This is a genomic window from Chelativorans sp. Marseille-P2723, assembly GCF_902809845.1.
GTDB lineage: Bacteria > Pseudomonadota > Alphaproteobacteria > Rhizobiales > Rhizobiaceae > Chelativorans.
The window spans coordinates 163,904-388,113 of sequence record NZ_CADDWI010000008.1 but is presented as its reverse complement, the minus strand read 5'-3'; the positions used below and the strand labels follow the sequence as shown (position 1 = coordinate 388,113).

Below are 224,210 nucleotides of genomic sequence, written 5' to 3'. Positions count from 1 at the left end.
TCTGGGAGCAATCATATTCAAAGCTGACTTTTGGAGGTTAGCTTTGGAAGGTCTCTTCGTGACGATCAATGGGAAACGATCGAGCCGTTGGTGCCGCGCGGATGCTCTGGCGCAAATGATTAAATCGACACTCCAGCCCAGAATCACGCTTGAAGTAACAGAAGCATTTTCTGGTACATCAACGTAAAATGGCAAGGCTCGCCTGCTCAACGATGAGCGGCATTGCCGATCCATGACGGTGCAGAACCGACAGTGGCCTTTCTTCAAGGACCGCATAAGCTTCAACAGCTTACATTCTCATTTCTTGTACCCTATGTTAGGTATGTACGAGGTTGAAGCGGAAAAACGTTGCAAGGCGGCAAAGACGGGTTGCCCGAGCCGACGAAGCTCTCTATAAGGCCCTCGTCATCGATTGCGCCCATCGTCTAGCGGTCTAGGACGCCGCCCTTTCACGGCGGAAACACGGGTTCGAGTCCCGTTGGGCGTACCACCTCCCCTTTAGAGCACTTCCTACTGCCCTGATTAGCTGGCACTTTGCGCCAGTCCGTCCCGACTATGGAAAAACCGAAAATCCCGCCTAATCGCGCAGGATGACCGCTGTCCTAACCTCCGGTGATATTTCGGTGACGTACTCGTCTTTCTGCCAGACAGGAGAAAAGCCCATTTTTTGATAGAGCGGAAGCGCTGCCGGATGATCCAGCGTGCAGGTTTCCACGGATACGACCTCAGGCTCATGCTTCCAGGCCGTTCGAATTGCCTCACCCAGGAACCAGCGGCTGATTCCGCGGCCGATAGCATGTCTCATGAGGCCGAAATGCACGAGCCTGCAGTCCTGCTCGTTCAACAGCCGCAATTCAAAGAAACCGGCCGGACAGGCATCGAGATAAAGCACATTGATGTCAGTGCGCGGGCTTTCAAGCCTTTCCTCAAGTTGTTTGTCGGAAAGGGTGAGCGCAGCCGTCCAATGCCAATCGCGACCGACGCGATCATAAAGATAGCGGTAGAAATGCAGCGGGATCGAGCGGCATCTTGACACTGACAAGGGCATTCCAATAGGCGGATGCGGGTAATGTCGTGGCGGGGTGGCCATGCGTAGATGCGTGACGGTGGCACGCAGCATGCGCCGGCGCGTCGCAGAAATCCGGCCGATCATTGTGGCCCCGCCGCTACTGGCATGTCATCGCGGGCGCCCCACTCGCTCCAGGAGCCGTCATAGAGCCTGTGGTCGTTATGGCCGAGAGATTCCAGCGCAAGATTTAACACGGCTGCCGTTATGCCCGACCCGCAGGTGGTAACTACCGGGCGGGAAAGGTCAATGCCGGCGTCTTCCAGCCGCCTGCGCAGTTGGTCAAGTGGCAAGAGGCTTCCGTTCTCCGACAAAGTTCCCGCCGGGAAATTGCGCGCGCCGGGCATATGGCCGGAACGTACCCCGGGGCGAGGCTCCGGTTCCGTGCCAGCGAAGCGGCCGGGCGAACGGGCGTCCGCAACTTGTGCCGAACGCGTTTCTACAATTTCCCGCATCTCGGCCAGCGAGGTGACGTGGCTGCCATCGAATCTCGCCTTGAACGCTGAAGGCGCGATCTTGGTTGCCTCGCTAGTCACTGGCCGCCCTTCTGCGCGCCAACGGTCAAAGCCCCCATCCAACAGGAACACCTTCTGCGCGCCCATCACTCGGAACATCCACCACACGCGTGGCGCGGAGAACATGCCCGGCCCGTCATAGACGACGATGGTGTCGTCCTCCGTTACTCCCATCGAGCTTGCATGACGCTGGAAGGTTGCCGGACTTGGCAGCGCATGCGGCAAGTCCGTATCGGGATCGACCACGAGGTCCTGGTCAAAGAAGATGGCGCCAGGAATGTGGGCCGCTTCATAGTCCGCGCGTGCGTTGCGGCCTGGAAGGTACCAGGAGCCGTCAATGATCGACAGCCCAGGCGTGGAAAGCCTCTCCTCCAACCAGTCTGCGGAGACCACGAACGCACTTTTCTCACTCATGCGAACCATCCCTGGAATACGGTTCTCATCTGTCCAACGGTTCACAAATAGATAGGAGCGGAGCAAAGAGAGCAAGACAGAAGGCTTTTCGGCTGCACCTATCTAGATCACATCCTGGCATCCACCTGCGCCAAAGTGGGCTCTGCATCTCGCGCGAACGCACAACTAGTTGGCGGGCAACGGCCCGAAGCGGATGCGAAAGCGGCGGTTCTCCCGCCCCTTCTTTTCGATCTTGCCAATATGGATCTTGCCCACCTCAGCGGTGGTGGCCACATGGGTGCCGCCGCATGGCTGACTGTCTACCGATGCATTCTCGCCTATGCATACAAGCCGGATTCGCCCCGCGCCCTTTGGCGGGCGCACATTCTTCGATTTGACGAGCAAGGGATTGGCGTCCAGTTCCTCTTCACTGATCCAACGCGTGAAGACCGGATGATCGGCCTCAACCAGTTCCGACAGCCGTTGGCTTACCTCCTCCTTTGTCCAGCCGGAGTCTGGCAGGTCAAAGTCGACTCGTGAATCTGCCTCGTCCACGGCCGCTCCCGTGATCGGAAACGGGCAGATCACCGAAAGCAGATGACAGGCCGTGTGCATGCGCATAAGCCGGTAACGGCGGCCCCAATCAATGGCTGCCGTCACCGTCTCGCCAATCTCCGGCAGTTCGCTTCCCGCAGATGGCACGTGGATGATGTGATCCTTTGACTCTCCCGTAACTGTCGTGGCGATCGGAACGGGCGAACCATCGGCCCGCAGCAACATGCCGGTGTCGCCCGGCTGTCCTCCCGAAGTGGCATAGAAAACGGTCCGATTGAGCACGATGCCCCCGTGATCATTGATATGTAGGACCAAAGCTTCGGCTTGCTCCAGATAGGGCTGGTCGCGAAAGAGCGCTTCGGTGTGCATCGGCTTACTCCACGGCGCCCACCGGCTGAAGGAGTCGGACGGGAACTCTACGTTCATAACCGGGTCTCTCACAGATGGGAACAGAATGCCTTGGCATTTTGCGTTAAGCCGATGGAAAGCTACGACCGGGAAGCTGGCCGGCGGAATTCAGGAAGAGGATCATGGCAAAATACAAAAAGCGGTCAAATGTTGGCTGGATGCTACCGGCTTTGGCCATTACCGCAGCGTTTTTGGCAGGCGGTTGGACGGAGCCTTCCGAACCTGGAGCCTTCTATCAAGTAGAGGCAGAGGAGATCACCGGCTCGCCGGGAGACATTCTGCGGATTGAACCCTTTAACGATGCGCCGCAGGGTGCCCAGGCATGGCGGGTGCTCTATGTCTCCACAGACATGACGGGAAAGGCTATTCCCGTTTCCGGCGTGATTATCGCCCCTGGCGGCGCCGCTCCTGCAGGCGGGCGGCCCGTCGTGTGGCATGGGCGCATGGCACCACCGGCGTGGCGAGCCGCTGCGCGCCTTCCTTGAGCGCCAGTTTCTCCACGCAGATTCCGGGCCTCGAACTGCTTCTTGCACGCGGCTACATCGTTGCCGCGACGGACTATCCCGGACTCGGAACCGCCTCACCCCATCCCTATCTGGTAGGCGTAAGCGAAGGGCGGGCAGTGCTTGATTCGGTCCGTGCTGCAAACCGCATCCCGGAAGCCGCCGCGGCCGCCAGATTCGCTGTCTGGGGACATTCACAGGGCGGACATGCCGCGCTTTTCGCGGGCCAGCTTGCCCCCTCTTACGCGCCGGAGCTTTCGCTGGCCGGGATAGCAGCGGCCGCACCGGCAACAAACCTGGCAGTGCTCCTAAGCGATGACCTTGACAGCAAGGCCGGCAAGGTGATGACCGCCTTTGCCATGTGGTCATGGAACAGGGTTTATGATGCGCCGCTATCACCTTTGCTGGATAGGCATGCCGCTTCTGCCATCGACAGGATCGCCGCCGACTGCCTGGAAGGTCCTTTGGAAGGCCTGGTGATGCTCGCACGAGAATGGCTCATCGACCATGATTTCCTTCATGGCGATCTCACCACGACAGAACCTTGGAAGACGCTCCTTGCGCAGAACACCCCTGATGCCACCAGCCTAGGCAAACCGCTCTTCATTGCACAAGGCTCAGCGGACTCGCTTGTTCTACCGCAAGTAACCGCTTCATTCGCCGAATCCGCCTGCAGCAGCGGAATTCCCGTGACTTTCCACCTTGGCAAAGGCCTGGATCACCTCAAGATCGCGACCGAAAGCGCTCCGCAAGCCACGGAGTGGATTTCCGCGCGGCTGTCGGGTGCCAGTCCTGGTGACGATTGCGACAAGCTTCCGGAGCTGCGGCCCGATGGAACCGAGTAGGCGGTTCCCCAACCCGCCTATCCGGCCTCGTAAGGAATGGCGATCTGCGGTTCTTGCTCCATCCATTCCGGGACCGGAAGGTCCCTCTCCCGCAGGAAGGCCGGATTGAAGAGCTTGGACTGGTAGCGCGTGCCATAGTCGCAAAGCACGGTAACGATCGTATGCCCTGGCCCCATCTCCCTGGCAAGGCGAATGGCGCCTGCAATATTGATGCCCGTGGAACCACCGAGGCATAGCCCTTCCTCCTGTACCAGACGGAAGATGATCGGCAGCGCCTCCTCGTCCGGGATCTGGTAGGAAAAATCTGGCTGGAAGCCTTCAAGATTCGCGGTCACCCGCCCCTGCCCGATTCCTTCCGTAATGGAGTTGCCTTCGGACTTCAGCTCGCCCGTCGTGTAGTAGCTGTAGAGCGCCGCACCAAGCGGGTCGGCCAGCGCCACCTTGACTGCCGGATTTCTGGCCTTCAGCCCTTCACTGACGCCGGCGAGCGTCCCGCCCGTGCCGACGGCCGAGACAAAGCCGTCCACCTTGCCAGCGCTCTGCCTCCAGATCTCCTCGGCCGTCGTGCGTACATGGCCTTCCCGATTGGCGATATTGTCGAACTGGTTCGCCCAGATTGCGCCATTGGGTTCCTCGCGCGCAAGCTGCTCGGCAAGCCGGCCGGAAAGCTTCACGTAATTGTTGGGATTTCGGTAGGGCACCGCCGGTACCTCGATCAGTTCGGCGCCCAGAACGCGCAGCGCGTCCTTCTTCTCCTGGCTCTGCGTCTCGGGGATAACAATAACGGTGCGGTAGCCCAGGGCCTTGGCAACCACGGTCAGCCCAATTCCCGTATTGCCCGCAGTTCCTTCCACGATCACACCGCCGGGCTTCAGGAGGCCCTTCTTCTCCGCATCACGGACGATGAACAGCCCCGCCCTGTCCTTCACCGACTGGCCCGGATTCATGAATTCGGCCTTGCCATAAATTTCGCAGCCGGTTTCCTCGGATGCCCGCCTGAGGCGGATAAGAGGCGTGTTTCCGATAGTATCGATCACCGATTGGTGCATAATGCGAATCCTTGCTTGAGCTCCACGCCCGGACAAGACGGGCATGTTCGGGGCAATTTGATAGAACCTAGAAATCGGCGCGCCGCCTGACAAGCTCATGTTTTTCCCTGCTTGTGCTTGAAAGGACAAATGCTTTGCCTCCCCGTGGGAGGAATGGGACCTAAGTTCTGCCCTCGCCTTGCGCCACCTGCTGCATAGCCGGATCCCTGGAGAGAAGATAGACGAGCAGGCCAATGGAAAGCAGCGCCGCGTAAAAGGCAAAGAGAAGGCTGTAGACCGCAACAGAATCGCCAAGACCCGCTGCGGCGGCGACAATACCGCCGGTTGCAAACTGCATCACCCCGGTTCCGCCAATGGAGAAAAAGTTGAGCAGCGTTACGCCACGTCCCGTAAGATGCGGCGGCAGGAACGTGGTTCCATGCGCTATCAGGAGGCTGAAGGTCATGCCGCAAAGACCGATGGCCACAAGCAAAAAACTGGCTGCTGCTAACCCCGCCGAGGGAGAAGCGGACAGCCAGAGAATGGCTATGAGAGTAATCCCGTTTCCGGCCACCACCAGCCATTTGAGCGTACCCAGAAACGTGCTCACAGGGCCATAGATAAAGGAGCCCACAGCCATCGCAATCGCCATGAGGAGCGTAACCTGGCCAATTAGAATCACATCCGCCCCGTAAATGTCCGCCAGGTAGGGTCCAGCCCACAAGCCGCGAATGCCCGCCGCTGCGGAATACGAAATGGCGGTGAGCGGCAGGATCGGCCAAAGATGGCGCACTTTCAGCAGTTGCAGATAGCCGCCAAGACCAGCATTGGAATCGCCTCCTCCCTCCAGCCGGTCCGGGTCGCGCGTAAAGATGACGATGGCCGCCGCGACCAGCAGCGTGAACGCGCCAAGGCCTGCCATCACCCCGCGCCACCCCCAAATTTCAGCAGCGGCGGCAAGCGGCGAGGCGCTTACGATATTGCCCAATGTACCGACGCCGACCAGCCATGAAGCCAGCATCGCAAACCGCGATGGCGCAAATGATTTGGCGAAGATGAACATGGCAGCCATCAGTACCGGCGAGCAACCGGCACCGATAAGAGCCATCGCAACGATCACCATTGCCGGCGTGGTAGCGGTTGCGAAGAGAAAGGCACCGCCCCCGCCGCCAAGTGCAAGCAGCATTGAGCTGGTGCGGCGTGGACCATGGCGGTCCAGCCAGACGCCGACGGCAAACTGCATCAGCGCGAATGAAGCGAACCAGACGCCAAACGCCGTCGACAGATCAGCCCTTGTAGCGCCGAGATCTTCCGTCAGCGTCGGGGCAAGCACCGCCAAAAAGGAACGGTAGAACTGCGATAGAACATAGCCAATTGCAAGCGCACCGATCCCGGCCATGTGCCCCCCTCACCTTTCGCGGATCTGCCTTTGCTAGCGCAGAGCCTTGCGACAGACAATCGTGCCGCGCAGAGGAAAGGGAGCGCCGGCTTGCTGCAACCATGCGAGGACGCCTGCGCCAGGCAAGCGTCCAGTTCGCATCAGGCCGCCCGTGAAGCCATACGGCCGGGACGGGAAGCTACTCCGTTGCGGCCACCGCGCTTGCGCCAACGCTGTTTGGAACTGCTCCGCTCCTTCTCGTCGCTTTTCTTCTTGCCACGGACTTCCACAGCTTGCGGACGTTCCATTGCATCATGCGCGGTACCCGGCTGAGGAGAGCGAACCGGATCCGGCTCGCCCGTCACGTCTTTCAAAATGGCAAGGCGGCAGCGGATCACCCGTTCCACCTGCCGCAGCTTGCTTCGTTCGTCCGGATCGCAAAGCGTGATCGCCTCGCCCGTAGCACCGTTGCGGCCCGTGCGGCCGATCCGGTGCACGTAGCTTTCCGCTTCGTCCGGAAGATCGTAATTCACCACATGGGTAATGCCCGGCACGTCGATCCCGCGAGCCGCGATGTCGGTCGCCACCAGCACGCGTGCTTTGCCAACGCGAAAGGCTTCAAGCGCCCTCTGACGCGCATTCTGGGACTTATTTCCATGAATGGCTGCTGCCTCAAAGCCGTCTCGTTCAAGGTCACGGGTCACCCTGTCGGCGCCATGTTTGGTACGCGCAAAAACAATGACCTGACGCATGGATTCGTCCGCCAGCATGTCCGACAGAACCTTGCGCTTCTGCCTGGTGCGAGCCATCACAACATACTGGCGAATTTCCGCAGCCGTAGTGCCTTGCGGCGCAACCTCGATGTGCAGAGGGTCCCTCAGCAGACCTGCCGCGAGCTTTTGAATCTCGGGCGGCATGGTCGCCGAAAAGAGAGCCGTCTGGCGTGCCGGATGCGTAGCCTTGGCGATGCGCCGCACATCGTTGATGAAGCCCATGTCGAGCATGCGGTCCGCCTCGTCGAGGACCAGCCATGTGGTTTCTGACAAGACCACTTCTTTCTCGCGCACAAGGTCGGTGAGTCGTCCAGGTGTGGCAATCAAGATGTCGACGCCCTGCGCCATGCGCTTCACCTGGCTATGACGGGAAACCCCTCCAAGCACCAGAGCTGTCGAAATATGCGCGCCCTTGCCAAGCTCGCGCACGACCTTCTCGATCTGCACAGCCAATTCGCGTGTCGGGACGAGCACCAATGCGCGGGCGGTTCGAGGTCGGCGCTTTGTGCCGAGGCCAATGATGCGGGACAGTATGGGGATTGTAAAAGCCGCTGTCTTTCCTGAACCGGTCTGCGCCACGCCCAGAATATCGCGCCCTGCCAGAAACGGCGGAATCGCCTGTTCCTGAATTGGCTTGGGCTGGGTCATGCCGGCGGCGGTCACCGCGTTCAAAAGGGTGCCCGCAACACCAAGGCGGGCAAAGCCCTCCGACTTTCTATCAAGTTCTTTATTCAATTCTTCTCTCATGTGCTGCCTAGGGAAGGCGCATTCAGATCGACAGGGCGCAACCTGCCTGACTATTGATTTGATGAAACGACAAGGCGGCGGGATATTCCGCACGGCTGCGCTGTCGCGCCCGAAACATTCCGCCTCGGGGCTTTTCCCGCCTGCAATCCTGAAGGATGTTAGGGAGACAGACGCAACCAGTCTCGGTGGAGAAAGCCGGACGCCCGGCCCATGCGCCTATGGGGCTCATATGGCCCATGGAAGGCGAAATAGCAAACAGATAATTGTGCGGTGCAAGATCGCGTCACCGTAGCTGCCATCTCATCTGCAGTGGGCCGGCTCTGTCCGTTCGCCCGGAAGCAGGCATTGTTCTTTGTGTTCAGATGATGAAATTCGCGATGGTTTCATTGTCAGTGATGTCCTGATAGGCCCACCCCGCCTCGTCGAAATGGCGTAAAAGCACCGCGAAGTTGCGCGGATCCCTGGTCTCAAGGCCGATCAGAACCGAACCGAAGTTGCGTGCCGACTTCTTCAGATACTCAAACCGGGTGATATCATCCTCGGGGCCGAGAAGCTCGAGGAAATCGCGCAGCGCGCCGGGGCGCTGCGGAAAACGGAAGATGAAGTACTTCTTTAGCCCCTTATACCGTAGCGACCTTTCCTTCACTTCTGGAAGCCGCTCGAAATCAAAGTTTCCGCCGGAAATGATGGCTACCACCGTGCGGCCGTGCAACTCCTTGGCTTGAAAATCCTTGAACGCATCTATGGCAAGCGCTCCTGCCGGCTCGAGCACGATACCTTCGACATTCAGCATCTCGGTTATGGTCGAGCAAAGGCGGTTTTCCGGAACCAAATAAATGCTTTCTGACGAAAATTTCCTAAGTTGCTTGAAGGGTTCGCGACCAATCTCCGCTACCGCCGCCCCATCGACGAAATTATCGACCTGCGGGAGTTTCACGCGGCGGCCGGCAGCAAGACTTTGCGCAAAGCTCGGTGCGCCGGCCGGCTCGGCGAAGGCGAACCGCGCTTCCGCCTCGATTCCCTGCAAGAAGCGAGTGACTCCTGCTGCAAGCCCCCCGCCCCCCACGGGCAGGACGACAAGCGCTCCTTCCAGGGAGTTGCCCATCTCCTCTGCAATCTCATGGGCAACTGTCGCCTGTCCCTCGATGATGTCCGGGTGGTCGAAGGGAGGCACCATCAGCGCCCCGCGCGCCGATGAATAATCGAGAGCCGCTTGATAGCATTCGTCGAAGAAATCGCCGTGAAGTTGCACCTCGATCCAGCTGCCGCCGAAATGCTTCGTTTTTTCGATCTTCTGCTGCGGCGTGGTCGTGGGCATGAAAACGGTGCCCCTGACTGAAAAATGACGGCAGGCGAAGGCCATGCCTTGCGCATGATTGCCGGCGGAGGCGCAGACGAAGCCTTCCTTTCCGGCGCCTTCCGCAATCGCCTTGCGCATGAAGTTGAAGGCTCCACGAAGCTTGTAGGAACGAACGGGCGAAAGGTCCTCGCGCTTCAAGAAGACGCGCGCACCGGTCTTGCGGGAGAGATAGTCATTTTCCTGCAATGGCGTCGCCGGGAAAAGTTCGCGCAGAGCTTCCGCAGCCTGGTCAACGCGCTGGACAAACGCGTTCATCTCATTCTCCCTAAAAAAAGATCTGTTGGCCGCGGGTCCTGACGTTGTCGCGTTTGGCGTCCGCTATTGCATACTGCCCCGGCTAAATCCACTTTGGCTTGGCTTGCCGCGAGGAAGGATGAGGACAAGGTTCCTATGCAATATGTGGCTCTTCGGGCGGCGATACACATAGCTTCCGTTTTCGCGCTTTACCTTTCGGTGGCCATGCTCATCCCGGCCTTGGTCGATCTGTATTATGGCAATGACGACTGGCGCGTCTTTGTCATCTCGGCTTTTTTCACCGGCGGCCTGGCATTGGCTGTTGCAATGGCCACCAACGGGCGCGCACCCGCCGCCTCGCCGCGCCTTGGCTTTCTCGTGGTCAACCTCCTATGGCTGACCGCCTGCCTTGTGGGTGCCGTTCCGCTCTTTGCCTCCTCGCTGGACCTAAGCCTTGCCGATACTGTCTTCGAGGCAACCTCCGCGGTCACAGCCACCGGCGCGACCGTGATACAGGGGCTTGATGGTCTGCCACCCGGACTGCTTCTATGGCGCTCGATTCTGCAATGGATCGGCGGTCTTGGTGTGATTGCGCTGGGGCTCTTCATCCTGCCTTTCCTGAGAATCGGTGGCATCTCCTATTTCAGGATCGAGTCATCGGATATAGGGGACAAGCCTTTCGATCGCTTCTCCACCTTCTCGATCGGCCTGATCAGCATCTATGCTATCCTCACGATCGCTTGCGGTATTGCCTATTCAATGGCAGGCATGCCTGGCTTTGACGCTGCAAATCATGCGCTGACGACGCTTTCCACCGCGGGTTTTTCCACTCACGACAGCTCCATGGGCTTCTACGGTGAAAACCCCGCAATCCTCTGGGTCAGTACCGTTTTTATGTTCATCGGTGCGATGCCCTTCTCGATTCTTCTCCTGTTTGTGGTGCGGGGGAGGCTCGATGCGCTTAGAGATCCACAGATCCGGCTTTTCACTGCTTATCTGGTGGCATTTGTGCTGGTCGTCACGCTCTACTTGCGAATTTCCACCGAGCGGCCCCTCCTCGACGCACTCACCCACACGGCCTTCAATTTCGTTTCTCTCATCACGACCACCGGCTTTGCGACGGAAGATTACGGCGATTGGGGGCCGTTCGCGATCGCAGCCGCCTTTTTTGCGATGTTTCTGGGCGGCTGCTCCGGTTCGACGACCGGCGGGATCAAGGCGTATCGTTTCCTGATCCTTTTTGAGCTTCTGGCCAATGGCCTCAGGCGGCTTGTCTACCCCAACATGGTACTGCCGGTGCGCTATGGCGACAGGCCGGTGGATGATGCCATGCAGCGAGCGGTGGTACTTTACATTTCCGCCTTCCTGGTAATCTGGGCGGGAATAACCCTGCTTCTGGCGGCCACCGGCCTTGATTTTGTTTCGGCGGTAACCTCGGCTCTTACAGCGCTCACCAATGTCGGCCCGGGTCTGGGCCCCGTCGTGGGGCCGGTCGGAAATTTTGCTTCGCTGGCTGACTTCGCCAAATGGGTAATGGCGCTGGCCATGCTGCTCGGCCGGCTTGAACTTCTTGCAGTTCTCGTAATTTTCACGCCCATTTTCTGGCGCAGATAGGTGGTTGATACTACAGCCGCATGGGATACGATACCGACGCCAGGCAGGGCTGTTCTGTCCGATCTATCGTTTCCATGGTCAATATTAGCGATTTCGCACACTTGCGCGTTCTTCTGCTGGTTTCTCTTGCCCTGCTTGCTGGATGCATGCATCCGCATCAGCACCGCCTTCTCGCCGAGACGATTGCCCCGGCACGCCCCGCGCAAGTTGCCGCCGTCCACCGCATCTATGTGGCGACCTCGCGCGCAAGCACCGAGGAGCCAGGCGTGGTATTCTCAGGCGAGCGGGCGCATGAACCATCCTACGCACTCGTGGACGTAAGCGTTCCCGCTATTCACGAGACCGGAAAGCTGGAACTCGCCCCTTCGCCCCAGGTCGCCGATCCGGCGCGTTATTTCGCGGCTCTTCGTGCCGGCCTTTACAAGAGCGAAACCGGCTTCCGTAACGCGCTTGCCCGCAACATTGCTGCCCATGACGGGCGGCTGCTTGTCTTCGTTCATGGCTACAACACCAGTTTCGATGCCGCCGTCTATCGCATGACGCAGATCGTGCATGATTCGGGTTATCGTGGACTGCCCCTGCTTTTCACCTGGCCTTCCGCCGGGCGGGCTATCGACTACATCTACGACAATAACAGCGCAACCGTCGCGCGCGATGCGCTGGAGCATACGTTACGCCTTGTCGCCCGCTCCGGCGCGCAACGCATCGATATTGTCGCCCATTCCATGGGAAGCTGGGTCACAATGGAGGCATTGCGCCAGCTTGCGATCACCGGAGACCGAAATCTGGGCGGCAAACTCGCGGATGTCGTCCTGGCGTCGCCCGATATCGACGTCGACGTCTTCAAGGCCCAGATGCGCCGCTACGGGGACCCCGACCGCAGCTTCTTCATTCTCAACTCCAGAGGCGACAAGGCACTGGACCTGTCCGGCTTCATCGCCGGGAACCGACCGCGCCTCGGCGGCGCCATCAATGCTGAGGAGCTCGCGGAATTCGGCGTAATCGTCATCGATGTCACGCAAGTCTCTTCACCGGACTTCCTGGGGCACACAAAGTTTGCGGAAAACCCGCTTCTGATCCGCCTGTTGGGCGAAGGCCTTGCAGAAACGGGAGCCCAGCCTTTGGCAGATCAGGCGATCACTCGCCGCCTTGCCAATCTCGCAAGAGGCATTGGCCAGACAGTAGGTTCGGCCGCCGAACTTGTGGTTACCACACCCTTTGAAGTGCTGGACATCGCCGTAGGCAATTAAGATCATTTAAGGGTTCACTGAAACTTGAAATGATCTAAACCTTTGTTTTCTGAAATCGCGCTAGCGCCTGCTGGGGTCATGACGGCAGGAACAAATCCACTTTCTTAAACGCCGTCACGTCGATGATGCCAAGGTCGGAAATCCGCAGTTCGGGTATGACCACCAGCGCAAGCAGGGAATGCTGCATGTAAGCATTGTTCAGTGTGCAGCCCATCTCCCGCATGGCAGCCGACAATGCTGCCGCCTTCTCCGCCACTACTTCGGCGCGAGCGTCAGACATAAGCCCGGCAATGGGCAGCTCGACAAGAGCAAGTTCGCGTCCACTTGATACCATCACAATGCCGCCCCCCACCACCCCCAAGCGGTTTGCGGCCTGTGCCATATCCTCCTTGTTGGTGCCCACGACGATCATATGATGCGAGTCATGCGCCACGGTAGAGGCGAGCGCGCAATCCTGCTTGTAGCCAAAGCCCGAAACGAAGCCATTGATCACGCTTCCCGTGCCCTGATGGCGCTCGATCAGGGAGATCTGGCAAATGTCGTTGTCGCGGTCCATCGCGACGATGCCGCCGTCAACGGGAAGCACGGCTGCAAGTGCGCGCGTGGGAGCCTGGTTTTCGACGACGCCGATGACACGAGCCTTTACGCTTGCTGTACCCTCCGGCGCCTGGATGTCAAAGTCGGCCGCAGTTATGCGCTTCCCCAGCCGTACTGTATTTTTGGCGCGCTCAGGATAATCATAGGCTGGAATATCGGCCTCCAGTCTGCCACCCTGCGCCAGCCGCACACCGCGAGCGTAAACCTCATCGATGGCGAGGCTCGGAAGGTCGGAAACGATGAGCAGATCGGCGAGCCGTCCGGGCGTGATGGAGCCCAGTTCCCGTTCCAGTCCGAAATGTTGGGCCGTGTTGAGAGTTGCCATCTGGATCGCCGTGATGGGATTGAGGCCCTGGGCGATTGCATGGCGGACCACCCTATTCATATGGCCTTCTTCCACGATCGTGGCGGAATGGCTGTCATCTGTGCAGAGGATGAAATTGCGCGGGTCGAGCCCGTTTTCCGTTACGGCCTTGATCTGGCTTGCAACATCGTACCATGCCGAGCCGAGCCGTAGCATCGCGCGCATACCCTGGCGCACACGGGCGATTGCATCCTCGGCCCGCGTGCCTTCGTGATCGTCTGCCGGTCCCCCCGCCACATAGCCATGGAACGGGCGGCCCAGATCCGGTGAAGCATAGTGACCGCCGACAGTCTTACCCGCTCGCATGGTGGCGGAAATCTCGCCTGCCATGGTTTCGTCGTTGAGAATGACGCCGGGGAAATTCATCACTTCGCCGAGCCCGATGATGTTTGGCCAACCCAGCGCCTCCTCCACTTCTTCAGGGCCCAGCTCCGCACCGGCATTCTCCAACCCGGGTGCCGAAGGAACGCAGGAAGGCACCTGCACGAAAACGTTGATGGGTTGGGCCATCGCCTCGTCATGCATGAGGCGAACGCCCTCCAGCCCAAGAACGTTGGCGATCTCATGGGGATCGATGAACATGGTGGTCGTCCCATGCGGAATCACTGCACGGCAGAACTCCGTCACGGTGACCATGCCGCTTTCCACATGCATGTGCCCGTCGCACAAGCCAGGCACCAGATAGCGGCCCTGCGCATCCACCAACTGCGTCTTCTCGCCGATAGCGTGGCCCGCGTCCGGACCGCAATAGGCGACCCTACCGGCCACGATGGCCACATCCGTGCCGGCGATGACCTCGCCCGAATGAACGTTGACCCAGCGCCCGTTCCGCACAACCAGATCGGCCGGCCGGCGTCCCATCGCCACGTCGACTAGCAGCGGGGCGACTGTGCTCCAAGGTTTCGGTTTTTCAAAAGATGTTGTGGTTGCATGCATGGCGTTCTCCTTGGCCGCCAGTCTGGCAAAGCTCCGGTCCGCGTGCCAGCAAAATAAACGCATCTGGACCGGCGCCAGCCGACGCCCTACCTTCACGCCATGGCGAACGGTTTTGACAAACGGCAGGACAAGGAGGGCCGGTGGGAAGTTTTCGATACCGGCACCGACCGGGTAGTTCGGCTTGACGGACTGCCTCTTTCCGGCCTGGACGAGGCGGAGGCGGACGAGGCGATCGAGCGGCTTCAGGCGCGTGAGATCACGCCGGACGACAGCCGGAGGTAGGCTGATTGGCCAAAGCGTACGGCGCGCTTTGCGACCTCAGTCGTCCCGGTAGACCCTCTCGCGCCGTTCATGGCGCTCCTGCGCCTCTATGGAAAGCGTTGCGATGGGCCTTGCGTCGAGACGCTTCAGCGAAATCGGCTCGCCGGTTTCCTCGCAGTAGCCGTATGTTCCCTCTTCGATGCGCTGGAGTGCTGCGTCAATCTTTGCGATGAGCTTGCGCTGACGGTCGCGCGCGCGAAGCTCTATGGCCCGATCCGTTTCCGACGATGCTCGGTCGGCTAGATCCGGATGATTGGCATTCTCACGCTGCAGCGCCTCCAGCGTCTCCCGCGCTTCACGCAGAATTTCATTCTTCCAGTTGATCAGCTTGCTCTTGAAATAGGCTCGCTGCCGATCATTCATGAAAGGCTCGTCTTCGGAGGGTACATATTCAGCATCAACGAGATCGGACATGGAAATACCCCACAGCTTGCCAGCGGCGCCTATATATTCGGGGAAGAAGCCCCCGACAAGCAGAAACGGCAGTCCGATAACGCATTTGTCAAAAGGTTCGAGTCAATCGAACAAATAAACGGGCGATTGCACAAACCGTCTTTCTTTCCTCTGCATGAACGCAAAGCAGCCTTTGCACCCTGCAACTACGCCCTTATGATTCATCGCGCGATGCCAATGATCCTGTCACTTGGAGGAGGCTCCTTTGCATAGGCTCTTTCTGCTGCGCCATGCCGAGGCTTTGCAGGGAAAGCCCGGCGGGAGCGACAAGGAACGTCCGCTTTCGGAACGGGGAAAAGACGACGCGATAGCTCTTGGAAGGCGGATGAACGCGCAGGCCTACCGTCCCTCAATGGTTTTTTGCTCCGATGCACGAAGAACGCGTGACACCTGGGCGGCCATATCCTCCGGGCTGCCCCCTCCTGCGCCCGAAACTATATACATACCTGAGCTTTATCGCGGCGGCACCGGCGACTACCGCATCCTTGCAGCGTCGAGCCCCGCCGAAGGGCCGCTGCTGATTATCGGGCACAATCCGATGATCTCGCAACTGGCTTTGTCACTTGTCCGCAACGGTGACGAATCCGGCCGCGCAGCATTGGCTTCGGGTTTTCCGCCGGGTGCTCTGGCGGTGCTGGAGTTCCCTCAGCCCCTCTCCCAGATTGCACCTCGTACCGCAAGCCTTGTCGCATTTCTTCGGCCAGGCTCCTGAACTCGGCCATTTCATCGTCGCCCGGGATCGCCTATATGGCGGAAGGCCGTTTGAACCGAAGGACAGCCCTTGCCATCGCTCACCACGATCGCTGACGAAGCCCTCATTGCACTCGATACAATCTCCGACAGGACCGCCCGCCTATTGTCGCCATCAATCCGGCTTGGCGTGACGGGCCTGTCGCGCGCCGGCAAAACGGTTTTCATCTCTGCCCTCGTCCACAATCTCGTGCATGGCGGGCGCCTGCCGCTGTTCGAGGCACAAGCTTCGGGTCGAATCGCAAAAGCCTATCTGGAGCATCAACCAGACGATGCGGTGCCGCGTTTCCAGTACGAAGACCATATCGCCGATCTTGTGGAGCGACGCATCTGGCCGGAATCGACGCGGGCGATATCGGAGCTGCGCCTGACCGTAGAATATGAATCAGCCTCCGCCTGGGGCAGGATGTTCTCGCGCGGCAAGCTTTCCCTCGACATCGTGGACTATCCTGGCGAATGGCTCCTCGACTTGCCACTGCTTGGCAAGGATTTTGCGACCTTCAGCCGCGAAGCGTTGGAAATGGCCCAGCTTCCGGCCCGGCAGGAAATCGCCCGCTCCTGGCTTGCACTCGCCCGCGAGATCGATCCTGACGGTGATGCCGATGAAATGCTGGCACGGCGCCTTTTCGAGACCTTCACGGCCTATCTGAAAGCCTGCAAGGAAGACGGCCGCGCTCTTTCCACATTGCCGCCGGGGCGCTTTCTCATGCCCGGCGACCTTGAAGGCTCGCCGGCGCTTACCTTCGCTCCCCTCGCGCCGAACGACGACAGGAAGGCGCGCACCGGCTCCATGCGCGCCATGATGGAGCGGCGCTACGAGGCTTACAAGACGCACGTCATCAAGCCCTTCTTCCGCGAGCACATCGCCCGGCTCGACCGCCAGATCGTGCTTATCGACGTAATGCAGGCCATCAATGCGGGCGCCGATGCCGTTGCCGATCTTGAAAACGCGCTGACCGAGATCCTCTCCTGCTTCCGCCCGGGCGGGGCCAGCCTGCTGACTGGCCTCATCTCGCGCCGCATCGACCGTATTCTGATCGCAGCCACCAAGGCGGATCAAATCCACCATGAAAGCCACGACCGGCTTCAGGCAATCGTGCGCAGGCTGGCGGAACGCGCCATCTCCCGGGCGAGTTTCTCCGGCGCGGAAGTGGATGTCGTGGCCATGGCGGCCGTGCGGGCTACCCGTGAAGGTACCGTATCGCGCGGCAGGCAGAGCCTTCCCGTCATTATCGGCACTCCGCTTGCAGGCGAGACGATTGGCGAGGATGTTTTCGATGGCGAAACGGAGACAGCCGTTTTTCCCGGCGATCTGCCGGAAAGCCCCGCCGCTCTCTTTCGTAAGGACAAGCAACCTCCCGAGATCCGCTTCGTACGCTTCAGGCCGCCCCGGCTCGAACGCACGGCCGAGGGCGTCACGCTATCACTACCCCACATACGGCTTGACCGTGCGCTGCAATTTCTCCTGGGAGACAGGCTCCAATGAGTGACCCCCGGCGCCCCGCTGCATTCCGCCTTGATCCGGCCCCAAGCGATCCCGCGAAATCGCGACGGGAAGCGGAGCCGAGAAAGCCGCAAGCCATCAGCGTGGATGACCAGGTGACAGTAACGCCGGCCGAGTTTGACGTATTCGATTCGCCCGAGCCCACTGCTGCGCCCCCACCGGCCACTGTCGGCCGGAAGCGCTCGCGGCTTGGAACGGTCTTTCTTACCGCCTTCGGGCTCGTGATCTCGCTGGCGGTGGGGCTATGGGCTGACCGGCTTGTCCGAGACCTTTTTGCCCGCGCCGACTTATTGGGTTGGTTGGCCCTTTTCCTCGTCGCTGTCGCAGCGCTCTCGCTTTTAACGATCATCGCGCGGGAGTTGTTTGCACTCACCCGGCTGGCCTCGGTTGAAAAGATCCGCGGCCGTGCAGATGACGCCTATGAGCGCGACGATGCAAGAGCGGCGCGGGCCGTTGTCGCCGACCTTGTCCGTCTCCTGTCGGATCATCCCGATACTGCAGCAGGACGCCGGACCCTGAAAGAGATCGAAGACGACATCATCGATGGCCGTGACCTTCTGCGAATCGCAGAAGTCCAGCTTCTCGCGCCGCTCGATGCAAAGGCGCAAAAATTGGTGCTCGACGCCGCAAAGCGGGTTTCGGTAGTGACGGCGGTAAGCCCTCGTGCCCTCATCGACGTCACCTATGTACTCTTCGAGGCGGCGCGGCTCCTTCGCCGTCTCTCACAGCTTTACTGTGGCCGGCCAGGCTTCCTCGGATTCGTACGCTTGTCGCGCAGCGCGCTTGCTCATCTCGCGGTGACAGGCTCCATGGCCATGGGCGATACGCTGGTGCACCAACTCGTAGGCCAGGGTCTTGCGGCACGGCTTTCGGCACGGCTCGGCGAAGGTGTCGTTAATGGCATGATGACGGCTAGAATAGGAATGGCAGCCATCTCGGTCATCCGTCCGCTTGCCTACCGCGGTGTGGAGCGGCCTGGAATGGGCCATTTTCTGAAGGCGCTTACCCAGTTCGCGGCAAAAACGGGTGAAGAAGGCCGCAAGTAGCTTCGGATCCCCATATTCCAGCGCGCGACGTTTTTGGATAAAGTCCTTTGGCGCGGTGACGAAGCCTTAACCAAACTTCTTCATCCTCTGGTAAAACGTCGCTATCAGCCTGTGCGGGTCCCATGTCTGCAGCTTCGCGTTCTCTTGCTCTTCTGTCCTTAGCCGCGCTTATGTCCGCATACCCTTGGTCCGTTGCCACCGCTTCGGAAACCGGGCGGCAATTTTTCGAGCGCGTGGCGGGAAAATGGTCCGGCTCGGGAGAGATCGTCGCGGGCAAGTACAAGGGCACGAAATTCGTGTGCAGTTTTGCGGGCTCCACTCCCGCAGGCAAGACCGGCATGACCCTCGACGGCGATTGCCGCGTCGGCGTCTTCAATCAGCAGATGTCGGCCACGGTCGAGCATGGCCATGCAGGCTTCCGCGGCACATTCCTCGACGGCGCAAAGGGCAAGGGGCTTGATGTCGTCGGGGGCGCGATTGAGAGGGAAACGGCCGTTTTTGCCATCCACCGCAACGCCCTCACCGGCGCAATGCGGGCGCAGCTTTCCGGGCAGGACAAGATGAACATCACCATCTCGGTCCATGTCGATGAAGAGCTGGTGCCGGTCATTGGCGTTGCGCTGAAGCGCGTCGATCAGGGGACCGTCAGCGCCATCGCAGATTGAGGCCTCCGTTCAGCCTCGCCACCAGTTGCCATCAGCGCTTAACCGTTCCACTCCGGAACTATCGAGAGCGGAAAGATGCGCCTCGATCGGCCGTCCTCCAAGGATCAGCCGTGGCGCAATCTCCGCAAGCGGCAGAAGCACAAAAGCCCGCGCCAACATCCGCGGATGCGGAATTTCAAGACCGCTCCCGTCAATACGCCGGTCGCCATAGGTTAGGATGTCGATATCGATGTTCCTCGGTCCCCAACGCTCCACCCGCTCCCGCTTCAGCGCTCGCTCGGTATCCAGGCACAGGGCCAGCAGTTCCTGAGGCTTAAGTCCGGTTGCGATCTCAGCCGCCGCATTCAGGAAATCCGGCTGGTCGAGCTTGCCCCAAGGAGGGGTCCGGTAGAGCGAGGAGGCTTGCACCACGCGTACGCGGTCATGGGAATCAAGCGCGCGCAATGCGGCCGCCATGGTTTTTTCCGGTTCGCCGACATTGCCGCCAAGCCCAAGAAAGGCGCGCACTTCACTGCGGCCAAGCAACCGTCACCTCCACATAATCAAGCACGCCGCGCACCGGCGCGCCGGGCTTGCGCACCGTGACGCGGGCGCATGTGATCTGCGGGAATCTCTCGCAGAGGGTCTTGGCGACCTCAAGCGCCAGCGCCTCTATCAGGAGCCTTCGTCTGCCGGTAACGATCTCCTCAATTACCAGGAAGGCTTCACCGTAGTCGACGGTTGCCGCAATGGCGTCCTGCGCCAGAGCATCCGTTACCTGAACATCGAGTTCGGCATCCAGATAAAAGCGCTGACCAAGCTTCTCCTCTTCGTCAAGCACACCATGCCGTGCGAAGAAGCTGCAATTCTTCAGCCTGATCGTGTACACCATCATCTCCCGACCCGGCGTTCCGCAGCTAGCATAGCATCGGCTATGCGCAGTGCATCCCTGTTTTCGGCGACATCGTGAACGCGGAACACCGATGCACCCTTGATACGAAGAAGTGCGCTGGACGCCGCCGTGCCCACCGCGCGCCGGCCCACGTCACGGCCGGTAAAATGGCCGATGAACCGCTTTCGCGAGGTGCCGGCTACGAGTGGAAAGCCCAGGCTGGCAAGCTCATCGAATCGCGCCATGATCTCCATGTTCTCGCCAGCGTCCTTGGCAAAGCCGAAGCCCGGATCGATGAGGATCTGTTCGTCGGCAACGCCCGCCTCCCGTGCAATTTCGAGCGAACGGCGCAGGAAGGCGAACTGGTCTGCAATCACGTCCGGCAGCTTCTGCCTCTCCCGGCCCGTATGCATCAACACGAGTCCTGCTCCAGTTTTCGCAGCAACCTCGGCAATGGCCCTTTCCTTCTGCGCACCCCAGACATCGTTGATGATGTGGGCCCCAGCATCGACCGCAAGGCTGGCGGTCTCGGCCCGGTAGGTATCGACCGACAGGATGATGGACCTTTCCTTCGCCAGCACCTCGATGACCGGAAGTATGCGCTCCTGCTCCTCTGCCGGGCTGATGGGCGCGCCGCCGGGACGAGTTGATTCGCCACCGATGTCGATAATCGCCGCACCCTCCCGGGCCATGGCCAGCGCTGCGTTCACCGCGCCTTCGACCGAGAGGTGCCTTCCGCCGTCGGAGAAGCTGTCAGGAGTCATATTGAGGACGCCCATGATCACCGCTTCCGAACCCAACTCCAGCGTCCGGCCCTGAGCCAGTCTCCAGCGCCACCTCTGCATCGTCATCCGTGTCATCCTTGTAGCCTTCGGCGGCGCTTGTTCATGTGACCGCAGCCGGTCAAAATCAACCGGTTTCGTTAAGGCCTGTTCGTTACTGCTGGAAATGGCCTGCTGTTTTTTTCCGGCCGCCCGCTTTTTCATTGCCTGGCATCGACGGCTGTCGCAATCTCGCAGCACTGGAGTATTTGATGAGACACGCTTTCCTTTCCATCCTTGCTCTTGCTTTTGGGGCTGTTTCCGCCCACGGAGCCACGCTTTCAAAAACCTACACCTATTTTCCCATCCGCGGTCTCACCCTGGCGGAATTGGAAAGGCAGTTGGAAAGGAACGGACCGCGCCTTGACAGTACGGGCCAGCGGCACCCAGGCGCGACCAATATGGAGATCACCACCCATGTGGATTATGCCGAGGCTCGCGGACGCTGCCGGGTGGCTGACGCACGGGTGACCGTGAAGGCGAAAGTGACGTTGCCCAAATGGCGGGACCGGCACCGGGCGGACGAGGAGGTACGTCTCATATGGGATACGCTTGCGCGTGACATCCGGCGCCATGAGGAAAGCCACATGAGTATCGCCAAGTCCCACGCCCATCAGCTTGAGGATGCGCTCAGGAAGCTGCCGTGGCGGCGGAATTGTCAGGCACTGGTCAAGGATGTGGAACAGACGACCCAGCGCGTTCTGGCCAAGCACGACGCCGCTCAGTACCGCTTCGACCGGGTCGAGAACATCAATTTCGAAAAGCGCATCATGCGCCTTCTGCAATATCGGCTGGAACAGATCGAGACCGGGCGCATAAACAGGTAGTCGCTAACGTCGCGGCCAGTCAGCCGCCTTTCGCTCACCCCTGCCTTTCCGGCACCCGTACAACCAGACCGTCAAGTTCGTCCGTCACCTGAATCTGGCATGACAGGCGTGAATTCGGCCTCGGATCATAGGCGAAATCGAGCATGTCCTCCTCCATCGCTCCGGGCGGCCCAACGATATCGGCCCATTCTTCTTCCACATAGACGTGGCAGGTTGCACAGGCGCAGGCGCCGCCACATTCCGCCTCTATACCCGGCACGCCGTTGCGAATGGCGTTCTCCATCACGGTCGAGCCATTTTCGGCCTCCACATCGAAGGTCGCGCCGTCGAAAGCGATGAACGTCAGCTTGGTCATTACGGATCCTGCGGGAAAGCAGCGCGGGGGCTGCGGATGGGTGTCGCAGCGGAGATAATCACTGCAGGCGGCGTGTCAACCGCGCGTCTCTGGTGCCGGCTGTGCAAGAAGCTCAGCAACGGCTTCCACCAGGCGGCAAAGCTCGGAAACGACCGAGGCGGACGCAACCGGCGAATCGGGCGAAGCCTCCAGTTCAGCCGCTGTAGCGGCCAGGGAGAAGGCGCCCACTGCGCTTGCCGAACCCACCAGCCTGTGGGCGAGATCGCGCTTCTCCCTCACATCCGTATTTTTATTAGCAAGGGCGGCGCGTGCCTCAGTCATCTCCTTAGTGAAAAGCGTGAGGACGTCCCGTTCGAGCCTGGGATCCCCGGATGTCTGGCTGGCCAGATGCGCCAGATCGATCACCGGCGCACCCTTCGCCTCACGCCGCCTTTTCCAATGCTCGGTCATTTGCCCTGTCCCGCAATGGCACTACCCCAAGAAGCTGTGGGATACGCGTTAAAATCCGATTTACCCGTATGCACAAGGCGTTAATACGCGCTATTCAATGTGCGCGGAAAGCCCAGCCTTGCATTAACCTTATGTTTAAACTTCTGGGCATTGGCATTAAAACGTATTTTATTAGTGTTGTTGTCCCACTACGATACGACCTAGAGCATGGGCATAATTGGGCCAACATGGACCCGTTTTTTTGATAGCCCCAACAACAGGTGGCGGCGGAATGGCGCGCGGAACAACAAAGACGGCTGCAAAGGCCAAAACGGCTACGGACGATTTCGCGAAGGAGCTGGAAGAGGCATTGAGGCTTGAAGCCGCCTCCTTCTCCATCGACGACGACGATCTGGAAATCTCCGCCTCCATGGAAGATCTCGAGGCGCAGATAACAAAGGCGGCTGAGGAACTCGCCCGCGAGGAGAAAGAGCGGCCGGCAATTGCCTCGCTGACGCCAGCGGGCAAGGAGCCCCTGGAAGCCAGAAAAGGCCCGGAAGGCAAAAAAGGTCCGGATGGCGAAAAGCCGCTCAAATTCGAGCCGCTGCCGGACGAGCCTGCGAAGCCGAAAGAGAAGCTGCGCCCTGCCGAGACTGTTCCTTCCAGCACCTCCGCCGTGCCACTTCCGGCTAATGACGACAAGCAGAGCGAATATCACCAGTTCGCCCGCAAGCTGTCGCAGAAGCCTCCGCACACCATCTACTGGGTAACCGGGGCTCTTTCTGCTGCCTGGATTCTGGCAGGGCTGGCCGTTTCCTATCTGCTATACGGCCCGGCATTATGGCAGGTCGGCACGGTGGATGGGCTGCTTACCGCGCCCTTCGCCGCCAGCATCGTTGCCGCGGTCTTCCTGCCGGTGGTGCTGTTCTGGGGCTTTGCGGTGATGATCCGCCGCGCCCAAGAAATGCGCATTGCCGCGCAGCAGATGGCCGAAATGGCCTTCCGCCTCTCCGAGCCGGAAAACTTCGCCCAGGAACGGGTGATGATGGTCGGGCAAGCCATCCGCCGCGAGGTCCAGGCCATGGGAGACGGCATTGAGCGCACGCTTGCGCGCGCCGTCGAGCTTGAGACTCTCGTCCACACGGAAGTCAACGAGCTTGAGCGCGCCTACTCTGAGAACGAGGCCCGGATACGCCTCCTCGTTGACAGTCTTGGTTCCGAGCGCGAGGGAATTGTCGGCCATGCCGAGCGCGTGAGGGCCTCCATTACCGGCGCGCACGAGATCATCAAGGAAGAGCTGGAGGCGGCCGGCGAACAGATCCGCCTCAACGTCGACAGCGCTTCCGAACACCTCATAGCGAAGCTCAACCAGGCGGGTGAAGCGCTGACAGAGCGCATCAGCAAGGTTGGCGAAACGGCCAGCGAAGCCGTTGGTGAGCGCGCAGATACGCTTTCCCGGCAACTGGCCACGTCGGGTGAAACCGTAGCCCAGCTTCTAGACGAACGCATTGCCGCACTTGGTACCTCGGGCGACACCTTCATCGAACGCATCGGCGACACCACAAACATCCTTACTTCGACGCTCGACGAGCGTGCCGAAACGCTGCAGCAACATCTTGCAACCTCCGGCGAGAACTTCACGCAGCTCATGGATGAGCGCATTGCCGCGCTCAGCACTTCCAGCGATACCTTTATCGAGCGCGTAAGCAGCACGACAAGCGCACTCACCTCCTCGCTGGACGAGCGTTCTGAACTGCTGGGCCAGCGCCTCGCCTCTTCCGGCGAGAACTTCACGCAGCTCATGGATGAGCGCATTGCAGCACTCAGCGCTTCAAGCGATGCCTTCATCGAGCGCGTGGGGGCTACCAGCGGAGCACTCACTCAGACGCTGGATGAGCGCTCCGAGACGCTTGCGCAACGCATCACCAGCACCACCGAAGGCATTGCGGGCATACTGGACCAGCGGATCTCCGCGTTTGGTTCTTCGGGTGATATTCTCCTTGAAAAAGTCGACCAGAAGACCCATGCGCTTACAAGCGCACTGGAGGAGCGTACCACGACGCTTGCCGAACGCATCAGCACCTCGGGTGCTGGAATTGCCGACCTGCTCGATACGCGAATTGCATCGCTGGACGCACATACGGCCAGTGCTGCCCAGTCGCTCGGCCAGATGTTCGATGAGCGGGTTGCTCACTTCCTAAGTTCGGCCGGCAATGCCTCCGATCAGCTCGACGAACTCTTCACCAGCCGTCTGGGTGAGCTTGAGCGGACGCTTTCCGAACGCGGCCAGGTACTCATTTCGGAATTCTCCACACGGGCGCAGGCGCTCGATGCCGGAATCGAGAAGCTGGAGGCGGCGCTCGAGGCGCGCGCGCGCAACATTAACGAGTCGCTTGTGGAGCGCACGCGCGAGATTGCTGAAACCTTCATGCGCGGAAAGCAGGAGGTCTCGTCTAGCATCGACGCCGGCAAGGCCGCCATCGACAGCGAGCTTTCCGAGCTCGTGGCCTCCACGACCATCATGCTGGAAAGCCGCGCGGAGGATTTCGCCGGGCGGCTGCGTGAGGGGCATGCTGAGATCAATGCTGAGCTCGACCGCAGCCTCGGCAAACTGGAAACGGTGCAGGCTCGCATCGAGTCGGCGATCGAAGGGCAGATTGGCGCAGTCGAGCAGAACCACGAACGAATCGCCGCCACCATCGAAAGCGGCCTGCGTAGCCTGGACGAGAACCAGAGCCGCTTCGAGGAGCGCGTTCAGGGTCAGATTGAGCATCTCGTTGAGACACGCAAGGGCTTCTCGGCAACGCTGGAGGAAGATATCGCCAAGATTACCGAGCGGCGCGATGATCTGACTGCAGCCATTCGCGCTGACATCGACAAGGTGACCGAGTCGTTCACCGCCCACACGGGCGTAATTGAGGAACGTACCCGCACCATGGAACATGCGCTGTCACTCGGCGTCGACAATGTGCGCAAGACGCTGGAGAACAGCGCGGCAGTCGTTGCCGGCGCCCTGCGTGACAAGGTGGTGGAGGCCACTAACGTCCTCGGCAGCGAAACGGCGAAGGTGCTCGAAAGCGTCGAGGAACGCATCGCCGGCCGGGCGCAGGATGTATCGAAACTGATCAACGAGCAGGTCGACGGCATCGACCGTACGCTCGACGGTGTCGAGGAACGCATTGCCGTTCGCGCGCGCGACCTTTCGCAGGCGCTTGGCGAGCAGGTTGACAATCTCGGCCACGCCCTCGAAGGAGTCGAGGACCGCATGGCCGGCCGTGCGCAAGCGGTCTCCGAAGCGATCGCCCAGCAGGTCGACAGCCTCGGCAACACGATGGGCGGTGTCGAGGAGCGCATCGTGCTCAGGACGCAGGATGTGTCGAGGATGATCGGCGAGCAGGTCGAAGGAATCGACCAGGCGCTCGAAGGCGCTGCTGAGCGGGTCGTGCAGCGTGCCCAAAATGTGCGTCAGGAATTTGGCGAGATGGACGAGCGTGTCGCACAGCGTCTGGCGGAAGCTTCCGGCATCCTGTCCGACCGCGTCGAGGATTTCGCGCGTGCCTTCGACGACATGGACAAGCGTCTCATCTCACGCACGCAGCAGACAGCAGTCGAGCTCGATGCGCATGCTACGGCCATGACCGATCAGGTCGCTGAGATCGAGAACCGCCTCAAGGCCGCCGCAGGATCTTCCGCATCCGCCATCATGAGCCAGATGCTGGAGGTCGAACGACGCCTCGGCAGCAGCGTTGAGCAAACACGGAGCACCCTGCAGGAAGGCATAGGCGATGCCGAGGAGCGCATGCGGCAGGGCGCTGAGCAGGCAGCGCTGCATGTCAGCCAGCAGCTTTCTCGCACTCAGGCGGATCTCGTCTCGACCGCCGACACGATCGGGCAAACATTCGCCGCCATCAACGAGCATATCAGGAAGCGTACTGCCGAGACCGTGAGCACTCTGGACGAGCGCACCCGCGCCTTCAATGCAATGCTGGCCGGGCGCTCGACCGAGATTGCGCGCATTCTCGACGAAACGGCGCGACCGTTGGTCGAACGTTTCGAAGCCAGCGGCGGCGAGCTGCAGAAGAATATCGAGACCCTTACGCAGCAGACGACGGAGCGTCTGCGGCAGGAGAACGCCGCCCTCGTCAATGCGCTCGCCAGCCGGACGGCTGACACGCTCAACGCCATGGAGCGTGCCCGCACCGGTCTTCTTGGGGATGTCAAGCAGCTTCTCGGTCAACTCGATTCCTCGGGCGACAGACTTTCCCATTTGGTTGAGTCGGCTGCTCTAAACCTGTCGCAGGTGGACGAGAAGCTGTCCGTTACTGCCCAGGAGTTTACCCAGAGCACGGAGCGGGCGGCGGAGAATCTCGCCAATTCCGCCAGCCTCATCAACGCCAATTCGGGCAGGCTTGCAGATTTCTCAGAGCGTACGCTCACCGAGATATCTTCCATCGCCAGCCGCTTCGAGGACCATAGCCGGCTGCTCGAAAGCGCATCCCAATTGCTTGAGCGCGCACAGTCGGGCCTCACAAGTACTTTGGAAAGCAGGCAGAAGGCGCTCAACGAGCTCGCCGACGGTCTTGTCGCAAAGTCGGAGCAAATGGGCCGCGCGATGCAGTCCTTCGAGCAGCTCCTCCAAGAGGCCCTGGAGACGGCAGAGGGTCGCACCCGTCAATCTATCGAATCGATCCGCAGCGCCATCGGTCAGGTGGTAGATGCCGCCACATCGCGCTTCGCTGGTGCGACCGACGATCTGCGACGCAGTGCAGAGGAAATCCGCAGCGAACTCGAAGAGACCCGTGCCGACATGAAACGTGGCATCGTAGAGTTGCCTGAGGAGGCAAGGCAATCGACCAATGCCATGCGTCGAGCCATCACTGAGCAGATCAATGCGCTGAAGGAGCTATCGGAAATCGTGGCCAAGTCCGGCCGGCTGCACGATGTCGGCATCAGCCAGCGCAGCCCGGAATATGCTGGCGCGTCCCTCCAGGCAACCGCTCCGCAGCCAGCCGCCGTGACGATGCCTTCTCTGCCGCAGAATGCGGACAGGCCGCGTTCCGACGCCCCGGCCTCTCCCATGCGCCCGGCCCGAAACGAGATGCCGCAGCCTGCGCCTTCCCGGCCCGGCGGGCTTGCCCATAGCGAGGAACGCCATCAGCAGCCAGGCAATGGCGGCTGGATACGCGATCTTCTGCGTAGCGCCTCGCAACGTGAAGAGCAGGAGGCTAAGCAGAACGCTCCGCAGAGCGAAGAAAGGTCCTCCCTGAATGTGGTGGACTCGCTTAATACACTGTCCGTCGATATTGCCCGTGCCATCGATCACGATGCATCGATGGAGCTGTGGGAGCGCTATCGCAAGGGTGAGCGGAACATCTTCACACGCAGGCTCTATACCCTCAAGGGACAGCAGATCTTTGACGAGATTCAGCGCAAATACGGCGCCGATCCCGAGTTCCGCAGTGCTGTCGATCAATACTGCCGTGATTTCGAGCGCCTACTTGGCAATGTCTCGCGCTCTGATCGGGACAATGTGATGACCCAGACATATCTGGCCTCGGATACAGGTAAGGTCTACACCATGCTGGCCCATGCCAGCGGACGGCTGCGATAGCCTTCGTGTGAACATACCATTGACCAAAACCCGGCCTTCCAGCCGGGTTTTTTCTTGTGCGTAGCTTCTGGGAAAGGCGCTTTGCTTGCATTGCCCATCCGCCGCACATTCTCATGTGGAAGTTTCAGAAACCTATGCAGTCTGGCCGCGACAGTTAAGTCCATTCGTCATCAAGGCTTGTGAGAATTGTCCGTAGGGCGTCGAACGCCGAGAATGCAGTGTTCCTCCAGCGCGACTGTCTCGCGATCATGCACATTACCTTCCTTCTAGAGCATCTTTGATGAACGCAGGTCGGGGTTTGGGATTCGCGCGGGGGCGGCGCCTGATTCACTACTGTTGGTGTTTTTGCCAGAAGGTGGTGATGACGAGGAGCTTGAGTGCCGACCTTCGGGGGCGCGTAATTGCGGCTATTGAAGAGGGCGTTCGACATGGGAGCCGGCACGGCGCTTTCGCTGCATCGGGATCTCTATTGCCGGAATGTGGTATCGCCGCTATCGCGAGACCGGCGATACGGAGGTACGCAAGCAGGGCCAGCCGTCGCATTCGAAGCTCGACGCGCATGAGGCCTTCATGCGTCGGGATGGATCGCGGAGCGCAAGGACATCACGCTAAACGAAATGGTGCAGCGCCTTGAGGCGAAGTGTTCAATGCGCGCAGCCGGAGCGCCTTAAGGGATTGGCTGTGCGGTTGCGGCTGGACTTATAAAACGTCCGCCCACGCACTGGAAAGGAGCATCCCCACATCCATGACTACAACTGATCTACAGCGGCGTCCGAAATTCGGAACTGCACGGATCGTACGCCGTTCCAGTGGTTGGCGGCAAGCTGCCCCGCAACATGTATAGTGCCCCCGCGGCGGTCAAGAAGAAACTTTCCCAGATCCGTTTCCGCCGCACGAAAAGCTATCGCCTGCAGCCTCGCGCCTGAATGGGCACGCAGATCCACGCGCACATGGCCATTGCCGACAACGCGTGCATCCGCCAGACGGTGGCGGGGCAATGCAAGAACCGGAGCCGGGTGGCCGGCCCCATAGGGCCCTGCGGCTTCAAGCGTTTGCAGAAGGTCGAGCGTGGCACCCTCGGCCGAAAGGGCCGCGTCGATCCTCAAGCATTCCGCCTCACGCAAGGCGGCAACCGCCAGGCGCGCCCTTTCCTCGAAGAATGCGCGCAAATCGCCAAGCCTTCTGCGCTCAAGCGTAATGCCAGCAGCCATGGCATGGCCGCCACCCTTGAGAATCAGCCCTTCAGACACCGCTTCCCGTACAAGGCGACCAAGATCGAAACCGGGAATGGAACGGCCCGAGCCGGTACCCTTGCCGTTAGGATCGAAGGCAATGGCGAAGGCGGGACGACGGGCATAATCTTTCAGTCGCGAGGCAAGCAGCCCGACAATCCCTGGATGCCATTCTTCACTCGCGGTCACCAGGATCGCGGGCCCCTCTCCGCTCGAAAGCTCCGCGTCCGCTTCTGCGCGCGCTTCGGCAAGCATCGCTGCCTCCATCGCCTGACGCTCCTGGTTGAGCCGATCAAGCGTTGCCGCAATCGTTTCCGCTTCGCCCGGGTCCAGCGTGGCCAACAGATTGCTGCCAAGCGCAGCGTCTCCAATCCGCCCGCCCGCATTGATGCGAGGGCCGAGAAGAAAGCCCAAATGATAGGAATTAAGAGGTTCGCCAATACGCGACACTCGCGTAAGCGCGGAAATGCCCGGGGTTTTCATCTGGCGCGCTGCAAGAAGGCCCTTGGCAATAAAGGCCCGGTTGACGCCGATGAGCGGAACGACGTCGCAGACTGTCGCAAGCGCCACCAGATCAAGCATGGACAGAAGGTCGGGCGCCGGGATGGAGGGCAGCCTGCTTCGCAGGATGCGGCTGGTCTGTACCAGCGCCAGGAATACAACGCCTGCCGCGCATAGATGCCCCTGCCCCGAAAGGTCGTCCTCGCGATTGGGATTGACCACGGCCAGCGCGTCCGGCAGTTCGCCCCCTACTTGGTGATGGTCGAGCACCACCACGTCGGCCCCGGCTTCCCTTGCAGCAGCGATCGCAGGTCCGCTATTGGTGCCGCAATCCACGGTGACGATAAGCTGTGCACCGCGCCGCACAAGTTCACGCATGGCTTCGGGATTGGGTCCATAACCTTCGAAGATCCGGTCCGGAATGTAGATTTCCACGGGCACCCCGTAATGCCCCAGGAAGCGCTTTAGAAGTGCGGAGGAGACGGCACCATCCACATCATAGTCGCCGAAGATCGCCACGCGGTGCTTCGTCAATATGGCGTCGGCGATTCGCCCGGCCGCTTTCTCCATATCCGTCAAGGTGGTGGGATCGGGCAGCAGGTCGCGGATGGTAGGGACGAGAAAGCGCGCCGCCTCTTCGTGTGCAATCCCCCGCCCGGCAAGTACGCGAGCGACAATTTCCGGGACACCATGGCTCTGGGCAATCCCCAGCGCCATATTCTCGCCGCGCGCGTCAAGCCGGTGCTCCCACGCCACACCGCGAGCCGACTTCCGGACGTTCAGGAAATATCGTCTTCCGCCGTTCACATTATCCACCCTAGCCAGCAGGATAGAGGTTCAACGGCATGAATGGGATCAATTTCAGAACTTATCCAGATCCTGATGTTTAGCCTTGATCTCGCGTACGGTGCCGGAAGAGGATCGCATGACGATGGTGTGTGTCTGGATTGAATCGCGGCCGAACTTGACACCCGCAAGCAGGTTGCCGTCCGTCACGCCCGTAGCAGCGAAGAGAACATCTCCGCGCGCCATTTCCTCCATCTGGTAAACTTTGTTCGGATCTGCGATGCCCATCCTGCTGGCGCGGGCAATCTTCTCTTCGGTATTGAGCTGAAGCCGCCCCTGCATCTGGCCACCAATGCAGCGAAGCGCAGCCGCCGCCAGCACACCCTCGGGCGCCCCGCCAATCCCCATATAGATATCGATCCCCGTCTCATCGGCATCGGTCGTATGAATCACGCCGGCCACATCGCCATCGCCGATGAGGCGTATTGCAGCGCCCGTGGCGCGCACCTCCTCGATCAGGCGCGCGTGCCGCGGACGGTCAAGAATGCAAGCCGTGATCTCGCGCGTTGGGACGCCTTTGGCCTTGGCAAGGTTCTCGATGTTCTCCACGACCGGCGCGTCCAGATTGACAATGCCGGCCGGATAGCCCGGACCAATCGCGATCTTCTCCATATATACATCCGGCGCGTAGAGCAGGCTGCCCCGCTCCGCAATAGCGATCACCGCAAGTGAGTTGGGCAGGTTTTTGGCACAGATTGTGGTGCCTTCCAGCGGATCCAGCGCGATATCGACCAATGGCCCTTCCTTCACGCCCACTTCCTCGCCGATATAGAGCATCGGCGCCTCGTCGCGCTCGCCTTCTCCGATCACCACCGTACCTTGTATTGGCAGGCGGTTGAGTTCGGAGCGCATGGCATCTACGGCAGCCTGGTCGGCCGATTTCTCGTCTCCGCGGCCGCGCAGCCTGGCGGCGGCCACTGCGGCCCGTTCGGTGACGCGGACAAGCTCGAGTGTCAGGATCCGGTCGAGGCCGGATTGGGGGCGCTTCGGCATGAAGGTCATCCTGCTATCCTCTTGAGGCAATCACCGCACCGCATTATTCGGCGCGCCGTTCCCAATGTCTTTGGCAAAGAGCCGGGATGACAGCAAGACCCCTGCGTCCTCTACCATCAACCTCAATCGATTGAATTATTTCTTGGGATGGCCATGAGCCGGCAAAAGCGCCGTCTCAAATAGCGACGTGCTTCGGCAGGCTCAGCGGCGGTCAGCGCCACGGCGATACCACCAAACCTCGATGCGTCGGCGCATGCGTCTCACCAGGGGGATATCGTAGGACAGGAAAAGCAGTCCGAGCGGCACCATCCAGAAACCGAGAATCGGTAGAAAGCCGAGGACTCCGCCCAGGACCAGCAGCAAACCGCTGGCGATGCGCAGGGTGCGGGACCGTGGCAGCGGCACGCGGCGGCCGGCGATGGAAACTCGGGGGCGCAGCGGATCAGGGGGCAGCGGATCAGGGGACAGCGGATTGGGGCGCAGTTCCCTACCCTCCTGTTCGCAAGATGAAAGCTCACGGCCCATCAATTTACGTCCTTCCTATGGTCTATCCGGGCGCGCCTTCTGCAAAAGGCACAGTGCCGTAACGTTCCCCAAAATCCAATCATTACATGGCAATTATGAACGCCTTGCAGCCTGCTGCGCCTGGTTCCATATGTGTGCTTGTAGGCGCAAATGCGAGCCCGAAAGCGATTTCGCTGAAAAAAGGCAAATGGAGCTTGGCAAAAGCGGAATCCGTTTGTTATAGAACCGCTCGCAAGAGCTTTCCCCGGTAGCTCAGCGGTAGAGCAACCGGCTGTTAACCGGTTGGTCGCTGGTTCGAATCCGGCCCGGGGAGCCACTCTCTTTTTTTCTTACTTCATTGAAAGCGTAAGGCTTTCTCCTGAGCGTCCCCGCTCCTGCATAACTTCTTTCATAACCTGGCAATAGATAAAGCCGCCGCCGTGCCGGAACGGCTGCGAGAGGTTGCGCCGAATCACGCGGCGAGCAATTCCATGAACTGGGGCAGCTCGTGCTCGCTGAGTGGGCCTTCGCCTCCTCCAAACCGGCGAAGGTTTAACTGCGCTCCTATGCGATCCTCCTCTGTTGATAACAGAATCTCACTATGCACATAAATGACAACTGTGTGCGGGCAAGGAGGGAGAATGAAGGTATCGCTTGCACCTGCAGTAACGTTTCTGGCGTTGTCGTCATGAGCGTCTACAGACGATGCAGCCCCTCAGATGACACGTGAAGAAACCTTTGCGTACCTGAGCGAGTCTGCTGAGCTTCAAGCATATGCATTGGCCGCTGATCGGACCGCTGCACAGCGTATAGATGAGACCTAGAAAAGAGCCGACAGTCTACGCGACACCTTGGCGAACAATCCGTATGTTCAAATAATCGGGTTCTCGGTCGCGATTCCGTAGGGGATCACCTTCGATTTCAGCTTTCCCACGTCAGAGGCCGTCAGTTAGCCTCGGGCTATGCGGCCTTGCGCTGCTTTCTTGCGCTACGTAATGCGCACGACCGCAGCAACAAGCTCCGACCTTGCTTCACGGCGTTAAGGATATCTTTCAGGAACGGTGCCCAACCTTTAATTACCATGCGGGATTGCCGGTTGGGCTTCCTTGCGTGTGAAGCGCCGTGCCGTCACAATTGCACGGCGCTGGAGTTAAAGCTCAGAACGGGCTGTCGGGGAAGTAGAAGGTTTCCGCGTTTTCCGGCGTGATGAGCTGTGAGCCGATGATGAAGCGGCCAGAGACAGGCGTACTGGATACCAGCCCCAGAGCCGTCAGCTCGATCGCTGTGGAAATTTGCGCCGGCGGATAGGTGACGTTAACTGGCAATTGCGGATCGCCTTCCATGATGCGCTTGACGATCTCCTTCATTCCGGCACCGCCGACCACCCACATCTGGTCTTCGCGGCCTGCCTGGGCGATCGCCTCCAGAACGCCGATGGCCATGTCATCGTCGGCTGCCCAGACGGCGTCGATGTCGTCATATTTTGACAGGAAGTCCTGCATCACGTTGAAGGCATCGTCGCGATTCCAGTTGCCATGCTGCATATCCAGCACATTAATGCCCGAACCTTCTATTGCAGCCTGGAAAGCTTCCACCCGCTCATTGTCGAGCGTTGTAGGGATGCCACGCAGGATGACGATATTATCGCCCTCATTCAGATTCTGGGCGAAATACTCACCCGCCATGCGGCCAAAGCCGGGATTGTCGCCGGCGACATAAAGATCCTCGATGCCGTCGACCGAAAGACCGCGGTCGACCACCGTCACCCAGATACCCTGTTCCTTCACCGACTGAACCGGCGAGGTGAGCGGCTCGCTTTCAAAGGGCAGCACCACCAGCGCATCGATGTTACGCGTTGCAACCATATCCTCGATATCGTTGACCATCTTGCTGGCGTCGCCCGCCGTCGACAGAACGAAGGTGAGTTGCGGATAAACCTCTTGCAAACGCTGGATCGTTGCGCGGGCGTGATAGTTCAGGCCGCCCATGAACCCGTGAGTCGCCGAAGGTATGGCAACGCCGATCGTGTAGCTCTCCTCCTGCGCTACAGCCATGCTGGAAGTGGCGAGCGCCCCTGCCAGCGCGGCGCCTTTCAGAAAATTTCTGCGTTTCATATTCTCTCTCCCTTGGTTGAAATCATCATTGTTCGGAAGGTTTCTTCTCTCGCTGCAGCACGACCGCCAAGATGACAACCACGCCCTGGATCGCGCCGTTCAGGTAGGGGCTGACGATCGAAGCCAGATTGAGAATGTTGTCGATCAGGCTGAGGATCAGGACGCCTACCACCGTGCCCCAGATGCGGCCGAAGCCGCCTTTCAGCACCGTCCCGCCGATAATGACAGCGGCGATGGCCTCCAGCTCCCACAAAACGCCCGTCGAGCCGGATGCCGAGCCGAGCCGCGGCACATACATAATCGTTGCAAGCCCCACGAGTGTTCCGAGAAGAACATAGGTGGCGGTGCGGGCACGATCGACATTGACGGCTGAATAGCGGGCCACCTGCTCGTTGGCGCCAATGGCGGCGCAATGCCGGCCGAACGCGGTGTGCCGCATCAGCAGCTCACCCGCGAACGCCACCAGCGCGAAGACGATGATCGGCCAGGCGACGCCGAAAAGCCCGCCATAATAGACGGGGCGATAAAGCGCGCGCAGATCGAAGTCGAGCGACAGCGTACCGCCATCGGCAAGCCACGTCACTAGACTGCGATAGATCCCCATGGAGCCGAGCGTGACGATGAAAGCCTCGATCCTCACCTTGCTGATCAGAACGCCGTTGATCATGCCCGCGGCAAATCCGGTTAGCAGCGCCAGCGCCATGCCTACAAGAATGAGCGGAATGCCAACGCCCATGAGCGGGATAAGGGAGTTCATGGCAAGGATCATCACGCCGGCGACGAAGGCCGCCATGGACCCGACCGAAAGGTCGATCCCGCCCGCCGTTATAACGAATGTCATACCCACGGCGATGATGCCTATGAAGGCAGAGCGCGCCAGCACATTCGTCACATTGCCATAGCTCAGAAAGTTGGAATTGAGCATGGCACCGAGGATGATGAGAGCAATCAGCGCGAATAACGGCCCCAGAACATGCAGATTGTAGCGGCGCAGGTTCAGTCTTGCGAGCGTGTTGATTGCAGCTTCCGTCATTCCACTTTCGCCTTCCGTTCGGCAATCCCCATGGCGAGCCGCAGAATTGCATCTTCGGTGATCCGCTTTCCTTCCAATTCTCCCGCAATGCGGCCGCTGGCCATGACCACCACGCGGTTGGCCAGGCCGATGACTTCCGGCAGTTCAGATGAGATAACGATCACGCTTTTTCCCCGCGCAGCTAGCTGGCTGATGAAGCCATAGATCTGCTGCTTGGTGCCGATGTCGATGCCGCGCGTGGGCTCGTCGATAATCACGATGTCCGGCTCGGCCAGCATGGTCTTGGCAAGAAGCAGCTTCTGCTGGTTCCCGCCGGAAAGATTGCCCGCCAGCATTTCGCGATCGCCGGCCCGTATGTCGAATTCCTCGATTGCGCGGGACAAAGCGCGTTCTTCAGCCTGCCGGTCTATGGTGACGCGGGTGAAGCGGTCGAGCGCCAGCAGCGTCAGATTCTCGCGCAGATTTTTGCCGAGAAGCAGGCCCTTTTCCTTGCGGTCTTCGGTTAGATAGACAAGCCCTGCCTCGCGCGCAGCAAGAACAGAGCCTGGCTTTACGGAGACGCCATTGATGCGGATCTGGCCTGTAGCGCTACGCAGACCGACAATGCCCTCCATCAGTTCAGTGCGCCCGGAGCCCACAAGCCCAGCAAAGCCTAGGACCTCGCCCCGCCGCAGGGCGAATGAAGCGTCATCCACGTGGCCCGGAACGGAAAGATCGCGCACCTCCAGCACGGTTTCATCCGCGGGCATGGCCTTATCGGGAAAGAGGGTGCTTAGCGACCGCCCCACCATAGCCTCTGCCATGCGCTGTTCGTCCAGCTCACGTGAAGGCGCCTCCAACACCTTGTGGCCATCGCGCAACACGGTCACGCGGTCAGCGATCCTGGAAACTTCGTTGAGTTTATGGGAGGTATAAAGGATTGCGGTTCCTGCCGTCTTGAGCCTGTCGATCTGCTCCAGAAGCGTATCGGTTTCCCGGTTGGTCAGCACCGCCGTTGGTTCATCCATGATGAGAACGCGCGCATTCCGCCCAAGCGCCTTGGCGATTTCGACCATCTGCCTGTTGGGCACCGAAAGGTCGGAAATCCTCTGCCGTGGATCAACCGGGCAATTGAGCCTTCCCAGAAGTGCTCGGCTCTGGGCTTGCATGGCCTTTTGATCGAGGAAGAAGCCGCGCTGTTCTTCGCGACCGAGAAAGATATTCTCCTCTACCGTAAGCTGCAGCGCCAGGTTAAACTCCTGATGGATCATGATGATCCCCGCCGCTTCGGCGTCGCGTAGCGTTTCAAAACGGACCGCATTTCCGTCGAGCAGCAACTCGCCTTCAGTGGGTTGAAGATAACCGCTCATGATCTTCATCAGGGTTGACTTGCCGGCCCCATTTTCCCCGATCAAGGCATGCACCTCCCCTTGGCGCAGCTCCAGATTCACATCGAAGAGCACCTGAATGGGCCCGAAACGATGCGAGATTCCCTTGAGTCCGAGTACGGCGGCCATCGCGATATCCTTTAATCGAGGCACAGACGCCAGAACCGGGTGGAAAAGGGGCCGGCCTGCACCGACGCCGCCCGCGTACATGGAACCTCTTGGGCTAGCGCCCCCGTGCCCTCGTTCTGCGTCATCCTGCTGCGAAAAGGGCTACGGGTCCGGAGCCGGAGGATGCTTGCCTTCTTGAGCTTGGCCGGCTTCGTTCAACAATGCTCCTCCCCCGCCTGAGCCTCCCCCTTAGCGGCTATGTAATCGATTGCAGTCTATGCGAAACGGAGCGGTTTTCAATACGGATTGTAACAGCGCAACCCTCATCCCGGCGGCGGTACGTGCACAGCCCGGTGCAAGCATCAATTGCGCTGGGCCGGATGACGGTAAAGCGCCCCGGACCGGTGTCATGCCAGACGGTCCAGGCTAATACTGGATCCGCCAGATTGAAGCGCCCTTGCTGCGCGTATCGCCTCCCGGTCGGCCAAGCTCCTGATCCTTGAATGTGCGGGCGACTTCCATTTCGATTTTCAGATAAGGAGCAGCGCCTTTTGACGGTTGGAACACAGCCACATCTTCGGCACCCTCCTGCTTCTCGAAGGAAAAATCGACCGGCTGACCGTTGACCCGCAGTCGGAAGCTTTCCCGGACGGCGTCATCTATCCAGCCACGAATGAAAATGCGCAGCCGATTGCCCGTAAACGGTAGGTAGATGACCGAACGGGTCCCGGGCCCTGTCCAGCGGCAGCATTCTTCGGTACCCGCGCTATCCCGCCCTGAAAAGCCGGTTCCGATGAGAGGATGGTTCATGGTGTACAGGCCGGTGTTGCCCACAATTTTGGCAAGCGCCGTCACCCGCGCGTGTGCATAGTGGCTTTCAAAATCTTCTTCATCATAGCTTTCGGCTGCGGCGAGACTGGCCTGACTCCGCTCAGTAGCGAAATCATAGAGCATTTGATCCGCCTGGTTCATCTCGGCAAGAATGGCATTGGCCACTGCCTCATCCTCGCCGGCCTTCGTCCTCCGCTCAACCACATTGAGGTGGCGCACCTGCTGCGCTGGGCAGGCACCAAGGGCGGCTGCAAGCGCTCTCATGGAGCGGGGAACATCCTCCTGGATGCCTGCAAAGTCGATTTTGTCAGTAAGCGCCTCAGCCGCTTCCTCGAAGCGCTGCCGCGGCGATAATTCATGGAATGCGTCCAGCGAATACTTCCATGAAACAAGTGCGCGACATTGGCGATCTTCATAAATTTCCCGAAGGACTGGCTCGTTGCGAAGCGTCTTCAGCGATTGAGAAAAGGAGTGCGCCCTAACCGCGCGATGATAGCGCTGGAAGGCTTTTGAAAGATGGGCATAATCGTGTTCCTGTAACCGCGAATGATCGAAATATTGAGACCACGCACGCTGGATGGGATCGCGAAGAAAGGTGAAAAGAAACGCTCCCTCGGGAGCCGCCCGGATCAGGTCCCTGTGCCCATGAACTATGTCATATGCTTTCCACGAAAGCTCTGAACAAAGTTCATTCGCCACATCCACGGGAACATTGTGGTCCCGCATGAACTCGGCAAAACGCGTTGGAAATACAGCTGGCCTTGCCCGCTCGAAAGACACGAGATCATCGAGCCACGAGTTAACGGAAGTACCCGCCGTTTTCGGGATGTGCACATGCCCGATTTTTGTTGGAATAGCCCGTAAATGTGCCACCATCATTTCTCCTGCTTGCCAGGCGCAAGGGCGAGAATGAAAACTAGATGGGCTCTCCGTCCATCCTCAATCATCGATGCGGCATTGGCGCCAGAAAGATCTTGTCGAAACACCCTTCCCTTTCCCGCTTATGGATAAGGGTAATCGTCGATCCTTCGCGCTCTGTAATCCTCCCACTCTCTCGTCCGCTCCCGGAACAGGTTCTTGATATCCGCAACCATCTGCGACAGGCGGCGCTGTGCTTCTTCGTGACGCTTCTTCGTTTCGTCAGAGACGGTAACATCGCCGCTTTCAATCAGGCGCGCGGCCTCTTCGCAGGATACGAAAGGGATCGCGAACTCTTCTGCCATGTACCGCATCTTGCCGAAGCGGCCGACCTTTAGATCCGGTTCGAGAGGGGGAATGACCTGAACTGTTGGAGTGTTGTTGGCTATTGCAAACACCATTGCATGGAGGCGCCCTACGCTGACGACCATTGCGCTGGCTGCAACTTCGGCAACCATCTTGCTCGTGTCCGACCAGAGGCTCCTCGACGGGAGCATGCCTGCAATGCCGAGCTTCTCCAGAAAAAGCTCATCCTCGGGTGCAAGGGGCAGAAAGACCGGCTGCAAACCTGCCTGGCGAACAGTGTCCACCAAGCGGCGAATCTCGGCCACGTAATAATCCGGCTGGACGATGTCCATTGGCCATTCGCGCAATGTGATCAGTGCTGTACTCGAACGCTCTTTTGGCCGAGGAGCAACCAAGCGCAGTGCCCAATCCGCACCGTAATTCACTTCGCGCCCGTCGGCCTGAGCGGCAGCGACACTTGGCGCCGATCTGAGAAACACGCGGTCGAAAATGCTGAGATACAACGCGGCCGCTCGCGAGCGGTATCCTGGCAGGTTTTTTGTTATATGTACGTGATCGGTTCCGGCGAGCACCACCGGCGTTCCGCCAAACTTACACACCAAGGCCTGACTGCCGCCGTAGCCTATCCCCAGCCCCCCTCCTCCGACGATTAGACCCGCCATGCGCTTTGCGAAGTAGTGAATATTTCCGACATGTACGCGCTCGATCTCATTGTACGGATACCATCCGTCAAATCCCCGATATGCCCCATGCTCATCGACAACGACTACAACGTCGAACTCGTCTCGGAACGATTCGTAGATGCCGCAAAGGATCGCTTCATCCCCGCTATTCCCTCGCCCGTAGAAACCTAAAACTCCAATCAAGGGCTTGCCTGTCCGGCTATTGAGCATTCGCTGCCGTCCTTTCAAAAGGTTCCAGATCGCCGGGTGTTTCTGAGACAGATGTATGGCAAGGGGAAGGCCGATCCGTCGAAAGCTCAAGGTCTTCAAGGCAGCGAATTTTCGTGCAAGCCGCAATATTTTCTGCTCCTGCTGCATCGTTGTTCTTGAAAGCGTTGTGGTCGATTTTTGCTAAGCCGCATCTGGTAGAAGAGCGCGCCCTATTGCCGGCCTGGAGAATGTCAATCGCGCCAGCCAGGCTTCTTGCTATGCAGCCCGGGCAACGGCCGAAAGCGAACGCTCAAGCCTCCTCCTTTGGCCGCATCATCATCAGTGCCTGGCGCTCGCAGATGCCACAGACAATGTCGTCCTGATTAAGCGCTTCGTGGCGGAAGGTGACGATGCCTTCGCCGGGGCGCGAACGGCTTTCCCGCTTGGCGATCACGGTCGTGCGAACCCTGATCGTATCGCCCTCAAAGAGCGGATGCGGGAAGCGCACCTCGCTCATGCCGAGATTGCCCACGGTCGTGCCGAGTGTCGTATCGTGCACCGACATCCCCACCATGAGCCCGAGTGTAAGCAGGCTGTTGACAAGGGGGCGGCCCCACACGCTGCGCGTTGCAGCGTGGGAATCGATATGAAGAGGCTGGGGGTTCATCGTCAGGAGCGAAAACCACTTATTGTCGGTCTCGGTGATGGTCCTTGTCCATTCATGCTCGAAAACCATCCCTTCCTCGAAATCTTCAAACCAGAGACCCGCCATTCCTGCTCCTCCCCGTACCGGATTCGGATTAATATGATGCTGCGTCCAGCGCTGCACGCACCTTGTGCTTCTTCTCCGCCCTCATCATTTCCTGATAGGCGGCAATCAGATCCTCGATATTATCGAAATACCAGATGCCTTGACGTGAAACCAGCAGCCCGCAGTCGCAATATTCCCGGATCTGCGCCATTGCGTGGGAGACCATAATGATGCGTGCCCTCGGCAGCTTCTCCCGGAATACGGCTTTCGACTTCCTTTTGAAGACGCCATCGCCCACAGCGGTTATCTCGTCGATCAGGTAGCAGTCGAAGTCGATGGCCATGCTCATGCCAAAGGCAAGGCGCGCCTTCATGCCGCTCGAATAAGTCTTGATCGGGGTAGCCAAAGATGCGCCAAGCTCGGAGAATTCCTTTACGTACTCAATAACGGCGTCCGTGTCGGCCCCATATATCCGCGCAACGAAGCGGATGTTCTCCAGCCCTGTCATCGAACCGTTGAAGCCGCCTGAAAAGGCAAGGGGCCAGGAAATCTTGCCGTGGCGGATGATCCTGCCCTCATCAGGCTGCTCGGCGCCTGAAATGAGACGCATGAGCGTCGACTTTCCCGCGCCGTTTGGACCGACGATGGCCACGTTGCGATCGTGAGGAAAGGTGAAAGTCAGCCGATTGAAGATGCGCTTCTTCATGCCCTTCAACCGATAAGTCTTGGAAACTGCCTTCAATTCAATCATCCGCCGCTCCTTCTCCTGCGCGTGAGGCGTTCGCCTTGAAGGCCGATGAAGATCAGGCAGACGGCAACAGAAAGGACATAGAACTTGTCGAGAACCCTGCTGTCATAGTTGGCATAATATCCGTTGCGCATCCATTCCACCGTGTGGAGTACGGGGTTCCATTTAAGCCAATCGATCACCTGCGGGGGAAGGTAGCTGGGCACATAGAAGATAGCCGACACGATGAAGAGCGGGCGCGTTGCAATCTTTTCCACCTGGCGCCAGCTCTCCCACATGGAGAAAATGACGGCATTGGTGGCGCCCATGCCAAAACCTAATAGGAAGGTCGTGCCGATAGCCTCCATAAGCTCCAGCGGATGCGCCGGCAGGCCGGCAAGACCGAGCGCCACGAGCCCGGAAAAGAAGATCCCCATGATGAGGATATAGGTGAAGGCCACGAGGATGGCGCGGGCGAATAGTACGTCCGTCTCCTTGATGGGCGGATAGGACAGAAGCGCCCTGTTGGCATCGAACGCGGTCATGAGCGTCCGGCTCAGCCGGTTGAAGAACTCAAGCGTCAGGATTCCTGTGGCGAAGAAAAGGGCAAGACTTGCTCCGAACGGCGCGTGCCGCCCGATTGCCGTGAAGATGATGACCAGGAGTACCGTGCTGGCCGCCGGCGTGATGATGGCCCACAGATAACCGATCTGCGATGAGCCGAAGGTTGCCCGGGTCTCGCGCAGCACAAGTGCTGCCAGAACGCGGAACTGAAGGGCGAGAACGGCAGGCATGGCTCCTTCACGCGATATGGTCGCGGACAGCATATGCGATGAGTATGCCGATTGCCCACAAGAGGCTCAGACCAGAGAAAATGAGGAAGCTGTTCAATAGGCGCCTTGGATAAAGCGGATATTGAGGCGTTGATGGCGCTGAATAGACCGCCAGGTAGCGCTGCTGCCTGTCTGCCTCCAGACGCGCCTTCTCCAGCGAGGAGAGCGCAGACGCGTAGTACTGCTGGGCAAAGTCGCGCTCGACCTCCAGCGATTCAAAGGTAGCGAGTTGCCCCGTAAGCGAGGCCCCGGGCGCTCCCAGCTCACGGGAACTGATCTCGCTGCGTTGCGCGGCAATCTGCTGCTCGATTGCCTCCGCCTGCCGCATGAGGCTGCGCATGGAAGGCGCATCCGCATCCACGGACCCGCTCAAAGCGGCAATGCGCGCACGAATTTCTGCAAGCTGCCTCTCTAAGCCGCCAATCAGTTCGAGTTGAAGGCGCGCGGCGCCGGCCGGATCAATTGCGCTCTCTGCCTCCCGAAATTGACGCAAGGCATCAAGCGCCGCTTTTAACCGTTGTTCTGACCGCTCCACCTCGCCTTCAGCATAGGCGACGGCATCCTGCCGGGCGCGGCTGGACAGTTCGTTGACGAGTTCCTTGCTGTAGGTCAGCACCAGTGAGGCAAGCTCGAGGGCATCCTGCGGATCGAAAGCCTCCACCTCGAAAGTAAGAATGCCCGACATATTGTCGAAGCTCGTGTGGATGCGCCGCTTCCAATAGTCCACTACCTGCTCGATTTCCATCTCAGGGCCCAGCCGGGAAAGGAAGTCCACCTGCGGATTGCTGTAAGCTTGCCGCAGGTGAAAATCCTGCTTCAGCCTTTCCACGATATCGCGACTTTCCAGATATTTGAGCAGGATGTAGGAATCCGACGTTGTCGAGCCGGTGCTCGCAAGGCCGGTAACCGCGCCCAGAAGATCGCCGCTTCCCGTGTCCATTCCACGCACGGCGAAACCGGCGCCGGCCACATAGCGGTCAGAGGCTATGAATGCATAATAGAAGATACCAAGAAGCGTTGGCAGTAGGACGAACAGGACGTAGGAAGCAGCCAACAGCTTGCCGCGTTGTGACCGGGTGCCTGTTTCTTCCCCGGTTGACAGCAGGATCCCATTGCCCGGTTCGGGCAGAGGAACGAGTTTAGGCTTCTTGCTTTTCTCCATCGACGGTTTGGCGGTAATTCCGCTCATCCGCTCCCCCTCATTCCCGGGCCGGCACGAAGCTGCTTCGACAGGCGCAGCAGAGGACGCAGGGTTCTGCGCCAGGAAAACCCTTCTGTCTCCGTGTCACGCCAGTTAACCAGCTGTTCGACGGCACGTTCAGGTGTGGTAAAGCGGCCGGTCCGTCGGCAGACATAGGTTGGATAAAGTATGAGGCTGGCAGCAATGAGCTGGTCAAGCGTGAGGCGGCGGGTGCGGCGCGGAACAGGCGCCATATCCCGCGTAAGGCCCCAGCCGGCATAGAAGGGCTGACCGTAGCAGACGACATTGCGTCCCCTCAGAAGTGCCTCGAAGCCGGCAAGAGAGGTCATCGTGTGAACCTCATCGACCTCATGGAGGAGACAGGCCATATCGGCGTGATGAACGACTTCGTCGCAGAAAGACATCGAATCCGATTCCCCCGCGCCGCGTCGCCGCAGCCGGGCGGTCACATCGGGATGAGGCTTGTAGACGATATAGGCGTCCGGATTGGTTTCTCGGACAGTTCTCAGCAACTGGAGATTCGTCCTGATCAATGGAGCGCCCTGACGGATGGCAGCATCATCCTCGACCTGTCCAGGTACAAGGATGACACGAGGGCTGCGGTCCGGCCTCTGCCATGAAAAGATGCGCAGATTATATTTCGTTATCCCTGCGTCCACGATGCGCCTGCGCAGTGCCTCGGCACGCGTCAGGAGCGCCGCATCAAACTCGGTTTCGGCAAGGAGCTGTTCCAGACGCGACAAGCGGGTAGAATCGTAATAAAGGCCGACCGGATCGCAAACCCATGAAAGCGGCCGGGTGAGATCAGCCCCAAGACCAACGGACCTTAAAAATCCATCCTCGATATGGATGATCCTGACTCCGTCAGGCAGGCCCTCCGGAATGGCACAGCCCCAGACAGCAACCGTCGAGTCTTCCGCAACATCGCTGGCGCGCCGCCGGAATCGTACCTGTGAACCTGATAGAAACCGGCGCAGGATGGGCCGTTTCCATCGGGAGAAACCCAGCGCCTCCACCTTGCGTGGAAAACGGGAGCGAAGCCGCCTTTGAAGAGCGATATGGGATAGGACGTCCTCTACCTCGCATCGCGTGCCAGTCTCGTGATCCACATAGCGCGGGTAGACAACCAGCGCGGCATGCACCAGGGCCTCCAGGCTCGCACCGTTCTGCCGCCGGGCTGGCGCCGGCAGAGCATCATCCGTAAGTCCCCAACCTGCATAAAAGGGCATGCCGAAGGTTCGCACGCGCTTGCCCCAGATCAGGGCCTCGAAACCGATCTGCGACGTCACCGTGTAAACTGCTTCCGCCTCCTCGATCAGCCTTGCCGGGTGGCAATCATCGGCTATGACGGTGACCCGCGGGTCTTCAACTGCTTGGCGCGAGAGATAACCTTTCTTGCCGCGTGCCAGGACATCCGGATGAACCTTGACAACAACCGCGCAATCTGGATTCTCAGAAAGAGCTGCTTCCAGCATGCGGGCGAAACTCGCCGCATCGGCTTCTCCATAAATGACCGACGCATCTCCGCAAATCTGATCGACGACCATCACGTAGCGCGGGGGAAGAGCACCTTCGAAGTCGCGGGAATGGTTGTACTTGGACACCCTTCCTTCCCGCCACATCCGGATGAGCGCCTTTGCCCGCTGCTCTTCATCGGCGCGGATCGGCCTAGAAATCAGTGCTTCCAGCCGGGAAGGCGCGGAACAGTCAAAATAGATGCCCACATCGTCGACCACGAGGGACAAGGGAGGGTCATCCCGTTCGACAGACCGCAAGAAGCCGTCTTCCACGGTCAGAAAGGCAAGCCCCTCACGTGCTGCAAGAATCCACGCAGCGCGCGCCCTCTTTCGCCGTCCCCAGCCGGCGATCATGTCCACCCCGTCGCTCACTCCCCCCGCAAGATAGCGCGGCTCGGCCTCTAACAAAGCGGCGAGGTTGGGCACGCGTGTTGCGCGCAAGGAGAGGAACCCGACCTGTCTGCGACCGAGATCCATTGCCTCTCAGCCCCCCTCGTCCACCGATTCCCGGGACAACAACCTGTTATTCCTCCATGGCGGCGGTTGAGCGTGCCACTCCAAGCAGCGGCGACACGATCGTGGAGAGAAACTTGCTGAGTTCGGCGGTCGGATGGTTGGCGACGTAAAGGACATCCTTGTCGCGCATCCTGAAGGTTTGGGCGAGAAAGAAGGAATCCGGACTCTTGAAATCGAGGCGGTAGATGACGGGAACACGTTCGGTGGTCATCGCGGACAGCGTTCCGCCGCCAGATCCCACATCGACCAGCCAGCGAGCCAACTCTCTACTTTCAAAGCGAAAGAGAAAGACGCCACCCGCATCGGCGCGCGCATCAAGCAGCCCGCCGGCTTGGGCGACAGCCTCTACCAATGTGAGGGTCTCGGATTTGAACGGCGTAAGGCCGCTCCTTTTGACGGCACCAAAAGCGGAGTAGGTGCGCGGCTGGTGCAGAACGAGAACATTATCGCCCGGCGCGAGCCAGATGTTGTTCTGGGCAGATGCCGCCACATCGTCCAGCCTCACAGTGCCGCTGCGCTTTCCGCGCGTAACGGTCGCAACGGATTCGTAAGTGGGCGCGCGCGTGCCACCTGCCTGAGCCACCGCTTCCATGAGGCGTACTCCACGTAAAGGCACAGGAAGCAGACCTGGGCTTGCCACGTCGCCCACGACGACAATGGTGTTGGCCGTGTTTTCTTCAAGGAGGACCTGCACCTGCGGCTCGACGGCCTTGCCCTTGAGACCGTCCTGAATGGCCTGACGCAGGCTCTCCACCCGACGGCCAGCGGCCCTGATGCGACCTGCATAGGGAATATAGATCATTCCCTCTTCATCCACGATCGCCTTCAGCGCCGTCTGCTTGTTCTCTGCGGTTGCAAAGATCCCATCCTGGGATGGCTCCCAGATATTGATCAAGAGCTTATCGCCTACTCCAATCGTCATGGCATGGCTGCCGCCGAGCGATGTCTTGAACTCGCTCGGAAAGGAGATCGGCTCGAAGAAATTGATCTTGCTAACGGTTACCGCCGTCAGCGGGACCATAAGGTAGGAGTTTAGCTTCTCCGACCTGGCCGCCTCGGCCAGCGAGATATCAAGCCCGCTGGGTCCCTCTCCCGGTAGAAACGCGCAGGCACTGAGTGCAAGCAGCGCTCCAAGCGCGGCTGCTTGCAGGACACGGCTTATCAGCATGCAAACCTCGGTGCATCATACCGGGAATTCGCCTGATCCTGCCCATCCTGAAGTTTCTCTAATACGCCCTGGCAGGCAAGAGGGATACCTGCCCTGGCATAAAAATCCCCCGGCCTCAGACACATCTTGCGCAGCCAAGCAAGGTAGCGGTGGCGCAATGCCTTCTCGGCGACAGGTCCGTTGTGCCAGAAGAATTCAAAATCCGGCTTGCCTCGCGCGCAAGTTGCCAGAGCCGGATTTGCATAAATAGCATCCCCGATGACAAGGAGTGGCACGCCATGGTGGATGGCTGACAAGCCCGAGGTTGAGTTGATGGTAATCATCCCCGCCGCGTGGCGCGTCAGAAGGCCAAGGGAACCCGTTTCTATGACATCGACACGTTCGGCAATACCCAGAACGAGCGCGGTGCGCCGGATCAGGCGCCGATGAATGTCATGTCCACGCTCCAGCGGATGGATTTTGAAGACAAGCCGCTGCTCCCCTTTTGCGGTCCGGGCAAAGGCGTTGAGCGTCTCGGCGATCAGCCTCGTATTGGTCCAGCCGCGCGCCCAACTCATCTGGCTGTCGGCTGCAACCTGAAGAGGAACGAGGAAATATTTCCTGTCGCAGTGCTCGAGAAGGCGCTCGATAATCGAGAAATCACTCGTCCGGTGAGCCACCCGCCGCCAGTAATTGCGGCCCCACAAGAAAGGCTCACGCAGCGCATCGAAGCGCCGGTGAAACAGAGCTCGTTCCCGGGCACTGCTCAGAAGAGAACGCGCGCCGTAATATGCGGCACCATACAGGCACATCGACGCGAATGAGTTGAAGTCCCGGCCGGCTAGCTGGCTCTCAGCAGGGAACGTTTCTCCCGAGGGCGGCAGTTTTCCGGCCACGGGAGAAGCTGCGTTGTTGCCACCCTCCTCTATCGTCACGAAACCTGGCCGGATATAGCCCTCTTCGAGGGAGAGGACGCGAACTCCCATTTCGGCAGCAAGTTGCCCGGCAACGATATGCGCCGGCCGCGCACATCCGAACAGCACGATCCGGTCAACGTCGGCGCCAGCCAGAAAGGGACGGAACCAGCTTTCCCATTCCTTTGCTGTGCCGGCAAAATCGATCTTCTTGAAATCTCGCGCAAAGAGGCGGTCTCCCCCATTGAAGGTAATCCGCCAGGCATCAAAACCGCAGTTTTCAAGAGTTTCCTGCAGTCGGGTGAAAAAGGGCCCGACAGGACCTTGCAGCAGAACGACCCGTGGACGCGTCTTGGCTGGCAGTGCTGCAGGAGGCATCCGCACCAGCCGGAGGTAAGGGCGTTTCAAAGAATGAACGGCTTCCGAGGGCAGAGATGATCCTGTACTCTCCTGCCCTGTTCCTTCCACGTCCCCGCCTGAATGCTCTTCCGCCTTCAGCGTAGGCACCGGAAACTCCACAGCAAATCTGGAAAACAGGCGCAATCGGGCCCGCAACGTCCGCATACGTAAGCCTGCGGCCGCGCACCTGGCGACTGTGACATCTCAACCCCTTACTAACAGCCCACCCCTCGCACTATCGGCTCGATGTCTCTAGGCGACAAACAAACCGGAGGTCAATAACTTTGATCGCGAATAACGATTATGGCTGTTGTAAACGGGGACCAGCTACTCGGCGTATACCTCCAGCATAATCCCGCGGAAAAAATTTTTCAAATTATTCCAAGTACATACGAGCGCCGCTCCTCCGCATCGGGTGAGAACGCTCGTGCATTGATGGATAATATACAACGCGAAACTGCGACTCTATCTTTTCTCAGCCAGCACCGGACTCGGGAGGCGGAACATCGGAGTCCTGCTTGCAGTCTTTCAGCCAAACATCGTAAACGGCATGTTCAAGCGCGTTAAGGCCGGGGCTTTCAGCAAACATCCAGCCGGTGAAGATGCGGCGAATCTTTCGATCGAGCGTTATCTCATCTACCTCGACGAACGCATCCGTCTTGGGCTCCTCCGTCTCCGGCGACGAGTAGCAGACGCGGGGCGTGATCTGGAGAGTTCCAAACTGCACCGTCTCGTCCATATAGACGTCAAAATTGACCGTCCGCCCCGTAATCTTGTCGATGCCGCTAAATTCGGCAACCGGGTTCATTATACGTTCGGCAGCCGCCGGGCTCGCCGCAAAAAGCAACAGTATCGCAGCAGAAAATGCCCAAAGGCTGCGGTGGGCGAATTCCGGGCTTGGCATGATGCTGTTGTTCCCTTGATTCGCTAGGAGGTCATTGCCACGAAGGAAGTTATTGCCACCCCACGCTTTCATTTATCGTGCAATTGTGGCGACAAAAAAAGCCGCTCAATCGCCTGGTGTCCACGCATCATAGTCGCCCGTCACGCGCGGCCGCTTTTCGTTCGTCAGGACAGAGCCGCGGGGCCGATAGGCCGCAGGAGTGCCTGTCAGATTAGGCAGGTGTGGCTTCTGCCATTCATACGGCTTGTAGTCTTCCTGCGTGGGGGGAATATCCACCTTGTGATGCAGCCAGCCGTGCCAGCCGGGCGGCACCCGTGAAGCCTCCGACTGACCGTTATAGATCACCCATCGGCGTATCCGACCCTCCGTGTCGACGCCGCCTTGATAGTAGAGATTGCCGAACTCGTCTTCTCCTACGCGCTCACCTTTGCGCCAGGTATGGAAGCGGGTGTTCAGCGTCTGGCCATTCCACCAGGTGAAAAACTGAAGCAGGAACTTTTTCATTACACTCCTCGCGGGGGCGGATGCCCTAGCCTGGATGCCCGCGTTATGGCGATGATAGCGGCAGAAGGCAAGGCCTTGCAATGCGCGGCCTTACTCAAGCCGCATCTTGAAACCGAGATGGCTTTTGGTGAAGCCGAGCCGCTGGTAAAAACGGTGCGCATCGAGGCGCGACTCGTTGGACATCAGTTGCACCTGCCGTGCGCCGGCCTCTTTTGCCCGCTCGATGGCGAAGCGCATCATGGCTTCACCAATGCCGCGCCCTCGCATCTCTGGGCAGGTCTGCACCGCCTCGATAATCATTCTGAGCGCTCCTCGCCCCGGCAAACTCCGGGTCAGCATGGTCTGGAACGTTCCGACAACCCTCCCGTCGATCTCGGCGACATAGAGCTTGCTGCAGGCGCAGGCAGATATCGCTTCGAATGCGGCTTCATACTCTGCAGCGGCAGCCGCGTCGGTGGTATCTCCGTGACCTCCCAGCGCATCGGCCGCGAAAATGGCGACCAGCGAAACGATGTCCTCGCGCCGAGCTGCCCGAATGAGGAGCTTTCCATCCCAAGCCACGGTGGCTGTCCACTTCCTTACCGCATCAAGATCTGCCTTGACCCCTGCATCGCCGGGCCGGCACATTCCTCAGCAGATGGGACCATTCGCCAGCAGATCGGGCCGTAAAGGAACACCCCGAGCTGGAAACATCGCTAGTCCTCGATCTCAAGCTTCTGCTTCACCAGAGCGTTGACTGTCTGCGGGTTGGCCTTGCCCTGTGTGGCCTTCATCACCTGGCCGACGAACCAGCCGGCAAGGGATGGCTTGGCCTTCGCCTGCTCCACCTTATCCGGGTTAGCAGCGATCACTTCGTCCACCGCCTTCTCGATGGCGCCGGTATCCGTGACCTGCTTCATCCCGCGCGATTCAACAATCTCGTTCGGATTGCCCCCCTCGTTCCAGACGATCTCGAACAGGTCCTTGGCAATCTTACCGGAGATGGTTCCGTCCTTGATGAGATCGATGATGGCACCTAGCTGAGCCGGGGATATTGGCGTTTCCTCGATCACGGCGCCAGCTTTGTTGAGGGCGCCAAGAAGATCGTTGATCACCCAGTTGGCCGCCGTCTTGCCATCGCGCCCATCCGCCACCTGCTCAAAGAAATCAGCAATCGCCTTTTCTGCAACGAGCACAGAAGCATCATATTCCGACAGGCCGAAATCGCTCATGAAGCGCGCCTTCTTCTCGTCGGGAAGTTCAGGCAGCTCGGCAGCCAGAGCGTCCACATAGGCCTGATCGAAGACCAGCGGCACCAGATCCGGATCGGGGAAGTAGCGGTAATCATGCGCCTCTTCCTTGGTTCGCATGGAGCGGGTCTCGCCCCTGGCAGGATCGAAGAGCCGCGTCTCCTGCTCAATGGTGCCGCCATCCTCGAGAATGGCAATCTGGCGCCGTGCTTCCGATTCTATTGCCTGGCCGACGAAGCGGATCGAATTGACGTTCTTGATCTCGCAGCGCGTGCCGAAGGACTCTCCCGGCCGACGAACCGATACATTCACGTCGGCACGCATGGAGCCTTCATCCATGTTTCCGTCGCAGGTGCCGAGATAACGCAGGATCGTGCGAAGCTTGGTCAGGAATGCCTTCGCCTCTTCCGACGAACGCATGTCAGGCTTTGAGACGATCTCCATAAGCGCTACGCCCGAACGGTTCAGATCCACGTAGGACATGGTGGGGTGCTGGTCGTGCAGTGACTTGCCAGCATCCTGCTCCAGATGGAGACGCTCGATACCGACCTCTATTTCCTCGAAACTGCCGTCTTTGGTAGGCCCGACGGAAACCATCACGGTTCCCTCCCCCACGATGGGGTGCTTGTACTGGGAGATCTGATAACCTTGTGGCAGGTCGGGATAGAAGTAATTCTTGCGGTCAAAGACTGATCGGTGGTTGATCTTCGCCTTGAGGCCGAGACCGGTGCGAATGGCCTGCTTTACGCATTCCTCGTTGATGACGGGAAGCATGCCCGGCATGGCGGCGTCGATGAGGCTGACATTGGCGTTGGGCTCGGCCCCAAATTCAGTGGACGCACCGGAAAAGAGCTTTGCACGCGACGTAACCTGCGCGTGAATTTCCATGCCGACAATGACTTCCCAATCGCCGGTGGCACCGGGAATAAGCCGCTTTGGGTCTGGCGTGCGCGTGTCGATGATCGTCATGGGCTGTAAGCAAATCCGCGTTGAAACTACAGCCTTCGCCTAGACCAATCGCCCACAGGTGGCAAGCGCAAGTCTCCAACGTGCCACCCCGCATGCGATGCGGCGCCCGGCCGGCTAACGCTTAGGCCGTGGCAATATAGGTCCTTATCTCCTCCGCCTCTCGCTCGGCTTCCTGTATCCGGCGCTTGACGACGTCGCCAATGGATACGATGCCGGCGATCTTTCCGTCTTTTTCTACCGGCAGATGACGAAAGCGGCCTTCGGTTATGATCTCCATGACCTCGATGACCGTATGCTCCTCCCGGCATACTTGAACGCGCGCCGTCATGAAGGCCAAAACTTTACGGTCGAGCGCTGCAGCCCCCTCACTTCCTATGGCGCGCACGATGTCCCGTTCTGATAGTATGCCGGCGAGACTGCCATCCTCACGGGTTACGACGACAGCACCGATGCCATGGCTGGCAAGCAGAGCCGCTGCCTCTTTCAAGGTGGCATCGGGAGCGATGGTGACGACATCGCGTCCCTTCGCATCGAGAATGGCCTTGACCGTCATGGCAAACTCCTGACCGTAATGCCCCCGCCTCCACAATAATGTTGCGACGAGCTGCCGCAGTTTGCAAGTAGCAGTCAGGAACGCGCCTGGCGCTGCGGCGCGTCAAAGGCCCGGATTGCGAGGAAACCTACCAGAAAGCCTCCAATATGCGCCTCCCATGCGATGCGGGGCGTCCCGCCGGTGCCCGAGGCAAGCCCTACCGCCAGGTTGACGACGAACCAGACTGACAGAAAAGTCACAGCCATGCGTGAACGGAAGACCTGGGAAAGTGGCAGAGCCTCGCCGCCAAAAGCGGGCCGGTCGTGGCTGCGGTCGATCTTGAAGCCAAATCGAGCCGCTGCGCCCATCATGCCAGATACCGCGCCCGAGGCGCCTACGAGCGGAGCTGCATCGAAGGGATGGAGCAAAAAATGAAGAAAAGCCGCCGCCAGCGACGTGGCAACCCAGAAAAGCAGGAAGCGCAAAATGCCGATGCGCATGGCCAGCGGAGAGCCAAAGGCGGCAAGCCAGATCATGTTTACCGCCAGATGCGCGACGCTGCCGTGCAGGAATGAATAGGTAATCGGGCTGATGCAGGCGAAGATGTCGATTGCATAGCCACCCGTGTAGCGCAGGGGAAGGAAGGCGAAATAAAGAAGAAACTGCAGGCCTGCCTCGGGCGTCAGGATATAGGCCCGGAACAGGTGGAGACCGACGCAGAAGGCGATGATGGATGCCACCACGCCCGACAGATTAAAGATGGGTTCACGGCCCGGGGGGTCCCGCTCCTCGTCGCGCTCTTGCATCGCGTGTTCGTTATCAGTCATGGAGCTCTAATTTCTGCAAAGTGGAGGGTGCGGTAGCAGAGATAGAGGAAAAACAGAAGCCGCCCAGCACTTTGGCTGGACGGCTTCCCTCGGTCGAGCCCCCCGGGACCTATGCTGCACGAAGCAAGCAGCGTGCCACACAGCGCTTCGAGCCGCCCCGGTAAAACCCTTGAATATCGTTTAGGGCTTATCGCACATCGTAAACCGTTTGTTAACCCTCCCTAACCGCCGTTTTGAACACGATTTATGTCGAGCTGGCACGCAAACTGCATCCTCCTCCAGCAGGTGGCGGAGTTGCGGCTCCTGTCCACCATTGGCACAGGAGCAAGGAGATTTCGGCACATGTACAAGGAAGGTTCTATCTTCCTGTTCCATTATTGGAACCGGCTGCGGGGTAGCCGCCTCGCCCCCCGGCGGACGGAGATCGAGCCGGCGGATATAAAGACGCTCCTGGCTGACACCTTCATTCTAGAACAGGATGGACGCGGTGAAGCTGTGTTCCGCCTTGCGGGCACGCGGCTGTGCGCGACCTATGGCCAAGAGTTGAAGGGCTTTGCTTTTTCATCCCTTTGGGCTGAAAAGGATCAGCCGACCATCCGTCGCTTGACCCGCCATCTTATGCGCGAGAAGGCAGTGATCGTGGTTGTGTTCGAAGGATTCAGCAGCCAAGGGCGGCTCAACGGGTTCGAGCTTCTAATGCTGCCTCTCCAGGACAGCAAGGAAGGCGCACGCGCATTGGGCACCGTCCAATCCTTCACGAAACCTTTCTGGCTGGGTTCTGATCCGATACAGGAGAATCGCATCGGCAGTTTCCGCCTGCTTGACCCGGATCGCGAGTACGTCCTGCCGGAACACCGGCCGGCCGTACCCGAGCCGCTGTTGGCAAGCAGCGGCGCATTCGCGCTGCAAACAAGCGGGCGCCGCATTGGCCATCTCCTGGTGTATGAGGGCGGCCGCAGCGGTTAGCATCCCGCAGCTTCCTGTCCATGATTGCCAACTTACGTGTTCTTAACGTTTGCCGGCATATCTTCACCATCCATCTTCGGACCGCTTCCACGGACCGGGAACGATGACAATGGCAGTGCTCATGGCAGTAGATCCAATGCCCATGCGCGCCGAGAGGCGGCGCTTTCAGCGCGTCAAGGTCACCCTTTATGGTCGGTACATGCTGCAGGACCGTTCCGAGCATCAGTGCCGCGTAACGGACATGTCGCCGGGCGATGCTGCCTTCCAGGCGGAACGTGCAGGAAGCCCTGGCGAGCGGGTCGTCGCTTATCTGGACCATATCGGACGGATAGAAGGTCAAATCTCACGAGTGCTGGATGGCGGCTTTGCCATGACGATCAATGCGTCCGAACGGAAGCGCGACAAGCTTGCGGCGCAGCTTACCTGGATTGTCAACAGGCATGAACTCGACCTTCCGCAGGAGCGCCGTCACGAACGCATCATTCCACGCAATCCGATCAGCACCATTCACTTGCCGGCCGGCGGTCATTACCCCTGCCGTATTGTGGATCTGTCCGTTTCGGGCGCCGCCCTGGAAACTGAGGTGAAACCGCCCGTCGGCTCGCAGATATTCCTGGCCTCGTTGCGCTGTGAGGTCGTGCGCCACTTCGACGACGGAATCGCGATTGAATTCACGGTGCCCCAGGAGCAGTCATTGCTCCTCAGCGAATTTTTGGATTGATGCGGGTCGAAAGCCCGAGCGGCAGGACCCGCCGCTCGGAGGCACGGTCGGCTATAGGCCTAGCCCGCCTATGCAGACATATTTTGTATCGAGATAATCCTCTATGCCCTGACGTCCGCCCTCCTTGCCGAGGCCTGATTCCTTGAGGCCGCCAAACGGCGCTTCGACGGTCGTTATGATTCCTTCGTTGACGCCGACCAGCCCATATTTCAGGCCCTCCATTACCCGGAAGGCGCGGCCAAGATCGTTCGTATAGAAATAGCAGGCCAGCCCGAAGGACGTTGCGTTCGCAAGCTCTACGGCTTCCTCCTCTTCCCTGAACTTGAAAATGGGGGAAACGGGCCCGAATATCTCCTCTTCCATGATGCGCATCTGCGGATTTGCCCCCGTGATCACGGTAGGCTCGAAGAACGTTCCACCAAGAGCGTGCCGCTTTCCGCCAGTGGCGATCGTACCACCTTTGGAAGTAGCATCGGCGATCAGTTCCTCCACCTTTCGCACAGCGCCGTCATCTATAAGCGGCCCTTGATGGACACCCTCTTCCAGTCCCGGACCGACGTTCAGCTTTTGGGTGGCATCCACGAGTTTTTCGACAAAGCGGTCGTAAATCTTCTCTTGAACGAAGAAGCGGTTCGTGCATACGCATGTCTGCCCGGCATTGCGGTACTTGGCGATCATCGCACCCTCAACGGCACGATCCACATCCGCATCGTCAAAGACGAGGAAAGGCGCGTTGCCGCCAAGCTCCATCGAAACCTTCTTCACCGTGCTGGACGCCTTCTGCATCAGGAGTTTGCCGATCTCGGTCGATCCGGTGAAGGTTATCTTGCGCACCAGGTGGTTTTCCGTAAGCTCGTCGCCGATTTCGGAAGCCGAGCCGGTGACGATGTTCACCACACCTTCCGGGAATCCCGCTTCCTCGACCAGGACACCCCAGGCAAGGCCGGAAAAAGGTGTTTGAGAAGCAGGTTTGGCTACCGCCGTGCAACCTGCCGCAAGGGCAGGGCCCAGCTTGCGCGCGAGCATGGAAGAGGGGAAGTTCCAGGGTGTGATCGCCCCGATCACTCCGACCGGCTCCTTGGTGACGAGGATCCGTCGATCCGCCCAGGGAGACGGTACAATATCTCCATAGACGCGACGCCCCTCCTCCGCATACCAGAGTACGTAGGCGGCCGACATGCCGACCTCGCCCTTGGCCTCCGCCAGCGGCTTTCCTTGCTCCAGTGTGAGAAGCTCGGCAAGCGCGTCCTGATTGTCCATGATGACGTCGTGCAATCTGCGAAGAAGCTTAGCACGATGGTCGGCGGAGGTTCGCTTCCAGGAATGAAACGCTTCCTCTGCCGCCTGGATGGCGCGACGGGTCTCAACCCTGCCGCTTTTGGGCACGGTTCCGATCAACTGTCCGTTGGCGGGATTGTTCACGCTGATCGTCGCACCAGAGTCCGCTTCGACCCACGCGCCACCGATGAAATTTGCCTCCCGGATGAAATGGCTGGTCTTCTTGAGCATGGTTCCTCCTAAGGCACGTCAAGTGCACGCGGATTTCTTGAGACATGGGCCTGATCGCATCCAAGACTTGCTCAATTTTCAGGCTACCGCAAGCGTGGCACCCTGCACCGCACCGGGCCAGTCAATGTGAAAGCTAGGACCAGGCGTTCGAACAACAAGGCGTTTCGCAGCCTTCACGCGCACTCTTGCAGACAGACAAGGCCGCCAAAAGCGCGTAGGTTTGCGCGGGAACTGCTTTGGTCTCTATATGGGACGATTGTAGAAGGGGTTGCTATGCCTCGGGCCGCCATCGCCATCATTATGCTTCTTCTCGCCTTTCCAGCTAATGCGACCGAGGCTGGTTGGGCACTTGTGCGCAATGGCGGGCAGGTCGTGCTGATCAATCATGCCAACGCACCCGGCACCGGGGATCCTGCAAATTTCAACATAGACAATTGTGCAACGCAGCGGAATCTTTCTGACCGCGGGCGCCAGCAGGCCCGCCGTATGGGCGCCCTCTTCTTTGCCCGCGCCGCCCCTATCGAGAGAATCCTCACTAGCCGCTACTGCCGGGCAATTGACACGGCAACTTTCGCCTTCGGCGAATCCGAGGTGGAAGAATTCCCGGCTCTCGATCCGCTGGCGGCCGAGGAGGACGCGGCCAAAGAGCAGTTGGACGCAATCAGGGAGCGCATCCTCGACCATACGGGCTCCGGCAATCTCCTGATGGTTACTCATCCGTCAGTTATTACCGCACTGACTGGCGTCCAGCCGCGGGATAGCGAGGCAATCATCCTATCCCGCTCCGCTGAGGCAATCGGGGCGGCTGCGCGAATCTCTTTCAATTGACGGAACCCATCGCAATTGACGGGACTTGCCCGGGGGGAAACCGTCCGCGCTCTTTTCCTGCCATCAAAAAGCGACTACACACGCCGCACAGCAATCAGGAAACAACCCGCTCCGAGGATCTGCAGTGACGACAACATTTGACAGGGTCGCCGACATCATAGCCGAAACGAGTGAGATCGACCGCGATAAGATCACGCCGGAAAGCCACACGATCGACGATCTGGGCATTGATAGCCTGGACTTTCTAGACATCGTCTTTGCGATCGACAAGGAATTCGGCATCAAGGTGCCGCTTGAGAAGTGGACCCAGGAGGTCAACGACGGGAAGGCCGATACGGAAGAATATTTCGTTATGAACAATCTTTGCGCCAAAATCGATTCTCTGGTCGCGGCCAAGGCTGCCGGCTAAGCATCAGTCTCCAATCGGCAGCGAGGCGGATATGGGCGCATCGGACGTCGTTATTACAGGCATCGGAATCGTCTCATCGCTTGGGCTGGGGGCGGATGCACACTGGCAGACATTGTCGCAGAGTGGTGCCGAGCCTTCGCTAGAGCCCGAGCGCTTTGCTCCTTACGTTGTCCACCCCCTGCCCGAGATTGACTGGAGCACACAGATTCCGAAACGCGGCGACCAGCGCCAAATGGAGACCTGGCAGCGCCTCGGGACCTATACGGCGGGACTTGCACTAGAAGATGCCGGTCTCAAGGGTGATGAGGCGCTGTGCGCGACCATGGACATGGCGGTGGCTGCTGGCGGCGGCGAGCGCGATGTGGCGGTAGATCAAGCGATCCTCGATGCCTCGCTCACACGCGGCGACCACGATGTTCTGCTCAATGAAAAGCTCACGACGGAACTGCGGCCAACGCTGTTTCTGGCGCAGCTTTCCAACCTGCTTGCCGGCAACATTTCCATAGTCCACAAGGTCACCGGCTCCTCACGTACCTTCATGGGCGAGGAAGGCGCCGGAGTGTCGGCTATAGAGACTGCCGCCGCTCGTATTCGGGCGGGCCAGTCGTCCCATGTGCTGGTCGGCGCCGCTTTCCAGACTGAGCATCCCGACATGCTGCTTGCCTATGAGCTTGCAGGCTATCTTCAGCGCGAGGAATGGTCGAGCGTCTGGGAGCGTTCCAGCGCGTTGGGCGGCGGCGTCATTACAGGATCGGGCGCAGCTTTCCTCGTGCTTGAATCGCGAGCGCATTCACAGGAGCGGGGCCGTGAACCCTATGCAGCGATTGGGCCCGTGCTTTCTGCGCGCATCCAACGCAGAAGCGGAACCTTGTCGGAGCGGCTTGAGGAAATGAGCGGAGCGCTATCCCAACGCCGGCCTCTTCTGGCCATTTCCGGCGCATCGGGAGCGCACATGCCGACCCAGGCGGAGAGGTCCATGCTTGACCGCACCGGCAAGGCAGTTCGCGGCTTTTCATCGCTAACGGGCCATCTGAAAGAGGCCCAGTTTCCCTTTGCTGTGGCACTCGCTGCGCTCGCCATAAGAAACGGCCAGGCCTACCCCGTCTTTGACGATCGCAACGAACAGCCTTTTGATGAAACGCCAGCAGAGGTGCTTGCCACAACGGTCGGCTATCATTGCTTCGAAGGCATGTGCCTCGTGGCCAAGGCCTGAGGAAGGAGGGACGCGTGAAGACCACTGACAGTTTCGGACGTCCCCTGGTCGCCGTTACCGGCATGGGCGTGGTCACATCGCTTGGCCAAGGCAAAAGCGACAACTGGAAGGCGCTCACCGAAGGGCGATCGGGCATCCATTCGATCACCCGTTTCCCTACCGACTATCTGGCGACCACCATCGCAGGCACCGTGGATTTCCTGCCGGAAAGCAGCCGCGGCGCAAGCCTTCTCACCTTCACGCTCGCCGATCTGGCTACGGAAGAGGCGGTTGCCGAGGCAGGGCTTCCCCTTTCCGATTTCGGCGGGCCGCTTTTTCTCGCCGCCCCTCCGGTCGAACTCGACTGGCACCACCGGCTGGCGCTTTATGCCCGTTCGAAACGCGAGGGAGACTGGCGCAGCCTGATCGAAGCGGCAAGACAGGCCAATGAAGGTGCGCTCTTCGATGAAACACAGTTCGCGTGCATCGCTGGCCGCCTGGCCGAGAAGTATGGCACGCTCGGCCTGCCGATTACTTTATCGACCGCATGCGCCTCGGGTGCCACGGCGATTCAGCTCGGCATGGAGGCTATCCGCAGGGGAGAGTGTGACCGTGCACTTGCAATTGGAGCCGACGGCTCTGCCACGGCCGAGGCTCTGATCCGTTTCTCCCTGCTTTCAGCGCTATCTACCCAGAATGAACCGCCGGAAAAGGCTTCGAAACCGTTCTCGAAGGATCGCGACGGCTTCGTCCTTGCTGAAGGTTCCGGCGCCTTGGTGCTTGAGTCGCTGGAAAGCGCGTTGTCCCGAGGCGCGGAGATAATCGGTCTGATGCGCGGCTGCGGCGAGAAGGCGGATGATTTCCACCGCACGCGCTCAAAGCCTGACGGGTCACCAGCGATCGGCGCCGTGCGCGCTGCGCTTGCCGATGCGGGCATGTCCGAGGACGAGATCGAGTATATCAATGCCCATGGCACTTCCACGCCGGAAAACGACAAGATGGAGCATCTTTCGCTCTCCACCGTGTTCGGGGAACGCATGCGCGAATTGCCAATATCGTCCAACAAGTCGATGATCGGGCACACTTTATCCGCGGCTGGTGCGGTCGAAGCGGTCTTCTCACTCATGACCATGCGTGAAGAAGTGATTCCGCCCACAATCAATTACGAGAATCCCGACCCTGCAATCGAGCTTGACGTGGTCCCCAATGTCAGGCGGGAAGCCGAAGTCGCCACGGTTCTGTCGAACTCCTTTGGTTTCGGGGGACAAAACACCTGCCTGGTGATGGCACGCGAGGCGGTGTGACAAAGAGCGCGAGCTTGGCTCCGGCCTGTTGTTTAGGGCGTCCCCGGCCGGTACTGATAGGCCATGGTGGTGCGGCCTCGATATTTGAGGGCACCTGACAGCTCCGCTAATCACACCAGAGATTACTGACCATGCGCGCATTGCAACTTGTGGCCGACCGCCAGCTTGAAATCACGGATATCCCCCCTCCCCCTCCGCCCAGAATGGGCGAGGTGACGTTGCGGATTGCAGCAGTGGCGCTCAATCACATCGACGTCTGGGGCTGGCGCGGCATGGCCTTTGCCAAGCGAAAGATGCCGCTGGTGGTTGGTGCGGAGGCGTCCGGCATTGTGGATGCGGTGGGTCCGGGGGTCGCCGGCCTGCTGCCCGGCCAGATCGTATCCATTTACGGGGCGCGCACCTGCGGCCTCTGCCGCCCGTGCCGCGTAGGGCGCGACAATCTTTGCGAGCATGTGGACGGCGTCCACGGATTTCATCTGGACGGCTTCGCACAGGAGAAGGTCAATCTCCCTGCGCGCCTGCTCATACCCGCGCCTCCCGGCGTCGACGAGATTGCGGCCGCGGTCGCGCCCGTCACTTTCGGCACGGTCGAGCACATGCTGTTCGACAATGCGAAGCTGGAGCCAGGTGAGTCGATCCTCATTCATGCTGGTGGTTCCGGTATCGGCTCCGCAGCGATCCAGCTTGCCAAACGCATGGGCTGTACGGTCATCACGACTGTAGGGTCGGACGACAAGATCGAAAGTGCCAGGTCACTTGGTGCGGACCATGTCATCAACTACCGCAAAGATCGCTTCGAGGGCGTGGTGCGCAAGCTCAGCAGGAAGCGCGGTGTCGACGTGGTCTTTGAGCACGTCGGCGCGGACACCTGGGCAGGTTCCCTGCTCTCCCTCAAGCGCGGCGGAAGACTGGTCACCTGCGGCTCCACCTCGGGCGTATCGACGAACATGAACCTGATGCAGCTATTCCAGCAGCAATTGAAGATCTTCGGCTCCTTTGGCTGCCGGATGGAGAATATGGCGAATGCCATGCAGAAGATGGCCGCCGGACAGGTAGCGCCGGTCATCGATACTGTCGTCGGCTTCGAGGATATCGGCACTGCGCTCAAGCGGATGGAGAGCCGCGACGTCTTCGGCAAGATCATCCTGCGGATCGAATAGCGGGGAATGAAGGCTTTCTTGCGCAGGCTGAAGATGCGGCTCAAGGCGGTAGAGCACTGGCTCATCGCACAGGTAGCGCTCACACTTCTGTCCCTTCTGCGCCGACTGCCGCCGGACAAAGCGCTCGTATTTGCCGAGAAGGTGGCGCGCCGGGTGGGGCCTTGGGCCGGACGGCACCGAGTGGCAATCGACAATCTGCGCCGGGCCTATCCAGAGAAGACGGGTAGGGATGTGGAAGCCATTGCCTCTGACATGTGGGCCAACATGGCGCGGCTTGCGGTCGAGTACATTTTCCTGGACAAGCTTTTCGATTTCGATCCGGACCGGCCGCAACCGGGACGGGTGGAGGTTTCAGGTATTGAGATCTTCAAGCGTCTGCGGGAGGAAAATCGGCCGCATATCTTCTTCACCGCCCATATCGGCAATTTCGAGTTCTTGCCTATCGCTGCTGCCACCTTCGGGCTGGAACTGACCTCTCTTTTCCGCCCGCCGAACAACCCCTACATCGCTGATTACATCTACCGCACACGTCGTTCTGCCATGGGGGGGCTGGTGCCCTCGCGGACGGGCGCTGCTCTCCAGCTTGCCCGCGTTCTGGAAAGTGGTGGCAATATCGGCGTATTGGTCGACCAGAAATTCCGCCGGGGCGTGCCTACCACCTTCTTCGGCCGTGCTTGTCGCACGAACCCGCTGGTGCCTAAATTGGCCCGGCAATATGATTGCGACGTCTATCCCGCCCGTTGCATCCGCCTGCCAGGCGGGCGCTTCCGCCTGGAGATCAACGATAAGCTCAACCTGCCCCGCGAAGAAAATGGCACGGTGGATGTGCAGCGCACGACGCAGATGCTGAACGATATCGTCGAGAAGTGGGTGCGAGCCGATCCCGGACAGTGGATGTGGTTTCACAAACGCTGGGAGGCCGGCGGTGACACCACGGGGCATTCAGCTCGCCCTGGAGCGACATAAAGCTGTTACCCCAGGAAGGTGCAACAAGGCTAGCATCTTGCCAGCCGCGCCAATACTGGATTGGATAACCAAATGAACGAAGCGTTATCCAAGGCCGTTGCCGAGCGAAAGGATGAACTCGTCGCGCTTACCGCCGACCTCATCCGCTTTCCGACGATCAATCCGCCGGGCGAAGCCTATACACCTTGCGCCCAATACATTGCTGCTCAGCTTACCGCCCGCGGTTTCGAGACACGGCTGATACGCGCAGAAGGCACGCCAGGCGATACAAGCCGCTATCCGCGGACAAACATCGTGGCACGCCGTGAGGGCTTCCGTCCCGGCCCAACCGTGCATTTCAATTCGCACATCGATGTGGTGGAGGCGGGTGAAGGCTGGACGGTGGACCCCTTCGCCGGCGTGGTGCGCGACGGCAAGGTTTTCGGCCGCGGCGCATGCGATATGAAAGGAGGGCTCGCCGCCTCTATCATAGCCGTGGATGCGTTCCTCGCCGTATACCCGGATTTTGCCGGCGCAATTGAGATTTCCGGCACCGTGGACGAGGAATCAGGCGGCTATGGAGGCGTTGCCTATCTTGCGCGCCAGGGCTTCTTCTCAAAACCGCGCGTTGATCATGTGATCATCCCCGAGCCGCTGAACAAGGATCGCATCTGCCTTGGCCATCGCGGCGTCTGGTGGGCTGAGATCGAGACGAAGGGATCGATCGCACATGGCTCCATGCCTTTCCTGGGCGATTCGGCCATCCGCCACATGGCGGCGGTACTGTCTGCTTTTGAGGAGGAACTGTATCCTGCTCTGGACGCCAAGCAGACGGACATGCCCGTTGTTCCCGAAGGCGCGCGCCGCTCGACACTGAACATCAACTCCATTCACGGCGGGCAGACTGAGGATTATTTTCCTGCCCTCCCCTCGCCGACGGTAGCCGACTCCTGCCGCCTGGTCATCGACCGCCGCTTCCTGATCGAAGAGAAAATCGAAGAGGTTAAGGACGAGGTCATCTCCATTCTGGAGAGGCTGAAGGAGGAGCGACCTCGCTTCGATTATGAACTGCGCAATTTGTTGGAGGTGCTGCCGACGATGACGGAGCGCGACGCGCCCGTTCCGCAGGCGCTCGCCATCGCCATACGCGCCGTGTTCGGCAAGGAGCCGGATTATGTGATCTCGCCTGGAACCTACGACCAGAAGCATATTGCCCGCATTGGCCATCTTCACGATTGCGTTGCCTATGGCCCCGGCATGCTGGAGCTTGCCCACCGCCCTGATGAATGGGTAGGAATCGAGGACATGGTCCAGTCTGCGACTGTGATGGCCATGGGCCTTGACGTGCTTCTGCGCGGTACAGCGGAATGAATTGGCGCAATAGACGCATTGCTTAGACTCGGCACTTGCGCTTCAATCCGGCGGGATGCGCCTAAAGGCGCGGGCGAGAAGACGGGAGACTGAGATGAAGCGATTCTCAACGATGCTCGGCGCAGCCATGGTTCTGCTTGCCACGAGTACGGCCGCCTTGAGCGCCCGCACCGATCTGGTCTTAGGCGTCGTCCTTGAGCCGCCCCATCTCGATCCTACGGCGGGCGCTGCCGCGGCCATTGACGAAATTGTCTACGCCAACATCTTCGAGGGGCTGACGCGCATCGGCCCCAGCGGCCAGGTAATGCCAGCCCTGGCTGAAAGTTGGGAAATCTCCGAGGATGGCAAGACCTACACTTTTCATCTGCGCGAGGGCGTAACCTTCCATGACGGAACGACATTTGACGCAGAAGACGTGAAGTTCACGCTTGAACGCGCCATGGCCGAGGACTCGACCAACGCCCAAAAATCCCTTTTCGCCGCCATAGAAACCGTCGAGGTAGTGGACGCAGCAACAGTGACGGTTAAGTTGGCGCACCCGCAAGGCTCCTTCCTTTATAATATGGGCTGGGGCGATGCCGTTATTGTTGCGCCCGAATCAGAGCTAGAAAACAGGGAGAAGCCGGTCGGTACCGGTCCCTTCAAGTTCCATCGCTGGGCCAAGGGTTCCGCTGTCACACTTGTCGCAAACCCGGATTACTGGGGCGAGCCGGTGGCGCTTGAGAAGGTTGAATTCCGCTTCATCCCAGATGCGGCTGCCTCAGTTACAGCACTGCTGTCAGGCGACGTGCATGCATTTTCCAACATGCAGGCTGGCGACGCATTGCCGCAGATCGAGGCGGACCCGCGCTTCAAGGTGGTCATCGGTTCGACCGAGGGAGAGACGATCCTTGCCATGAATAACGGGAAGGCTCCCTTCGATGACATCCGCGTGCGCAAAGCAATTTCGCACGCACTCGATCGGGAAGAGATCATTCTTGGCGCAACAGCAGGCAATGGGGTGCCTATAGGGTCGCACTTTTCGCCGGCGAACGAGGCTTATGTCGATCTGACGGGAACCTATCCCCACGATCTCGACAAGGCCAAGGAGCTTCTAGCCGAAGCCGGTCTTGCCGACGGATTTTCTGCTACGCTGAAGCTGCCGCCACCGCCCTATGCGCGTGATGGCGGGGAAATCATCGCCTCGCAATTGCGCGAGATTGGTATCCAGCTCGAAATCGTCCCTATGGAATGGGCGCAGTGGCTGGAGCAGGTCTTTTCCAATAAGGATTACGACCTCACCGTTATCTCGCACACAGAGCCCAATGACATCGAAATCTATGCGCGCGATGACTACTACTTCAACTATGACAATCCGGAACTGAAATCGGTGATGGCGGAACTGGATCGCACTGCTGACCCAGCCAAACGCAATGAGCTTTATGGACAGGCTCAGCGGATCATTGCTGAAGATGCGGTCAACGGCTTTTTGTTCCAATTGCCCAAAACCGGCGTATGGGATGCCAGGATTGAAGGATTATGGGAGAATTCGCCCATACAGGCCAACGACCTGACCAAGGTGCGGTGGACGGAATAGCGCCAGGCCGCATGCAATCCTGCGTTTTCATAGCAGGGCCTCATCCATGATCGCATTTCTCGCGAAAAGACTGGCCGTGGGATTTGCAACATTGCTTGCATCCTCAGTCATCGTCTTTTTCGTGCTGGAAGTTCTTCCCGGCGACCCGGCACGCATCATGTTGGGCATGAATGCAAGCCCCGAAACGCTGGCGGCGTTGCGGCTGGAAATGGGTCTCGATCGGCCGATCCCGATTCGATATCTGGATTGGATCATGGGCTTGGCGATCGGCGATTTCGGCCGCTCCTACACCTATTCATCAACGGTCATGGACCTCATCCTGGAACGGCTTGGCGTTTCATTGCCGCTCGCCGTCATTGCGCTTACCCTTTCTACTCTGATAGCCATCCCCGTGGGTGTCTTTGCTGCCGCGCGGCGCGGGCGCGCAGCAGACACGATCACGATGGGTGCGGCGCAGGTGGGTGTGGCGATACCCAATTTCTGGTTTGCCCTGCTGCTCATCTATGTCTTTGCAGTCGGCTTGCGCCTTGTGCCAGCCGGCGGCTTTCCCGGTTGGGGTGAGACCTTGGCGGACAACTGGCAGGCCCTGAAAGCGCTGATCCTGCCTGCCGTCGCGCTTGCCCTGCCACAGGCAGCAATTCTTGCCCGCGTGACGCGGTCCGCCATGGTTGATGTCATGGGCGAGGATTATATCCGCACCGCACGGGCCAAAGGCATGCCGCACCGCACCGTGCTATGGCGCCATGCGCTGCGCAATGCACTCATTCCAGTGCTCACGATCATGGGCCTGCAATTTGCTTTCCTGCTTGCCGGCACCATCATCATAGAGAATGTCTTTTATCTGCCAGGCCTCGGCCGTCTCATCTTTCAGGCTATCATCCAGCGCGACCTGATAGTTGTCGAGGGTGTGTTGATGTTGCTGGTGGCAACGATCATCCTCATTAATCTCGCCGTCGACATATGCTACGCCCTGATCGACCCACGCCTAAGGCTTTCACGATGAGCCTCGATCCGGTTTTCGTACCCACGCCAAAACGCAACTTTTTCCTGAGGGCTCTGCACAACCGCTCTTTTCTTATTGGCCTGATCGTCACCGGTTCCATTGCGCTGATGGCGCTTGTCTCCTTCTTCTGGGTGCCCTACGACATCACCCGCCTGGAAGTCGCCAACCGCATGCAGGGCATCTCGCTTTCCCATCCGTTCGGCACGGATCACATGGGGCGCGACATTTTGTCGATGATCATGGTCGGCTCACGCAATTCCATCGCCGTCGCCATCGTCGCGGTGGGCCTCGGAATGGGACTGGGCGTTCCGCTTGGCACATGGGCTGCGGCACGGGGGGGACTACCTGACGATCTTCTCATGCGCTTCAACGATGTGATCTTCGCCTTTCCCGCCCTCATTTCGGCGTTGATGATTACGGCCATTTTTGGCCCAGGCGCCGTCAACGCGATCATAGCGATCGGAATTTTCAATGTGCCGGTGTTTGCGCGTATCGCCCGTGCCGGAGCGCTCGCGCTCTGGCCGCGCGAATTCATCCTGGCGGCGCGAGCCTGCGGCAAGGGACGACTGGTGATCACCATCGAGCATATCCTGCCAAATATCGCCAGCCTTCTGCTTGTGCAGGGTACGATTCAGTTTGCTCTTGGCATCCTGGCAGAGGCCGGACTTTCCTATCTGGGACTTGGAGCACAACCGCCCATGCCCTCCTGGGGCCGCATGCTGTTCGATGCGCAGACGAGGATAGCCCTTGCACCACATCTTGCCCTCTTTCCCGGCCTCGCCATCGCGATCACGGTTCTGGGACTTAACCTTCTGGGAGACGGATTGCGTGATCTTCTCGATCCGCGACTGAGACACACACGATGAGCCTGCTTGAGATCGAGAATCTTTCGTTGTCGATCGGCGACGTTCCCATCCTCAAGAATATCGAGCTTTCCATTGCACCGGGCGAGGTGATGGGCATCGTGGGTGAATCGGGTTCCGGCAAATCCCTTACGGCGCTCGCCATAATGAAACTTCTGCCGGAAGGAACCATGGCGCGCGGCCGCGTCACGTTTGACGGCATCGATATACTCTCCGCGCCAGAGCCCTCTATGTGCCGGTTGCGCGGTGATGATATCGGCATGGTCTTTCAGGAGCCCATGACCGCGCTCAACCCGGTAAAGACCATCGGCGAGCAGGTAGCCGAAGGTATCCGCTGGCATACCGGCGCCAGACGCGCCGATGCGGAGAAACGAGCCCGAGCCATGCTGGATCGGGTCGGCTTGCCGGAAAGCAAAGTTCCCCTGTCCCGTTATCCGCACGAGCTTTCGGGCGGCCAGCGGCAGCGCGTCGTCATAGCCATTGCGTGCGCTCTTAGGCCCAAGCTGTTGATCGCTGACGAGCCCACCACTGCGCTCGATGTGGTCCTTCAGGCACAGATCCTCGAACTCCTGCGCGACCTGGTGCAGGAGAACCGAATGAGCCTGCTTCTGATCTCCCATGATCTTGCCGTTGTCGCGGAGATGGCCGACCGCATAACCATCATGCGGCGCGGCGCCGTGATCGAGACAGGCGACACGACCCGGGTGCTGACGAGGCAGGCACACCCCTATACCCGCCAGCTTGCGGAAGCATCTGCCCATGTGCCCGCGCGGGCAGCCGCTGCCGCTCCGCCTGCGGCCGAGCCGCTGCTCGAGGTGCGGGACGTGGTGCGCGACTATCCGCTGCGGCGGCGGTCGCTGCTGGCCCGGCCGGGAAAGTTCCGAGCAGTTGATGGTGTCTCCTTTTCGCTGCGGGCGGGTCAATCCATTGCCTTGGTGGGCCGATCCGGCTGCGGCAAGTCGACGCTCGCACGGATGATACTAGCGCTCGACCGTCCCACATCGGGCACCATCCGCTTCATGGGGGAGGATATAGCAACACGTGCCAACGATGCCCTGCGGCCGGCGCGTCGTAACATGCAGGTGGTCTTTCAGGACCCATACGGCTCCTTCAATCCACGCCACAAGGCCGAACGGCTGGTTGCCGAGCCGTTGCACCTTCTTGACGAGCCGCTTTCCAAGGCCGAGCGGCGTACACTCGTGGCCGAAACGCTTGAACAGGTAGGGCTCTCTGCCGCGGACATGGACAAATATCCGCACGAATTTTCCGGCGGACAGCGGCAGCGGCTGTCCATCGCCCGCGCCATCATCACCAAACCCAAACTGATCATAGCCGATGAGCCTGTTTCGGCGCTTGATGTTTCCATCCGCGCCCAGATTCTTGATCTCTTCGCCGATCTCAACGCGCGCCTGAATCTTGCTTATCTTTTCATAACCCACGATCTGACCGCCGCCCGGGCCATCACCGATACGGTGCTGGTGATGCATGAAGGCAGGATTGTCGAGACCGGCCCAACCGAGACCGTCCTTCGCCATCCTGCAAGCGACGTCGCTAGAACGCTGGTGGCGGCAGCGCCCAACCTGGCGCAGGCACTGGAAACGCGGCAGAGGCGGCTTGCAAATGCGGAGGGCTCATTCGGCCTCCCGTTTGATCCGCACACCTCATAGGCAAGAACGCGCTTGCAGGATAGAATAGTTCTCAAACGATAAGACGAGGGATGCACGTCATGAGCCGTTCGGTTTCCATCCAGCCCCCGCGAATCTATCCCACCTTCCGCTACCGCAACCCCGCCGCCATCATTGAATTTCTGGTGAAGGCGTTTGGCTTTTCGATACATTCGCGCGTCGCCGATGGTGACAATGTGGTCCATGCTGAACTCGCCCTCGGCTCCTCGATCATCATGCTGGGCCAGACAGAAAATGACGCGTATGGAGCAATCGTCGGTGAACCGGGTGAGCAAGGAGGAAAGTCGGTCTATCTCGCCGTAGAGAACGCGGATGTACTCTACGATCAGGCGCTAAGGGCCGGAGCCGAAATTCTTCAAGAACCCCTTGATCGCGATTATGGCAGCCGGGAGTTCATCTGCCGCGATCCGGAAGGCAATGTCTGGGTTGTGGGCACCTACTGGCCGAAAGCGCATGAGGCGGGATCGGCATGATTTATCGCGCCGCAGCGAAGAGTGCATCGCAATTGAGATGCCGTTCCAGTTCCGCCGCAATCGCATCGAGCGCTTCCTCGATCTGATCGAGGTAGCCACGACCCGCGTCATGAACACCAAATTCCTGAAGAAAGCGCGCCCGGAAATCCTCCGCACCGAACAGCCCGTGAAGGTAGGTGCCAAAGACTTTTCCATCGGCGGACGTCGCCCCCTCCGGATGCCCGTCAACAAGAGCCACTGGCCGGTCACAATCCGGGCCGCGAGTCCGACCCATATGGATTTCGTAGCCGGTTAACGAAACATCGTAACGTGTTGAGTGCGCAAATACTTCGCGCACGGTCTTCTCCGGCACCATCACTGTGTTGACGTCGAGGAAGCCAAGTCCTTCGGCTGCGCGCGCCTCCCCTTCAAGCCCCAGCGGGTCGTCTATCCGCCGGCCAAGCATCTGGAATCCTCCGCACAGGCCGATAATGACGCCACCCCGCGCCCGATGGGCGGCAAGATCGCGATCCCAGCCGTTGCGCCGGAGAAACGCAAGATCGGCAATCGTCGATTTCGTCCCCGGTATGACGACGAGTGCAGCATCTTCGGGGAGGCGTTGGCCTGGCGGTACGAAAATGACCTGCACGCCTTCCGTCCCCCTTAGCGGATCGAGGTCATCGAAATTGGCAATCCGGGAGAGCAAAGGGACTGCAATCTTCAGCGCGGAATTCTTCGACGCGCCGCAATTCAGCACTACCGAATCCTCCGACGGAAGGTGAGCGACTGCGGAAAGCCATGGCACGACACCGAAACTTCGCCAGCCGGTGAATCGTGTGATTGCCGCAAGACCATCATCAAATAGTGAAAGATCGCCGCGGAATTTATTGATAATGAAGCCAGAAATCGTCTCGCGATCTGCATCGGAAAGGATCAGATGCGTTCCGGCGAGGGCCGCGATCACCCCGCCCCGATCGATGTCACCGACCAGCACGACAGGCACATGAGCGCGGGTGGCGAAACCCATATTAGCGATGTCGCGATCGCGCAGATTGATCTCCGCGGGCGAGCCTGCACCCTCCACGATAACGAGGTCCGCATCCTCCCTGACCCGCTCCCATGAAGACATGACGGCCGAAAGCAGATGCTCCCGAAGCCGGCCATAATTGCACGCATCAATCCGGGAATACGCCCTGCCCTGAACAATGACGTGCGCACCCATGTCGCTCTGCGGTTTCAGGAGCACCGGGTTCATGTGGACCGTAGGCTCCGCACCGCAGGCGAGCGCCTGCAGCCATTGAGCCCGCCCGATCTCGCCGCTGCTCCCCTCACCTGGGATGGTGGCAACCGCGGCGTTGTTTGACATGTTCTGGGGCTTGAAAGGACGCACCCTCAGGCCACGTCTTGACGCAACCCGGCAAAGACCGGCAACGAGCACGGTCTTTCCCACATCGGAACCCGTCCCCTGCAGCATGATCGCGCGAGCCATTCCTCACCCTTCTTTTTGCGCAGGAACCGGACCCTGCTCTTCGCGTTGCGCGCTCCTTCCAATGCACTAAACTCCGGCGCAGTGAAAGTCGGGCCAGGAAGGATGTCATGGATGCTACCGCAGAAGACGCCGTTCGTCAGTTCGAGCTAAATGCGGAGCAACGCGCCATCCGTGAGGTGGCGGAAAGCTTTGCGGCAGACCGTGTGGCGCCTTTTGCACTTGAATGGGACCAGAAGCGCCATTTCCCCGTAGATGTGATCCGCGAGGCTGGTCCGCTTGGCTTCGGCGGCATCTATTGCTCGCAGGAACTGGGCGGCTCCGGCCTTGGTCGGCTGGAGGCGGTGCTGATCTTCGAGGCGTTGGCTGCTGCCTGTCCAGGATTCTCCTCCTTCATCTCCATCCACAACATGGTCGTCTGGATGATCGACACATTCGGTAGCGAGGAGAACCGTGCACGTTTCCTTCCTCACCTTACCACGCTCGAATGGCTGGCAAGCTATTGCCTGACAGAGCCCGGCTCCGGTTCGGACGCAGCCGCCCTGCGGACAAGGGCAGAAAAATCCGGTGACAACTATATCATCAATGGGTCGAAGCAGTTTATCTCCGGCGCGGGCGTCTCAGACATCTACATCGTCATGGTACGGACCGGTGAAAACGGTCCGCGCGGCATTTCCGCCTTTATCGTGCCGAAGGATGCACCCGGCCTTTCCTTCGGGCCGATGGAAAACAAGATGGGCTGGCACATGCAGCCCACGCGAGAGGTGATTTTCGAGAACTGCAGCGTACCGGCTGCGAATATGCTGGGCAGCGAAGGAAATGGCTTCCGCATCGCCATGGCAGGGCTCGACGGTGGGCGGCTCAACATTGCAGCGTGTTCGCTCGGCGGCGCACATGCCGCTTTTAAGAAGGCGCTCGCCTACAGTGCCGAGAGACAGGCATTCGGTCGGCCGATCAACCGCTTTCAGGCGCTGCAATTCAGGCTGGCGGATATGGAGACGAGCATTTCGGCCTCCCGCATGCTCCTCTATGCCGCCGCCGCCAGGCTCGACTCCAAGGCCGGCGATGCCACGAAATGGTCAGCGATGGCCAAGCGCTTCGTCACCGATACCTGCTTTGAAGTTGCTAATGAAGCGCTGCAGCTCCACGGAGGCTATGGCTATCTGCACGATTACGGCCTGGAGAAACTGGTTCGTGACCTGCGGGTGCATCAAATTCTGGAAGGCACGAACGAAATAATGCGAGTCATCATTGCTCGCAGCCTGCTGAAACGCTGAAGTTGATCTTCTTGCGCGAAGCCACGGAATGCTTGAAGCAAGGGCCGGTTCGCGCCGCCAAGGACTCGAAGGTGGCATTCATCACAAATGCTCATGTCACCGCAACAGCGAGCGCGCCCCAAGCTTCCGCCGCAAATTAAGGATTACTCAATTACTTGATAACCTCCCGGTAACGATGTGCCGTTAAAAGAAGATCTGAGGCGGCAATCAAGCCTCCCTGCTCCGGATCAGGTCTCGCGTACCGGAGCAGCTTGTCTCAAGCGGTGATGTGTTACCGTGCCGCGTTCCGCCTGCATGTTGAGCCTTCTTAACCGAGGCATATCCAACACTGTGCCGGCAGGCGGTTCCATCAGAATTCATCGTTCACCCCATCCCTGGCCAAAGCTTCTACGGCAAAGCTGACGGCACACGTGCAAAATATTCCGGACGCAGCCCTGCTGTGTATATTTTGCACGAGCGACCATGCGCCTTAACCACGAATCGGCTCGCCCGTGCGGCTGATTCAAACCTGAAACCTAAGTTGCCTATCAACTGGACGTCAGGGAACTTCCGCATTCGGGACCGGTTAGTACGGCTATCGGCAAGGCTGTTCGGTTCGCTGAGCATCTCGTCCAAAGCTCAAAAAACATTCGAAAGGACAGGCCATGGGACAGCAGATTGGCGTCGATCCCGATGCGCGCGCTGATGACCCTCGCAAGGAACAGGATGACGGTACTCACGAGATTGCAGACGACCTCGCCTATAGAAGGCTCGGAATTGTCAACGTCATCTTCTTCGGAAGAGCGGGCGCCAAGGATCGCGAGTGGGTACTCATTGATGCAGGTGTAATGGGTACCACGGGATTGATAACAAACGCGGCAACGGAACGCTTCGGACCGGACTCCAGACCTGCCGCAATTATAATGACGCATGGCCACTTCGACCATGTGGGCGCTCTGGAAGAGCTTGCAGAACGTTGGGAAACGCCAGTCTATGCTCATGAACTGGAGCGTCCTTATCTTGATGGCAGCGCCTCCTACCCGCCGCCTGACCCTTCGGTTGGCGGTGGATTGATGTCTCTGCTATCGCCGCTCTATCCTCGCGGGCCTGTCAATGTAAGCCGGTGGCTCCGAACTTTCCCGCAGGATGGTAGTGTTCCTGAAATGCCGGGTTGGCGATGGCTTCACACGCCGGGACACACACCGGGACATATATCGCTTTGGCGGGAGAGCGATCGGACAATTATAGCAGGCGACGCATTCATTACGACACGACAGGAATCGGCCTACGCCGTCACTGTTCAACAGCCGGAGCTGCATGGCCCCCCTATGTATTACACCACGAATTGGGAGAATGCGCTCAGATCAGTGGAACGGCTCGCCTCTCTTGAGCCAAACCTCGTAATAACCGGCCATGGCCCAGCCATGCGAGGTGCCGAGATGAAAAGAGCCCTGCATGAACTATCACGAAACTTTAATCGTGTTGCTGTGCCTGAAGACGGGAAATATGTTCACAGCCCGGCCCGCGTTGAGGATAATAGCGAGTATCGGGAACCTTAGTGTGTAACCCTCGCTTTGGCGAACGACGCACAAGGATGAAGGAAGAAGCACGTGGCTTACCATCCGCCCTTGGCATGTTTCAGAAGCAGCCAATGCCGGCGCCACGGAGGCAAGCTTGCACTTTCATCGAGAGCCTTGTCTGCGAGTGACTGGATACGGTCGAAATAAGCGCCCGTAAGCGCTAAAGGCAAATAGGCGGGGCGAAGCGACACCGGCAATGCCCCTGCCCCTTCAGTAAAGGCGGCCAGATGCTCGCGCCCCAGCGCCACCATTGCTTCAACCGCGCGCGCGGCCGCTTCGCGGTCGGTGCCCTCAATGAAGGTATCGCGCGTAGCGCCAGCCGCGGCCAGCACATCGAGCGGAATGTAAGACTGGCCACGCCGGCGATGGATCGGCAGCATGCGCAAGATCCCAGCTATGGCCTGTGCGCAGCCCGCATGGCCCGCCAGATCTGCGGTGACCACGGCAGCTTGAGGGTCAAGGATGAGAGCCGAAAGCTGGATCAGGGCCGACGCGGTTTCACCACTATATCCTTCTAGATCACCGCGCGACGGCATCGGGTCATCATAAAGGTCGAAAACCCGCGCCTCGATCATGTTCTGGAAAGGCTCAACCGGCAGCTTGTGGCGGCGGATCGTTTCTATGAGGGCGGCGGCTACGGGATGGCCGGCCTCAGCCGCAGGGTCATCCAACGACGAAAGCGCATCGCGCCACCATTGCAGCCGGATCTCACCGGGCAGCGGCTCGCGGATGCGATCGCGCACGGCAGCAAGTTCTGCGTTGAACGCATAAAGGGCGAGCAGGCTTCCTCGCAGTTCCGCGGGAGCATAAAGAGCGGAAAGATAGCGTTCAGGGTCAGCTTGCCTTACGACCCGCTGGACTTCGGCTTCGCTAGCGTTCATCCTATTCGACGGCGATAAGAGCCGCCGCAACCGCGCGATCCTCTGCAAGCAGCACATTAAAGGTGCGCACCGCGGCACCCGTCGCCATCGTTTCAACCGCCATTCCCGCTTCCTTCAACACCCTGCGCAACTCGGGCGCGAGGGGCTGCAAGGTAGAGCCCGTTCCCACCAGCAGGATCTCGATCCTTTCCGCCTCCGCAATCAGCCCGGTGAAATCCTCCTCGGCGAGCATGCGCAGGTTTCGCGGCTCCCAGCCGTAGATCCCGGACGGAAGGCACAGGAGCGAACCCCGATGTGACATATCCGCAAAGCGGAACCCGCCATTGCCATAGGCGTCAATCGGGCTCCTGCCGGGGAAATGGGCGTTACGGATGGTGATGCCCTTCTTCATGCCCGTCAAGTTCCGGCCTTAGCCTGCCCAACCGCGCCGCTCTTCTCCTCCTCGACGCCGAATGTGTCCGGCCGCAGGTTGAACATGATGAGCATTGGACCAGCGATGAACAGCGACGAGTAAATGCCGATGAAGATCCCGATCATGATGGGCAGTACAAAGGACGCTATAACCTCGCCTCCGAACAGGTAGAGGGCAATCAAGGCGAACAGCGTAGTTACGCCTGTGAGAATTGTGCGCGACAACGTCTGGTTCAGCGAGAGATTGATCACCTCTTCTATCGGCATCTTCTTGTATTTGCGCAGCGTCTCACGGATACGATCATAGATAACAATAGTATCGTTAATGGAATAGCCGACCACTGTGAGGATCGCCGCAATGGCGGTCAGATTCATCTCCAGCCCGAGCAGGAGATAAATCCCCACAATCATGACGACGTCATGTGCAGTTGAGACAATGGCGCCAACGCCGAACTGCCACTCGAAGCGTAGCCAGATATAGATAAGCATGCCGATCATCGACAAAAGGATGCCGATCATACCGGAAACGGCCAGTTCGCCTGACACCGTCGGGCCGACCACCTCAATGCGCCGGAACTCGTAGTCGTCTTCCAGCGCGCCGCGAACCTTCAGCATCGCCTCCTGCTCGGCTGTATCGCCGCCGTCCTGCGCCTGAAGTCGGATCATCAGCGCGTCGCCATCTCCGAAGGCCTGGACCTGAATCTCGCCGAGATCGAGCTCCGACAGGCGGCTGCGTACATTGCCGGGATCGGCCTCGCCGCTGCGGGCCTGAACCTCGATCAACGATCCGCCCTGGAAGTCGATTCCGTAGTTGAAATCCTTCACGAAGAAGAGGCCCGCAGCGCCGGCTGTAAGTGCGACAGACAGTGCAAAAAAGAGGCGGCGTGCCTTCATGAAGCCGATCTTCGGTTCCAGCGGCATCTTGTGCACCAGACCGGCGGGCAGCTGTTTCGGCTTGAAGCGGCGCAGCCACCAAACGGCGATCATCCAGCGAGACAGCGTATAGGCGGTGAAGACGGTCGTCAGAAGGCCGATGGCGAGAGTGACTGCAAAGCCCCGCACGGGACCCGTGCCTACATAAAACAGGATTGCCGCCACAATCATCGAGGTAAGGTTAGCGTCGACAATAGTGGCCAGCGCCTTCTGAAAGCCCTGATCGAATGATTGGACGAGGGAACGGCCCCGCGCCACTTCCTCACGCACGCGCTCGAAGATGATGACGTTTGAATCCACCGCCATGCCAATGGTGAGAACGATGCCGGCAATGCCGGGTAAGGTCAGTGTCGCCCCGAGCACCGTAAGAATAGCAACGATAATCGCCACGTTGGCCATCAACGCCAGATTGGCAATCACGCCAAGCCAGCCATATATGACTAACATGGTGCCGATGACCAGAATGCTGGCGACAACGGCCGCGATCTTGCCGGCCTCGATCGAATCCTGACCGAGGCTTGGCCCCACCGTCCGCTCTTCGATAATGGACAAGTCTGCCGGAAGCGCGCCCGCGCGCAGCAGCACCGCCAGGTCATTGGCGCTCTGAACAGTGAAATTGCCCGAGATCTGGCCGGTGCCGCCAAGGATCGGCTCGCGGATCTGAGGCGCCGAGATCACCTGATTGTCGAGAATGATTGCGAAGAGGCGACCGACATTCTGCTGCGTTGCTTGTCCGAAACGGGTTGCTCCGCGGGTATCGAAACGGAAGGTGACGACTGGCTCATTGGTTAATTGATCGAAGCCGGCCTGCGCATCGACCAGGTTCTCGCCTGAGACAATGACCCGATCCTCTATGATGTAAGGTACCGGCGGGTTGTCGGTGGAATACATGACGGAGGTGCCGACCGGCGGGCGGCCGTTGATGGCCTCCTCTACCGGCATGGATTGATCCACCATCTGGAAGGTCAGGCGGGCGGTCTGGCCGAGTATATCCTTCAGACGTTGCGGGTCCTGCAGCCCTGGCACCTGAACGAGGACGCGATCATTGCCCTGGCGCTGAATGATGGGTTCCGTCGTACCGAGTTCGTTGACACGGCGCCCTACCACCTCGATGGACTGGGTGACAGCCGTGGAGAGCCGGTAGTTGATCCCTTCATCCGTCAGCGTAAGCCTGAGGAGGCCACGCTCAGGCTCCGCAAGCTGAAGCTCCCTAACGGAACCACTTCCGAAAAGAGTGCCCGTGATTGGCTGCGTCAGTTCCGATATCGCCCGCCGGGCAGCATCCACCTGATCGGCGTCCCGGATGCGCACCTGAACCGACTGGCCGGCACTTGAAAGTCCCGTATAGCCGATGCGCTGCTCGCGCAGCAAGGTGCGTACGTCGTCCCTTATGCTTGACAGACGTTCCGCAACCAGCGACTTGCGGTCAACTTGAAGAAGAATGTGCGACCCGCCTTGAAGGTCGAGGCCAAGCGTCATCTGCTTGGATGGAACCCATCCGGGAAGCGAGGACAGGAAGGATTGCGGAAAGAGGTTGGGCGCGGCGTAGACAACGCCCAGGGCCACAACCAGCCAAATCAGGATCGACTGCCAGCGCGAAAAATAAAGCATGGTCTCTCTTTTCGTTCAGGCCAGCCGGCCCCTCGCCGTACCGGCAGTTCCCTTCAGCCGAGCAGTGTTACTTGCTGCTCTTTTCCGCCACCGGCTCGCTCTTCACCCGCACGTCGGCAAGCATGGAGCGCAATGCGGTGACCTTCGTCCCCCCCCCAAGATCAACCTCAAGCTCATTGTCGTTGATGACCTTCGTCACCTTGCCGACGAGGCCGCCGCCCGTGATCACGGTGTCACCCCGCCGGACGGCTGCGAGCATCTCCTGGCGCTTCTTCATTTGCTGGCGCTGAGGCCTGATTATGAGGAAATACATGATCACAAAGATCAACACAAAAGGCAGGATGCTGACAAAAACGTCCGGAGCCCCGCCCGCCTGGGCATATGCCGGTGTCACAAGCATGAACTTCTCCCAAAATACAAATGACTGAAAGACGGACGCGCCAGCCCGCCAAAGCTGGGCGGAATATAGATGTTCGCCCCTTCATTGCAACAGCTTCGGCAACGATTACCGCGGCTTGCGCGCGAGCCTACCAGCTTGCAAATCGAAGACGTTCGTGACAGAACCGTACCGTACGGTACACCGCCCGCGTGAACGGAGTCCCAGGCATGACCGAGAATGTTCTTGAGGTTTTGAACCAAAAACTCGACAGATTGGTTGCGGCAGTCGAGAAGATCGCCCCTGTCCTGCCGCCCGTGCCCGATTTCGACGCTGCATCCTGCTTTGTCTGGGATGCGGAGAGTAGCGCGCTGCTGCCCGTTACCAAAGTCAATCGGGTGGATATTTCCCTGATCAAGGGAATAGACAGGGTTCGCGACATTCTCCTGGACAATACGCGCCGATTCGCCGCGGGACTTCCTGCAAATAATGCGCTTCTTTGGGGCGCGCGCGGCATGGGCAAGTCGTCGCTGGTAAAAGCCGTACATGAGGAGATCAACAGCAGCCGGAAGGAAGGTGATGCGGCGCTGAAGCTGGTTGAAATCCATAGGGAGGATATTGCGAGCCTTCCGAAGCTGATGGCGCTCCTGAAGGGATCAACCCACCGATTCATACTCTTCTGCGACGATCTGTCCTTCGATCATGACGATACATCGTACAAATCTCTGAAGGCCGCGCTGGAAGGCGGGGTCGAAGGGCGGCCGGAGAACGTGATTCTTTATGCCACCTCCAACCGGCGGCATCTGCTGCCTCGCGACATGATCGAGAATGAACGTTCCACCGCCATCAACCCGTCTGAAGCGGTGGAGGAGAAGGTCTCCCTTTCCGACCGCTTCGGCCTGTGGCTGGGTTTTCACAAGTGCTCTCAGGACGAATATCTTGCCATGGTCGAGGGCTACGCAGCCTATTACGAATTATCCGTCGATGCCCAGGTGCTGCGGACAGACGCGCTGGAGTGGGCGACAACCCGTGGGAGCCGTTCGGGTCGGGTGGCCTGGCAGTTCATGCAGGATCTGGCAGGCAGGCTGGGCAAGCGCCTCGGCTGAAGTAAGGCGGTTCGCCTTACCGCCTATTCTAGATAAGCAGTGGGATCGACAGGAGTTGTCCCTTTACGGACCTCGAAATGCAGCTTCGGTGAATTTGCATCGCCGGTCATCCCGGAAAGAGCGATTTCTTGGCCGCGACGAACCGTGTCACCACGCTTGACCTTCATTTCAGAGGTATGACCGTAAACGGTCACCAGCCCATCCTCGTGCCGGACCAACACCGTGTTTCCAAAGCCTTTGAGGCCATCTCCTGCGTAGATGACAACGCCATTTTCCGCCGCATGGACAGAGGTTCCCTCAGGGACGGCAATGTCTATCCCATCATTACCTCGACCACCATTACTAGCTCCAAAGCCCGCGATAACGCGCCCGCGAACCGGCCAGCGCAGACGATTTACGCCTGTCGACTGTGGCGGCAAGGCCGCGACCTGGGTTTCGGTCTCCGCCTCTTTTACAGTTTCGACGCGCTCGACGGGGGCTTTCTGCGCCTCTGAAGGCGGCGTATAGGCCGTCACCGCAGGCACCTCCCGCTCCTTCGACGCTGGCGCCGAAGCAACCGGCTTTGCCTCGGGCGTTGGCGCGGCAGCGCGGGGCGTTGCCGCGTCCTGGGATGGCGCCGCTGAAGCAATCACCGCCTTTTCTCCCGGGATTGACAGCTTCTGCCCCACCCGGATCGTTCCGTCGCTGGAAAGCCCGTTTGCTTGTTTGATCGCTTCCATGCCAACGCCCGTCCGGCGCGAAATCGCATAAAGCGTGTCGCCCGCAGCTACAGTATAGCTCCCGCCGCTTGCGGACGTTGCTGCGACGCTCGACGCTGGCACAAGCGCGGAAGAGGCCGAAGCGACTCCCCCCGCAGGCTGCTGGGCTGTCGCGGATTGCGATGCTGAAATAGAAGCGGGCGCCGCTGCAGCTACAGGCTGGGCGCTCGACGGTGGCGGCAATGGTGCGGCGCTTACCGCTGATGCCCCCATGGGCTCGGCATAGATGGCCGACGATGAACCAGAAACGGGTGCGGAAAGCGGCGGCGTCGACGCGGCACCTGCGGAGCCGACGGGCTCCTTCGGTCGAATGACGCGACTGTACCCCTGATTTCCGCCAGGGTAAGGCTGGTTCACCTGTGCGACGGCAACGGAGCTTGTCGAACCAGTCGTCAGACCGTCGGTAATACTTGAAATACCCGAACTGCAACCAGCCACCACGCCTCCGATGAGAACAATCGAAGCACCCTTGAAAATCGTGGTACCGAGTTGTCGTGTTCTGCCCAAGAGCATGAGGCTACCCGCATCTTCCCGTTAACGAATCGGATTGATTAGATCGCGTTAATCTTACCGGGCCGTTAAGTTCTGCTGAAATCAGCGAAAGTTTCTTCAGGTCCTCAAAGTGCCTGGGCGATGCCCTTCGCCAGAGGCTGAAGGCGGACGGGAACAAGATCTGTACGCTCGAACCGGCTGCCGACTTTCACAAATCTTGCCATCGTCTGCACGCCGTCGCCCGGACCGACCGGCGCGACCAATACACCGCCACTGGTTAGAAACTCCACAAACCGGCGCGGAGCCTCCTCGAAGGCTGCCCAGACGACAATCCGGTCGAACGGACCTTCGCCCGGACCTTCGGAGCCGTCGGCCTGACGAAGAGATATGTTAGAGAGGCCGAGCGCATCGTGCCGCTGGCTGGCGTTCTCTATTAGGGTCTTGTAGCGGTCAAAGGAAAGGACCCTTTCCGCCAGGCGCGACATTACCGCGGCAGTGTATCCCGTTCCCGTTCCGACCTCCAGCACGCGCACGTTCGGCGCAAGGCCGAGCGCATCTATGACGATGCCGTCAAGATCGCAAGGCTCCAGCGTTTCACCACATTCGATGGGCACGCTGCGGTTGGACCAGGCGAAATTCTTCCATTCTGGCGCGATGAAGGCGCTACGCGGTATTGCTTCGAATCCTGAGAGAAGTTCCTTGGAGGAAACGCCCAGCGCACGCATGCGCAATATGAATGCGGCAAATCCCTCCCTTTCCTCCTCTCCCATGCTCATGCCAGTGCTTTCGCCAACGGATCACGGACTTCATGGGCGGTCAGATCGAGATGCAGCGGCGTGACCGAGATGTAGCCGCTGCGCAATGCTGCCTGGTCGCTGCCCTTGCGCAGCTTAGCTTCCTGCCGACCGAAGCGGAGCCAATAATAGGGAAAGCCGCGCCCATCCTTACGTTCATCAATCCAGAGCCCATGCACCAGCTTGCCCTGGCTGGTGACGAGTGTTCCGTTCACCTCTTCCGGCGGGCAACGGGGAAAGTTGACGTTCAGAAAGACGCCCGGCGGCAGGTCAGCCTTTACAAGTTTCTGCAGCAGCGCGGGAGCCAGCGCTTCTGCGGTTCCCCAAGGCACATAGCGCATGTCGTCGGTAAAATCGTACGCCTGGCTCAGCGCAATGGATCGGATGCCGAGCAGGGTGCCTTCCATGGCACCGGCCACGGTGCCGGAGTAAGTAACGTCATCGGCGACATTGGCCCCGTTGTTGACACCCGAAAGGATAAGATCGGGAGGAGAATCCATCACCTTGCGCACGCCCATGATCACGCAGTCCGTCGGCGTGCCCCGCAAGGCGAAATGCCGGTCGTCGATGCGGCGCATCCTCAAGGGCTCGGAGAGCGAGAGCGAATGGGCAAATCCGGACTGATCGGTTTCGGGGGCAACTACCCAGACGTCGTCCGAGAGAGTGCGGGCGATGCGCTCCAGGACCTGCAGCCCTTCCGCATGGATACCATCGTCATTAGTCAGCAGAATGCGCAACCCTAGCTCCTTGCCGGTTCGATCTTTTCCAGCCCCCCCATATAACGCTGCAGGATTTCAGGGACGCTAATGCTTCCGTCTTCGTTCTGGTAATTTTCCATTACTGCGATCAGCGCGCGCCCGACTGCGACTCCCGAGCCATTCAGCGTGTGTACGAAGCGAGACTGCTTCTCTCCCGCAGCCCTGTAGCGCGCATTCATGCGGCGCGCCTGGAAGTCCCCGCAGATTGAGCAGGAGGAAATTTCGCGATAGGCCTTCTGGCCCGGAAGCCAAACTTCAATGTCGTAGGTCTTCTGCGCGGCAAAGCCCATATCTCCAGTGCACAGAGCCACGGTGCGGAAGGGAAGGCCAAGTTTCTTCAGTACCGTTTCGGCGCATTCTGTCATGCGTTCATGTTCATCGATGGCACGTTCAGCATCGGTGATGGAGACCAATTCCACCTTGTTGAACTGATGCTGGCGCAGCATGCCCCGCGTATCGCGCCCGGCTGAACCCGCTTCGGAGCGGAAGCATGGCGTCAGCGCGGTAAACCGCAGGGGAAGCGTTTCTGCGCTCAAAATCTCCTCGCGCACCAGGTTGGTGAGGGAGACCTCGGAGGTCGGAATCAACCAGCGACCATCTGTGGTTTGGAACAGATCCTCCGCAAACTTGGGAAGCTGCCCGGTTCCAAACATCGCCTCGTCACGAACCAGGAGCGGCGGCTGGACTTCCGTATAGCCATGCTCGCGCGTATGCAGATCGAGCATGAACTGACCCAGAGCACGCTCAAGCTGCGCAAGCTGGCCGGAGAGCACCGTAAAGCGCGTACCCGCAAGCTTTGCGGCACGCTCGAAGTCCATTTGATCAAGCGACTCGCCGATCTCGAAGTGCTCTCTGGTCCAGGACGGCTTGTTAGCTTCACCGAAGCGGCGCACTTCTACATTGTCGTTCTCGTCGGCTCCCACCGGGACATTGTCGAGCGGGATATTGGGCAGGCTTGCGAGAAGATCATGAAGGCCTGCGTCGAGTTCGCGCTCCTTTGCTTCGCCGTCCTGAACGAAGCTCTTGATCTCGGTGATCTCGGCCTTCAGCCTCTCCGCCGCCTCGCGATCGCCGCTTCGCATCGCGTTGCCGATCTCGCGGGAGGCGGCATTACGGCGCTCCTGCGCCTCCTGCAGCTTCGTCAGATGGGTTCTGCGCGCCTCGTCAGCGGCAATAAGAGCGTCTACGACTGACCGGGCCTCCCCCTCCTGCTGACCGCGCTTTCGAAGCGCCTGAACCAGCAGTTCGGGATTTTCGCGAATCCATTTTATGTCAAGCATGTTCCAAATCCGGGCAAGCAGGCAAGATAGGGCGCGGAACCCAGTCGTTGATTACGAAACCGAACCCGTACCAGCATTGCTCGCGGTCTGTCCGGCGTCGCCTTCGGCTTCCGCAGCTTCAGCGGCAAGCCGTTCTTCTTCGCGTCTGCGCTCTACCATCCGCGCGCTCCAGATCGAAATTTCGTAGAGAAGGATGGTGGGAAGCGCAAGGCCGATTTGGCTTACCGGATCAGGTGGCGTCAGAACAGCGGCGACAACGAAGGCTGCAACGATGGCAATCTTGCGCTTGTCTACCAGGGCCTGCGAAGAAAGAAGCCCCACACGCGCCATCAGAGTCGTCACCACCGGGAGCTGGAAGACCAGCCCGAAGGAAAGAATCAGCGTCATGATGAGGCTGAGATACTCCGACACGCGCGGCAGCAGCGAAATGTGAATCTCGCTATCCGGCCCGACTTGCTGCATGGAAAGGAAGAACCACATCACCATTGGCGTAAAGAAGAAGTAGACGAGCGCGGCGCCAATAAGGAACAGGATCGGCGATGCAATGAGAAAAGGGAGGAACGCGCGCCGCTCGTTCCGGTAAAGGCCGGGGGCTACGAACTTGTATATCTGTGTGGCAATGATCGGGAACGCCAACACGAGGCCGCCGAACATGGCAAGCTTGATCTGTGTGAAGAAGAATTCCTGCGGCGCGGTATAGATCAGGTCGACCTTATCCGCGTCGAGCCCAGCCCAACGCGTTGCCCATTGGAAAGGAATAACCAGCAGGTTGAAGATGGATTTGGCAAAGTAGAAGCAAATAAGGAACGCGACAAAAAAGCCCGCGATCGCCCATATGAGGCGTCTACGCAGCTCGATCAGATGCTCGATCAGCGGCGCCGAGGACTTCTCGATCTCATCTTCTTCGTCTTTATTGGAACTCACGTACCCGACCCTGCATTCTTCCGCGCGCTGGAAGCGGTCTTCACAGCAGGCTTGTCTGTTTTCTTCGCCACGGCCGTCTTGCGGGCAGGCGCTTTCTCCGCCGCGTGTTTCGGATTGGTGGCGCCTGGAGCGGCTTTCGGCTCGTTTGCAGACGCGGCACCGCCGGACGAGGTTTCAGTGGCAGGTGAGGCCGAAGAAGGCGTTTGCTTTACAGATGCAGCGGCGGCCTCCGGTGCAGAAGCCGCAGCTTCGGAAGCTGCCGCCCCCAGGCTTTCCGCTTTCTCCGTCTTCACTTCCGGCTTGGGCTTTGCTGCCTCATCCAGGCTGCTGCGAATGTCACGGCCGGCCTGCTCCAGCGGGCTGAGGTGCTGTCTCAGCTCCTTGCGCGGGTCAAGCTTGCGGACATCGTCAACCAGTCCCTTGACTTCGTCCAGTTCCGCCTCCCGCAAAGCCTCGTCGAACTGCTTGCGGAAATCGCCCGCCATCACGCGCAGCTTCGCCGTCGTGCGTCCGAAACTGCGCAAGACCTTGGGCAAGTCCTTTGGCCCGACGATTACGATCAGCACGATCGCAATGACAAGGATTTCGGACCAGCCCAAATCAAACATCGTCCAACATTCCGAAAGACGGCGTCGTCATTTAAGACTTGCCTGCCTTCTCCTTGGCATCACTCACCTGCTCGTCGGCGCGATGCTCGACCGTCTTGGTCTCGTCGGGATCGTCGGCCATTCCCTTGCGGAAGTTCTTTATGCCTTTGGCCATGTCGCCCATCAGCTCAGGAATCTTGCCCCGGCCGAACAGGAGCAACACCACCACGAGCACAATGAGCCAGTGCCAGATCGAGAAGGAACCCATGATTGATCTCTTTGCCTGATTAAGAGGACGCTTTCATGATCTATGCGCTTTCGCTCCGTCTTTCAAACACTAGTACGTCGCTTGGCCGAACTTTCATCCATATATCCCTCTTGCCGGGCGGAAGCAGGCCAGCGCGCAGGCGCACGCGCACATGCTCATCTGCCCCCGGCAGGGCAAGTTCCAGCAGTTCTACCACCCCGAGAAACCGTCTGGAAACGACTCTTGCCTCAACCCCCTGCCCGTCTTCGGCAACTTCAAGGCCTGACAGGCGGATGGCTACTGTGACTTCCTTGCCATCTTTGTGGCCGGCTGCGGCAAATTGGCCAAGCGGCGTCTCTGCCATGCCACCGCGGATGTGGGCGTCGAACAGGTTGAGTTCGGAAAAGAAACCGGCCACGAAAAGGTCTGCAGGCTTGAGATAGAGTTCCTCCGCCGTCCCGACCTGGATGAGCCGTCCACCCTTCAGTAGCGCAATGCGATCGCCGAGCCGCATCGCCTCTTCCGCATCATGGGTGACGACGATTGCCGTCGCCCGGCTCTGGCGCAAAATCGCAAGGGTCTCCGCCCGGACGCTATCCTTGAGGCGAGAGTCAAGGCCGGAGAAAGGCTCGTCCATCAGGAGCACTGCGGGACGCGGCGCGAGCGCACGTGCCAATGCCACACGCTGTTGCTCTCCGCCGGAAAGAACATGCGGATAGGCCGACGCATAACGCCCAAGCCCGACACGGGTGAGCGCGATCATTGCCTCTTTGGTAGCTTCCTCACGGGAGAGCGCGGTCAGGCCGAAGCGGACATTTTCAAGAATCGTCAGATGCGGAAAAAGAGCAAAATCCTGGAAGACCAAACCAATGGAGCGGTTTTCCGGCGGCAGAAAGATATTCGGGCCCGCGATTTCCCGATCGTTCAGGAGCACGCGGCCAGCACACTGGGCTTCAATGCCCGCGGCGATTCTCAGGAGCGTCGTTTTTCCGGAACCCGATGGTCCGAGCAAACACAGGACCTCGCCCGGCTCGGCAGAAAGGGTGACATTGTCCAGCGTAACCTGGCCCGGGGCAAAGCGGTGGCTGATACCCTCGAACGAGAGTCGTGCCGCAAAGGTGACACCCGCAGTCACCCGCGCAGTCTTATCTACCGCCTCGATCATTCTGCCGCATTTACCCCGAAATTGGTACGGGTTGGCCCCGTAAGCTGGGGTCAATCATTCTCCACACGAGGAGTCAACAGTCCAAGCTCCTCAAGGTCGATGTCTCTCAGGGGATCTTCGTCCTCCATCAGGCTGTCTGGATCGGCAGGCGGCTGGGGCATGGAGAAACTGGCCGGCATTCGTGGCGAAAGAAGGCCGGCACCCTTGAGTTCGTCAAGGCCGGGAAGATCGCGCAGTTCTTCCAACCCGAAATGGTCAAGAAACTCTCGCGTAGTGCCATAGGTGACGGGGCGCCCGGGCGTACGGCGTCGCCCTCTCATGCGAATCCACCCCGTCTCCAGGAGCAGGTCGAGCGTGCCCTTGGAAGTCTCGACCCCGCGTATATCCTCGATTTCAGCGCGGGTGACGGGCTGATGGTAGGCAATTACTGCAAGCATTTCGAGGGCGGCACGCGACAGCTTCCTCTGTTGCACTGCATTGCGGCTCATCAGGAAGGAAAGATCCCGCGCGGTCCGGAAGGCCCAGCTATCCTCAACCCGCACGAGATTAACCCCCCGCATGGCATAATCGCGCTTGAGGTCTTCCATGATGGTGGGGATGTCAGCACCATCAGGCAGCCTTTCCGCAAGTACCTTCTCGGTGACTGGCTCCGCGCTGGCGAAGACCAATGCTTCGGCCATTCGCTTGAATTCCGCTAGTCCGACGGTGTCTTGCAAGGTGTCCGCTTCGCTTGGGGACGGGGGCCGGTCGTCTTCCGCGACGAACGGAATGACATTGGTTGTCGTCTCGGTCATGCTTCTGCCCCGCCTTCACGGGAGATGTCATAAGCCCCCCCATCACGACGGAGCCGGGAGCCGGACCGCATATAGATCGGCGCAAACGGCGCCGCCTGTCGGATTTCCAGTGCTCCCTCGCGTACGAGTTCGAGCGAGGCTGCGAACGTGCTTGCCACCGCCGTCGCACGCTCTTCTGGCTGCGATAGATAAGCGACAAGAAAACTGTCGAGCGTGGCCCAGTCCGGAAGAGTTCCGGCCAGCCTGACCAGGATCTCGCGAGCCTGCTTGAGCGACCATACGCCCCGCTTGGCAATCTGGACGTTGGTAATAGCACGCCGCTGGCGCTGCGAGGCATAGGCTGTCAGAAGATCGTAAAGCGTTGCTGAGTAAGCACTTTTCGTCTCGACCGATATCGGCTCGGGCGCACCGCGCGGGAAGACGTCGCGGCCAAGGCGGTCTCGATTGACAAGGCGAGTTGCAGACTCGCGCATCGCTTCCAAACGCTTCAGCCGGAACTGGAGCAGAGCCGCCATCTCCTCGCCGGAGGGTTCGTCATCCGCGCTTTGCCGAGGAATGAGCAGGCGTGATTTCAAGTAAGCAAGCCAGGCGGCCATCACCAGATAATCCGCGGCAAGCTCAAGGCGCATCTGGCGCAGGCGCTCGATGAACTGAAGATATTGCTCAGCCAGAGCGAGCACCGAGATGCGCGCGAGATCCACCTTCTGACTGCGTGCAAGTTGCAAGAGCAGGTCAAGCGGCCCCTCAAAACCATCGACATCGACGGTGAGCGCCGGCTCAGATACAGCGAGCTCCGCCGCATCGTCTGCCCAAAGCCGGTCCATTGGAACGGGCCTTCCCATCCCTTCTTCAACCTTTTCCTGCCGCTTTGGGTTGGCCAACGAACCCGCTCCCCGCTCTCAGGCTGCGACTTCCGGACAGTCAAGGAGCCGCGCGAACTCCGCACGTGCTTGATCCTCGTCCGCTCCGTCAGCTTGGCGTCTTGCTGCTAGGGCACTTGCCGCTCGTTCGAAAGACTTGCCGCATAATTCCGGCGCCCTTTCGGCAATAGCCTGCATTTCAGCCATGACGCCAGTGCAGTGAAGGACGAGATCACATCCGGCTGCAAGTATCGCGGAGGCGCGCGCCGAGAAATCCCCAGAAAGTGCGTGCATTGACACGTCGTCGCTCATCAGGAGCCCGTCGAAACCGATCTGCCCGCGTATGACGTCGCGTATGACCCGTCTGGATGTGGTGGACGGGTTCTCCGAATCAATATCCGCATAGACCACATGCGCGGTCATGGCCATCGGCAGGTCGGAAAGCGCCCTGAACGGCGCGAAATCCCAATCGTGCAGTTCCTTAAGGGGGGCATCGACCCTGGGAAGCGCCTTATGGCTGTCCACGCCCGCCCTTCCGTGTCCCGGAATGTGCTTCATCACCGGCAGGATGCCGCCCGCCATCAGTCCGTCGGCTGCAGCACGGCCGAGTGCGGCAACCGCGTCGGGCTCGTGCGCGAAAGCACGGTCGCCGATAACGTCATGTGCTCCCTCAGAGGGGACATCAAGCACTGGAAAGCAGTTCGCGGATAGATCGTGGCGCGTCAGTTCGAAGGCGTGCAGGCGCCCCATTAGCCAGGAGGCACGCAGGCCGGCTTCCGGCTCCCGGGTATAAAGCGCGCCGATCGCCGCCGCGTCAGGATAGTTCGGTGCCAGTGGCGGGCGCAGCCGCTGGACGCGTCCGCCCTCCTGATCGATGAATATGGGCGCCTCAGGCCGGCCGACACATTCGCGCACCGCGGCGGCGAGATCTCGCACCTGTTCGGACTCCGAGAGGTTTCGAGCAAAGAGGATGAAACCCCAGGGCCGCTCGTCCCCGAAGAAGGCCTTCTCATCCGCGGAAAGCCTCAAGCCGTTCACGCCGAGGATCATAGCTTTTGATTCGCTCATGGGGCAAACATAGCGGGAACTGCAGCACAAGACACGTGCCGGCGTTTCATTATGGGGAACTTCGCAGGAATGCTGAATCTGCGCGTTAGGCAGGTCTTGAACACAAGCCTCGCCTCACGCACCAAAGACGCGGGACCGCCGCGTTGCCGCGACGGCTCAAAAACTTGGGGGCAACGCCTACTTCGAAACGAAACAGCTACCGCCGGCTCCCTTCAGCCGTTCACAAAGCTGGATCGCATCGTCCTTGGAGTTGGATGGGATGCGCACGCGGTAGTAGGTGCCCTTCCCTTCGATTTCCGCCTTGACGATGTTGACACCCCTGCCCTGTAGCATTTCACCATAACGCTGCGCCAATTGCTGGTAGGACTGCTGAGCGCTTTCGACGGTGGGTTGAGATGAAATCTGCACGGACCATTCGGAAGCGGCAGCCGCTGCGGTAGGCGCAGGCGCTGCAACTGCGGCGACCTGCTGAGCGGCAGGCGGCTGCGGCGCCTCCCGCCTCGTAAGGATTCCAGGTGAATCGGATCTGGTCTGCGGCTGCTCCGCTACGGCGACATTCGCCGGGCGCGCGGGTGGGATCGGCCCCGAACTAGGTACAGTCGCCGGGCTTTCCTCTGCCCTAGCCGCCTCTGGCTGGGTCTCGTCGGTTGAAGCAGCTGCGACTTCGACCACCGGCGCCTCCGTCTGCCTCTCCGCAGTCGTTCCGGTTGTCTCAGCGGGTTCGGGTATTTCACGCGGCACCATGGTGCCGTCCGGACGCACCACCAGCGAACGGACACGGCGAGGTGTCAGCGCAATCACGCTCTCGTCCGCCGTTTCCTCCGCGGAGTTCGTCAACCGCTCCTCGATCTTGGCGGCAATATCATCGCCAACGTCTACCCCAGGCAGGTCACTACGCACCTCCTCCGGTTGGGGCAGGTCGACCGGCTCCTCCGTCGTAGTGATGAGTTGCTGCTGTGCCGGGCGCGCGTCCGCTGCCTGCTCGCCTGAAACACGCCTGTAGACTGGATTATCCTGGTTCGGGATCTGGATGCCGCCGGGATTTTCAGGACGCACCTTAATCGGCGAATCCTCTGCAGCCACGAGAACTGGCTCGTCGCTGCCCCCGCCCGTGAATGACATGGCCAGAAGAGCAGCGCCGCCCAAAATCACCACACCGCCGATGAGGCCAATGGCGAGCGTCGAATATGAAGCCAACCGCGAGCCGGCCGCTGGTGGCGGAGGAGCGATTCCAGGTGCCGGCTTCAGCGAATCATGAGCGTGGGGCGATGCCCAATCCTGCTGATGATAAATATCGGCCGGCTGGCTTGCGAACTCGGGATAAGCATCCTGTACCCCGCCGCCTTGCTCAATCCCGGCAGCGGCGGCAATGCTTCTGGTGAAATCGTCTCCGAAGATATCGCCATCCTCGCCAGCGCCGGGTGCCTCCTTAACGGCAGGATCACCCGCCATCCTCTCCTCGTGGCTGGCCGCTTCCACGGCTTCCCCGAAGGCACCTGCCAGAATTTCCTCGATCTCATCAAAATCGGTGGAGGGTTTTACCTCCTCGCGATAGCGAACCTCTGGAATATCGAGATGATGGGTAACAGGGACGGCAGCCTGCGCCACCTCGACGGTCTCGATCTCCGGTTGCAAGCTGACATGGCGGGGCGCGCGCAAAGCATCATGGGACTGCTCAGACTGGAATGCTTCATCCCAAGCCTGCTCGGCAGGACGGATTTCCTGTTCGTGCCACAAGGCAGCTGACTGATTCTCTGCGGTGCGGTCGCTCCCCCGGGGAGGCTGCGGCCCCCAGAAAGGTTCCGGCATCTCAGGCGAGGGTGTTGCATGATACGCTGCCTGCCGCTCCGATAAGGGCGTCCTTGCTGGAGTGGCGGCCCGAAAGGTCCAATCGGCAGCTTCTGATTGGGCGGGCGCCGCAGCCGCGTAGCGCGGCTGCGAGGAGTCGTAACCCCCGGCAGAAAAAGGCTCATTCCCGTCCAAAGGGTGCCCGGGAACCGCATGTTCGTCCCCGTACGCGCCGCCGTTACCAGGTTCTCCTGCGTCAAAAATGCTGTCCAGTTCCGCCTCAAGAAGGCTCTCTGCGGAGTGGGCGCTGGAGACTGCTCCATGAGCGCTGTCAGCAATCACAGATTGTTCGTCTTGCCACGCTGCATCGCGCCACTGAATGATCTCAGCCTGGGTATGTCGCCCGCTTCCCTGCTGCGGGACAGCGCCGGCCATCAGCTCGTTTTCAAGTTCCAGCGCCAAATCGTTCGTTTGTGCCTTTCGACCCTGCAGCAGCGGCGACAGCGACTGCGGATCATGTCCCATAATGCGTGTCAGCTCGGCGAAAGGATCGTCGTGCGACAGCTCGCCCTGGTCGGCGCTCATCTTCATATTTTTCTCAGCCATTTCCCACACCCGCTCGGACGTCGCGACGTCACGATTCGTTTGGCCTACCAGCGCATTGTGAGCAAATGGTGACAGTTTTATCCGTATGCGATCAGCGCATCTCCGCCGGGGCGTCCGCGCCTACAAGCGAAAGTCCGGACGCCAGCACATCGCATACAGCCTGCACCAGACCCAGCCTGGCATATGTCAACTCTCGGTCGTTAACTTTAACAAAACGTAAGCGATCTGCCTCGGTGCCGCGATTCCACTGCATGTGGAACTGGCTGGCAAGGTCGTAAAGATAGAACGCAATCCTGTGCGGCTCCATGGCCTTGGCCGCACTTTCAACAAGACGCGGGTACTCGGCGAGTTTACGCATCAGTGAAATCTCGCCTTCATCCTCCAGGCGATGGAGGGCGGTGCGCATGTCAGCGCGATCAAAAATTTCGACCGACAACTGCTCCTTCGCCTGACGGAAAACGGAATGGCAGCGCGCCGACGCATACTGGACATAAAAAACCGGATTATCCTTGGACTGTTCGGTTACCTTCGCAAAATCGAAGTCGAGCGGCGCGTCTGCCTTGCGGTAAAGCATCATGAAGCGTACCGGATCGCGCCCCACTTCGTCTATGACGTCGCGCAAGGTCACGAACTCCCCTGCCCGCTTCGACATGCGCACGGGCTCCCCGGCCCGGAAGAGCCTCACCAGCTGGCACAGGATGACATTGAGCTCCAGCTTACCGTCGGAAATAGCGCGGGCAAGCGCCTCCAGCCGTTTAACATACCCACCGTGGTCGGCACCCAGCACATAGATGAGCTGCTCGAATCCACGCGCATATTTTTCCTTCATATAGGCCACGTCCGCGGCAAAATAGGTGAAGGTACCGTCGGATTTGATGAGCGGCCGGTCGATATCGTCCCCCACATGGGTGGAACGGAAGAGGATTTGCTCACGGTCTTCCCAATCATCGGGCAGTTGCCCTTTGGGAGGTGGCAGCTTGCCGCGGTAGACGTGCCCCTTCATCGTCAGGTTGTTGATGGCGGAGCGGATGGCACTGCCATTGTCGGCGTGCAGTGATCTCTCCGAGAAAAAGACATCATGATGGACGTTGAGCGCGGCAAGATCGGCGCGGATCATCGCCATCATGGCATCAATAGCGCGATCCTTCACGATTGCTAGCGCTTCCTCCTCCGGCATCTCCAGAAGCTTGGTCCTGAATTCCTCGGCAAGCGATTTCCCGAGAGGAACCAGGTATTCGCCGGGATAAAGCCCTTCCGGAATTTCAACGACCTTCTCGCCTAATGCTTCGCGATAACGAATGAACACGGACCGTCCCAGAATGTCGATCTGGGCGCCGGCGTCGTTGATATAGTATTCCCGCGTGACGTCGTACCCGACGAAAGAAAGAAGATTTGCAAGCGCATCCCCAACGACTGCCCCGCGGCAATGGCCGACATGCATCGGACCGGTTGGGTTGGCGGAGACATATTCGATATTGACCCTGCGCTTGCCGCCCATTTCAGAGCGTCCGTAGTCACCGGCAAGTTCCAACATCTCGCTCAAACGGGCTTGCCAGAAGCTGTTGCTCAGGCGCAGATTGACGAAGCCTGGACCAGCCACCGATGCTTCTGCAACATCTTCGTTCCTGCCAAGCTCAGCCGCCAGCCGCTCTGCAAGCGTCCGCGGGTTCTCGCCCACCGCCTTCGACAGCACCATAGCCGCATTCGTCGCTATATCGCCATGGCTTGCATCGCGCGGCGGCTCGACCGTCACACGCGAAAGGTCGAGTTCTCCTCCGTCCACGGCGCGCAGGGCCAGGGCGTCGATAGCGCTGGCAACCCGCGCGGAAAAATCAGCAAAGATGTTCATGGGCTAATAGTCCCAGCTTGGCGATCATTGCGGCACCGGCCGCAGCGCCTGCGCCTAACGCAAATCGGGCGTATGGTCAAACAGGCGGCGATGCTCCTTAAGAGCGTAGGTATCGGTCATGCCTGCAAGAAAGTCGGCCACGTAGCGGGCCTTGACGCGATCCTCCGCGGTGTCGAGCCCATCGCGCCATCCTTCGGGCATTTCGCGAGGATTGGCAAAATAGGCGTCGAAGAGGTCGCGCACCACGCGGTCGGCGGAGCGACGCACGGCGAGAACCGAAGGATGGCGGTAAAGATTGCGGTAGAGGAACGCCTTCAATTCACGTTCCTCTTTTTCCATAGCCAACGAAAAACATACGATGCTACGCCCCGCATCGCGCACATCTTCGACCGAAGCCGGTTTCAACTTTTGCAGATTGGCGCGGCTTGTAGAGATCACATCCTCCACCATTAAGGTGATCTGCCGCCGCACCAGTTCATGGCCGCGGCGCACGGGATCAAGCCTGGGGTAGAGTCTGCCCACTTCCTTCAGGATGCGGCCCGGCAGCGATATCTCGCTCAGCAGGTCTAGAGTGAGAAGTCCTGCGCGCAGCCCGTCGTCAATATCATGCGCGTTATACGCAATATCGTCGGCAATGGCAGCACATTGCGCCTCGATGCCCGCAAAACGGTGCAACTCAAGGTCATGAATCTGCGAATAGTTGAGGATCGCCTGCGGAATCTGCTTCTTTAGGCCGGTACCGTCCGCAGAAGCCATTGGACCATTGTGCTTGACAAGGCCTTCGAGCGTTTCCCAACTCAGATTGAGCCCGTCGAACTCCGCATACCGGCGCTCCAGACGCGTGACTACCCGCAAGGACTGCGCATTGTGATCGAAGCCGCCCCAGGGCGCCATTTTTCCGTTAAGCGCCTCCTCGCCCGTATGACCGAAGGGGGTGTGTCCGAAATCATGAACGAGAGCCACCGCCTCGGCGAGATCCTCGTCGCAATGGAGCGCACGTGCGAGAGCGCGGGCAATCTGCGCCACCTCAATCGAGTGGGTGAGCCGTTCACGGAAATGATCGCCCTCATGCGCAATGAAAACTTGCGTCTTGTGTTTAAGTCGCCGAAAGGCAGTCGAATGGATGATACGATCGCGGTCGCGCTGGAAGGGTGTGCGCGTGGGGCTTTCCGCCTCCGCATAAAGACGCCCGCGCGTGCGCTCCGGTGCGCAGGCATAGGCTGCGCGAGGGCGGTAGCCGAAACCGATTCCTTCAAGGTCTGCGGGAGCAGCCATGCTTGCTCGATATTGACTTGCAGTTGCCCTGTTCATACCTATTCATGAGACGATAGCAAGGTGACCTTCATGGGCGTTGATGCCAAGACCGATATGAAAGGTGTCGAGCTGACGGAGGCGGCAGCCCGGCGCATTCTGAAAATCCTGAGCGAGGAGCCGGGGAAGATCGGGCTGCGGATCGCCGTCGATGGCGGTGGCTGTTCGGGATTTTCATACAAGTTCGATCTCGCCGACAGCCGCAACGACGATGACACGGTGATTGAACGCGACGGCGCGAAGGTGTTGATCGATGAGCTCTCGCTCGTATACATGGGCGGCTCGGTCATCGATTTCGTTGACGATCTGATCGGCCAATCGTTCCAGATTCGCAATCCCAACGCGGTCGCCTCATGCGGCTGTGGGACAAGTTTTACTATCTGAACCGCCGACGCGGCTGCAGGGCTCCTTCAGCATCTAACGGAACTCCGCTGCAACTATCATGTTTTGACGCGGAACCCCCACGTCTGAAGGAGGACCGATCATGGTGAGGAAGTGGTTCAGGGCAGCGGCCTTTGCAAGCGCCCTGCTCTTTCCCGGAATTGCTGCGGCCGTGCCGGCAATCGTCACGGCCAATGTCAACTACCGCACTGGACCTGGCGTGCAGTACCAGCGGATTGGAACCATTCCGGCGGGGCGCTCGGTCGATGTGCTTGGCTGCATAGCCGGCTTCCACTGGTGCGAAGTGGTCTGGGCAGGTAGGGGCGGCTGGGTCTCCGGCAACTACCTGGCATATCTTGACAGGGGCTATCGCCGGGCACTGCCGAGCGTCGGGCTAGCCATTGGCGTACCAATCATCACCTATGAAATTGGCCGCTGGGACCGCCGCCGCCATTGGGATCGCCGCTGGGACCGTCGCCATTGGGACCGCCCCGGATGGCGCCGCGCAGCGCCGCCTGTCCGCCGCGACAGGCCGCGCGCACGCTATGAAATACCGCCGGGAAGCGGCCCGCTTCTTTGCAACGGGCCCTGGTGCGAGCCCAATTACCGCCCGGGCCGCGGAGATCGCTGAGATCCGATGGATGCGGCCCCGCATCTTCACGGTGCGGTAGCCGCTTCCAGTTCCTGCATGTTGGTGGCGTTGGAGAAGGCTAACGCTATTGGCCTCAAGGCCGGTACGCGCGCAAAAGCCAAGGTCATCACCAGCATCATCGGAACGGCCAGAAGAGCGCCGATCAATCCCCAAACCCAGGTCCAGAACATAAGGGCTATCAGTACTGCCAGAGGAGAGAGGGAAAGCTGGCGTCCCTGCAGTTTCGGGTCGACATAATTGCCCATGAGCTGTTCTATCACGATCAGCCCGCCCGCAATCACGAAAGCGGATGCCAGATCACGCTGGAGAAAAGCCAGCCCTACTGGCAAGGCCCCGGCGATGATCGAGCCTATGGTGGGGATATAGTTCAACAGGAAAGCCAATAACCCCCAAACAAGCACAAAGTCCAAGTTCCACCACCATATCCAGGCCATGTAGAGCAGGCCGGTAGAGACTCCCATTATGGTGCGAACCGCCAGATAGCGCCGAAAACGCATGGCGGTGGTGCTGACGACCCTGAGCAAAGCGGCACCATTTCCCGAAGAAGCCGCGTCCTCCAGCTTTTGTTCATAGGCGAGCGTTTCCAAAAGCATCAGCCAGACGAGGAAGAAAAGCAGCGTCAGTATTCCGCCGAAGCTCCAGACGGACTGGGCGATGGTAGTGGCGAGCGTCATCACCGTTTCGATGAGGCGATCTGGAGAAATCGTTCCCGTAGTTCCGTTAACAAGAGATTGACCCCAGCGGCTCCCCGTTTCGAGCATTTGAGCCAAAGGCTCCTCATAGCGCTCCAGGCCAATGGCGACCTGCGTAACGACAAAAAGGAGCCCGAGCCCGAAGAGAAGGAAAACAAGGATGATGATCATCAAGGCTGCGGCATGGCCGATCCAGCGCAGTCCTCGCGGCACATGCTGCTGAATCCAGAAATCCACCGGCCACAATGCCATCGCCGCGAAGAAAGCGAGCGCCAGTGTACCGGAAACCCAGGCGGTCTCCCGCAAGAAGAAGACGAGGAGAATTGCAGCGATTATGGCGAGCAGCCATGTTGAGGTTCGCGTCGAGCTGAACTCATCCTTCCCCCCCACTTCCTGACCAGCCATCTCGCCTCCGCGGCGCGTATCTCGACGCACCTATTGTCCTGCGCTCATTGGCTCTCCCGGCTGACAGGCTCCGTCTCCACGGCTGTGCCGAAACGGCCCTTTGGAACAGCCCATGGCGGTTCTCCGAGCGTGGCAAAACTGTCGCTCTCGACAAGGCTACGCAGGGTCTCGGCCGCGCGCTTGATGATGTGCGCTCGGCCGGCCGCTCCGCCGGTGGGCATCGGATAAGCAAGTCGAACGGAGACGGTCTGGCCATTGTCGTCCAGGAACACAACGTTAGCCCAAACGCTGTTCTCGCCTTCGCGCGCGACGACGGTATCGATGATATGCACGTCCCTTCCTCCGCTGTTGCAGAACAACGGTCAAGGAACGGCAATCGTTCCGATAATGTTGCTATTGTGCCTGGTTCTGCTGAGAGGCTGGTGCGGTCTCTTCCGGGGACTGCGGTGCGCTCGATTCCGCATCCGGCCCTCCTGAGGTCGTGTCCGGTGCTGTACGGGAGTCAAAGTCGAGAATCAGGAACAGGGCGAGGACAACAATGGCTATCGCCGCAACGGCGATGAGCACCCGGCGGTCGGTCCTTCTTCCCTGTTTGCTACCGGCTCTATGCGCCATTTTGCGCCCTACCCTGTTCTTCCCCTGACGGCGCATCGACCTGCTCGACATGCGTCGCAGGGCGATCGTCGCCGGCCTCGACCTCCTGATGCCAGCGGCCCCTGGCATCCTGATATTCAATGAAGGCATCGCCTCCAGCTTCCCTATGGGCGGCGGCGGCCTGTTCGGCCGCGCTCGTCGCCTCTTCCCGGCTGGGGAAGCTTTCGGAGAAGACATCTCCCACCTTGTATGCCCATCCGCCGTCATGTTCGACGATGTTGTAGACTACCTCTTCCTCAGTCCCGCGATCCTCTCCGCCGGTGTTTAGATGGGTAAGGAGGCCACGCGGGGTGCGCGGCGCCGCCCACCAGCCGAAGAACCGGTAGATCCCGTAGCCTGCGAAAAGAGCCAATAGAAAGCGCATCATCCTCTCCGTTTTCGCCTCCCGAAAACCAAACCCCAATGATGCGTGACATGTTCCGCAGGATGGTCGCGCGAGAGGGGGGAAGAAGACCGCTCAACGTCAAAGCACAGGATCATTGTTGACCGCTTGTATACCCCTCCTCCCTATGATGGCGGCCTCCGAGGTCCAGTGTTATCCATGATCATCCCATCTACAATGGCCAAACGTTATCTGCGCCATGCCCTCATACGCGTGGGTCTGGAGGGTATTTCGCTTGCCCGCGCCGGCGGGATGTGGCGTGGTATTGGTGGGCGCGGCGTCATCTTCACCCTGCATCACGTTCGCCCGCCGGAGCGCCAGATAAGCCGCGCGAGCGAAGGGATCACCATCACCCCTGGCTTTCTGGAAGATGCTATCCTCACTTGTCTTGAACAGGGCCTCACGCCTCTTCCGCTGGACGAGCTGCCGGAGCGGCTCGCAGATCCACGGGACCGCCGGGCCTATGTCTGCTTCACCCTCGATGACGGTTACCGCAACAACGTTCAGTTCGCGGCTCCCGTCTTCCGAAAGCATCGTATCCCCTACACCATCTTCGTTTCGCAAGGTTTTGTTGACCGCACCCGCCCCATATGGTGGGAGACCGTGGCCGCGATCATTAAGGACCAACCTTCAATTGAATTCGATTTCGGTCAGGGCCCTGAGCATCTAAACGCCACATCGAAACTGCAAAAATCCATAATTTACGATCGCTTCGTGTCTTTTATTCAGACACATGATGAAGACGAAGCAGTTTCTCGGATCGCCCGATTAGCGCGCGACCACGGCATAGATCCCATCGGGTTGGTAGACGATCTGACGCTCAATGCAGGTGAGTTGGAAAAGTTGCAGCACGACAAGCTTGCACGGATCGGCGCTCACTCTGTCACACACGTCAATTTGCGGCGCGTAAGCGATGCACGCTTAATGTGGGAGCTTACCGAATCGGCAAAGGCGGTCGAACGGCACGTGGGGTACCGGCCGCATACTTTCGCATTTCCCTACGGCACCGCCTCGGCGGTGGGGGAGCGCGAGATTGCGGCGGCAGCGGACGCAGGCTTTACTGTCGCCGTTACCAACCGGCCTGGCCTTCTCGATCAGGACTCCATCAAACAACCGACGGGCCTTAAGCGCATCTCGCTTAACGGCAGCTACCAGCGCAAGCGATATGTGAGCGCTCTCATCTCTGGCATACCGTTCAAAATGGTCCGCGCAAGGGGAAGCCATGCATACTGATCCGGCGTGACGGAAACTTAAAGCTTCCGCAGTGAGCAATGGATCGCATCCCAAACGCGACCCCGCCATTCCGATTTCTTCGCCGATGGGCTAAGTGTGGTCCGATTTCCTCCATCCGGATACGTCCCAGCATGAAAATTGCCACCTGGAATATCAACGGCGTCAAGGCGCGAATCGAAAACCTTCTACACTGGCTCGAAGAGGCGAAGCCTGACATCGCGTGTCTGCAGGAGATCAAGACGGTTGACGAACAATTCCCACGCGAACCGATCGAGGCGCTCGGCTACCATGTTGAGACAAATGGACAGAAAGGCTTCAATGGCGTCGCCATCCTGTCCAAAATCGCCTTCGACGAGGTAACGCGGGGGTTGCCGGGAAACGATGGGGACGAGCAAGCCCGCTTCATGGAAGGGGTTTTCTCCATTGAAGCCGGTGCGCTTCGCGTCGTTTCATTGTATCTGCCAAATGGCAATCCCATCAACAGTGAGAAATTCTCCTACAAGCTTGGCTGGATGGAGAGGCTGGAGCAATGGACGCGAGCGCGGCTCGCATTGGAGGAACCTCTGGTGCTCGCAGGCGACTACAACGTCATTCCCGAACCGGATGACGCGAGGAATCCCGAAAACTGGCTGAACGATGCGCTCTTCCAGCCAGAAAGCCGTCAAGCCTTCCGCAGACTCGTCAACCTTGGGCTGACGGATGCGGTGCGTGCGGTCATCAATGATCCCGGCACCTACACCTTCTGGGATTATCAAGCTGGAGCCTGGCCGAAGAACAACGGCATCCGCATCGACCACCTGATGCTTTCACCCGAAGCCGCCGACCGACTTGTATCGGCTTCCGTGCAGAAGCACACGCGCGCATGGGAAAGACCATCCGACCACGTTCCTGTCGTCGTGGAGCTGAGGTAACATTGCACCGCCCCCGGGATGCCTGGAACCGGCTACTGGACTATTGCATGCCGCCGGTTCGATAGCTCTCCGCCAGGGCGATGGCTGTCCGCCGGTCCGATTCGCCGGCAAGAGCGAAAGCTTGCTCCTGCATCTTCCGAATCCACCCGATATCTGCCGGGCCAGCACGCTCCAACGCCGTTGTCATCAACGCCAATCCCTGAACCATCTTGCCGCTCTGGAACAACAGATCGCCGAGCGTTGCCTGCGCGCCGGCATGTCCCTTTTCTGCTGCAAGCTGCAGCCAACGCGCTGCCTGCTGGACACTCTTCGTCCCCCCCTCGCCACTAAGGAACATGCGGCCGAGTTCATACTGGGCGGTGGCGTTGCGATAGGTCGCTGCCGCCCGCATGAAATAATCCTGAGCGAGCGCCGGGTTTGCTTTGACTGGTGTACCCGATATTCCCTTTCTTAGATATTGGCCGATAGCAACCAGCGCATCCGATACATAGCTCTCGTCCCGGCTGCCGGGGTGCACTTCCTGCTGAGCCACGGCCGAGAAGAACTTGAAGGCTTCGTAATCATCGCGCGCTACACCGTCGCCCTCGGCATACATGCGGGCAAGCTTCCAGCGCGCGCCAACCTGGCCATTTTCGGCGGCATAACGATAGGCTTGCACGGCCTCGTCCTTCTTGCCGCGCTTATAGGCGGAGAAGCCGAACCGGAACACGGCGAGCGGATTGCGCTCACGCTGCTGGATCACGGTCTGCTCATCCAGAGCAACCGCGGGGCCAGGCATCCCAAATACGATGAGGGCAGCGGCCAAGAGCCCGCCCAACACTTGCCGCTCACAAATCCGCATAGCAGTGCGTTTCTTTCTTGGCACCAGGATGTGTCACTGCGCCGTTACGAGCAGATCCTACGGTCTGCGCATATTTCCAGATTGCGCCGGACTGGTAATCCGTCTCTCGCGGGGTCCAACCCTTGCGGCGCGCCGCGAGTTCCCTATCGCTGAGGGCGACATCGATCGTGCCTTCCACAGCGTCTATGGAGATAATGTCGCCATCCCTAAGCAGTCCGATCGGCCCGCCCATAGCTGCCTCAGGAGCGACATGGCCGATGCAGAAGCCGCGGGTGGCTCCCGAAAAGCGCCCATCCGTGATCAGCGCAACCTTGTCACCCATGCCTTGCCCGTAGAGGGCCGCCGTTGTGGCCAGCATCTCGCGCATGCCGGGGCCACCCTTGGGCCCCTCATAGCGGATGACAAGCACCTCCCCTTCCTTGTAGCGGCGTTCGGTTACGGCAGCAAAGCACTCCTCTTCAGAATCGAAGCATCGCGCCGGTCCGGAAAACCGCAGGTTCTTCATGCCGGCCACCTTCACGATGGCGCCATCGGGAGCCAGCTTTCCCTTCAGCCCGACAACACCTCCGGTCGGGCTTAGCGGCTTGTCCGCCGGTCGAACCACGTCCTGGGCCTCGTTCCATTGAACGTGCGTCATGTTTTCTTCCACGGTGCGGCCGGTAACCGTCATGCACTCACCATGCAGATAGCCGTGCTCAAGCAACGTCTTCATCAGCAGAGGAATGCCGCCTGCCTCGAACATGTCCTTGGCAACATATCTGCCGCCCGGCTTCAGATCGGCAATGTAGGGCGTCTTCCTGAAGACTTCGGCGACATCGAAGATATCGAAGCTGATCCCCGCCTCATGGGCAATGGCCGGCAGATGAAGAGCGGCATTGGTCGAGCCGCCAGAGGCCGCGACGACGGCGGCCGCATTCTCCAGCGCCTTGCGAGTGACGATGTCGCGCGGGCGGATCTGCTTTGCGACAAGCTCCATCACCTTTTCGCCCGACGCATAGTTGAAGCGGTCGCGCATCTCGTACGGAGCGGGCGCTCCGCAGGAATAGGGAAGCGCCAAGCCGATCGCCTCGGCTACGGTCGCCATGGTGTTGGCTGTGAACTGGGCGCCGCAGGAACCGGCGGAAGGGCAGGCAGCCTGCTCGATTTCAGTCAACTCCTCATCGGAAAGTGAGCCCACCGAATGCTGGCCCACAGCCTCGAACACGTCCTGTACAGTGATTTGGCGCCCACGCCAGGTGCCGGGTAGAATGGAGCCACCATAGATGAATATAGATGGCACATTGAGCCGCACCATCGCCATCATCATGCCCGGTAGCGACTTGTCGCAACCAGCCAGGCCCACGAGCGCGTCGTAACAATGGCCGCGCATCGTCAGTTCCACTGAATCTGCGATGACCTCGCGGCTGACCAGCGAAGCCTTCATTCCCTGATGGCCCATGGCGATGCCATCGGTGACTGTGATGGTAGTGAACTCGCGCGGCGTGCCTTTGGCAGAAGCCACTCCCCTCTTTACCACCTGCGCCTGGCGCATCAGGGAGATATTGCATGGAGCCGCCTCGTTCCAACAGGTAGCAACACCTACCAGAGGCTGCGCGATCTCCTCCGCCGAAAGGCCCATTGCATAAAGGTAAGACCTATGCGGTGCTCTTGTTGCCCCGACTGTCACATGCCGGCTCGGCAGCTTGTCTTTGGAAATCGCCCGAACGTCCATGATCACCTACCCGTGGCTAGGCATTTTCCTGACATTTGTCGAAAAAGCGCGCCGAAGTCTCTTCGGTGCGCCTGTTTTATGGCGGGAAGTTGGCGTAGCGCCCCCGCACCTTCTTAGCCCATTACATAACAAGAAGGTGTTGCCGATCTATCACAGATCGGCAACTAAGAGCTGTATTGGGCATGTCCGAGCGAAGGCGGATCTTAGCGCTCGGCCGCCTCGGAGCTTTGTTTCTCGTCAAGGACCTCGCGGCGATCAAAGATCGAGATGAGGACGGAGCCTCCGATGATCATCACCGTTACGGCAAGAGCCATCAGCGAGGGGATATGGATATACTCGCTCAACAGCATCTTGAAGCCGATGAAGACAAGTACCAGCGAAAGACCCACCTTGAGGTGGCGGAATGAACGCAGCATGCCCGAAAGTACGAAGAACAGCGCCCGCAGGCCAAGCACGGCAAAAACATTGGACGAAAAGACGATAAAGGCGTCGTTCGAGATAGCCAGGACAGCCGGGATGGAGTCGACGGCAAAGACAAGGTCCGTCAGTTCCACCGTGACCAGGACGACAAAGAGCGGAGTCATGTAAAGAAGGCCGTTGCGGCGTGTCAAAAACCGCGAGCCCTCATACTCCGTGGTAACCCGCCCGGTACGCATCAGAAGCTTGACGATCCGGCTTTGCCCGGGGTCGACTGTCTCTTCACCGGAGAACATCATCTTAAAACCGGAGAAGATCAGCAGCGCCCCGAGCGCCATGGCGATGATCTGGAATTCTTCCACCAGCTTGACGCCAGGCACGATGAGCGAAAGGCGCATGACGATAGCGCCGACGATACCGTAGAACAAAACCCGGTACTGCGCCTCGGCGGGCACCTTGAAGTAGCTGAAGATGAGCGCGATGACGAAAATGTTATCGAGCGAGAGCGACTGCTCGATGAGGTAGCCGGTCAGAAACTCGGCGCCCCTCTGTGCCCCGGCGAAATAGAAAACGCCGGCAGCGAAGATCATTGCCAGAGTGAAATAGCCCGCGACGGTACGAAGGGCCTCACCGGTCGAGATCACACGGTCCTTGTTGTGCAGGATAAAGAGGTCGACGAAGAGGATAACGCCGACGAAGGCCAGAAATCCTGGCCATAGCCAATCATGCAATGTCATTAGAGTGCTGAATGGGTTGCGCGGCGTCTGCGCGTTGTCGTTCGGTCCGACATCACAAGCAACGCCTTGCCTGCCAGAGGGGCCCGGACCGGGTGACTTAGTGATAAGTGCTTCAGCCCGTCCTACTTTTCAAGACCGGAAAAAAGTATTCGCTTAATTTTTGCACATCTGCGGCTGCAAGGCTCCGTCCGGCATGGCAACCAGGCCATGCCTGAGCGGTACTAAGCTACCAGCGAACGCTGTAGGAAGCAGAAAGAATTCCGGCCAAGCCTGAATCAACCGCCGCACCAAAATCGGGGACGGGTGCTCCGTCAGGCGCGGTAGCCTGGTCAATGCTTGCAGACGTCAGGTAAGACAGCCCTCCTCCGAGGCGCAGTTCGCCACCCAGAACATCCTTGACGCTGGCACCTGCCGTGAGCAGCCATTTGTCGGTGCGAAGGTCATAGCCGGTGCTGACGCCTCTATCCCACTGCAAGCTTACAGCGCCGGAGACACGCTCGTTGAGGGAATGGCCAATTCCTGCCGTCACGGTCCAGCCATCACGCCAGTAATAGTGGTTCTGAAGCGTCTGCCCGAGTTCCGGGACGTTCACCGTGAGCGTTTCGTTGATGGACCAGTCCGTCCATTTAACAGAGCCAAAAGCAAGCCACCCAGGGGCGATGCCTGACTGGACCTTCAGTTCAACGCTCTGCGGCAGTTCTCCGATGGCGTTCGGAGTGAGCGGGATGATGCCTCCAAGTCTGCCGCTCCCGTCCGGTTCGTGTGTCGTGCCAGAGCGGTAGAGAAGTTGCGCTCGCAAGGCGATGTCCGGGACTTCATAGCCGAAACCAGCGCGCCAGCCGTAAGCTGTGCTGTCCATTTCCAGCTGCAAAAGGCCCGCTCCGGCAAGAAGCTCGTAGTCGAACGTTTCGGCGAATGCCCCGCCCAGGACAGCGAAACGCCCGGGACCGGAATCGAAGAAAATGGCGCAGGTAAGACCATATTCAGCCACCGTGAACTCTTCAAAGAGCTTGCCCCCCGGTCCATAGGGCACCGCATAGTCGGATGCCGCGCCATTGGAGTGAGTGTATGTGCCCGCACAAGCAAGATTGTCGCTGAAGCTGATCTTGCCTGCGACCGAGGGGATTACATAAGGCTCAAGGTAATTCGTCCCCACAAGCGCAGGATCGGCTGCCGCAACCGGCGGGGCGGTGAATTTCTGGCTCGGTACGACCAGAGTTGCGCCTGCGTGAAAATCGACCTTCCCCGGCTCGAAAAGAATGTCCGTATCCGCTGTCCCACGCGAGAACCCGCCCGCATGAGCGCTTCCAGCAAGGACTGCCAGCCCAAGCACAGGAAAAAACAGGCGCCGAAAAGCCATCTGTGAACCTCCCTACAAACCTGCGGCCGGATGGATCATCCCCCCCTCCCCCGCGAGCGACCAGCAATGTCCTCAACAGAAGCGCTGCTGGGCCGCATCTATGTTCTAGAAAAAAAGATAACCGAGGCCTTAAGGGGGTAAAGTCGGAATCGGGAAAAGGACCTTCTGCGACCAGATTTTACCTGGACGTAAACATCAATCCGGAGAGGCACCCTAAAAAGGAGCACAAAATATTGCCCTCTCCCGATAGATCACAGCCAACATATTGCCCTCAGAAGGGCGGAGCGCCCTTCATGTTGCAGGATTGCGACAGGCTGAAAAAACCATGCGCTTGCCCGATAAGCCGTGGCGTAAAATGCGCGGCGCGTCCCGTTCCTAGCGAATCACCCGACTTCCCGAACGCGGGCAAGTGCAGCTTCGAGGCGCTTTAGCGTCTCCGCAAACTCCGCATGTTTTTCCTGTTCCGCAGCCACGACCTCTTGTGGAGCGTTAGCGATGAACTTCTCATTGCCAAGCTTCTTGTTCAGTCTTTCAATTTCCGCCTTCGCCCGAGAAATTTCCTTTTCGAGGCGCGCTGTCTCAGCCCCGATGTCAATCAGTTCGCCAAGCGGTAGGCAGAAGGTTGCCTCTCCAATAATAATCTGGGCCGAGCCCTTGGGCGCCTCGCTCGCAAACCCAACCTCGCTGACGCGCGCGAGCCTGCGAATGGCCGGCTCATGGCGTGCGATACGCTCGCGCGTCGGCGCCTCGGCTCCCACGGCGATAAGGGGCGCCGTAGCAGCAGGCGGAACATTCATCTCGGCGCGGACGGACCTTATTCCGGAAACTAGATCGATGAGCCAATTGATGTCGGCGGCAGCTTCTGCATCCTCGAAGACGGGCTCGGGCCATGGCGTCAGAGCAAGAAGAGTTTCCCGCCCTTGCGCGCCGCCCGTATGCGCCCACAGCTCCTCGGTCATGAAAGGCATCATCGGATGGAGAAGCTTGTAGATCTCGTCGAGCACATAGGCGGTGCAAGCGCGCGATTCCGCCTTCGCCTCCTCATCAGCGCCCGAGAATACCGGCTTTAGCAGTTCCAGATACCAATCGCAGAAGAGACTCCAGACGAAACGATACGCTGATGCAGCCGCCTCGTTGAAGCGGAAGGAGGTGATTCCTTCAGTCACGTTACGCGCCGTGCGGGTCAGCTCCGTCAGGACCCATCGGTTGAGCGCCAGCTTCGCATCCTCCGGACGGAAGGAAGGCACGCGCGCAACCCCATTCATCTCCGCAAACCGGGTCGCGTTCCAAAGCTTCGTGCCGAAATTGCGGTAGCCGGCGACGCGGGCAGGGTCGAGCTTCACGTCGCGCCCTTGCGCCGCCATGATGGCCAGGGTGAAGCGCAGTGCATCGGCGCCGTATTCGTCGATCAGTTCCAGGGGGTCGATCACATTGCCCTTGGACTTCGACATCTTGGCGCCGCTCTTGTCCCGCACCAGCGCGTGGACATAGACGGTATGAAACGGCTCCTTATCCATGAAATGGAGCCCCATCATCATCATCCGGGCGACCCAGAAGAAGATGATGTCGAAACCGGTCACCAGTACCGAGGTCGGATAGTAGGTCGCCAGTTCCTTGGTTTTGTCCGGCCAGCCCAAGGTGGAAAACGGCCAGAGAGCGGACGAGAACCAGGTATCAAGCACGTCCTCGTCGCGCGTCAGGATCTCGCCGGGCTCAAAATTCTCCAGCTTGTCTTCGACCCACGCCTTCCATGGTCCCTCATGGGCGATGTAGTGCTGGATGGCCATTTCCAGCGCTTCCTCCTCGTCCTTGGCGACGAAGACGTGGCCGTCCGGGCCGTACCAGGCGGGAATCTGGTGCCCCCACCAAAGCTGGCGTGAGATGCACCAGGGCTGGATGTTCTCCATCCACTCGAAATAGGTCTTTTCCCAGTTCTTTGGAACAAACCTGGTACGGCCTTCACGCACGCTTGCAATGGCCGGACCTGCGAGCGTTTTCGCGTCCACATACCATTGATCGGTCAAAAAGGGCTCTATCGGAACGCCGCCGCGGTCCCCATGCGGGACCGCATGGCGGTGCGGCTCCACCTTGGCCAGGCAGCCAAGTTCTTCCATGATCGCCACAATTTCCTTGCGCGCATCGAAGCGATCCCTGCCCTCCAGCATTTCCCATAGGGCTTGCTGCTCAGGCGCGGCATCAAGGCCTTCAAGAAAGTCCGCGTTTTCCTTGATGTTTACTGCGGCTTCAACCGACATGATATTGATCGCCGGCAGGCGATGCCTACGGCCGACCTCGAAGTCGTTGAAATCGTGCGCGGGGGTGATCTTTACCGCGCCGGATCCCTTTTCCGGATCGGAATATTCATCCGCAACGATCGGAATCCTGCGCCCGACAATCGGCAAGACGACGTTCCGGCCGACCAGATGCCGGTAGCGTTCGTCATCAGGATGGACCGCAACCCCTGTGTCTCCCAGCATGGTCTCGGGTCGTGTCGTTGCAACCGTGATGAAGGTTGAAGGATCATCCGGGTCGAAACGCTCGCCTTCAATCGGATATCGGAAGTGCCAGAGGTGACCGTCAAGCTCTACCTGTTCCACCTCCAGATCGGAGATGGCGGTCAGCAGCTTCGGATCCCAGTTGACGAGCCGCTTGTCCTTGTAGATGAGCCCCTGCCTGTAAAGGGTGACGAAAACTTCGATGACGGCATTCGACAACCCTTCATCCATGGTGAAGCGTTCGCGCGACCAGTCACAGGAGGCACCCAGCCGCTTCAACTGGTTTATGATCGCACCGCCGGACTCTTCCTTCCACTCCCAGACCTTGTCGACGAACTTCTCCCGACCCAGGTCGCGGCGGTGCATCTGCCGCTCCGCCAACTGACGCTCAACGACCATCTGCGTTGCGATACCGGCATGATCCATCCCCGGCTGCCACAGGACATTCTTACCGCGCATCCGCTCGAAGCGGACCATGATATCCTGCAAAGTGTTGTTGAGCGCATGGCCCATATGCAAGGAGCCAGTGACATTGGGCGGCGGGATGACAATGGTGAAAGGTTCAGCGCCCGGAGCGGCGCCCGCACCGGCCTTGAAGGCTCCTGCCTCTTCCCATCGTATTGCGATCTTCGGCTCGACGCTCGCCGCGTCATAAGTCTTTTCTAACATGGAATGTCCGTGCTTGCCGGCTTCATGGCTGAGGGCTGTAAAGCCGAAGGGTCCAGGCAAGTCAACCGGCGCCGTCATGTACTACGGCAACAGCTCGAAACGTGAGCCGTTTTCAAGAAAGCTGCGCGCCCAGATCTCGCTCAAGATAGCGCGCATGCTCCGCGTTCAAAAGTCATTGCTGCACGCACGAAGCACAGAAGATGGAAGGAAGCGAAAATAGTACGTCTGCAGCGCTGGCGCTGCAACCCGCGCTTCGAACACCTATCCCCTTGCTATGCGCTCAATTTCTTCGCGGACCAATCTCTCGACCAGTTGCGGAAGGTTGTTGTCGAGCCAATCCTGCAACATTGGCCGCAGCAGCTCGTCTACCATCTGGTCGAGTCTCTGCCGGCGCATCTCCAAAAGCGCTTCATTGAGTTCCTCGAATGCTGCCGCCGCCTGGCGCCTTGGCGCATCCGACAGGATGGTCGTCCGCTCCTGCTGTGAGACCCCGGACGGAGCCGCTGGAGCAGGCTTCTGCTTCTCTTCCATCATCTCCCCGGCGAAAATGGATGTTGGCTCAACTAAGCGATCCTGTTCAGAGCCTTCAACCGCCCGATCCTCAGCTTCCTCATGACGAACCTCGCCCAGTGCGACGATGTCCCTCGCGCTATAGTTCGTCGCCTTCTCCACCTCGCCGTGCTCCTCTTCCTTTCCAGAGCCAGGGAAAGTGAAGCCTTCGTCACCCTCCGGGCGGCTTTCCGTCGCCCGAGAATAGGGCAGATTTGCAGGCCGCAGCTCAGCATGGAAGGAAGAAAATTCGACCGGCGCCTCAACGGGAGCCTCACTTTCCCTGTCCTGCCTTCGCCCGGCTTCATTGTCCTCGATGATCCGTCGAATCGATGCGAGTATCTCCTCCATGGAAGGCTCGCGCTGTATGCTGTTTGCTTGTGCCATGTTCACCGCCGCTTTCCCAATCAGCACCCCCGGCGAGCCCTTCCTCCGTCTTTCGGTTTGGTCGGCCTCGAATCACCGGTTAAATTTAGCCGAGCATGAGTCTGCTGAGAATCCCAAAAAGAAAAAATGCCTTCCTTTACACAGGATTACAACCAATAGCGGCCCTGCACGCGATAGACATTCGCTGCTTCTGGAATTGGCTTAGCCTGCAACAGGCCATCAGCTTACGGCGCCCGCAGCGTAAGGCGGGCAGCCGGAGGATATGTCGCCATGCGGTGAATAGAAGGGCCTGGCCGATTCACCAGGTAAGCCCTCACCGCGGAATTCATTCCGAGCTGTCGTTTCTTGGCTATCATCATCCTGGCGAAGTCTTCTTCCGATCCACCGGTGAATTCGGCCACGGCCGTGGAAACGTCATTTGCCAAGCGCGTGACGAGCGCCTTGATAGCATGGTCCAGGGTGATGCTGCCGCCTGCCTTTACGACGAGCTTCGCCGGCGGCTCCGAAGCCGCCTGAGAAGGTCACAAGCGTGTTCTTGTTGATGCGACCCGAAGCCATTGCCATGGAAGGCGCGCCTAAAATCCGCAGCCGGAAGCCGCCCGCGGTTACTCTTAGGCGAGCTCGCACAGTAGTTCGCTTCCGCACTTCATGGAAACTGCTGAAGCGATCTAAGCTCCCGCCCTCAGATGGAAATGGATACCCAATCTGCGAACTGTTCTTTAGCCTTCACGCGGCCTCAGCGGCCGTCAGGCGTGCGCAGCCCGTACCATTTATCCTTGACAGCGCGGTAGTGCTCCTGCGGATCGTAGGTCGCGACCTGAAGCCCAAGACGGGTGGGAGATAGACGCCCAATGGCCGAGGCGATGGCATAGCTTGCGACCACCACATTCCGCTGCGCCGTCACGAGATCGATTCGCGCAGAAATGACGTCGGCTTGAGCATTCAGCACGTCGAGCGTTGTGCGCTGGCCGACATTCCGTTCCTCTATCACCCCGCTCAATGCGAGTTGAGCAGCGCTGACCAGTTCGCGGTTGGCAACCACCGATTCGCGCGCAGCCTGATATTGGGTCCAGGCCGAAGTAATAGCGGCGCGCACCTGGTCGCGGCTTACGTCCACATCGATCCTGGCGCGGCCGAGCGATTCCTTGGACTGGCGAACCCGCGCCGAGGTTTCACCGCCCTGATAAATGGGAACCGTGAGGTTGAGGCCGATGGTGGCCGAATTTGAACTTCCGTCGTTCGGCCCACCGGGGCTTGAATCCGTGCGGCTCGCCGTCAGGCCGGCTGAAGCGGAAAGCTGGGGTAACAAGGCGCCTTCGGTCGCCTTCACCGTGAAGGCCGCCGCATCAACCTGATGTTTGGTCGCAAGGATGACGGGGTGCTCTGCAAGAGCAATGTTTATCGCTTCGTCCAGGCTGCGGGGAAGCAGGTTAGTGAGTGGCTGCGCGGGCGAAAGCGAGCCCGGCTCCTCGCCGACAAGCTGCCTGTACAACGCAGCGCTCGCGGCCGCTTGCGCGCGAGCGGCCGAAAGGCGTGCAAGCGCTGCCTGGCGGCTCGCCTCTGCCTGGGCGACGTCCGTGCGCGTGCCCTCGCCAACGTCCAGCCGCGAACGCGCCGAACGCACCTGCTCCTCCAGAAATTCGAGGTTTTCCGCAGTGAGCGCGGCAATCTGCCTGTCGCGGATAACGTCCATATAGGCGCTGGCGGCGTCAAAAAGGATGTTCAGTTCGTCATTGCGCAGCGCTTCCACCGCGGCACGCACCTGCGCCTCACTAGCGCGCACATTGTTGCGGGTCTGAAAGCCGTCAAAGATCGGCTGCTGAAGCGAAACTCCAAACTCGCCGGCGCGAATCTCTACACCGTCGCGGCTTTGAAACAGCAAGCTTCCGGTGGCGGAAATGCGTGGCCGGAAGCCCGATTTGGCAATCGCCACATTCTCATCCGTCACACGTACCCCGGCGCGTGACGAATTGAGGCTCGAGTTGTTACGGTAAGCTTTGGCGAGTGCGCCCGGCAATGTTTCGGCGCCGGCGGTGGCCGGCGCAAAGATCAAAGCAGAAACCGCAAGCGCAGCAATGACCCGGCTTCGCAAGAACTTCACGGATCGACCCCTCATCCTTTTGTTGATGGACATTATCTGAGATGCCCCTGCCCGGCCAAACAAAAGTTCAGGCCGTGCCTGCCTCCCTCAATGCCATACAACCCTTGAACCCCTTCAACTTATTAAAACAGGAGGCTATATCATCCCGGCAATCAAAACCGTTGCACCGGCGCAACACTGCCTCCTTATGAACGTCTCAGAAGACGAAGCCACGTTCCTTCCTGAATCCGGGCAGCGGCATGACCGCAGCGTTGAAATCCGGGCGGGAAGAGACAACCCCATCCTCCTTCACGAACAGATGCGCACGCGCAGCATTGCCCGCGCCGATGATTGCGACGAGCCGTCCCTTCTCGGCGAGCTGGCTGAGCAGCGAATCAGGAACATAGTCTACCGCGCCGCCAAGAAAGATCACGTCATATGGCGCCTCGGCAGCGTGCCCCTCCTCTAGGGGTCCCGTCACGACTGAAACATTCGTGCAATCAAGTTCGGCCAGCGAGCTTGAGGCCAGCGCGGCAACTTCCGGATCGCACTCTATCGCAACAACGAAGCTTGCGAGTCTGGACAGTACCGCCGTTGAATAGCCGGTTGCACAACCGACATCGAGCACCAGGTCCGTGGGGCCGACGGCAGCAAGCTGCAACAGCCGCGCGAAGGGGGCGGGCTCCATCAAATAGCGCGCCGGCCTGCCTTCCGCCGCCGGGGCAATTTCGAGATCTTCATCGATATAAGCCAGACTCTTGTGGGGACCAGGCACGAAAGCTTCGCGAGGAAGGTCTCCCATGGCTATCAGCAACGGGACATTCGTCACGTCACGCGCACGTAGCTGCCCCTCGATCATCATGGCGCGTTGGGCGGAAAAATCGACGCTCATCACCCTGTCCTGACTCGCGCACAAAGGCGCATCTGTAACGGCACGAAACGCCCTCCCTGGCTGGTGAGCCGGAGCGAACGGGCGAAATGCCAGCGAACATTTGAGCGTGATGTGGCAAAAAACAATGGCAGCGTCAATGAAGGAGAAGCGGCCGGCAGCCGCTCCGCGGATAGCTTGCACCGCCGCCTTGAATCCGCAGGCGGACACTTATGCACGTCAGGCCGCAAGCGCACGAGCCTGCCTGCGCGCATCCTGGCGCAGGAGTTCCAGGTGAATGCGCCGCAAGAGGCTTGCAAGAGCTGCGGCTTCATGTGTGTCATCTCCCTCCAGCACCTTTACCATGTGCTCCGTCACCTCCAGCGGGCCAGCCATGCATTCGCCATTGGCTACCGCTCGCCAGATCTGAAGCGCCGCCAGCAGGGGCTTGTGCGTGACCTTGCTCAGCCCCGCGCGCGCCAGAAGCGCTAAAACCGCGCTTTTTTGCCCAGCGGCCAGCAGCGACCGCACGCGCTCTTCCCGCAGCTTGGACAGCGCCCCGAGGGCGGCTACCAAAAAATCGAAGCGACCATGAACAACGCTGCGCAGAAGGAGAACCGAGGTGAGCTCGCCGCGCAGACGCAAGTGCTCCACTAAAGCGGCATACTCTCCTGCGTGAATGGCTTCAATGAGCGTGATCGACGCGTTTGAACAAGCCTCACGAGCCAGCCTTTCAGCACGCGCTATACCTACCACCGCGCGAATCAAGGGGGCGGAGGAAAGCGCTTCGCCCACCCGAGTCATCAGCAGGTGGCGGCAGTCAGCAGGCAAGCGGCCGTGTTCCAGCAGCGCCCGGCGCAGCGTGGGACTACTGTCGCCATGCCGCTCGATCATGCGACGGAAACTCACCCTTGCGATCTCGGCGCCTACGTTTCCTACAAGCGCGAGGCAGGCATCCGCTTCGCCCACCTCGGCAACTGCCGCAGACAGTGCGGATGAGACTTGCGGCCGCGCGGCGATCAGCGCCTGGATGCGCGCATCTCCCGCAACGACGCGGTCAATAAGATCACTATCTGAAAGAAGAGGCGACCGTATCAGGATCGGAGCGGCCACCGAAAATTCGTCTGCGGCGAGCGCCGCAATTACATGGCGCGGTGCTTCGTGGCTGAGGGATAGAGTCTGTGAAATCGCGAGCCGCACCTTTTCGGAAGGATCATCCAGAAGCAATGTCAGGACAGCTTCGGCAGCCATACGGTCTTCGCATGACAACCCCTTCTGAACGCACGCCATGGCAAGCGCCTCCGCCGCGGCCGCCCGCTGGGATACTGTCGCCGTCTCGATCCATTTTAGCAGCCGTTGAATGACCAACACCGCAAAACTCCCTTTGGAGACAAAAGTCTACCGGGTCATTCGTATAGAAATCGTTTACCATAATGAGTGCTCGCCATTGACTCGGCGCGCTCAGAACCTGCAGCCAATTCAGAGGTCTTTATGCGCTCCTTGCTTTTCGTACCCGCAGATTCGGAGAGGAAACTGGAAAAATCCCTCCAATCAGGGGCTGATTCCCTGATTCTCGATCTTGAAGATTCTGTCTCACCGGGCCGCAAGGAGGTGGCACGCGGCATGGCCGCGGATTTTCTCCGAGCGCATCAGAATGCGCAATCACCGTTGCTATTTGTTCGCATCAATGCGCTGTCGACGGAACTGTCGGAGAGGGATCTGGAGGCGGTGATGTCAGCGCGACCTTACGGAATCATGCTGCCCAAATGCGAGAGCGGCGGTGATGTCACGCTGCTTTCCGCAAGGCTTCGTGTTCACGAAGCGCAGAACGGTATGGAGGATGGCGTCACGCGCATCCTGCCCATCATCACAGAAACTGCCGCCGCACTCTTTACAGGCGCTACCTATAAGGGGGCGAGTGATCGGCTCTGCGGCCTTACCTGGGGCGCAGAGGATCTTTCTGCCGTCCTCGGCGCGGCAACGACGCGCGACGAGGATGGCCGCTACACAGGCGTCTTCACGCTTGCTCGTTCAATCACACTGCTCGCAGCAAGTGCGGCCGAGGTTCCGTCCATCGACACGGTCTTTCCAGCGTTCCGCGACATCGACAGCTTCGTGCGCGATTGTGCGGCAGCCGAGCGGGATGGCTTCACAGCCCGGATGGCCATTCATCCGGCCCAGGTGCCAATCATCAACGCTGCCTTTACCCCCTCGCCGGAGGCGGTCGAGCAGGCGCGCCGTGTGGTAGAAGCGTTCGGGCAAGCCGGAAGCACCGGCGTCGTCAGCCTTGACGGAGAAATGATCGACCGGCCGCATCTAATCCGCGCGGAACGCATCCTGGCCCGCGCTCGGCTTGCTGAAGCTGCCTGATGCTCAGACATCCGCCTCGGAGCTTCCCTCCGAGTTCTCCCACGGACCCTTATAATCGCTGACGAGGCTGGCCGCATCGGGCCGGGGACGGTCTGGCACCTCGCCCGTAAAACTGCCAATATGGATGAAGCCGATGACGCGTTCCTGCGGCGCAAGGCCGAGTATGCGGCGTCCCTCTTCCGCATCGGAATACCAGTTGGTGATCATGTTGGTCCGATATCCCAGCGCATTGGCGGCGGTGATGAGATTCATCGCCGCCATTGCACCGGAAACGAACATCTCCCATTGCGGGATCTTCCGGCTTTCCTTTGGATGCGACACGACACCGATGACGAGCGGCGCGCGTGAGAAGCGAGTCAGCTCCTGCTCGCGCCTTGCCTTCGGTAGTGGTCCCTCCCGCTTCTCCGCAAGTTCTGCCAGCATCTGCCCGACTTTTTCGCGAGCCTCACCGCGGTAGACGATGAAGCGCCACGGCGTCAGCATTCCATGGTCAGGCACACGCGTGGCAGCGCGCAAGATGAGATTGAGCTCCTCCTCAGAAGGGGCAGGCGGCTTGAGCTCATGGATCGGCGGGGACCGCCGGGCAAGCAGAAGGTCAATCGCGGATGCGCTCAATGATACACTCCTTGGTAGGGATCCAAGCTGGCGGTGAGTCATTGCAATGTGCAATGGCTCAAGCGGCCCGTCAGTCTTGAAATTGCCACTGGACTAAGCTTCAAAGCAACCATGTGGGTGACCGCCGGACGATTCTTCACCATCATAGCACCGATCTTGGGTCTGCTCCTTGCGCCAGCTTATGGCGAGGAGGACATTTTCACGCTCGATGATCTGCGCTTGCCCGGCATCAGCGACTATGCCGTGCCGCAAGCCGGGCAAAATCCGCTGGCGGCACACGCGACACAGATCACGCTTGCCGCGCATCTGACACAGGACGCTCCGGCAATTCGCGATGGGCTGGTGTGGCGGGTTTTTCTTCCCGAGGAGGGAGAAGATGGCAAGCTGCCGCTCGTCGCCACCGCCGAGGGCGGAACCAGCACCTTGAGGCTTGCCCCCGGCAGCTATCTTGTACATGCCGCCTTCGGGCGCGCGGGCGCTACGAAACGCATCACTGTCGGCAACGAGCCCAAATACGAGCAGTTCGTGCTCGACGCGGGGGGGCTAAAGCTCGATGCAGTACTCTCAGGTGGAGTGCGCATTCCTCCCGATCGCTTGAGCTTTTCCATCTATGAGGCAGAGCCGGATGCCACGGGCGAACGCCCGTTGATCATTCCCGATGTGCGACCCAATGCCGTGGTTCGCCTCAATGCTGGCACCTATCACGTTGTCTCCACATATGGCTCCGTCAACGCTGTCATCCGAGCAGATATCCGTGTGGAAGCTGGCGAGCTTACTGAGGCCACGGTTGAACATCGCGCCGCACAACTCACCATGAAACTGGTGCGCGAGCCCGGAGGGGAAGCCATCGCCGACACGGCCTGGTCAATCTTTACCGAAACCGGCGACATTGTCCGGGAAACGGTCGGCGCCTATGCAGCGATGGTGCTTGCGGAAGGCGAATACACCGCAGTGGCCAAGAATCGCGACCGCATCTATCAGCGCGATTTCATAGTCGTGCCGGGGCGCAATCAGGACGTGGAAGTCCTTCTGACCGATCTGATAGAGCCGAGGACGGGGCTTATCGACACGCAGTAGTGCAGCCGTAACCGTTTCCGGCGTCTTTTCGGCCAGACAAGAGGCGGCTATCAAACGACTGCAATCAGGCGGTAAAAGAGGCGCGCAGCGCCTCAAGCAGCGCTACTGCACCCATCATGTCGCGCTTTCGTGCCTCGCGCCGGGCCAATGCTTCGGCATCCTCCCCCCATTGCGAAATGTTCCAGTCCTCATCGACATGGGCAGCCGACCAGGCCGCTTCCAGGTCGAGCGCCTGAGCTTCGACCGCAAGTGCGAGAAGCGCAGAACCGGTCAGCGTCGTCATGACGTGAAGCGCAGCAAGCCGCAGAGGTTCGCGCCGGGGCCGCAGATAGCTGCTGACAGCGGCAATTGTGGCGCGTGGCTGCTCCACATGCATCACCCCTTCTGCAAGCACGAACCGTGCGCCAAGCACGCCCTCCGCCCAGTCGAGAACGGGGTCCCAGGCATCGGCCTGCAATCTGACGAGACGTTCTGGCGTGCCCGAGCGGTAGCACAAAAGGTCGCTTGACGCGTATCGCAGGATGTCCTCGGCGACGGCTTGCGGATCATTGCTGACCCCGTCTATGGCCGTGTTGACAAGGCGTGTCACGGGCATCGACATGGGATCGATATGTTCGCGCTGGCTGTCATATTCGGCCGCCACGAGCCGTGCGGCATCTTCGGTTTCAAGCTTGATCTGCGCGCCCGCCGGCGTGCGGGCCGCGCGGCCGTCGAGGAGAATGCGGTATTTCCCCTCCTCTTCTGCGACGTCAACGCCCTTGTAGAAGCGCCGCGGCCTCGGAGTCTGCATCTGCTTTTGTGCCCGGCGCATAGGATCAACGTCCGATAAGGATCGGCCAGCATCAAGGTCGTTCAGAATATCACGCATTAGGTTCATCTACCCGGTGGGGCCGTTGCGAAAAACTGTGATCAGGCACGGCGCGGCGGCCCATCTTCGTCTTGCTCCCATATAGGCACTCAGCTCCGGCACGTCACCTGACCGGACCAAATCGTTTCAGCTATCACTCTCGGCGGCCGCCTCGTCGAAGCCCAGCAGGTTCCAGCTCTGCTGCATATGGGGAGGCAATTCGGCGGTGACATCGATCATGCCCCTGTCAGGGTGCGGAATGACAATTCGGCGGGCATGCAGATGCAGCCGGTTCTGTATTCCGCCGGGCAGTTCCCAATTCTGATCGGCTCCGAAGTATTTGGGATCACCGATGATGGGCGTGCCAAGATGTCTTGCGTGTACCCGCAACTGATGCATGCGTCCGGTATAAGGTTCCATCTCGATCCAGGAAAGAGCCTTTCCCACCTGTTCGATCAGCCGGTAGCTGGAGATGGCGTGGTCTGCTCCCGCCTCACCGTGTTTGACTACGCGCATGCGGTCGCCATCGTGAGTCTGCTCGCGCAGAAGCCAGGTGGAGATGCGTCCGCGCCGAGCTTTCGGAACCCCCTTCACCAATGCCCAGTAGATCTTTTTCGTTTCTCTGGCGCGAAAGGCCTCCGTCAGCCTCACCGCCGCGAGCCGCGTCCGCGCCACCACCAGCACGCCTGAAGTATCGCGGTCGAGCCGATGAACAAGCCGCGGCTTCTCACCTTTCTTGCTGCGCCAGGCTTCCAGCATTCCATCCACGTGGCGGCTGATGCCCGACCCGCCCTGCACCGCAAGCCCTGCCGGCTTGTTGAACACGAAAACCTTATCATCCTCGTGGATGAGCATCTGGGAGAGCACCTCCGCGTCACCCTGGCCGCGGATGGTACGCATGGTCGTGGGCTGAGTACTTTTGCGGTCAACGGAGAGCGGCGGAACGCGGATAGTCTGCCCCGGCGTTACGCGGGTGTCCGCCTTGGCGCGAGCGCCGTCGACTCGCACCTGTCCCGTCCGCAGCAGCTTCTGCAACTGCCCGAATCCCAGGCCGGGATAGTGGACCTTAAACCAGCGGTCGAGCCGCATGCCGGCTTCGCTGTCGTCCACCTTTATTTGCTCAATCCCCGCCATCTGCGATTCCACTTCTAAAGAAAGGTTCTTGCCAGCCAAAGACCGGCGAAAAGAGCAGCCATGGCGCCGGCAACGCTGGCAATGCCATAGGTGACGGCCAAAGCCGACGCCCCTCGCTCCCACAAGGAGGCGACATCCAGCGAAAAGGCCGAAAATGTCGTGAAGCCTCCCAGCACACCCGTGGCGATGAAAAGGCGCAGCTCGTGAGAGGCACCGCCAGCACGCCGCGCCAGCCACTCGATGAAGACTCCCATCACTAGAGAGCCGGTGACATTCACCGCCAGCGTGCCCCAGGGAAATGCCGGACCAAGCATCCTGAGCGCCGCAAGGCCTACAAGATGGCGCAGCGACGCGCCGATCGCTCCGCCAGCAGCAATGATCAGAACATGGCTCATAAGGTGCCTTTTGCGTAAGTCCCCGGTAAAGGTCAACGCAGGTTCAGACTTATGGCTGATGGTCCTCGCCGCTTCTTTCCTTCCTGAGCTTTGCCCAATATTCGAGTCGTTTCCTGATCTCACGCTCGAAACCGCGTTCTGGTGGATCGTAGAACGTCTTGCGGCCCATAGCCTCCGGGAAATAATCCTGTCCGGAAAAAGCGTCCGGCATGTCGTGATCGTACTGATAGCCGGCCCCGTAGCCCGTCTCCTTCATGAGGCGCGTGGGCGCGTTGAGAATGTGCCTGGGTGGCAGGAGAGAGCCATGCTCCTTGGCAGCCGCCATGGCAGCCTTGAGCGCGGTGTAGACCGCGTTCGACTTCGGCGCCGTGGCGAGATAGACGCAGGCCTGAGCCAGCGCAAGCTCGCCTTCGGGCGAACCAAGATAATCATAGGCGTCCTTGGCAGCATTCGCGATGACGAGCGCCTGCGGGTCGGCAAGCCCAATATCCTCAACAGCCATGCGGACCAGCCTGCGGCCGAGATATAGAGGATCCTCGCCGGCATCCAGCATGCGGGCAAGATAATACAGCGCTGCGTCCGGGTCGGAGCCGCGCACCGACTTGTGCAGGGCGGAGATGAGATTGTAGTGGCCGTCCTGGCCCTTGTCGTAAATGGGCGCACGCCTTTGCACGACTTGCTGGAGGGCTTCGGCGTTGAATATTTCCCCCTCCCTGGCCGCCCGCCAGATTTCTTCGGCCAATGTAAGCGCAGCACGACCGTCGCCATCGGCCATACGAACGAGAACGGCCCTGGCCTCTTCGTCAAGCGGTATGGGTCGCTGCTCCGCTGCCTCCGCGCGGCTGAGCAATTGCTCAATGCTGGCTGCATCGAGCGAGTGAAAGACAAGCACGCGCGCGCGGGACAAAAGCGCGGCATTCAGCTCGAAGGAAGGGTTTTCCGTCGTCGCCCCGATCAGGATGACCGTTCCATCCTCCATCACCGGCAAGAAGGAATCCTGCTGCGCACGGTTGAAGCGGTGAATCTCATCAACGAAGAGAAGGGTCTGCCGCCCTTGAGCGCGGCGTAGTCGCGCCGCCTCGAACACCTTCTTCAGGTCCGCAACGCCGGAAAAGATTGCCGAGATCTGCTCGAAAGCCATGGACGTTTCGCCAGAAAGCAGCCGGGCAACCGTGGTCTTCCCCGTGCCTGGCGGCCCCCAGAAGATGAGAGAGCCAAGCGAGCCGGACCGGATCATCCGCGTCAGCACGCCATCAGGTCCGGTCAAATGATCCTGACCCACGACCTCGCTGAGCCGCTGTGGCCGCAGCCGGTCTGCAAGCGGCCTGCCGCCTCCGGCAGACATGGGCTGCTCATCATCTTTATCGAACAGGTCACCCATTTTCAGAATCGCAGCGTCTGCCGGATGGTGCGCCCACCCCGCTCCAGGGTGATCTGCCACCAACGGGCGCCGCCCTCGGCAATGTCCTTCAGCTGCTCGGCACTGATGATTTCTTCACCATTCAGTTCCCGCACGATGTCGCCCGGGCGGAAACCCATGCCTGCCGCTGGCGAATCACGCGCAACGGCGAGGACGACGATACCTGTCCGGTTCACCGCCAGCCGCAGGCGCTGTGCAAGCGCCGGGGACAGTTCGGCAACGCGGACGCCCGCGAGCGGTCCGCCTCCGATCTCCACTTCCCTGCCGCTGCCTTCGGGCGGACGCTCGACAGGCATGGCAAGCTTAACGCGCTTTCCGTTCCGCAGAACCTCGATTTCCGCTTCGCTGCCGATGGGGAGCGTTGCAAGCCTGTAATCGACCGCCTCGGGCGTATCGACCGAACGGCCGTTCACGCCGATCACCACGTCCGCAGCCCGCAAGCTGGCCTTCTCGGCGGGGCTTTCCGGTGCGACATCCGTAACCAGCGCGCCCACCGGCCGCTCCATGCCCAGCGCCTCCGCGATCGCTGCGGTTACACGATCAAAACTTGCGCCAACATAGGGACGCTGGAAATAATCCTTGCCATTCTTGGCTGCATCCACCACTGCGCGCACAATGTTGGCTGGAATGGCGAAACCGATCCCATTGGACCCACCCGAGCGGCTGTAGATCGCTGTGTTGATGCCAACAACCTCGCCGCTCATATTGATGAGCGCGCCGCCAGAATTGCCTGGGTTGATTGCCGCATCCGTCTGGATGAAGAAGCCAAAATCGGAAATGCCACTCGGTGTGCGCGCCAAAGCCGACACGATACCGCTGGTGGTTGTCTGCCCGACCCCGAAGGGATTGCCGATGGCAAGCACAAGATCCCCAACCTCCAAAGCTTCCGAATCGCCAAGCTGAGCGGCGGGGAAAGGCTCCGTGCCTTCGATCTTCATCACGGCAAGGTCGAGCTGTTCATCCTGAAGCAGGATCTTGCTGGTGAATTCGCGCCCATCCGCCATGGCAACCTTCACCTGGTCGGCATCGCGGACCACATGATAATTCGTGACCACGACTCCAGAGGGATCGACCACCACGCCGGAGCCGAGTGATGAGCGGTGGCGGGGTGGCATTTGTGGAAAATTAAAAAATCGTTCGAAGAAGGGATCGCCCATGAAGGGAGACCGTGCCTGCACCCTGGTCGAGGCGTAGACGTTGACTACCGCCGGGCTCGTCTGGGCGACGAGTGGCGCGAAGGAAAGCTGCATCTCCTCCCTGGAGAAGGGAATGCGCCGCTGCAGCTCTTGCGGTCTTTCCATCTCTTCCCCGCTGCCTCGAAGAAGCCTCGTCAGCGGATCGAGCAGCGTGCCGTTTCCCCTCTCCTGGGCCTCAACGGGAGCAGCTAAAATGGCAAGTGCAACTAACAGCCAGGGAAAGCGTAGCTTGTTGTTTCTCATTGGAATCCTTGGCCTTCGAACTAAGCCTCTTTTACATAGGAATGTGTAGAAGAAATGGCTGCCGCGCCCTCCCCTTGCCGGGCAAGAACAATGGCCTCGGCAAAATCCGCGGTGGCGATCCTCGTTCATGCTTCGTTGAAGCGTTCCCATTTCACCGCTGTCGCAATAGCGTAGCTCTGCCCGAATCACACGGATGTTTCCTGACAATCTTAGGCGACTTCGAGGACACATATGAGCCTGCCCCATCTGACGCCCATTGTCCTGCTTTCCTTTTCCAACATCTTCATGACCTTCGCCTGGTACGGCCATTTGAAATTCGGGTCCAGGCCCCTCCTGCTCATCATCCTGGTGAGCTGGGGCATTGCCTTCGTCGAATATTGTTTCGCTGTGCCCGCCAACCGCTATGGCCATGCCGTCTATAGCGCCGCAGAATTGAAGACCATACAGGAGGTAATAACACTCTCGGTCTTTGCTGTCTTCTCCGTGACCTATCTGGGCGAGCAGATCACGCTTAACCACGCCATGGGCTTTATGTTCATCTGCCTCGGCGCCTTCTTTATCTTCAAGGGGCCGCTTGGCTGACCGCGCTTCACCTTCGCTGCGAGGAACAAGTCCGGTCAGGTGAATCAAAAAGGGGCCGCGTTGGCCCCTTCCGTTACCGGCCTATTGCCGGAGTTGCGCTGCAAACTCCGTCAGGCTGCCTCGGCTTCCTCATTCGCCGCTTCGGCCTCAAGCCGCGCCCGGTCGGCCGCGCCCTTAGCTTCCACGTCGCGATCGACGAACTCGATCACCGCCATCGCGGCATTGTCGCCGTAACGGAAACCGGCCTTCATGACCCGCGTGTAGCCGCCATTGCGCGAGGCGTAACGCGGCGCCACGGTGTCGAAAAGGCGCTTTACTATATCCTCGTCCCTAATGGCTGCAATCGCCCGTCGGCGAGCATGCAGATCCCCGCGCTTGCCGAGCGTCACGAGCTTCTCAACAATGGGGCGAAGCTCCTTTGCCTTGGGAAGTGTCGTTACAATCTGCTCATGCTCGATGAGCGCGGCGGCCATATTGGCGAACATGGCCTTGCGATGGCTCGATGTCCTGTTCAGCTTGCGGCCGGATCTTCCGTGACGCATTGCTTATCTCCTTCAATTCCCCTGCGGAACGCAGCCGGCGGGGCTCAATACTGGTCTTCGTAGCGCTTGGCCAGTTCTTCGATGTTCTCGGGCGGCCAGTCGGGCACTTCCATACCAAGATGCAGGCCCATCGAAGCCAGCACTTCCTTGATCTCGTTCAGCGACTTGCGTCCGAAATTCGGGGTTCGCAGCATTTCGGCTTCCGTCTTCTGGATCAGGTCGCCGATATAGACGATGTTGTCATTCTTCAAGCAGTTCGCCGAACGGACCGAAAGCTCCAGTTCGTCCACCTTCTTCAAAAGCGCCGGATTGAAGGCAAGCTCCGTGACCTGCTCGGCCGGCTGTTCCTTCTGCGGCTCTTCAAAATTGACGAAGAGGGAGAGCTGATCCTGCAGGATGCGCGCGGCAAAAGCCACCGCGTCCTCGCCCGAAACCGACCCATCCGTCTCGATGGTCATCGTCAGCTTATCATAATCGAGAATCTGACCCTCGCGGGTATTCTCAACCTTGTAAGATACCTTCTTGACCGGCGAATAAAGGCTATCGACGGGGATGAGTCCAATAGGTGCGTCTTCCGCGCGGTTGCGCTCGGCCGGCACATAGCCCTTGCCCGTATCAACCGTGAACTCCATGCGGATCTCGGCATCCTGGTCCAGCGTGCAGATCACGTGGTCGGGATTCAAAATCTCGACATCGCCAATGGTCTGAATATCGCCGGCAGTCACGACGCCTGGGCCGTGCTTGCGCACAACCATGCGCTTTGGCCCTTCGCCTTCCATCTTGATGGCTATTTCCTTGATGTTGAGGACGATGTCCGTCACGTCCTCACGCACACCGGCAATCGAGGAAAATTCATGTAATACGCCGTCGATCTGCACCGCGGTAACCGCCGCGCCGCGGAGCGAGGAAAGCAGAACGCGCCGCAGCGCGTTGCCAAGCGTCAACCCGAAGCCGCGTTCTAGCGGTTCGGCGACCAGCGTCGTTTTCAGCCGGCCCTTGGAAGTGAACTCGATCTTGCTTGGCTTGATGAGTTCCTGCCAGTTCTTCTGGATCATGGATTTGTCCTTCCGTTACCCCACCACCATCCAATCGTGGCGGGCGTTCTGGAAACCGTAGAGGAGCGCAAGATCGCGCTCATACGGCAAAATGCCCTATACCCTGCGCTTCTTGCGCGGGCGGCATCCATTATGCGGGATGGGAGTCACGTCACGAATGGAGGTAATGGTGAAGCCAGCCGCCTGCAAGGCCCGAAGCGCCGATTCCCTGCCTGATCCCGGCCCGGAGACCTCCACCTCCAGGGTGCGCATTCCGTGTTCCTGTGCCTTGCGAGCACAATCTTCGGCCGCGACCTGGGCAGCGAACGGGGTTGATTTGCGGGACCCCTTAAACCCTTGAGCACCAGCCGAAGACCACGCGATGGCATTACCCTGCGCATCAGTGATCGTGATCATGGTATTGTTGAAGGACGAATTTACGTGGGCAACACCGGAGGAAATGTTCTTACGCTCGCGACGGCGTATGCGCGTGGCTTCCTTTGCCATGATATTCCTTTCGATCGATCTCTACGCCGCCGTAATTCCAGCGGCTACACCTTGGATGGAGCAGCGGCACGGGACGGACATGACGGCTGACAGTTTTACCACTGCAGCAGAGCATATCGCCGCGGCGGCCCCTTCCCTTACTTCTTCTTGCCCGCAATCGGCTTTGCCGGCCCCTTGCGGGTGCGTGCATTGGTATGCGTGCGCTGGCCGCGAACGGGCAGCGAACGACGGTGGCGCAAACCGCGATAGCAACCGAGATCCATCAAACGCTTGATGTTCATCGACACCTCGCGGCGCAGGTCGCCCTCGACCTGGAACTCGCGGTCGATGGTCTCACGGATAGCCAGCACCTCTGCATCGGTAAGCTGATGCACGCGCCGGTCGTCCGGTATGTTCACCTTGGTGACAATGTCTCGGGCAAGCTTCGGCCCAATTCCGTGAATATATTGCAGCGCGATCACCACGCGCTTGTTGGTCGGAATGTTGACGCCAGCAATACGGGCCACGTCGGCTCTCCTTGGTTTCTTTTCGCCGCCTCGTCCGGCAGCCTTTCTATCATCACCGGACAAGACGAAAACGTCCGGCCCGGACATGTTGCTTTCCGACCGGCACCGACGCTTTGACATTCAGCGAATTGGCGCCGTCTTTGAAGGAATCACGGGGAAAAGTCAACTCCCCCGATTGATCAGTTGCGGCCAAGCACTGCCAGGGTAATGTTTCGGGGGATCTCGCATCACCCCGGTTCGTCCCCTAAAGCGAGCGAAGGACTTCTTCGATCTGCGCCGTCACCTCTTCTATGCTCGCCATGCCATCTACCGTATGCAGCTTGCCCTTGGCGTAATAGTAGCCGGTGAGCGGAGCCGTCTTCTTGTAGTATTCCCGCAAGCGTTCCTCGAAGATTTCAGGGTTATCGTCCTTCCGCACGGGCTTGCCAGCGGCCTTAGCCTCTTCGGCCCGCTTCTCGATTCGGCCGACAAGCGCCTTGTCGTCCACGACAAGCTCGATCACCGCGTCCAGCGTCAGGCCCCTTTCTTCAAGCATCGCCTCGACCGCGTCAGCCTGTGCGAGCGTGCGCGGAAAGCCATCAAGGATGAAGCCGTTTGCGCAATCGGGCTGATCGATACGCTCCGCCACAATGGCGTTGACGATAATATCCGACACCAGTTCCCCAGCGTCCATAACAGCCTTAGCCCGCTTGCCGATATCGGTCCCCGCTTCGACGGCAGCCCGCAACATGTCCCCTGTAGAAAGCTGCGGTACTCCAAACTTGCTCACCAGAATCTGCGACTGCGTCCCTTTGCCGGCTCCGGGCGGTCCCAATAATATTAGCCTCATCTTCCTCTCCTGCCCCCACGGAGCTTCGACTTCTTGATCAGTCCCTCATATTGGTGGGCAATCAGGTGTCCCTGCACCTGTGCCACCGTATCCAGCGTCACGCTGACGACGATCAGAAGCGAGGTTCCGCCGAGATAGAACGGCACTCCCGTCGCCGAAATCAGAAACTCCGGAAGCAGACACACAAGCACCAGGTAGATTGCGCCGACTACCGTTATGCGGGTCAGCACGTAATCGATGTACTCCGCCGTCCGCTCACCCGGCCGGTAGCCGGGGATGAACCCCGAATGCTTCTTCAACTGTTCGGCTGTGTCCTTGGGGTTGAAGACAATGGCGGTATAGAAGAAGGCAAAGAAAGCGATCAGCGCAGCGTAAAGCACCATATAGAGAGGCTGGCCATGGCCAAGCGTCGCCAGCACCGTGTTGGCCCAGGCAGGAAGCTGCGTTGCATCAGAGAACCCCGCGACCGTAGGCGGAAGGAGCAGGAGCGAGGATGCGAAGATCGGCGGGATGACGCCTGCGGTGTTGAGCTTCAGCGGCAGGTGCGACGTATCCCCCTGGAACATGCGGTTGCCCACCTGACGCTTGGGGTACTGGATCAGAAGCCGCCGCTGCGCACGTTCGAAGAACACGATGATTCCAATCACAACGACTGCAAGAACGATGATGCCGAGGATGAGCCCTGTCGACATAGCACCGGTTCGGCCAAGTTCGAGCGTTCCGCCAATCGCTGAGGGAAGCCCCGCAACGATGCCTGCAAAAATGATGAGCGAGATGCCATTACCGATACCGCGCGCGGTGATCTGTTCGCCCAGCCACATCAGGAACATTGTGCCGCCAACAAGCGTGATAACGGCCGACAGGCGGAAGAACCAGCCAGGATCGGTAACGATGTTACCCCCGCTTTCCAACCCCACGGCGATGCCATAAGCCTGCACCGTCGCAAGCAGAACCGTGCCGTAGCGCGTATACTGGTTGATGACCTTGCGACCCTGTTCACCCTCTTTCTTAAGCTGCTCCAGCGTCGGCACCACGCTTGTCATGAGCTGCATGATGATGGAGGCCGAGATATACGGCATGATGCCGAGCGCGAAGATTGCCATGCGCTCAACAGCACCGCCAGCGAACATGTTGAACATGCCGAGCACGCCGCCAGACTGCTGCTGGAAAGCCTGGGCGAATGCCTCTGGATTGATCCCCGGCATGGGGATGTACGTGCCCAATCGATAAACGAGAAGTGCGCCGAGCGTGAACCAGATGCGCTTTTTGAGATCCTCGGCCTTTGCGAAGGCCGCGAAATTAAGATTCGACGCAAGTTGCTCGGCTGCCGATGCCATGAAGAATTCTCCGCTTCGTCACGCGCGCCCATGCGCGACCAGGAAAAATGGCGGCCGTTTGAACATCAACCCTGCCCTATCGGACATGAAGGATACGAGGCCCGCACTTTTGAACGGCCCGTGTCGCGACTTCCATCGCCACATACGATACCGAAGCCCGAGATAGGCTTCGGACGGCCGCCTTGCAAGCGGCAGATCGCTCTGCCGCTCGACTTGACGAGTTATTCCGCAGCCTTTTCGGGCAGCTTCACCGAGCCGCCAGCTTTCTCGACCTTCTCGACAGCCGATTTAGAAGCGCCAGAGATATCGAGCGTCACACGGGCGGCGATCTCGCCGCCGCCAAGCAGGCGCACGCCGTCCTTGACGCGGCGAATGACCCCTGCCTTCACCAGCGCTGGCGCATCAATTGTCTCCTTGGCATCGAGCTTACCGGCATCGATAGCTGCCTGGATGCGGCCGACGGAGACCTCATTGAACTTCTTGCCGAAAATGTTCCTGAAGCCCCGCTTCGGCAGGCGCCGATAAATCGGCATCTGCCCGCCTTCAAAGCCCTTGATAGCAACACCGGAGCGGGACTTCTGGCCTTTCACGCCTCGCCCGCCGGTCTTGCCCAGTCCCGAACCGATGCCGCGCCCGACGCGCTTGCGCGCGTGGGTTGCTCCTTGCTGGTCCCTGAGTTCGTTGAGTTTCATTTCGTCCGTTCCTCGATTCCTCAGGCTTCGTCGACGACCCGCACGAGATGCTGCACCCGCGCGATCATACCGCGTACCGAAGGCGTATCCTCAAGCGTGGCACGGCGACGCAGCTTGTTAAGTCCCAGCCCGATCAGCGTTGCACGCTGTTCCTTAGGTCGACGGATGGGGCTGGCGATCTGCTCGACAGTGATCGTCTTGCCCTGTCTCTTTTCAGCCATCTTGCTCTTTCCTCGCTTAGGCCGCGTCGGCCTATTCCTCTGCCCCGGCGGTCGCCGTTTCACGCCGCGCCTGCAGGCTTGAATATTTGATGCCCCGCTGCGCGGCCACATCCTTGGGATGGAGCTGGCGCTTCAATGCGTCGAAGGTGGCGCGTACCATGTTGTAGGGATTGGACGAGCCAAGCGATTTGGCAACTACGTCCTGGACGCCTAACGTATCGAACACCGCGCGCATCGGCCCTCCGGCAATGACACCCGAACCCGGCTTGGCCGCACGCAAGAGAACTTTCCCGGCTCCATGGCGTCCGTGCACATCGTGATGCAGCGTCCGGCCGTCGCGTAGCGGCACAAAGATCATATCGCGCTTGGCGGCTTCCGTCGCTTTGCGGATCGCTTCCGGCACCTCACGGGCCTTGCCGTGGCCGAAGCCAACGCGCCCCTTCTGGTCGCCAACGACGACGAGCGCAGCGAAGCCAAACCGGCGGCCGCCTTTGACCACCTTTGCAACGCGATTGATGTGAACGAGCTTGTCGACGAACTCGCTATCACGCTCTTCGCGCTCGCGGCGGTCGTCCCTGCGGCCTTGTGCCATTGTCCTTGTCCTTGTTCTTTTCCGGTAGCACGGGGTTAATAAAAGCTTCGGACGCTCCAAGGCGCCCGAAACTGACTAGAATTCCAGGCCACCCTCGCGGGCCGCGTCGGCAAGCGCCTTGACCCGCCCGTGATAGAGGTAAGGCCCGCGGTCAAAGACCACCTTCCCGACGCCAGCCTTCTTGGCGCGCTCGGCGATCAGCTTGCCCACTTCGGTTGCAGCGGCCGCATCGCTACCGCTCTTGAGCTTGCCCTTCAGATCCTTCTCAAGCGTGGAGGCTGCAGCCAGCGTGTGCCCCTTCACGTCGTCTATGATCTGCGCATAGATGTTCTTCGACGAGCGGAACACCGAAAGCCGCGGCCGTTCGCTCGAGACCTGCTTCAGTTTTCTTCGGACGCGCCCGGCGCGTCGCGTAACGGATACCTTCGACACCATGGCCTTGCGTCCCTACTTCTTCTTGCCTTCCTTGCGGACGATTATCTCGTCCGCGTACTTCACGCCCTTGCCCTTATAGGGCTCCGGTTCACGGAACTTGCGGATCTCAGCCGCAACCTGGCCCACCACCTGCCGGTCGATACCGGAAACCACGATCTCAGTCGGTTTCGGAACAGCAATGGTAATGCCCTCCGGCGGATCGTAATGGATCTCGTGGCTGTAGCCGACCGAAAGCTGGAGCCGCTTGCCCTGCATTGCAGCGCGATAGCCGACGCCACTGATCTCAAGCCGCTTCTCGAAGCCGTCCTTCACGCCGGTCAATATGTTGGCGATCTGCGTGCGCGACATGCCCCATTTGGAGCGCGCCAGCTTGGATTGGTCGCGCGGATCGACAAAGATGGAACCGTCCTCCAGCTTCACCAGCACCTCGTCATTGACGACGAACTTCAGCTCGCCCTTGGGTCCCTTCGCCGTTACCGTCTGTCCTTCGACGGTGGCCTTAACGTCCTGCGGCACCGGGACCGGCTTCTTGCCTATGCGAGACATCGTGTCTTGTCCTCTTGTTCTTCGTCAGCCTGCCGGGATCAGAATATCTGGCAGAGAATTTCTCCGCCGACATTCTGCTCACGCGCCTGATGATCGGCCATCACGCCCTTTGGCGTTGATAAAATCGCGATACCAAGGCCATTGGCGACCTGGGGAATCGACTTGACCGAGACATAGACGCGACGGCCCGGCTTGGAAACCCGGGAGATCTCGCGGATCACCGGCGCGCCGTCGAAATACTTAAGCTCGATCTCAAGCTCCGACTTGCCATTGCCATAGTCGATCTGGCTGTAATCGCGGATATAGCCTTCCTGCTTCATCACATCGAGCACTCGAGCGCGAAGCCGCGATGCTGGCGAGGAAACCTTGAGCTTCCGGCGGCCGATTGCATTGCGGATGCGGGTCAGCATATCGCCGAGCGGATCATTCACAGACATCTTCTCGTCTCCTACCAGCTCGACTTGACCAAGCCGGGAATGAGGCCGCTATTGCCTAGTTCCCGCAGCGCGATGCGCGACATCCTGAGCTTGCGATAGTAGCCGCGAGGACGGCCCGTCACGTCACAACGATTGCGGATGCGCGTTTTAGAAGAGTTGCGTGGAAGCGAGGCAAGCTGAAGCTGCGCCTTGAACCGCTCCTCTATGGGCCTGTTCTTGTCCATGATGATGGCCTTCAGCGCCGCACGCCTGTCGGCATAGCGGTTCACCATCTTCCGGCGCCTCTTGTTCTTCTCAACTGCGCTGATCTTTGCCATATGATGCTTTCCTTGTGCTCGCCTGCCGTTACTGCTGACGGAACGGGAAGTTGAAGGCCTTCAGAAGGGCCCTCGCCTCCTCATCGGTCTCCGCAGTCGTACAGACGATGATGTCCATTCCCCAGATCTGGTCGACCTTGTCGTAGTTGATCTCGGGGAACACGATATGCTCCTTGATGCCCATGGCGAAGTTGCCACGGCCGTCAAAGCTCTTCGGGTTGAGGCCGCGGAAGTCGCGCACGCGCGGCAGCGCAACGTTGACGAGTCTGTCCAGGAACTCATACATGCGCGCCTTGCGCAGCGTTACCTTGGCTCCGATCGGCATATGCTCGCGCAGCTTGAACCCGGCGATGGATTTGCGTGCCTTGGTTATGACCGCCTTCTGGCCGGCAATCAGCGCCAGATCCTCAGCCGCCACCGACGGCTTCTTGGAATCGCCTGTCGCCTCGCCGACACCCATATTGATGACTACCTTCTCGATGCGCGGAACCTGCATCCCGTTGCGGTAGCCAAACTGTTCGAGGAGCTGCTTGCGGATCACCTCCTCGTACTGCTGCTTCAAGCGCGGCTGGTAATCTGCCTTAGCCATCGATCAATTCTCCCGAGCGCTTCGCCACGCGCACCTTCTTGCCATCCGCCTCGATCCGGAAACCGACGCGCGTCGGCTTCCCGTCCTTCGGATCGGCAATTGCCAGGTTCGACACGTGGATCGGGGCTTCCTTGGTAATGATGCCGCCTTCCGTCTGCGCCGTCTGCTTCTGGTGGCGACGCACGAGGTTGACGCCGCTCACCAATGCCTTGGACTCCTTGGGCATCATCTTCAAAACTTCGCCCGTGCGTCCTTTGTCACGGCCGGAGAGCACGACGACCCTGTCGCCTTTTTTGATCTTCTGCATTTTCCGGTCCCTTAGAGCACTTCCGGCGCCAGCGAGATGATCTTCATGTGGTTCTTGGCGCGCAATTCGCGCGGAACCGGTCCGAAGATACGCGTGCCCACAGGCTCTCTTTTGTTGTCCACCAAAACGGCAGCGTTGCTGTCAAAACGAATCACGCTTCCGTCTGCACGGCGGATATCCTTGGCAGTGCGCACAACCACCGCCTTCATCACGTCGCCCTTCTTCACACGCCCGCGCGGGATCGCCTCCTTGACCGAGACGACGATAATGTCGCCCACCGAGGCGTATTTCCGCTTCGAGCCGCCGAGCACCTTGATGCACATGACACGACGGGCGCCGGAATTGTCCGCCACGTCGAGGTTTGTTTGCATCTGAATCATGACTGGCCGCCTTCTATTTCTATCGCTGCGAGCGCTTAAAGCGCTTCGCCCGCACTATCAACCTTGTTGTGCCTGAGCTTCGTTCACGACAACCCAGGTCTTGTCCTTCGAAATCGGGCGCGACTCCTGGATCAGCACGATATCACCGACCTTGCACACATTTTCCTCGTCGTGTGCCTTGTACCGCTTGGTACGGCGCACCGTTTTCTTCAGTAGCGGATGCGCAAACCGGCGCTCGACAAGAACCACAACCGTCTTGTCATTCTTGTCGCTTACCACGGTGCCCTGCAAAACGCGCTTTGGCATTGTCGTCCTCAGGCCTTCTTGCCGGCCGCCTTTTCGGCGGCGATTGTCTTGATGCGCGCAATGTTACGGCGAACCTGCTTAACCCGCGCGGTTTTCTCCAACTGCCCCGTCGCCTTCTGGAAACGGAGATTGAACTGTTCTTTCTTCAGCTTTTCCAGCTCATCCTGAAGCTGGTCGGGCGTCATCGCCCGTACGTCTGCGGCCTTCATGGCGTGCTACTCCTATTCCGCAATGCGCTGGACGAAGCGCGTCTTGACCGGCAGCTTGGACGCCCCGAGCCGCAATGCCTCTCGCGCCACATCGTCGGGCACACCATCAATCTCAAACATGATGCGGCCAGGCTTCACGCGGCAGGCCCAGTAATCCACCGAGCCCTTGCCTTTGCCCATGCGCACCTCGGTTGGCTTCGAGCTCACCGGCAGATCGGGAAAAATCCGGATCCACACGCGCCCCTGCCGCTTCATAAAGCGGGTGATGGCGCGTCGGGCAGCCTCGATCTGGCGCGCAGTCACACGTTCGGGCTCCATCGCCTTCAAGCCATAAGAACCAAAATTGAGATCTGTCCCGCCTTTCGCTGCACCGTGGATGCGGCCCTTGAACTGCTTGCGGAACTTCGTGCGCTTTGGTTGCAGCATCTCTTATTACTCCAAATTACCGGCTCAGGCCGTCTCGCGACGGCGCTGCCCAGCGGGCTCGCCCTCGACCGCACGGCGTTCCGAAGCCATCGGATCGTGCTCCAGGATCTCGCCTTTGAAGACCCACACCTTCACGCCGCACAGACCATAAGCGGTCTCGGCCTCGGCTGTGCCGTAATCAATGTCGGCCCGCAGCGTATGAAGCGGCACGCGGCCTTCGCGATACCACTCGACGCGAGCAATCTCGGCACCGCCCAGGCGGCCGGAACAGGTGATACGGATACCCTCTGCACCCAGCCGCATGGCCGATTGAACGGCACGCTTCATCGCCCGACGGAAAGCAACGCGACGTTCAAGCTGCTGCGCGATTGACTGCGCGATAAGCGTTGCATCGGTCTCCGGCTTGCGGACCTCGACGATATTCAGATGCGTCTCCGCTTCCGTCATCTGCGAGATCTTGCGGCGCAGCTTCTCGATATCCGCACCCTTGCGGCCGATGATGAGCCCCGGACGCGCCGAATGAATAGTCACGCGACACTTCTTGTGCGGCCTTTCGATCACCACTTTCGAAATCGCGGCCTGCTTGAGCTCGCGTTCGATATAGTTGCGGATCTTGATGTCCTCGTGCAGGAGCTTTCCATACTCGGCATTGTCCGCAAACCAGCGGGAATCCCACGTGCGGTTGATACCGAGCCGGAGTCCGACCGGATTGACTTTCTGGCCCATCAGGCGGCCTCCACTTGCTCTTCAACTTCCCGAACGACGATCGTCAGGTGGGAAAACGGCTTCTCAATGCGATTGGCGCGGCCGCGGCCACGCGCTCGGAACCGCTTCATGACGATAGATTTTCCGACATGGGCCTCAGCGACGACAAGCGAATCGACATCCAGATCGTGGTTGTTCTCCGCGTTGGCGATTGCCGATTCCAGCGTCTTCTTCACCGTGCCCGCGATGCGCTTGCGAGAAAACTCCAGATCCGCCAGAGCAGCGGCAACCTTCTTGCCGCGGATCATAGCGGCAACGAGGTTCAACTTCTGCGGGCTAACACGGATGGTTCGCAGGACCGCGCGCGCCTCGTTATCCTGAAGCTTGCGCGGCGCTTTGGCCTTGCCCATTTCTTATTTCCTTCTCGCCTTCTTGTCCGCCCCGTGGCCGTAATAGGTGCGGGTCGGAGCGAATTCACCGAATTTGTGGCCCACCATCTCTTCCGTGACGAGCACGGGAATGTGCTTCTGGCCGTTGTAGACGCCGAAGGTCAGCCCCACGAACTGGGGAAGGATAGTGGAACGGCGGCTCCACATCTTGATGACTTCCTTGCGCCCGCTCTCACGGACCTTTTCGGCTTTCTTCAGGAGATAGCCATCGATGAAGGGGCCTTTCCAGACTGAACGGGACACGGTTCCCTAACCTTTCCTATTTCTTGCGCTGATGGCGCGAGCGCATGATGAACTTGTCGGTCGCCTTGTTGGAGCGGGTCTTCATTCCCTTGGTCGGCTTACCCCACGGCGACACCGGATGGCGTCCGCCCGAAGTGCGGCCCTCACCGCCGCCATGCGGGTGATCGACCGGGTTCATGGACACGCCGCGGTTGTGCGGGCGCCTGCCGAGCCACCGCTTGCGTCCAGCCTTGCCAAGGCTGACATTGCCGTGCTCAGGGTTAGAGACCGCGCCCACCGTCGCCATGCAAGCGCCGGGGACGAGCCGCTGCTCACCAGAGTTCAGCCGGATGATCGCTCTGCCCTGGTCCCGACCAACGAGCTGGGCGTAAGCGCCTGCCGAGCGTGCAAGCTGGCCACCCCGGCCCGGCTTCAGTTCCACATTGTGGATGATCGTGCCAACAGGCATGGTGGACAGCGGCATCGCATTGCCCGGCTTCACGTCCACCTGCTTCTCCGAGGAGATAACACGGTCACCCACTGCCAGACGCTGCGGCGCAAGGATATAGGACAGCTCGCCATCATCATAACGGACCAGCGCGATGAAGCCCGACCGGTTCGGATCGTATTCCAGCCGCTCCACGACGCCGGAGACGTCGTATTTGCGACGGCGGAAGTCGATCAGCCGGTAGGTGCGCTTGTGACGGCCACCCTGAAAGCGCGCCGTAATGCGCCCGTGATTATTGCGCCCGCCCCTGAACGACAAGCCGACGGTAAGTCCCTTCACCGGCTTGCCCTTGTGAAGACCGGAACGGTCTACGATCACCAGCTGCCGCTGGCCTGAAGTGACCGGTTTATAGTGCTTGAGTGCCATATCCTAGTCCCTGCGGCCTCTCAAAGACCCGTCGCGATGTCGATCGAATGGCCTTCATCCAGCGTTACGACCGCCTTCTTGACGTCGCTCTGCTTTCCGATGGTGCCGCGGAAACGCTTCACCTTGCCTTTGCGAACCAGCGTGTTCACGCCCTTGACCTTGACGTTGAACAGCGCTTCCACCGCCGCCTTGATTTCCGGTTTTGTAGCCTTGCGGGCCACGTTGAAGATAACCTGGTTATTCTCCGAGGCCATCGTCGACTTCTCAGTGATCACGGGGCTCACGATCACGTCGTAGTGGCGTAGATCCGTCATTTGAACCGCTCCTCGAGAGCCTCGACCGCCGCCTTGCTGAGAACCAGCGTCCCACGGCGCAGAATGTCATAAACGTTGATGCCCTGGATCGGCAGCACGTCGATATTCGGAATGTTCGCAGCCGCACGCTTGAAGCCGGGGTCTAGCTCCGCACCGCCGATCATCAGCGCGTTCTGAAGGCCAAGCTTGGCAAAATTTTCCACAAGCGTCTTGGTCTTGGCATCCGTGACGGAAAGCTCGTCGACGATGATCAGATTCTCCGCTTTCGCCTTCGCTGAAAGGGCATGCCTCAGTCCAAGAGCCCTCACCTTCTTCGGCAAGTCATGTGCGTGGCCGCGAACCACCGGTCCGTGAGCCTTGCCACCACCGCGGAACTGCGGAACGCGGGCCGACGAGTGACGCGCGCGCCCCGTGCCCTTCTGGCGGTACATTTTCGCGCCGGTGCGCGCGATCTCCGAGCGTCCCTTCGCCTTGTGGGTGCCCTGCTGACGCCTTGCAAGCTGCCAGCGAACGACCCGCTGGAGGATGTCCTCGCGCGGCTCCAGTCCGAAAATCTCCTCGGAGACCTTCAGATTCCCCGCGTCCTCGCCTGCCAACGTGGTAATCTTCAGATCCATTATTCTGTCCCCTCGCTGGCGGCGGCCTCTTCGGCCTTCGCGGCTTTGCCATTACCTGCCGCACGGAAGGCACCTGGAACCGGAGCATTCTCCGGCAGCGGCGCCTTGACCGCATCGCGCACCATGATCCAAGCCCCCTTTGAGCCCGGCACCGCACCGCGCACGAGAATCAATCCCCGTTCCGTATCGGTGGATACCACCTCGAGATTCTGAGTGGTTACGCGGACATGCCCCATATGGCCGGCCATCTTCTTACCCTTGAAGACCTTGCCCGGATTCTGCCGCTGGCCGGTCGAACCATGCGAGCGGTGCGAAATGGAGTTGCCGTGGGTCGCGCGGCCGCCACCGAAATTGTGGCGCTTCATGACACCCTGGAAGCCCTTGCCGATGGAGGTGCCCGTCACGTCCACCTTCTGGCCGGGCACGAAGTGATCGGCGGTAATCTCCGCGCCCACATCGAGCAGATTGTCCGGGGACACGCGGAACTCCGCCAGCTTGGCTTTTGGCTCCACGCTCGCGGCAGCGAAATGACCGCGCAGCGCTTTCGGTGTGTTCTTCACCTTGGCAAGCCCGACGCCGAGCTGAACGGCCGTGTAGCCGTTCTTCTCCTGCGTCCGCTGCGCAATCACCTGGCAATTTTCCATGCGCAGCACGGTGACGGGGATATGCTCACCCGCCTCGTTGTAGACGCGCGTCATCCCGATCTTCTGTGCAATAACACCTGAACGCATCGGTTCGATTTCCTTTCAGACTTCCCGCCGCCGGCTTCTCGGCCCGCGGGGTCCTTAAACCCTGTCTTCCGCCCTACAGCTTGATCTCGACATCGACACCGGCGGCCAGATCCAACTTCATAAGTGCATCCACCGTCTGTGGGGTCGGATCCACGATGTCGAGAAGACGCTTGTGCGTGCGCATCTCGAACTGCTCACGGCTCTTCTTGTCGATATGCGGCGAGCGGTTTACCGTGAACTTCTCTATCCTCGTGGGCAGCGGTATCGGACCGCGGACATTGGCGCCGGTGCGCTTAGCCGTGGACACGATCTCGCGCGTCGAGGCGTCGAGCACCCGATGGTCGAACGCTTTAAGCCGGATCCGGATATTCTGTCCATTCATCTGTCAGTTCCTCGTTCGGATCGCAGCGCGGCGTCTGCCGCGCCGCGTCCCGAAAGCCTGCTTCTTACTCGGTGATGGATGCGACGATGCCGGCGCCGACGGTGCGGCCGCCCTCGCGGATGGCAAAGCGCAGGCGCTCTTCCATGGCGATCGGCACGATCAGTTCCACATCCACCGTCACATTGTCGCCCGGCATCACCATCTCCGTGCCCTCCGGCAGCTTCACGATGCCCGTCACATCCGTGGTGCGGAAATAGAACTGCGGACGATAGTTGGTGAAGAACGGCGTGTGGCGGCCGCCCTCTTCCTTCGTCAGGATATAAGCTTCGGCCTTGAACTTCGTGTGCGGCGTCACCGAGCCCGGCTTGCAAAGAACCTGGCCGCGCTCCACACCCTCACGGTCAACGCCGCGCAGAAGCGCACCAATATTGTCGCCCGCCTGACCCTGGTCGAGCAGCTTGCGGAACATCTCAACGCCCGTCACCGTCGTCTTCGTCGTCGGGCGGATGCCAACAATCTCAACCTCGTCGCCCACCTTCACGATGCCGCGCTCAACGCGCCCCGTCACAACCGTGCCGCGGCCGGAAATCGAGAACACATCCTCGATCGGCATCAGGAACGGCTGGTCGATCGGCCGCTCGGGCGTCGGGATATACTCGTCCACCGCCTTCATCAGCGCGCGGACCGCATCCTCGCCGATCTCCTTGTTCGTGCCCTCAAGCGCCGCCAGCGCCGAGCCCTTGATGATCGGAATGTCGTCGCCCGGAAACTCATAGCTCGACAGAAGCTCGCGAACCTCAAGCTCGACAAGCTCAAGAAGCTCCGGATCGTCAACCTGGTCAACCTTGTTCAGGAACACAACAATCGCCGGAACACCAACCTGGCGCGCAAGAAGAATGTGCTCCCGCGTCTGCGGCATCGGACCATCGGCAGCCGAAACAACAAGAATCGCACCGTCCATCTGTGCCGCACCCGTGATCATGTTCTTCACATAGTCGGCGTGACCCGGGCAGTCCACATGCGCATAGTGACGGTTCTCCGTCTCATACTCCACATGAGACGTCGAGATCGTGATGCCGCGAGCCTTCTCTTCAGGAGCAGCGTCAATCTGCTCGTAAGCCTTGAACTCTCCAAAAAACTTCGTGATCGCAGCCGTCGTCGACGTCTTGCCGTGGTCAACGTGACCAATCGTTCCGATGTTCACATGCGGCTTCGTCCGCTCAAATTTACCCTTGGCCATGTGAGGTCTCCGTTATGCCTTGCCTTGGCGGCCTTCCTGATGGTGCGCCTTAACGGCGATCACGCAAACTTCTTCTGGATCTCCTGCGCAACAGCGCTGGGGACCGGCTCATAGTGGTCAAACTGCATCGTGTATTGCGCGCGGCCCTGAGACATCGAGCGCAAATTGTCGACATACTTGAACATGTTAGCAAGAGGCACCATGGCGTTGATGACGGTCGCAATGCCACGTGCCTCAGTGCCCTGGATCTGCCCGCGGCGCGAGTTCAGGTCGCCGATGATGTCGCCCACATATTCTTCCGGCGTCACAACCTCCACCTTCATGATCGGCTCGAGAAGCTGAGCGCCGGCCTTCTGCGCACCTTCGCGGAAAGCCGCACGAGCAGCAATTTCAAAGGCGAGCACCGAGGAGTCGACGTCGTGATAGGCGCCGTCCGAAAGCGTCGCCTTCACGCCGAGCATGGGGAAACCGGCAATGGGTCCGGAGGAAAGGACGCTCTCGATACCCTTCTGCACGCCAGGAATGTACTCCTTCGGCACGGCACCGCCGACGATCTTGGACTCGAAGACAAACTCCTCGCCCTCGGGGTTCGGCTCGAAGACGATCTTGACACGAGCAAACTGACCGGAACCGCCGGTCTGCTTCTTGTGGGTATAGTCGACCTCAGCCACCTTGGTGATCGTTTCACGATAGGCCACCTGTGGCGCACCGACATTGGCCTCCACCTTGAACTCGCGCTTCATACGATCGACGATGATGTCGAGATGAAGCTCACCCATGCCGGCGATGATCGTCTGGCCGGATTCCTCGTCCGAGCGGACGCGGAAGGACGGATCCTCAGCAGCCAGGCGATTGAGCGCCATGCCCATCTTTTCCTGGTCCGCCTTCGTCTTCGGCTCGATCGCGATCTGAATAACCGGCTCCGGAAACTCCATACGCTCGAGAACTACCGGCTGCAGCGGATCGCAAAGCGTGTCGCCGGTGGTGGTCTCCTTCAGGCCGGCCAGCGCCACGATATCGCCCGCATAGGCGACATCAAGATCCGAACGCGAGTTGGAGTGCATCTGAAGCATGCGCCCGATGCGTTCGCGTTTGCCCTTGACAGTATTGGCCAGTGAAACACCCTTGCTCAGCACACCCGAATAGATGCGGCAGAAGGTGAGCGAGCCCACGAAGGGATCGTTCATGATCTTGAAGGCGAGCATCGAGAGCGGCTCATCGTCCGACGACCGGCGAGCTGTCTCAGCCTCGGTCTTGGGATCGATGCCCTTGATCGGCGGCACATCCACCGGCGAGGGAAGAAAATCCACCACCGCGTCAAGCAACGGCTGCACGCCCTTGTTCTTAAAGGCGGAACCGCAGAACATCGGGAAGAACTTTACCTCGATGGTGCCCTTGCGAATAAGAGCACGGATCTCGTCATTGGAAGGCATCTCACCTTCCAGATAGCGCTCCATCGCAGCTTCATCTAATTCGACCGCCGCCTCGATGAGCTTTTCACGATACTCCTCGGCCTGCGCCTTGAGATCTTCCGGAATCTCAACCACGTCCCAGGCAGCGCCGAGATTATCCGACTGCCAGACGAGCCCCTTCATTTCAATCAGATCGACCACGCCTGCAAAATCAGCTTCCGCACCAATGGGGAGCTGCATAATCACAGGCACGGCGCCGAGGCGCGTCTTGACCATCTCTGCGGAGCGGAAGAAGTCCGCGCCGACCTTGTCCATCTTGTTGCAGAAGATAAGGCGCGGCACGCCGTACTTGTCCGCCTGCCGCCAAACGGTCTCTGTCTGCGGCTCTACGCCGGCATTGGCATCGAGCAGCGCAATGGCTCCATCGAGCACACGAAGGGAGCGCTCGACCTCGATTGTGAAATCCACGTGCCCCGGCGTATCAATGATGTTGAAGCGACGCCGCTTCCCGTCACGCCCCTGCCAGAAGGTCGTCGTGGCAGCGGACGTAATGGTGATGCCGCGCTCCTGCTCCTGCTCCATCCAATCCATGGTAGCAGCGCCGTCATGGGTTTCGCCGAGCTTATGCGACTTACCCGTGTAGAACAGGATGCGCTCGCTGGTCGTCGTCTTACCGGCGTCAATATGCGCCATGATACCGAAATTTCGGTAATCTTCGATCTTATATTCGCGGGCCATCGTGGGTAACCTTTCTTCCTACCGCTACCAGCGGTAATGCGAGAACGCACGGTTGGCCTCGGCCATCTTGTGCGTATCCTCGCGCTTCTTCACAGCAGTGCCGCGATTGTTGGATGCATCCATCAACTCGCCGGACAGACGCTCAATCATAGTCGTCTCGTTGCGGTTGCGGGCCGCCGCGATCAGCCAGCGGATGGCAAGCGCCTGACGGCGCTCCGGCCGCACGTCGACGGGCACCTGATAGGTTGCCCCGCCAACACGGCGCGAACGCACTTCCACATGCGGCGCGACATTATCAAGCGCCTGATGGAATACGGCGACCGGCTCCTGCCTGGTCTTCTCCTGCACCTGATCCAGCGCGCCGTACACGATCTGCTCGGCGACGGACTTCTTGCCATCGAACATGATGGCGTTCATGAACTTGCTGACAACCACGTCCCCGTATTTCGGATCCGGGTTGATTTCGCGCTTCTCTGCACGGTGGCGTCGGGACATCTTTCTCGTCTCTCACCTTCTGGCCGGCGCCAAGAAAAGCGCCAAAGCCGAAAACCCTACTTCGGACGCTTCGCGCCGTATTTGGAGCGGCGCTGCTTGCGGCTCTTGACGCCCTGGGTGTCGAGCACGCCGCGAATGATGTGATAGCGCACGCCGGGAAGGTCCTTCACGCGCCCGCCGCGGATCATCACCACGGAGTGCTCCTGAAGGTTATGCCCCTCACCCGGAATATAGCCGATCACCTCGAAGCCATTAGAAAGCCTGATCTTGGCGACCTTGCGCATGGCCGAGTTCGGCTTCTTCGGCGAAGTCGTATAGACGCGCGTGCAGACACCCCGCTTCTGGGGATTGGCCTGCATGGCGGGCACTTTGTTGCGCTTCACCGGCGCCTTGCGCGGCTTGCGGATCAACTGGCTTACGGTCGGCATCAAACCTTCCCTTGGTTTCCCATCTCTATCCCGAGCCCTACGGCCCCGTTCGCACGAAGCGCTTTTCTAACGGCAAATTCGGGCACTCAAAACCGCCATCCTGCGGTCCTGCCCGAAAATATGCAGAGGAAGCGGAAGCCGCTTCTTGCCCCGGAAGTCTGTCGCTCGTTTAAACGAGCCCTGTTTGAAGCCGAACTCCAAAGCGCGTCGCTTTCGGAAAGAATGGCTTCACATAGGCTCAGACGTGGGCGGCGTAATACGCGCAAGCGGCAACTCCGTCAAGTCTGAGCCAGCAATAAACTTGCCAAACCCTGCAACCGGACGGTCAAAATGCCGCTTGAGGTCGTTATCGCGTCCCATATGGGGCCGCGGCAGCTTCATTTCCAGACCCTTGCCCTGTTATTCGACAGCCATAAATGCCACCATGATGCGAATGCCCAGCATTCCGCGCAACAGGAAAGAATCACATGAACGACAATGAGGAACGGTCGGTTACGATCATTACCGGGCGTGTATGGCGCGAGCAGGGCTCGCCGAGCGAGGGCGTACATGTGATGCTTGTCGCCCCCGACGACGATACGGCGGTAAGGCTCGCGCTCGAAGCGCTGGCTCAGGAAGGTTATGCGGAGGCAGAGCTCGATCAGATCGGCGAAATAGAGGGTGCGCCTGACGAGGAGCCACACCTTTCTGCCTGGCAAGGCGCTACGGAGGGCGAGATCGCTATCGTGACCTTCGACGAGGCGAACTGAACGCCGTCTGGCCTCGCGCCCACCAGCCGGCAACAGCGCGATCGAGAGGTTTGGGAGTGAGGTGAACAATAGCCGCCTCAGGATAATTGACGGAGCCGATTGCTAGCAGGTGTCGGCATGCGCCGCTGCATCCATTTGCATACGCCCAGCAGAACGATTTCGCATATGCTTCCCGTGCCTTGCCCGACAGCGGCAACGTCCATGAGGCTTGCCGCACACGGGCGAGATGACGTTGTAACAGCAAGCATGAATGTAGACTCACCCGCTGAACGCCACCGGCCTTGCCACCCTCCGGTCGAATGAAGGTATCGTCGGTTTAGGTGATTCCTCCGGCGACAATAATGCATTAGCAACAGCTGGCTTCGTCCTCTCCGTTATGGATGGAAATGCTTGTCGGGTGGATCTTTAGGCAGCATCTTCACGACAGCCTTCGGGGTTGGCATTCGCCATCCCCCCACATTGACTATCCACGCATGACCGGCATAGCGCGCCCAATGGCTGAACTCCCATTTATAGTGAACATGCGCGCGCACAGGGTCGGGTAAATTGGGGACATTGGTCCATTGGACCGTGGCTGTCCGCTGGTACCCTCGCTCGTGCCAGGCCTTTTTCGGTACTTCCGCATAGATGACGTCGGTAGACCTGGGTGGATTCGCCAACAGGGCTTTGGCCGCCTGAATTTTTTGTTGCCGCGGGATACGTCCGGCTCTAGCAGCGCTCCCTTGCGAGGCTTCAGAACGCTGGGGCCCCGGCCGATCTTTTCCCCAATTTATGTTCGTCTTCTGGCCGTTGGAGTTGAAGCCAGCTCTCAAAGCTGCATTCCTTGTGCCCGCAACATAGACAGCGGCACTTGAAGAAGGGGCGGTTTCTTCTGACCGCCTCGCCTTACTGACAGTTTGCACCGTAAACCTTCGGGAAGACGATGGGACCGCTGGCGCAGGACGATGGCTGGCTCCCGATGTCTTGGAAGCCTGATCGATCTTTCCAGGCATATGAAATCTCCAACTTCAAGTAATGGCGATGAAATTATCGCGTTCTCAAATGCACGAGAAATTGGAAAATCCGATTCCCGACCTGACGGGTTGCGGAAAAGCCTGAGCAACACGCGCTGGCGCTTGAAGTCGTCAGGCGGAAAGTGGCCGGGAAAATACAATAGCTTCCTTGCACCAGGACAAATATGGAAGCAGTGCAATTACCGGATCAGAAACTCTCGCCGAGGTGTAAGCTAGCTGCGCGCAAGCAGCATCCATCTCCTCAGCGAGCGACCAGGTGAAACTCCTGGAAATCCTGGCTCACTAAGAATAACGACTTCGATCATTCAGCTTTCAATGAAATCCTGAAGCGATTGCACCTTGCGCTAAGATGCCAATCAGCGGCCGCTCGATGAAGGAGCAAGAGCATCCTTGCCCCTTTCCCGTCACGTTGGATTAGCCTGCAACAGCCCTCTTTTCCGGATTGGTTGCCGCATCCTTCTTCAAAAGCTCCGCGACCAGGAAGGCAAGCTCCAGAGCCTGGTCCGCATTGAGCCGCGGATCACAATGGGTGTGATAGCGATCCGAAAGATCGTCGGCGGAGATTGCCCGCGCGCCTCCGGTGCATTCAGTCACGTTCTTGCCGGTCATCTCGACGTGAATGCCACCGGGGTGAGTTCCTTCCGAATGGTGCACGTCGAAGAAGGTCTGAACTTCCGACAGAATGCGATCGAACGGTCGGGTCTTGTAACCATTGAGAGAAATGGTGTTGCCATGCATGGGATCGCACGACCAGACCACCTTGCGTCCCTCGCGCGCGACTGCCCGGACGAGCTTCGGGAGATGCTCGGAAGCTTTCTCCGCGCCGAACCGAGCAATTAGCGTCATCCTGCCGGGTTCGTTCTGCGGGTTGAGGACATCGAGAAGCCTCAGCAACGTATCCGGATCGAGCGTTGGCCCGCATTTCAAGCCCAGCGGATTCTTCACCCCACGGCAATATTCCACATGGGCATGATCGGGCTGACGTGTACGGTCGCCAATCCAGATCATGTGGCCGGAGGTCGCGTACCACTCTCCGGTGGTGGAATCGATGCGCGTCAGCGCCTCTTCGTAGCCAAGCAGCAACGCCTCATGGCTCGTGTAAAAATCCGTTTCGCGCAATGAAGGATGGCTTTCCGCGCTGATGCCGATGGCGCGCATGAAATCCATCGTCTCGGTGATGCGGTCGGCCAGCGCGCTGTAGCGCTCGCCCTGGGGGCTGCCTGAAATGAAGCCCACCATCCACTTGTGCGCGTTCTCCAGATTTGCGTAGCCGCCTTGCGCGAAAGCACGCAAAAGATTGAGCGTGGCGGCAGACTGCCGGTACGCCATCTCCTGTCGTGCAGGGTCGGGCGAGCGCGCACTTTCCGTGAAGTCGATGCCATTGATGATATCGCCGCGGTAGGAGGGAAGCGACACGCCGTCCTTCTCTTCCATATCCGATGAGCGCGGCTTAGCGAACTGTCCGGCTATACGCCCTACTTTCACCACGGGTTGAGCGCCCGCGAAGGTCAGCACCACGGCCATCTGAAGGAAGACGCGGAAGAAGTCGCGGATGTTGTCGGCGCCGTGCTCGGCAAAGCTCTCTGCACAATCTCCGCCCTGAAGCAGAAACCCCTGTCCTTCGGCCACCGCCGCAAGCTGCTTCTTTAGCTTCCGCGCTTCGCCGGCGAAGACCAGAGGAGGATAGGTGGCCATGCGCGCCTCCACCTCAGCCAGCGCTGCCTTGTCCTGATAGGACGGCACCTGCTGGATCGGTTTGCTCCTCCACGAACCCGGCGACCACTTTGTCATCTTAGCACCTGTAACCTGAAAGTCCGGCCGGCAACATGCCTACCGGAACGCGGTTATTTAACCGAAGCCTCTTATATATACTACCCTGCAAATGGCCGCGAGGCTCAACAAGGCTCCGCCATTGCCGTTCTGCCATGTTCGAGCGACAGAAGCTCGAAAGCTTTAGATCCGCTCCCCGTTCCGCACGCGATAGGTCGGCTGATACATGGTGACAAGCTCCTCAGCGGCCGTGGGATGAACTGCCATCGTGCTGTCGAAAAAATCCTTCGTCACGCCCGCCTTGATGGAGATGCCCAAAAGCTGTGCCATTTCCCCGGCGTCCGGTCCAAGCACGTGAACGCCCACGACGCGGCGGGAAGCGGCGTCCACCACCAGCTTCATGATCGTCCTCTCATGCCGGCCCGCAAGGGTATGACGCATTGGACGGAAGCTGGCGCGATAGATCTCCAACTCTTCGAAACGTTCTGCAGCCGCCTCCTCCGAAAGTCCAACGGTACCTACCTCCGGCTGCGAGAAAACGGCCGTGGCTATATCCGCATGATCGACCTTGGTCGGATTGTCCTTGAAGGCTGTTTCAAGGAAGCACATGGCCTCATGGATCGCGACCGGGGTGAGTTGCACCCGGTCGGTTACATCGCCGATGGCCCAGATGTGCCCGACATTCGTCCGGGAATATTCATCCACGAGGATCTCGCCCCTGACACCCGTTTCCACACCGGCGGCGTCGAGCCCCAGCCCATTGGTGTTGGGCACGCGGCCGATAGCGAGCATGATCTGGTCGTACGTCTCCATACCGCCAGATTTCAGAGTGGCTTCGAGCGTCCCGTCGGCGCGCTTTTCGACCCTTTGAATGATATCCTGGCAGATGATGCGGATACCTTTGGCTTCCATCGCCTCGTGCAGGCCACGCCGCATATCGCCGTCAAAGCGGGAAAGGATTTCCTTGCCGCGATAGATGAGCGTCGTTTCCACGCCGAGTCCGTGAAAGATGTTGGCGAATTCAACGGCGATATACCCCCCCCCTTCGATGGCGATGCTGCGCGGCAACTCCGCAAGGTGGAAAGCCTCGTTGGATGTGATGCAATGCTCGCGTCCGGGGAGCGCCTCGTGCGGATTGGGCCTTGCACCGGTGGCGATGAGGATCTTCTCTGCCGTGAATCGCTTGCCTGCGACCTCCACCGTATGCGGATCGACAAACACGGCGCGGCCCTCGATGGTAAGGGCGCCCGCCTTTTCAAGATTTGTGCGATAAAGCCCCTCCAGACGGGCAATCTCGCGGTCCTTGTTGGCGACAAGCGTTGGCCAGTCAAAGTGCCTCTCGCCCAGCCTCCAGCCATAGCCGGTCGCGTCCTCGAAATGCTCCGTGAACTGCGAGGCGTAGACGAAGAGCTTCTTCGGCACGCATCCTCGAACCACGCATGTTCCGCCAAAGCGATATTCCTCGGCAACGCCCACGCGCTTGCCCATTGCGGCAGCAAGCCGCCCTGCCCTAACGCCACCCGAGCCGCCACCAATGACGAAGAGGTCTAGATCAAATTCAGCCATGCCGCACCTGCCCGCTAACGTTGTTGTCTCTTCCAGCTATGATGCTGGCGAGAAGATTGGAAGGCCGGCACAAAGTCCAGGCTCCAATTCTCATCAGCGGGCACATCAATTCCTACTGGCTGGACTCCTGCGCAGCAGGCTTGTCGGCGGCCACCGCCTGCTGAACGGTGTCGAGTACGTTGGAGGAGAGATCGCGAACGACGCCCCGACGCCAGATTTCAGCCGCCTGGAAGACTTCACGCGTTACCGCCGGACCGCTGCTGAGAAGCTTCTTGCCTGCTTCGCTGTTGTAGAAGGCGGCAATCTGTTCCAGTTCTTCCTGAGTGAAGACGCGCGCATATGCAAGCGCGGCCTCCCGCTCAAGATCGGCGCGGCGGCTTGCCAACTCTATTGCCTTTTCATCCACGGTCTTGTTGATGAGCTCTTCCATATGGGGATGCTGCTGGATCAACTCGCCCTTCAGGCCCTGGGCGGCCTGTGGGAGGATGGCGTCGAACTCGTCCGTTGCATTGATGGCATCTATAGCCGTGCGTGCCGCCCGCAGGTGTTCTGCCGATATCTCCTGGGCTGCGCCGGGCGCGGAAAGCACCGACAGCGCCATAGCGGCAGTCAGCGCGATCACACGAACGCGTTTGGTGAAAATCATCTCTCCATCCACTCCGTTTCTAATTACGTCCAGCTTTGGCATCCAATGTCCGCACGCCGCTTCTTCCCGCCACGATGGCCGACCCGGCAAGCCCGACGAAAAGCCCGTGTTCGACAACCCCCGGTATGGCGTTTAGCGCAACTGCGAGCGGTCTTGGCTCGGGAATGCGGCCAAATGATGCATCAACGATGAGATGACCACCATCGGTCACGAAGGGGCTTCCGCCCGCCTCGCGCAGGGCAATTTTACATGACATGCCGAGGTTTTGCGCCACCTTCTCGATGGCCATCATGGTCGCGCGAAGCCCGAAAGGATTGACTTCGATGGGCAGAGGAAAGCGCCCGAGAGCCTCGACGATCTTGCTTTCGTCCGCAATGACGATCATGCGTTGCGACGCTGCGGCAACGATCTTCTCCCTCAGCAATGCTCCCCCTCCCCCCTTGATGAGGGTAAGGTCCGGGCCAATCTCATCGGCACCGTCGATCGTAAGATCGAGTTCCGGTGTCTCGTCCAGCGTCGTAAGAGGCACGCCGTTCTGCCCGCAGACGATTGCGGTACGTTCCGAGGTGGGCACGCCTACGATCTTCAGCCCGCGTGCGACCCGTTCGGCAAGAAGCTGCACGAATGCCTCAGCCGTCGAGCCGGTGCCAATACCAAGTTTCATACCGTCTTCAACGAGATCAAGCGCGGCGCGTGCCGCCTCGCTCTTGAGTATGTTCGGATCGGTTTCCATTCCTGTCCCGCCAGTTTGTGCGCTGTCTAACTCGTTTCGTCGCGTCCCGCAATTCGTACCATCGCGCAATCAACGCATAGCTTGAATAGGCGCACCGTAATGGCTATCGCCTTTGCTAAGGAAGGATTTGCTATGGCTTCACCAATTATCGTTTTCGATCTGGATGGCACGCTCATCGACACCGCCCCGGATTTGCTCGACAGCCTCAATCACTGCTTGCGCACAGTGGAGATGCCAGAGGTTTCTGCCGACGAAGTCCGCCGGTTTGTCGGCTTCGGCAGCCGCGTCATGATCGAGCGCGCCTTTGCCGCCCATAAACGTGCGCTGACCAAAGAACAGCTCAATGAATTGCAGCGGCTCTTTCTCGAGGATTACAGCGCCAGAATGCCCGGCCGCTCCCGCCCTTTTTCCGGTGTGCTGGACACAATCAGCCGCTTCCGCAAAGCAGGCTTTCTTTGCGCCGTTTGTACCAACAAGTTCGAGGGGCTATCCCGGAAGCTTCTTGGCGCCCTGGAAATGGCGGATAGTTTTGCGGCCATTTGCGGCGCAGATACCTTTGCACATCGTAAGCCCGACCCGCGCCATCTTCTCGACACCATTGAGCTTGCGGGAGGCGACCGGGAGCGCGCGGTTATGGTGGGCGATTCGCGCACCGACATTGACACGGCAAAGGCAGCCGGAATCCCCGTCGTCGCGGTGGAATTCGGTTACACGGACCGGCCGTTGCACGAGTTGGAGCCAAGCCGCGTCATCTCGCATTTTGACGAAATGACCGTCGAACTTGCTGAAACGCTCATCCGCTCAGCAGCGGACAAGCCGGCCGCTTGACTTCACCCTCACGCCACCCTTATATCGCCGCTCGTTCGGCTCATGAGCCGGGCGGGCGCGTAGCTCAGCGGGAGAGCACACCCTTCACACGGGTGGGGTCACAGGTTCAATCCCTGTCGCGCCCACCATTTTCAATGACTTGGGATCGCAAATTTCAGGCGCGTTCACCTGAACGCTGGCTGCGCACTGCCGCCCCCGTCCATTCCTAGACGACGTGGGTGATCGGCGTGAAATCGGACTGGACTCTGTATTTTGCCAGCGTCACGACCAGCATTTGACGCACCACGGCACCAGCTACCATCGACACGCCCATGGCTTCGGCCTCATCGACACATAGGACAGACATCCTTGTAGGAGGCGGCAAGCAAGCCGAAACCGAAGGTTCCCGGCCAGGTCTATTTGCGCGCATGCTACGGCAGTCACGTCCGTTGGCACGGCCAGCGGTGCGAACCACTGCATCAGGCACCGTGCCATTGATCGAGCAGTTGCAAGGATCTGCCCTAAGCACGCAGCGCGCTAGCTTCCCGCGGCGCGCAATTCTTCAACCTTGGCGAGGGCCTTCTTCAGGGCGTCATCCCGGCCATAGATGTCATCATGATATGAGACGCCACTGCCGGAAGGCTCCGGCCATGCCGTGAAATAGCTGACATAGACGGGAATTTTCTGCGGCACGTTCTGTCGCGCGTTCCTCCCTTCGCTAATCCGGCGGCCGACTTCGTTCACGGAGGTACCGAGTACTGCGGCCGCCATTTCCCGCGGGTTCTGCAGGCGCACACAACCGTGGCTGTAGGCGCGCGTATCGCGGCTGAACAGGCTCTTGGCCGGCGTGTCGTGCATGTAAATATCGTGCTTGTTCGGGAACATGATCTTGACTTCCCCAAGCGCGTTGCTCGGGCCGGGTTTCTGGCGCACGTTATAAGGAATGTTGGCGCCATAGCGCCACCAATCCACCGAGGCAGAAGAAACACGCCGCCCGCGCGAATCGACCACCTCATAGCCGGCGCGATCCAGGTAACCGGGGTCCTGTCTCAATCGCGGCAGCTTCTCATTGACAAGAATCGAACGCGGGACGCCCCAATAAGGGTTGTATTCGACGTACTCGATCTCATCATAGAAGGAATTGGTCTGGTTGGCGCGCGTGCCGACCACGGCACGCATTGATAGCTTTTCTTTTTCACCTTCAATGTAATGCGCGCTGAAGGAGGCAGCGTTGATCATTACGCGCCGGCTGCCCAGATGGGATGGATGCCAGCGCAGGCGTTCCATCGCAAGCAGCACCTTCTCGATGCGCACGGCCTTGCTGTCGCCGGCAATGGCGCCGACGGTACGCCGCCCGATCACGCCATCAGGGTTGAGGTCATAGAGGCGCTGCACAGCCTTGATGACGGGCACAAGCTCCTGCGCATAGAACTCGCTCCCCGCATGGGCAACAAGGATCTCGCCATGCTTGGTCTGGAACTGGGGATCATTCTCACTCTTCAGGAGCCGCAAGATCTTCGGGAGTTCCGCATGACTCTGTCCCGGTCGCACGAACGTCTCCGGGTCGACGATTATCTCTCGTTCTTCGCTATCCCTCAGCGCCTTCAATTCTTTACGCAGTTCGGCATAGAGCGCATTCTGGGGGTGCAGGGCTTCAAGGTAACGAGCCGGTGAGGGAGTGCGCGCCAGGACACCAAGCACGGCTTGTTCGTCCAGCGGCTTGGTGGGGAAATCGTGGTAGCCTGAAAGCTTGTTGGGGTTGACGCGCCCAGTATTCGCATCGCGTGCATAGCGCAGCGCGCGGGTGGAAAGCGCCATTTCGAAACGAATGAGTTCGCGAAGCCTGTCCCTTCGGTTCTTGCTTGAACCGGCAGCAGGTGAAGGCACAGGGAGAAGGTAATCCGCTTCCGAAAGACCGAAACCAGCGGCATTCTCCAGTACACGAATGACGGAGGCGGCACGCTCGTTCGGTCCGTCAGTGTCAACCCAGATGAATTCGGGCGCTCTGGAGTAATGCGCAACGAGCGCTTCGCCGATTTCTCTTTCGGCGAGCATCACATGGTCTGCAAGCTCTGGCAGCGCTTCCAGGAAAGGATCCTTCTCATCGCCGGTTTCCGCCACATCGGCAAAAAGCACTTGCAAGAGCGCGCCGAAGCCCACCTTCACCAGTGGGTCCGGCTTGTAATCATAGTAGGATGGCGCGGATATTTTGGGTGCTGGCACCGCAGCCGCTCTTGTCCGCGGCGCAGTAACCTTCGGAACAGAACGGGGTGCAACCTCGCGCCGCTGGCTACCCTGCGTGACAGGCTGACCGCCAGAGCGATGCTGATTGAACAAGAGATCGATTAAATATTGTTCGGCTGCGGCCGGTACAGCAGCCATTGATAAACCGGCAGCGACTGCCATAACCGAAAGGCTGCCACGTAATGCAATCTTTCCAGACATGAACTTGTCCCCGCTGTTAATGAGCGTGTGGCGGATCACCCGCCTTGCCTGTCAACATGGTGACCGACTGCCAGATCCAGTACGCTAAACTTATACTGATTCAGTTAACCAACGAGAAGGCGAGGCCACCCCCGTTCCTCAGCTGTTGGTAAACCTTCCGTTACCACGACGCTCCGACCGGGCTACAATCCGGAAATTTTACACGCTCAAGACAGCGGATCGCGGTTCAGCCCCTTCTCTTCAAGCTCACGGAGATAGTCCTGCCATAAAGCGTCGCGCTCTCTCCCAAGCCTGGCAAGATAGGTCCAACTATAAAGACCGGTCTGGTGCCCGTCGTCGAAAATGATGCGCACGGCATAATTGCCCACCGGCTCGATACCGGCGATTGCAACGTTCCTCTTGCCCGGTACGGTCACCCGCTCATCGGGAGAATGCCCCTGAACCTCGGCGGACGGCGAAAGAACGCGCAGCATCTCCGCGGAAAGCGGCATGGGAGCCTCGCCCGAAAAGCGCACTGTGAGCAGTCTGCGGTCCTTCGAGACGCGCAGTTCCTCAGGTGCCTTCATCTTTCCTCTCCTGCTCTGCCGGTTCTGTTGGCGGAAAAGGCGTTCGCTGCCCACCATTGCGGCGCGCTTGCACCGAATGCTAGACTCCGATTGAAATGGAGCTTTCCCGTCCACATGTGAATGAACGGCGGGCTCTGCAATACGTCAAGGGTGGGAAATGACTGGCAGCATGATCGATCCCTTCGGCCGCGCGATAACATATCTGCGTGTCTCGGTAACGGACCGCTGCGACTTCCGCTGCGTCTACTGCATGGCCGAAGATATGAACTTCCTGCCCAAGAAGGACCTTCTGAGCCTGGAAGAGCTTGACCGGCTCTGTTCGGCTTTCGTGCAGAAGGGAGTGCGCCGCCTGCGCCTTACAGGCGGCGAGCCGCTGGTACGCAAGAATATCATGCATCTTGTCCGTCAGCTTTCGCGGCATCTGGAATCAGGCGCCCTCGACGAATTGACTCTGACAACGAACGGCTCCCAGCTTGAACGATTCGCCGGTGAGCTTGCCGATTCCGGGGTTCGCCGCATCAATGTCTCGCTCGACACACTCGATCCGGAGAAGTTCCGGTCGGTTACGCGCTGGGGCATTTTCGACCGTGTCATGCGCGGCATCGAGGCGGCAAGAGAGGCGGGCCTTAAGGTCAAGATCAATACGGTGGCGCTCCGGAATTTCAACGAGGATGAAATCCCGGACATGCTGGTCTGGGCGCATGAGAGCGGCATGGACATGACCGTGATCGAGACAATGCCGCTTGGAGAGGTCGATGTCGACCGCACCGAGCAGTACCTGCCGCTCTCGGAACTGCGGGCGCGGCTTGAGCGGCAGTTCACCCTTACCGACATCCCTTACAAGACCGGCGGCCCCGCCCGTTATGTCGAGGTGGCGGAGACAGGCGGCCGGCTCGGCTTCATCACGCCTCTCACGCACAATTTTTGCGAGAGTTGCAATCGCGTGCGCGTGACCTGCACCGGCACGCTCTATATGTGCCTCGGCCAGGAGGATGCGGCAGACCTGCGGCAAGCCCTGCGTGCTTCCGAGGGCGATGAACTGCTCTACCAGGCGATAGATGAGGCGATCTCACGCAAGCCCAAAGGCCACGACTTCATAATAGACCGCCGCACCAGGCGTCCGGCCGTATCCCGGCACATGAGCGTGACCGGGGGCTGAGGCTCCGCTTTCCGGCACATCCTTTCGCTAGCTTCCACTCTGGCAAGACAATTTTTGCCTTTGAGCCAATTGCTTTGCCGGCAGGGTGATCGTAGGTCAGGATGACAATATTTGCTCCGGGTATAACGTGCTGCTTTCCCCCAATCTGCGGGGCGCGGTCCTAATTTCCGCGTCCATGGCCGGGTTCACGATCAACGATGCATTGGTCAAGGTGCTGTTCAGCAGCATGAATATGGGCCAGGTGATGTTCTTGCGCGGCATCTTTGCAACCGCCTTGGTCGCTGTCATCCTGGCCTATTCGCCAGGCGCCAAGCGCGTCGGCCTCCTTCTGCAGCCGGTCGTAGCTATCCGTGCATTGTTCGAGATGGGGGCGACGATTTCATTCCTTCTTGCTCTCAGTCACCTGCCCATAGCCAATGTAAGTGCCGTTATGCAGGCCCTGCCGCTCGTCGTGACGCTGGGAGCGGCCTTCTTCCTTTCAGAACCGGTCGGCTGGCGGCGCTGGATCGCTATTATCGTCGGATTTGCCGGCGTGCTCATCATTGTCCGCCCGGGCTTCTCCGGTTTCAGCGCCTGGTCGCTCTTAGCGCTCGGCGCAGTGGTGTGCAGCGCAACGCGTGACCTTGTGACTCACCGTATTTCATCGGAGATACCGACGGCTTACATCACCACCGTCACTTCCATAGCCATCACCTTCTGTGGTGGAGTTCTTATTGTACCCATGGGCGGCTGGTCTGAAGTGTCAATGTGGGCGCTTCTCCTGCTTGGCCTTGCGGCCGTTGCAATGATCTGCGCCCACCAGTTCATCATCGCATCGCTGCGGGTTGGCGATATTTCCTTCATTGCGCCGTTTCGCTACACCGCTTTTCTCTGGGCGCTTCTTCTGGGTTACCTTTTCTTTGGGGACGTTCCAGATTTCCTCATGCTTCTGGGTGCGGGCATCGTGGTAGCATCCGGCCTTTACGCCCTCTACCGCGAGCACAGGGTCGGCACGCAGCGGCCGATTGCCGAGAGCACTGGCCCGGGCATGGCTCCTGATGGATTGTGAGTTTCATATGGACGCTGTGCGGTCTGGTTTGAGAGTGCGAGAACGATGAAAGCAGTGCGGCCTTTCGACAATTCCACACCGCCGCATATTATCACTCTCGTCATGGCGGCAGCGACGGCGGCACTTGCCATCAACCTATTCCTGCCCTCCCTGCCAGGCATGGCCGTCTATTTCGATGCCGATTACGCAGTGGTCCAGCTTGCGGTTTCGCTCTATCTAGCCGCAACCGCCGTGGTGCAGCTCTTTATCGGACCTGCTTCGGACAGGTTCGGGCGCCGGCCGGTCATGTTGGCCTGCTTCATAGTCTTTGCAATGGCCACAGTTGCCGCCACCTTTGCCCCCAATATCGAAACTTTTCTTGCGTGCAGGCTGCTGCAAGCGTTTTCCGCCGCCGGCATGGTGCTATCGCGCGCCATCGTGCGCGATACGGTCAGCGCCGACGAGGCGGCAAGCCGTATAGGCTACATCACCATGGGCATGACGGTAGCGCCGATGACCGGACCCTTCATCGGCGGCATACTCGACGAGATCTATGGGTGGCAGGCATCCTTCCATCTCATGCTTGCCTTTGGCGTCATTTCGTTCCTGATCGTTTACTTCGATCTGGGCGAAACGAATCATCGCCGGTCGCCCAGCATGACGGGCCAGTTCCGAAGCTATCCGGAGCTCTTCCGCTCGCGCCGCTTCTGGGGATATTCCATGACGGCCGGATTCTGCACCGGCACATTCTTCGCCTTCCTGGGCGGCGGACCCTATGTGGCCACCGAAATCCTTGGCCTTTCCCCTTCTGAATATGGCCTCTATTTCATTCTGCTATCGGGCGGTTATGCACTCGGCAATTTCCTGTCCGGGCGCTACTCGCGCCTAGTGGGGATGAACCGGATGATGCTGACCGGCACATTGCTTTCAACCGTAGGCATCGCTGTTTCCCTTCCGCTTTTCCTGCTGGGCTACCATCATCCGCTGTCTTTCTTCGGCCCCACCATTTTTATCGGCATCGGAAATGGCATCACCCTGCCGAACGCCAATGCCGGCATTGTCAGCGTACGCCCGCAATTGGCCGGGTCTGCTTCAGGGCTCGGCGGTGCGCTTCAGATTGGCAGCGGAGCGGTTCTGTCGGTGGTCGGCGGGGCGCTGGTGTCGCAGGATACCGGCATCTACCCGCTCCTTATCGTCATGGCCCTATCTTCTTTCTGCAGCTTTGCCACGGCGCTTTATGTCATCCGCATTGCCAGTAAGAAGGGAGCGTTATAAGTGGCTGACCTGAAGGATCGGATCGGCGGCGTCATCCTTGCAGGCGGACGCTCACTTCGCATGGGCGGCGGCGACAAGGGGCTTGCGCTGCTTGCCGGAAGGCCTCTCCTTGCCCACGTGATCGGACGGCTGCGCCCGCAGGTAAATGCATTGGCGCTGAACACCAATAGCGAGCCGGCGCGCCTTGCCTCATTCGGCCTGGAGATCGTCGCCGATAGCCTGCCGGGGCTGGGACCGCTCGGCGGCGTGCTTGCAGGGATGCGCTGGGCCAAACAACGCGGCAATGTTGAAAGGATCGTCACCGTGGCCTGCGATACACCTTTCTTTCCCGCGGAATTGGTGGCGCGGCTGGCAGATGCGGTTGGTTCGGATGATCGCATCGTCCAGGCACGTTCCGGTGACCGGCGTCATCCCACCTTTGCGCTCTGGCCAGTCTCGCTTGCAGACGATCTACAGACCTTCCTTCGGTGTGCAGGCTCTCATTCCATGCGCGCATTTGCCGGAGAACGGCACCCGGTCGCCCTGGTGGATTTTCCCCTTGGGGCAGGCCACGATCCCTTCTTCAACGTGAATACGCCGCAAGACCTCCTAATGGCGGAGCAACAGCTTGCGGAGTCAGGACGATGACACAGCGTGTCTTTGGCATCACCGGCTGGAAGAACTCCGGCAAAACGACCTTGACGGAACGGCTCGTGGCCGCCTTTGCCGCCCGCCGCCTTCGCGTGGCGACGATCAAGCACGCCCACCATGCCTTCGATATAGACCAGCCCGGCACCGATTCCTTTCGCCACCGCGCAGCTGGCGCGACGGAAACGGCACTCGTTTCATCCAGGCGCTGGGCGCTGATGCACGAATTGCGGGATGATGAGGAAGAGCCCTTGCTTTCGCACATGCTTGCGCGACTGTCACCGTGCGACCTCGTGCTCGTTGAGGGTTTCAAGAATGAAAGCCATCCCAAGATCGAGTGCCGCCGCCTGGAGGCTCGGGATCATTCCCCTCTCGCAGGCGCCGTGCCGGGCATCATAGCGATTGCCGCCGACCACGAGGTGCAAGGCGGCGCCCTTCCCGTCTTCCGGCTTGACGATGTGGCCGCCATCTGCACCTTCATTGCCGATCATTTGAAGCTGCCTGCACGTTGACGGTGCCACCGGCAAAGGATCCCGCTGATTTCGGACATGGCACCTTCAGGAAGGAACCCTACTCCCACCAGAGAAACGGAGGACATGGCTGAATGGCAAAAGTAGCTTTCATCGGGTTAGGCGTCATGGGCTACCCCATGGCCGCACACCTCAAGAACCGTGGAGGGCATGAGGTAACGGTTTATAACCGCACCGCCTCCAAGGCGGAGAAATGGGTGAAGGAGCATGGCGGCTCGATGGCGGCCACGCCTGCAGAAGCGGCGAAGGCCAAGGATTTTGTGTTTGCCTGCGTCGGCAACGATGACGACCTGCGCTACGTTACCATCGGTCCTGACGGGGCGTTTCAGACCATGTCCCCGAACTCGGTTTTCATAGACAATACGACTGCTTCTGCGGCAGTAGCGCGCGAGCTTGCGGACAAGGCGCGAGAGCTGGGGCTCGGCTTCGTAGATGCGCCAGTCTCAGGCGGGCAGGCAGGAGCCGAAAATGGTGTCCTCACGGTGATGTGCGGAGGCGATGAGGCAACCTTCCAGAAGGCGCGGCCCGTGATCGAGGCCTATGCCCGTATGGTGGGCCTGATGGGTCCGGCAGGTGCAGGCCAGCTTACCAAAATGATCAACCAAATCTGCATTGCGGGCCTTCTGCAAGGCCTCGCGGAAGGCATCCATTTTGGCAAGAAAGCCGGCCTCGACATTAAAAAGGTCATCGAGGTAATTTCCAAGGGAGCGGCCGGCTCTTGGCAGATGGAAAACCGCTACAAGACGATGAACGAGGGCAGATACGACTTCGGCTTTGCCGTCGACTGGATGCGAAAGGATCTTGAAATCTGCCTGTCCGAAGCGGACCGCAACGGCGCCCGCCTGCCGGTCACCGCCCTTGTCGACCAGTTCTACAAGGAGGTGCAGCAGATGGGTGGCAACCGCTGGGACACATCCTCGCTGTTGGCCCGGCTCGAACGCTAGGCTTATAGCTAAACTAGCGCTTCACAATCTCCACCCGGCGATTCAGCGCGCGCCCATCCTCACTCTCATTGCTGGCTACCGGCGCTGCGGGACCGACGCCTACCGAAGTAAGCCGCGCCCCAGCAATTCCATGGTCGCGCGCGAGCGCTTCGGTGACACGGCTGGCTCGTCTTTTTGAAAGATCCATATTGTAGTCGAATCCTCCGCTCATATCAGTGTGCCCTACGACGAGCACGGAAAGCGCCGGATCGTCATTCAGCAGCTTTGCAATTTCTGCGATCTGGACCTCGGACTCAGGTCTCAGAGTATCCTTGTCGAAGTCGAACTGGATGCCGTAGAGAACCACACGGCCTCCGGTTGCCAGGTCCTGCTGCATTGCACTTGCCTCGACAAAGACCATCCGGCTTTCCATGGGCCGTGCTTCCACAATGTCGAGCTGCACCATGGCGCGGTCCCTTGCCGGCCCGCCGCTGTTGTTCCTGGTTATGTAGACCGAGACATAGACGTTGCCCTGCGGCCCTGACAGCTTGCCGGAGAGGAAGTGGTGGTCGCCTGCGCCCCACAAGAGCATATAGCGAGGGCCGCTTTCGATATCGTTCGGGATATCGCCACATTCCTCGCGCGCACAGGAAAAAAGCACCTGGAATCCGGCCTTGCCCAGCGCTGCCTCGTAATTGCGAAAGACCTCCAGTACGGAGCGTTCTGCCGGGCCCTGATAGGTGATGCGTGCAAGCTTGCCTTCCACAACCGAGACGCCCCCGTCCTTCGCCTTTCCCGTCCTCAGATCATATTCGGTGTAGGCATCCGATTCGTAGCGCACGATCTGCGCACCCTCGTATCGGGGAACCAGCGGGTGATCGGCACTCCCCGGCACGTCTGCAAACGCGCCCGTAGATAGAAGAACCGCAAGCGCCGCAGCAGCAAAAGAAAACCGGCGGAGCGGGGTAAAGTTTAATGCAGCAAAGTACTGGCCGAGCGGCAAGACCTCGATCATGTCAATTGCCCCCTATAAAAACGACGCCTGTGAAAGCCACTTGGAACGGCTCACCCTCCCTGTAAGACAGGAACGGCACAGCAGAATTTCCTGCCCTCCAGTTTGATATTTCACCCTTTTGGCCACGGCAAGCTATCAATTCACGAGGACCGACCGCCCGCAGTACGAACCGTTGACGCGAATGTCGGCCTCTCCGACGCGCACGCCAAGCGCGGTCAGAAGGCCATAAACAAGGCTGTCCAGCGGCTCCGTCACCTCTGAAAGTATTTCTCCGAGCAATGATGTGACCGAGCCGCGGCCAAGTCCAAGGCCAAGGCCGAGCAGATCGATATCAAGGCTGAGCTCGGAAAGAAGGGACTGCACCAGTGGCTGCAGGTGGTGGTGCGAGTCCACCGTCTCCACCTGCCCGCGCTCGATCTCCTTCCTGTCGAAGTTCAGGGACTCCGCCTGCATGTTGCCCGACATTACCCGCGCCGTGCCCGAAATCCGGACCGCAACGAGATCCACCAGCCGCGCCGGCTGTGGGACGGGGCGGGCCTTGAAGTTTCGGAGCTGCTGTTCGTTGATCTCTCCGACCCAGGCTTCGAAAACCCCGGGTCGCGCGTCGACGACGACATTCGAAACCTGCCCGGCCTCGCAGACAAGGTCACGCAGCTTGGCCTCCGCATAGCCAACCTCAAGATAAATCGGCAGCGTGATCACCCTGAGGACTCCCGAACCGAGAATTTCTGCCTTCAATTGAAGGCGTGTCTGCCCTGTACGGGTGATCGTTCCCCTCTCCCCGACGGCAAGCCAGGGCAGATTAAGGGGAGGCTCGCCAATCGCGATTTTCAACGTCACCTTGGCAAGCCCTGGAAGGCCGAACCCCGATTCAAGCTGAACCTGGTTGTCCCGATTGGCAATGGCGGCAGCAGAGCCGATAAGCTCCATTGCGCCAACAGCAGCATTCAGCCCGGCGCTTTCCTGTCCGACCGCAAGCTGGCTGAGTGGGCCGAGATCAACAAGCAACGACAGGGGCACCGCAAGTCCGGCACCGACCGGCGAGGCCAGGATTGCCTCCAGCGCCGCCCTGGCTTCGGAACCTTGCGCGCTCGCCGAGAGCGAACGCACTATCATGCCAAGCGAGGCATGGGCGGCAAGCACGTCTTCATAGGTGCCCGCAGTAATTTTCAGCTCGCTCGCCAGCGCATTCATAAAGGCCAGAAGGTCCACATCCGTATCGGCGAGCGCGCGGAAATCCATTGCGTCCAGCGAAAGGTTGGTGCCCAGAAGCGCCCCCAAGATGCCGTTCAATATGCCCTCATTGATGCTTACCAGGCGGGAGCCGACCGATATGGCTGCCTCCTCGGTGACGGCCGCGACTGCAACCGTCTCAATGACCGGCGGTGATAGGATGGCGCTAGCGAAATAGAGGTTGGGCTTCTTGCGCAGCCTCACCTCTACCGCATTCGCAGGCTCGCCCCCAACGGAGAAGCGCAAATCCGGTTTGATATCGCGGGAACGAAGATAGCGCCCCGTTTCGACATACAAATGGCCCTCTACGCCCGTAACCTCCAGCGGATCCGGCGTTTGGCCATCGCGAACCAGCACGATGTTGCGTTTGTGGTTGTCGGTGAAAGTCACCATCGCCGCCTCGGGCGCCTTTTCCAGGTGAGACGCAGCCGTGATCGCGGCAAGGTCGGTGAGCGCCTGCGCTTCACGGCGCTCGAAATAGATCGAACCCAGGTCCACCGCCAAAGCGGCACTTGCGATGACGACGAAAAGGAGCGTAGCGCTCATCATCGCCACATTACCGGAACGGTCCCGGACAGGATCGCGAACGTTGAACCGGTCCACGGTCTAAAGCCCCCCGATCCTTATCGTCGCCGATCGGCTGATGACTTTGCCGGGCAATGGCAGATCGTTGAAGAGACCCCAGATCGGCAAATGTCCGGCATCATAGTTCAGCGCCACCGTGAACTGGTCACCTTCGGGGCTGTCGCTGATCTCGGCGTCGAGCTTCACCGGATCGACAAATATGTACCCGCTGGCATGGGTCTCCAGAAAGCGCTCGACCAGCATCAGGCGCTCCTGACTATCCACTCCGGCTATTGAGATGCGTGCGGCATCCGCAGAAAGCTGCTGGAGCGAATGCATAGCCGCGAAATAAATGCCGTAAGCCACCATTCCCATAAAAAGAAAAAGGAAGATCGGCGCAATGATCGCGAACTCCAGGGCAGCCGCTCCTGAGCGGCAACACATACGGCGGTAGTATTTAAAGAGGACGCTCGAATGCATTCAATGTTCCCATTGAAATCTATTAACCATGCACTGCATGATCAGGGGAGACGGGATCGATCCCCCGAACGACCTTGGTCCTGCGAGAGTCCCGAGCGCCCTTCCGGTGCAGCCCGACGTTCCTTCTTAGCTGGAAGTATCGAGCGCGCTCCACAGCAGCATCTTTTCGGATTACGCAGAACACCCTGCGCAAATGGAGCCTATTGCAGATGCTTCTTGGGGTAGCAGCCGGCTCTGAGGGTCTGCCAACGCTTCATTCGTTGCATCATCACTTCTCCTCCTGCTGTCTGCCGCAGCACCTTCGCCGCCCCTCAGCATAGGAGAAGGAAACAAACCAACAAATTAAGTTATTATGTAAAAGTCTAGCTGTAATACTTTATGAAAATGCAGACCAGCTACACCAAGCGGCGCGCGATAAGGGCTTGCATCATGCTCGGAGCGAAACCGCTAGTGTATGAAGGCATGGTGCGGACGGCGGGAGTCGAACCCGCACGGATTGCTCCGAGGGATTTTAAGACCGAAAGTTGTTGGTGTGGGCGACGGGGGTCGAACCCGTATGTCCTTGAAGGACGAGGGGTTTTAAGCCCCTTGCGTCTACCAGTTCCGCCACGCCCACGTCACAGATGACACAGACTGGCACACCTTTGGCACAGTTATCGTCAGGCCGCTAGAGCCTTCATTGCGATGTCCAGATCATCCGGTGCCGGATAGGCATATCGCATCGTAACTTGAATGGACTTAGGCCCCAACCATTTCATGACGAGAGGCAGGGGAACACCCGCGATGATAAGGCGTGTGGCGCAGGTGTGCCGAAGCATGTGCGGGACGAAGTCAGGATTGTCATCCATACCGAGATGATTGCGGCAGCGGTTCCAATGGTCCCGGAAGGTTCACCTGGGAAGGTCTGCGAAGGGCCTCGGGGAATTGGTAAGCCGACAGGTAGTTTGCCATGCTTCCATCGCCTTCGGAGCAAGAGGTATCTTGCGGTTCTCGTCGTTCTTAGTCTGAACAAACGTGACCATTCCCTCGGAGACGTGGCTCCGATCCAACTTGTACGCATCGCTCACCCGGCCACCTGTGTATAGGAGGAACTGGACGAGAGCGCCGGTAAGCTCCAGGCCGTGGTGCTGGAAGAACAGGAAGGACCTTCCTCTCCTCCTCCTGGTTCAACGCCGGTCGCGTCCCGCGCCTTCCTTCAAGCGCTCGATCTCGGGCAACTGGGTGATGAGCCGAAGCTTCTTCGCTCTCTTGAGCGACTTTGAGATGTTGTCGAGTTTCCGATTGATGGTGCCATTGGCCATCCCGTCCCGCTTCATCTTCGTGACCATATCGTCGATCCGTAAGTCTGTGATGTTCACGAGGAGCGTGTTCCTCGGGATGTATTGATAGATAACCCCGAGGTTCATCCTGATCGACTTGATGGATTTGGCCTCACCCCAAATGCGCTCAAACTGCTCGTCCACGAAGGGGCCGAACTTAGTTGTTTCCGAAGGTGTTAGGTCCCTCCTCGACCAGACGCTCATTATTCTCGGCTTCCTCCTTGGTAGCAAGGACACGCGCTTGCGTTTCCCCTCAACTACCACATCAGCTTGCCAGCGATTGCCTCTTTGTCGGGCCATGTGTCACCTCACGCCTTCACGAGTTGGTTGATGAATGCCCACCCTTTGGGGGTCATTAGCAGGGACCTCCTGCGGCGATCCTCCGGGTCGAACCCTATGGTGACCATCTCATGGCCACCCTTCATGTCTTTGTGACCCTCGCCCCAGTAGTAAACGTTGCGAGAGGCGGTACCGGACAAGAGACCGACATTACGCTCGATCTCCCGGACGGAAATGGCCTTGTTCAGGAGTTCAGCCTCAGCGATCTCCAAGAGGGTGAGGATGGTGGAGACCTGCATCTTCGGATCGAACTGATTGAAACGGTGCAGATAACGCTTCAATTGCTTGAGCGTTTGCAGCGCCTCGTCTTTTTCAGTCTTGGTGGTCATATGCAGGTTCCTTTCCTCTGTTGACGTAGTTATCCTATGGCACAGCGCTATCGCATTGTTCACGATTAACGGGACATTTTGGCACTAAAAAACCCAAGAACAGACATAGCCTTGGGTTTATCCACTTCGTTGACGTGAACTCTCGGTACAGGATTTTAAGTCCCTTGCGTCTACCGGTTCCGCCACGTCCGCATCTGTCCCGACACACCATGTTGTCGGGGCTTGCGCAAGAGGAAATGTGCACGAAGGCGGGGAATGCACAGCCGCCCTCTTTCGCAAACCGGTCCGCACCCAATGCCGCACTCTCAGAGAGCTACTGAACGTTGTAATATTACAACAGTAATTATGCTTGCTTCATGTTACTGTGCTTTGCATCTCTGGAGGGGGAAATCCAAAAATGAAACGCGTACTACTGACAACTACGGCTATCTTCTTTTCGGCCGGTGTAACTTTAGCTGCCGACATGGTCACCTATGAACCGGCTCCTATTGCGCCGCCCGCGCCGGAGCGGTTCAGTTGGGAAGGTCCCTATGTCGGTCTGTTCGGCGGACTGGCAACCGGCGAGACGGAGTATACGGCAGGAGAGATTGGCGGCCCGGGAGACATCGATGTAGACGTGTCCTCCAGTGGCTTTCTCGGCGGCGTGCAGGCGGGCTATGATTGGCAGTCGGGCAATTTCGTCTTTGGTGTGGTTGCCGATATAGCTGCCTCCAGCTACGGACCATCCATTTCGATCTCTGGTCTTGCTGATGTAGATATCGACTCCAACCTTGACTATCTCGGCACCGTTCGCGGCCGTGTCGGTCATGCCATGGACCGCACGCTCTTCTATGTCCATGGAGGTTTCGCCTTTGGCAAGACCGAACAGGATATCACAATAGACGGCATTGAGTTCTTCGATGAGGATCAGACGCGAACCGGCTGGACACTTGGCGCCGGGTTTGAGTTCGCCGTGACGGACCGGATATCACTGGGCGCGGAATACGCCTATGTCGATCTTGGATCTGAGGAAGTTTTCAGCGATGACGCCATCGACATCTTCGTAGACGAAGATTACCGCTTCCACACACTAAGGGCGATGGTCAACTTCCGTTTTTGATCTCGCCATTGTGGGAGGGGGCGAAAAAGGGCTGGGCGCAGATTGCCCAGCCCTTTTTTTCTCATCAAGCGCCAGGAGAAGGATCAGGCTTCTTCCCTCACAGCCGTTTCCCGCTTTGCGCCGGCCTTCAGGCGTACTGTAATTTCGGCCAGCCGCCTGCCCTGGAACCTGGCACCTTCAAGCTCCTGGGCAGAGGGAAAGCGCGAGCCGTCGCTCTCGCTCGTTGTCGTCATGCCATAGGGAGCGCCGCCGCGCACCGTATCATTGCCGGATTGGCCCTGATAAGCGTATGACAGCGGCACGATGATCATTCCATGATGCTGAAGGGCGAGCTGGGACGAGGCAATGGCCAACTCCGCTCCGCCATGCTGCGTGGCGGTCGATGTCATCACTGTCGCCGGCTTGTCGATCAGCTTTCCTTCTGCCCACAGCGGCCCGGTCTGATCGAGAAAGTTCTTGATTTGCGATGCCATCATGCCGAAACGGGTGGAAACGCCGAAGATGAAGCCGTCATAATCGGCCAGTTCCTGGGGCGTTGCGATAGGCGCTTCCTGATCAAGCTTGTAGCCTGCCTTCCTCGCGACGTCCTCGGGCACCAGTTCCGGCACGCGCTTGATGGTAACATGGGCGCCAGCTTCCCGTGCGCCGTCGGCTGCCGCACGCGCCATCGCCTCCATATGCCCCCAACTCGAATAGTAAAGAACCAATATCCTGGTCATTCCTGCTCCTCATGAAATTGAACGATGCCTGGTGCATACTGCTTCACTTAGGTGCCCCGCCGGGATAGCGCGACCCTCATCTTGGCCGACACAGTGTTCACCATTCATGGCCGATTGCGGCGCGCCAGCCGGCAAGTTATCTGTGGCCTGCAAGGGAGAAACGCGATGAGCGAAGTCGTTACGGCGGCAATGGTGGTGATCGGTGATGAGATCCTGTCCGGCCGCACAAAGGACAGGAATATCGGCCATCTGGCCGTGATGATGACGGCTGTTGGGATCGACCTGAAGGAAGTGCGCATCGTCGCCGATGAGAAGGAAGCGATCGTAGAGGCGGTGAACGCGCTCCGCAAGCGCTACAGCTATGTCTTCACTTCCGGCGGCATCGGCCCTACCCATGACGATATCACCGCGGAGGCTGTCGCGGCCGCTTTCGACGTTCCTTGCGACTATGATCCGGAAGCATATCGGATGCTGGAAGAGCATTACAAAGCGCGGGACATCCCCTTCACCGAAGCACGCAAACGCATGGCGCGGGTGCCCAAGGGCGCCTCACTTATCACCAATCCTGTCTCCGTCGCCCCCGGCTTCCGCATCGAGAATGTCCATGTGATGGCGGGCGTACCGGCAATCTTCCAGGCCATGCTCGACAATGTGATACCTACCCTTAGGACTGGGGCGAAGCTTTTGTCCGTGTCCATACCCTCCCCTCATCCTGAAGGGTCGATCGGCGGGCCCTTGGCAGAAATCCAGAAGGCTCACGGGGAGACCCTCATCGGGTCCTACCCGAAATACCATGATGACAAGTTCTGGACTGAGATTGTCGTACGCTCGCGTTCCGAGGAAGCGCTGCGCGGCGCAAAAGAGGCAATCGAGCAAATGCTGGCGGGACTTCTGCAACATAATTAACGCTGCGCCGTTGATCCTGCGCAAGATGAGCCCCTTCTAGGGGATGTCATAAGACAACTTGCGGTCTAGTTGACGGAGGCTCCGAATGACCTACAAGACTGTTCTGGCCATCATTCAGAGTGAGGAAGACGCAGACCGCGTAATGGACTTCACCCTGCCTTTCGCGGCCCGTCATGGCAGTCACGTCATCGGCCTCCATGCGGAAGCATTGCCCATTGTGATTGCCAGCCCTCTGGGCGGGCCAGCGGTGGACTTCACCCTGGAGCTTAGCGCCGAGGCCACCCGACGCAGTGCCGCGTTGAAGGAACGCTTTCTAGAACGTACCCGGACAGAAGGCGTGCGGGCCGGGTGGCGCGGCTATGAGAATGTTTCCGGCGACTCTGCTATCTCAGGCATCGAGAGTGCTCGTGCTTCCGATCTCGTTATTGCCCAACAGAACGATCCGGGCGCCAGCACGTATCACACCGCCAATGTCGAGGCTCTGATTTTTGAAAGCGGCCGGCCCGTCCTGCTGGTTCCCTACATCTTCAAAGGGCGAAGCAGCCCCTTCAAGAAGGTGCTTGTGGCCTGGAACGGCAGCAAGGAGGCCGCACGCGCTGCCTTCGATGCTTTGCCCCTCATGAGCGAGGCAGAGGAAGTGGAGATTCTGTCGGTTGATCCTCGCGACACACTTGACCAGGACGCGCCCCTTTCCGGGACGGCCATCGCCACTGCCCTGGCCCGCCACGGCCTGAATGTCATAACCCGAACGGAACAGTCCGGCTCTCTGTCCCATGGAGAGGTTATCGCGAATCGTCTTGCCGATACGGGAGCGGATCTGTTGGTCATGGGTGCCTTTGGCCGCTCGCGGCTATCAGAGTTCGTCTTTGGCGGCGTTACACGCAGCACGTTACAATCAATGACAACGCCCACGCTGATGGCCCGGTAAAAATATAGCGTCCAGCAGGGCAACTGCACGCGGAACTGCATAACACTTGCGTTTAGTGTGCATTTCCAGCTACTTCATCCCGCATTCCCGGCGCCGATTGCGCCACACCGGAGTGCATGAGTGATGTCGCTTCCCGAAAAAGCCTTCCCCGTTTCCTGGGATCAGTTTCACCGTGATGCCCGTGCGCTTGCGTGGCGGCTCGCGGGGGCAAATGGCAACTGGAAGGCCATCGTCTGCATCACCCGCGGCGGGCTCGTCCCAGCGGCGGTGATCGCACGCGAGCTGGGCATCCGATTGATCGAGACGGTTTGCGTGTCCTCCTATCACGACTATACCGAGCAAGGTGAGCTTAAGGTCCTCAAGGAGATTTCTCCTGCTCTGCGCCGAGACGAAGGCAAGGACATCCTCATCATCGACGACCTTACTGACACCGGCAAAACGGCGGAAATCGTGCGTGCGATGATCCCGAAGGCGCATTTCGCCACCGTCTATGCAAAGCCGAAGGGCCGCCCGCTGGTGGACACCTTCGTCACCGAGGTCTCGCAAGATACCTGGATCTATTTCCCTTGGGACATGGGCTTTTCTTATCAGAAGCCAATTGCCGAAGGCGAAATGGGCTGATCGGCCACTTCCGTCATCAGTTCCTGCCTATTTGCGTCATTTGACGGGTGTGCCTATCTTGTGTGTATCCGATTCGCTGGTGCGCATTGGCGGGAGACGGCAGAATGTTCGTTACGGCACGCACGCACTTTCTTGAGCGCCTGCGCCGCCTCTTCGGGGGGAATCCGCCGCGCGTGCAAGCAGCCGCCCTCCCCTTCCGGCAAGGCCAAGATGGCCTGGAGATCCTTCTGATAACAAGTCGCGGCACCGGACGCTGGATACTTCCCAAGGGCTGGCCCGAAGGACAGGAAACCCTTGGCGAGACGGCAGCCCGGGAAGCTTTGGAAGAAGCCGGCGTAGAGGGTGCCATGGGCGGGGAGCTCGGCCGATACCTCTATGGAAAGGAGATGGGAAAGGGCATGCGCTGGCGCTGCGAGGTGGCCGTTTTCCCTCTAAAGGTCGAGCGGGAAGCGACGAGCTGGCCCGAAAGTGGCAAACGCGTACGCGCCTGGGTCGATGCACAGGAAGCGGCCCGGCGTGTCGCTGAGCCTGATCTGGCAGCTCTTATTGCCGCCTTTGCAGATAATCCACGGGAAATAGCCGCCTGAACATCGATTGCGACGGCAAATGCAATTGACGCGCTTGTCAGTGCCGCAGCTATTGCTTAGGCGGATGGCACATTTCAACGTTGCAAAAACGTTGCCGCCATTGGAGTGGACGAGAACACGAGATGCGGATGCGCATGTAGTGCATCTTCCGCCCTGAAAGCTGCAGCCGTGGTTGCCTACCGAGCGATTGACGTACCCAATGACCGATAGTACCGCCTCTCCCAAAAAGCCGACGCTCGACAAGGACTTAGACAAGCTGGTTCACGTAGAGGAGGCAGCCGGGCTGGTCGCGCGGGGCCTTCTTGCGCCAGGGCTCGGCCTGCTTTTTCTGGCGCTGGCGGCCATCTTCGCTTCCATTGCTGTCTTCGGCGAGCCGGGCGCCGCGATCATTGTCGCCGCGGCTGCGATAGGCGCCTATATGGCTCTGAACATCGGCGCGAATGACGTCGCCAACAATGTCGGACCGGCAGTGGGTGCGAAGGCGCTTACCCTTACCGGCGCGCTCGTCATCGCGGCGATCTTCGAAAGCGCGGGCGCGCTGATTGCCGGCGGCGACGTGATCGATACGATTTCCAAGGGCATCATTGCACCTGAGACGGTAGGCGATCCCGCCATCTTCATCAGCGCGATGATGGCCGCGCTGGTCTCATCCGCATTATGGACCAATCTTGCCACCTGGATAGGGGCTCCCGTTTCTACCACCCACGCGGTGGTCGGCGGCGTCGTGGGCGCGGGGATAGCAGCGGCGGGATTCTCGGCGGTGGATTGGATAATGATGTCGCAGATCGCGGCAAGCTGGGTTATCTCGCCAGTGATGGGCGGCGTCATAGCGGCGGCGTTCCTCGCCTTCATCAAGACGACCATCATCTATCAGGATGACAAGATTCAAGCCGCTCGACGCTGGGTTCCGCTGCTCATCGCCGTTATGGCAGGCACCTTCTCAGCCTATCTGGCAATGAAGGGGCTGGGGCAGGTTTTGTCCCTCAGCCCGCGGACCGTTACCCTGGTCGGCCTCGGCACTTTTGCGGTGGTGTGGGGCGCATCGCATATCCACGTGCGCCGCCAATCCAGGGGAATGGAGAACCGCAACCAGTCACTGCGGCGCCTGTTCAGCCTCCCGCTTGTCATTTCGGCCGCCCTGCTCTCCTTCGCCCACGGCGCGAATGACGTTGCCAACGCCGTCGGTCCGCTCGCAGCCATCGTCTTCACGGTTCAGGCTGGAACCGTGTCGGCGGCAGTCTCTGTCCCCCTCTGGGTCATGGTTATTGGCGCTTTCGGAATCTCCCTCGGCCTTGTCCTGTTCGGCCCGAAGCTCATCCGCATGGTAGGCGAGCAGATTACCAAGCTTAATCCCATGCGCGCCTTCTGCGTAGCGCTTTCAGCGGCGATCACTGTCATTATTGCTTCGGCGCTTGGCCTGCCGGTGAGTTCGACCCATACTGCGGTAGGCGCTGTCTTCGGGGTCGGCTTCTTCCGCGAATGGTATACCGCCCGCTCCAAACGTCGCCGGGCGTATCTGGAGCGCAGGGGACTTAAGGTCAAGAACGAGCGCGCCGCCAACAACGGCTTGCTGCACATCCTTTATGAGGAGGAGAACGGACAGCCCGACATCTCGCGCGAGGAAATCGCCCGGCGCAAACTTGTCCGTCGCGCGCATGTGCGCACCATCGTTGCTGCATGGGTTACAACGGTTCCTGCCGCAGCTCTCCTCGCCGCGCTCATCTTCCTGGTGCTGCGGAACATTATTTAGATCATTTCGGCGTCTCCAGAACCGCTGGAATGACCTACGTCAAAGCTTTCTCGCAATTCTGGGCGATAATAACTATTTTTTCCGGAATTGCGCTGGCGCGCAATTCCTCCTTCAGCCGCGAACTTTTGCCTCGTCCGGGCATTTTTAAGGTTCCACAATATTGGAGATCGAGATGCTTACAAGATGTTCTTTCCTTACGCTTTCCGTCTTGACTGCTTCCCTTTTCGCCGGGGCAGCAATCGCGCAGTCATCATGGGTCGAGGTCGAGGACGATGTAATGGTTCCGCCCTTCGAGGCGGTTGCCGATGACGTTGATGATTGGGACGTTTACTCCAGCGATGGAACCAAGATAGGCGAAGTCGAGGATGTGGTAGGGCCCGACAACAACACCCCAACCGCACTCGTCATCGATTTTGAGGATGATGCGGGTTACGGAGACCGCGACGATGTTATCGTTCCGCTCGACTCGTTCGAATGGAACGGTGAACGTCTGGTTCTCAACCTTGAACCTTCGGAAGTTACCGATCTTGAGGTCTACGACGACTGATCCGTCAGCGCAGCAACCCCGCTCACCTCAGGTGGGCGGGGTATTCCTGATCCCTTACAGCCTTCCCCAGCGGCCTATCCCGCGATTGCCTTCCGCACCGCTTCAATGGCCTGTGTGGCGCTGCCGGCGTTCGGCCCGCCCGCCTGGGCCATGTCCGGCCTTCCGCCGCCCCCCTTTCCACCGAGGGCAGAAGATGCTTTCCGCACCAGCTCGACGGCATTGAACCGGCCGATCAGATCATCAGTGACGCCGACGACCACGCTTGCTTTGCCTTCATCTGAGGTGCCGACAAAGACGACAACACCGGAGCCTATGGACTTCTTTCCGTCATCGGCAATGGGCTTTAGATCCTTGGGGGAAACGCCTTCCACGACTCGGCCGATGAAGCCGATGCCGCCAATCTCTTCCTGTCTGCCCGCTGCACCTGCTCCCGCGCCGCCGCCAAGCGCCAGACTCTTCTTCGTATCCGAAAGCTCCCGTTCGAGCTTACGGCGCTCTTCAACGATGCTTTCGAGCCGCGGAACGAGTTCGCCAGGGGTGACCTTGAGGATCGAGGCTGCGGTTTTGAGGCGCTGCTCCTGATCTTTCAGATAATGGCGGGCCGCTGCCCCTGTCAGCGCTTCAATGCGGCGCACGCCAGCGGCAACGGCGCTTTCCGAGAGGATGTGCACAAGGCCAATGTCGCCCGTTGCCGAAACATGGGTGCCGCCACACAGCTCTAGGGAGTAGATCCTGCTCGCCTTTTCGGTAGACGTTCCCATGGAAACGACGCGCACCTCGTCGCCATACTTCTCACCAAAAAGCGCCATCGCCCCTTCCGCGATTGCGTCATCCACCGCCATCAGCCGGGTCACGACGGGCGCATTCTGCAGCACGATTTCGTTAGCGATGTCCTCGATACGCGAAAGCTCCTCGTCCGTGATCGGCTTCGGATGGGAGAAATCGAAGCGCAGCCTGTCGGGAGCCACCAGTGAACCTTTCTGCGCGACGTGCGTGCCGAGCACCTGCCGCAGCGCCTCGTGGAGAAGATGAGTCGCCGAATGGTTTGCGCGGATCCGCCGCCGGCGCTCATGATCGACCCTGAATGACGCCGGTTCGCCCGTCCTTACCGTGCCCTCCGTCACCTTACCGAAATGCACCAGAAGGCCTTCGCCCTTCTTCTGAGTATCGTGCACCGCGACGGTGAAATTCTCGCCCTCTATTGTTCCGGTATCGCCGACCTGTCCGCCCGATTCTCCGTAAAACGGCGTCTGGTTCGCGACAACCGCCACCTCGTCGCCCTCGCTGGCGGTCCCCACGATGGCACCACCCACTACCAAAGCGCTGACGATGCCTTCCGCCTCCTCCGTCTCATAGCCGAGGAAATCGCTGGCGCCGGCCGTATCCTTCACGGCGAACCAGATGGCTTCTGTCGCGGTCTCGCCTGATCCTGCCCAGTTGGCCCTGGCTTCTGCTTTCTGGCGCTCCATTGCAACGTTGAAGCCGCCGAGATCGACCGAGATACCGCGCTGGCGCAGCGCGTCTTGGGTAAGATCGAGCGGAAATCCGTAGGTGTCGTAGAGCTTGAACGCAGTCTCGCCGTCGAGCTGGCTTCCCTTGCCCATTCCCTGAGTAGCCTCGGAAAGGAGGTTGAGCCCGCGGGTCAATGTCTTGCGGAACCGCGTCTCCTCCAGCTTCAATGTCTCAGTGATCAGCGCCTCCCCGCGCTGTAGTTCGGGGTAAGCCTGTCCCATCTCGCGCACCAGAAAAGGCACCAGGCGCCACATCAACGGTTCCTCCGCCCCGAGAAGTTGACCGTGGCGCATGGCTCGCCGCATGATCCGGCGTAACACGTAACCGCGTCCCTCATTGGAAGGCAGAACGCCGTCAGCGATCAGAAAGCTCGCCGCGCGCAGATGATCGGCGATGACCTTGTGGCTGGCGCGCTTATCTCCCTCCGCTGGCACTCCGAGCAGTTCCTCGGATGCATGGATGAGCGCCCTGAAAAGGTCGATATCGTAATTGTCATGCACCCCCTGGAGCACGGCGGCGATGCGCTCCAGCCCCATGCCCGTATCGATGGAGGGGCGCGGCAGATCCACCCGTTCCTCCGGCGTCACCTGCTCGAACTGCATGAAGACGAGGTTCCAGATCTCGATGAAGCGATCGCCGTCTTCGTCCGGGCTTCCGGGCGGGCCGCCGGGAATGCCCTCCCCATGGTCGAAGAAGATTTCGGAACACGGGCCGCAGGGTCCAGTGTCACCCATGGCCCAGAAATTATCGCTCGTGGCAATGCGGATGATGCGGTCATCGCTCAGGCCCGCAATCTTTTTCCAATGCTCAGCCGCTTCGTCATCCGTGTGATAGACGGTGACGACAAGCCGGTCCTTGTCGAGACCGAACTCCTTTGTCAAAAGGTTCCAGGCAAGCTCGATCGCGACATCTTTGAAATAGTCACCGAAAGAGAAGTTGCCCAGCATCTCGAAGAAGGTGTGATGGCGGGCGGTGTAACCGACATTGTCGAGATCGTTATGCTTGCCGCCCGCGCGCACGCATTTCTGTGCAGTCACAGCCCGGCTGTAGGGGCGCGCCTCAAGCCCGGTAAAAACGTTCTTGAACTGCACCATGCCCGCATTGGTGAACATGAGGGTGGGATCGTTGCGCGGCACGAGAGGGCTGGAAGGCACGACTTCGTGCCCGTTCTTCTTGAAGTAGTTGAGAAAAGTCGACCGGATGTCGTTGACGCCACTCATGCTTTGCCTTTACGAGAAACCCCGCCTTCGCGCGGGTATGCGGAGATGGCAGCCTTTTAGCCTCGGCGCCGGACTCTGTCCAGAAATCCGCGCCGACTCGAGTCAACATTACATCGGAACGTCCCTCTTTCTCGCCGCAACTATGTTCGGCCAACTTTTGCGGAGTACGGAACCAAGTCCGCGATCTGGCGCTCTCCTGCCATTGGCATATGTTGTGCGTCTAAATGCGTTCAAGAAGCTCCGCCAGTTGGTCGGCACATCTGTTCCAACCCTCGTGGAATCCCATCTTTTCGTGCGCCTCCCGGTCTTCCGCACGCCAGTGACGTGCGCGTGCGGTGTATCGCGTCTTGCCGTTCTCATCCTCAAAGGTGACTATGCAGGTGAAGAACGGCTTTTCAGACGGCTTCCATGCCTCGGTATATGCATCCGTAAAGACCAGCTTCTCGTTTTTCACCACTTCCAGATAGACCCCGGGATTGGGATACTCCCTGCCGTCAGGATCGAGCATGACGATCAGGCATTTCCCGCCCGGCCGCAGGTCTGTCTCGACATTGGCGATGGTCCACGGGCGTGGCACGAACCATTGCTTGAGCAGTTCAGGTTTGGTCCATGCATGAAACACCTTTTCTCGCGGGGCATCGAAGACCCTCGTAAGTACAAGCTCGCGCTCATCGGCGGGGGTGGCGGTCTGGTTTAGAGTCATCGTCTGCTCCCTTTGGATTCTCTTCGCTTCAAGGACGAGGGCTACGGACCCGTTCCGACAGCAAGCGTGAACTTTTCATCTCATACTCTTAGCCGGAACAAAAAGCAGGAAGGAGGTGTTTGGAGCGCCAATGAGAAAACCAGGAGGATCCCGCGTTGAAAAAACTTCTCGTTGGTGTCGCCGCGGCGGCACTCCTCGTCTCTCCCCTTGCCATCCAAATACCTGGCCTCACCGGCGCGCAAGCTGTTCACGCGCAAACGGCGCGGGTAAGCACCAGCATCTTCTTCGACAGACTTGGCGCGTATGGGAGCTGGGTGAGCCACCCGCGCTACAATTATGTCTGGGTGCCCACCGTCGTCGATGCTGGCTGGGTGCCTTACTCCAACGGGCGCTGGGTCTATAGCGAGCGCTATGGCTGGTATTTCGCTTCCGATGAACCATTCGCCTGGGCGGCTTATCACTATGGGCGCTGGGCCTATGACAGGCGCCTGGGCTGGTTCTGGGTACCGGGAACACGTTGGGCGCCGGCATGGGTAGCCTGGAGGCGGGGCGGCGACCATATCGGCTGGGCTCCTCTTCCGCCGGAGGAAGAAGGTCTTGCGATCAGCATCGAGATTTCCACCGCGCCGCCGCCAAGCTACTGGGTCTTTGTGCCAGTGCAGCGCTTCACTGCCGCGGACTTGTCGGTGGCGATTGTGGACCGGCAGGAAATCCCCGTCATCTATGAGCGGACAGAGCCTCTCGGGACGGTCGTGGTTCAGAACAACGTCGTGGTCAACAACATCATCGACATCGATTACATCGAAGAAAATGTTGAAGAAGAAGTGACCATCGTCGAACTGGAAGAGGTCGAGGACCCGGCGGAAGCGAGCGAGAGCGATACCCCAGTCGTCTTCACGGGCGAGATTGCCGCAGAAGAAGATGCTTCGCCGCCAGAGGTCGTGGACGCGGCGGAAGTCGAGGCCCCGACGCAAGGCCAGGAGGTCGAGGCTATAGAGCCGCCGGACGATGACGTTCCGGCGGAAGGACAGCCCGCTGAGGAAGCTCCAGCCGAAGAGCTACCGGCTGAGGAAGCTCCAGCCGACGAAGCACCTGCTGACGAGGCACCTGCTGAGGAAGGTCCGACCGACGAAGCACCTGCTGACGAAGCACCTGCTGAGGAAGCGCCGGCCGACGAAGTACCTGCTGACGAAGCACCTGCTGAGGAAGCTCCGGCCGAGGCGGCTCCCGCTGAGGAAGCTCCCGCTGAGGAAGCTCCAGCCGAAGCCGCTCCCGCTGAGGAAGCTCCCGCTGAGGAAGCTCCAGCCGAAGAGCTACCGGCTGACGAGGCACCTGCTGAGGAAGCTCCGATTGAGGAAGCTCCTGCGGAACAGCCGCCTGCTGAGGCAGCGCCCGAGGAGGCGCCCGCCGAAGAGGCGCCAGCACCGGATGCCGCTCCGGCGGAGGAAGTGCCTGCCGAAGCCGACGAGGTTCCGGCGGATGGCGACCAGCCTCCTGTCGAATGCGCCCCGGAGGCGCGGCAAGCGGGCCTCTGCTGATAATAGAAAAGACCCGCCGGAATGCTCTGGCGGGTCTTGACTTCCGGACGTTCGCCGAAGGTCACTATCCTCCGAACTTGCCGGATCTCGGGAAACCCTTGGGGGCAAGGCGGCCCGCCGCGGCACGATCGCCCATCCACTCTGCAAGCTCTTCACGGGTGCGCGTAAAGGTCCGCTCGGCCGAATCCTGCCATGTCAGGCCATCCGCGAGCGTGAAGGTCTTAAGATCGCGGATACCACCATCCTTGAACCGTTGCAGCCGCACGCCCTTCCCACGTGTCATCTCCGGTACCTGGGCAAGCGGGAAAACAAGCAGCTTCCTGTTCTCACCGACAACAGCAACGTGATCCCCATTGACTGGCACACAAAGCCGCGCCTCATCGGGCGACTTGACGTTCATCACCTGGCGGCCTTTGCGCGTGTTAGCGATGACGTCCTTCTCCGCTACGATGAAGCCGTTACAGGCATGGGAGGCGAGCAGCAGCTTCCGCTCCGGATCGTGCACGAAGGCGGTCACCACCGCCTGGTCATTCTCCATGTCCACCATGATGCGCACCGGTTCACCATGGCCACGCCCGCCCGGCAACTTGTCAGCGGCAAGGGTGTAAAATTTCCCACCGGTAGTGAAAAGCAGGATCTTGTCCGTTGTCTGTGCGTGAAAGGAAAGCTTAAGCCCATCGCCTTCCTTGAAGGACAGCGACGAAAGATCGGTCAAATGCCCCTTCAGGGTGCGCAGCCAGCCTTTTTCCGACAGAATAACCGTGATCGGCTCACGCTCGATCATCGCCTGCTGCACGTCTTCCAGATCATGCGCTGGAGCCTGGCCAAAAGTGGTACGCCGACGCCCGAGGGTGGGATTCTTATCCGGATCGAAGGTCTGGCGGACCTTCGCGACCTCCCAGCGCACGGTCTTCCACTGCTTTGCTTCGGAGGCAAGCAGGCCCTCAATTTGGGTCTTCTCCTCCGAAAGCTTCTCGTATTCCTGCCGGATCTCGAATTCTTCCAGCTTGCGCAATGCGCGCAAGCGCATATTGAGGATCGCTTCCACCTGATTGTCGGTCAGGTTGAAGCGTTCCATCATGATGAGCTTGGGCTCGTCCTCCTCCCGGATGATGCGGATCACCTCGTCAATGTTGAGATATGCGACGAGATAGCCGGCAAGAATTTCCAGCCGCTTCTCGATCTCCGCAAGACGATGCTTGGAGCGTCGTACCAGCACCTCTCGGCGGTGGTCGAGCCATTCGCGAAGAACCTGCTTCAGCGAGAGGACGCTTGGCACGCGTCCCCGCGACAGTACGTTCATGTTGAGAGGAAAGCGCGTTTCAAGATCCGTCAGGCGGAACAGCGATTCCATCAGGAGCTCTGGTTCCACCGTCCTGCTCTTGGGTACCAGAACGATACGGATATCCTCCGCGCTTTCGTCGCGCACGTCCTCTAGAAGCGGAAGCCTGCGGGAAAGGATCAGCTCGGCGATTTTCTCGATCAGCCGCGACTTCTGAACACCATAAGGAATTTCGGTGACCACGGCATTCCATGTGCCGCGACCCTGCTCCTCCTTCTCCCATCGCGCGCGAAGCCGGAAGCCTCCGCGGCCAGTTGCATAGGCCTCCCGTATCGCTTCCGGGCTCTCGACAATGATCCCGCCGGTGGGAAAGTCCGGCCCTTTCACGAAATGCAGCAGGCGCTCCACTGGCGTCTCGGGATCGTCGATGAGGGCAAGCGCCGCATCGCAAACTTCCGCTGCGTTATGCGGGGGAATGGAGGTCGCCATACCGACCGCGATCCCGGACGAGCCGTTACAAAGAAGATTTGGAAACGCCCCCGGAAGGACGACGGGTTCCTCATCCTCCTCATTATAGGTCGGTCGAAAGTCGACCGCATCTTCCGTGATACCGGAAAGGAGCTCGGCAGCCACTTCCGTCATGCGCGCTTCGGTGTAGCGCATCGCGGCCGCGTTATCGCCGTCGATATTGCCGAAGTTGCCCTGCCCGTCAACCAGCGGATACCGCATGGCGAAGGATTGTGCGAGCCGCACCAGCGCATCGTAGATCGACTGATCGCCGTGCGGGTGGAACTTGCCCATCACGTCGCCGACAATGCGCGCGCATTTGGCAAAGCTCTGGTCCGGGTTCAGCCTGAGGAGGCGCATCGTGTGCAGGATGCGCCGATGCACCGGCTTCAGGCCATCGCGTACGTCGGGCAATGCCCGATGCATGATGGTGGACAGCGCATAAGCGAGATAACGTTCCTCCAGCGCCTTCTTCAGGTCGATGGGGGACGCGGACTCGTCGCCATTGTCCGGCGGAAGAAGCTCTTTTCCCATGAGTTCGGGTTAGCTGAGGAGGTGATTCGCGGCAAGGGACCATATGTCCCGTTAAGGCGACCTTCTTTTCAGAACTTTGCGCCAGTGTCCACCGGGATCTTCACCTTCCTTTCATCGGGATTACACTGTCAAATTGACAGCGTCCATGCCACCGGCCATCTTCCCGCAAAAATTCTGCGTCACTGCGCATGTCAATGCTTCATTTCAAGGAACTGATCTATGAACTGCCATATGTTTCGTCCACGCTCCGTCTTGCTTGCCAGCCTTTTTGCTACGACCGCTCTTTCCAGCGCCTTTGCGTTCGAGGCTGAGGAAGTGGCCGAACGACTGAAGGCGGTGCTCGAGAAGCAGGAGGTAGAGCTTGGCTATGACAGCGCAGCGCTGGACGGCCGAGATGTCATCCTCGAAGGCGTGAGGTTGCGCAGCGCTGCAATTGAAGAAAGCCTTGCGCTCGATGAACTGGTCCTTCAGAGCGTTTCAGAGCAAGGGGATGGAAGCTTCCGTATCGGTAGGGTCGCCATCGATGAGTTGCGCCATGAAGAGGACGGCGATTCCGCTTCGATGAGCGATATTGCGGTGTCCGGCCTCATACTGCCGCAGGATGTGGAAGCCGGACCTTTCGGCAACATGTTGCGCTACGAACAGGTCCGCATCGGCCGCATGGACCTTGCCAATGAAGAGGGCCCGCTGGTGGTGATCGAGGATATCCATGGAGAACTCTCGTTTGCACCGGACGAGAGCTATGTGGATGCCACCGCGGCGGCGGAGTCCTTTTCCTTCAATCTTGGCGGGACGGTGGAAAGCGGTAGCGGCGCAGCCACGCTGGAGGAGCTTGGTTATGGTAGGCTGAGCGGCAGCCTCTTCATAGAAGCACGCTGGCAGCCCACCGACGGGCGCATGACCGTCTCTCGGTTCGACACGATCATCGATGATGCCGGTACTCTCTCCGTGCTGGTCGATTTCGCGGGCTACACGCCCGAATTCGAGCGAGTTCTCCAAGAAACTGCGCGCAGCATGGAGCAGCAGGGAAGCGGCCAGGATAGTTCGATGCAGGGCATGGCCATGCTTGGCCTCATGCAGCAGCTTACCTTCCATGGCGCAACAGTTCGCTTCACGGACGACAGCGCGACGGAAAGGGTTCTCAATCACGTAGCCGAACAGCAGGGAAGCTCGCCGTCGGATGTCATCTCGCAGGCTCAGGCGGCAATCCCGCCCCAGCTTTCCCCTTTCCTCGGCACGGAACTTGCCGGAAACATCGCCGAGGCGGTCGGCACGTTTCTGGAGAACCCGCAGAACATCGAAATCAGCGCGCGCCCGGAAAATCCCGTGCCTTTTGCCATGCTGATGGCGGCGGCGATGGGCTCGCCAGAGATTCTGGTCAGGCAGATCGGCCTAGCGGTCAGGGCGAACCAGTAAGTGCGAAACGGCGCGGCGGAACTGCCGCGCCTTCCTGCCTATTCCTTTACAGGCGCAAGCCGCAAATGCAGCTCGCGAAGCTGCTGGGGTGTGGCTTCCGAGGGAGCCCCCATTAGCAAATCCACCGCCTGCTGGTTCATCGGAAACATGGTGACTTCCCGCAGATTTTTCGCGCCTACCAGCAGCATGACGATGCGGTCGATGCCCGCTGCCATGCCGCCATGGGGCGGCGCGCCGTACTGGAAGGCGCGGTAAAGACCGCCGAAGCGTTCTTCCACTGTCTGCCGGTCAAAGCCAACGATCTCGAACGCCCTCACCATCACGTCTGGCAGGTGATTGCGAATACCGCCCGAGGCGATCTCAAACCCGTTGCATACGAGGTCGTACTGATATGCCTTGATGGATAGCGGATCCTCGCCTTCGAGCGCTGCGAGTCCGCCCTGCGGCATTGTGAAGGGGTTATGGCCGAAGTCGATCTTCTTTTCGTCCTCGTTCCATTCGTAGAACGGAAAATCGACGATCCAGCAAAGCTCGAACCGCTCCCGGTCAACAAGGTTCAGTTCCTCGCCGGCACGTATGCGGGCTGCGCCTGCGAAGGTTGCGAATTTCTTCGGATCGCCCGCGACGAAGAAACAGGCGTCGCCGTCATCAAGGCCGAGTTGGGTGCGAATTCCTTCCGTGCGCTCTGGGCCGAGGTTTCTGGCGATGGGTCCTGCCCCTTCCAGTCCCTCACCCTCCTTGCGCCAGAAGATATACCCAAGGCCCGGCTGTCCCTCCCCTTGTGCCCACGAGTTCATGCGATCACAGAAGGCTCGTGAGCCGCCAGTCCTGGCCGGGATGGCCCACACTTCCGCCTTTTCGTCATTCGCGAGGATATTGGCAAAGACCTTGAAGCCGGAATCCCGAAAATGCTTGGACACGTCCTCCATGACGATCGGATTACGCAGGTCCGGCTTGTCCGAGCCATACTTGCGCATGGCCTCGTCATAGGGGATGCGCAGAAGTTCTTGCGTTACCGGCTTGCCCTCGGCGAAGGTCTCGAAAACACCGCGGATGATGGGCTCCATAGTGGAGAGCACATCCTCTTGCTCAACGAAGCTCATCTCGACATCTAGCTGATAGAACTCACCCGGAAGCCGGTCGGCGCGTGGGTCCTCGTCGCGGAAACAGGGCGCGATCTGGAAATAACGGTCGAAACCAGAGACCATGATCAGTTGCTTGTAGATCTGCGGCGCCTGCGGGAGGGCGTAGAACTTGCCCGAATGCAGCCTTGACGGCACAAGGAAGTCCCGCGCTCCTTCCGGCGATGAAGCGGTAAGTATGGGGGTCGAGTATTCGCTGAAACCCGCCTTCCCCATGCGCTGGCGCATATCCGCGATGACTTTTGTGCGCGCGAGGATGTTCCTGTGCAGCGTCTCCCGGCGCAGATCGAGGAAGCGGTATTTGAGGCGGATATCTTCCGGATAGTCCGGCTCGCCGAAAACCGGCAGCGGCAACTCCTTCGCCTCAGATAGAACCTCGATCTCGCGCGCGAAGACCTCAACCTCCCCTGTGGGCAGATTCGGATTGATGGTCTCGGGCGTGCGGGCCTTCACCTCGCCATCGACACGGACAACCCACTCGCTGCGCAGCGTTTCGGCAATGCTGAAAGAGGGCGAGTTCGGGTCCGCAACGATCTGCGTAAGGCCGTAGTGGTCACGCAGGTCGATAAAGAGCAGTCCCCCATGGTCGCGTACACGATGGACCCAGCCGGAAAGCCTGACTGTCTGTCCGACCTCGGAGGTTCTGAGCTGTGCGCAGGTGTGGCTGCGGTATCGATGCATCTATATCTCTTCCGTATCCCTGAAGGCGCCGCCAAAGGGCCCGATGCCCTTCGAAATCGGCGGGAAAAGCGCATGTGCGCCCGGTTTTGTCAAGGTACGGGACAGGCCTTTGAGAGTGAAGCATCAAAGCGATCGACGCTTGGCCTCAAACCCGAGCGGGCTTTTAGGCCAGGCAATGCACGGAAGGAATGCCTGTGCCGGCAGGAACCTGCCCTTATTCATCAACGCCCCCAGGCAGGATTCTGCAAGTCCAGTCAGTTCTTCTTGTTTGGCAGATTCTTCCGCTTGGTTTCAGCAAGCTCCTCCAGTTCCTTCTCTGTCATGGATTTTTCCATTTCTTTCGAAGCGCCGCGGAGCTTGGCTTTCGGCATATCGCCCCGCTTGGCGGCAAGAGCAGCACCCGCCGCTTTCTGCTGCGCCTTGGATTTGGCAGGCATCTCGATCTCCTTTGCCGATCTGATGGCAAATCCGCTTCGCCACGCGAAAGTTCCAGGCACCCGGGAACTTGCCGCCTTACCTCCTGTTCGGAGACGGGAAGAATAATGAGGTGAACCATGAGCCAGGAGACACTTCCAAAACAGCATCAGCAGCATCAGCCGGGCAAGGAGCATGAGATGCATCCCAGACCGGACTTCATGCCCCGCTACAAAGGCTCCGGACGGCTGGAAGGCAAGGTGGCGGCCATCACAGGGGCGGATTCCGGTATCGGCAGGGCGACGGCGGTACTTTTCGCGCGCGAGGGCGCGAAAGTTGCCTTCCTCTACAAAGATGAGGAAAGCGACGCCGCCGAGACGGTAAGGCTGGTGGAGGAGGAAGGCAGCGAAGCGCTGTCAATGGCCGGTGATGTCGGCGACCGGAAGACGTGCGAAACTTTTATCGAGCAGGTAATTTGGCGCTTCGGCAAAATCGACGTGCTCGTTAACAATGCGGCCGAGCAGCACTATCAGGAGCAGCTTACCGATATTTCCGATGAGCAGCTCCACCGCACCTATCAGACCAACATTTTTGGCGTCTTCAACATGACACGGGCGGCGCTGCCGCATCTGCAGGCGGGCGCGTCAATCATATGCACCACTTCCGTGACCGCCTATAAGGGACAGGAGGTGCTGATGGATTATGCGACCACGAAGGGAGCAATCGTTGCGTTCGTGCGTGCGCTTTCGGGCAATCTGGCGGCAAAGGGCATCCGCGTGAATGGTGTCGCGCCCGGGCCAATCTGGACACCGCTCATTCCGGCTTCCTTCCCCGCCGAGAGCGTGGAAGATTTCGGCAAGAACGTGCCTCTCGGCCGTCCCGGCCAACCCAATGAAGTGGCTCCATGCATGCTTTTCCTGGCATGTGAGGATTCCTCCTACATGACAGGGCAGATCCTGCACCCTAATGGAGGAACCCTGGTCGGAAGCTGACGCGGCCCGGCAACGCCTGCATTACCGCAACTTCAGGAAAACCGTTACCGGAATTCCTGGAATGCTCTACGGGAGGGTAGCAACGGGCACATGGTCTGAACTCTTCAGCCCCTCCCAGCCCTCATCGGGCGCGAAACGGGCTCCGTGCCGCTTCTCCAATTCCCGCAGCCGGCTGACGATGTTATCGATGCCGCGGCTTCGCGCATAATGCAGCGGGCCTCCGCGGAAAGGCGCAAAGCCGGTCCCGAAAATCATTGCCGCGTCGGCCTGCTCCGGATCCTCCACAATGTTCTCGCGCAGGAGCCGAACCAGAATGTTGAGCATTGGAAGTATGAGCCGGTCGGTCATCTCCGGATCGGCGCGCGGCGCCTCGGCCCCTTCCGACACCTTCACCTCCTCCTTCCGGGGTCTGCCCTTCTCGTCATAGGCATAAAGACCACGACCCGCCTTGCGTCCGGTTGCGCCTGACTCCACCTTCTGGACAAGCCAGGGAGGAATATCCGGCATGGGATCGGAAAGGCGCTCCTTCAGCATACGAGCCACTTCAAGGCAGATATCGAGGCCGATGCGGTCGGCAAGCTCGATAGGCCCCATGGGCATGCCAAAATCACGAGCCGCGCGGTCGATTTCCTCCTTGGGAATTCCTTCGTCAAAGAGAGTGAAGGCTTCCACCAGATACGGAGTGAGCGCACGATTGACAAGGAAGCCCGGAGCGCTCCTGACCGGCAGGGGCAGCCGGGAAATATCGCCGCAGAAGGCACGCGCCCGCATGAGCGTGTCGTCTGCCACACCCTCATGGGAGACGATCTCCACAAGCTCCATGCGCGTCACGGGATTGAAGAAGTGCAGCCCAAGGAAGCGCCCCGGGAACGGCAATCCTTCCCGCAGAACCTCCAGCGGGATGCTGGAAGTGTTGGTGGCCAGGATGGCATCCGGCTTCATGCGCGGCACCACGGCCTCGTAGACCCTCCGCTTGACCTCCGCCTTCTCGGCCACCGCCTCAATGACGAGATCAGCCTTTTCTACTCCGACACCCTCGAAATCGGGCATCAGACGATCAAGCGCGTCACGCTTATCCAGACTAGAGTGAAGCCGCTTGGCATAAAAGGCAGACGCACGCCCCACCGCCAGCGCAAGGGCCTTGGGGTCAAGGTCAGTCAGGGTGACGCTAAGGCCGCGTGCGGCGCACCAGGCTGCAATATCGCCGCCCATCGTACCTGCACCGATTACATGCACGCGTGAAATCCCGCTCCTTCCCTTGCCAAGTCCTTTAAGCTGTTCGCGCAGGAAGAAGACACGGATGAGGTTCTGTGCTGTCTGGCTGACCAGAAGTTGAGAAAAGGAGCGAATTTCTGCCTTCTGCATGGCCCGTGCGTCGCCACCATGCTCCTCCCACAGATCAATCAGGCGATAGGGTGCGGGATAGTGCTTCTTAGGGGCACTTTTCTCCGCCTCTGTCCGCATCCGGCTTGCAGCCATGCGGCGGGCGGGACCAAGGGCAAGGACGCCGGCTTTCAGCCCGCCTCCGCCACGCCGCAGCTTCCTGTCGATCGCCGCACGCACAGCGTTCGCCACGTGCCGTTCCTCCACAACATCGTCAACAATACCCAGTGCCTTCGCTTTTGCAGTATGTGCCGACCGACCCGTCAGCATCATGGTCATGGCTTCGACGGGATCGATAAGGGACGTAAGTCGGAAGGTACCACCGAGTCCTGGATGAAGACCCAGAAGCACTTCCGGAAAGCCGAAGCTTGCTCCGCGCACGGCTATGCGGTGCCTGCAGGCGAGCGCCAGTTCAAACCCAGCACCAAGGCAATAGCCGTGGATGACGGCCACTGTAGGCATTGCCAGATTGGCCAGCCTATCCACAATTTCGTGGGCGCGGCGCATCCGCTTTTCGACTTCCCCTGCGTCCGCAATACCGCGAAAATCGCGAAGATCCGCGCCGGCCGCGAAACCGCTTTTCTTGGCGGAGCGGATAACGAGGCCGCGAACGCTCAAATTGCGCAAATCATCCAGAACTGTGTGGAGTTCATCGAGGACCTCCTCGGAAATGGAATTGGCGCTTTCTCCTGCCCGGTCGAGAAGAAGCCAGACAATGCCTTCGTCATCGCTCGTATAGCGCCAATGAGTGAGTGCGCGCGTAGGTTCGCCTTCTGGCCCAAGCTCCATGTTGCGGCGCTCCAGAACTTGCCAGATTCTCCCTGATACCTCCATCACACCACCTCCAGCAGCATGGCGCCGCCCTGCCCCCCTCCGATACATTCCGTCGCCATGCCCTGCTTGTGGCCGAGGCGGCGCATTGCGTTTGCAAGATGTAGCACGATGCGGTTGCCGCTGGCGCCGACGGGGTGGCCAAGGCTGATCGCCCCGCCATCGACATTGAGCCGCTCGCGGTCGAGTGCCCCGAAGGGCGCGTCAAGCCCGAGAATTTCGCTGCAATATTCCTCGTCCTCCCATGCGGCCAGGCACGCGAGTACCTGCGCCGAGAAAGCCTCATTGATCTCCCACAAGTCGATATCGTCCCGGACAAGTCCGCGCCGCTTCATGAGCGCTGTACAGCAGAGCGTCGGCCCAAGCCCCATGACCGATGGATCGAGCGCGGCCCACTCGCTGTCGACAATACGCGCCATCGGCTGCAGGCCGTATTTTTCCACTGCCTCCTCGGAGGCGAGAATCACCCAGCTTGCACCGTCGGTAATCTGGGAGGAGTTGCCTGGCGTCACGCGCCCATGCGGCTTCTCGAAGGCCGGCTTGAGCTTTGCGAGCTTGTCCATGGAGGTGTCGGGGCGCACCCCATCGTCATGATCATACAGCCTCCCATCGGGCGTGACCGAGGCAATGACCTCCCCTTTCAGGTGACCTTCATTCTGAGCTCGGGCGAGCCTTTGGTGGCTTTCGAGCGCATAAGCATCCGCCTGCTCGCGAGTAATGCCGAAGGCATGACCGATGATCTCTGCTGTCTGTCCCATGCTGAGATCCGTCAGCGGATCGGTAAGTCCCCGCTCAAGCCCGATGACCGGCTTTATCATTTCGGGCCGGAAGCCACCGAGGGATGCAGCCCTTTCCCAAGCGGTCCTGGCCGTCGCGAATTGCCCGAACCAGCCAGCGGCCTTCCGGGACAGAACGAGCGGCGCATGAGATAGCGCCTCTGAGCCACCAGCCAGAATCAGTTCCGCCTCGCCACCTTCGATAAGGCGGAAACCGGTATCGATCGACTGCATGCCTGAGCCGCAGTTGATCTGAACGGTAAAGGCCCGCATCGCCTCACCCATGCCGAGCCGCAGGGCGGCGACCCGAGCGGGATTCATCTCATCCGCGATGACGTTGACACAGCCGAGGATGACCAGGTCGAAATCTTCCGGTGCCATCGGCTGTCTTGCCAGAAGAGGACGCCCGCATTGAACGGCAAGATCGACCGGTGTGAAAGGTCCGGGCTTTCCCCGCGCCCTGATGAAGGGTGTTCGCGCGCCATCCACGAGATAAACAGGTCGTTTCTGTGCTGCGGAGGATGCGCTTGTTCGGGGCTTCACCGCGGTGATACTGGTTCGACGCCCAACACCACGGCGTGAGGCTGGTCTCGACACCGGCTTGGCTGCTTCAGTCATTCTGATCACCCTTCAACCGTCAGATTCCGCAGGCCATCAGGAGAATAACGACCTTTGGACGGCTTGCCCACCGCCCCTGGGATGTCTGGCGCAACGCATCCGCCACTGCTTCGTTCCTACAGCGCGCCATCCTTGCCGACGCTTTAAGGCCGCTGTTTTCAATCCGGTGCCGCAGCTTGCGAGCGCGCATAATTCAGCATTGCTGGCGAACAACTTCCCCAGGCCGGCGTTTCGTTCGTGAAATCGAAGGAGAGTGACATGCCTACGGAAAAGACACCCCAGCCGCGCAACCTTAATCGCCAGACTGATCTGCGGGAATCAGATCTCGACGCTGACAGAATGGGAAGGAACAGCCTTCAGGGGGATGACCAGGAAAATGTGCGCAACGAGCGCCAAAGTCAGCCCGGCATGCGGGGCGAGCCCGACGAGATCATAGAAAGCTTTGAAAAAATGGATAAGGACAAGCGCGCTCGCACGGATCTCGGCAAAGGAAACAGGAGCGGCAAGTAAGGCCGTTCTTTAGCGTAAAGGCGCCGTATCCTGTTTCTGCATGGCAGCGGTGGCGAAGATGCGAGCGGCAGAGTCCAAGCCGGCCGGACGAGCCGGGCTTGGGCTCCGCGGCTTTGCGTCGTCAGAGCGCCGTGGAGATCTGCAACTCGGCGGCCCCATCCATGCCATAGATGTCGTCGCGGAAGTGCACGACACCATCACCTGTCGACCAGGCAGAAAAATAGACGAAATGAACGGGTACCGGATCGGCAACTGGGATGCGCACATCTTCCTTAGTCTGGATCGTATGTTCGATGGTCCTGCGGTCCCAGTTGGGCGTGTTGCGCAGGATCCAGGTCACCAGGTCACGTACGTTCTGCACGCGCACGCATCCGGAGGAATGGAAGCGTTCCTGATCCCGGAATAGGTTCTGCTGCGGCGTGTCATGCATGTAGACGGCATGCTCATTGTGAAAATCGATCTTCACCGAAGCCATGGCATTGATCCTGCCCGGATCCTGCCGGAACCGGTATCTGGTCGCCTCTTCAGTGGACCAGTCGACGGTCAAGGGATCAACCTCCCGGCCATCCGGCGCGATCATGCGGATGTTGTTGTCACGCAGATAGTTCGGGTTTTCGCGCATCAGCGGAATGATGTCGCGGCGCACGATGGAAACCGGCGCGTTCCAGTAGGGGTTGAGAATGATCTGGTGAATGCGCGAGGAGAGAATCGGCGTTTGCCTGTCGACCTTGCCGACGATCGCAGTATGGCGCAGCACAACGCGCCCGTTCTCCACCGCTTCGATTTCGGCTCCGGGAATGTTGACCATCACGTAACGCTGCTCGAGCGTACCGGACGAGACCATCTGCCGTAGACGGCCAAGATTGGTCTGAAGCTGGCCGAGGCGGACGGGCGCGGAAACATTGAGGGCTGAATAGGTGTAACGGCCGGTCGTCCCATCGGCCGGCAATCCGTGGCGTGTCTGGAACCGCTTCAGTGCCGCATCGACGTAAGAATCGAAGGCCGGGGACATGCCCGCACGCGGCGACAGATCGCCGGAAATCATCAGCCGACGGCGAAGAATTTCAACATCGGGATCGATGACGCCGATCTGGAGCTTCTTCGTTGACGGCACGGCCGGCCAGCCCCCGTTAGCAACGATCTGCGAGTAGTCGGCTATCGCCCGTTCGACGAAGCTCGCCGTTTCCGCGCTCAGAACCGGCATGTTGGATGTCACTCTGGTTGCGCTGGCGCTCACCTGCGCGTCGAACTGGTCATTCCATGCGCCCCGCCGGGGAGAAGCTAGAATCGCGTCTATCACATTCTGCGCGCTTGCGGCCCCTGTCAGAGCCGTCGCTGCTGCGGCAGCTCCGGCACCACTCAGAAAAACACGCCGGCTGGCTTTCATGGTAATCACCTCACCTGGAGTGAATCGATACGCCCCCGACGAAAATGCCGGAATTGACGTTAATTTTCTGCAACCGAAGCGGCACCCGTTATATAAAGCCTGTAAGGCGAGTATCGGCTGCCGGCCCCTCGTCCATGGCGGGAAAAGCTTTCAAGTAATTATGTTATTAACGTGGCCGCTCATGCTGGATAGCTGGGCGATTATTGGATGTTGCGCCTGGGCAACAGGAAGGCCGATGCCCCTTTGGAGACATCGGCCTTCACGAACGGCTGATGCGAAGAAGACCTCCTGCCGAAAGAATGGCAACACGTTACATGCGATAAGCGATGGTATCGTTCCAGAAGCGGTCGAGACGCTGTAGCGACCTGTTCATCTGACGGAACTCCTCCGCTTTGATGCCGCCTACATGCTCGATCGAGCCGATGTGCCGGTCGTAGAGGCTGGAAACGATACGGGCGATCTCATGACCCTTCGCCGTCAGGCTTATGCGTACGGAGCGGCGGTCGACGCGCGAGCGCTGATGATGCAGGAAGCCCATGTCCACAAGCTTTTTCAGATTGTAGGAGACATTGGAGCCAAGGTAATAGCCGCGCGAGCGCAGCTCTCCGGCGGTCAGTTCCGCATCGCCGATATTGAACAGGAGAAGTGCCTGGATGGCGTTGATGTCGCTGCGGCCCTGACGCTCGAACTCGTCCTTGATCACGTCTAGCAGCCGGCGGTGCAGACGTTCGACGAGCTGGAGCGCTTCCAGATAGAGGGAGCGAAGAGCTGTATCGCGCTCTTCGTTGACGGACTTACTGATCGCGGAACGCGAGTTGACCATGACTGAATGCCTTTCGTTTGACGCTGGTGAGTTTTTTGTTTTCACCTTGGCGCCAGCCTACGAAGGGCACCTAAAATTCGACTTAAACGCTAGGCTTAACAGCATCTTACGACGCGAAAGCCTGCCCTTAGGGCGAACAATGCGTTAACTTCGGTTAATCGGCCCGCCGCTGCCTGAGATAAAGCATCCCCCGCATCACGGCAAAACATCCGAAAGCTGCCATATGCAGCACGAGAAGCAGCGGCCGGCTGCCGTAAAGATCTGGAAAGAAGCCGTACATGGCGAATTCCATAGCCACGCAGAGGAACCAGACCACCGCCCCCCAGGAGGCAAGGAGCCACAACCCCACCGCAGCGAACGGAAAAAGGACTGCCAGCGGCACCGCAGCCATCTGCCAGTGGAACGGCATTAGATCGACACGCCAATGCGCTCCCTCGAAGAAACCCAGGAGCTGCACCCAATAAGCTGTGCCGAAGGCAAGACATGCCAGGGCCACCACACGCTGAAACACCTGCAGTCCGTGTTCCAGAGGCGTCTGCCGTACCGGCAGTCTGGCGGCCGTCTCTTCCATCAAAGTTGCAGATCTCCTTCGGCAAGAGGTGCAAAATAGGAATCGATTGTGGCAGTTTCCACTTCATAGAGCGAGGCCGGTTTCCATTCGGGGGCGGACGTCCTGTCGATAATGGTTGCCCGTATGCCCTCGTAGAAGTCGTTGTTGACGAGCATGCGGTTTACGATACGAAATTCCATACGCATGCAATCCTCCATCGAAAGTCCTGCCGCCTGCCTAATCTGCCGGAATGCGACATGGATGCTTGTAGGCGAGTTCTTCATGATCGTGGCAAGCGTCTCCTGGGCGAATGGATCGCCGGCCCCGCTTGCGCGCGAAAGGCTTGCCAGACATTCTTCCAACGTCGCATGGGAGAAATGGCGTTGTGCCGCGTAAAATCTCGCTTCGTCCCATTCCGGCCGAATGGCAAAGGGCTCGATCGCGCGATCCGGTTCGTTGTCAAGGACAAGCCGGTCAAGAAGATTCGGCAGGTCTGCGCTCTTTACTGCGTGTGTGGCAAGACCCGCACCAAGCGCGTCGCCCCAGCCGACCCTATTGCCTGTCAATCCGAGATACATGCCATAGGCACCCTGGCGTGACAGGAGATAGCTCCCGCCTACATCCGGAAAGAAGCCGATGCCAACCTCCGGCATGGCAAACTTCATACGTTCCGTTACGACGCGGTGCGACCCGTGAAAGGAGACGCCGACGCCTCCACCCATGACGATGCCGTCGATCAACGCGATATAGGGCTTGCAATAACGGGCAATGGCAGCGTTCAGACGGTACTCGTCGGCGAAAAAGGAGATGGGTGGCTTGCCAGAGCCCCGTGTGCGATAGACCTCCATAAGGTCGCCGCCCGCACTGAATGCCCGCCCTTCCGCCTTTATGATGACGATTTTGACGGCATCATCCTTTTCCCATTCGTCAAGGGCCCTGCTTATCGCATGGATCATCGGATAGTTGAGCGCATTGAGGGCAGCAGGCCGGTTGAGCGTGATCACACCTGCCCTGCCACGCCTCTCCAACAAGATTTCACCGCTTTCTTCGATCGTTTCTTCCACCGGACCTTCATATCCTGCTGCCAGACCTACCCCGTCAGTGATTAGGTGGGCAGCCATGTGCCGTCAATGCGTCGCGCCCGCATCAGGAGATCTTCCGGCTTTCCACTGACGGCACTGTTCCCGCATATTCTGACGTGGTAGAAGTCGCTGAAATCGGAGAATGTGGCCGTGAACAAGATTATCCGCGCCAGGGCACGAATGCGCAGCGTTGACGAAATCACCGGCAGCCGGAGACTGCGCCGTATGCGCAAGGCCGACTGGTCGCGCAGGCTGGTGCGCGAGACGCGTCTTGCCGTTGAGGACCTTGTGTGGCCCGTCTTTGTTACCGAAGGCGAAGGCCGGGAGGACCCTGTGGCTGCAATGCCCGGCGTGTTCCGCTATTCCGTCGACCGGCTCGTCAGGGAGGCGGAACGTGCCGCCGCGTTGGGCATCCCCGCTATCGCCACCTTCCCCAATGTGGAGTTGGAGCGGCGGGACGAACGCGGCTCGGCCATTCTCGACCCAGATAACATCATCAACCGGGCGACACGCGCAATCAAGGAAGCTGTACCGGAAATTGGCATCATCACCGACGTGGCGCTCGATCCTTTCACCAGCCACGGCCATGACGGGATATTGAAGGACGGCATCATCCTCAATGACGAGACCGTTGCCCATATCGCAGAGGCTGCGGTGCTGCAGGCTGAGGCTGGAGCCGATGTGATCGCGCCATCCGACATGATGGACGGGCGTGTTGGCGCCATCCGCGACGCACTGGACAGTGCCGGTTTCCAGCATGTGGCGATCATGTCCTATGCGACCAAATTTGCTTCTGCCTTCTATGGTCCCTATCGCGAAGCGATCGGCACGGGTGGACTGCTCAAGGGAGACAAGAAGACCTACTACATCGACCCCGCCAACACCGATGAAGCTTTGCGCGAAACCGACCAGGATCTGGCCGAAGGTGCGGACATGGTGATGGTCAAGCCCGGCCTTCCTTATCTGGACATCATCCGCAGGATCAAGGACACTTTCGCGGTGCCCACTTTCGCCTATCAGGTCTCCGGGGAATACGCGATGATCAGGGCGGCAGCCCGGAATGGATGGATCGACGGGGAGAGCGCGATGATCGAAAGCCTCACCGCCTTCAAGCGGGCCGGGTGCGACGGAGTGCTCACCTATTTCGCGCTTGAAGCTGCCGAATTGTTACGCAAATCCTGATGCCTTCAGGACTACAGAATCTCATCTAAGATCCATTGCGGCCTTGGGATGCTTGGCCGTCTATGCGCCGTAAGCGTAACTTCCTTTTGTCGCCCGCCAATGGGCCACGGCGAATCCCAAAACGATGAGCGCGGCGCCCTGGTGAGCAAGCGCCCAGCTCAGCGGCACCACCATAAGCAAGGTCGCAATGCCGATCGCAGCCTGGAGCAGCACGAGCAACAGAAGAACGACACTCCGTCGCGCGTGTGTGGTTCCGGGCTCTGCGCGCCAGACAGCAACTGCATGCCAGGCAGACACTGCCAGAAGTACATAGGCGCCGAGGCGGTGCACAAATTGCACGGTCTTGGGATTCTCGAAGAGGTTTATCCAGAACGGTTCCTGAAGAAAAAGACCCTGCGGGATCAGTGCGCCATCCATTAGTGGCCAGGTGTTATAGGTCATGCCGGCGTTAAGCCCGGCCACCAGCCCGCCAAGATATATCTGGACAATGAAGCCTACGACGAGCCAGAAGGCGAGACGCCGCGTCCCCTCCATTGAAGGGCTCTGGCTGTGCGGAGCAAGTCCCCGCGCCACCGCCATGACGGCGGCAAAGATGATGCAGGCGATGGTGAGATGCGTTGCCAGCCGGTACTGGCTTACGTCAACCCGGTCGATGAGGCCGGACGTAACCATCCACCAGCCGATGGCGCCTTGTAGGCCACCAAGCGCAAGGATCCCGAGAAGCTTCGGCTTGAGATGATTTTCTAGCCGGCCGGTGAACCAGAAGAAAGCGAGCGGCAATGCAAAAACGAACCCCACTCCCCGCGCCAGGATTCGGTGCGCCCATTCCCACCAGAAGATGACCTTGAACGCGTCAAGGCTCATGCCTCTGTTGATCTCCTGATACTGGGGAATCTGTCGGTACTTGTCGAATTCCTCGATCCATTCAGCATGGCTGAGGGGCGGTATGATCCCATGGATGGGCTTCCACTCCGTGATCGACAGCCCGGAGCCGGTAAGCCTTGTCGCGCCTCCGACGAGCACAAGAGCGAACAGCGTAACAAGCACCACATAGAGCCACATCCGCACCCAGAAGCGGTTGCGCTCCAGTTCGGTGGTGCGGGCAGGAGAGAATCTCAGATCGGTAGCCGTCATCGTCATATCCGGCTAGGTGAACGAATGCTTGCGTGCTTGCAAGCCTGGAAGGGCGCGACATGCCGTCGCCGCATGCGGCAATCTGAGCCTGTTGAAAGCAGGCCGATTGATCTATCAGGGGCTGCAGAGGATTCTTGTGATGCCCATACGCCTGAAAAAATTTATCGGCATGGTCCTGCTGGTTCTGCTGGTTATCATCTATGCGATCGTATCGACGGCTATCGCCGTGGCACAGCTTGCCGACAAGAGCGCCTATGTGCACCTCGTCTTCTATCTGGTTTCCGGGCTTATCTGGGTGCTTCCAGCCATGCTCATCATCAAATGGATGGAAGGCAAGCCGCGCACCAGCAGGGACTAGACGCTTAATGTGTCCGTTCGTCATCGCTTTAGCGGAACTCGACTAACTTGCGCTGGCGTTCGGAAAAATTGTTCTTCTCCAGCCGGAAGAAGCTCTCCTTTAGGCACATCGAATTTTGATTCACCTTTTTCTGCTAAGCACCTAGAAACTCTAGGGGTATGGCGATCCGATGATCGAATTCCTGTCCGCAGCGGCGCAAAGGCCGCAGGATGAGATCTGCACGGGAACCGGATGGTCGGCAGAGGTTCTCACGGCCGACGATGCCGCGCTGAAAGCCTATGAAACTTTCGCGCAAAACGCGGTCTTTGTACCGCCGCAGCACCCGTTGTGGACACGGTCCTGGCTTGAGGGAAAAGAAGGATTGATCGCAGTTCTTTCGGCGGGGAGCGCTCCGGTCATGGCGCTTGCGCTTGAGATCGTGCAGAAGAACGGCTTTCGGCTCGCCCGCTTTCCCGGCGGCACGCACGCCAACGGCAATTTTCCCGCGCTCAAGCCGGATGCGTTAGCCGAGCGGAACCAGTACCGGTCTGCTCTGCGCACGCTTTTGTCCGAAATCCGCAAAAACCGGTCTGACGTCGATCTGCTTGCGCTGGAACGGATGCGGACAGATTTTGCGGGATCTGCCAACCCACTCACCGCACTCCCGCATGCGCGCAGCCCCAATGTCTCCCTTGCAGCCGACCTTTCCAGCGGCTTGGAGGGGCTTCTTGAAGGTCCAAGCGGCAAGAGGCGGCGCAAGAAGCACCGCTCACAGCACCGGAAGCTGCAGGCTGCGGGCGGGCACCGCCGTTTCACCGCCTCGTCCCCAAGCCAGGTGGATCAGCTTCTCAATCTCTTCTTCGCGCTGAAACGGAAACGGCTAATGCGCTGCGGGCTGCCCGATATCTTTGGCGACCCTCATACGCAGTCAAGCTTCCGCCGTCTTTTTCTCGGAGCACTTGAAGAGCTTCACCCGCCCTTCGTTCTGCACGCGCTGGAGGTTGGCGGCAAGGTCCGCGCTCTCACAGGCTCAAGCCGCACAAGCAACAGCATCATCTGCGAGTTCAGCACCTTCGCGCAGGACGAGCTCGCAAGCGCCAGCCCTGGCGATTTCCTGTTCTACCAGAACATCGCCGAAGCTTGTAACGAAGGGCTTGCCGTATACGACTTCAGTGTCGGAGACGAGCCCTACAAGCGCGCATGGTGCGCAATCGAAACGCATCATGTTGATGTCTATGCCGGACTTACCTGCAAGGGTCGTTTTCTCGCTGCTACCTATTTTGCGGCTACGGCCATAAAGCGTACGGTCAAGCAGAACCCGTGGCTGGCGCCCCTAGCGGCAAGGCTGAGGAACTACTGCTCCCCCAGCAATCAGGCGGCATCACGTCCCGGAGGCGCCGCCGGAGGCACATAATTCTTAGGTGTTACAAGGAGCGGCTCCTTGAACCCCTTCTTCTTCAGCGCTTCCGTTATCTTCGCAACGTCCTTCTCGTCAGGCTCAAGAACGCTGACAAACAACTGTGCGTCGTCCTCGCTCAGTGTCTTCAAGGCCCCCGCGTCGGCCGAGCCGCATTCGACGACTACAACATCATAGGCGATAGTAAGGGAGTTCATGATGATCGGCATGCGGTCAAATCCGCGCATGGCCTGTTCAGGGTCTGCGGTTCCAACGGGAATAATATGACAACGCGAATAGAGATCGGCATGTATGACGTCGGCAAATTGCGCTTCCGCCGCAAGCAGGTTCGTGATGCCGGGATAGGATTTGCTTTCCAGCATTGGCAAGGAAGCAGCGCCAGAAGCGGTAAGGTCAAGAAGCAGAACGCGCAACCCTGTATCGGCCACTTCACGGGCAACCAGAACCGCGGTTGCCGCTGCCTCGTCGCCCTCAGGCGAGATGAAGATCGCACGCACCACGCCGGTGGAGATCAGCATTTCGGCGGCTGCCTGCACCCCCACCTCCTCCCGGGGCCGCAACTCAGAATGAAGCTCAGCCGGAGCCGGTTCGGGCACGGCTGCAACCTTGGGGACTGGCAGGGCCGACGGCTCATGGATGCCGGTTGCGTAAACACCCTCATCGCCCGTTGCCGTCATCCCGGCCGGACGCAAGGCCCTGCCGCTGAAAAGCTCCCGCAAGAGCACGAGGATCACCATCATGAGCAGAGAGGCTGCAAAGGCGGCCAGGGTGATTGGCAGCACCTTGGGGAAATAAGATTCGGCAGGCATGGTCGCGCGCGAGAAAATGCGTGCATCGACGGGCAGATAATTGCGCTCGCTGCGTGCGGCAGCCTCGCGGTAGCGGATCAGATAACTCTCCAGGAGATCCCGCTGCGCAGCCGCCTCCCGCTCCAGGGCCCGAAGCTCCACCTGCTGTCTTTCAGCGCGCGCCGCCTCGGCCTTTAGCCGTTCAAGCTCGACGCTCATCTCTGCCTCTCTCTGGCGGGCTGTTTCCGCCTCGGCTTCCAACGCTTCCACCACCTTCCGCGCTTCAATAAGGATCTGTGCATCCAGATCGGCAAGCTGTGACTGCAACGCGCGAATGCGAGGATGATTGCCGAGGAGCGACGTGGAAAGGTCGGCGATCTCTGACCTGAGTTCCACCTGCCGCTCGCGAAGGCGTTGGATAAGACCGGAAGCGAGGACATCGGGGAGAGTTTCCGGCGCCACGCCCCGTTCCAGCGCCGCGCTAACGGCCTCTGCCCTCGCCTCGGCAGCGGAACGGCTCGCGCGTGCACGCGACATTTCGCTGGAAATCTCGGCAAGCTGCTGCGTGGCCAGAACAGTGTTGTTCTGCGCAAGGGGAAGGTCCGAACTGGCGCGGAATTCCGCCACTCGCATTTCTGCATCCTTCACTCGTTCGCGAAGGTCGGCAATCTCCGGCTCCAGCCATTCGGTGGCGTCTACGTTGGAGCGCAGCTTCGCCTCGCGCTGGCCTGCGACATATGCATCCGCAATCGCGTTTGGGATGCGGGCGGCCAGCTCCGGATCCTCGGAGGAAAACTGAACAACAATAACACGCGAATTCTCAACCCTGTAAACGGTGAGTTTCTCGCGCATCGTGCGCAGCACCCTCTGTTCGGTTGAGACGTGGGTGGCACTCTTCAGGCCGATCGCCACAAGGAAGCGAGAGAGGACCGAATCGCGGGGAGAGAACTCGCTTTTCGATGCAAGATCGAGCTCTTTTGCCACTTCCGCTAGAATTGGCGTGGAGGTCACGATCTCCACCTGGCTGGCCACACTTTCATCATCAAGAGCCGAGCGGTCCTCGGCACCGGTGACCTGCGGGCGCGTATAGACAGATTCACCTGTTTCAATGAGAACGCGTGTTTCGGATCTATAGAGCGGGGTTGCGAGCGACAATAGCAGGAATACGACCGCCGTGATCGCCAGGGCTGCAAGAAGCAGGCGCAGCCAATCGCGCTTTAAGCCGGCGAGGAGGCGGCTGAAGTCAACATTGACGTCCCCGGCATAACGCTCGCCGCTATTCATGTGTCGTCCTCCGAAGCCTCGCGGCCAAGGTAAACTGCCATGGTAACCAGCAGGTTAATCGCGCTTCTTGAGTTAACCCGAACGAGCAGAATTAGGCATTTACCGTGCATTAACCGTGATGGCTGGATAACAGGCGAAATAGACGCTGATGTGGCGCCTTCGTGTTCCTGCTGACCAAAAGAGTACAGATTCGGTCATGAAACTTCCGGTTTGCCTCCTCATGGTGCTCACGGTGGCAGGGCTCGTCGCTGGTTGCACGGGTTATCGTCCGCCTCCTCCAGCCTTCCACGAAGCTCTTTATCAACCTTATGTGATGGATTCGGGCGACCGGCTGCGCATCACAGTCTTCGACCAGGACAATCTAACCAACACCTACAGCGTGGACCAAGCCGGATATATCTCCTTCCCCCTGATCGGGCCCGTCCCTGCGCGCGGTCATACAGCCACCCAGATCGAGAGTGCGATCGTGCAGAAATTGCGCAATGGCTATCTGCGTGACCCCGATGTGACGGTCGAGATAGACCGTTATCGCCCCATCTTCATCATGGGCGAGGTAGGGAGCGCCGGACAGTATTCCTATGTTCCCGGCATGACGGTGCAGCAGGCGATTGCTGCTGCCGGAGGCTTCACGCCCCGGGCTAATCAGGGCACCGTCGATGTCACCCGCCATATCAACGGACAGGTCATGACGGGGCGCGTTGTCACCTCCGATCCACTGCTTCCCGGCGACACCGTTTACGTGCGCGAACGGCTTTTCTGAGAAGGATTTGCCAACTCCCGGTGTGAAAGACGTGCGTATCGTTCACTGCTTCCGTTCCCCGGTTGGTGGTATTTTCCGCCACGTTCGCGATCTGTGCGAGGCACAGGCGGCTGCGGGGCACAAAGTAGGTATTATTTGTGATTCAACCACCGGCGGTGCTTTTGAGGACCGGCTGTTCCAGCAGATCAGCGGCTCGCTTGCGCTAGGCATCGAACGGACGCCCATGCAAAGGCATTTGGGCTTCGGTGACCTTGACAGCGCGCGGCGCATTCTTCGTCTCGTTCGCAGCATGCAACCCGACATCCTGCATGGGCATGGGGCAAAAGGCGGCGCTTACGCCCGGCTATTCGGAACCGCGCTTAAAGCGCGCGGGCGCCGCGTCGCGCGGTTCTATTCGCCCCATGGCGGAAGCCTGCACTACGACAAGCGCTCAACCGCCGGCCACCTCTTCTTCATGCTCGAAGCGCTGATGGCGCCGCTCACGGACTACATATTCTTCGTGTCGGAATATGAAAAACGTGCCTTCGAGGAGAAGGTGGGACAACCGCGAGCGCCGGCCAGCGTCATCTATAACGGGCTACGGCCGGAAGAATTCACGCCGGTCCCAGACGCTTCCGGCGCCGCCGATTTCCTCTATGTGGGCATGATGCGCGATCTGAAGGGACCGGATCTTCTCCTCGACGCCCTTAAGGAAGCGGAGCTGCGAACCGGACGCAAGCTCTCAGCAGTTATGGTGGGGGACGGACGCGATCGGGGAAAATACGAAGCACAGGCGGCCGCCCTCTGCCTGTCGGATCGGGTTGCTTTCCGTGACGCCATGCCCGTAAGGGCCGCATTCAGCCTTGGCCGCATCATGGTCGTGCCCTCTCGCGCGGAAGCCATGCCCTATATCGTCATGGAAGCCCTGGCCGCAGGAAAGCCGGTCGTAGCGACCGCAGTGGGCGGCATTCCGGAAATCTTCGGCGGAAGTTCCCCCGCGCTTGTTGCACCAACAGTCGAAGCGCTTGCCGGGAAGATGGCCGCTGCGCTTGCCGACGAGCCTGCATGGCGCGCGCTGATGCCCCAATACGACGCGCTCAAGGCGCGGTTCTCGGTGCGGGTAATGACTGACAGGATTGCCGAGGCCTACCAAAGTGTTTCCACTGCGGAAAGCTGAAACGGATATTTGCAGCCATCCAATCAATGAATTCTTTAGATGCGCGGGTTACCAGCCGATAAACGGCTTTAGTGAACCATGAGCAACGTCGAGTACAAGCACCGTCCTGCATCGACGGTGGAAATCCTGCCGGAGTCCCGGGCGCGGCGGCCGCGGCCGAAACTTAACGCCGTTGCACGGCAAGTCGCGGAGCACTACCGCCACGACAACACCTCTCCCGTGATGGTAAGCGGCTTCATGCGGATCATAGAATTTGCGTTGCTGCTTCTGGCTGGCATGGCGATCTATACCGCGCATGTGGGGCTATCCACTCATCTATCATGGGAATACCCGGCGAGCATTACGATCGTCTCGCTGGCCACAGTCATAATCCTCGAATTCTCCGACGCCTACCAGATGCCGGCGCTGCGCAGCCCTGCCTCACAGGCAGGACGCATCCTTCTTGCATGGTCGGCGGCTTTCGCGCTTTTGACCATGGCGCTGTTCTTCCTCAAAATCTCGTCGGAGTTCTCCCGCCTCTGGCTGGCGGCGTGGTATGCCAGCGGACTTTCGCTGATGTTCGTGCTGCGCCTTGCTGCGGCGCGTCTCATACGCCGTTGGGCGAGAAACGGCCGCATCGAGAGGCGCGCAGTAATCGTCGGTGGAGGCAAGAATGCGGAGACGCTGATCCGCTCCATCGAACGGCAGCCTCATAACGACATCCGCATCTGCGGCATATTCGATGATCGCGATGACAGGCGTTCACCGCCAGTGGTCGCAGGCTACCCCAAGCTCGGCAACGTCGAGGAGCTGATCGAGTTCGCGCGCATCGCGCGGATCGACATGCTTATCGTGTCCATCCCGCTTACCGCGGAGGCGCGGGTACTGGCCATGCTGCGCAAGCTCTGGGTGCTTCCCATCGATATCCGTCTTTCAGCGCATTCCACGCATCTTCGTTTCCGGCCGCGCGCCTATTCCTATATCGGCTCGGTCCCGATGCTCGATATTTTCGACCGGCCGATCAATGACTGGGACTCAGTGGCCAAGCGCGCCTTCGACATTGTCTTCAGCCTTTTGGGGATCGTGCTCTTTGCTCCAATCATGATTGTCACGGCGATAGCCATCAAGCTCGACAGCAAGGGACCGATCATCTTCAAGCAGATACGCCATGGCTTCAACAATGAAGAGATCGAGGTCTACAAGTTCCGCTCCATGTATGCGGACAAGAGCGACCCCACGGCCCGCAAGGCGGTGACGAGGGACGATCCTCGGGTGACCCGTATCGGACGTTTCATCCGCAAGACGTCCATCGACGAATTGCCGCAATTCTTCAACGCGCTCTTCGGATCGCTCTCGCTGGTCGGCCCACGGCCGCATGCGGTGGCTGCCGAGGCGCACAACCGCCTGTTCGATGAAGTCGTGGATGGATATTTCGCACGCCACAGGGTGAAACCGGGCGTCACCGGATGGGCTCAGATCAATGGCTGGCGAGGCGAACTCGACACGGAGGAGAAGATCAGGAAGCGGATCGAATACGACCTCTACTACATAGAAAACTGGTCATTGTGGTTCGATTTGAAAATCCTTCTGCTCACGCCCATCCGCCTGCTCGACACAAGAAACGCCTATTGAGCACTGTTCTCACCCGAAACAGCAACAATCGCCCGCCTACCCTGCGGCGAGGGATCATTGACGCGCGGCTGATTGAAGTGGTGCGCGCATCCGCGATCGTTCTGGGCGTCTTCCTTTGCGGTTTCGTGGTGCGCGAGCCTGCGCCCTACGAGATCTACATGGTCGGGCTCATGGGCCTGTGGGGGCTGTTCGGATTGCGTTTCACGCGGCACGTGATGCCGCTGCTCATCCTTCTGGTGCTCTTCAACATCGGCGGCATCATCTCCATGAGCCAGCTTGCCGATCTGAACGGCATTCCTCTTTATATTGCTGTCTCACTTTTTCTTGCCCTAACCGCCGTGTTCTTCGCCTCGGTGGTGGAGGCGGAGCCGCCTCTTCTCCCTCTTATCTTTCGCGCCTGGTCGGCGGCGGCGGTCGTCACGTCAGTGTTCGGCATCCTTGGCTATTTCCGGGCCTTCCCGGGCGCCGAGATGTTCACGCGCTACGGACGGGCAGCAGGCGTGTTCGAGGATCCCAACGTCTTCGGGCCATTTATCACCCTGCCCGGCATCTTCCTCCTCCACCATATGATGACAGGCCGTCCTCGCACGGCGTTTCTGGCAGCCCCCGCCTTCCTCATCATCACTCTCGGGGCATTCCTTTCCTTCTCACGGGGCGCATGGGGCCTTTTTATCGTCTCCGCCGCGATGCTGACGCTAGCCCTGTTCATCCATCACCGCAGCGTTACCCTCCGGCTCAGAATAGCGACCATGACCGGCGCGGCACTTGCCATAGCGGCCGTAACGCTAATCGTCGCCCTCCAGATTCCGGCAGTGGCCGAGCTCTTTTCAGAACGCGCGCGGCTGGTACAGGACTATGACGGGGCGCGGCTTGGCCGTTTCGCCCGCCATTGGATCGGCTTCATGATGGCCATCGAGCATCCGCTCGGCATCGGGCCGCTAGAATTCGGCCAGATGCTTGGTGAGGACACGCACAATATCTGGCTGAAGGCGCTGCTGGACTACTCGTGGCTGGGCTTTGCCGCCTGGCTCATCCTCATGGTCTGGACCTTAGCGGCCTGCTTCCGCATCCTCTTCCGGGTTCGCCCCTGGCAGCCCTATCTGCTTGTCACCTACGTGGTCTTCGTCGGCCACATCCTTCTTGGAACCGTGATCGATACCGACCATTGGCGGCATTTCTACCTGATTCTTGGCATGCTCTGGGGCATGCTGGCGCTTGAGCAACGTCACCAGTCTGCGTTGCGCGAGGGAAAAAAGGCGGAACCCAGCGCCAAATGACGCGTTCGCCTCCACAAGCCGTTGAATGATCGGCAGGAATGGAGATGAAAAATGCTGCGAGCGCTGGCTTTGTGGTTCCTTGGTGTTCCAGTCGTCGTGATCATCTTGCTCTACCTGTTCGTCTTCTGAACAGGGCAAGGTCCATCCTTGTCGCGGAACTGGTTACCAAAATGGGAAAGATGGTCGGAGCGGCGGGATTCGAACCCACGACCCCTTGACCCCCAGTCGCGTGAGCGAACTGAATGATATAGCAGTTTCAGCCACTTGCGCGATTCCGTTTTACATTGCCAGCCTAAGAGACCCCAGCAAATACGCGCGGTTCCGGCGTCAAGTGTAAAATGAAATGACCGGTGACAAGACGAAACCCCTCCGCCTCAAATGGTCCCGCACCTGGCCGGATAAATCGGAGGATTTCGTCTGCCACGCGGACGGAGTCGACGGGCCTGTCGGGCGCATCTACAGCAGCACCAAACCCGGCGCGGTGACCAAGCACTGGCACTGGGCCGTAAACGGCTACCTGCCTGATCTTAATGTGCATCTGTCCAATCGAGGCGTGGCCGACACAAAGGACGAGGCTGCTCGCGCGGTCGAGGCGGCATATTTCCGCGTTCGGAGAAATAGCGCTTAGGCGATTTTACCGCTTGACACATAGGGCAAATTGCTCTATGTTTAAATCATCAACAGGGGTTGATACCCGCGCCTCGGGGGTCATCGGAGGCTCTGGAAAGGACCAGGACGATGCTCAACACTCTCATCACCTCGCAGCACTACATTGACGAAGAGATCGTCGCCCAGAAGATGGCGGCTAATGACTTCGAGGTGCAAGTTTCTCCCGCGTTCGAGATTGGCGGAGAGATGTTCCGGGTTCTCATGGACGGGCACCACAGCCTCGCCGCAGCTCTCAACGCTGGCGTAGACCCCATCATCGTTGAGCAGACTGCGTCCGATAACGACAGGGTTGCCCTGCTGCAGAACGGCGATATCGAAACGTTTCTCGAAGCCTGCTGGATGGATGGCGAGTACCGTTATGCGGTGAGCGGAAAGGCAGTTTGGTAATGCCCTACATACTCCACATCCCCGGAGAGCCTTCACGCGCTCTCCGCTGGACAGTCCACGATAGCCGGTCCTCCTATGGGGCCGGCGTACTTGTCTTTCGCAACAGCCGCGATGTGCTGGATGGTGCGACTTTCAGAATGCTTCGGGATGAGCTCGGAGCGTGGCTAGAAACAGACAGGCCGGGGCGCGCCCGCTCTGCGCTCGCATTGCTGCAAGATGAAAGCCTTGGAGAGCCGAAATGACCGTTGAAGATATCATGCGCGAGGAGCGCGAACAGACCCTTTCTGAGCTGGACAGGCTGCCGCTGCCAGAGGCCGCCAAGGCTGATGTTCTTGCCTTCTGTGCCTCGGTACAGGAGGCTATCAACCAGGTCGTAGCAAGCCTTGATAGGCCGATCGATCAGCGTGTAGTGCCTGCCGCTCTAGCCCTAATGCGCGATGAAATGGAGCGACTGAACCGTCGCTTTGTAGAGGCGGCGCTTGCTGCTCCGTTACAGTGATGTACGACTGGGAGACCGATCCGCGCCCGCTCTCCGAATGCCTTAAGGCATGGCAGGTGGCCCTGAACGGAGGCAAGGAATACGGCGCGCGCAAGGTCGGGCAAGAGGCTTTGCGGATCAAGAGCGCGGATACTTATGCCGGACTGCTTAGGGGCAGGCCCACGCCTTATGAGCCGACAATCCGCCGTCTGATGACGCTGATCGATCAACAGCAGGCAGTCGGGTATTCACAAGTCACAGCTAGCAGACTATAGACGGCCAGCCGTGCTGCTCCCTCCCAAGAGCGGCGTGGTTAGGCCCGGCAAGCCACCCCATAAACCCATGCCTGCCGGGCCGCTACAATTGGGGGGGGGACCAATAAGTGCTATGGGAGAAATGAGCGAAGATCAGCTTGCCTTGATCTGTCAAATAGAGATCGGCAAGCAATGGGAGGAAGCCACGGAAGCAGAGCGGCAAAGATGCCGGGAGATCGCCCGCGAACTAAAAGAAGCGATCAGCGCTCCTTGGCCGACGCATCTTGCAGGCAAGACTGAGCATTGAAATGCCTGGGCTCACTACTGCGGCCTTCGTCCATTCTGCGCCGCCTCGATCCGCTGCAATATTTCTCTCGTCACCTTCATGTCGGCGGCTAAAGCGTTCAAGGCCGCCTCCACGGCTCGCATGGCTGTCGCAGCATCGGACGCCTGCTTTTCCACATTGCTGATGCGCAATTCGTGATTGTCGAGCATACGGGCCGTTGTCTCCAAGGAGGTGACACGGCGGTCGAGACGATCAATCGCGCCCAGATTGGCTGCCTGCCCGGAGCTCATCCGCTCCCATGTCGCGCCCCAGGCTGCTACGCCGGCGAGCAAGCCGAACAGCAGGACGATCGTATTCAAGTTCCACTCGAATCGCCATGTCGGCGCTCTCATTGGCATCTGTGCTTCCTCGCGCTCGCCCGCCATATCGTCCCCGTTGTCAATGCTTGTTGGTGTTGTTGGTTTCAGCGCCTGCTCTCACGCCCATGCCTTGCGCATTCTGATGGCGTCCAGATTGTGGCCCCGCAAAGTCCTGCGGCGGTTTCATCGATCGCCGCCTGATCAGTGGGTGTCTTGCCTTGCGCGCCGATGAGTGACGTGCCCACCACCTGCCGCAGTCCATCAGCGGTCGCAGGAGCCGGTTTCGAAGTCGAACAGCCCGCCACGCTCAACGCACAGGCGATAGTGACCGCGCCAATCTTCAGCGGTTTTGCCGGCATGTTCGTTCTCCTGTCTGATCTGGTTGAGGAATGCTGCCTGCTCGGCCGAGCGGCCCGCGCGATAAGCAGATAGGTGGGACCATCCCAATGCGACGATCAGCGCGGCACCTATGCCGATCCGCACCCATGTGCCAAAAGCCAAGCCAAGCATCACAAATCATCCGCGCGACGGCGGCGCAGAAGCTCGGTGATCACGCCATTCGCGAAGAGGTAAAGGGCGAATGCCTTGGGCGTGAGCACTGCCTGGAGCAAGACGGGATCAATCGCCGCCATGCCTGCCGCGACAAGCCCGAGCAGCGCTTGGAGGCGCGCCCAGAAGAGCGTTTCGGAATCGCGGAAGAAGTCACGAATGCGCTGCCACATGATGTCAGCCTCCACAGAAGATGCCAAAGAGATTGCACGGGATGTTTGCGAGCCACGCCCCGGCAGCAGCCAGAGCAGCGAGGATTGCGGCGAGGATGCCGGCCTTTCCTGATGGGGCTGGTTTGGGCGTGCCGGGCGTCTGAGTGCCATTGCCGGCCGACTTCGCCGCCGTCAGCACCTTCTCGAATTCCGCCGGGTCCACGAGCGCTTTATTGAGCCCGTCGCCGGCATAGTAGCTCTGCCCCCGGCCAATCATCCGCGTAGCACCGCGTGTGGATGCCAGCACTGGTAGAGATGCCCATTCCATGGCCAAGCGCTTGCCGAATTCCTCCCGGCTCATCTGGCCAGCCATGAAGCTTTCGTAGCCACGGCGCTTGAGAAGGTGATAGGCGAGCCGGTCTTGGAGATTGCCGTCAAAGATTTGCGTGCCACGCAGGCGCAGTTCCTTCGCCAGATCAATCAGCGTGGCACGGATGAATTGGGGAGCACCGGCGGCAGATGATGCTTTGGTCGAGCCGAACTTCGCCGCCCATGCCTTTGATGACCAGACGGCCTGCTCATCTACAACCTCGCCTACGGTCATCGTAGTGAGGGGCTTTGACAGCGCCGACTGGCGGTGGCCGTAGATCACGTCATAGCATTGGGGCGGCTTCCGGCCCGTCTCCGTTTCATAAACGAAGCCAAGCAGGATCGCGGCCCCACGCGGGATGCTCGGGTCCATGGCACTTCCTTTCAGTTTCAGGTTGTTAGGCGGGTCGGGCTCGGCTGCCGTCGGGCTGTTAGTCTCCGAAGCAATTTTGTGCTTAGTGCACCTGGGTGCCGTCGGCGCACTTGCGGGCGCTGGTGTGACTTCCTTCTACATTTCCGCGCGCTGGGCGCACCTGGACAGGCAGTAGTCACGAGGCTGGTTTACTGTCCCTTTTTTTAAGGGGTCAGGTTGGAGCGTAAAGGGGAATCACAGTTAGACAACTTCCGTTCGTTCCCACTATGGTGTCCGCTCAGCAGAGAGGAGGGACACCTTAATGAATAGATGGAATGACGCTGGAAGAACGCCGGACACTGACAAGCTCCTTCACATAATCACAGAGAACTTCCCGTCCGCCGCACAAGAGCAGAACGTTTTCAAAGCGGTAGACCATGCGCTCAGCGAGCTTGAGGGCACTCGTGCACATAACGAAATCCTGAAGCACCTCAATTATGCAGCCGAGAAGGGCGGGACTTCCGTTGAAAGGATTCTATCTGGCGAAGAGTTCAGTGTCGCTCCTGACGTGTTCAGCGATACCATCACCAATATCTCGGCCGTCCTTTCTGAGCTACCAAGCTTCCGCGCTAAGACCAGCAGTACACCGGCGAATACGGGCTCTGTCGAAGAGGTCATAAAAAGAGCAATCACCGAGCTTGAAGGTTGGTGCTCGGCAGAGAAAGCCGCGAAGATGGCAACCTTCATCCGGGAAACGCAACCGTCAGTATGCGTCGAGATTGGCGTTTATGGCGGCAGGTCCCTTTTTCCCTGCGCCGCGGCGCTGAGGGAGAATGGTAAGGGAATAATTTATGGCATCGAGGCATGGGACCCGGAAACAGCCGTCGAAAATCCCACAACCGCCACCAATGACGCGTGGTGGCAGGCTCTCGATTTTGGTCGGATCAAAGCTGGCTTCTATCGCTTCATGGTGGACAATGAGTTGCATCGGCAAGTACGGATTTTGGAAGCGCGTTCGTCTGAGGTCTCCCATCTGTTCCCGAAAATCGATTTTCTCCATATCGATGGCAGCCACTCAATCATCAACGCTGCGCAGGACGTGGTTACTTATGCCACTCGTGTCACCGCAGGAGGTATCATTGTTATGGATGACATTGGCTGGGAGTCAACAAAGCCGGCCTATGACATCCTTCTTTCATTTTGTGATTTGGTTGAGACCGTTCCAGACCCGGAAACAGGACGCCCTAGCTACGCAATCTTGCGCCATCTGTGATCCTCATTATCAAGAGACATGATGCTAAAAACGGACATTCACGAAATCCCGTCAAAGATCGGGCACATCCATATCCCAAAGACCGCAGGCACATCCGTAAATGCTTGGCTTAACGACCTTGCTCATTTCAACCGCGTAAGGCCTGACGTCTTTTGGGGAGACTTTCTTGACTTCATGACGGAAAGGCAGGTGCCAAGAGCGATTTCATCTGAGATCGTAGCTCGCTTTATATGGGATGCATTTGACATCATTCATGGTCATGACGATGTACAAACCTATGCGCCAGCCTCTGCATTCCTGTTTACAGTTCTACGAGACCCGATAAGGCGCTGCTGGTCTCAATATTTTGACCATTCCCGCCTCAAAGAGCACGATTTTGCCCATTTGCCTCCGAAGTCGCAACAGTATCATCGCGATTGTCAGTCGGAAAGTTTTGCACGGGTTCTTGAAAAACATGCAGGATCGGCTCCCTTAAGATCAATCTATGAGGACCGCCAATGCCGAGCTCTTCTGTTGGAACGCTACAAAGGAATGGATTACTTTGATTTGTCTCCCGAGCAGCGGTTCGAGCAAGCACGTGAGACTCTCGAAGAGAAAGTCCATTTCTTTGGCATCCAGGAAGATTTTGCACGTACGATGCAGGCTCTCTCCAGAGCAATAGGTGCATACCCAGTCGTACAACCTCTTAGGCAAAATGTAATCGGCAAAGACGCAACGCAACCCGGGAGCGACGCCGCAAACGAGTATCTCAAGGCGATCAATCAAGCTGATATGCGGCTTTATGAATACGCACTAGAAACCGTTGCACCTATGTTGTCGGGGGCAGAAGAATATACTGAGGCCGAGTTCGAACGCCTTTTTGCTGCCACCCGAGTGAGAACGATCGAGAGGACGCCCAATGGCAAGGGCGGTCTCCTGTACACCATGAATCATGCGCTGGTAGGGTCAGGCTTCTCAGTCCGCGACGGAGCTGGAACGCCTGATTGCTGCCGATGGACCGGACCGGAGACCCGCTCGGTCCTCTACCTGCCTTCGACCGGCAATCAAGTGCGCATTTTCATTCGAGGGTGGTCACATCGCTCGCTGAAGAATACCCTTCGCCTGAAAGCTAACAACAAGGCGGTGAGCTTCTCATTCGAGAAGCAAGAAGGAGCAGAAGATGTGGCAGTGTTCCAGCCTCCACAGTGGCACGCTCCCTATCTGAAGATCGAGATCGAAGTGGACCGTACCTACACTGATCAGGAACTCGGGCGTCGCAACGGTGATACACGGTCAAGAGGCGCTTCGATCTGGCGGATCGAATATTAGGCCGTGAGCGGCGACGTATCTGGCACGACCAATCCCGTCAGTTCAGTGCCTATGGTGCCGCCATCATAAGGCCCCATGCGTGTATTGATAACAAGATTCTTGTAACCTGCTGTGGCGCGGAAAATCTGACTGGCGACGATAGTCCCACCGAGGAAGGTGTTACCCCAGCACTCTTCCCCAGTGATATGGACACCGATTGCGACTTCCTCGATGTTCAAGGACCCGTCGAAAGTGTTGCCGTAGTTATGGCCCTCGCTCATCATCAAGCCTGCACGAGCATGCCCAGCGGCGAGCGAGAAGTGGTTAAACACGCACTGACGCATCCACACCCCTACACCAGTACCTGTGCCATCCCCTCCGAGTGCCTCAGGACGCCCTGATAGACCGCCATTCGAGACGATCCTGAACCGGCTGTTGCACATATAGTTCAATATGACGTGTTTCGGGCCGAGCCCGGTAACCTGAGTCCCGTTCTGAACGAACAGTTCAATGTTGCAGGCGTTGAAGCCGCTGGACAGGTCCTGTTTGCCGACCGTGATGAAATTGCCGGCGTGATTTCCGTTAATGTGAAGATTCAGGACATCACAGCAAAAGACGGCGCCATCGCTGTCCATGACAATTGATGAGCCAGGTGTAAAGTAGAACCCACTATTGGTCATACTTGAACCACGGATGGTAAAGCCCTGCGCTCCCGGCCCCTCGGGAGTGAAATTGAGGCGTAGATTCTGTGAAAGGTGGTATCTCCCTTTCATAAGCCCCCATATCCCGCGCTGGCGCGCGTTATTGATGAAGCGGAACCAATCTAGAATGGCTTGCCAGTCATTCGTGTTCCCCTCCTGATGGTTCGCTTCCGCGCCAAACATCTGAGGCGTCGCCTTGTCATCGACGCGCACCCATACAAAGCTAGGATCGTCAGTCGAGCGGACGATAAAGCCTTCACCAGTATCGATCGCTACAAGGGCTGACCATGACGCGTAGGCATCCTTGTAGAAAAGGCCCCTGCGCTTTCCTTCAGCTACGTAGACGACCTCGGCACGGTTCACATCAAGCGCTGCAAGCTCAGTACGGTCTGCCACCATCATGCCTACTTGAGCAGCGGCAGTGTCAGAAAGGTGCTCTATATCAATTGCCTTAGCGGCGATCTTCTCAGGGGTGATCGAGCCATCGGGTACACCAGCCCCCTCCGCCAACTCATCAAGCGCTGCCTGAACGGTACTGGCCTCCAAGCCGCTCGTGCTATTGTCGTAGGCGTGATTGGCACTGTCGAAAGCGTCCGCTGCCTTGCCTTCAGGATCGTAGACGCTCGCCAGCATGTCGCCGGTGCCGTCTCCTGCCGGTCCTTGCGGCCCCTGATCGCCTTTTGGTCCTTGCTCTCCCTGTGGCCCTTGCTCACCTTGCGGCCCCACCGGACCTTGCGCCCCCTGCTCGCCCGCGAGATTGATAGACCATTCACCAAAAGTGCCGGAGCCACCTACAAGGTCAACGTCAATTTCAAGCGCTCTCCCGCCATAGGCCGTGAGGATGCCTTCCATCCAGTTGGCAGGATCGGCAATGGACGAGACGCGCAGCCTTGCACCCGTCGCCCATCCACGCGCAGGCTCGGCAACGACGAAGTTTTTCGCCCCCGTCCCTATCGTGACACTGCTATCAGAGGACCCCACCACATCGGATGAACCGGGCGCACCTTCCGGCAGGTCTGCGATCTTAGCCCATCCGCCCGTGCCCGCCTCGCCCTGCTTCTGGTAGATGCCGTTGCTGGTCGAGAGCGGATCACCAACCACCCATGCTCCTGTGCCAGCATCATGGTCGAGGTCGGCATCAAGATCGGCCCGCGTGGCATAGACGAGTGCCCCCGCCATGACGGCGGCGCGTACGGCCCGTTCGACCTCCGCACCCCATGTCTGCGTCTCGCCATTGTTTACCTGGCGCAGCTTTCCTGCGGCATCGACGGGCGCAAATATATCCACGGCCCGCTTGGTAAAGAGGGTCATTCAGATGCTCCAGATGTAAAGGGGATACGAGTTGCGTCTAGAGGTTGACGCTGGCACTGCCGTTTTGGGCAGCGCCTTGAGTGCCATTGGTCGTCAAGCCTCGCACGGACCAAAACACCGTTCGCGGTTGGTTGTCATACTGACGCACAATACTATATCTTGTGCCCGGTTGGACGTTGTTGATAGTCGTCGTCACACCAGCGATTGTGACATCCAATCGAACAACGCTCAGCGAGAGACACCGGATGTTCCAAGTGATTTGAGCCGGTATGTCCACTGGGTCTCCCGGCTGGTAGTCTCTAGTAGCCACACTTACTACCGGAGCCACCGGAGGCGCGTTATCGATCTCCATCGGATCGACCATGAGCGTATCCGAAAAGTAAGAGACGTCGCCATCGCTGTTGGCGAAGCGGGCGCGGAACTCAGCCCTTTCGCCAACGGTATTCTCTTCAACGACCCCGAAATACGTGTTCTGAAATTCGATTTCCTCCATCGCCGCCCATTGCGTAGGCTGGCCGCCGGGAACAGTCCTGTAATTCGCCTCCGGGATGGTGCCACCGCTCACGCCTGAGAATTGCACACGCGTTTCATAAGTGCCGTTGGGAAGTTGCACCACGGCTGCGCCAGACGGCTTGGCAGGCTGCGGGATGTCGCTTTCGTATTGCAGGTCCGGCACTTCCTCTGGTGCCGGAGCCTCCATCGTCGCCGGGTCCCATGGCTGTTCAATGAGTGCCGGCGGCCATACGACATAGGGGATATCCACCTGCCCCGCCTCGTCATCGATGCGCGGCGCGGCAATGCGGCAAAGCATCGTTTCCTCGGCGTCGTCGTCATGGATGCTCGCATAGGTCACGCCCCACGCCGCAACGCCTGCCATATTGGTCTTGATTGATCCGGCATCGGCGCGGGCTTGGAGGAAGAGCCTGCGCGCTATGCGCTGCGCCTGAGAGGCAGAAGGGCAAAAAGGCAGTTCGACATCGAATATCTTCTCGCCATAAAGGTCGATTTCCTCCTGCACGCGCGCCCAGCCGATGCCCGACATATTGATTTCGGCCATGTCGAAGCCGCGCTCCTGCGAGTAGTATTTGATGCGGCAGACATTGGGGCGCTCGATGGCCTCCGGGCCGGATTTCCAGACAAGCTCGGTAATGTGTTTCGAGCCAAAGGCAATTTCTGCTTCCGGGTCATCATCGATCAGGCGGATACGTATTTTGCCTTCCTCGCTCAGCACCACCTCAGCGCCGATTGAATCCAGCACCTCCTGCATGGTCTCGCCGCGGGCGTTTTCGGACGGCCACACGCCCCAGCACCTGGCCCTCGGCTCCGTACCCGTCAGCGTCGGCACCAGCGCGTCGGCCCGGTTTGCCTCGGCTGCGATAAACGCCCAATCGAAGTCTGACGATTTCAGATCAGGATAGGACCGCATGATGTGGACAGCGCAAAGGATGCCGTTGTCGCTCCACTGCCATGTGGCGGGGTTTAGCGGATCTTCATCCGGGTTCTGGCTTGGATCGCGAGGGTCATAGACGCGGCCGACACGCGCCGTCACCATGATGTCGGGTGCGCCACCCTGGTAGAGCTTCTGAAACAGCTTGTTCCCGGACTCGGTGTCGAGCGGAGGGACACGATAGCGGGCCAGACTTTGGAAGACACCCCGCGCCCGGTGATCCGAGGTCCAGACGTTTGGGAAATCAGCGACAAGCTGGCTCCATGCCGCTTCTGTCCCGTCACCCACCTTATTCTGGATATGGAGATAGGTGGTGTTCTGCCGTGCCCATGGTGGCGAGGATACCGCGCCATTCGGCGGGTCCACCGTCACCGGCCTGCCGCCAACATGGTATTCCTCGACAGCCACCATCGGGCCTTTGCAGTGCCAGACAAGGCGCGAAATAAAGCTGCCCTTGGTATTGCCAAAAGCCTTCAAGCCACCAAGGCGCACCCGCCCTATGGCGTTGTATTCGGAGGTTTCGGACTCCTGGAACGTGTTTTTGAGCTGCCCCGGATCGATCTTCGGTTGTCGGGGCCGCGCGGCAAGTGCAAGCTGCGCACCGAGAACAGCGGTATAGGCGGCGATTTGCAGGCCCGCATAGATGATGCCGGGGGTAAATACCGCACCCAAGGGACCGGCGAAAAGCAGGAAGGTGAGCGGCGTGAAGATAACGTCCGCCTGCGCATGCGCCGTCATTGCCAGCCACGATGCCGTGCCAGCCAAAGCAAGCTTGATCCATTTCATGTCAGGTGATCGCCCAGACCTTTAGATAGCCGCGAGGGGCAAGCCATGCCGCGCTCCTGCTTGTGCGCCAGCAGCACACCCCGTTTGAAACACAAATGACACCTACGGGGCCAAAGAGGCGCGTATCGATGATGCCCACGTCACCCATCTCTGGAAGGCCACGCCGCTCCTGAATGCCCGCATCGAAGGCTATGTCGCCCCATAGATTGACTAGACCGCCTGCCTCTTCGATAAGCCGTCGCGCCTCATCCTCGCTCGCATAGGGCGGCATCTCGACCGTGTGCCCGTTCTCCTGCGCCCAACGGGCACATAGAGCAGAGCAATCATCCAGGCCCCACTCGGTCGGCTTGCCCTCAAGTGGCTCAAGGAAAGCCATGAGGCGCTGGCCCAGATCAGCCATTAAACACCTCAACCACCTTTACGCCTATGAACTGGCCACCTTTGTCACCGGGGAAACGGCGCTCCTGATCCGCCGCATTCCAGCGGCCACCAAAGGGATAGTTCTGGCTTTGCCACAGGCTTTCGACCGTGAAGGCAGCGAAACGAACGCCCGGCCCCTGCCTTTGCAATGTCGGTGCGCTGATCTTGCCGGGGAATAGCTTCTTGACCAGCGGCTTTTCTTCCTCCGTCACCGGATCGGCAGTGGTAACTATCTCCTGCGTTTCAGGGTCGAACATAGCCCACCACATATCGCAGCGGCTCCCCTCGATCTCGCGGGCGTATTCCTTGATCTCTTTCCAAACCGCCGCGGTGATGCCACCGAGGCTGATGACGACTGAAGGAGCCTGACCAAAGCGCGGGTCTTCCACCGCCGTGACGCCAACAAGCTGCCCCCCAGCAGGATCGGTAATCCCGCGCCATTCCAGCCCGTTGACCGTGATGGTGCCCACGCCGTTATGCACGCGCCGCAATCCTGTCGGCAGGTCTATCTCGGCAAGCCAGATACGCGCGACATGGGGGCCGGACAGCCGGTCGAAGTCTTCTTCGTTGAAGATCGCCATGTGCTGTTACGCCATCAACCAGCGCCGATATGGCGTGGTAGGCTCCACCTTAAAATGATCCGGCACCTGCGCTGCTACAGCCGGGGTGCACCGCAAATTGACGTGGAAACGGCCATCGATCACCGGAGGCGTGATCTCGTCGCCCTCGTCATCATGCTCGCCGGGAGTGATGACAACGGGGCCGATCACATCGAGTACGAACCCATCCCCGGCGGTGATCCAGAACCGCTTGCCGCGCTCATCCTCGCCGCGCAGGAATGGGCAAGCGGAGACAAGAGCCCCGGCATTTCCGGCGCGCAAATAGATGTCGATCATCGCTGGATCTCCGAAACGACGGCAAAGAGGATGACTACCGCGATCACTGGCAATGCCGCATCGGCGATGCTCTTGAGGTTCCAGACGGCAGGATCGAAGCCGCCCCACCATGGCATGTTCTCGCGCTTGCCGTCTCCGAATGCTTCAATCCAGCGATATTCAGCCTGCGTGATCTCACGGCCCACAAAGAAGGCGGCAGCAGCGATTCCACCCAGGAGCCAATTGCCGGCGAGAAGACCGACCGCGAACTGCACGGCCAAGGTTATGATGGCGTGGATCATGACATTAGAGCCTGCAATTCAGCATCGGACATAGCGCGCGGATAGCAGGCAAGGCGCTTTAGGGGGCCTTTGAGGACGCGCGCGCCTCCACTGGCTATCGCGGTATTTCCAACGAAAAGCGTGTGGATGTCGGCAAGGTTCACAGGATTGTCAGCCGGTGGCATCAAGACGCCATTCCGGCAAACACGCGACTGGTCGTTGGCGAGAGCGACCGCGACCTTCTCAAAAGTCCCGGCAGGAGGCTGAGCCCCAAGATTTCGGTTAACGAACGAGCCGCCGTCCCTTCTTCCCTCAAGCTGCAATTGGGTCTGATAACGCAGTTCGATGGTGTTATCAGAACCTAAAAGCCCCCAAACACCGGCTCTATCGTTTGAAGTCGCGTAAGCCTCCGGTGGCCTGTTGGTGGCGAACTCAGCAAAGATCGTTACCTCGCTTGAGTTGAACGGAAAGGCGCTCGTCGCCAATCTCACTTGATCTGCCGCCCTCGTCACCTGCGATCCTTGGGTAGGGATGTAGGAGGTGGGGTAAGCGCCTTGCTCTACCTGCGCACCCCACACATAAAGACCGGATGTGCCGTCACCAGAATAGGTGGTATTGCCGTGCTCGTCGGTAATGTGTGCGACCCATAGCTGAGTCACGCTCCCAGAGCTTGCCGCCGTGGCCGTTAAGGAGATGCGATACCAACCGCCGTAGACCGGTATAATCGAATAGGCTTCGGGCGAAGATATCGGAGTGACCACCCCGCTGGTGAGATCGACCAGGATGCGCCCGGAAGATGACCAAGACCCCGTACGCAATTCAATGTGATTTCTCTCGCCGGCACGGACAAAGCCGCTTACCGTATAGGTCACGCCCTCGGTGACAGTACCGCCCTGATCCAACCGTGAGAGGCCTGTGCCGGTGCGTTCATGCATTTTCATAGCATTGGAGCCATCAGGAGCTGGCACACCGCTTGCGGAAAACGTAACACCCACCTTGCGCCACGCAGTGTTCTCGAACGCTTCCGAATGCAGCAGAAAGTTCGTCCGCTGTTCTTCAATCAGCGCGCCTAGCGCCTCCCCCGTCACAGGATCATGATCCAGCCGAAGGACGTTATTCCCCGCCACCTGCATCAGGCCATCGGCGTCGAAATAGGTGGCACCGGAGGCGCGTTGCGAGGTGACGATTTCGCCCACAGCACCGGATCGACCATCGGGGCCAATCACCAAGCCATAATCATCCGCAAAGTCGAGCAGGAGCCTCCGTTGCGCCGGAGTCGCCACGATAAGTGCATTGATCCTCTCGCGCGCCCGCAACCCGCTTTCCGCTGCCCCAATATCTTCGATGCTATTAAAAACAAGGGCCGCATTAAGCTGCGAACGGACATCGCCCCAGGTTGCAGGTTCTCCCCCGCCATGAATGCCGCCCCACTCGTCCAGAAGGTCTGAAATCCTCGCGGCAACTTCCGCCTTGGCTTCACCGCTAGCAATAGTCATGGGTAGACTTCCTGATCGTCCCAGACGCCGAAATCATTCCAGGCATCGTCAGCGAGTATCCATGGCGGGGCGGGCAACGGGGGCGGTGTCTCGCTGAAATACTGCCGAACATCGGAATCGAGCACTTCCACCAGGGTCACGGAGAGATTGTCCGCTACCTCAAGGCCGCGATTGGCTACCGCCGCATCCTCACCCTCAAGACGCATGGCGAGCGTTGGATTAAGCGTGGCTTCGTCACCCAGCTCCACCGCTTTCCTGAGCGGCGGCCAGATCCGATACCAGCCCTGCTCAATTACCTCAGTGACGATGTAGAGGCCGAAGTGATCGGACGCGAAGCCGATATAGTCCCCACCCTCAAGGCGATGCCCCCAAAACACGTCAGCAAGCTGGATAAGAGTCGCTCCCATCTCTGCCGCGTCAGCCGGGACGCGTGGCCGGGATGATTGCCAGTTCTCCATGTTTGACCATGGCTGGTCATTGGACCATGGCTCGCCGGTAGCTATTTCGAAGTTCGAGGCATCGACACCGGCCTCCTGAAAGGTGATTGCATCGGGGTCGAAGAAATGCCAGCGCGTGGCATTCGCGCCGCCATGCAATGCTGTCACCCATCCGCGATAGCGCCGGAACATCTTCCCTCGCATCGGAGCGAACGAGAAGCGAAAGCGCCACAGGCCGAAGGGCGAACCGAAGGTCTGGACGAAATTGCCGATGCTCTGGCTGGCTCCTGCATGGATCGTGCGAGGTCCTGACAAAGGCTCGATGGCGGTTATAGGCAAGCCATTTGGCGGCGAGATTAAGCGGTGCGCCATTTATGCCCTCGTGCCCCTAAGCTGCTTTGTATTCACGCGCTGATCGACCATCTTCGGGATGTTGCGGCCGAGTTCCTTCACGCTTTCCTCGACACGCTTCAACTGGGCGGGATCAGCGCCAGGGGCATTGATCGGCGCGTTGATGATGATACTGCCGCCGCCCCTGTCCTGCCCGGGCTTGCGGATATCAACCATCTCGCCGGGGGTGGCCCGGAAGGCGATAAGCTGGCTATCAACGCCGCCCGCCCCGCCAACCGTAAAGGAGCCGCCATTCGCGAAGCCCATGAGGCTGCCGAAGATTGAAGACAGGAACCCGCCGAAGCCGCCCATTTGACCAAGGCCAGAAAGAGCCAGCCGCGCAATCTGAGACAGCATGTCTCTCAGAACATCGCGCCATTCCTTCGTGCCTTTAAGCGCATCGGCAATAGACGAGCCGATGCCTTGGAACGCGCTCTGCAGATCATTGGCGATAGTCCCTGCGCCACCAGTGACAGAGCCGGCCATGCTCTGCATCCCGTTGGCAAGGCCCTGCATGACGTTGACACCAATCTCGTGCATGACACGAGAGGGGGAATGGGTCCGAAAGATGCCCTTCACGCCGTCGATGACCCCAGAGCCAATGCTTTTGGCTCCATCGATCACAGAAGTGGCCATGCTTTTCAGGCCATCCCAAAGGCCCTGCATGATATCGACGCCGATCTGGTACATCTGCCCGGGAATTGCCTGGAAGATGGCAACGATCTGATCCGAAAACTCACGGAGCTTTGCATCAAGCTCGAAGAACTTTTGCACGGCACCGTCGATTGCAGCGCGTAACCCCTCATTTATCGATGTGAGGAAGGCATTTACGGCCTTACCGGCAGCATCGATCTCCGGCCAGAAGGCGACCACGCCAGCGGTGAGTGCCGCGATTCCGGCGGTTACAGCCAACACCGGAGCGCTTATCGCAGCCAAGCCGGTGGCGAGAAGGCCGAGGGCGAGCACGACAGGACCGAGAGCCGCCGCAACACCCGCGATGATCGTGCCCCATTTAAGCAGTTCAGGGCTGCTCTTAGATACCTCCTGAACCCAAGCGGTGACCGCCTTCACTGCTTCCGTCGCCCACTCAATCAGGCCAGCATCCGCTATGGCGAGTTGAAGCCCCTCAAATGCGGAAGTCAATTCCCGCATCGCGCCGTTAAATCCTTCCATCTGGACGGCTGCGATCTCTGTGGCAGTTCCCGCGCTGTTTTCCAATTCGTGTGTAAGCTCGCGAACTGCATCAGCCCCTTGCGACACAAGAGCCGCCATCGCCGGGCCGGCGCGTTGACCAAACAGCTCCATGAACAAGCCGGCATTGTCGGCATGCGGCTCTAGCTGTTGGATAATATCCGCCAGTGGTAGGAGCTTGCCGGACGCATCGGTAAACGCCAGCCCCGCTTCATCCATAGCTGTGCGCATGGCCTTGGTGGGGTTAAGAATGCGCGACACGGCACCGCGGAGCGACGTACCAGCCATGCTCGCTTGGATACCTGCGTTACCCATCATGGCGAGGGCAGCGGCAGCTTCTTCGAAATCCACACCTGCCGCGCTCGCAACCGGGCCAGCATATTTCATGGCCTCGCCCAACTGGCGCAGATCAGTATTGGCCGAAGTGAATGCCTTGACCAGTACGTCAGTCGCATGGCCGAGTTCCGAGACGTCCTTGTTGTAACCAGCGAGGATGTTTGTGACGATATCGGCAGCAGATGCCATGTCGAGATTTGCTGCAGCGGCAAGCTTCAGCGTATCCGGCATTGCGCCGAGGATTTCATTTGTTTTCATACCGGCCATGGCGAGGAAGCCCATAGCGTCGGCAGCTTCAGAAGACGAGAATTGCGTCGTCGCGCCAAGCTCCTTTGCCTGTTCGCGAAGGGCCTGGAATTGATCGCCGGTCGCGCCAGAGACGGCGGCGACCTGGTTCATTGCCTTTTCGAAATCGCCGGCCACTTTGAGTGTGAGGGCACCAAAACCTGCTAGTGGTGCTGTCACGTAGGTTGACATTTGCCGCCCGACGTTCTGCATTTGCTTGCCGGCCTTGCTCAGCGAGCCGCGAAGGTTTTTCATGCCTTCTTCGAAAGCGGCGCTATCAAGACCGAGCGTGACGCGGAGTGCGCCGATAACAGCACTAGCCATGGGGGATATCCTGATGAGAATGCTACTAGCCGCCGCGTTTCTCGCGTTAACCGCAAACGCTCACGCGCAGGTTGTTAAACTGGACGACTTATGGATGGCCTGCGATCTTGCGCAGATAGATGCTGGCGGTGACGCGCCGATGCCGGACGCAATTGAATCGGTGAAGCTGAAAGAACGGGCGGGGGAACCGACGCTGCTTCAGGTGCTTGCGTCAACCTCTGACGGAACCGCCCTATTCTGCGAAATGGCTGTTGAGGTCGTAACGTTCCGACACAACTCAGAGGCCGTGATCGATGAATAAGGTTCTCGTCATTGTGCTGATATTCCTGGCATCCCCAGCACTCGCCTCCGAACCTCTTATCGGACGCGCCTCTGTGATCGACGGTGACACCATCGAAATCCATGGTGAGCGCATCCGCCTCAATGGGATAGATGCGCCGGAAGGACGGCAGAGATGCCAAGACGCCCGCGGCAAAGATTACCGTTGTGGCACCATCGCAGCGAACGCCTTGGCTGACTTTCTGTCAGCGTCCAGTCCAACGCGTTGCGAATTCATCGAACGCGACCGGTACCGGCGTTTTGTCGGGCGGTGCTTTCGCGCCGATGGTAAGGATGTTCAGGCATGGCTCGTTCGGAACGGGCACGCCCTTGACTGGCCCAGATACAGCAAGGGCGCTTACGCGCAGGACCAATCCGACGCGGAGCGCAATCGGCGTGGCATGTGGGCGGGATCATTTATCCCGCCGTGGGAATGGAGACGGCGTTGATCGCTATCCCTTCCTACGCCTTGCGCTCGCCAGCCAAGACCGGGTGACGGCCACTGACTGCTCAGGCGTCATATTCAGCGCGCGCGGCTTCTCACTGTGCATCATGTCCTTGAGCTTCGGCATTTTCTTCGCCCTGTAAAGTGCCGCTGTATGCCAGGCTAGCGACATTCGCTCGTTGTGCTCACGCCTCAATCGCGCCGCTGCGCCTGACAGGATAACGCTGATTTCTTTGTATGTGAGCCGCCAGAATAGCGAAGGCTCTTGTCCTGCCTCGACCCATGATTTCAGTAGATCGAGCGGTTTTAAGCCTTCGCCTTCCGAGGGCGGGCGTTTTCCTTGGCCTCCTGTTCAGGGAATGCCGCCTTGAAGGCCTTGCCGATCGCTTCCATACAGGCAGGGATGCCGGCATCAGTGATGATGTCACCTGCCTCCTTCACTCCCACTTCGTCATGATGATCGCGAAGTCCTGCCCACACCAGAGCGCGGACGGTCGAAAGGCGCGCCGTATCAGGATCATTGAGAGCATTGGCAATCTGCGCCACAGGCTGGCCCAAGGCGTCCTCTAGTTCGCAGAGCGCGTTGACCGAGAACGACAGCGTGTATGCCCGCCCCCCCACCTGGAGAGCGACCGAGCCACGATGAGGGTTTGCCATTACTCAATCTCCGGCTCGTTCTCCCAGGTCTCATCGCCAGAGACCCTGATGGTGGCTGTAGCCGTCATCCTGTCGTCCAGAGGCATCGCCCTTGACACTGAGCCAACGATGGCTTCGTAAGAGACGGTGACTCCATTCGGATGCGTTATGCGGTGGGTGCGCTTCTCGCCGCTGTTACGCAAATCTCGCATGAACTGATGTGTCGGACTCCCTGGGATGAAATTGAACTGTATCGTTCCTTCACCCACGTCTGTAATCCCGGCGAGGTATTCATGACGACGTCCGGGTGACTGGTAATGGGTTGCCTGAATCCAGTCTGTCGTCTCTTCACCGGGCTCAATAAGGAACACTTCCTCCAGTTCGTAGAAGGTTTCTGGACCATCGCCGTTGGAAATTTCATACTTAGAATTATAGCCAATCATTGCGTCAGTCATGACGTTTCTCCATGCGCGAAAGCCGCGCTAGGGCGGCGGGTTGAAGTCGGATTGTTGAGAGGGCTTACGCGGACTTGTGATGCACCATCACGTCAATGGATAGGCGGAATAGTTCGCTCGGATCGCTACCATCGATGCCCGTCAAATCGCGCTGGCTATCGATAAAGATGGCCTGGAATATCCCGCCATGATGACCGGACAGAGCGTCGATTATTGCGTTGCCAGTGCCATGCGCCGAAATATAGGTATTGGCATAGACATCGATCTGCACGCGGGAAGTGACCAACCCGTCAGGACCTCGCATGTGATATTCACGAATGCCTGACACGCGGGACAGCACGACATAAGGGCGCGCAGGTGCATCCTGCGGTGCGCGGCCCCAATACAGGCGCGGTGCAACGGGCGAGAGCAGAGCGGTCAGTTCCGGCTCCAAGTCAATCGCTCCCCACGAGCTGAACGCTGTCACCGTCCACTACGAACTCGACTGTGAGACGGGGAATGTCGTCATGAGGGCAATTGAGCACCGTCCGCTGCTGTCCGGGGAGCATCCTGCCACCCTCATCACAGAGAACCACAGAGCGGCCCGTAACGGCTGCGGTTTTGAGTATCTTCACCTTCAGTTTCATCACTCAGCCCTTCGCCGCCTTCCTTGCCGCCCGAGCGCGAGCCCTGCGAACTGACTTGTCGATTTCGGCGACAAGCTCCTTGCGGATGCCATTGATGACGTTCTGCGCTTCCGCGTCGAATGCCGGGCGCATATAGGGTTGCGCGGCCTGCTTATGGCTGCCGAATTCCTGCACAATTGCCTTGATGGCCGCTCGTTTGCCGCTTCTGACAGGGCCAAGAAAAGCCTCCGCAAAGGATTCACCAACGCCAGCAGCCCGGCGCGCGTCCCGCAAAGCCTGCACTGCCTCGCCTCGCGTGCCGCCCGCTCTCATAGTCGCCGCATAGGCCCGACTGCCCGGATCCTTGCTCTTGTTCTTCGCTATCTTCGTGCCAATCTGGATGCTGCGCTGGAGCGCTCCGGTATCGGCCGGCGCATTTCTTTCCGCTGCCGCCCGCATTGGCTCTGCGGCATTCACCAGCGCCCTGCGGAGCGTGTTGCGCGCCGTGGCCTTGGATAGCTCGCCAAGGGCCTGATCAAGCTCCTTCAGTCCTTCCACGCGGACAGAGACAGGACCTCTAGCCATCACTCACTAGCCCCCGCCTCGACCAGAATCTCCAAAAAGCCGCGACTATCCTTCGACACACGCGGCTGTTCCCGGATGTTGAAGATCTCGCCGGTGCGGGCATTAACGGCCCGATCGCTCGGTTTGATCCCGCGTGCCGCCGCGCTGTTGCGGATGGTCAGGATTGCTGGCTGTCGTGCAGTGAGACGTGCTGCGATCACAGCCTCGCCACCACGCATGAATGCAATGTTGCCCCACACCGTGAATAGCGGCCGCCAATCTGGCTCGCCGGGATGCCCGCTCCAATCCGGCTCGGCCATGTCGCGCTCGAAGGTAAAGCGCGTGTCCAGCTTCGGTGCGAAAGGCTTTTTCATGCCACTGCCGGATCACGCAAGCGCATAAGAAGCGCAACAACCGGAGAGGATGTGTCGCTGTTGGCGAGGCCCGACAGAAGTTCAGCCTCCTCCCCATCAAGTAAGGCGCGAATTGCAAGAATGATCGCCGCCGATACCTGCCCCGGCACGTCCTCGACCGTCCACTCATGATCGGGCCTCTTGAGGTAGTCGATCACGATCTCCGTCGCCTGCCGCATCTTCCATTCGATGTCTGGCGTGCGCTCGTCGTCTTCGACAAGATCGAGCTTCAGCGCAAGGTCCACCTGTTCAAGCGTGACAAGCGGGTTCATTGTGGAATCCTTGCATCGCGGCCACGCTTTACCGCAAGCCGCCATTCGCTATCAGGCGCATCGGGCTTGCCTTGCGGATTGTCCTTCCGGGCGATCCAGACACTGCCGCCCCAGGTGACGCAATGGCCGGTCTTGTAGGTCGCATCGGACCTGTAGACACCCATATCCATCGGGATCGGCAGGCGGGCTTCCTTGACGGTTTCGCCCTTTTCCCAAACAAGATAGACGCCATCGTCGCGGACATCGCAGGTCATGTCGTCAAAGCCGACGCCATCAACGCCGTCCCGGCCCGGTTCGCCATCTTTGCCGACAACAGGGCCTAGGTCGCGGGTGCTGCCATCGGTCAAGGTAAGGGCAAGATTGCCGTGTCGATCGATAAGAGCGCCAGCAAGGCCTACGCCGTCGCGGCCATCCTTGCCGTTCGCCCCGTCCATACCTTTCTCGCCCGGAGCGCCGTCAACTCCATCCCGGCCGTCTTTCCCGGCAGGCGGCGGATTATCGGCAAGGTACCTCTGCACTGCCTCGTCCAGCACATCGGGCACAGACAAGATCGCTTCAACGATCTGCTCCCTCGATGGTGGCAGCGCATCTTTGCCGGGGGCACCATCGAGGCCACGCTCGCCGGGATCGCCTTTATCCCCCTTCTCAGGCTGGCGTGCCTCTATGGCATCCAGCCGCCTGAGGACAGGCGCCAGCACATCAGAAACATGCGCTTTGACGGCATCAACGATTTGAGCGCCGAACGCCTTGCCATCGAATGTCATCCGCGCAGTCCTTTGTAGATTTCGACAAGGGCAGCGTTGGCCTGATCGGCAAGATTATCGTTTGCCGGGGGTGCCTCAGCAGGAGCCGGGGGATTATTGACCAGATCAATCAATTGCTCATCACGCGCTGCAATGGCTGCGAGGCTGTGATCCTGCTGCTGGAGATAGATCGTATCACCACCATCGACCGGGCCTAGATTGACCCTGCGGCGCGCCTCATTGAGCGTTGCCGTGCCCTTTGCCTTCTGGACGACATCAAACTGCGTCACCGTATCCATGCGCAACAGGTCATCCAGATCGAACTCTGTGCCAAGGCTTTGTCCGGTGCCCGCGTCACCATTCAGGCCAAGGCCGTCATCAAGCAGGGCTTCAATGTCTTCGATCAGCCTCTGGAGGCATTGCGAATAATAGCGCAGCGTGAGGTTCTGGACGTTGTTGTAATTGGGCTCCTGCCCAACCCCAATCATAAAGGCTGGGACGTGGTAGACGCCGCACACCACCTCGGCAGACCAGCGCAGCTGCTCGATCACCTGGCTATCGACCGCCTTGGCGCGCATCGCCTCATATTTGAGGCCGTCGCCTACTACCGCCACCTTGCCAGCGTTCGCGCCTGAGAAATTCGTGTCCCAATATTCCTTGAGGCGTGCGGCCGTCTCATCCGAGATCGCGCCCGGCGCGGTCAGGATGCCGCCCGGCTGAGCCCCGTTCTGGAAGAACAATGTGCTGTCATTCTGAATCGCAAGCCCCTGCATCGCGGCAAGGCCGGATGCGAAAATAGGAGACAGGCCGACGAGCGGATGAAACAGGCAGTTGAAGCGGTCATGGATGATGTCGCGTGCCGGGACAACCAAGCTATCCCCTACGCCCGCAAGCTGGTCCGCGCTCAGTTCGTAAAAGACCTCGCCGCTATCTGACACCAGTGGTGTAACCCTACCAGGGTCAAGGACATGCAGGCCGACAATCCCACGCGGGCCGCGCTCTTTCAGGATATAGGCATTGCCGGACTGAAGCTTGGATAACACCCAGCTTTCATAAAACTGAAGCCGAGTCTGGTAGCTGTTCGGCTTGGAGATGATGCGAAAATTCCGGTTCGGCACTTCGGTCCAGATGCCATTATCATCGCGCTGCACGAGCCTAAGGCGCAGCTTAGCGATGTCCGAGGCAATCAGCGTCTGGCAGGCAAAGACGGCATGATGCGACAGCACCGCTTCCTTTCGGATCTCCACATTCCGCTGCCAGGCGCCGGAAAAGGATTCCCGCACGACAGGCAGCCAGCCCCTGCCGCCAACAGGCGACAAGGCTTTCTGACGCTTGCCAGTAAACGGAATTGGGAGGCCGAACACGCGCATGATTATTCGCCGGCTTCAGCCATACGGCGCTTGAGTTCGGCCGCATCCCATCCATGATAGGCGCGCTTTCCGACGACATCTTCATACTGCCGGCGCAATTCCGCCAGATCGTCCTCATCACTCGGTTTCGCTACGGCATAGCGGGCGCGGCCGATACGGACCAGCAAATCGGCGTCACGGCGGGAAGCGGTAAATTCGTCCTCAGCTTTCAGACGGCGCGTGGCATAGGTCATCGGCTGGTTGGCAACTAGCGTCTTTTTCATGGACTTCTCCATATGGAGGGAGACCGGCCGCAGTTTCCCGCGACCGATCATGTTGATCAGGCAGTGTTAGCCGTCGCCGCCTTCTTCTTCGGCAGGCGTGCCCCATTCGACACCGGAGATCACCGCTACGCCGGTTGCGCGACGGCGCGCCCAGTTGACGGTGCGCTCGGCACGGAAGGCCACGCTGTTAGTCTGGAACATCGAGACCAGTTCCGCGGCGGTTGGCGTGACGGACGATCCCGAAGGATTGTCCGCCATTTCCAGAGACGCCTCAGTGGACATGTCCACCGCCACGCCACCATCATCTGCAAACCAGATGTCGGAAGCGTTCGCCAGAACCACATAGCCGTCGATGTACTCAGACACGACGACAGGCAGTCCGAAGAACGTGCCGCCGTTCATGGTGATGCCGGAGAACTCTGGCTGGTCCAAAGCAGTGCGCATCATGGACAGAGCAAGCGCAGTGCTTGCCGACATGATCCATACACCGGACGAAAGCGGGTTGCTGGCAGCGATGAACGCACCCATTGCCGCACGGACATCCTCTCGGATCGCCGCTGCGTCATTGCCGGTTGACGGGATCGCCGTGATGCCATTTGTGATTGCGGCTGGCTTTACGCCCGCTGTGCCAGCATTCGCCGGATCGATGAACGCTGTATCGATCGCCGCCGCAATTGCTGCTGCAAGATCATCACGCAGGAGCGTTTCGGCGGAAGGCGAGCTATCCCGCAAAGCCTCCATCGTCGCAACTGCGATGTTCGCAGCCTTGAGCGGCGAAAGTTCCGTACGGCCCCACGCGGGCTTGGTAAGCGGCTTGGCCGCACCCTCACCCACCCAGTAACCAGTCGCACCGCCAGTCTGGGTGATCAGCGGAACGCGGAACGGCACTCGGCGCAAGCCGGGAATGCCGCCAGCGCCGAAGCGGCCCACAATCGTCATGGGGCGCAGAAATTCCACGAAATCTCCGAAGCCGCCCTCATTCCCGATAAGCGCGGAGTCGGTGTTCGTGTTCACTGCCGTGACAGCCGCCTTAACAATGCCGATCAAGTCGGGGTCGCGCGTACCATATTGCTCTTCAGCCACGCTCATCAGATCGCGACCCTGCTTACGCGCAAGACCCAAGCAGCGAGCATAACGGGCAAAGCGAATGCCAGGAGCAGGCTTAGCTGCTTTGATCTGTGCCGGAACACGGCTCTCGCGGCCCCTCTGCTCCGAAGTACCTTCAATCGGCTTCGCTGCTTCGCCAGCCGCTTTTTCCATGGCGCGAAGACGCTTCAGGTGATCATCAATAGCCTTGATGTCATCCTGATTGCCATCGAACGATTCCTGCTGCTCAGCGTCAAGCGTCGCACCCTCAGCCGCAGCCTTCGCCATGATTTCTTCATTCGCCGCGACGAGAGAAGCACGCTTCTGCTCGAATGCAGCGATCTGTTCTGCATACTTACTCATTGATCTAAGTCCTCTTGATCGAGCGGATTACAAAGGGTTTTGCCCGATCGCGGGCCGGAGCATCCAGACGAACAACGCGAACCGCTTTGCCAGACGCGGCGGGTTCAGGCTGACTCTGAATTTCAGGATCGGCGGGAATGCCGATGTCATGCTGTTTGATGATCGACGCCATCTCAGCATCAAAGTTTTTGGAAGTAATCACCGCGTCGGCATTGGCCGGAATGGTGACGAGCGAAAGCTCAAACACTTCTGATTTGATGAAACGAATGCCTTCGTCCGTGAAGGCGTATTCGATGGGCCGGAAGCCGATGGAGACGGCAGAGACAAGGCCCGCCTTGACCGATTGCCATGCTTCCTCGATCCGATCCCGCAGTGTTCCCGCCTCGACAATCTGAGGAATCTCAGCCTCGAACGTGATGCCGTCTTCCGTTGGATTGTTGAACTTCACGGTTCCAACAGGCTTATCGTGTTTGTGCTGCCAGAGTAGGGGCATGGGGTTCTTAAAGGACACGCCCAGCGGTTCAACAATATCCCCAACCCTGTCAGTCGTCGGCGTAGTCGCGACGCCGCGGATAATGCGCTTGTCCTCTGCCACGCTTTTTACTTCGAGCACGGAATAGGCGCGGTTCGCCATGATCATGACGGACCTCCAATCGTTGAAAATGTTAGGTTTGATCAGCCGAAGACGTACATCTGGAACTGCGGTTCGGGCTTGGCTGAGAACGTTCCGGCAACCGATCTAGCCATCGCTAGTGCCACCATGCCGTCGATCCGGCCCGAAGCTTTCGCCTTATCCAATTTGCGATTTCCGGCTGGATCGCTCGTAACCACCGCGTTGGCAGCACACATCGTCAAAACCGGGTGATTGCCGTGAGCAATGCGACCCTCAAGAAGATCGCTTTCCAGATCCCGCAAGGCCGGCGACATGGACTGGTAGCCCTGCCCAAACGGCTCAAAAATGGCGTCATCACCCTCAACCTGCTCTTCAGAGAAACCGGCCTTCAGAAGCCACGGCTTAAGAT

At 59.5% G+C, this 224,210-nt stretch carries 229 protein-coding genes and 4 tRNA genes (1 of these 233 cut by a window edge); 73 read left to right on the top strand and 160 right to left on the bottom strand.

Features of this window, described 5'->3' with window-relative positions; translation table 11 throughout:
- Window positions 1–414 precede the first annotated feature (414 nt).
- Window positions 415–490: transfer RNA gene (locus HUS57_RS03765), tRNA-Glu, on the top strand.
- Window positions 491–577: 87 nt separating this feature from the next.
- Here HUS57_RS03765 and HUS57_RS03760 read toward each other — a convergent pair.
- From HUS57_RS03760 to HUS57_RS03750, 3 genes are all read right to left on the bottom strand, one after another.
- On the bottom strand, window positions 578–1,153 hold the full coding sequence (locus HUS57_RS03760) for a GNAT family N-acetyltransferase (protein WP_173931581.1): 576 nt from the start codon (window positions 1,151–1,153) through the stop codon (window positions 578–580).
- On the bottom strand, window positions 1,150–1,995 hold the full coding sequence (gene sseA / locus HUS57_RS03755) for a 3-mercaptopyruvate sulfurtransferase (RefSeq protein WP_173931580.1): 846 nt from the start codon (window positions 1,993–1,995) through the stop codon (window positions 1,150–1,152). The genes HUS57_RS03760 and sseA overlap by 4 nt, the downstream gene beginning before the upstream one ends.
- A gap of 165 nt (window positions 1,996–2,160) precedes the next feature.
- The gene (locus HUS57_RS03750; RefSeq protein WP_173931579.1) at window positions 2,161–2,898 is read right to left on the bottom strand and encodes an alanyl-tRNA editing protein; all 738 of its coding nucleotides are present in this window, start codon (window positions 2,896–2,898) and stop codon (window positions 2,161–2,163) included.
- Window positions 2,899–3,059: 161 nt separating this feature from the next.
- Here HUS57_RS03750 and HUS57_RS03745 point away from each other — a divergent pair, with 161 nt between their 5' ends.
- Window positions 3,060–3,422 (top strand): hypothetical protein, encoded by a 363-nt coding sequence (locus HUS57_RS03745; protein WP_173931578.1) that lies wholly within the window; start codon window positions 3,060–3,062, stop codon window positions 3,420–3,422.
- Complete coding sequence (locus HUS57_RS03740) at window positions 3,368–4,285, top strand: alpha/beta fold hydrolase (protein WP_173931577.1); 918 nt, start codon at window positions 3,368–3,370, stop codon at window positions 4,283–4,285. Before HUS57_RS03745 ends, HUS57_RS03740 begins: the two co-directional genes overlap by 55 nt.
- Before the next feature lie 17 nt (window positions 4,286–4,302).
- Here the strand turns inward: HUS57_RS03740 and HUS57_RS03735 are convergent, their stop codons facing one another.
- From HUS57_RS03735 to ilvA, 4 genes are all read right to left on the bottom strand, one after another.
- Window positions 4,303–5,334: a cysteine synthase A gene (locus HUS57_RS03735; RefSeq protein WP_173931576.1), complete on the bottom strand. Its 1,032-nt coding sequence runs from the start codon at window positions 5,332–5,334 to the stop codon at window positions 4,303–4,305.
- A 160-nt stretch (window positions 5,335–5,494) separates the two neighbouring features.
- Complete coding sequence (locus tag HUS57_RS03730) at window positions 5,495–6,712, bottom strand: MFS transporter (protein ID WP_173931575.1); 1,218 nt, start codon at window positions 6,710–6,712, stop codon at window positions 5,495–5,497.
- A 140-nt stretch (window positions 6,713–6,852) separates the two neighbouring features.
- A complete protein-coding gene (locus HUS57_RS03725; RefSeq protein ID WP_246727726.1) occupies window positions 6,853–8,211 on the bottom strand; it encodes a DEAD/DEAH box helicase in 1,359 nt (452 codons plus the stop codon).
- Window positions 8,212–8,569: 358 nt separating this feature from the next.
- Complete coding sequence (gene ilvA / locus HUS57_RS03720; RefSeq protein ID WP_173931574.1) at window positions 8,570–9,826, bottom strand: threonine ammonia-lyase IlvA; 1,257 nt, start codon at window positions 9,824–9,826, stop codon at window positions 8,570–8,572.
- Between the two features lie 135 nt (window positions 9,827–9,961).
- Between ilvA and HUS57_RS03715 the strand changes: the two genes are divergently transcribed.
- Together HUS57_RS03715 and HUS57_RS03710 are read left to right on the top strand one after the other, a co-directional pair.
- Window positions 9,962–11,419: a TrkH family potassium uptake protein gene (locus tag HUS57_RS03715; RefSeq protein WP_173931573.1), complete on the top strand. Its 1,458-nt coding sequence runs from the start codon at window positions 9,962–9,964 to the stop codon at window positions 11,417–11,419.
- Between the two features lie 20 nt (window positions 11,420–11,439).
- Complete coding sequence (locus HUS57_RS03710; RefSeq protein WP_348640554.1) at window positions 11,440–12,669, top strand: alpha/beta hydrolase; 1,230 nt, start codon at window positions 11,440–11,442, stop codon at window positions 12,667–12,669.
- A 76-nt stretch (window positions 12,670–12,745) separates the two neighbouring features.
- Here HUS57_RS03710 and ade read toward each other — a convergent pair whose 3' ends face one another.
- Window positions 12,746–14,566: an adenine deaminase gene (gene ade, locus HUS57_RS03705; RefSeq protein WP_246727725.1), complete on the bottom strand. Its 1,821-nt coding sequence runs from the start codon at window positions 14,564–14,566 to the stop codon at window positions 12,746–12,748.
- A gap of 99 nt (window positions 14,567–14,665) precedes the next feature.
- Here ade and HUS57_RS03700 point away from each other — a divergent pair, with 99 nt between their 5' ends.
- Window positions 14,666–14,848: a hypothetical protein gene (locus HUS57_RS03700; protein ID WP_173931571.1), complete on the top strand. Its 183-nt coding sequence runs from the start codon at window positions 14,666–14,668 to the stop codon at window positions 14,846–14,848.
- Window positions 14,849–14,884: 36 nt separating this feature from the next.
- Here the strand turns inward: HUS57_RS03700 and dksA are convergent, their stop codons facing one another.
- On the bottom strand, window positions 14,885–15,301 hold the full coding sequence (gene dksA, locus HUS57_RS03695) for an RNA polymerase-binding protein DksA (RefSeq protein ID WP_173931570.1): 417 nt from the start codon (window positions 15,299–15,301) through the stop codon (window positions 14,885–14,887).
- Window positions 15,302–15,545: 244 nt separating this feature from the next.
- Between dksA and HUS57_RS03690 the strand changes: the two genes are divergently transcribed.
- From HUS57_RS03690 to HUS57_RS03675, 4 genes are all read left to right on the top strand, one after another.
- Window positions 15,546–16,052: a histidine phosphatase family protein gene (locus HUS57_RS03690; protein ID WP_173931569.1), complete on the top strand. Its 507-nt coding sequence runs from the start codon at window positions 15,546–15,548 to the stop codon at window positions 16,050–16,052.
- 69 nt (window positions 16,053–16,121) lie between these two features.
- Complete coding sequence (locus tag HUS57_RS03685) at window positions 16,122–17,576, top strand: YcjX family protein (RefSeq protein WP_173931568.1); 1,455 nt, start codon at window positions 16,122–16,124, stop codon at window positions 17,574–17,576.
- Window positions 17,573–18,640, top strand: coding sequence for a TIGR01620 family protein (locus HUS57_RS03680; RefSeq protein WP_173931567.1), 1,068 nt, complete (start codon window positions 17,573–17,575; stop codon window positions 18,638–18,640). Before HUS57_RS03685 ends, HUS57_RS03680 begins: the two co-directional genes overlap by 4 nt.
- Before the next feature lie 170 nt (window positions 18,641–18,810).
- Window positions 18,811–19,305 (top strand): hypothetical protein, encoded by a 495-nt coding sequence (locus tag HUS57_RS03675; RefSeq protein ID WP_173931566.1) that lies wholly within the window; start codon window positions 18,811–18,813, stop codon window positions 19,303–19,305.
- A 9-nt stretch (window positions 19,306–19,314) separates the two neighbouring features.
- On the opposite strand, the gene folK is transcribed toward HUS57_RS03675, so the two are convergent.
- The 3 genes from folK to folP are packed head-to-tail and all read right to left on the bottom strand — an operon-like array spanning window position 19,315 to window position 21,021.
- The gene (folK, locus tag HUS57_RS03670; RefSeq protein ID WP_281409278.1) at window positions 19,315–19,830 is read right to left on the bottom strand and encodes a 2-amino-4-hydroxy-6-hydroxymethyldihydropteridine diphosphokinase; all 516 of its coding nucleotides are present in this window, start codon (window positions 19,828–19,830) and stop codon (window positions 19,315–19,317) included.
- Window positions 19,814–20,173, bottom strand: coding sequence for a dihydroneopterin aldolase (gene folB, locus HUS57_RS03665; protein ID WP_173932258.1), 360 nt, complete (start codon window positions 20,171–20,173; stop codon window positions 19,814–19,816). The genes folK and folB overlap by 17 nt, the downstream gene beginning before the upstream one ends.
- 2 nt (window positions 20,174–20,175) lie before the next feature.
- Window positions 20,176–21,021 (bottom strand): dihydropteroate synthase, encoded by an 846-nt coding sequence (folP, locus tag HUS57_RS03660; protein ID WP_173932257.1) that lies wholly within the window; start codon window positions 21,019–21,021, stop codon window positions 20,176–20,178.
- Between the two features lie 188 nt (window positions 21,022–21,209).
- On the opposite strand from folP, the gene HUS57_RS03655 reads away from it, so the two are divergent.
- Window positions 21,210–21,824, top strand: coding sequence for a DUF922 domain-containing protein (locus HUS57_RS03655; RefSeq protein ID WP_173931565.1), 615 nt, complete (start codon window positions 21,210–21,212; stop codon window positions 21,822–21,824).
- A gap of 34 nt (window positions 21,825–21,858) precedes the next feature.
- Here the strand turns inward: HUS57_RS03655 and HUS57_RS03650 are convergent, their stop codons facing one another.
- Together HUS57_RS03650 and HUS57_RS03645 are read right to left on the bottom strand one after the other, a co-directional pair.
- The gene (locus tag HUS57_RS03650; protein WP_173931564.1) at window positions 21,859–22,179 is read right to left on the bottom strand and encodes a 2Fe-2S iron-sulfur cluster-binding protein; all 321 of its coding nucleotides are present in this window, start codon (window positions 22,177–22,179) and stop codon (window positions 21,859–21,861) included.
- Between the two features lie 75 nt (window positions 22,180–22,254).
- Complete coding sequence (locus HUS57_RS03645) at window positions 22,255–22,629, bottom strand: Hpt domain-containing protein (RefSeq protein ID WP_173931563.1); 375 nt, start codon at window positions 22,627–22,629, stop codon at window positions 22,255–22,257.
- Between the two features lie 271 nt (window positions 22,630–22,900).
- On the opposite strand from HUS57_RS03645, the gene HUS57_RS03640 reads away from it, so the two are divergent.
- A complete protein-coding gene (locus HUS57_RS03640) occupies window positions 22,901–28,219 on the top strand; it encodes a hypothetical protein (protein WP_173931562.1) in 5,319 nt (1,772 codons plus the stop codon).
- 749 nt (window positions 28,220–28,968) lie between these two features.
- On the opposite strand, the gene recJ is transcribed toward HUS57_RS03640, so the two are convergent.
- From recJ to HUS57_RS03625, 3 genes are all read right to left on the bottom strand, one after another.
- Complete coding sequence (recJ, locus tag HUS57_RS03635; RefSeq protein WP_173931561.1) at window positions 28,969–30,759, bottom strand: single-stranded-DNA-specific exonuclease RecJ; 1,791 nt, start codon at window positions 30,757–30,759, stop codon at window positions 28,969–28,971.
- A 54-nt stretch (window positions 30,760–30,813) separates the two neighbouring features.
- Window positions 30,814–31,791, bottom strand: a complete 978-nt coding sequence (gene glpX, locus HUS57_RS03630; protein WP_173931560.1) for a class II fructose-bisphosphatase — start codon at window positions 31,789–31,791, stop codon at window positions 30,814–30,816.
- 201 nt (window positions 31,792–31,992) lie between these two features.
- Complete coding sequence (locus tag HUS57_RS03625; protein ID WP_246727724.1) at window positions 31,993–32,316, bottom strand: hypothetical protein; 324 nt, start codon at window positions 32,314–32,316, stop codon at window positions 31,993–31,995.
- A 241-nt stretch (window positions 32,317–32,557) separates the two neighbouring features.
- On the opposite strand from HUS57_RS03625, the gene HUS57_RS03620 reads away from it, so the two are divergent.
- Window positions 32,558–32,632, top strand: a tRNA-Asn gene (locus HUS57_RS03620).
- A gap of 820 nt (window positions 32,633–33,452) precedes the next feature.
- Here the strand turns inward: HUS57_RS03620 and HUS57_RS03615 are convergent.
- From HUS57_RS03615 to HUS57_RS03530, 18 genes are all read right to left on the bottom strand, one after another.
- Window positions 33,453–34,409 carry an ABC transporter substrate-binding protein gene (locus tag HUS57_RS03615; protein WP_173931559.1) on the bottom strand — a complete coding sequence of 319 codons (957 nt, stop codon included), beginning with the start codon at window positions 34,407–34,409 and terminating at the stop codon, window positions 33,453–33,455.
- Window positions 34,410–34,434: 25 nt separating this feature from the next.
- A complete protein-coding gene (locus HUS57_RS03610; protein ID WP_173931558.1) occupies window positions 34,435–35,442 on the bottom strand; it encodes an ABC transporter permease in 1,008 nt (335 codons plus the stop codon).
- Window positions 35,439–36,938, bottom strand: a complete 1,500-nt coding sequence (locus tag HUS57_RS03605; protein ID WP_173931557.1) for a sugar ABC transporter ATP-binding protein — start codon at window positions 36,936–36,938, stop codon at window positions 35,439–35,441. The genes HUS57_RS03610 and HUS57_RS03605 overlap by 4 nt, the downstream gene beginning before the upstream one ends.
- Before the next feature lie 405 nt (window positions 36,939–37,343).
- On the bottom strand, window positions 37,344–38,627 hold the full coding sequence (locus HUS57_RS03600; RefSeq protein WP_173931556.1) for a sulfotransferase family 2 domain-containing protein: 1,284 nt from the start codon (window positions 38,625–38,627) through the stop codon (window positions 37,344–37,346).
- 122 nt (window positions 38,628–38,749) lie between these two features.
- Entirely contained in the window at window positions 38,750–39,865 is a 1,116-nt protein-coding gene (locus HUS57_RS03595) for a polysaccharide pyruvyl transferase family protein (protein WP_173931555.1), read from the bottom strand.
- Between the two features lie 289 nt (window positions 39,866–40,154).
- Window positions 40,155–40,616 carry a MaoC family dehydratase gene (locus tag HUS57_RS03590; RefSeq protein WP_173931554.1) on the bottom strand — a complete coding sequence of 154 codons (462 nt, stop codon included), beginning with the start codon at window positions 40,614–40,616 and terminating at the stop codon, window positions 40,155–40,157.
- 28 nt (window positions 40,617–40,644) lie between these two features.
- Complete coding sequence (locus tag HUS57_RS03585) at window positions 40,645–41,346, bottom strand: ABC transporter ATP-binding protein (protein WP_173931553.1); 702 nt, start codon at window positions 41,344–41,346, stop codon at window positions 40,645–40,647.
- Window positions 41,343–42,116 (bottom strand): ABC transporter permease, encoded by a 774-nt coding sequence (locus HUS57_RS03580; RefSeq protein ID WP_173931552.1) that lies wholly within the window; start codon window positions 42,114–42,116, stop codon window positions 41,343–41,345. Before HUS57_RS03580 ends, HUS57_RS03585 begins: the two co-directional genes overlap by 4 nt.
- 7 nt (window positions 42,117–42,123) lie before the next feature.
- On the bottom strand, window positions 42,124–43,344 hold the full coding sequence (locus tag HUS57_RS03575; RefSeq protein ID WP_173931551.1) for a lipopolysaccharide biosynthesis protein: 1,221 nt from the start codon (window positions 43,342–43,344) through the stop codon (window positions 42,124–42,126).
- Entirely contained in the window at window positions 43,341–45,350 is a 2,010-nt protein-coding gene (locus HUS57_RS03570; protein WP_173931550.1) for a capsular polysaccharide biosynthesis protein, read from the bottom strand. The genes HUS57_RS03575 and HUS57_RS03570 overlap by 4 nt, the downstream gene beginning before the upstream one ends.
- A gap of 46 nt (window positions 45,351–45,396) precedes the next feature.
- On the bottom strand, window positions 45,397–46,557 hold the full coding sequence (locus HUS57_RS03565; protein WP_173931549.1) for a polysaccharide biosynthesis/export family protein: 1,161 nt from the start codon (window positions 46,555–46,557) through the stop codon (window positions 45,397–45,399).
- On the bottom strand, window positions 46,551–47,957 hold the full coding sequence (locus HUS57_RS03560) for a hypothetical protein (protein ID WP_173931548.1): 1,407 nt from the start codon (window positions 47,955–47,957) through the stop codon (window positions 46,551–46,553). Before HUS57_RS03560 ends, HUS57_RS03565 begins: the two co-directional genes overlap by 7 nt.
- A gap of 367 nt (window positions 47,958–48,324) precedes the next feature.
- Window positions 48,325–48,753 carry a DUF2155 domain-containing protein gene (locus HUS57_RS03555; RefSeq protein ID WP_173931547.1) on the bottom strand — a complete coding sequence of 143 codons (429 nt, stop codon included), beginning with the start codon at window positions 48,751–48,753 and terminating at the stop codon, window positions 48,325–48,327.
- Between the two features lie 105 nt (window positions 48,754–48,858).
- A complete protein-coding gene (locus HUS57_RS03550; protein WP_173931546.1) occupies window positions 48,859–49,257 on the bottom strand; it encodes an NADH:ubiquinone oxidoreductase subunit NDUFA12 in 399 nt (132 codons plus the stop codon).
- A gap of 90 nt (window positions 49,258–49,347) precedes the next feature.
- A complete protein-coding gene (locus tag HUS57_RS03545) occupies window positions 49,348–49,884 on the bottom strand; it encodes a GNAT family N-acetyltransferase (RefSeq protein WP_173931545.1) in 537 nt (178 codons plus the stop codon).
- 68 nt (window positions 49,885–49,952) lie between these two features.
- Window positions 49,953–51,455, bottom strand: a complete 1,503-nt coding sequence (gene gatB / locus HUS57_RS03540; protein ID WP_173931544.1) for an Asp-tRNA(Asn)/Glu-tRNA(Gln) amidotransferase subunit GatB — start codon at window positions 51,453–51,455, stop codon at window positions 49,953–49,955.
- 121 nt (window positions 51,456–51,576) lie between these two features.
- Window positions 51,577–52,008, bottom strand: a complete 432-nt coding sequence (locus HUS57_RS03535; protein WP_173931543.1) for a CBS domain-containing protein — start codon at window positions 52,006–52,008, stop codon at window positions 51,577–51,579.
- A 74-nt stretch (window positions 52,009–52,082) separates the two neighbouring features.
- Window positions 52,083–52,814 (bottom strand): rhomboid family intramembrane serine protease, encoded by a 732-nt coding sequence (locus HUS57_RS03530; protein ID WP_173931542.1) that lies wholly within the window; start codon window positions 52,812–52,814, stop codon window positions 52,083–52,085.
- A 342-nt stretch (window positions 52,815–53,156) separates the two neighbouring features.
- On the opposite strand from HUS57_RS03530, the gene HUS57_RS03525 reads away from it, so the two are divergent.
- On the top strand, window positions 53,157–53,780 hold the full coding sequence (locus tag HUS57_RS03525) for a PAS domain-containing protein (RefSeq protein WP_173931541.1): 624 nt from the start codon (window positions 53,157–53,159) through the stop codon (window positions 53,778–53,780).
- Window positions 53,781–53,889: 109 nt separating this feature from the next.
- Entirely contained in the window at window positions 53,890–54,501 is a 612-nt protein-coding gene (locus tag HUS57_RS03520) for a PilZ domain-containing protein (RefSeq protein ID WP_173931540.1), read from the top strand.
- 51 nt (window positions 54,502–54,552) lie between these two features.
- Here HUS57_RS03520 and HUS57_RS03515 read toward each other — a convergent pair whose 3' ends face one another.
- The gene (locus HUS57_RS03515) at window positions 54,553–56,010 is read right to left on the bottom strand and encodes an NAD-dependent succinate-semialdehyde dehydrogenase (RefSeq protein ID WP_173931539.1); all 1,458 of its coding nucleotides are present in this window, start codon (window positions 56,008–56,010) and stop codon (window positions 54,553–54,555) included.
- A 273-nt stretch (window positions 56,011–56,283) separates the two neighbouring features.
- Here HUS57_RS03515 and HUS57_RS03510 point away from each other — a divergent pair, with 273 nt between their 5' ends.
- The 12 genes from HUS57_RS03510 (at window position 56,284) to HUS57_RS03455 (ending at window position 68,819) form a co-directional block, all read left to right on the top strand.
- Window positions 56,284–56,838, top strand: coding sequence for a histidine phosphatase family protein (locus HUS57_RS03510; RefSeq protein WP_173931538.1), 555 nt, complete (start codon window positions 56,284–56,286; stop codon window positions 56,836–56,838).
- 124 nt (window positions 56,839–56,962) lie between these two features.
- Complete coding sequence (locus HUS57_RS03505) at window positions 56,963–57,247, top strand: acyl carrier protein (protein WP_173931537.1); 285 nt, start codon at window positions 56,963–56,965, stop codon at window positions 57,245–57,247.
- 31 nt (window positions 57,248–57,278) lie between these two features.
- Window positions 57,279–58,460, top strand: a complete 1,182-nt coding sequence (locus tag HUS57_RS03500; protein ID WP_173931536.1) for a beta-ketoacyl-ACP synthase — start codon at window positions 57,279–57,281, stop codon at window positions 58,458–58,460.
- 14 nt (window positions 58,461–58,474) lie between these two features.
- Window positions 58,475–59,743 (top strand): beta-ketoacyl-ACP synthase, encoded by a 1,269-nt coding sequence (locus HUS57_RS03495; RefSeq protein WP_173931535.1) that lies wholly within the window; start codon window positions 58,475–58,477, stop codon window positions 59,741–59,743.
- A 131-nt stretch (window positions 59,744–59,874) separates the two neighbouring features.
- The gene (locus tag HUS57_RS03490) at window positions 59,875–60,903 is read left to right on the top strand and encodes a zinc-binding dehydrogenase (RefSeq protein WP_173931534.1); all 1,029 of its coding nucleotides are present in this window, start codon (window positions 59,875–59,877) and stop codon (window positions 60,901–60,903) included.
- A 6-nt stretch (window positions 60,904–60,909) separates the two neighbouring features.
- Window positions 60,910–61,869, top strand: a complete 960-nt coding sequence (locus HUS57_RS03485) for a lipid A biosynthesis lauroyl acyltransferase (RefSeq protein WP_173931533.1) — start codon at window positions 60,910–60,912, stop codon at window positions 61,867–61,869.
- A 72-nt stretch (window positions 61,870–61,941) separates the two neighbouring features.
- Window positions 61,942–63,219 (top strand): acetylornithine deacetylase/succinyl-diaminopimelate desuccinylase family protein, encoded by a 1,278-nt coding sequence (locus HUS57_RS03480; protein WP_173931532.1) that lies wholly within the window; start codon window positions 61,942–61,944, stop codon window positions 63,217–63,219.
- Between the two features lie 94 nt (window positions 63,220–63,313).
- Window positions 63,314–64,795 carry an ABC transporter substrate-binding protein gene (locus HUS57_RS03475; RefSeq protein ID WP_173931531.1) on the top strand — a complete coding sequence of 494 codons (1,482 nt, stop codon included), beginning with the start codon at window positions 63,314–63,316 and terminating at the stop codon, window positions 64,793–64,795.
- A 46-nt stretch (window positions 64,796–64,841) separates the two neighbouring features.
- Window positions 64,842–65,798, top strand: a complete 957-nt coding sequence (locus tag HUS57_RS03470; protein WP_173931530.1) for an ABC transporter permease — start codon at window positions 64,842–64,844, stop codon at window positions 65,796–65,798.
- Window positions 65,795–66,664, top strand: coding sequence for an ABC transporter permease (locus tag HUS57_RS03465; RefSeq protein ID WP_173931529.1), 870 nt, complete (start codon window positions 65,795–65,797; stop codon window positions 66,662–66,664). The genes HUS57_RS03470 and HUS57_RS03465 overlap by 4 nt, the downstream gene beginning before the upstream one ends.
- Window positions 66,661–68,328 (top strand): dipeptide ABC transporter ATP-binding protein, encoded by a 1,668-nt coding sequence (locus tag HUS57_RS03460; RefSeq protein ID WP_173931528.1) that lies wholly within the window; start codon window positions 66,661–66,663, stop codon window positions 68,326–68,328. Before HUS57_RS03465 ends, HUS57_RS03460 begins: the two co-directional genes overlap by 4 nt.
- A gap of 59 nt (window positions 68,329–68,387) precedes the next feature.
- Window positions 68,388–68,819 (top strand): VOC family protein, encoded by a 432-nt coding sequence (locus HUS57_RS03455; RefSeq protein ID WP_173931527.1) that lies wholly within the window; start codon window positions 68,388–68,390, stop codon window positions 68,817–68,819.
- 1 nt (window position 68,820) lies between these two features.
- On the opposite strand, the gene HUS57_RS03450 is transcribed toward HUS57_RS03455, so the two are convergent.
- Entirely contained in the window at window positions 68,821–70,287 is a 1,467-nt protein-coding gene (locus HUS57_RS03450) for a cobyric acid synthase (protein ID WP_173931526.1), read from the bottom strand.
- 107 nt (window positions 70,288–70,394) lie between these two features.
- Here HUS57_RS03450 and HUS57_RS03445 point away from each other — a divergent pair, with 107 nt between their 5' ends.
- Window positions 70,395–71,561: an isobutyryl-CoA dehydrogenase gene (locus HUS57_RS03445; RefSeq protein ID WP_173931525.1), complete on the top strand. Its 1,167-nt coding sequence runs from the start codon at window positions 70,395–70,397 to the stop codon at window positions 71,559–71,561.
- A gap of 644 nt (window positions 71,562–72,205) precedes the next feature.
- A complete protein-coding gene (locus tag HUS57_RS03440; RefSeq protein ID WP_173931524.1) occupies window positions 72,206–73,099 on the top strand; it encodes an MBL fold metallo-hydrolase in 894 nt (297 codons plus the stop codon).
- A gap of 56 nt (window positions 73,100–73,155) precedes the next feature.
- Here the strand turns inward: HUS57_RS03440 and HUS57_RS03435 are convergent, their stop codons facing one another.
- The 4 genes from HUS57_RS03435 to yajC form a co-directional block, all read right to left on the bottom strand.
- Window positions 73,156–74,001 carry a phytoene/squalene synthase family protein gene (locus HUS57_RS03435; protein WP_173931523.1) on the bottom strand — a complete coding sequence of 282 codons (846 nt, stop codon included), beginning with the start codon at window positions 73,999–74,001 and terminating at the stop codon, window positions 73,156–73,158.
- Window position 74,002: 1 nt separating this feature from the next.
- Window positions 74,003–74,392 carry an Mth938-like domain-containing protein gene (locus HUS57_RS03430; RefSeq protein WP_173931522.1) on the bottom strand — a complete coding sequence of 130 codons (390 nt, stop codon included), beginning with the start codon at window positions 74,390–74,392 and terminating at the stop codon, window positions 74,003–74,005.
- Between the two features lie 5 nt (window positions 74,393–74,397).
- Entirely contained in the window at window positions 74,398–76,956 is a 2,559-nt protein-coding gene (gene secDF / locus HUS57_RS03425; protein ID WP_173931521.1) for a protein translocase subunit SecDF, read from the bottom strand.
- 67 nt (window positions 76,957–77,023) lie between these two features.
- Window positions 77,024–77,356 carry a preprotein translocase subunit YajC gene (gene yajC, locus HUS57_RS03420; RefSeq protein ID WP_173931520.1) on the bottom strand — a complete coding sequence of 111 codons (333 nt, stop codon included), beginning with the start codon at window positions 77,354–77,356 and terminating at the stop codon, window positions 77,024–77,026.
- A gap of 206 nt (window positions 77,357–77,562) precedes the next feature.
- Here yajC and HUS57_RS03415 point away from each other — a divergent pair, with 206 nt between their 5' ends.
- Window positions 77,563–78,438, top strand: a complete 876-nt coding sequence (locus tag HUS57_RS03415; RefSeq protein WP_173931519.1) for an ATP-binding protein — start codon at window positions 77,563–77,565, stop codon at window positions 78,436–78,438.
- A gap of 23 nt (window positions 78,439–78,461) precedes the next feature.
- Here the strand turns inward: HUS57_RS03415 and HUS57_RS03410 are convergent, their stop codons facing one another.
- The 14 genes from HUS57_RS03410 to HUS57_RS03345 all read right to left on the bottom strand — a co-directional run bounded on the left by HUS57_RS03410 (window position 78,462) and on the right by HUS57_RS03345 (window position 93,683).
- Window positions 78,462–79,709: a M23 family metallopeptidase gene (locus HUS57_RS03410; protein WP_173931518.1), complete on the bottom strand. Its 1,248-nt coding sequence runs from the start codon at window positions 79,707–79,709 to the stop codon at window positions 78,462–78,464.
- A 104-nt stretch (window positions 79,710–79,813) separates the two neighbouring features.
- Window positions 79,814–80,464, bottom strand: a complete 651-nt coding sequence (locus HUS57_RS03405; protein ID WP_173931517.1) for a protein-L-isoaspartate(D-aspartate) O-methyltransferase — start codon at window positions 80,462–80,464, stop codon at window positions 79,814–79,816.
- Window positions 80,461–81,219, bottom strand: coding sequence for a 5'/3'-nucleotidase SurE (gene surE, locus HUS57_RS03400; protein ID WP_173931516.1), 759 nt, complete (start codon window positions 81,217–81,219; stop codon window positions 80,461–80,463). The genes HUS57_RS03405 and surE overlap by 4 nt, the downstream gene beginning before the upstream one ends.
- A gap of 2 nt (window positions 81,220–81,221) precedes the next feature.
- Entirely contained in the window at window positions 81,222–82,520 is a 1,299-nt protein-coding gene (gene serS / locus HUS57_RS03395; protein ID WP_173931515.1) for a serine--tRNA ligase, read from the bottom strand.
- Window positions 82,521–82,571: 51 nt separating this feature from the next.
- Window positions 82,572–83,444: a twin-arginine translocase subunit TatC gene (gene tatC / locus HUS57_RS03390; protein ID WP_173931514.1), complete on the bottom strand. Its 873-nt coding sequence runs from the start codon at window positions 83,442–83,444 to the stop codon at window positions 82,572–82,574.
- A complete protein-coding gene (gene tatB / locus HUS57_RS03385; protein ID WP_173931513.1) occupies window positions 83,441–84,052 on the bottom strand; it encodes a Sec-independent protein translocase protein TatB in 612 nt (203 codons plus the stop codon). The genes tatC and tatB overlap by 4 nt, the downstream gene beginning before the upstream one ends.
- Window positions 84,053–84,083: 31 nt before the next feature.
- The gene (locus tag HUS57_RS03380) at window positions 84,084–84,299 is read right to left on the bottom strand and encodes a twin-arginine translocase TatA/TatE family subunit (protein ID WP_173931512.1); all 216 of its coding nucleotides are present in this window, start codon (window positions 84,297–84,299) and stop codon (window positions 84,084–84,086) included.
- Window positions 84,300–84,339: 40 nt separating this feature from the next.
- Window positions 84,340–85,443 carry an ABC transporter ATP-binding protein gene (locus HUS57_RS03375; protein WP_173931511.1) on the bottom strand — a complete coding sequence of 368 codons (1,104 nt, stop codon included), beginning with the start codon at window positions 85,441–85,443 and terminating at the stop codon, window positions 84,340–84,342.
- A 50-nt stretch (window positions 85,444–85,493) separates the two neighbouring features.
- Window positions 85,494–86,237: an SMC-Scp complex subunit ScpB gene (gene scpB / locus HUS57_RS03370; protein ID WP_173931510.1), complete on the bottom strand. Its 744-nt coding sequence runs from the start codon at window positions 86,235–86,237 to the stop codon at window positions 85,494–85,496.
- Entirely contained in the window at window positions 86,234–87,061 is an 828-nt protein-coding gene (locus HUS57_RS03365) for a ScpA family protein (protein WP_173931509.1), read from the bottom strand. Before HUS57_RS03365 ends, scpB begins: the two co-directional genes overlap by 4 nt.
- Window positions 87,062–87,136: 75 nt before the next feature.
- Entirely contained in the window at window positions 87,137–88,165 is a 1,029-nt protein-coding gene (nagZ, locus tag HUS57_RS03360) for a beta-N-acetylhexosaminidase (RefSeq protein ID WP_173931508.1), read from the bottom strand.
- Window positions 88,166–88,342: 177 nt separating this feature from the next.
- A complete protein-coding gene (locus HUS57_RS03355; RefSeq protein ID WP_173931507.1) occupies window positions 88,343–90,559 on the bottom strand; it encodes an SPOR domain-containing protein in 2,217 nt (738 codons plus the stop codon).
- 91 nt (window positions 90,560–90,650) lie between these two features.
- The gene (gene argS / locus HUS57_RS03350; RefSeq protein ID WP_173931506.1) at window positions 90,651–92,408 is read right to left on the bottom strand and encodes an arginine--tRNA ligase; all 1,758 of its coding nucleotides are present in this window, start codon (window positions 92,406–92,408) and stop codon (window positions 90,651–90,653) included.
- A gap of 54 nt (window positions 92,409–92,462) precedes the next feature.
- Window positions 92,463–93,683: a deoxyguanosinetriphosphate triphosphohydrolase gene (locus tag HUS57_RS03345; RefSeq protein ID WP_173931505.1), complete on the bottom strand. Its 1,221-nt coding sequence runs from the start codon at window positions 93,681–93,683 to the stop codon at window positions 92,463–92,465.
- Between the two features lie 69 nt (window positions 93,684–93,752).
- On the opposite strand from HUS57_RS03345, the gene erpA reads away from it, so the two are divergent.
- A complete protein-coding gene (gene erpA / locus HUS57_RS03340) occupies window positions 93,753–94,103 on the top strand; it encodes an iron-sulfur cluster insertion protein ErpA (RefSeq protein ID WP_173931504.1) in 351 nt (116 codons plus the stop codon).
- Between the two features lie 100 nt (window positions 94,104–94,203).
- Window positions 94,204–94,731, top strand: coding sequence for an SH3 domain-containing protein (locus HUS57_RS03335; protein WP_173931503.1), 528 nt, complete (start codon window positions 94,204–94,206; stop codon window positions 94,729–94,731).
- Between the two features lie 26 nt (window positions 94,732–94,757).
- Here the strand turns inward: HUS57_RS03335 and HUS57_RS03330 are convergent, their stop codons facing one another.
- The 4 genes from HUS57_RS03330 to HUS57_RS17900 all read right to left on the bottom strand — a co-directional run bounded on the left by HUS57_RS03330 (window position 94,758) and on the right by HUS57_RS17900 (window position 96,720).
- Window positions 94,758–95,849, bottom strand: a complete 1,092-nt coding sequence (locus HUS57_RS03330; RefSeq protein ID WP_173931502.1) for an AI-2E family transporter — start codon at window positions 95,847–95,849, stop codon at window positions 94,758–94,760.
- 44 nt (window positions 95,850–95,893) lie between these two features.
- The gene (locus HUS57_RS03325; RefSeq protein WP_173931501.1) at window positions 95,894–96,181 is read right to left on the bottom strand and encodes a hypothetical protein; all 288 of its coding nucleotides are present in this window, start codon (window positions 96,179–96,181) and stop codon (window positions 95,894–95,896) included.
- 61 nt (window positions 96,182–96,242) lie between these two features.
- Window positions 96,243–96,464 carry a hypothetical protein gene (locus HUS57_RS03320; protein WP_173931500.1) on the bottom strand — a complete coding sequence of 74 codons (222 nt, stop codon included), beginning with the start codon at window positions 96,462–96,464 and terminating at the stop codon, window positions 96,243–96,245.
- Window positions 96,454–96,720 carry a DUF2188 domain-containing protein gene (locus tag HUS57_RS17900; protein WP_246727772.1) on the bottom strand — a complete coding sequence of 89 codons (267 nt, stop codon included), beginning with the start codon at window positions 96,718–96,720 and terminating at the stop codon, window positions 96,454–96,456. The genes HUS57_RS03320 and HUS57_RS17900 overlap by 11 nt, the downstream gene beginning before the upstream one ends.
- Before the next feature lie 324 nt (window positions 96,721–97,044).
- Here HUS57_RS17900 and HUS57_RS03310 point away from each other — a divergent pair, with 324 nt between their 5' ends.
- Together HUS57_RS03310 and xth are read left to right on the top strand one after the other, a co-directional pair.
- The gene (locus HUS57_RS03310) at window positions 97,045–98,118 is read left to right on the top strand and encodes a polysaccharide deacetylase family protein (RefSeq protein ID WP_246727723.1); all 1,074 of its coding nucleotides are present in this window, start codon (window positions 97,045–97,047) and stop codon (window positions 98,116–98,118) included.
- 131 nt (window positions 98,119–98,249) lie between these two features.
- The gene (gene xth, locus HUS57_RS03305) at window positions 98,250–99,029 is read left to right on the top strand and encodes an exodeoxyribonuclease III (protein WP_173931499.1); all 780 of its coding nucleotides are present in this window, start codon (window positions 98,250–98,252) and stop codon (window positions 99,027–99,029) included.
- Between the two features lie 40 nt (window positions 99,030–99,069).
- On the opposite strand, the gene HUS57_RS03300 is transcribed toward xth, so the two are convergent.
- The 10 genes from HUS57_RS03300 to HUS57_RS03250 all read right to left on the bottom strand — a co-directional run bounded on the left by HUS57_RS03300 (window position 99,070) and on the right by HUS57_RS03250 (window position 112,514).
- The gene (locus tag HUS57_RS03300; protein WP_173931498.1) at window positions 99,070–99,870 is read right to left on the bottom strand and encodes a tetratricopeptide repeat protein; all 801 of its coding nucleotides are present in this window, start codon (window positions 99,868–99,870) and stop codon (window positions 99,070–99,072) included.
- Window positions 99,857–101,581, bottom strand: a complete 1,725-nt coding sequence (gene ilvD / locus HUS57_RS03295) for a dihydroxy-acid dehydratase (RefSeq protein ID WP_173931497.1) — start codon at window positions 101,579–101,581, stop codon at window positions 99,857–99,859. The genes HUS57_RS03300 and ilvD overlap by 14 nt, the downstream gene beginning before the upstream one ends.
- A gap of 203 nt (window positions 101,582–101,784) precedes the next feature.
- Window positions 101,785–102,735: a TerC family protein gene (locus HUS57_RS03290; RefSeq protein WP_210256048.1), complete on the bottom strand. Its 951-nt coding sequence runs from the start codon at window positions 102,733–102,735 to the stop codon at window positions 101,785–101,787.
- Window positions 102,736–102,961: 226 nt separating this feature from the next.
- Window positions 102,962–104,095 (bottom strand): outer membrane protein transport protein, encoded by a 1,134-nt coding sequence (locus tag HUS57_RS03285; protein WP_173931496.1) that lies wholly within the window; start codon window positions 104,093–104,095, stop codon window positions 102,962–102,964.
- A gap of 383 nt (window positions 104,096–104,478) precedes the next feature.
- Window positions 104,479–107,259, bottom strand: coding sequence for a valine--tRNA ligase (locus tag HUS57_RS03280; RefSeq protein ID WP_173931495.1), 2,781 nt, complete (start codon window positions 107,257–107,259; stop codon window positions 104,479–104,481).
- A gap of 261 nt (window positions 107,260–107,520) precedes the next feature.
- Window positions 107,521–108,195 (bottom strand): DUF2497 domain-containing protein, encoded by a 675-nt coding sequence (locus HUS57_RS17895; protein ID WP_246727722.1) that lies wholly within the window; start codon window positions 108,193–108,195, stop codon window positions 107,521–107,523.
- Window positions 108,196–108,419: 224 nt separating this feature from the next.
- Window positions 108,420–108,641 (bottom strand): hypothetical protein, encoded by a 222-nt coding sequence (locus tag HUS57_RS18120; protein ID WP_348640558.1) that lies wholly within the window; start codon window positions 108,639–108,641, stop codon window positions 108,420–108,422.
- 290 nt (window positions 108,642–108,931) lie between these two features.
- Window positions 108,932–110,296, bottom strand: a complete 1,365-nt coding sequence (locus tag HUS57_RS03260) for a TolC family outer membrane protein (RefSeq protein ID WP_246727721.1) — start codon at window positions 110,294–110,296, stop codon at window positions 108,932–108,934.
- A gap of 196 nt (window positions 110,297–110,492) precedes the next feature.
- Window positions 110,493–111,167: a protein-L-isoaspartate O-methyltransferase gene (locus tag HUS57_RS03255; RefSeq protein ID WP_173931494.1), complete on the bottom strand. Its 675-nt coding sequence runs from the start codon at window positions 111,165–111,167 to the stop codon at window positions 110,493–110,495.
- 216 nt (window positions 111,168–111,383) lie between these two features.
- The gene (locus HUS57_RS03250) at window positions 111,384–112,514 is read right to left on the bottom strand and encodes a DUF2336 domain-containing protein (RefSeq protein ID WP_246727720.1); all 1,131 of its coding nucleotides are present in this window, start codon (window positions 112,512–112,514) and stop codon (window positions 111,384–111,386) included.
- 120 nt (window positions 112,515–112,634) lie between these two features.
- Here HUS57_RS03250 and HUS57_RS03245 point away from each other — a divergent pair, with 120 nt between their 5' ends.
- Complete coding sequence (locus tag HUS57_RS03245) at window positions 112,635–113,513, top strand: CoA ester lyase (protein ID WP_173931493.1); 879 nt, start codon at window positions 112,635–112,637, stop codon at window positions 113,511–113,513.
- A gap of 3 nt (window positions 113,514–113,516) precedes the next feature.
- Here HUS57_RS03245 and HUS57_RS03240 read toward each other — a convergent pair whose 3' ends face one another.
- Window positions 113,517–114,128 (bottom strand): nitroreductase, encoded by a 612-nt coding sequence (locus HUS57_RS03240; RefSeq protein WP_173931492.1) that lies wholly within the window; start codon window positions 114,126–114,128, stop codon window positions 113,517–113,519.
- A gap of 33 nt (window positions 114,129–114,161) precedes the next feature.
- On the opposite strand from HUS57_RS03240, the gene HUS57_RS03235 reads away from it, so the two are divergent.
- Window positions 114,162–115,205 carry a hypothetical protein gene (locus tag HUS57_RS03235; RefSeq protein ID WP_246727719.1) on the top strand — a complete coding sequence of 348 codons (1,044 nt, stop codon included), beginning with the start codon at window positions 114,162–114,164 and terminating at the stop codon, window positions 115,203–115,205.
- Window positions 115,206–115,269: 64 nt separating this feature from the next.
- Here HUS57_RS03235 and HUS57_RS03230 read toward each other — a convergent pair whose 3' ends face one another.
- From HUS57_RS03230 to HUS57_RS03210, 5 genes are all read right to left on the bottom strand, one after another.
- Window positions 115,270–116,073, bottom strand: a complete 804-nt coding sequence (locus HUS57_RS03230; protein WP_173931491.1) for an ATP12 family protein — start codon at window positions 116,071–116,073, stop codon at window positions 115,270–115,272.
- A gap of 126 nt (window positions 116,074–116,199) precedes the next feature.
- Entirely contained in the window at window positions 116,200–117,186 is a 987-nt protein-coding gene (locus HUS57_RS03225; protein ID WP_173931490.1) for an RluA family pseudouridine synthase, read from the bottom strand.
- Between the two features lie 14 nt (window positions 117,187–117,200).
- Entirely contained in the window at window positions 117,201–117,581 is a 381-nt protein-coding gene (gene crcB / locus HUS57_RS03220; RefSeq protein WP_173931489.1) for a fluoride efflux transporter CrcB, read from the bottom strand.
- A gap of 49 nt (window positions 117,582–117,630) precedes the next feature.
- Complete coding sequence (locus HUS57_RS03215; protein ID WP_173932248.1) at window positions 117,631–118,962, bottom strand: replication-associated recombination protein A; 1,332 nt, start codon at window positions 118,960–118,962, stop codon at window positions 117,631–117,633.
- 2 nt (window positions 118,963–118,964) lie between these two features.
- Window positions 118,965–120,440 carry a Do family serine endopeptidase gene (locus tag HUS57_RS03210; RefSeq protein WP_173931488.1) on the bottom strand — a complete coding sequence of 492 codons (1,476 nt, stop codon included), beginning with the start codon at window positions 120,438–120,440 and terminating at the stop codon, window positions 118,965–118,967.
- A 231-nt stretch (window positions 120,441–120,671) separates the two neighbouring features.
- On the opposite strand from HUS57_RS03210, the gene HUS57_RS03205 reads away from it, so the two are divergent.
- Window positions 120,672–121,022: a DMT family protein gene (locus HUS57_RS03205; RefSeq protein ID WP_173931487.1), complete on the top strand. Its 351-nt coding sequence runs from the start codon at window positions 120,672–120,674 to the stop codon at window positions 121,020–121,022.
- Between the two features lie 110 nt (window positions 121,023–121,132).
- Here the strand turns inward: HUS57_RS03205 and rplQ are convergent, their stop codons facing one another.
- The 31 genes from rplQ to rpsL form a co-directional block, all read right to left on the bottom strand.
- Window positions 121,133–121,564 carry a 50S ribosomal protein L17 gene (gene rplQ, locus HUS57_RS03200; RefSeq protein ID WP_173931486.1) on the bottom strand — a complete coding sequence of 144 codons (432 nt, stop codon included), beginning with the start codon at window positions 121,562–121,564 and terminating at the stop codon, window positions 121,133–121,135.
- 44 nt (window positions 121,565–121,608) lie between these two features.
- Complete coding sequence (locus HUS57_RS03195) at window positions 121,609–122,619, bottom strand: DNA-directed RNA polymerase subunit alpha (RefSeq protein WP_173931485.1); 1,011 nt, start codon at window positions 122,617–122,619, stop codon at window positions 121,609–121,611.
- A gap of 96 nt (window positions 122,620–122,715) precedes the next feature.
- Complete coding sequence (gene rpsK / locus HUS57_RS03190; protein ID WP_173931484.1) at window positions 122,716–123,105, bottom strand: 30S ribosomal protein S11; 390 nt, start codon at window positions 123,103–123,105, stop codon at window positions 122,716–122,718.
- 137 nt (window positions 123,106–123,242) lie between these two features.
- Window positions 123,243–123,611, bottom strand: coding sequence for a 30S ribosomal protein S13 (rpsM, locus tag HUS57_RS03185; protein ID WP_173931483.1), 369 nt, complete (start codon window positions 123,609–123,611; stop codon window positions 123,243–123,245).
- 244 nt (window positions 123,612–123,855) lie between these two features.
- Entirely contained in the window at window positions 123,856–124,440 is a 585-nt protein-coding gene (locus tag HUS57_RS03180) for an adenylate kinase (RefSeq protein WP_173931482.1), read from the bottom strand.
- Complete coding sequence (secY, locus tag HUS57_RS03175; RefSeq protein ID WP_173931481.1) at window positions 124,437–125,777, bottom strand: preprotein translocase subunit SecY; 1,341 nt, start codon at window positions 125,775–125,777, stop codon at window positions 124,437–124,439. The genes HUS57_RS03180 and secY overlap by 4 nt, the downstream gene beginning before the upstream one ends.
- A 221-nt stretch (window positions 125,778–125,998) precedes the next feature.
- Complete coding sequence (gene rplO, locus HUS57_RS03170) at window positions 125,999–126,469, bottom strand: 50S ribosomal protein L15 (protein WP_173931480.1); 471 nt, start codon at window positions 126,467–126,469, stop codon at window positions 125,999–126,001.
- A gap of 20 nt (window positions 126,470–126,489) precedes the next feature.
- Window positions 126,490–126,690: a 50S ribosomal protein L30 gene (gene rpmD, locus HUS57_RS03165; RefSeq protein ID WP_173931479.1), complete on the bottom strand. Its 201-nt coding sequence runs from the start codon at window positions 126,688–126,690 to the stop codon at window positions 126,490–126,492.
- A gap of 31 nt (window positions 126,691–126,721) precedes the next feature.
- The gene (gene rpsE / locus HUS57_RS03160; RefSeq protein ID WP_173931478.1) at window positions 126,722–127,282 is read right to left on the bottom strand and encodes a 30S ribosomal protein S5; all 561 of its coding nucleotides are present in this window, start codon (window positions 127,280–127,282) and stop codon (window positions 126,722–126,724) included.
- 75 nt (window positions 127,283–127,357) lie between these two features.
- Window positions 127,358–127,717 carry a 50S ribosomal protein L18 gene (gene rplR, locus HUS57_RS03155; RefSeq protein ID WP_173931477.1) on the bottom strand — a complete coding sequence of 120 codons (360 nt, stop codon included), beginning with the start codon at window positions 127,715–127,717 and terminating at the stop codon, window positions 127,358–127,360.
- Window positions 127,718–127,729: 12 nt separating this feature from the next.
- On the bottom strand, window positions 127,730–128,263 hold the full coding sequence (gene rplF / locus HUS57_RS03150) for a 50S ribosomal protein L6 (RefSeq protein ID WP_173931476.1): 534 nt from the start codon (window positions 128,261–128,263) through the stop codon (window positions 127,730–127,732).
- A gap of 38 nt (window positions 128,264–128,301) precedes the next feature.
- A complete protein-coding gene (rpsH, locus tag HUS57_RS03145) occupies window positions 128,302–128,700 on the bottom strand; it encodes a 30S ribosomal protein S8 (protein WP_173931475.1) in 399 nt (132 codons plus the stop codon).
- An 11-nt stretch (window positions 128,701–128,711) separates the two neighbouring features.
- A complete protein-coding gene (gene rpsN, locus HUS57_RS03140; RefSeq protein WP_173931474.1) occupies window positions 128,712–129,017 on the bottom strand; it encodes a 30S ribosomal protein S14 in 306 nt (101 codons plus the stop codon).
- Window positions 129,018–129,045: 28 nt separating this feature from the next.
- On the bottom strand, window positions 129,046–129,606 hold the full coding sequence (gene rplE / locus HUS57_RS03135; RefSeq protein ID WP_173931473.1) for a 50S ribosomal protein L5: 561 nt from the start codon (window positions 129,604–129,606) through the stop codon (window positions 129,046–129,048).
- Window positions 129,599–129,913, bottom strand: coding sequence for a 50S ribosomal protein L24 (gene rplX / locus HUS57_RS03130; protein ID WP_173931472.1), 315 nt, complete (start codon window positions 129,911–129,913; stop codon window positions 129,599–129,601). The genes rplE and rplX overlap by 8 nt, the downstream gene beginning before the upstream one ends.
- A gap of 11 nt (window positions 129,914–129,924) precedes the next feature.
- Window positions 129,925–130,293 carry a 50S ribosomal protein L14 gene (gene rplN, locus HUS57_RS03125; protein ID WP_173931471.1) on the bottom strand — a complete coding sequence of 123 codons (369 nt, stop codon included), beginning with the start codon at window positions 130,291–130,293 and terminating at the stop codon, window positions 129,925–129,927.
- A 57-nt stretch (window positions 130,294–130,350) separates the two neighbouring features.
- Window positions 130,351–130,599 (bottom strand): 30S ribosomal protein S17, encoded by a 249-nt coding sequence (gene rpsQ / locus HUS57_RS03120; protein ID WP_173931470.1) that lies wholly within the window; start codon window positions 130,597–130,599, stop codon window positions 130,351–130,353.
- Between the two features lie 8 nt (window positions 130,600–130,607).
- Window positions 130,608–130,808: a 50S ribosomal protein L29 gene (gene rpmC / locus HUS57_RS03115; RefSeq protein WP_173931469.1), complete on the bottom strand. Its 201-nt coding sequence runs from the start codon at window positions 130,806–130,808 to the stop codon at window positions 130,608–130,610.
- A gap of 12 nt (window positions 130,809–130,820) precedes the next feature.
- A complete protein-coding gene (rplP, locus tag HUS57_RS03110; protein ID WP_173931468.1) occupies window positions 130,821–131,234 on the bottom strand; it encodes a 50S ribosomal protein L16 in 414 nt (137 codons plus the stop codon).
- Between the two features lie 24 nt (window positions 131,235–131,258).
- Window positions 131,259–131,960, bottom strand: a complete 702-nt coding sequence (rpsC, locus tag HUS57_RS03105) for a 30S ribosomal protein S3 (RefSeq protein ID WP_173931467.1) — start codon at window positions 131,958–131,960, stop codon at window positions 131,259–131,261.
- A complete protein-coding gene (gene rplV, locus HUS57_RS03100) occupies window positions 131,960–132,349 on the bottom strand; it encodes a 50S ribosomal protein L22 (RefSeq protein ID WP_173931466.1) in 390 nt (129 codons plus the stop codon). Before rplV ends, rpsC begins: the two co-directional genes overlap by 1 nt.
- A 3-nt stretch (window positions 132,350–132,352) precedes the next feature.
- Window positions 132,353–132,631 (bottom strand): 30S ribosomal protein S19, encoded by a 279-nt coding sequence (gene rpsS, locus HUS57_RS03095; RefSeq protein WP_173931465.1) that lies wholly within the window; start codon window positions 132,629–132,631, stop codon window positions 132,353–132,355.
- A gap of 16 nt (window positions 132,632–132,647) precedes the next feature.
- Complete coding sequence (rplB, locus tag HUS57_RS03090) at window positions 132,648–133,484, bottom strand: 50S ribosomal protein L2 (protein ID WP_173931464.1); 837 nt, start codon at window positions 133,482–133,484, stop codon at window positions 132,648–132,650.
- Window positions 133,485–133,504: 20 nt separating this feature from the next.
- Window positions 133,505–133,798 carry a 50S ribosomal protein L23 gene (locus tag HUS57_RS03085; protein ID WP_173931463.1) on the bottom strand — a complete coding sequence of 98 codons (294 nt, stop codon included), beginning with the start codon at window positions 133,796–133,798 and terminating at the stop codon, window positions 133,505–133,507.
- On the bottom strand, window positions 133,795–134,415 hold the full coding sequence (rplD, locus tag HUS57_RS03080) for a 50S ribosomal protein L4 (RefSeq protein WP_173931462.1): 621 nt from the start codon (window positions 134,413–134,415) through the stop codon (window positions 133,795–133,797). Before rplD ends, HUS57_RS03085 begins: the two co-directional genes overlap by 4 nt.
- Entirely contained in the window at window positions 134,415–135,146 is a 732-nt protein-coding gene (gene rplC / locus HUS57_RS03075) for a 50S ribosomal protein L3 (RefSeq protein WP_173931461.1), read from the bottom strand. Before rplC ends, rplD begins: the two co-directional genes overlap by 1 nt.
- 73 nt (window positions 135,147–135,219) lie before the next feature.
- The gene (rpsJ, locus tag HUS57_RS03070) at window positions 135,220–135,528 is read right to left on the bottom strand and encodes a 30S ribosomal protein S10 (RefSeq protein WP_007066362.1); all 309 of its coding nucleotides are present in this window, start codon (window positions 135,526–135,528) and stop codon (window positions 135,220–135,222) included.
- A gap of 64 nt (window positions 135,529–135,592) precedes the next feature.
- Window positions 135,593–136,768, bottom strand: a complete 1,176-nt coding sequence (gene tuf / locus HUS57_RS03065; RefSeq protein ID WP_173931460.1) for an elongation factor Tu — start codon at window positions 136,766–136,768, stop codon at window positions 135,593–135,595.
- 59 nt (window positions 136,769–136,827) lie between these two features.
- A complete protein-coding gene (gene fusA / locus HUS57_RS03060; protein WP_173931459.1) occupies window positions 136,828–138,918 on the bottom strand; it encodes an elongation factor G in 2,091 nt (696 codons plus the stop codon).
- A 24-nt stretch (window positions 138,919–138,942) separates the two neighbouring features.
- Window positions 138,943–139,413 carry a 30S ribosomal protein S7 gene (gene rpsG, locus HUS57_RS03055; protein WP_173931458.1) on the bottom strand — a complete coding sequence of 157 codons (471 nt, stop codon included), beginning with the start codon at window positions 139,411–139,413 and terminating at the stop codon, window positions 138,943–138,945.
- 56 nt (window positions 139,414–139,469) lie between these two features.
- On the bottom strand, window positions 139,470–139,841 hold the full coding sequence (gene rpsL / locus HUS57_RS03050) for a 30S ribosomal protein S12 (protein ID WP_173931457.1): 372 nt from the start codon (window positions 139,839–139,841) through the stop codon (window positions 139,470–139,472).
- A gap of 467 nt (window positions 139,842–140,308) precedes the next feature.
- On the opposite strand from rpsL, the gene HUS57_RS03045 reads away from it, so the two are divergent.
- Window positions 140,309–140,590 (top strand): transcriptional regulator, encoded by a 282-nt coding sequence (locus HUS57_RS03045; RefSeq protein ID WP_173931456.1) that lies wholly within the window; start codon window positions 140,309–140,311, stop codon window positions 140,588–140,590.
- 1,427 nt (window positions 140,591–142,017) lie between these two features.
- Here the strand turns inward: HUS57_RS03045 and HUS57_RS03040 are convergent.
- The 4 genes from HUS57_RS03040 to rpiA form a co-directional block, all read right to left on the bottom strand.
- The gene (locus tag HUS57_RS03040) at window positions 142,018–143,394 is read right to left on the bottom strand and encodes a 3-deoxy-7-phosphoheptulonate synthase class II (RefSeq protein WP_173931455.1); all 1,377 of its coding nucleotides are present in this window, start codon (window positions 143,392–143,394) and stop codon (window positions 142,018–142,020) included.
- A 162-nt stretch (window positions 143,395–143,556) separates the two neighbouring features.
- Window positions 143,557–144,939 (bottom strand): glutathione-disulfide reductase, encoded by a 1,383-nt coding sequence (gene gor, locus HUS57_RS03035; RefSeq protein WP_173931454.1) that lies wholly within the window; start codon window positions 144,937–144,939, stop codon window positions 143,557–143,559.
- A gap of 112 nt (window positions 144,940–145,051) precedes the next feature.
- Window positions 145,052–145,585 carry a DUF2059 domain-containing protein gene (locus HUS57_RS03030; protein WP_173931453.1) on the bottom strand — a complete coding sequence of 178 codons (534 nt, stop codon included), beginning with the start codon at window positions 145,583–145,585 and terminating at the stop codon, window positions 145,052–145,054.
- 19 nt (window positions 145,586–145,604) lie between these two features.
- Window positions 145,605–146,318 carry a ribose-5-phosphate isomerase RpiA gene (rpiA, locus tag HUS57_RS03025; protein ID WP_173931452.1) on the bottom strand — a complete coding sequence of 238 codons (714 nt, stop codon included), beginning with the start codon at window positions 146,316–146,318 and terminating at the stop codon, window positions 145,605–145,607.
- A 132-nt stretch (window positions 146,319–146,450) separates the two neighbouring features.
- Between rpiA and HUS57_RS03020 the strand changes: the two genes are divergently transcribed.
- The gene (locus HUS57_RS03020) at window positions 146,451–147,146 is read left to right on the top strand and encodes an HAD family hydrolase (RefSeq protein ID WP_173932247.1); all 696 of its coding nucleotides are present in this window, start codon (window positions 146,451–146,453) and stop codon (window positions 147,144–147,146) included.
- 53 nt (window positions 147,147–147,199) lie between these two features.
- Window positions 147,200–147,274: transfer RNA gene (locus HUS57_RS03015), tRNA-Val, on the top strand.
- Between the two features lie 77 nt (window positions 147,275–147,351).
- Here HUS57_RS03015 and HUS57_RS03010 read toward each other — a convergent pair.
- The 3 genes from HUS57_RS03010 to HUS57_RS03000 form a co-directional block, all read right to left on the bottom strand.
- Complete coding sequence (locus HUS57_RS03010; protein ID WP_246727718.1) at window positions 147,352–147,492, bottom strand: hypothetical protein; 141 nt, start codon at window positions 147,490–147,492, stop codon at window positions 147,352–147,354.
- Window positions 147,493–147,662: 170 nt separating this feature from the next.
- Window positions 147,663–149,570 (bottom strand): L,D-transpeptidase family protein, encoded by a 1,908-nt coding sequence (locus HUS57_RS03005; RefSeq protein WP_173931451.1) that lies wholly within the window; start codon window positions 149,568–149,570, stop codon window positions 147,663–147,665.
- Window positions 149,571–149,776: 206 nt separating this feature from the next.
- The gene (locus HUS57_RS03000) at window positions 149,777–150,136 is read right to left on the bottom strand and encodes a DUF971 domain-containing protein (protein ID WP_173931450.1); all 360 of its coding nucleotides are present in this window, start codon (window positions 150,134–150,136) and stop codon (window positions 149,777–149,779) included.
- Between the two features lie 157 nt (window positions 150,137–150,293).
- Between HUS57_RS03000 and moaA the strand changes: the two genes are divergently transcribed.
- The 6 genes from moaA (at window position 150,294) to HUS57_RS02970 (ending at window position 155,698) form a co-directional block, all read left to right on the top strand.
- The gene (gene moaA, locus HUS57_RS02995) at window positions 150,294–151,295 is read left to right on the top strand and encodes a GTP 3',8-cyclase MoaA (RefSeq protein WP_246727717.1); all 1,002 of its coding nucleotides are present in this window, start codon (window positions 150,294–150,296) and stop codon (window positions 151,293–151,295) included.
- Window positions 151,296–151,422: 127 nt separating this feature from the next.
- Window positions 151,423–152,343, top strand: coding sequence for a DMT family transporter (locus HUS57_RS02990; protein WP_173931449.1), 921 nt, complete (start codon window positions 151,423–151,425; stop codon window positions 152,341–152,343).
- 45 nt (window positions 152,344–152,388) lie between these two features.
- Window positions 152,389–153,597 (top strand): multidrug effflux MFS transporter, encoded by a 1,209-nt coding sequence (locus tag HUS57_RS02985; RefSeq protein ID WP_173931448.1) that lies wholly within the window; start codon window positions 152,389–152,391, stop codon window positions 153,595–153,597.
- Window positions 153,598–154,224, top strand: coding sequence for a molybdenum cofactor guanylyltransferase MobA (gene mobA / locus HUS57_RS02980; protein WP_348640553.1), 627 nt, complete (start codon window positions 153,598–153,600; stop codon window positions 154,222–154,224).
- A complete protein-coding gene (gene mobB / locus HUS57_RS02975; protein ID WP_173931447.1) occupies window positions 154,221–154,736 on the top strand; it encodes a molybdopterin-guanine dinucleotide biosynthesis protein B in 516 nt (171 codons plus the stop codon). Before mobA ends, mobB begins: the two co-directional genes overlap by 4 nt.
- Before the next feature lie 92 nt (window positions 154,737–154,828).
- Window positions 154,829–155,698, top strand: coding sequence for an NAD(P)-dependent oxidoreductase (locus HUS57_RS02970; protein WP_173931446.1), 870 nt, complete (start codon window positions 154,829–154,831; stop codon window positions 155,696–155,698).
- A 13-nt stretch (window positions 155,699–155,711) separates the two neighbouring features.
- Here the strand turns inward: HUS57_RS02970 and HUS57_RS02965 are convergent, their stop codons facing one another.
- From HUS57_RS02965 to HUS57_RS02935, 6 genes are all read right to left on the bottom strand, one after another.
- Window positions 155,712–156,692, bottom strand: a complete 981-nt coding sequence (locus tag HUS57_RS02965) for an OmpA family protein (RefSeq protein WP_173931445.1) — start codon at window positions 156,690–156,692, stop codon at window positions 155,712–155,714.
- A gap of 135 nt (window positions 156,693–156,827) precedes the next feature.
- Window positions 156,828–158,528 (bottom strand): pilus assembly protein TadG-related protein, encoded by a 1,701-nt coding sequence (locus HUS57_RS02960; RefSeq protein ID WP_173931444.1) that lies wholly within the window; start codon window positions 158,526–158,528, stop codon window positions 156,828–156,830.
- A gap of 3 nt (window positions 158,529–158,531) precedes the next feature.
- On the bottom strand, window positions 158,532–158,969 hold the full coding sequence (locus HUS57_RS02955; protein WP_173931443.1) for a TadE/TadG family type IV pilus assembly protein: 438 nt from the start codon (window positions 158,967–158,969) through the stop codon (window positions 158,532–158,534).
- 528 nt (window positions 158,970–159,497) lie between these two features.
- Window positions 159,498–159,585 (bottom strand) — tRNA-Leu (locus tag HUS57_RS02950).
- Between the two features lie 550 nt (window positions 159,586–160,135).
- A complete protein-coding gene (locus HUS57_RS02940; protein ID WP_173931441.1) occupies window positions 160,136–160,492 on the bottom strand; it encodes a hypothetical protein in 357 nt (118 codons plus the stop codon).
- A gap of 104 nt (window positions 160,493–160,596) precedes the next feature.
- Entirely contained in the window at window positions 160,597–160,956 is a 360-nt protein-coding gene (locus tag HUS57_RS02935; protein ID WP_173931440.1) for a hypothetical protein, read from the bottom strand.
- Window positions 160,957–161,353: 397 nt separating this feature from the next.
- Here HUS57_RS02935 and HUS57_RS02930 point away from each other — a divergent pair, with 397 nt between their 5' ends.
- Window positions 161,354–162,055 (top strand): outer membrane protein, encoded by a 702-nt coding sequence (locus HUS57_RS02930; RefSeq protein WP_173931439.1) that lies wholly within the window; start codon window positions 161,354–161,356, stop codon window positions 162,053–162,055.
- Window positions 162,056–162,138: 83 nt separating this feature from the next.
- Here the strand turns inward: HUS57_RS02930 and wrbA are convergent, their stop codons facing one another.
- Complete coding sequence (gene wrbA / locus HUS57_RS02925; protein ID WP_173931438.1) at window positions 162,139–162,774, bottom strand: NAD(P)H:quinone oxidoreductase; 636 nt, start codon at window positions 162,772–162,774, stop codon at window positions 162,139–162,141.
- Window positions 162,775–162,939: 165 nt separating this feature from the next.
- On the opposite strand from wrbA, the gene HUS57_RS02920 reads away from it, so the two are divergent.
- The 6 genes from HUS57_RS02920 (at window position 162,940) to HUS57_RS02895 (ending at window position 168,113) form a co-directional block, all read left to right on the top strand.
- Window positions 162,940–163,680 carry a competence/damage-inducible protein A gene (locus tag HUS57_RS02920; protein ID WP_173931437.1) on the top strand — a complete coding sequence of 247 codons (741 nt, stop codon included), beginning with the start codon at window positions 162,940–162,942 and terminating at the stop codon, window positions 163,678–163,680.
- Window positions 163,681–163,765: 85 nt separating this feature from the next.
- Window positions 163,766–164,608, top strand: coding sequence for a universal stress protein (locus tag HUS57_RS02915; RefSeq protein WP_173931436.1), 843 nt, complete (start codon window positions 163,766–163,768; stop codon window positions 164,606–164,608).
- A 123-nt stretch (window positions 164,609–164,731) separates the two neighbouring features.
- A complete protein-coding gene (gene gpt, locus HUS57_RS02910) occupies window positions 164,732–165,229 on the top strand; it encodes a xanthine phosphoribosyltransferase (RefSeq protein WP_173932244.1) in 498 nt (165 codons plus the stop codon).
- A 104-nt stretch (window positions 165,230–165,333) separates the two neighbouring features.
- Window positions 165,334–165,816, top strand: a complete 483-nt coding sequence (locus HUS57_RS02905) for an NUDIX hydrolase (RefSeq protein WP_173931435.1) — start codon at window positions 165,334–165,336, stop codon at window positions 165,814–165,816.
- 199 nt (window positions 165,817–166,015) lie between these two features.
- Window positions 166,016–167,566, top strand: a complete 1,551-nt coding sequence (locus HUS57_RS02900) for an inorganic phosphate transporter (RefSeq protein ID WP_173931434.1) — start codon at window positions 166,016–166,018, stop codon at window positions 167,564–167,566.
- A gap of 172 nt (window positions 167,567–167,738) precedes the next feature.
- Window positions 167,739–168,113: a PRC-barrel domain-containing protein gene (locus tag HUS57_RS02895; RefSeq protein WP_173931433.1), complete on the top strand. Its 375-nt coding sequence runs from the start codon at window positions 167,739–167,741 to the stop codon at window positions 168,111–168,113.
- A 74-nt stretch (window positions 168,114–168,187) separates the two neighbouring features.
- Here HUS57_RS02895 and alaS read toward each other — a convergent pair whose 3' ends face one another.
- On the bottom strand, window positions 168,188–170,845 hold the full coding sequence (gene alaS / locus HUS57_RS02890; protein ID WP_173931432.1) for an alanine--tRNA ligase: 2,658 nt from the start codon (window positions 170,843–170,845) through the stop codon (window positions 168,188–168,190).
- A gap of 220 nt (window positions 170,846–171,065) precedes the next feature.
- Window positions 171,066–171,548 (bottom strand): SRPBCC family protein, encoded by a 483-nt coding sequence (locus HUS57_RS02885; RefSeq protein WP_173931431.1) that lies wholly within the window; start codon window positions 171,546–171,548, stop codon window positions 171,066–171,068.
- A 155-nt stretch (window positions 171,549–171,703) separates the two neighbouring features.
- Between HUS57_RS02885 and HUS57_RS02880 the strand changes: the two genes are divergently transcribed.
- Entirely contained in the window at window positions 171,704–173,086 is a 1,383-nt protein-coding gene (locus HUS57_RS02880; RefSeq protein WP_173931430.1) for a DUF6600 domain-containing protein, read from the top strand.
- A gap of 64 nt (window positions 173,087–173,150) precedes the next feature.
- Here HUS57_RS02880 and parC read toward each other — a convergent pair whose 3' ends face one another.
- Window positions 173,151–175,409 (bottom strand): DNA topoisomerase IV subunit A, encoded by a 2,259-nt coding sequence (gene parC, locus HUS57_RS02875; protein ID WP_173931429.1) that lies wholly within the window; start codon window positions 175,407–175,409, stop codon window positions 173,151–173,153.
- A gap of 219 nt (window positions 175,410–175,628) precedes the next feature.
- Here parC and HUS57_RS02870 point away from each other — a divergent pair, with 219 nt between their 5' ends.
- Window positions 175,629–176,825 (top strand): hypothetical protein, encoded by a 1,197-nt coding sequence (locus tag HUS57_RS02870; RefSeq protein WP_173931428.1) that lies wholly within the window; start codon window positions 175,629–175,631, stop codon window positions 176,823–176,825.
- Between the two features lie 38 nt (window positions 176,826–176,863).
- Here the strand turns inward: HUS57_RS02870 and aspS are convergent, their stop codons facing one another.
- Together aspS and HUS57_RS02860 are read right to left on the bottom strand one after the other, a co-directional pair.
- The gene (aspS, locus tag HUS57_RS02865; RefSeq protein ID WP_173931427.1) at window positions 176,864–178,648 is read right to left on the bottom strand and encodes an aspartate--tRNA ligase; all 1,785 of its coding nucleotides are present in this window, start codon (window positions 178,646–178,648) and stop codon (window positions 176,864–176,866) included.
- Window positions 178,649–178,902: 254 nt separating this feature from the next.
- Window positions 178,903–179,085, bottom strand: a complete 183-nt coding sequence (locus tag HUS57_RS02860) for a DUF3008 family protein (RefSeq protein WP_173931426.1) — start codon at window positions 179,083–179,085, stop codon at window positions 178,903–178,905.
- Between the two features lie 117 nt (window positions 179,086–179,202).
- On the opposite strand from HUS57_RS02860, the gene HUS57_RS02855 reads away from it, so the two are divergent.
- Window positions 179,203–180,054 (top strand): SDR family oxidoreductase, encoded by an 852-nt coding sequence (locus tag HUS57_RS02855; RefSeq protein ID WP_173931425.1) that lies wholly within the window; start codon window positions 179,203–179,205, stop codon window positions 180,052–180,054.
- Window positions 180,055–180,120: 66 nt separating this feature from the next.
- Here HUS57_RS02855 and HUS57_RS02850 read toward each other — a convergent pair whose 3' ends face one another.
- Window positions 180,121–182,271 (bottom strand): 3-hydroxyacyl-CoA dehydrogenase NAD-binding domain-containing protein, encoded by a 2,151-nt coding sequence (locus HUS57_RS02850; RefSeq protein ID WP_173932243.1) that lies wholly within the window; start codon window positions 182,269–182,271, stop codon window positions 180,121–180,123.
- The gene (locus HUS57_RS02845; RefSeq protein WP_173931424.1) at window positions 182,271–183,662 is read right to left on the bottom strand and encodes an acetyl-CoA C-acetyltransferase; all 1,392 of its coding nucleotides are present in this window, start codon (window positions 183,660–183,662) and stop codon (window positions 182,271–182,273) included. Before HUS57_RS02845 ends, HUS57_RS02850 begins: the two co-directional genes overlap by 1 nt.
- 258 nt (window positions 183,663–183,920) lie before the next feature.
- Between HUS57_RS02845 and HUS57_RS02840 the strand changes: the two genes are divergently transcribed.
- Window positions 183,921–184,172, top strand: a complete 252-nt coding sequence (locus HUS57_RS02840) for a hypothetical protein (protein ID WP_173931423.1) — start codon at window positions 183,921–183,923, stop codon at window positions 184,170–184,172.
- 121 nt (window positions 184,173–184,293) lie between these two features.
- Here the strand turns inward: HUS57_RS02840 and HUS57_RS02835 are convergent, their stop codons facing one another.
- The 4 genes from HUS57_RS02835 to HUS57_RS02820 all read right to left on the bottom strand — a co-directional run bounded on the left by HUS57_RS02835 (window position 184,294) and on the right by HUS57_RS02820 (window position 188,053).
- Window positions 184,294–185,559: a L,D-transpeptidase family protein gene (locus HUS57_RS02835; RefSeq protein ID WP_173931422.1), complete on the bottom strand. Its 1,266-nt coding sequence runs from the start codon at window positions 185,557–185,559 to the stop codon at window positions 184,294–184,296.
- Window positions 185,560–185,869: 310 nt separating this feature from the next.
- A complete protein-coding gene (locus tag HUS57_RS02830; RefSeq protein ID WP_173931421.1) occupies window positions 185,870–186,382 on the bottom strand; it encodes a MarR family winged helix-turn-helix transcriptional regulator in 513 nt (170 codons plus the stop codon).
- Between the two features lie 154 nt (window positions 186,383–186,536).
- Complete coding sequence (locus HUS57_RS02825; RefSeq protein ID WP_348640552.1) at window positions 186,537–186,953, bottom strand: DUF6163 family protein; 417 nt, start codon at window positions 186,951–186,953, stop codon at window positions 186,537–186,539.
- Entirely contained in the window at window positions 186,953–188,053 is a 1,101-nt protein-coding gene (locus tag HUS57_RS02820) for an enoyl-CoA hydratase/isomerase family protein (RefSeq protein ID WP_173931419.1), read from the bottom strand. Before HUS57_RS02820 ends, HUS57_RS02825 begins: the two co-directional genes overlap by 1 nt.
- Before the next feature lie 111 nt (window positions 188,054–188,164).
- Between HUS57_RS02820 and hemB the strand changes: the two genes are divergently transcribed.
- Window positions 188,165–189,196 (top strand): porphobilinogen synthase, encoded by a 1,032-nt coding sequence (hemB, locus tag HUS57_RS02815; RefSeq protein ID WP_246727716.1) that lies wholly within the window; start codon window positions 188,165–188,167, stop codon window positions 189,194–189,196.
- 60 nt (window positions 189,197–189,256) lie between these two features.
- On the opposite strand, the gene HUS57_RS02810 is transcribed toward hemB, so the two are convergent.
- Window positions 189,257–190,330, bottom strand: a complete 1,074-nt coding sequence (locus HUS57_RS02810) for a COX15/CtaA family protein (protein WP_173931418.1) — start codon at window positions 190,328–190,330, stop codon at window positions 189,257–189,259.
- Window positions 190,331–190,469: 139 nt separating this feature from the next.
- Between HUS57_RS02810 and HUS57_RS02805 the strand changes: the two genes are divergently transcribed.
- Both HUS57_RS02805 and HUS57_RS02800 read left to right on the top strand, forming a co-directional pair.
- On the top strand, window positions 190,470–190,688 hold the full coding sequence (locus tag HUS57_RS02805) for a DUF2842 domain-containing protein (protein ID WP_173931417.1): 219 nt from the start codon (window positions 190,470–190,472) through the stop codon (window positions 190,686–190,688).
- A gap of 169 nt (window positions 190,689–190,857) precedes the next feature.
- Window positions 190,858–192,081 (top strand): GNAT family N-acetyltransferase, encoded by a 1,224-nt coding sequence (locus HUS57_RS02800; RefSeq protein ID WP_173931416.1) that lies wholly within the window; start codon window positions 190,858–190,860, stop codon window positions 192,079–192,081.
- Here the strand turns inward: HUS57_RS02800 and HUS57_RS02795 are convergent.
- A complete protein-coding gene (locus tag HUS57_RS02795; RefSeq protein WP_173931415.1) occupies window positions 192,039–194,156 on the bottom strand; it encodes a Wzz/FepE/Etk N-terminal domain-containing protein in 2,118 nt (705 codons plus the stop codon). The two genes, HUS57_RS02800 and HUS57_RS02795, sit on opposite strands and share 43 nt — an antisense overlap.
- A 196-nt stretch (window positions 194,157–194,352) precedes the next feature.
- On the opposite strand from HUS57_RS02795, the gene HUS57_RS02790 reads away from it, so the two are divergent.
- The 9 genes from HUS57_RS02790 (at window position 194,353) to HUS57_RS02750 (ending at window position 201,055) form a co-directional block, all read left to right on the top strand.
- Window positions 194,353–194,916: a polysaccharide biosynthesis/export family protein gene (locus HUS57_RS02790; RefSeq protein WP_173931414.1), complete on the top strand. Its 564-nt coding sequence runs from the start codon at window positions 194,353–194,355 to the stop codon at window positions 194,914–194,916.
- A gap of 7 nt (window positions 194,917–194,923) precedes the next feature.
- Entirely contained in the window at window positions 194,924–196,072 is a 1,149-nt protein-coding gene (locus tag HUS57_RS02785; protein ID WP_246727715.1) for a glycosyltransferase family 4 protein, read from the top strand.
- Window positions 196,073–196,150: 78 nt separating this feature from the next.
- Complete coding sequence (locus tag HUS57_RS02780) at window positions 196,151–197,683, top strand: undecaprenyl-phosphate glucose phosphotransferase (protein ID WP_173931413.1); 1,533 nt, start codon at window positions 196,151–196,153, stop codon at window positions 197,681–197,683.
- Window positions 197,680–198,960, top strand: coding sequence for an O-antigen ligase family protein (locus HUS57_RS02775; protein WP_246727714.1), 1,281 nt, complete (start codon window positions 197,680–197,682; stop codon window positions 198,958–198,960). Before HUS57_RS02780 ends, HUS57_RS02775 begins: the two co-directional genes overlap by 4 nt.
- 343 nt (window positions 198,961–199,303) lie before the next feature.
- The gene (locus HUS57_RS02770; protein WP_173931412.1) at window positions 199,304–199,588 is read left to right on the top strand and encodes a hypothetical protein; all 285 of its coding nucleotides are present in this window, start codon (window positions 199,304–199,306) and stop codon (window positions 199,586–199,588) included.
- A gap of 110 nt (window positions 199,589–199,698) precedes the next feature.
- Window positions 199,699–200,016, top strand: a complete 318-nt coding sequence (locus tag HUS57_RS02765; protein ID WP_173931411.1) for a hypothetical protein — start codon at window positions 199,699–199,701, stop codon at window positions 200,014–200,016.
- Window positions 200,017–200,254: 238 nt separating this feature from the next.
- Window positions 200,255–200,515, top strand: coding sequence for a hypothetical protein (locus HUS57_RS02760; RefSeq protein WP_173931410.1), 261 nt, complete (start codon window positions 200,255–200,257; stop codon window positions 200,513–200,515).
- Window positions 200,515–200,769 (top strand): hypothetical protein, encoded by a 255-nt coding sequence (locus HUS57_RS02755; RefSeq protein WP_173931409.1) that lies wholly within the window; start codon window positions 200,515–200,517, stop codon window positions 200,767–200,769. The genes HUS57_RS02760 and HUS57_RS02755 overlap by 1 nt, the downstream gene beginning before the upstream one ends.
- A gap of 121 nt (window positions 200,770–200,890) precedes the next feature.
- Complete coding sequence (locus tag HUS57_RS02750; protein WP_173931408.1) at window positions 200,891–201,055, top strand: hypothetical protein; 165 nt, start codon at window positions 200,891–200,893, stop codon at window positions 201,053–201,055.
- A gap of 14 nt (window positions 201,056–201,069) precedes the next feature.
- Here the strand turns inward: HUS57_RS02750 and HUS57_RS02745 are convergent, their stop codons facing one another.
- The 5 genes from HUS57_RS02745 to HUS57_RS02730 form a co-directional block, all read right to left on the bottom strand.
- Window positions 201,070–201,426 (bottom strand): hypothetical protein, encoded by a 357-nt coding sequence (locus HUS57_RS02745; RefSeq protein WP_173931407.1) that lies wholly within the window; start codon window positions 201,424–201,426, stop codon window positions 201,070–201,072.
- A 71-nt stretch (window positions 201,427–201,497) separates the two neighbouring features.
- On the bottom strand, window positions 201,498–201,752 hold the full coding sequence (locus HUS57_RS17890; protein ID WP_246727713.1) for a hypothetical protein: 255 nt from the start codon (window positions 201,750–201,752) through the stop codon (window positions 201,498–201,500).
- Complete coding sequence (locus HUS57_RS02740) at window positions 201,655–201,903, bottom strand: hypothetical protein (RefSeq protein WP_173931406.1); 249 nt, start codon at window positions 201,901–201,903, stop codon at window positions 201,655–201,657. Before HUS57_RS02740 ends, HUS57_RS17890 begins: the two co-directional genes overlap by 98 nt.
- Window positions 201,903–202,115, bottom strand: coding sequence for a hypothetical protein (locus HUS57_RS02735; protein WP_173931405.1), 213 nt, complete (start codon window positions 202,113–202,115; stop codon window positions 201,903–201,905). Before HUS57_RS02735 ends, HUS57_RS02740 begins: the two co-directional genes overlap by 1 nt.
- A gap of 4 nt (window positions 202,116–202,119) precedes the next feature.
- Window positions 202,120–202,836: a hypothetical protein gene (locus tag HUS57_RS02730; RefSeq protein ID WP_173931404.1), complete on the bottom strand. Its 717-nt coding sequence runs from the start codon at window positions 202,834–202,836 to the stop codon at window positions 202,120–202,122.
- 547 nt (window positions 202,837–203,383) lie between these two features.
- On the opposite strand from HUS57_RS02730, the gene HUS57_RS02725 reads away from it, so the two are divergent.
- The gene (locus HUS57_RS02725) at window positions 203,384–204,088 is read left to right on the top strand and encodes a class I SAM-dependent methyltransferase (RefSeq protein WP_173931403.1); all 705 of its coding nucleotides are present in this window, start codon (window positions 203,384–203,386) and stop codon (window positions 204,086–204,088) included.
- Window positions 204,089–204,106: 18 nt separating this feature from the next.
- Window positions 204,107–205,396: a sulfotransferase family 2 domain-containing protein gene (locus HUS57_RS02720; protein ID WP_173931402.1), complete on the top strand. Its 1,290-nt coding sequence runs from the start codon at window positions 204,107–204,109 to the stop codon at window positions 205,394–205,396.
- On the opposite strand, the gene HUS57_RS18075 is transcribed toward HUS57_RS02720, so the two are convergent.
- Genes HUS57_RS18075 through HUS57_RS02675 form a run of 9 tightly spaced genes read right to left on the bottom strand, consistent with a single transcriptional unit; the run spans window position 205,393 to window position 215,655 of the window.
- Window positions 205,393–207,387, bottom strand: coding sequence for a hypothetical protein (locus HUS57_RS18075; RefSeq protein ID WP_281409276.1), 1,995 nt, complete (start codon window positions 207,385–207,387; stop codon window positions 205,393–205,395). The genes HUS57_RS02720 and HUS57_RS18075 overlap by 4 nt on opposite strands.
- A 37-nt stretch (window positions 207,388–207,424) precedes the next feature.
- On the bottom strand, window positions 207,425–209,620 hold the full coding sequence (locus HUS57_RS02710; RefSeq protein WP_173931401.1) for a phage tail protein: 2,196 nt from the start codon (window positions 209,618–209,620) through the stop codon (window positions 207,425–207,427).
- A 1-nt stretch (window position 209,621) separates the two neighbouring features.
- Entirely contained in the window at window positions 209,622–210,020 is a 399-nt protein-coding gene (locus HUS57_RS02705) for a hypothetical protein (RefSeq protein ID WP_173931400.1), read from the bottom strand.
- Complete coding sequence (locus HUS57_RS02700) at window positions 210,013–210,621, bottom strand: transcriptional regulator (RefSeq protein WP_173931399.1); 609 nt, start codon at window positions 210,619–210,621, stop codon at window positions 210,013–210,015. The genes HUS57_RS02705 and HUS57_RS02700 overlap by 8 nt, the downstream gene beginning before the upstream one ends.
- A gap of 6 nt (window positions 210,622–210,627) precedes the next feature.
- Window positions 210,628–210,936 (bottom strand): hypothetical protein, encoded by a 309-nt coding sequence (locus HUS57_RS02695; RefSeq protein WP_173931398.1) that lies wholly within the window; start codon window positions 210,934–210,936, stop codon window positions 210,628–210,630.
- Complete coding sequence (locus HUS57_RS02690; RefSeq protein WP_173931397.1) at window positions 210,933–211,217, bottom strand: hypothetical protein; 285 nt, start codon at window positions 211,215–211,217, stop codon at window positions 210,933–210,935. Before HUS57_RS02690 ends, HUS57_RS02695 begins: the two co-directional genes overlap by 4 nt.
- Entirely contained in the window at window positions 211,214–212,692 is a 1,479-nt protein-coding gene (locus HUS57_RS02685; protein WP_173931396.1) for a LamG-like jellyroll fold domain-containing protein, read from the bottom strand. Before HUS57_RS02685 ends, HUS57_RS02690 begins: the two co-directional genes overlap by 4 nt.
- Window positions 212,689–213,501 (bottom strand): hypothetical protein, encoded by an 813-nt coding sequence (locus tag HUS57_RS02680; protein WP_173931395.1) that lies wholly within the window; start codon window positions 213,499–213,501, stop codon window positions 212,689–212,691. Before HUS57_RS02680 ends, HUS57_RS02685 begins: the two co-directional genes overlap by 4 nt.
- On the bottom strand, window positions 213,502–215,655 hold the full coding sequence (locus HUS57_RS02675) for a phage tail tape measure protein (RefSeq protein WP_173931394.1): 2,154 nt from the start codon (window positions 215,653–215,655) through the stop codon (window positions 213,502–213,504).
- A gap of 13 nt (window positions 215,656–215,668) precedes the next feature.
- Here HUS57_RS02675 and HUS57_RS02670 point away from each other — a divergent pair, with 13 nt between their 5' ends.
- Both HUS57_RS02670 and HUS57_RS02665 read left to right on the top strand, forming a co-directional pair.
- Window positions 215,669–215,956, top strand: a complete 288-nt coding sequence (locus HUS57_RS02670; protein WP_173931393.1) for a hypothetical protein — start codon at window positions 215,669–215,671, stop codon at window positions 215,954–215,956.
- Window positions 215,949–216,422 carry a thermonuclease family protein gene (locus tag HUS57_RS02665; RefSeq protein WP_173931392.1) on the top strand — a complete coding sequence of 158 codons (474 nt, stop codon included), beginning with the start codon at window positions 215,949–215,951 and terminating at the stop codon, window positions 216,420–216,422. The genes HUS57_RS02670 and HUS57_RS02665 overlap by 8 nt, the downstream gene beginning before the upstream one ends.
- Window positions 216,423–216,724: 302 nt before the next feature.
- Here the strand turns inward: HUS57_RS02665 and HUS57_RS02660 are convergent, their stop codons facing one another.
- The 13 genes from HUS57_RS02660 to HUS57_RS02600 all read right to left on the bottom strand — a co-directional run.
- Entirely contained in the window at window positions 216,725–217,075 is a 351-nt protein-coding gene (locus tag HUS57_RS02660; RefSeq protein WP_173931391.1) for a GTA-gp10 family protein, read from the bottom strand.
- Entirely contained in the window at window positions 217,075–217,509 is a 435-nt protein-coding gene (locus HUS57_RS02655) for a phage tail tube protein (protein ID WP_173931390.1), read from the bottom strand. The genes HUS57_RS02660 and HUS57_RS02655 overlap by 1 nt, the downstream gene beginning before the upstream one ends.
- 64 nt (window positions 217,510–217,573) lie before the next feature.
- Window positions 217,574–217,942, bottom strand: coding sequence for a DUF3168 domain-containing protein (locus HUS57_RS02650; protein WP_173931389.1), 369 nt, complete (start codon window positions 217,940–217,942; stop codon window positions 217,574–217,576).
- A gap of 1 nt (window position 217,943) precedes the next feature.
- Complete coding sequence (locus HUS57_RS02645) at window positions 217,944–218,123, bottom strand: hypothetical protein (protein WP_173931388.1); 180 nt, start codon at window positions 218,121–218,123, stop codon at window positions 217,944–217,946.
- Window positions 218,124–218,138: 15 nt separating this feature from the next.
- Window positions 218,139–218,699, bottom strand: a complete 561-nt coding sequence (locus tag HUS57_RS02640; protein WP_173931387.1) for an HK97-gp10 family putative phage morphogenesis protein — start codon at window positions 218,697–218,699, stop codon at window positions 218,139–218,141.
- Window positions 218,699–219,052, bottom strand: a complete 354-nt coding sequence (locus HUS57_RS02635; protein WP_173931386.1) for a head-tail adaptor protein — start codon at window positions 219,050–219,052, stop codon at window positions 218,699–218,701. The genes HUS57_RS02640 and HUS57_RS02635 overlap by 1 nt, the downstream gene beginning before the upstream one ends.
- Window positions 219,049–219,363, bottom strand: coding sequence for a phage gp6-like head-tail connector protein (locus tag HUS57_RS02630; protein ID WP_173931385.1), 315 nt, complete (start codon window positions 219,361–219,363; stop codon window positions 219,049–219,051). The genes HUS57_RS02635 and HUS57_RS02630 overlap by 4 nt, the downstream gene beginning before the upstream one ends.
- Window positions 219,360–220,127: a hypothetical protein gene (locus tag HUS57_RS02625; RefSeq protein WP_173931384.1), complete on the bottom strand. Its 768-nt coding sequence runs from the start codon at window positions 220,125–220,127 to the stop codon at window positions 219,360–219,362. The genes HUS57_RS02630 and HUS57_RS02625 overlap by 4 nt, the downstream gene beginning before the upstream one ends.
- Window positions 220,124–221,476 carry a phage portal protein gene (locus tag HUS57_RS02620; protein ID WP_173931383.1) on the bottom strand — a complete coding sequence of 451 codons (1,353 nt, stop codon included), beginning with the start codon at window positions 221,474–221,476 and terminating at the stop codon, window positions 220,124–220,126. Before HUS57_RS02620 ends, HUS57_RS02625 begins: the two co-directional genes overlap by 4 nt.
- 2 nt (window positions 221,477–221,478) lie before the next feature.
- The gene (locus tag HUS57_RS02615; RefSeq protein ID WP_173931382.1) at window positions 221,479–221,739 is read right to left on the bottom strand and encodes a hypothetical protein; all 261 of its coding nucleotides are present in this window, start codon (window positions 221,737–221,739) and stop codon (window positions 221,479–221,481) included.
- Window positions 221,740–221,805: 66 nt separating this feature from the next.
- Complete coding sequence (locus HUS57_RS02610) at window positions 221,806–223,188, bottom strand: phage major capsid protein (protein WP_173931381.1); 1,383 nt, start codon at window positions 223,186–223,188, stop codon at window positions 221,806–221,808.
- Window positions 223,189–223,192: 4 nt separating this feature from the next.
- Window positions 223,193–223,828 (bottom strand): HK97 family phage prohead protease, encoded by a 636-nt coding sequence (locus tag HUS57_RS02605; RefSeq protein ID WP_173931380.1) that lies wholly within the window; start codon window positions 223,826–223,828, stop codon window positions 223,193–223,195.
- 35 nt (window positions 223,829–223,863) lie between these two features.
- On the bottom strand, window positions 223,864–224,210 hold the final stretch of the coding sequence (locus tag HUS57_RS02600) for a terminase TerL endonuclease subunit (protein ID WP_173931379.1). The gene runs 1,234 nt beyond the window's last position; the window shows 347 of its 1,581 coding nt (coding positions 1,235–1,581); the start codon falls outside the window, past its right edge; it ends in the stop codon at window positions 223,864–223,866.

Excerpts from the sequence above, each read along its gene's own strand:
- HUS57_RS03450 (WP_173931526.1), bottom strand. The coding sequence starts at position 70,287 with ATGGCTCGCGCGATCATGCTGCAGGGGACGGGTTCCGATGTGGGAAAG.
- HUS57_RS02915 (WP_173931436.1), top strand. The coding sequence starts at position 163,766 with ATGACCTACAAGACTGTTCTGGCCATCATTCAGAGTGAGGAAGACGCA.
- ilvD (WP_173931497.1), bottom strand. The coding sequence starts at position 101,581 with ATGGACGTTCGGGCGATTTCCAAAGACAAGCTGCCGAGCCGGCATGTG.
- HUS57_RS03650 (WP_173931564.1), bottom strand. The coding sequence starts at position 22,179 with ATGACCAAGCTGACGTTCATCGCTTTCGACGGCGCGACCTTCGATGTG.
- HUS57_RS03590 (WP_173931554.1), bottom strand. The coding sequence starts at position 40,616 with ATGGCGGGTCTCTGGTTTGAAGATTTCGAGGAAGGGATGGTTTTCGAG.
- HUS57_RS02855 (WP_173931425.1), top strand. The coding sequence starts at position 179,203 with ATGAGCCAGGAGACACTTCCAAAACAGCATCAGCAGCATCAGCCGGGC.
- rpsQ (WP_173931470.1), bottom strand. The coding sequence starts at position 130,599 with ATGCCAAAGCGCGTTTTGCAGGGCACCGTGGTAAGCGACAAGAATGAC.
- HUS57_RS17895 (WP_246727722.1), bottom strand. The coding sequence starts at position 108,195 with ATGGCACAAGCAAACAGCATACAGCGCGAGCCTTCCATGGAGGAGATA.
- HUS57_RS03680 (WP_173931567.1), top strand. The coding sequence starts at position 17,573 with ATGAGTGACCCCCGGCGCCCCGCTGCATTCCGCCTTGATCCGGCCCCA.
- HUS57_RS02985 (WP_173931448.1), top strand. The coding sequence starts at position 152,389 with ATGAAAGCAGTGCGGCCTTTCGACAATTCCACACCGCCGCATATTATC.
- HUS57_RS03675 (WP_173931566.1), top strand. The coding sequence starts at position 18,811 with ATGTCCGCATACCCTTGGTCCGTTGCCACCGCTTCGGAAACCGGGCGG.
- HUS57_RS02675 (WP_173931394.1), bottom strand. The coding sequence starts at position 215,655 with ATGGCTAGTGCTGTTATCGGCGCACTCCGCGTCACGCTCGGTCTTGAT.
- HUS57_RS02790 (WP_173931414.1), top strand. The coding sequence starts at position 194,353 with ATGAAACTTCCGGTTTGCCTCCTCATGGTGCTCACGGTGGCAGGGCTC.
- rplC (WP_173931461.1), bottom strand. The coding sequence starts at position 135,146 with ATGCGTTCAGGTGTTATTGCACAGAAGATCGGGATGACGCGCGTCTAC.
- HUS57_RS03645 (WP_173931563.1), bottom strand. The coding sequence starts at position 22,629 with ATGACCGAGCATTGGAAAAGGCGGCGTGAGGCGAAGGGTGCGCCGGTG.
- rpmC (WP_173931469.1), bottom strand. The coding sequence starts at position 130,808 with ATGAAGGCCGCAGACGTACGGGCGATGACGCCCGACCAGCTTCAGGAT.
- HUS57_RS03430 (WP_173931522.1), bottom strand. The coding sequence starts at position 74,392 with ATGAAGAAGGGCATCACCATCCGTAACGCCCATTTCCCCGGCAGGAGC.
- HUS57_RS02935 (WP_173931440.1), bottom strand. The coding sequence starts at position 160,956 with ATGACCACCAAGACTGAAAAAGACGAGGCGCTGCAAACGCTCAAGCAA.
- HUS57_RS03655 (WP_173931565.1), top strand. The coding sequence starts at position 21,210 with ATGAGACACGCTTTCCTTTCCATCCTTGCTCTTGCTTTTGGGGCTGTT.
- HUS57_RS02795 (WP_173931415.1), bottom strand. The coding sequence starts at position 194,156 with ATGAATAGCGGCGAGCGTTATGCCGGGGACGTCAATGTTGACTTCAGC.
- HUS57_RS03575 (WP_173931551.1), bottom strand. The coding sequence starts at position 43,344 with ATGAGCGGAATTACCGCCAAACCGTCGATGGAGAAAAGCAAGAAGCCT.
- rplX (WP_173931472.1), bottom strand. The coding sequence starts at position 129,913 with ATGCAGAAGATCAAAAAAGGCGACAGGGTCGTCGTGCTCTCCGGCCGT.
- HUS57_RS02730 (WP_173931404.1), bottom strand. The coding sequence starts at position 202,836 with ATGGACCCGAGCATCCCGCGTGGGGCCGCGATCCTGCTTGGCTTCGTT.
- tatB (WP_173931513.1), bottom strand. The coding sequence starts at position 84,052 with ATGTTTGATTTGGGCTGGTCCGAAATCCTTGTCATTGCGATCGTGCTG.
- tuf (WP_173931460.1), bottom strand. The coding sequence starts at position 136,768 with ATGGCCAAGGGTAAATTTGAGCGGACGAAGCCGCATGTGAACATCGGA.
- HUS57_RS03230 (WP_173931491.1), bottom strand. The coding sequence starts at position 116,073 with ATGCGTGATATTCTGAACGACCTTGATGCTGGCCGATCCTTATCGGAC.
- HUS57_RS03555 (WP_173931547.1), bottom strand. The coding sequence starts at position 48,753 with ATGCCAAGCCCGGAATTCGCCCACCGCAGCCTTTGGGCATTTTCTGCT.
- HUS57_RS02955 (WP_173931443.1), bottom strand. The coding sequence starts at position 158,969 with ATGCATTCGAGCGTCCTCTTTAAATACTACCGCCGTATGTGTTGCCGC.
- scpB (WP_173931510.1), bottom strand. The coding sequence starts at position 86,237 with ATGACCGAGACGACAACCAATGTCATTCCGTTCGTCGCGGAAGACGAC.
- HUS57_RS03045 (WP_173931456.1), top strand. The coding sequence starts at position 140,309 with ATGAACGACAATGAGGAACGGTCGGTTACGATCATTACCGGGCGTGTA.
- rpsG (WP_173931458.1), bottom strand. The coding sequence starts at position 139,413 with ATGTCCCGACGCCACCGTGCAGAGAAGCGCGAAATCAACCCGGATCCG.
- HUS57_RS02810 (WP_173931418.1), bottom strand. The coding sequence starts at position 190,330 with ATGACGGCTACCGATCTGAGATTCTCTCCTGCCCGCACCACCGAACTG.
- HUS57_RS02780 (WP_173931413.1), top strand. The coding sequence starts at position 196,151 with ATGAGCAACGTCGAGTACAAGCACCGTCCTGCATCGACGGTGGAAATC.
- HUS57_RS03730 (WP_173931575.1), bottom strand. The coding sequence starts at position 6,712 with ATGGCCGGGATCGGTGCGCTTGCAATTGGCTATGTTCTATCGCAGTTC.
- HUS57_RS02770 (WP_173931412.1), top strand. The coding sequence starts at position 199,304 with ATGACCGGTGACAAGACGAAACCCCTCCGCCTCAAATGGTCCCGCACC.
- secY (WP_173931481.1), bottom strand. The coding sequence starts at position 125,777 with ATGGCATCGGCAGCCGAGCAACTTGCGTCGAATCTTAATTTCGCGGCC.
- HUS57_RS03735 (WP_173931576.1), bottom strand. The coding sequence starts at position 5,334 with ATGCACCAATCGGTGATCGATACTATCGGAAACACGCCTCTTATCCGC.
- HUS57_RS03510 (WP_173931538.1), top strand. The coding sequence starts at position 56,284 with ATGCCTCGGGCCGCCATCGCCATCATTATGCTTCTTCTCGCCTTTCCA.
- HUS57_RS03040 (WP_173931455.1), bottom strand. The coding sequence starts at position 143,394 with ATGACAAAGTGGTCGCCGGGTTCGTGGAGGAGCAAACCGATCCAGCAG.
- rplR (WP_173931477.1), bottom strand. The coding sequence starts at position 127,717 with ATGGTGTCGAAGGTATCCGTTACGCGACGCGCCGGGCGCGTCCGAAGA.
- HUS57_RS02745 (WP_173931407.1), bottom strand. The coding sequence starts at position 201,426 with ATGAGAGCGCCGACATGGCGATTCGAGTGGAACTTGAATACGATCGTC.
- HUS57_RS03715 (WP_173931573.1), top strand. The coding sequence starts at position 9,962 with ATGCAATATGTGGCTCTTCGGGCGGCGATACACATAGCTTCCGTTTTC.
- HUS57_RS03330 (WP_173931502.1), bottom strand. The coding sequence starts at position 95,849 with ATGGCTGGTCAGGAAGTGGGGGGGAAGGATGAGTTCAGCTCGACGCGA.
- rpmD (WP_173931479.1), bottom strand. The coding sequence starts at position 126,690 with ATGGCTGAAAAGAGACAGGGCAAGACGATCACTGTCGAGCAGATCGCC.
- HUS57_RS03255 (WP_173931494.1), bottom strand. The coding sequence starts at position 111,167 with ATGAGCGTCGATTTTTCCGCCCAACGCGCCATGATGATCGAGGGGCAG.
- HUS57_RS03585 (WP_173931553.1), bottom strand. The coding sequence starts at position 41,346 with ATGATTGAATTGAAGGCAGTTTCCAAGACTTATCGGTTGAAGGGCATG.
- HUS57_RS03380 (WP_173931512.1), bottom strand. The coding sequence starts at position 84,299 with ATGGGTTCCTTCTCGATCTGGCACTGGCTCATTGTGCTCGTGGTGGTG.
- rplP (WP_173931468.1), bottom strand. The coding sequence starts at position 131,234 with ATGCTGCAACCAAAGCGCACGAAGTTCCGCAAGCAGTTCAAGGGCCGC.
- rpsJ (WP_007066362.1), bottom strand. The coding sequence starts at position 135,528 with ATGAATGGACAGAATATCCGGATCCGGCTTAAAGCGTTCGACCATCGG.
- rpsK (WP_173931484.1), bottom strand. The coding sequence starts at position 123,105 with ATGGCAAAGGAAGCCACGCGCATACGCCGTCGCGAGCGTAAGAACATT.
- moaA (WP_246727717.1), top strand. The coding sequence starts at position 150,294 with ATGACTGGCAGCATGATCGATCCCTTCGGCCGCGCGATAACATATCTG.
- HUS57_RS02655 (WP_173931390.1), bottom strand. The coding sequence starts at position 217,509 with ATGACTGACGCAATGATTGGCTATAATTCTAAGTATGAAATTTCCAAC.
- HUS57_RS02740 (WP_173931406.1), bottom strand. The coding sequence starts at position 201,903 with ATGCTTGGCTTGGCTTTTGGCACATGGGTGCGGATCGGCATAGGTGCC.
- rplB (WP_173931464.1), bottom strand. The coding sequence starts at position 133,484 with ATGGCACTCAAGCACTATAAACCGGTCACTTCAGGCCAGCGGCAGCTG.
- HUS57_RS03475 (WP_173931531.1), top strand. The coding sequence starts at position 63,314 with ATGAAGCGATTCTCAACGATGCTCGGCGCAGCCATGGTTCTGCTTGCC.
- xth (WP_173931499.1), top strand. The coding sequence starts at position 98,250 with ATGAAAATTGCCACCTGGAATATCAACGGCGTCAAGGCGCGAATCGAA.
- HUS57_RS02625 (WP_173931384.1), bottom strand. The coding sequence starts at position 220,127 with ATGACATTCGATGGCAAGGCGTTCGGCGCTCAAATCGTTGATGCCGTC.
- rpsC (WP_173931467.1), bottom strand. The coding sequence starts at position 131,960 with ATGGGCCAGAAAGTCAATCCGGTCGGACTCCGGCTCGGTATCAACCGC.
- HUS57_RS02610 (WP_173931381.1), bottom strand. The coding sequence starts at position 223,188 with ATGAGTAAGTATGCAGAACAGATCGCTGCATTCGAGCAGAAGCGTGCT.
- HUS57_RS03285 (WP_173931496.1), bottom strand. The coding sequence starts at position 104,095 with ATGGCTTTTCGGCGCCTGTTTTTTCCTGTGCTTGGGCTGGCAGTCCTT.
- HUS57_RS03750 (WP_173931579.1), bottom strand. The coding sequence starts at position 2,898 with ATGCACACCGAAGCGCTCTTTCGCGACCAGCCCTATCTGGAGCAAGCC.
- rpsL (WP_173931457.1), bottom strand. The coding sequence starts at position 139,841 with ATGCCGACCGTAAGCCAGTTGATCCGCAAGCCGCGCAAGGCGCCGGTG.
- HUS57_RS03485 (WP_173931533.1), top strand. The coding sequence starts at position 60,910 with ATGAAGGCTTTCTTGCGCAGGCTGAAGATGCGGCTCAAGGCGGTAGAG.
- HUS57_RS03520 (WP_173931540.1), top strand. The coding sequence starts at position 53,890 with ATGGCAGTGCTCATGGCAGTAGATCCAATGCCCATGCGCGCCGAGAGG.
- HUS57_RS03415 (WP_173931519.1), top strand. The coding sequence starts at position 77,563 with ATGACCGAGAATGTTCTTGAGGTTTTGAACCAAAAACTCGACAGATTG.
- HUS57_RS03365 (WP_173931509.1), bottom strand. The coding sequence starts at position 87,061 with ATGGACCGGCTTTGGGCAGACGATGCGGCGGAGCTCGCTGTATCTGAG.
- HUS57_RS02870 (WP_173931428.1), top strand. The coding sequence starts at position 175,629 with ATGAACTGCCATATGTTTCGTCCACGCTCCGTCTTGCTTGCCAGCCTT.
- HUS57_RS03605 (WP_173931557.1), bottom strand. The coding sequence starts at position 36,938 with ATGGCCGCCGTACTCGGACTCAAGGGAATCTCGCATCGTTTCGGGCCC.
- HUS57_RS02835 (WP_173931422.1), bottom strand. The coding sequence starts at position 185,559 with ATGAAAGCCAGCCGGCGTGTTTTTCTGAGTGGTGCCGGAGCTGCCGCA.
- rplE (WP_173931473.1), bottom strand. The coding sequence starts at position 129,606 with ATGGCTAAGGCAGATTACCAGCCGCGCTTGAAGCAGCAGTACGAGGAG.
- HUS57_RS02805 (WP_173931417.1), top strand. The coding sequence starts at position 190,470 with ATGCCCATACGCCTGAAAAAATTTATCGGCATGGTCCTGCTGGTTCTG.
- HUS57_RS02670 (WP_173931393.1), top strand. The coding sequence starts at position 215,669 with ATGAGAATGCTACTAGCCGCCGCGTTTCTCGCGTTAACCGCAAACGCT.
- HUS57_RS03610 (WP_173931558.1), bottom strand. The coding sequence starts at position 35,442 with ATGACGGAAGCTGCAATCAACACGCTCGCAAGACTGAACCTGCGCCGC.
- HUS57_RS03480 (WP_173931532.1), top strand. The coding sequence starts at position 61,942 with ATGAACGAAGCGTTATCCAAGGCCGTTGCCGAGCGAAAGGATGAACTC.
- HUS57_RS17890 (WP_246727713.1), bottom strand. The coding sequence starts at position 201,752 with ATGCCGGCAAAACCGCTGAAGATTGGCGCGGTCACTATCGCCTGTGCG.
- crcB (WP_173931489.1), bottom strand. The coding sequence starts at position 117,581 with ATGAGCCATGTTCTGATCATTGCTGCTGGCGGAGCGATCGGCGCGTCG.
- gatB (WP_173931544.1), bottom strand. The coding sequence starts at position 51,455 with ATGACGATCATCGACACGCGCACGCCAGACCCAAAGCGGCTTATTCCC.
- HUS57_RS02830 (WP_173931421.1), bottom strand. The coding sequence starts at position 186,382 with ATGGTCAACTCGCGTTCCGCGATCAGTAAGTCCGTCAACGAAGAGCGC.
- rpsE (WP_173931478.1), bottom strand. The coding sequence starts at position 127,282 with ATGGCACAAGGCCGCAGGGACGACCGCCGCGAGCGCGAAGAGCGTGAT.
- HUS57_RS02820 (WP_173931419.1), bottom strand. The coding sequence starts at position 188,053 with ATGGCTGCCCACCTAATCACTGACGGGGTAGGTCTGGCAGCAGGATAT.
- HUS57_RS03180 (WP_173931482.1), bottom strand. The coding sequence starts at position 124,440 with ATGAGGCTAATATTATTGGGACCGCCCGGAGCCGGCAAAGGGACGCAG.
- HUS57_RS03245 (WP_173931493.1), top strand. The coding sequence starts at position 112,635 with ATGCGCTCCTTGCTTTTCGTACCCGCAGATTCGGAGAGGAAACTGGAA.
- HUS57_RS03010 (WP_246727718.1), bottom strand. The coding sequence starts at position 147,492 with ATGTCTGTCCTATGTGTCGATGAGGCCGAAGCCATGGGCGTGTCGATG.
- HUS57_RS02965 (WP_173931445.1), bottom strand. The coding sequence starts at position 156,692 with ATGATCGAGGTCTTGCCGCTCGGCCAGTACTTTGCTGCATTAAACTTT.
- HUS57_RS03500 (WP_173931536.1), top strand. The coding sequence starts at position 57,279 with ATGGGCGCATCGGACGTCGTTATTACAGGCATCGGAATCGTCTCATCG.
- gor (WP_173931454.1), bottom strand. The coding sequence starts at position 144,939 with ATGGCTGAATTTGATCTAGACCTCTTCGTCATTGGTGGCGGCTCGGGT.
- HUS57_RS03410 (WP_173931518.1), bottom strand. The coding sequence starts at position 79,709 with ATGCTCTTGGGCAGAACACGACAACTCGGTACCACGATTTTCAAGGGT.
- HUS57_RS02930 (WP_173931439.1), top strand. The coding sequence starts at position 161,354 with ATGAAACGCGTACTACTGACAACTACGGCTATCTTCTTTTCGGCCGGT.
- HUS57_RS02735 (WP_173931405.1), bottom strand. The coding sequence starts at position 202,115 with ATGTGGCAGCGCATTCGTGACTTCTTCCGCGATTCCGAAACGCTCTTC.
- rplD (WP_173931462.1), bottom strand. The coding sequence starts at position 134,415 with ATGGATCTGAAGATTACCACGTTGGCAGGCGAGGACGCGGGGAATCTG.
- HUS57_RS02685 (WP_173931396.1), bottom strand. The coding sequence starts at position 212,692 with ATGACTATTGCTAGCGGTGAAGCCAAGGCGGAAGTTGCCGCGAGGATT.
- folP (WP_173932257.1), bottom strand. The coding sequence starts at position 21,021 with ATGCAGAGGTGGCGCTGGAGACTGGCTCAGGGCCGGACGCTGGAGTTG.
- parC (WP_173931429.1), bottom strand. The coding sequence starts at position 175,409 with ATGGGAAAAGAGCTTCTTCCGCCGGACAATGGCGACGAGTCCGCGTCC.
- HUS57_RS03700 (WP_173931571.1), top strand. The coding sequence starts at position 14,666 with ATGGCGAACGGTTTTGACAAACGGCAGGACAAGGAGGGCCGGTGGGAA.
- rplF (WP_173931476.1), bottom strand. The coding sequence starts at position 128,263 with ATGTCTCGCATAGGCAAGAAGCCGGTCCCGGTGCCGCAGGACGTTAAG.
- HUS57_RS03545 (WP_173931545.1), bottom strand. The coding sequence starts at position 49,884 with ATGTGCCGGCCCGGCGATGCAGGGGTCAAGGCAGATCTTGATGCGGTA.
- aspS (WP_173931427.1), bottom strand. The coding sequence starts at position 178,648 with ATGCATCGATACCGCAGCCACACCTGCGCACAGCTCAGAACCTCCGAG.
- HUS57_RS03535 (WP_173931543.1), bottom strand. The coding sequence starts at position 52,008 with ATGACGGTCAAGGCCATTCTCGATGCGAAGGGACGCGATGTCGTCACC.
- rplN (WP_173931471.1), bottom strand. The coding sequence starts at position 130,293 with ATGATTCAGATGCAAACAAACCTCGACGTGGCGGACAATTCCGGCGCC.
- HUS57_RS02970 (WP_173931446.1), top strand. The coding sequence starts at position 154,829 with ATGGCAAAAGTAGCTTTCATCGGGTTAGGCGTCATGGGCTACCCCATG.
- HUS57_RS03600 (WP_173931556.1), bottom strand. The coding sequence starts at position 38,627 with ATGATGGTGGCACATTTACGGGCTATTCCAACAAAAATCGGGCATGTG.
- HUS57_RS03000 (WP_173931450.1), bottom strand. The coding sequence starts at position 150,136 with ATGAAGGCACCTGAGGAACTGCGCGTCTCGAAGGACCGCAGACTGCTC.
- HUS57_RS02680 (WP_173931395.1), bottom strand. The coding sequence starts at position 213,501 with ATGGCGCACCGCTTAATCTCGCCGCCAAATGGCTTGCCTATAACCGCC.
- HUS57_RS02900 (WP_173931434.1), top strand. The coding sequence starts at position 166,016 with ATGACCGATAGTACCGCCTCTCCCAAAAAGCCGACGCTCGACAAGGAC.
- HUS57_RS03345 (WP_173931505.1), bottom strand. The coding sequence starts at position 93,683 with ATGGCTGCTCCCGCAGACCTTGAAGGAATCGGTTTCGGCTACCGCCCT.
- HUS57_RS03595 (WP_173931555.1), bottom strand. The coding sequence starts at position 39,865 with ATGCTCAATAGCCGGACAGGCAAGCCCTTGATTGGAGTTTTAGGTTTC.
- rplV (WP_173931466.1), bottom strand. The coding sequence starts at position 132,349 with ATGGGCAAGGCCAAAGCGCCGCGCAAGCTTCAGGATAACGAGGCGCGC.
- HUS57_RS02605 (WP_173931380.1), bottom strand. The coding sequence starts at position 223,828 with ATGATCATGGCGAACCGCGCCTATTCCGTGCTCGAAGTAAAAAGCGTG.
- HUS57_RS02690 (WP_173931397.1), bottom strand. The coding sequence starts at position 211,217 with ATGATCCACGCCATCATAACCTTGGCCGTGCAGTTCGCGGTCGGTCTT.
- rpiA (WP_173931452.1), bottom strand. The coding sequence starts at position 146,318 with ATGGAAACCGATCCGAACATACTCAAGAGCGAGGCGGCACGCGCCGCG.
- HUS57_RS03320 (WP_173931500.1), bottom strand. The coding sequence starts at position 96,464 with ATGGCGCATAGAGCCGGTAGCAAACAGGGAAGAAGGACCGACCGCCGG.
- HUS57_RS03225 (WP_173931490.1), bottom strand. The coding sequence starts at position 117,186 with ATGGCGGGGATTGAGCAAATAAAGGTGGACGACAGCGAAGCCGGCATG.
- HUS57_RS03020 (WP_173932247.1), top strand. The coding sequence starts at position 146,451 with ATGGCTTCACCAATTATCGTTTTCGATCTGGATGGCACGCTCATCGAC.
- HUS57_RS02905 (WP_173931435.1), top strand. The coding sequence starts at position 165,334 with ATGTTCGTTACGGCACGCACGCACTTTCTTGAGCGCCTGCGCCGCCTC.
- HUS57_RS03335 (WP_173931503.1), top strand. The coding sequence starts at position 94,204 with ATGGTGAGGAAGTGGTTCAGGGCAGCGGCCTTTGCAAGCGCCCTGCTC.
- HUS57_RS02615 (WP_173931382.1), bottom strand. The coding sequence starts at position 221,739 with ATGAAAAAGACGCTAGTTGCCAACCAGCCGATGACCTATGCCACGCGC.
- HUS57_RS02635 (WP_173931386.1), bottom strand. The coding sequence starts at position 219,052 with ATGAAAAAGCCTTTCGCACCGAAGCTGGACACGCGCTTTACCTTCGAG.
- HUS57_RS03085 (WP_173931463.1), bottom strand. The coding sequence starts at position 133,798 with ATGACGGATCTACGCCACTACGACGTGATCGTGAGCCCCGTGATCACT.
- rpsN (WP_173931474.1), bottom strand. The coding sequence starts at position 129,017 with ATGGCAAAGATCAGCGCAGTTGAGAAGAACAAGAGGCGCCGGAAGATG.
- erpA (WP_173931504.1), top strand. The coding sequence starts at position 93,753 with ATGGGCGTTGATGCCAAGACCGATATGAAAGGTGTCGAGCTGACGGAG.
- secDF (WP_173931521.1), bottom strand. The coding sequence starts at position 76,956 with ATGCTTTATTTTTCGCGCTGGCAGTCGATCCTGATTTGGCTGGTTGTG.
- HUS57_RS03515 (WP_173931539.1), bottom strand. The coding sequence starts at position 56,010 with ATGCTCAAGAAGACCAGCCATTTCATCCGGGAGGCAAATTTCATCGGT.
- HUS57_RS03710 (WP_348640554.1), top strand. The coding sequence starts at position 11,440 with ATGGGATACGATACCGACGCCAGGCAGGGCTGTTCTGTCCGATCTATC.
- HUS57_RS02845 (WP_173931424.1), bottom strand. The coding sequence starts at position 183,662 with ATGACTGAAGCAGCCAAGCCGGTGTCGAGACCAGCCTCACGCCGTGGT.
- HUS57_RS02760 (WP_173931410.1), top strand. The coding sequence starts at position 200,255 with ATGACCGTTGAAGATATCATGCGCGAGGAGCGCGAACAGACCCTTTCT.
- HUS57_RS02665 (WP_173931392.1), top strand. The coding sequence starts at position 215,949 with ATGAATAAGGTTCTCGTCATTGTGCTGATATTCCTGGCATCCCCAGCA.
- rplQ (WP_173931486.1), bottom strand. The coding sequence starts at position 121,564 with ATGCGTCACGGAAGATCCGGCCGCAAGCTGAACAGGACATCGAGCCAT.
- HUS57_RS02695 (WP_173931398.1), bottom strand. The coding sequence starts at position 210,936 with ATGATCGACATCTATTTGCGCGCCGGAAATGCCGGGGCTCTTGTCTCC.
- nagZ (WP_173931508.1), bottom strand. The coding sequence starts at position 88,165 with ATGAGCGAATCAAAAGCTATGATCCTCGGCGTGAACGGCTTGAGGCTT.
- HUS57_RS03310 (WP_246727723.1), top strand. The coding sequence starts at position 97,045 with ATGATCATCCCATCTACAATGGCCAAACGTTATCTGCGCCATGCCCTC.
- HUS57_RS03300 (WP_173931498.1), bottom strand. The coding sequence starts at position 99,870 with ATGCGGATTTGTGAGCGGCAAGTGTTGGGCGGGCTCTTGGCCGCTGCC.
- rplO (WP_173931480.1), bottom strand. The coding sequence starts at position 126,469 with ATGAAACTCAACGAACTCAGGGACCAGCAAGGAGCAACCCACGCGCGC.
- HUS57_RS03460 (WP_173931528.1), top strand. The coding sequence starts at position 66,661 with ATGAGCCTGCTTGAGATCGAGAATCTTTCGTTGTCGATCGGCGACGTT.
- HUS57_RS02705 (WP_173931400.1), bottom strand. The coding sequence starts at position 210,020 with ATGGCTGATCTGGGCCAGCGCCTCATGGCTTTCCTTGAGCCACTTGAG.
- rpsH (WP_173931475.1), bottom strand. The coding sequence starts at position 128,700 with ATGTCTGTGAATGATCCGCTCGGCGATATGCTGACCCGCATCCGCAAT.
- alaS (WP_173931432.1), bottom strand. The coding sequence starts at position 170,845 with ATGAGTGGCGTCAACGACATCCGGTCGACTTTTCTCAACTACTTCAAG.
- HUS57_RS02750 (WP_173931408.1), top strand. The coding sequence starts at position 200,891 with ATGAGCGAAGATCAGCTTGCCTTGATCTGTCAAATAGAGATCGGCAAG.
- HUS57_RS02800 (WP_173931416.1), top strand. The coding sequence starts at position 190,858 with ATGATCGAATTCCTGTCCGCAGCGGCGCAAAGGCCGCAGGATGAGATC.
- HUS57_RS03640 (WP_173931562.1), top strand. The coding sequence starts at position 22,901 with ATGGCGCGCGGAACAACAAAGACGGCTGCAAAGGCCAAAACGGCTACG.
- HUS57_RS03530 (WP_173931542.1), bottom strand. The coding sequence starts at position 52,814 with ATGACTGATAACGAACACGCGATGCAAGAGCGCGACGAGGAGCGGGAC.
- HUS57_RS03405 (WP_173931517.1), bottom strand. The coding sequence starts at position 80,464 with ATGAGCATGGGAGAGGAGGAAAGGGAGGGATTTGCCGCATTCATATTG.
- HUS57_RS18075 (WP_281409276.1), bottom strand. The coding sequence starts at position 207,387 with ATGACCCTCTTTACCAAGCGGGCCGTGGATATATTTGCGCCCGTCGAT.
- HUS57_RS02630 (WP_173931385.1), bottom strand. The coding sequence starts at position 219,363 with ATGAACCCGCTTGTCACGCTTGAACAGGTGGACCTTGCGCTGAAGCTC.
- HUS57_RS03625 (WP_246727724.1), bottom strand. The coding sequence starts at position 32,316 with ATGGGCCGTGAGCTTTCATCTTGCGAACAGGAGGGTAGGGAACTGCGC.
- HUS57_RS03455 (WP_173931527.1), top strand. The coding sequence starts at position 68,388 with ATGAGCCGTTCGGTTTCCATCCAGCCCCCGCGAATCTATCCCACCTTC.
- HUS57_RS02660 (WP_173931391.1), bottom strand. The coding sequence starts at position 217,075 with ATGGCAAACCCTCATCGTGGCTCGGTCGCTCTCCAGGTGGGGGGGCGG.
- HUS57_RS03005 (WP_173931451.1), bottom strand. The coding sequence starts at position 149,570 with ATGTCTGGAAAGATTGCATTACGTGGCAGCCTTTCGGTTATGGCAGTC.
- HUS57_RS03030 (WP_173931453.1), bottom strand. The coding sequence starts at position 145,585 with ATGATTTTCACCAAACGCGTTCGTGTGATCGCGCTGACTGCCGCTATG.
- HUS57_RS03445 (WP_173931525.1), top strand. The coding sequence starts at position 70,395 with ATGGATGCTACCGCAGAAGACGCCGTTCGTCAGTTCGAGCTAAATGCG.
- HUS57_RS03615 (WP_173931559.1), bottom strand. The coding sequence starts at position 34,409 with ATGAAACGCAGAAATTTTCTGAAAGGCGCCGCGCTGGCAGGGGCGCTC.
- HUS57_RS02755 (WP_173931409.1), top strand. The coding sequence starts at position 200,515 with ATGTACGACTGGGAGACCGATCCGCGCCCGCTCTCCGAATGCCTTAAG.
- HUS57_RS03355 (WP_173931507.1), bottom strand. The coding sequence starts at position 90,559 with ATGGCTGAGAAAAATATGAAGATGAGCGCCGACCAGGGCGAGCTGTCG.
- fusA (WP_173931459.1), bottom strand. The coding sequence starts at position 138,918 with ATGGCCCGCGAATATAAGATCGAAGATTACCGAAATTTCGGTATCATG.
- HUS57_RS02825 (WP_348640552.1), bottom strand. The coding sequence starts at position 186,953 with ATGGAAGAGACGGCCGCCAGACTGCCGGTACGGCAGACGCCTCTGGAA.
- sseA (WP_173931580.1), bottom strand. The coding sequence starts at position 1,995 with ATGAGTGAGAAAAGTGCGTTCGTGGTCTCCGCAGACTGGTTGGAGGAG.
- glpX (WP_173931560.1), bottom strand. The coding sequence starts at position 31,791 with ATGCCGAAGCGCCCCCAATCCGGCCTCGACCGGATCCTGACACTCGAG.
- HUS57_RS02840 (WP_173931423.1), top strand. The coding sequence starts at position 183,921 with ATGCCTACGGAAAAGACACCCCAGCCGCGCAACCTTAATCGCCAGACT.
- HUS57_RS02710 (WP_173931401.1), bottom strand. The coding sequence starts at position 209,620 with ATGAAATGGATCAAGCTTGCTTTGGCTGGCACGGCATCGTGGCTGGCA.
- HUS57_RS02720 (WP_173931402.1), top strand. The coding sequence starts at position 204,107 with ATGATGCTAAAAACGGACATTCACGAAATCCCGTCAAAGATCGGGCAC.
- HUS57_RS03570 (WP_173931550.1), bottom strand. The coding sequence starts at position 45,350 with ATGGATCTCGGTCGCAGACAGGTCGGGTTCCTCTCCTTGCGCGCAACA.
- HUS57_RS02940 (WP_173931441.1), bottom strand. The coding sequence starts at position 160,492 with ATGAGCGTCTGGTCGAGGAGGGACCTAACACCTTCGGAAACAACTAAG.
- HUS57_RS03725 (WP_246727726.1), bottom strand. The coding sequence starts at position 8,211 with ATGAGAGAAGAATTGAATAAAGAACTTGATAGAAAGTCGGAGGGCTTT.
- yajC (WP_173931520.1), bottom strand. The coding sequence starts at position 77,356 with ATGCTTGTGACACCGGCATATGCCCAGGCGGGCGGGGCTCCGGACGTT.
- HUS57_RS03280 (WP_173931495.1), bottom strand. The coding sequence starts at position 107,259 with ATGTTAGAAAAGACTTATGACGCGGCGAGCGTCGAGCCGAAGATCGCA.
- HUS57_RS02920 (WP_173931437.1), top strand. The coding sequence starts at position 162,940 with ATGAGCGAAGTCGTTACGGCGGCAATGGTGGTGATCGGTGATGAGATC.
- HUS57_RS02765 (WP_173931411.1), top strand. The coding sequence starts at position 199,699 with ATGCTCAACACTCTCATCACCTCGCAGCACTACATTGACGAAGAGATC.
- HUS57_RS03290 (WP_210256048.1), bottom strand. The coding sequence starts at position 102,735 with ATGACATTGCATGATTGGCTATGGCCAGGATTTCTGGCCTTCGTCGGC.
- HUS57_RS03210 (WP_173931488.1), bottom strand. The coding sequence starts at position 120,440 with ATGAGAAACAACAAGCTACGCTTTCCCTGGCTGTTAGTTGCACTTGCC.
- argS (WP_173931506.1), bottom strand. The coding sequence starts at position 92,408 with ATGAACATCTTTGCTGATTTTTCCGCGCGGGTTGCCAGCGCTATCGAC.
- HUS57_RS03205 (WP_173931487.1), top strand. The coding sequence starts at position 120,672 with ATGAGCCTGCCCCATCTGACGCCCATTGTCCTGCTTTCCTTTTCCAAC.
- ilvA (WP_173931574.1), bottom strand. The coding sequence starts at position 9,826 with ATGAACGCGTTTGTCCAGCGCGTTGACCAGGCTGCGGAAGCTCTGCGC.
- HUS57_RS02620 (WP_173931383.1), bottom strand. The coding sequence starts at position 221,476 with ATGCGCGTGTTCGGCCTCCCAATTCCGTTTACTGGCAAGCGTCAGAAA.
- HUS57_RS03215 (WP_173932248.1), bottom strand. The coding sequence starts at position 118,962 with ATGGGTGACCTGTTCGATAAAGATGATGAGCAGCCCATGTCTGCCGGA.
- wrbA (WP_173931438.1), bottom strand. The coding sequence starts at position 162,774 with ATGACCAGGATATTGGTTCTTTACTATTCGAGTTGGGGGCATATGGAG.
- HUS57_RS02700 (WP_173931399.1), bottom strand. The coding sequence starts at position 210,621 with ATGGCGATCTTCAACGAAGAAGACTTCGACCGGCTGTCCGGCCCCCAT.
- HUS57_RS03490 (WP_173931534.1), top strand. The coding sequence starts at position 59,875 with ATGCGCGCATTGCAACTTGTGGCCGACCGCCAGCTTGAAATCACGGAT.
- HUS57_RS02860 (WP_173931426.1), bottom strand. The coding sequence starts at position 179,085 with ATGCCTGCCAAATCCAAGGCGCAGCAGAAAGCGGCGGGTGCTGCTCTT.
- HUS57_RS02895 (WP_173931433.1), top strand. The coding sequence starts at position 167,739 with ATGCTTACAAGATGTTCTTTCCTTACGCTTTCCGTCTTGACTGCTTCC.
- HUS57_RS02850 (WP_173932243.1), bottom strand. The coding sequence starts at position 182,271 with ATGGAGGTATCAGGGAGAATCTGGCAAGTTCTGGAGCGCCGCAACATG.
- HUS57_RS03550 (WP_173931546.1), bottom strand. The coding sequence starts at position 49,257 with ATGAAAAAGTTCCTGCTTCAGTTTTTCACCTGGTGGAATGGCCAGACG.
- HUS57_RS02640 (WP_173931387.1), bottom strand. The coding sequence starts at position 218,699 with ATGGCTAGAGGTCCTGTCTCTGTCCGCGTGGAAGGACTGAAGGAGCTT.
- HUS57_RS03465 (WP_173931529.1), top strand. The coding sequence starts at position 65,795 with ATGAGCCTCGATCCGGTTTTCGTACCCACGCCAAAACGCAACTTTTTC.
- HUS57_RS03195 (WP_173931485.1), bottom strand. The coding sequence starts at position 122,619 with ATGATCCAGAAGAACTGGCAGGAACTCATCAAGCCAAGCAAGATCGAG.
- HUS57_RS03580 (WP_173931552.1), bottom strand. The coding sequence starts at position 42,116 with ATGCCTGCCGTTCTCGCCCTTCAGTTCCGCGTTCTGGCAGCACTTGTG.
- HUS57_RS03435 (WP_173931523.1), bottom strand. The coding sequence starts at position 74,001 with ATGAACGCTAGCGAAGCCGAAGTCCAGCGGGTCGTAAGGCAAGCTGAC.
- HUS57_RS03440 (WP_173931524.1), top strand. The coding sequence starts at position 72,206 with ATGGGACAGCAGATTGGCGTCGATCCCGATGCGCGCGCTGATGACCCT.
- ade (WP_246727725.1), bottom strand. The coding sequence starts at position 14,566 with ATGCATGCAACCACAACATCTTTTGAAAAACCGAAACCTTGGAGCACA.
- HUS57_RS03760 (WP_173931581.1), bottom strand. The coding sequence starts at position 1,153 with ATGATCGGCCGGATTTCTGCGACGCGCCGGCGCATGCTGCGTGCCACC.
- gpt (WP_173932244.1), top strand. The coding sequence starts at position 164,732 with ATGTCGCTTCCCGAAAAAGCCTTCCCCGTTTCCTGGGATCAGTTTCAC.
- dksA (WP_173931570.1), bottom strand. The coding sequence starts at position 15,301 with ATGTCCGATCTCGTTGATGCTGAATATGTACCCTCCGAAGACGAGCCT.
- HUS57_RS03745 (WP_173931578.1), top strand. The coding sequence starts at position 3,060 with ATGGCAAAATACAAAAAGCGGTCAAATGTTGGCTGGATGCTACCGGCT.
- mobB (WP_173931447.1), top strand. The coding sequence starts at position 154,221 with ATGACACAGCGTGTCTTTGGCATCACCGGCTGGAAGAACTCCGGCAAA.
- HUS57_RS03375 (WP_173931511.1), bottom strand. The coding sequence starts at position 85,443 with ATGATCGAGGCGGTAGATAAGACTGCGCGGGTGACTGCGGGTGTCACC.
- serS (WP_173931515.1), bottom strand. The coding sequence starts at position 82,520 with ATGCTTGACATAAAATGGATTCGCGAAAATCCCGAACTGCTGGTTCAG.
- HUS57_RS03470 (WP_173931530.1), top strand. The coding sequence starts at position 64,842 with ATGATCGCATTTCTCGCGAAAAGACTGGCCGTGGGATTTGCAACATTG.
- HUS57_RS02885 (WP_173931431.1), bottom strand. The coding sequence starts at position 171,548 with ATGACTCTAAACCAGACCGCCACCCCCGCCGATGAGCGCGAGCTTGTA.
- HUS57_RS03525 (WP_173931541.1), top strand. The coding sequence starts at position 53,157 with ATGTACAAGGAAGGTTCTATCTTCCTGTTCCATTATTGGAACCGGCTG.
- HUS57_RS03565 (WP_173931549.1), bottom strand. The coding sequence starts at position 46,557 with ATGCTGATAAGCCGTGTCCTGCAAGCAGCCGCGCTTGGAGCGCTGCTT.